At 68.1% G+C, this 224,432-nt stretch carries 231 protein-coding genes, 1 tRNA gene and 1 pseudogene (1 of these 233 running past the window's edge); 130 read left to right on the top strand and 103 right to left on the bottom strand.

Annotation, left to right across the window (positions count from 1 at the left end):
• Positions 1–350, top strand: the end of a protein-coding gene (locus V9K99_RS09590) for a S1C family serine protease (RefSeq protein ID WP_337002378.1). The gene continues 790 nt to the left of window position 1, outside the view; 350 of the gene's 1,140 nt are visible here — the last part of the coding sequence; its start codon lies beyond the left edge, outside the window; its stop codon occupies positions 348–350.
• Here V9K99_RS09590 and glsA read toward each other — a convergent pair.
• The 11 genes from glsA to V9K99_RS09535 form a co-directional block, all read right to left on the bottom strand.
• The gene (glsA, locus tag V9K99_RS09585; protein ID WP_337002379.1) at positions 331–1,335 is read right to left on the bottom strand and encodes a glutaminase A; all 1,005 of its coding nucleotides are present in this window, start codon (positions 1,333–1,335) and stop codon (positions 331–333) included. The genes V9K99_RS09590 and glsA overlap by 20 nt on opposite strands.
• Position 1,336: 1 nt before the next feature.
• A complete protein-coding gene (locus V9K99_RS09580) occupies positions 1,337–3,133 on the bottom strand; it encodes an SLC13 family permease (RefSeq protein WP_337002381.1) in 1,797 nt (598 codons plus the stop codon).
• Positions 3,126–4,799, bottom strand: a complete 1,674-nt coding sequence (locus V9K99_RS09575) for an AbgT family transporter (protein ID WP_337002383.1) — start codon at positions 4,797–4,799, stop codon at positions 3,126–3,128. Before V9K99_RS09575 ends, V9K99_RS09580 begins: the two co-directional genes overlap by 8 nt.
• Positions 4,796–6,316 (bottom strand): leucyl aminopeptidase family protein, encoded by a 1,521-nt coding sequence (locus V9K99_RS09570; protein WP_337002385.1) that lies wholly within the window; start codon positions 6,314–6,316, stop codon positions 4,796–4,798. Before V9K99_RS09570 ends, V9K99_RS09575 begins: the two co-directional genes overlap by 4 nt.
• A gap of 13 nt (positions 6,317–6,329) precedes the next feature.
• Entirely contained in the window at positions 6,330–6,812 is a 483-nt protein-coding gene (locus tag V9K99_RS09565; RefSeq protein ID WP_337002387.1) for a DUF1269 domain-containing protein, read from the bottom strand.
• 142 nt (positions 6,813–6,954) lie between these two features.
• On the bottom strand, positions 6,955–9,615 hold the full coding sequence (locus V9K99_RS09560; RefSeq protein WP_337002389.1) for a LuxR C-terminal-related transcriptional regulator: 2,661 nt from the start codon (positions 9,613–9,615) through the stop codon (positions 6,955–6,957).
• A gap of 112 nt (positions 9,616–9,727) precedes the next feature.
• Positions 9,728–10,606: a cytochrome bc1 complex diheme cytochrome c subunit gene (gene qcrC, locus V9K99_RS09555; protein ID WP_337002391.1), complete on the bottom strand. Its 879-nt coding sequence runs from the start codon at positions 10,604–10,606 to the stop codon at positions 9,728–9,730.
• 85 nt (positions 10,607–10,691) lie between these two features.
• Positions 10,692–11,204 carry a hypothetical protein gene (locus tag V9K99_RS09550; protein ID WP_337002393.1) on the bottom strand — a complete coding sequence of 171 codons (513 nt, stop codon included), beginning with the start codon at positions 11,202–11,204 and terminating at the stop codon, positions 10,692–10,694.
• 131 nt (positions 11,205–11,335) lie between these two features.
• Positions 11,336–11,785: a hypothetical protein gene (locus tag V9K99_RS09545; protein WP_337002395.1), complete on the bottom strand. Its 450-nt coding sequence runs from the start codon at positions 11,783–11,785 to the stop codon at positions 11,336–11,338.
• Positions 11,786–11,919: 134 nt separating this feature from the next.
• A complete protein-coding gene (locus V9K99_RS09540) occupies positions 11,920–12,348 on the bottom strand; it encodes an ester cyclase (protein WP_337002397.1) in 429 nt (142 codons plus the stop codon).
• Between the two features lie 282 nt (positions 12,349–12,630).
• Positions 12,631–13,176: a carboxymuconolactone decarboxylase family protein gene (locus V9K99_RS09535; RefSeq protein WP_337002399.1), complete on the bottom strand. Its 546-nt coding sequence runs from the start codon at positions 13,174–13,176 to the stop codon at positions 12,631–12,633.
• Between the two features lie 70 nt (positions 13,177–13,246).
• Here V9K99_RS09535 and V9K99_RS09530 point away from each other — a divergent pair, with 70 nt between their 5' ends.
• Positions 13,247–13,576 carry a winged helix-turn-helix transcriptional regulator gene (locus tag V9K99_RS09530; RefSeq protein ID WP_337002401.1) on the top strand — a complete coding sequence of 110 codons (330 nt, stop codon included), beginning with the start codon at positions 13,247–13,249 and terminating at the stop codon, positions 13,574–13,576.
• A 186-nt stretch (positions 13,577–13,762) separates the two neighbouring features.
• Here V9K99_RS09530 and V9K99_RS09525 read toward each other — a convergent pair whose 3' ends face one another.
• The 3 genes from V9K99_RS09525 to V9K99_RS09515 form a co-directional block, all read right to left on the bottom strand.
• Positions 13,763–14,962, bottom strand: coding sequence for an epoxide hydrolase family protein (locus V9K99_RS09525; RefSeq protein ID WP_337002403.1), 1,200 nt, complete (start codon positions 14,960–14,962; stop codon positions 13,763–13,765).
• Positions 14,963–14,969: 7 nt separating this feature from the next.
• Positions 14,970–15,398, bottom strand: coding sequence for a MarR family transcriptional regulator (locus V9K99_RS09520; protein ID WP_337002406.1), 429 nt, complete (start codon positions 15,396–15,398; stop codon positions 14,970–14,972).
• A gap of 306 nt (positions 15,399–15,704) precedes the next feature.
• Positions 15,705–16,643: a hypothetical protein gene (locus tag V9K99_RS09515; RefSeq protein ID WP_337002408.1), complete on the bottom strand. Its 939-nt coding sequence runs from the start codon at positions 16,641–16,643 to the stop codon at positions 15,705–15,707.
• A gap of 1,016 nt (positions 16,644–17,659) precedes the next feature.
• On the opposite strand from V9K99_RS09515, the gene V9K99_RS09510 reads away from it, so the two are divergent.
• On the top strand, positions 17,660–18,028 hold the full coding sequence (locus tag V9K99_RS09510; protein ID WP_337002410.1) for a hypothetical protein: 369 nt from the start codon (positions 17,660–17,662) through the stop codon (positions 18,026–18,028).
• Between the two features lie 22 nt (positions 18,029–18,050).
• Here the strand turns inward: V9K99_RS09510 and V9K99_RS42725 are convergent.
• The 4 genes and pseudogenes from V9K99_RS42725 to V9K99_RS09495 all read right to left on the bottom strand — a co-directional run.
• Positions 18,051–18,380, bottom strand: a pseudogene (locus V9K99_RS42725) (FHA domain-containing protein); the annotation flags it as partial.
• A 66-nt stretch (positions 18,381–18,446) separates the two neighbouring features.
• Positions 18,447–19,598: a hypothetical protein gene (locus V9K99_RS09505; protein WP_337002412.1), complete on the bottom strand. Its 1,152-nt coding sequence runs from the start codon at positions 19,596–19,598 to the stop codon at positions 18,447–18,449.
• 205 nt (positions 19,599–19,803) lie between these two features.
• The gene (locus tag V9K99_RS09500) at positions 19,804–20,523 is read right to left on the bottom strand and encodes an SRPBCC family protein (protein ID WP_337002414.1); all 720 of its coding nucleotides are present in this window, start codon (positions 20,521–20,523) and stop codon (positions 19,804–19,806) included.
• Positions 20,520–21,092 carry an ArsR/SmtB family transcription factor gene (locus V9K99_RS09495; protein WP_337002416.1) on the bottom strand — a complete coding sequence of 191 codons (573 nt, stop codon included), beginning with the start codon at positions 21,090–21,092 and terminating at the stop codon, positions 20,520–20,522. The genes V9K99_RS09500 and V9K99_RS09495 overlap by 4 nt, the downstream gene beginning before the upstream one ends.
• A 172-nt stretch (positions 21,093–21,264) precedes the next feature.
• Here V9K99_RS09495 and V9K99_RS09490 point away from each other — a divergent pair, with 172 nt between their 5' ends.
• The 9 genes from V9K99_RS09490 (at position 21,265) to V9K99_RS09450 (ending at position 30,880) form a co-directional block, all read left to right on the top strand.
• Complete coding sequence (locus tag V9K99_RS09490; RefSeq protein WP_337002418.1) at positions 21,265–22,182, top strand: nucleotidyltransferase domain-containing protein; 918 nt, start codon at positions 21,265–21,267, stop codon at positions 22,180–22,182.
• Entirely contained in the window at positions 22,172–22,939 is a 768-nt protein-coding gene (locus V9K99_RS09485) for a nucleotidyltransferase domain-containing protein (RefSeq protein ID WP_337002420.1), read from the top strand. Before V9K99_RS09490 ends, V9K99_RS09485 begins: the two co-directional genes overlap by 11 nt.
• Positions 22,940–23,071: 132 nt before the next feature.
• Entirely contained in the window at positions 23,072–25,195 is a 2,124-nt protein-coding gene (locus V9K99_RS09480; protein ID WP_337002422.1) for an alpha-galactosidase, read from the top strand.
• Positions 25,196–25,240: 45 nt separating this feature from the next.
• On the top strand, positions 25,241–26,185 hold the full coding sequence (locus V9K99_RS09475; protein WP_337002424.1) for a carbohydrate ABC transporter permease: 945 nt from the start codon (positions 25,241–25,243) through the stop codon (positions 26,183–26,185).
• Positions 26,182–27,063, top strand: a complete 882-nt coding sequence (locus V9K99_RS09470; protein WP_337002426.1) for a carbohydrate ABC transporter permease — start codon at positions 26,182–26,184, stop codon at positions 27,061–27,063. Before V9K99_RS09475 ends, V9K99_RS09470 begins: the two co-directional genes overlap by 4 nt.
• A 10-nt stretch (positions 27,064–27,073) precedes the next feature.
• Positions 27,074–28,429: an extracellular solute-binding protein gene (locus tag V9K99_RS09465; RefSeq protein ID WP_337002428.1), complete on the top strand. Its 1,356-nt coding sequence runs from the start codon at positions 27,074–27,076 to the stop codon at positions 28,427–28,429.
• 186 nt (positions 28,430–28,615) lie between these two features.
• Positions 28,616–29,044, top strand: a complete 429-nt coding sequence (locus V9K99_RS09460; protein ID WP_337002430.1) for a DUF1707 SHOCT-like domain-containing protein — start codon at positions 28,616–28,618, stop codon at positions 29,042–29,044.
• A complete protein-coding gene (locus V9K99_RS09455) occupies positions 29,041–29,451 on the top strand; it encodes a hypothetical protein (protein WP_337002432.1) in 411 nt (136 codons plus the stop codon). The genes V9K99_RS09460 and V9K99_RS09455 overlap by 4 nt, the downstream gene beginning before the upstream one ends.
• Positions 29,444–30,880 carry a multicopper oxidase family protein gene (locus V9K99_RS09450; RefSeq protein WP_337002434.1) on the top strand — a complete coding sequence of 479 codons (1,437 nt, stop codon included), beginning with the start codon at positions 29,444–29,446 and terminating at the stop codon, positions 30,878–30,880. Before V9K99_RS09455 ends, V9K99_RS09450 begins: the two co-directional genes overlap by 8 nt.
• Positions 30,881–31,073: 193 nt before the next feature.
• Here the strand turns inward: V9K99_RS09450 and V9K99_RS09445 are convergent, their stop codons facing one another.
• The 4 genes from V9K99_RS09445 to V9K99_RS09430 form a co-directional block, all read right to left on the bottom strand.
• Positions 31,074–31,709: a TetR/AcrR family transcriptional regulator gene (locus V9K99_RS09445; protein WP_337002436.1), complete on the bottom strand. Its 636-nt coding sequence runs from the start codon at positions 31,707–31,709 to the stop codon at positions 31,074–31,076.
• Positions 31,699–32,430 (bottom strand): ABC transporter permease subunit, encoded by a 732-nt coding sequence (locus V9K99_RS09440; RefSeq protein ID WP_337002438.1) that lies wholly within the window; start codon positions 32,428–32,430, stop codon positions 31,699–31,701. Before V9K99_RS09440 ends, V9K99_RS09445 begins: the two co-directional genes overlap by 11 nt.
• A gap of 11 nt (positions 32,431–32,441) precedes the next feature.
• Positions 32,442–33,140, bottom strand: coding sequence for an ABC transporter ATP-binding protein (locus tag V9K99_RS09435; protein WP_337002440.1), 699 nt, complete (start codon positions 33,138–33,140; stop codon positions 32,442–32,444).
• Positions 33,141–33,329: 189 nt separating this feature from the next.
• Positions 33,330–33,548, bottom strand: a complete 219-nt coding sequence (locus V9K99_RS09430; RefSeq protein ID WP_337002442.1) for a hypothetical protein — start codon at positions 33,546–33,548, stop codon at positions 33,330–33,332.
• A gap of 112 nt (positions 33,549–33,660) precedes the next feature.
• On the opposite strand from V9K99_RS09430, the gene V9K99_RS42720 reads away from it, so the two are divergent.
• Both V9K99_RS42720 and V9K99_RS09425 read left to right on the top strand, forming a co-directional pair.
• Positions 33,661–33,798: a helix-turn-helix domain-containing protein gene (locus tag V9K99_RS42720; protein WP_443137116.1), complete on the top strand. Its 138-nt coding sequence runs from the start codon at positions 33,661–33,663 to the stop codon at positions 33,796–33,798.
• A gap of 117 nt (positions 33,799–33,915) precedes the next feature.
• Complete coding sequence (locus V9K99_RS09425; RefSeq protein WP_337002444.1) at positions 33,916–34,182, top strand: transposase; 267 nt, start codon at positions 33,916–33,918, stop codon at positions 34,180–34,182.
• Between the two features lie 234 nt (positions 34,183–34,416).
• Here the strand turns inward: V9K99_RS09425 and V9K99_RS09420 are convergent, their stop codons facing one another.
• From V9K99_RS09420 to V9K99_RS09400, 5 genes are read right to left on the bottom strand one after another with little or no spacing between them, the layout of a single operon-like run.
• Positions 34,417–35,514, bottom strand: coding sequence for a sulfite oxidase (locus V9K99_RS09420; RefSeq protein WP_337002446.1), 1,098 nt, complete (start codon positions 35,512–35,514; stop codon positions 34,417–34,419).
• 40 nt (positions 35,515–35,554) lie between these two features.
• Positions 35,555–36,163: a response regulator transcription factor gene (locus V9K99_RS09415; protein WP_337002448.1), complete on the bottom strand. Its 609-nt coding sequence runs from the start codon at positions 36,161–36,163 to the stop codon at positions 35,555–35,557.
• Positions 36,160–37,287 (bottom strand): sensor histidine kinase, encoded by a 1,128-nt coding sequence (locus V9K99_RS09410; RefSeq protein WP_337002450.1) that lies wholly within the window; start codon positions 37,285–37,287, stop codon positions 36,160–36,162. The genes V9K99_RS09415 and V9K99_RS09410 overlap by 4 nt, the downstream gene beginning before the upstream one ends.
• 25 nt (positions 37,288–37,312) lie before the next feature.
• Positions 37,313–38,047 carry an ABC transporter permease gene (locus tag V9K99_RS09405; RefSeq protein WP_337002452.1) on the bottom strand — a complete coding sequence of 245 codons (735 nt, stop codon included), beginning with the start codon at positions 38,045–38,047 and terminating at the stop codon, positions 37,313–37,315.
• Positions 38,044–38,958 (bottom strand): ABC transporter ATP-binding protein, encoded by a 915-nt coding sequence (locus V9K99_RS09400; RefSeq protein WP_337002454.1) that lies wholly within the window; start codon positions 38,956–38,958, stop codon positions 38,044–38,046. Before V9K99_RS09400 ends, V9K99_RS09405 begins: the two co-directional genes overlap by 4 nt.
• Positions 38,959–39,135: 177 nt before the next feature.
• Here V9K99_RS09400 and V9K99_RS09395 point away from each other — a divergent pair, with 177 nt between their 5' ends.
• On the top strand, positions 39,136–39,897 hold the full coding sequence (locus tag V9K99_RS09395) for an endonuclease/exonuclease/phosphatase family protein (RefSeq protein ID WP_337002456.1): 762 nt from the start codon (positions 39,136–39,138) through the stop codon (positions 39,895–39,897).
• Positions 39,898–39,964: 67 nt separating this feature from the next.
• A complete protein-coding gene (locus tag V9K99_RS09390; RefSeq protein WP_337002459.1) occupies positions 39,965–40,513 on the top strand; it encodes a hypothetical protein in 549 nt (182 codons plus the stop codon).
• 462 nt (positions 40,514–40,975) lie between these two features.
• Here the strand turns inward: V9K99_RS09390 and V9K99_RS09385 are convergent, their stop codons facing one another.
• On the bottom strand, positions 40,976–41,596 hold the full coding sequence (locus V9K99_RS09385) for a TetR/AcrR family transcriptional regulator (RefSeq protein ID WP_337002461.1): 621 nt from the start codon (positions 41,594–41,596) through the stop codon (positions 40,976–40,978).
• A gap of 186 nt (positions 41,597–41,782) precedes the next feature.
• Between V9K99_RS09385 and V9K99_RS09380 the strand changes: the two genes are divergently transcribed.
• The 4 genes from V9K99_RS09380 to V9K99_RS09365 all read left to right on the top strand — a co-directional run bounded on the left by V9K99_RS09380 (position 41,783) and on the right by V9K99_RS09365 (position 46,071).
• Positions 41,783–43,246, top strand: a complete 1,464-nt coding sequence (locus tag V9K99_RS09380; protein WP_337002463.1) for a flavin-containing monooxygenase — start codon at positions 41,783–41,785, stop codon at positions 43,244–43,246.
• Between the two features lie 58 nt (positions 43,247–43,304).
• On the top strand, positions 43,305–44,906 hold the full coding sequence (locus V9K99_RS09375) for a hypothetical protein (RefSeq protein ID WP_337002465.1): 1,602 nt from the start codon (positions 43,305–43,307) through the stop codon (positions 44,904–44,906).
• Positions 44,903–45,097: a hypothetical protein gene (locus V9K99_RS09370; protein ID WP_337002467.1), complete on the top strand. Its 195-nt coding sequence runs from the start codon at positions 44,903–44,905 to the stop codon at positions 45,095–45,097. Before V9K99_RS09375 ends, V9K99_RS09370 begins: the two co-directional genes overlap by 4 nt.
• 365 nt (positions 45,098–45,462) lie before the next feature.
• Positions 45,463–46,071 carry a hypothetical protein gene (locus V9K99_RS09365; protein WP_337002469.1) on the top strand — a complete coding sequence of 203 codons (609 nt, stop codon included), beginning with the start codon at positions 45,463–45,465 and terminating at the stop codon, positions 46,069–46,071.
• Between the two features lie 503 nt (positions 46,072–46,574).
• Here the strand turns inward: V9K99_RS09365 and V9K99_RS09360 are convergent.
• The 4 genes from V9K99_RS09360 to V9K99_RS09345 form a co-directional block, all read right to left on the bottom strand.
• A complete protein-coding gene (locus tag V9K99_RS09360; RefSeq protein WP_337002471.1) occupies positions 46,575–46,793 on the bottom strand; it encodes a hypothetical protein in 219 nt (72 codons plus the stop codon).
• Positions 46,794–47,467: 674 nt separating this feature from the next.
• Complete coding sequence (locus V9K99_RS09355; protein WP_337002473.1) at positions 47,468–48,655, bottom strand: MFS transporter; 1,188 nt, start codon at positions 48,653–48,655, stop codon at positions 47,468–47,470.
• 71 nt (positions 48,656–48,726) lie between these two features.
• Positions 48,727–49,407, bottom strand: coding sequence for a response regulator transcription factor (locus tag V9K99_RS09350; protein WP_337002475.1), 681 nt, complete (start codon positions 49,405–49,407; stop codon positions 48,727–48,729).
• Positions 49,400–51,781 carry a sensor histidine kinase gene (locus V9K99_RS09345; RefSeq protein WP_337002477.1) on the bottom strand — a complete coding sequence of 794 codons (2,382 nt, stop codon included), beginning with the start codon at positions 51,779–51,781 and terminating at the stop codon, positions 49,400–49,402. Before V9K99_RS09345 ends, V9K99_RS09350 begins: the two co-directional genes overlap by 8 nt.
• A gap of 10 nt (positions 51,782–51,791) precedes the next feature.
• Between V9K99_RS09345 and V9K99_RS09340 the strand changes: the two genes are divergently transcribed.
• Genes V9K99_RS09340 through V9K99_RS09330 form a run of 3 tightly spaced genes read left to right on the top strand, consistent with a single transcriptional unit; the run spans position 51,792 to position 53,174 of the window.
• On the top strand, positions 51,792–52,400 hold the full coding sequence (locus V9K99_RS09340; RefSeq protein WP_337002479.1) for a hypothetical protein: 609 nt from the start codon (positions 51,792–51,794) through the stop codon (positions 52,398–52,400).
• Positions 52,401–52,430: 30 nt separating this feature from the next.
• Positions 52,431–52,823 carry a nuclear transport factor 2 family protein gene (locus tag V9K99_RS09335; RefSeq protein ID WP_337002481.1) on the top strand — a complete coding sequence of 131 codons (393 nt, stop codon included), beginning with the start codon at positions 52,431–52,433 and terminating at the stop codon, positions 52,821–52,823.
• A gap of 42 nt (positions 52,824–52,865) precedes the next feature.
• On the top strand, positions 52,866–53,174 hold the full coding sequence (locus V9K99_RS09330; RefSeq protein ID WP_337002483.1) for a hypothetical protein: 309 nt from the start codon (positions 52,866–52,868) through the stop codon (positions 53,172–53,174).
• Positions 53,175–53,191: 17 nt separating this feature from the next.
• Here the strand turns inward: V9K99_RS09330 and V9K99_RS09325 are convergent, their stop codons facing one another.
• Positions 53,192–53,683, bottom strand: a complete 492-nt coding sequence (locus V9K99_RS09325) for a dihydrodipicolinate synthase family protein (protein ID WP_337002485.1) — start codon at positions 53,681–53,683, stop codon at positions 53,192–53,194.
• A 207-nt stretch (positions 53,684–53,890) separates the two neighbouring features.
• Complete coding sequence (locus tag V9K99_RS09320; protein WP_337336381.1) at positions 53,891–54,520, bottom strand: CBS domain-containing protein; 630 nt, start codon at positions 54,518–54,520, stop codon at positions 53,891–53,893.
• Positions 54,521–54,639: 119 nt separating this feature from the next.
• Here V9K99_RS09320 and V9K99_RS09315 point away from each other — a divergent pair, with 119 nt between their 5' ends.
• Complete coding sequence (locus V9K99_RS09315; protein WP_337002489.1) at positions 54,640–54,876, top strand: hypothetical protein; 237 nt, start codon at positions 54,640–54,642, stop codon at positions 54,874–54,876.
• Here V9K99_RS09315 and V9K99_RS09310 read toward each other — a convergent pair.
• Positions 54,865–55,614 carry a MerR family transcriptional regulator gene (locus tag V9K99_RS09310; protein ID WP_337002491.1) on the bottom strand — a complete coding sequence of 250 codons (750 nt, stop codon included), beginning with the start codon at positions 55,612–55,614 and terminating at the stop codon, positions 54,865–54,867. The two genes, V9K99_RS09315 and V9K99_RS09310, sit on opposite strands and share 12 nt — an antisense overlap.
• A gap of 83 nt (positions 55,615–55,697) precedes the next feature.
• Here V9K99_RS09310 and V9K99_RS09305 point away from each other — a divergent pair, with 83 nt between their 5' ends.
• Positions 55,698–57,521: a hypothetical protein gene (locus V9K99_RS09305; protein WP_337002493.1), complete on the top strand. Its 1,824-nt coding sequence runs from the start codon at positions 55,698–55,700 to the stop codon at positions 57,519–57,521.
• Complete coding sequence (locus V9K99_RS09300) at positions 57,518–58,477, top strand: alpha/beta fold hydrolase (RefSeq protein WP_337002495.1); 960 nt, start codon at positions 57,518–57,520, stop codon at positions 58,475–58,477. Before V9K99_RS09305 ends, V9K99_RS09300 begins: the two co-directional genes overlap by 4 nt.
• 2 nt (positions 58,478–58,479) lie before the next feature.
• Here V9K99_RS09300 and V9K99_RS09295 read toward each other — a convergent pair whose 3' ends face one another.
• Entirely contained in the window at positions 58,480–58,893 is a 414-nt protein-coding gene (locus V9K99_RS09295; RefSeq protein ID WP_337002497.1) for a CHRD domain-containing protein, read from the bottom strand.
• Between the two features lie 121 nt (positions 58,894–59,014).
• Between V9K99_RS09295 and V9K99_RS09290 the strand changes: the two genes are divergently transcribed.
• Positions 59,015–60,163, top strand: coding sequence for a CaiB/BaiF CoA transferase family protein (locus V9K99_RS09290; protein ID WP_337002499.1), 1,149 nt, complete (start codon positions 59,015–59,017; stop codon positions 60,161–60,163).
• 226 nt (positions 60,164–60,389) lie between these two features.
• On the opposite strand, the gene V9K99_RS09285 is transcribed toward V9K99_RS09290, so the two are convergent.
• Positions 60,390–60,581 carry a LacI family DNA-binding transcriptional regulator gene (locus tag V9K99_RS09285; RefSeq protein WP_337002501.1) on the bottom strand — a complete coding sequence of 64 codons (192 nt, stop codon included), beginning with the start codon at positions 60,579–60,581 and terminating at the stop codon, positions 60,390–60,392.
• A gap of 120 nt (positions 60,582–60,701) precedes the next feature.
• On the opposite strand from V9K99_RS09285, the gene V9K99_RS09280 reads away from it, so the two are divergent.
• From V9K99_RS09280 to V9K99_RS09270, 3 genes are read left to right on the top strand one after another with little or no spacing between them, the layout of a single operon-like run.
• Entirely contained in the window at positions 60,702–62,132 is a 1,431-nt protein-coding gene (locus tag V9K99_RS09280; protein WP_337002503.1) for an NAD-dependent malic enzyme, read from the top strand.
• Positions 62,132–62,536, top strand: a complete 405-nt coding sequence (locus V9K99_RS09275; RefSeq protein WP_337002505.1) for a VanZ family protein — start codon at positions 62,132–62,134, stop codon at positions 62,534–62,536. The genes V9K99_RS09280 and V9K99_RS09275 overlap by 1 nt, the downstream gene beginning before the upstream one ends.
• Positions 62,533–63,090: a YqgE/AlgH family protein gene (locus tag V9K99_RS09270; protein WP_132211073.1), complete on the top strand. Its 558-nt coding sequence runs from the start codon at positions 62,533–62,535 to the stop codon at positions 63,088–63,090. Before V9K99_RS09275 ends, V9K99_RS09270 begins: the two co-directional genes overlap by 4 nt.
• Positions 63,091–63,129: 39 nt before the next feature.
• On the opposite strand, the gene V9K99_RS09265 is transcribed toward V9K99_RS09270, so the two are convergent.
• A complete protein-coding gene (locus V9K99_RS09265; RefSeq protein ID WP_337002511.1) occupies positions 63,130–63,396 on the bottom strand; it encodes a DUF3039 domain-containing protein in 267 nt (88 codons plus the stop codon).
• A 148-nt stretch (positions 63,397–63,544) separates the two neighbouring features.
• Here V9K99_RS09265 and V9K99_RS09260 point away from each other — a divergent pair, with 148 nt between their 5' ends.
• Both V9K99_RS09260 and V9K99_RS09255 read left to right on the top strand, forming a co-directional pair.
• Complete coding sequence (locus tag V9K99_RS09260; protein WP_443137115.1) at positions 63,545–65,335, top strand: DEAD/DEAH box helicase; 1,791 nt, start codon at positions 63,545–63,547, stop codon at positions 65,333–65,335.
• A 245-nt stretch (positions 65,336–65,580) separates the two neighbouring features.
• Positions 65,581–68,943, top strand: coding sequence for a CARDB domain-containing protein (locus V9K99_RS09255; protein WP_337002515.1), 3,363 nt, complete (start codon positions 65,581–65,583; stop codon positions 68,941–68,943).
• Between the two features lie 118 nt (positions 68,944–69,061).
• Here V9K99_RS09255 and V9K99_RS09250 read toward each other — a convergent pair whose 3' ends face one another.
• Positions 69,062–69,868, bottom strand: a complete 807-nt coding sequence (locus V9K99_RS09250) for a glycoside hydrolase family 16 protein (protein WP_337002517.1) — start codon at positions 69,866–69,868, stop codon at positions 69,062–69,064.
• Positions 69,869–70,016: 148 nt separating this feature from the next.
• Positions 70,017–70,859 carry a helix-turn-helix transcriptional regulator gene (locus tag V9K99_RS09245; protein WP_337002519.1) on the bottom strand — a complete coding sequence of 281 codons (843 nt, stop codon included), beginning with the start codon at positions 70,857–70,859 and terminating at the stop codon, positions 70,017–70,019.
• 101 nt (positions 70,860–70,960) lie between these two features.
• Here V9K99_RS09245 and V9K99_RS09240 point away from each other — a divergent pair, with 101 nt between their 5' ends.
• Positions 70,961–71,689 carry an SDR family NAD(P)-dependent oxidoreductase gene (locus V9K99_RS09240; protein ID WP_337002521.1) on the top strand — a complete coding sequence of 243 codons (729 nt, stop codon included), beginning with the start codon at positions 70,961–70,963 and terminating at the stop codon, positions 71,687–71,689.
• Positions 71,690–71,759: 70 nt separating this feature from the next.
• Here V9K99_RS09240 and V9K99_RS09235 read toward each other — a convergent pair whose 3' ends face one another.
• Together V9K99_RS09235 and V9K99_RS09230 are read right to left on the bottom strand one after the other, a co-directional pair.
• Complete coding sequence (locus V9K99_RS09235) at positions 71,760–72,308, bottom strand: NUDIX hydrolase family protein (RefSeq protein ID WP_337002523.1); 549 nt, start codon at positions 72,306–72,308, stop codon at positions 71,760–71,762.
• A 130-nt stretch (positions 72,309–72,438) separates the two neighbouring features.
• On the bottom strand, positions 72,439–73,083 hold the full coding sequence (locus tag V9K99_RS09230; protein ID WP_337002525.1) for an AraC family transcriptional regulator: 645 nt from the start codon (positions 73,081–73,083) through the stop codon (positions 72,439–72,441).
• 122 nt (positions 73,084–73,205) lie between these two features.
• Here V9K99_RS09230 and V9K99_RS09225 point away from each other — a divergent pair, with 122 nt between their 5' ends.
• On the top strand, positions 73,206–73,967 hold the full coding sequence (locus tag V9K99_RS09225) for a phytanoyl-CoA dioxygenase family protein (RefSeq protein ID WP_337002527.1): 762 nt from the start codon (positions 73,206–73,208) through the stop codon (positions 73,965–73,967).
• A gap of 31 nt (positions 73,968–73,998) precedes the next feature.
• The gene (locus V9K99_RS09220; RefSeq protein ID WP_337002530.1) at positions 73,999–75,231 is read left to right on the top strand and encodes an MFS transporter; all 1,233 of its coding nucleotides are present in this window, start codon (positions 73,999–74,001) and stop codon (positions 75,229–75,231) included.
• Here the strand turns inward: V9K99_RS09220 and V9K99_RS09215 are convergent.
• Positions 75,228–76,034, bottom strand: coding sequence for a hypothetical protein (locus V9K99_RS09215; protein ID WP_337002532.1), 807 nt, complete (start codon positions 76,032–76,034; stop codon positions 75,228–75,230). The two genes, V9K99_RS09220 and V9K99_RS09215, sit on opposite strands and share 4 nt — an antisense overlap.
• 55 nt (positions 76,035–76,089) lie before the next feature.
• On the opposite strand from V9K99_RS09215, the gene V9K99_RS09210 reads away from it, so the two are divergent.
• Complete coding sequence (locus V9K99_RS09210) at positions 76,090–76,734, top strand: IclR family transcriptional regulator (RefSeq protein WP_132150562.1); 645 nt, start codon at positions 76,090–76,092, stop codon at positions 76,732–76,734.
• Positions 76,735–76,818: 84 nt separating this feature from the next.
• Here V9K99_RS09210 and V9K99_RS09205 read toward each other — a convergent pair whose 3' ends face one another.
• Complete coding sequence (locus V9K99_RS09205; RefSeq protein ID WP_337002538.1) at positions 76,819–77,301, bottom strand: Lrp/AsnC family transcriptional regulator; 483 nt, start codon at positions 77,299–77,301, stop codon at positions 76,819–76,821.
• A gap of 149 nt (positions 77,302–77,450) precedes the next feature.
• Between V9K99_RS09205 and hppD the strand changes: the two genes are divergently transcribed.
• The 7 genes from hppD (at position 77,451) to V9K99_RS09170 (ending at position 84,103) form a co-directional block, all read left to right on the top strand.
• Positions 77,451–78,653: a 4-hydroxyphenylpyruvate dioxygenase gene (gene hppD, locus V9K99_RS09200; protein WP_337002540.1), complete on the top strand. Its 1,203-nt coding sequence runs from the start codon at positions 77,451–77,453 to the stop codon at positions 78,651–78,653.
• Between the two features lie 271 nt (positions 78,654–78,924).
• Complete coding sequence (locus V9K99_RS09195) at positions 78,925–79,398, top strand: hypothetical protein (RefSeq protein WP_337002542.1); 474 nt, start codon at positions 78,925–78,927, stop codon at positions 79,396–79,398.
• Positions 79,399–79,465: 67 nt separating this feature from the next.
• Positions 79,466–80,845, top strand: a complete 1,380-nt coding sequence (locus V9K99_RS09190; RefSeq protein WP_337002544.1) for an FAD-binding oxidoreductase — start codon at positions 79,466–79,468, stop codon at positions 80,843–80,845.
• A gap of 214 nt (positions 80,846–81,059) precedes the next feature.
• The gene (locus V9K99_RS09185) at positions 81,060–81,611 is read left to right on the top strand and encodes a hypothetical protein (RefSeq protein WP_337002546.1); all 552 of its coding nucleotides are present in this window, start codon (positions 81,060–81,062) and stop codon (positions 81,609–81,611) included.
• Positions 81,612–81,617: 6 nt separating this feature from the next.
• Positions 81,618–82,316: a two-component system response regulator CseB gene (cseB, locus tag V9K99_RS09180; RefSeq protein WP_132211058.1), complete on the top strand. Its 699-nt coding sequence runs from the start codon at positions 81,618–81,620 to the stop codon at positions 82,314–82,316.
• A 45-nt stretch (positions 82,317–82,361) separates the two neighbouring features.
• A complete protein-coding gene (locus V9K99_RS09175; RefSeq protein WP_337002549.1) occupies positions 82,362–83,606 on the top strand; it encodes a HAMP domain-containing sensor histidine kinase in 1,245 nt (414 codons plus the stop codon).
• Positions 83,607–83,689: 83 nt separating this feature from the next.
• Entirely contained in the window at positions 83,690–84,103 is a 414-nt protein-coding gene (locus V9K99_RS09170) for a hypothetical protein (RefSeq protein ID WP_337002551.1), read from the top strand.
• Positions 84,104–84,157: 54 nt separating this feature from the next.
• On the opposite strand, the gene V9K99_RS09165 is transcribed toward V9K99_RS09170, so the two are convergent.
• The 3 genes from V9K99_RS09165 to V9K99_RS09155 all read right to left on the bottom strand — a co-directional run bounded on the left by V9K99_RS09165 (position 84,158) and on the right by V9K99_RS09155 (position 90,264).
• The gene (locus tag V9K99_RS09165) at positions 84,158–87,901 is read right to left on the bottom strand and encodes an endo-alpha-N-acetylgalactosaminidase family protein (RefSeq protein WP_337002553.1); all 3,744 of its coding nucleotides are present in this window, start codon (positions 87,899–87,901) and stop codon (positions 84,158–84,160) included.
• Positions 87,902–88,222: 321 nt separating this feature from the next.
• Positions 88,223–89,413: a fumarylacetoacetase gene (gene fahA, locus V9K99_RS09160; protein ID WP_337002555.1), complete on the bottom strand. Its 1,191-nt coding sequence runs from the start codon at positions 89,411–89,413 to the stop codon at positions 88,223–88,225.
• Positions 89,410–90,264 (bottom strand): hypothetical protein, encoded by an 855-nt coding sequence (locus V9K99_RS09155; RefSeq protein ID WP_337002557.1) that lies wholly within the window; start codon positions 90,262–90,264, stop codon positions 89,410–89,412. Before V9K99_RS09155 ends, fahA begins: the two co-directional genes overlap by 4 nt.
• A gap of 73 nt (positions 90,265–90,337) precedes the next feature.
• Here V9K99_RS09155 and V9K99_RS09150 point away from each other — a divergent pair, with 73 nt between their 5' ends.
• Together V9K99_RS09150 and V9K99_RS09145 are read left to right on the top strand one after the other, a co-directional pair.
• Positions 90,338–91,531 carry a homogentisate 1,2-dioxygenase gene (locus V9K99_RS09150; protein ID WP_337002559.1) on the top strand — a complete coding sequence of 398 codons (1,194 nt, stop codon included), beginning with the start codon at positions 90,338–90,340 and terminating at the stop codon, positions 91,529–91,531.
• 79 nt (positions 91,532–91,610) lie between these two features.
• Positions 91,611–92,225: a hypothetical protein gene (locus tag V9K99_RS09145; protein ID WP_337002561.1), complete on the top strand. Its 615-nt coding sequence runs from the start codon at positions 91,611–91,613 to the stop codon at positions 92,223–92,225.
• An 8-nt stretch (positions 92,226–92,233) separates the two neighbouring features.
• Here the strand turns inward: V9K99_RS09145 and V9K99_RS09140 are convergent, their stop codons facing one another.
• Complete coding sequence (locus tag V9K99_RS09140; RefSeq protein ID WP_337002563.1) at positions 92,234–93,025, bottom strand: polysaccharide deacetylase family protein; 792 nt, start codon at positions 93,023–93,025, stop codon at positions 92,234–92,236.
• A gap of 120 nt (positions 93,026–93,145) precedes the next feature.
• On the opposite strand from V9K99_RS09140, the gene V9K99_RS09135 reads away from it, so the two are divergent.
• A complete protein-coding gene (locus tag V9K99_RS09135) occupies positions 93,146–94,882 on the top strand; it encodes a bifunctional metallophosphatase/5'-nucleotidase (protein WP_337002565.1) in 1,737 nt (578 codons plus the stop codon).
• Positions 94,883–95,302: 420 nt separating this feature from the next.
• Here V9K99_RS09135 and V9K99_RS09130 read toward each other — a convergent pair whose 3' ends face one another.
• The gene (locus V9K99_RS09130) at positions 95,303–95,881 is read right to left on the bottom strand and encodes a nicotinamidase (protein ID WP_337002567.1); all 579 of its coding nucleotides are present in this window, start codon (positions 95,879–95,881) and stop codon (positions 95,303–95,305) included.
• Between the two features lie 165 nt (positions 95,882–96,046).
• Between V9K99_RS09130 and V9K99_RS09125 the strand changes: the two genes are divergently transcribed.
• On the top strand, positions 96,047–97,564 hold the full coding sequence (locus V9K99_RS09125; protein ID WP_337002569.1) for a WD40 repeat domain-containing protein: 1,518 nt from the start codon (positions 96,047–96,049) through the stop codon (positions 97,562–97,564).
• Here V9K99_RS09125 and V9K99_RS09120 read toward each other — a convergent pair.
• Entirely contained in the window at positions 97,561–98,340 is a 780-nt protein-coding gene (locus V9K99_RS09120; protein WP_337002571.1) for an SDR family NAD(P)-dependent oxidoreductase, read from the bottom strand. The two genes, V9K99_RS09125 and V9K99_RS09120, sit on opposite strands and share 4 nt — an antisense overlap.
• 65 nt (positions 98,341–98,405) lie before the next feature.
• Here V9K99_RS09120 and V9K99_RS09115 point away from each other — a divergent pair, with 65 nt between their 5' ends.
• The 3 genes from V9K99_RS09115 to V9K99_RS09105 all read left to right on the top strand — a co-directional run bounded on the left by V9K99_RS09115 (position 98,406) and on the right by V9K99_RS09105 (position 100,451).
• Positions 98,406–98,549 (top strand): alpha/beta hydrolase, encoded by a 144-nt coding sequence (locus tag V9K99_RS09115; protein WP_337002573.1) that lies wholly within the window; start codon positions 98,406–98,408, stop codon positions 98,547–98,549.
• Positions 98,550–98,724: 175 nt separating this feature from the next.
• Positions 98,725–99,960, top strand: coding sequence for an MFS transporter (locus V9K99_RS09110; RefSeq protein ID WP_337002575.1), 1,236 nt, complete (start codon positions 98,725–98,727; stop codon positions 99,958–99,960).
• Positions 99,957–100,451, top strand: coding sequence for an AAA family ATPase (locus tag V9K99_RS09105; protein ID WP_337002577.1), 495 nt, complete (start codon positions 99,957–99,959; stop codon positions 100,449–100,451). The genes V9K99_RS09110 and V9K99_RS09105 overlap by 4 nt, the downstream gene beginning before the upstream one ends.
• A 91-nt stretch (positions 100,452–100,542) precedes the next feature.
• On the opposite strand, the gene V9K99_RS09100 is transcribed toward V9K99_RS09105, so the two are convergent.
• Genes V9K99_RS09100 through V9K99_RS09090 form a run of 3 tightly spaced genes read right to left on the bottom strand, consistent with a single transcriptional unit; the run spans position 100,543 to position 104,380 of the window.
• Positions 100,543–101,913 carry a carboxyl transferase domain-containing protein gene (locus tag V9K99_RS09100; RefSeq protein WP_337002579.1) on the bottom strand — a complete coding sequence of 457 codons (1,371 nt, stop codon included), beginning with the start codon at positions 101,911–101,913 and terminating at the stop codon, positions 100,543–100,545.
• Positions 101,910–103,055, bottom strand: coding sequence for a CaiB/BaiF CoA transferase family protein (locus tag V9K99_RS09095; RefSeq protein WP_337002581.1), 1,146 nt, complete (start codon positions 103,053–103,055; stop codon positions 101,910–101,912). Before V9K99_RS09095 ends, V9K99_RS09100 begins: the two co-directional genes overlap by 4 nt.
• Before the next feature lie 5 nt (positions 103,056–103,060).
• A complete protein-coding gene (locus V9K99_RS09090) occupies positions 103,061–104,380 on the bottom strand; it encodes an SLC13 family permease (protein ID WP_337002583.1) in 1,320 nt (439 codons plus the stop codon).
• Between the two features lie 109 nt (positions 104,381–104,489).
• Between V9K99_RS09090 and V9K99_RS09085 the strand changes: the two genes are divergently transcribed.
• Together V9K99_RS09085 and V9K99_RS09080 are read left to right on the top strand one after the other, a co-directional pair.
• The gene (locus tag V9K99_RS09085; RefSeq protein WP_337002586.1) at positions 104,490–105,191 is read left to right on the top strand and encodes a FadR/GntR family transcriptional regulator; all 702 of its coding nucleotides are present in this window, start codon (positions 104,490–104,492) and stop codon (positions 105,189–105,191) included.
• A 14-nt stretch (positions 105,192–105,205) separates the two neighbouring features.
• Positions 105,206–105,952 carry a sulfite exporter TauE/SafE family protein gene (locus V9K99_RS09080; RefSeq protein ID WP_337002588.1) on the top strand — a complete coding sequence of 249 codons (747 nt, stop codon included), beginning with the start codon at positions 105,206–105,208 and terminating at the stop codon, positions 105,950–105,952.
• A 30-nt stretch (positions 105,953–105,982) separates the two neighbouring features.
• Here the strand turns inward: V9K99_RS09080 and V9K99_RS09075 are convergent, their stop codons facing one another.
• Positions 105,983–106,210 carry a substrate-binding domain-containing protein gene (locus V9K99_RS09075; protein ID WP_337003252.1) on the bottom strand — a complete coding sequence of 76 codons (228 nt, stop codon included), beginning with the start codon at positions 106,208–106,210 and terminating at the stop codon, positions 105,983–105,985.
• 41 nt (positions 106,211–106,251) lie between these two features.
• Here V9K99_RS09075 and V9K99_RS09070 point away from each other — a divergent pair, with 41 nt between their 5' ends.
• The 3 genes from V9K99_RS09070 to V9K99_RS09060 all read left to right on the top strand — a co-directional run bounded on the left by V9K99_RS09070 (position 106,252) and on the right by V9K99_RS09060 (position 110,086).
• Positions 106,252–106,968 carry a glycosyl hydrolase 53 family protein gene (locus V9K99_RS09070; RefSeq protein ID WP_337002590.1) on the top strand — a complete coding sequence of 239 codons (717 nt, stop codon included), beginning with the start codon at positions 106,252–106,254 and terminating at the stop codon, positions 106,966–106,968.
• Positions 106,969–107,042: 74 nt separating this feature from the next.
• Complete coding sequence (locus V9K99_RS09065; RefSeq protein WP_337002592.1) at positions 107,043–108,278, top strand: D-arabinono-1,4-lactone oxidase; 1,236 nt, start codon at positions 107,043–107,045, stop codon at positions 108,276–108,278.
• Between the two features lie 365 nt (positions 108,279–108,643).
• Positions 108,644–110,086 carry a PepSY-associated TM helix domain-containing protein gene (locus V9K99_RS09060; protein ID WP_337002594.1) on the top strand — a complete coding sequence of 481 codons (1,443 nt, stop codon included), beginning with the start codon at positions 108,644–108,646 and terminating at the stop codon, positions 110,084–110,086.
• Here the strand turns inward: V9K99_RS09060 and V9K99_RS09055 are convergent.
• Together V9K99_RS09055 and V9K99_RS09050 are read right to left on the bottom strand one after the other, a co-directional pair.
• Positions 110,075–110,578 (bottom strand): MarR family winged helix-turn-helix transcriptional regulator, encoded by a 504-nt coding sequence (locus V9K99_RS09055; RefSeq protein ID WP_337002596.1) that lies wholly within the window; start codon positions 110,576–110,578, stop codon positions 110,075–110,077. The genes V9K99_RS09060 and V9K99_RS09055 overlap by 12 nt on opposite strands.
• Positions 110,575–111,864: a nicotinate phosphoribosyltransferase gene (locus V9K99_RS09050; RefSeq protein WP_442914720.1), complete on the bottom strand. Its 1,290-nt coding sequence runs from the start codon at positions 111,862–111,864 to the stop codon at positions 110,575–110,577. Before V9K99_RS09050 ends, V9K99_RS09055 begins: the two co-directional genes overlap by 4 nt.
• A gap of 94 nt (positions 111,865–111,958) precedes the next feature.
• Here V9K99_RS09050 and clpS point away from each other — a divergent pair, with 94 nt between their 5' ends.
• From clpS to V9K99_RS09000, 10 genes are all read left to right on the top strand, one after another.
• Complete coding sequence (gene clpS, locus V9K99_RS09045) at positions 111,959–112,246, top strand: ATP-dependent Clp protease adapter ClpS (RefSeq protein ID WP_132211019.1); 288 nt, start codon at positions 111,959–111,961, stop codon at positions 112,244–112,246.
• Positions 112,243–112,794 (top strand): DUF2017 domain-containing protein, encoded by a 552-nt coding sequence (locus tag V9K99_RS09040; protein ID WP_337002601.1) that lies wholly within the window; start codon positions 112,243–112,245, stop codon positions 112,792–112,794. Before clpS ends, V9K99_RS09040 begins: the two co-directional genes overlap by 4 nt.
• 78 nt (positions 112,795–112,872) lie before the next feature.
• Positions 112,873–115,956, top strand: coding sequence for an isoleucine--tRNA ligase (ileS, locus tag V9K99_RS09035; protein WP_337002603.1), 3,084 nt, complete (start codon positions 112,873–112,875; stop codon positions 115,954–115,956).
• Positions 115,957–115,965: 9 nt separating this feature from the next.
• Positions 115,966–116,943 carry an aldo/keto reductase gene (locus V9K99_RS09030; RefSeq protein WP_337002605.1) on the top strand — a complete coding sequence of 326 codons (978 nt, stop codon included), beginning with the start codon at positions 115,966–115,968 and terminating at the stop codon, positions 116,941–116,943.
• Positions 116,944–117,014: 71 nt separating this feature from the next.
• Positions 117,015–117,470: a M67 family metallopeptidase gene (locus tag V9K99_RS09025; RefSeq protein WP_337002607.1), complete on the top strand. Its 456-nt coding sequence runs from the start codon at positions 117,015–117,017 to the stop codon at positions 117,468–117,470.
• Positions 117,471–117,749: a MoaD/ThiS family protein gene (locus V9K99_RS09020; protein ID WP_337002609.1), complete on the top strand. Its 279-nt coding sequence runs from the start codon at positions 117,471–117,473 to the stop codon at positions 117,747–117,749.
• Positions 117,750–117,765: 16 nt separating this feature from the next.
• Positions 117,766–118,713 (top strand): PLP-dependent cysteine synthase family protein, encoded by a 948-nt coding sequence (locus tag V9K99_RS09015; RefSeq protein ID WP_337002611.1) that lies wholly within the window; start codon positions 117,766–117,768, stop codon positions 118,711–118,713.
• A 109-nt stretch (positions 118,714–118,822) separates the two neighbouring features.
• On the top strand, positions 118,823–119,506 hold the full coding sequence (locus V9K99_RS09010; RefSeq protein WP_337002613.1) for a hypothetical protein: 684 nt from the start codon (positions 118,823–118,825) through the stop codon (positions 119,504–119,506).
• 37 nt (positions 119,507–119,543) lie between these two features.
• Entirely contained in the window at positions 119,544–121,532 is a 1,989-nt protein-coding gene (locus tag V9K99_RS09005) for a sensor histidine kinase (protein WP_337002615.1), read from the top strand.
• Positions 121,529–122,188, top strand: coding sequence for a response regulator transcription factor (locus tag V9K99_RS09000; RefSeq protein ID WP_337002617.1), 660 nt, complete (start codon positions 121,529–121,531; stop codon positions 122,186–122,188). The genes V9K99_RS09005 and V9K99_RS09000 overlap by 4 nt, the downstream gene beginning before the upstream one ends.
• 152 nt (positions 122,189–122,340) lie before the next feature.
• Here the strand turns inward: V9K99_RS09000 and V9K99_RS08995 are convergent, their stop codons facing one another.
• Positions 122,341–122,700 (bottom strand): hypothetical protein, encoded by a 360-nt coding sequence (locus V9K99_RS08995; RefSeq protein WP_337002619.1) that lies wholly within the window; start codon positions 122,698–122,700, stop codon positions 122,341–122,343.
• Between the two features lie 201 nt (positions 122,701–122,901).
• Here V9K99_RS08995 and murI point away from each other — a divergent pair, with 201 nt between their 5' ends.
• From murI to V9K99_RS08970, 5 genes are all read left to right on the top strand, one after another.
• The gene (gene murI / locus V9K99_RS08990; protein WP_337002621.1) at positions 122,902–123,705 is read left to right on the top strand and encodes a glutamate racemase; all 804 of its coding nucleotides are present in this window, start codon (positions 122,902–122,904) and stop codon (positions 123,703–123,705) included.
• A gap of 197 nt (positions 123,706–123,902) precedes the next feature.
• Positions 123,903–124,649, top strand: a complete 747-nt coding sequence (locus tag V9K99_RS08985; RefSeq protein ID WP_337002623.1) for an MBL fold metallo-hydrolase — start codon at positions 123,903–123,905, stop codon at positions 124,647–124,649.
• Positions 124,630–125,463 (top strand): alpha/beta fold hydrolase, encoded by an 834-nt coding sequence (locus V9K99_RS08980; protein ID WP_337002625.1) that lies wholly within the window; start codon positions 124,630–124,632, stop codon positions 125,461–125,463. Before V9K99_RS08985 ends, V9K99_RS08980 begins: the two co-directional genes overlap by 20 nt.
• Before the next feature lie 65 nt (positions 125,464–125,528).
• Entirely contained in the window at positions 125,529–127,055 is a 1,527-nt protein-coding gene (locus V9K99_RS08975; RefSeq protein WP_337002627.1) for a DHA2 family efflux MFS transporter permease subunit, read from the top strand.
• Entirely contained in the window at positions 127,052–127,651 is a 600-nt protein-coding gene (locus V9K99_RS08970; RefSeq protein WP_337002629.1) for an acyl-CoA-like ligand-binding transcription factor, read from the top strand. The genes V9K99_RS08975 and V9K99_RS08970 overlap by 4 nt, the downstream gene beginning before the upstream one ends.
• On the opposite strand, the gene V9K99_RS08965 is transcribed toward V9K99_RS08970, so the two are convergent.
• Positions 127,622–128,479: an SAM hydroxide adenosyltransferase gene (locus tag V9K99_RS08965; RefSeq protein WP_337002631.1), complete on the bottom strand. Its 858-nt coding sequence runs from the start codon at positions 128,477–128,479 to the stop codon at positions 127,622–127,624. The genes V9K99_RS08970 and V9K99_RS08965 overlap by 30 nt on opposite strands.
• A 154-nt stretch (positions 128,480–128,633) precedes the next feature.
• On the bottom strand, positions 128,634–129,806 hold the full coding sequence (locus V9K99_RS08960) for a Gfo/Idh/MocA family protein (protein ID WP_337002633.1): 1,173 nt from the start codon (positions 129,804–129,806) through the stop codon (positions 128,634–128,636).
• A 147-nt stretch (positions 129,807–129,953) separates the two neighbouring features.
• On the opposite strand from V9K99_RS08960, the gene V9K99_RS08955 reads away from it, so the two are divergent.
• Genes V9K99_RS08955 through V9K99_RS08940 form a run of 4 tightly spaced genes read left to right on the top strand, consistent with a single transcriptional unit; the run spans position 129,954 to position 132,702 of the window.
• Entirely contained in the window at positions 129,954–130,781 is an 828-nt protein-coding gene (locus V9K99_RS08955) for an SGNH/GDSL hydrolase family protein (protein ID WP_337002635.1), read from the top strand.
• A 10-nt stretch (positions 130,782–130,791) separates the two neighbouring features.
• On the top strand, positions 130,792–131,508 hold the full coding sequence (rph, locus tag V9K99_RS08950; RefSeq protein ID WP_337002637.1) for a ribonuclease PH: 717 nt from the start codon (positions 130,792–130,794) through the stop codon (positions 131,506–131,508).
• On the top strand, positions 131,505–132,110 hold the full coding sequence (gene rdgB, locus V9K99_RS08945; RefSeq protein ID WP_337002639.1) for an RdgB/HAM1 family non-canonical purine NTP pyrophosphatase: 606 nt from the start codon (positions 131,505–131,507) through the stop codon (positions 132,108–132,110). Before rph ends, rdgB begins: the two co-directional genes overlap by 4 nt.
• Before the next feature lie 4 nt (positions 132,111–132,114).
• Positions 132,115–132,702 carry a hypothetical protein gene (locus V9K99_RS08940; RefSeq protein ID WP_337002641.1) on the top strand — a complete coding sequence of 196 codons (588 nt, stop codon included), beginning with the start codon at positions 132,115–132,117 and terminating at the stop codon, positions 132,700–132,702.
• On the opposite strand, the gene V9K99_RS08935 is transcribed toward V9K99_RS08940, so the two are convergent.
• A complete protein-coding gene (locus V9K99_RS08935; RefSeq protein WP_337002643.1) occupies positions 132,654–133,430 on the bottom strand; it encodes an AfsR/SARP family transcriptional regulator in 777 nt (258 codons plus the stop codon). The two genes, V9K99_RS08940 and V9K99_RS08935, sit on opposite strands and share 49 nt — an antisense overlap.
• 234 nt (positions 133,431–133,664) lie before the next feature.
• On the opposite strand from V9K99_RS08935, the gene V9K99_RS08930 reads away from it, so the two are divergent.
• Genes V9K99_RS08930 through V9K99_RS08920 form a run of 3 tightly spaced genes read left to right on the top strand, consistent with a single transcriptional unit; the run spans position 133,665 to position 136,022 of the window.
• Positions 133,665–135,410 (top strand): S8 family serine peptidase, encoded by a 1,746-nt coding sequence (locus V9K99_RS08930; protein ID WP_337002645.1) that lies wholly within the window; start codon positions 133,665–133,667, stop codon positions 135,408–135,410.
• Between the two features lie 25 nt (positions 135,411–135,435).
• Positions 135,436–135,783: a hypothetical protein gene (locus V9K99_RS08925; RefSeq protein ID WP_337002647.1), complete on the top strand. Its 348-nt coding sequence runs from the start codon at positions 135,436–135,438 to the stop codon at positions 135,781–135,783.
• Entirely contained in the window at positions 135,780–136,022 is a 243-nt protein-coding gene (locus V9K99_RS08920) for a hypothetical protein (RefSeq protein WP_337002649.1), read from the top strand. The genes V9K99_RS08925 and V9K99_RS08920 overlap by 4 nt, the downstream gene beginning before the upstream one ends.
• A gap of 41 nt (positions 136,023–136,063) precedes the next feature.
• Here V9K99_RS08920 and V9K99_RS08915 read toward each other — a convergent pair.
• The 3 genes from V9K99_RS08915 to bcp all read right to left on the bottom strand — a co-directional run bounded on the left by V9K99_RS08915 (position 136,064) and on the right by bcp (position 138,714).
• A tRNA-Leu gene (locus tag V9K99_RS08915) sits at positions 136,064–136,144 on the bottom strand.
• Positions 136,145–136,241: 97 nt separating this feature from the next.
• Positions 136,242–137,876: a substrate-binding domain-containing protein gene (locus V9K99_RS08910; protein WP_337002651.1), complete on the bottom strand. Its 1,635-nt coding sequence runs from the start codon at positions 137,874–137,876 to the stop codon at positions 136,242–136,244.
• 370 nt (positions 137,877–138,246) lie between these two features.
• The gene (gene bcp / locus V9K99_RS08905) at positions 138,247–138,714 is read right to left on the bottom strand and encodes a thioredoxin-dependent thiol peroxidase (RefSeq protein ID WP_337002653.1); all 468 of its coding nucleotides are present in this window, start codon (positions 138,712–138,714) and stop codon (positions 138,247–138,249) included.
• A 183-nt stretch (positions 138,715–138,897) separates the two neighbouring features.
• On the opposite strand from bcp, the gene V9K99_RS08900 reads away from it, so the two are divergent.
• The 6 genes from V9K99_RS08900 (at position 138,898) to V9K99_RS08875 (ending at position 144,018) form a co-directional block, all read left to right on the top strand.
• Positions 138,898–140,496: a circularly permuted type 2 ATP-grasp protein gene (locus V9K99_RS08900; protein WP_337002655.1), complete on the top strand. Its 1,599-nt coding sequence runs from the start codon at positions 138,898–138,900 to the stop codon at positions 140,494–140,496.
• 16 nt (positions 140,497–140,512) lie between these two features.
• On the top strand, positions 140,513–141,457 hold the full coding sequence (locus V9K99_RS08895) for an alpha-E domain-containing protein (RefSeq protein ID WP_337002657.1): 945 nt from the start codon (positions 140,513–140,515) through the stop codon (positions 141,455–141,457).
• Entirely contained in the window at positions 141,454–142,296 is an 843-nt protein-coding gene (locus V9K99_RS08890; RefSeq protein ID WP_337002659.1) for a transglutaminase family protein, read from the top strand. Before V9K99_RS08895 ends, V9K99_RS08890 begins: the two co-directional genes overlap by 4 nt.
• A 4-nt stretch (positions 142,297–142,300) precedes the next feature.
• Entirely contained in the window at positions 142,301–143,344 is a 1,044-nt protein-coding gene (locus tag V9K99_RS08885; RefSeq protein ID WP_337002661.1) for a glucose 1-dehydrogenase, read from the top strand.
• 75 nt (positions 143,345–143,419) lie between these two features.
• Positions 143,420–143,683 carry a DUF3618 domain-containing protein gene (locus V9K99_RS08880; RefSeq protein ID WP_337002663.1) on the top strand — a complete coding sequence of 88 codons (264 nt, stop codon included), beginning with the start codon at positions 143,420–143,422 and terminating at the stop codon, positions 143,681–143,683.
• Entirely contained in the window at positions 143,680–144,018 is a 339-nt protein-coding gene (locus tag V9K99_RS08875; RefSeq protein ID WP_442914716.1) for a GroES family chaperonin, read from the top strand. The genes V9K99_RS08880 and V9K99_RS08875 overlap by 4 nt, the downstream gene beginning before the upstream one ends.
• Position 144,019: 1 nt before the next feature.
• Here V9K99_RS08875 and V9K99_RS08870 read toward each other — a convergent pair whose 3' ends face one another.
• From V9K99_RS08870 to V9K99_RS08860, 3 genes are all read right to left on the bottom strand, one after another.
• Positions 144,020–145,144, bottom strand: coding sequence for an amidohydrolase family protein (locus V9K99_RS08870; protein ID WP_337002665.1), 1,125 nt, complete (start codon positions 145,142–145,144; stop codon positions 144,020–144,022).
• Positions 145,145–145,171: 27 nt separating this feature from the next.
• Positions 145,172–146,239: an FAD-dependent oxidoreductase gene (locus V9K99_RS08865; protein ID WP_337002666.1), complete on the bottom strand. Its 1,068-nt coding sequence runs from the start codon at positions 146,237–146,239 to the stop codon at positions 145,172–145,174.
• 89 nt (positions 146,240–146,328) lie between these two features.
• On the bottom strand, positions 146,329–146,706 hold the full coding sequence (locus V9K99_RS08860; RefSeq protein WP_337002668.1) for a DoxX family protein: 378 nt from the start codon (positions 146,704–146,706) through the stop codon (positions 146,329–146,331).
• Positions 146,707–146,793: 87 nt separating this feature from the next.
• On the opposite strand from V9K99_RS08860, the gene V9K99_RS08855 reads away from it, so the two are divergent.
• The 9 genes from V9K99_RS08855 to V9K99_RS08815 all read left to right on the top strand — a co-directional run bounded on the left by V9K99_RS08855 (position 146,794) and on the right by V9K99_RS08815 (position 155,881).
• Positions 146,794–147,264, top strand: coding sequence for a MarR family winged helix-turn-helix transcriptional regulator (locus V9K99_RS08855; RefSeq protein ID WP_337002670.1), 471 nt, complete (start codon positions 146,794–146,796; stop codon positions 147,262–147,264).
• Between the two features lie 40 nt (positions 147,265–147,304).
• Positions 147,305–147,901 carry a TetR/AcrR family transcriptional regulator gene (locus V9K99_RS08850; protein ID WP_337002672.1) on the top strand — a complete coding sequence of 199 codons (597 nt, stop codon included), beginning with the start codon at positions 147,305–147,307 and terminating at the stop codon, positions 147,899–147,901.
• Positions 147,902–147,931: 30 nt separating this feature from the next.
• Complete coding sequence (locus V9K99_RS08845; protein ID WP_337002674.1) at positions 147,932–148,813, top strand: alpha/beta fold hydrolase; 882 nt, start codon at positions 147,932–147,934, stop codon at positions 148,811–148,813.
• Between the two features lie 20 nt (positions 148,814–148,833).
• On the top strand, positions 148,834–149,934 hold the full coding sequence (gene dapC, locus V9K99_RS08840) for a succinyldiaminopimelate transaminase (protein WP_337003256.1): 1,101 nt from the start codon (positions 148,834–148,836) through the stop codon (positions 149,932–149,934).
• A gap of 110 nt (positions 149,935–150,044) precedes the next feature.
• On the top strand, positions 150,045–151,412 hold the full coding sequence (locus tag V9K99_RS08835; protein ID WP_337002676.1) for a M15 family metallopeptidase: 1,368 nt from the start codon (positions 150,045–150,047) through the stop codon (positions 151,410–151,412).
• Positions 151,413–151,552: 140 nt separating this feature from the next.
• On the top strand, positions 151,553–152,179 hold the full coding sequence (locus tag V9K99_RS08830; protein WP_337002678.1) for a hypothetical protein: 627 nt from the start codon (positions 151,553–151,555) through the stop codon (positions 152,177–152,179).
• A 55-nt stretch (positions 152,180–152,234) separates the two neighbouring features.
• Entirely contained in the window at positions 152,235–153,389 is a 1,155-nt protein-coding gene (locus tag V9K99_RS08825; RefSeq protein ID WP_337002680.1) for an amino acid deaminase/aldolase, read from the top strand.
• A complete protein-coding gene (locus V9K99_RS08820) occupies positions 153,386–154,684 on the top strand; it encodes a D-arabinono-1,4-lactone oxidase (RefSeq protein ID WP_337002682.1) in 1,299 nt (432 codons plus the stop codon). The genes V9K99_RS08825 and V9K99_RS08820 overlap by 4 nt, the downstream gene beginning before the upstream one ends.
• 477 nt (positions 154,685–155,161) lie before the next feature.
• Positions 155,162–155,881, top strand: coding sequence for a PIG-L deacetylase family protein (locus tag V9K99_RS08815; RefSeq protein ID WP_337002684.1), 720 nt, complete (start codon positions 155,162–155,164; stop codon positions 155,879–155,881).
• Positions 155,882–156,130: 249 nt separating this feature from the next.
• On the opposite strand, the gene V9K99_RS08810 is transcribed toward V9K99_RS08815, so the two are convergent.
• The 4 genes from V9K99_RS08810 to gndA all read right to left on the bottom strand — a co-directional run bounded on the left by V9K99_RS08810 (position 156,131) and on the right by gndA (position 159,891).
• A complete protein-coding gene (locus V9K99_RS08810; protein WP_337002686.1) occupies positions 156,131–156,541 on the bottom strand; it encodes a hypothetical protein in 411 nt (136 codons plus the stop codon).
• Between the two features lie 54 nt (positions 156,542–156,595).
• A complete protein-coding gene (locus tag V9K99_RS08805; RefSeq protein ID WP_337002688.1) occupies positions 156,596–157,132 on the bottom strand; it encodes a DUF6817 domain-containing protein in 537 nt (178 codons plus the stop codon).
• Between the two features lie 670 nt (positions 157,133–157,802).
• Complete coding sequence (locus V9K99_RS08800; protein ID WP_337002690.1) at positions 157,803–158,261, bottom strand: DUF6319 family protein; 459 nt, start codon at positions 158,259–158,261, stop codon at positions 157,803–157,805.
• 190 nt (positions 158,262–158,451) lie between these two features.
• Entirely contained in the window at positions 158,452–159,891 is a 1,440-nt protein-coding gene (gndA, locus tag V9K99_RS08795) for an NADP-dependent phosphogluconate dehydrogenase (protein WP_337002692.1), read from the bottom strand.
• A 222-nt stretch (positions 159,892–160,113) separates the two neighbouring features.
• On the opposite strand from gndA, the gene V9K99_RS08790 reads away from it, so the two are divergent.
• Genes V9K99_RS08790 through V9K99_RS08775 form a run of 4 tightly spaced genes read left to right on the top strand, consistent with a single transcriptional unit; the run spans position 160,114 to position 161,969 of the window.
• Positions 160,114–160,383 (top strand): hypothetical protein, encoded by a 270-nt coding sequence (locus tag V9K99_RS08790; protein ID WP_337002694.1) that lies wholly within the window; start codon positions 160,114–160,116, stop codon positions 160,381–160,383.
• On the top strand, positions 160,361–160,948 hold the full coding sequence (locus V9K99_RS08785; protein WP_337336380.1) for a hypothetical protein: 588 nt from the start codon (positions 160,361–160,363) through the stop codon (positions 160,946–160,948). Before V9K99_RS08790 ends, V9K99_RS08785 begins: the two co-directional genes overlap by 23 nt.
• Entirely contained in the window at positions 160,881–161,423 is a 543-nt protein-coding gene (locus V9K99_RS08780) for a hypothetical protein (protein ID WP_337336379.1), read from the top strand. Before V9K99_RS08785 ends, V9K99_RS08780 begins: the two co-directional genes overlap by 68 nt.
• A 9-nt stretch (positions 161,424–161,432) precedes the next feature.
• Entirely contained in the window at positions 161,433–161,969 is a 537-nt protein-coding gene (locus V9K99_RS08775) for an isochorismatase family protein (protein WP_337002698.1), read from the top strand.
• Between the two features lie 47 nt (positions 161,970–162,016).
• On the opposite strand, the gene V9K99_RS08770 is transcribed toward V9K99_RS08775, so the two are convergent.
• On the bottom strand, positions 162,017–162,370 hold the full coding sequence (locus tag V9K99_RS08770) for a hypothetical protein (protein WP_337002700.1): 354 nt from the start codon (positions 162,368–162,370) through the stop codon (positions 162,017–162,019).
• A 107-nt stretch (positions 162,371–162,477) separates the two neighbouring features.
• Between V9K99_RS08770 and V9K99_RS08765 the strand changes: the two genes are divergently transcribed.
• Positions 162,478–163,785 (top strand): cytochrome P450, encoded by a 1,308-nt coding sequence (locus V9K99_RS08765; protein ID WP_337002702.1) that lies wholly within the window; start codon positions 162,478–162,480, stop codon positions 163,783–163,785.
• A gap of 10 nt (positions 163,786–163,795) precedes the next feature.
• Here the strand turns inward: V9K99_RS08765 and V9K99_RS08760 are convergent, their stop codons facing one another.
• Both V9K99_RS08760 and tyrS read right to left on the bottom strand, forming a co-directional pair.
• Entirely contained in the window at positions 163,796–164,620 is an 825-nt protein-coding gene (locus V9K99_RS08760; protein ID WP_337002704.1) for an NAD(P)H-binding protein, read from the bottom strand.
• 74 nt (positions 164,621–164,694) lie between these two features.
• The gene (gene tyrS, locus V9K99_RS08755) at positions 164,695–165,897 is read right to left on the bottom strand and encodes a tyrosine--tRNA ligase (protein ID WP_337002706.1); all 1,203 of its coding nucleotides are present in this window, start codon (positions 165,895–165,897) and stop codon (positions 164,695–164,697) included.
• A 221-nt stretch (positions 165,898–166,118) separates the two neighbouring features.
• Between tyrS and idi the strand changes: the two genes are divergently transcribed.
• Positions 166,119–166,679 carry an isopentenyl-diphosphate Delta-isomerase gene (gene idi, locus V9K99_RS08750; protein ID WP_337002708.1) on the top strand — a complete coding sequence of 187 codons (561 nt, stop codon included), beginning with the start codon at positions 166,119–166,121 and terminating at the stop codon, positions 166,677–166,679.
• On the opposite strand, the gene V9K99_RS08745 is transcribed toward idi, so the two are convergent.
• From V9K99_RS08745 to V9K99_RS08735, 3 genes are all read right to left on the bottom strand, one after another.
• Positions 166,674–167,663, bottom strand: a complete 990-nt coding sequence (locus V9K99_RS08745) for a 2-dehydropantoate 2-reductase (RefSeq protein ID WP_337002710.1) — start codon at positions 167,661–167,663, stop codon at positions 166,674–166,676. The two genes, idi and V9K99_RS08745, sit on opposite strands and share 6 nt — an antisense overlap.
• A 112-nt stretch (positions 167,664–167,775) precedes the next feature.
• Positions 167,776–169,185 carry a HAMP domain-containing sensor histidine kinase gene (locus V9K99_RS08740; protein WP_337002712.1) on the bottom strand — a complete coding sequence of 470 codons (1,410 nt, stop codon included), beginning with the start codon at positions 169,183–169,185 and terminating at the stop codon, positions 167,776–167,778.
• 3 nt (positions 169,186–169,188) lie between these two features.
• Positions 169,189–169,872 (bottom strand): response regulator transcription factor, encoded by a 684-nt coding sequence (locus V9K99_RS08735; RefSeq protein WP_337002714.1) that lies wholly within the window; start codon positions 169,870–169,872, stop codon positions 169,189–169,191.
• 166 nt (positions 169,873–170,038) lie between these two features.
• Between V9K99_RS08735 and V9K99_RS08730 the strand changes: the two genes are divergently transcribed.
• From V9K99_RS08730 to V9K99_RS08705, 6 genes are all read left to right on the top strand, one after another.
• A complete protein-coding gene (locus V9K99_RS08730) occupies positions 170,039–171,832 on the top strand; it encodes an ABC transporter substrate-binding protein (RefSeq protein WP_337002716.1) in 1,794 nt (597 codons plus the stop codon).
• A 4-nt stretch (positions 171,833–171,836) separates the two neighbouring features.
• Positions 171,837–172,817: an ABC transporter ATP-binding protein gene (locus tag V9K99_RS08725; protein ID WP_337002718.1), complete on the top strand. Its 981-nt coding sequence runs from the start codon at positions 171,837–171,839 to the stop codon at positions 172,815–172,817.
• 76 nt (positions 172,818–172,893) lie between these two features.
• Positions 172,894–173,907 carry an ABC transporter ATP-binding protein gene (locus V9K99_RS08720; RefSeq protein ID WP_337002720.1) on the top strand — a complete coding sequence of 338 codons (1,014 nt, stop codon included), beginning with the start codon at positions 172,894–172,896 and terminating at the stop codon, positions 173,905–173,907.
• Positions 173,908–174,025: 118 nt separating this feature from the next.
• Positions 174,026–174,952, top strand: coding sequence for an ABC transporter permease (locus V9K99_RS08715; RefSeq protein ID WP_337002722.1), 927 nt, complete (start codon positions 174,026–174,028; stop codon positions 174,950–174,952).
• A gap of 2 nt (positions 174,953–174,954) precedes the next feature.
• Positions 174,955–175,914 carry an ABC transporter permease gene (locus tag V9K99_RS08710; protein ID WP_337002724.1) on the top strand — a complete coding sequence of 320 codons (960 nt, stop codon included), beginning with the start codon at positions 174,955–174,957 and terminating at the stop codon, positions 175,912–175,914.
• Between the two features lie 191 nt (positions 175,915–176,105).
• A complete protein-coding gene (locus tag V9K99_RS08705) occupies positions 176,106–177,704 on the top strand; it encodes an ABC-F family ATP-binding cassette domain-containing protein (RefSeq protein WP_337322889.1) in 1,599 nt (532 codons plus the stop codon).
• Between the two features lie 140 nt (positions 177,705–177,844).
• Here V9K99_RS08705 and V9K99_RS08700 read toward each other — a convergent pair whose 3' ends face one another.
• Complete coding sequence (locus tag V9K99_RS08700) at positions 177,845–178,132, bottom strand: DUF1905 domain-containing protein (RefSeq protein WP_337322890.1); 288 nt, start codon at positions 178,130–178,132, stop codon at positions 177,845–177,847.
• 83 nt (positions 178,133–178,215) lie between these two features.
• On the opposite strand from V9K99_RS08700, the gene V9K99_RS08695 reads away from it, so the two are divergent.
• A complete protein-coding gene (locus tag V9K99_RS08695; RefSeq protein WP_337323391.1) occupies positions 178,216–178,725 on the top strand; it encodes a GNAT family N-acetyltransferase in 510 nt (169 codons plus the stop codon).
• Here V9K99_RS08695 and V9K99_RS08690 read toward each other — a convergent pair.
• Both V9K99_RS08690 and V9K99_RS08685 read right to left on the bottom strand, forming a co-directional pair.
• Entirely contained in the window at positions 178,679–179,665 is a 987-nt protein-coding gene (locus V9K99_RS08690) for a cation diffusion facilitator family transporter (RefSeq protein ID WP_337322891.1), read from the bottom strand. The two genes, V9K99_RS08695 and V9K99_RS08690, sit on opposite strands and share 47 nt — an antisense overlap.
• Positions 179,662–180,099 (bottom strand): ArsR/SmtB family transcription factor, encoded by a 438-nt coding sequence (locus V9K99_RS08685; protein WP_337322892.1) that lies wholly within the window; start codon positions 180,097–180,099, stop codon positions 179,662–179,664. The genes V9K99_RS08690 and V9K99_RS08685 overlap by 4 nt, the downstream gene beginning before the upstream one ends.
• Before the next feature lie 127 nt (positions 180,100–180,226).
• Between V9K99_RS08685 and V9K99_RS08680 the strand changes: the two genes are divergently transcribed.
• Positions 180,227–180,766 carry a DinB family protein gene (locus tag V9K99_RS08680; RefSeq protein ID WP_337322893.1) on the top strand — a complete coding sequence of 180 codons (540 nt, stop codon included), beginning with the start codon at positions 180,227–180,229 and terminating at the stop codon, positions 180,764–180,766.
• Here the strand turns inward: V9K99_RS08680 and V9K99_RS08675 are convergent.
• From V9K99_RS08675 to V9K99_RS08650, 6 genes are all read right to left on the bottom strand, one after another.
• Positions 180,721–182,937: a glycoside hydrolase family 31 protein gene (locus V9K99_RS08675; protein WP_337322894.1), complete on the bottom strand. Its 2,217-nt coding sequence runs from the start codon at positions 182,935–182,937 to the stop codon at positions 180,721–180,723. The two genes, V9K99_RS08680 and V9K99_RS08675, sit on opposite strands and share 46 nt — an antisense overlap.
• Entirely contained in the window at positions 182,938–184,014 is a 1,077-nt protein-coding gene (locus tag V9K99_RS08670) for a glycoside hydrolase family 15 protein (RefSeq protein ID WP_337322895.1), read from the bottom strand.
• A gap of 20 nt (positions 184,015–184,034) precedes the next feature.
• Entirely contained in the window at positions 184,035–185,285 is a 1,251-nt protein-coding gene (locus V9K99_RS08665) for an ABC transporter substrate-binding protein (protein WP_337322896.1), read from the bottom strand.
• A 13-nt stretch (positions 185,286–185,298) separates the two neighbouring features.
• Entirely contained in the window at positions 185,299–186,111 is an 813-nt protein-coding gene (locus tag V9K99_RS08660) for a carbohydrate ABC transporter permease (RefSeq protein ID WP_337322897.1), read from the bottom strand.
• Positions 186,104–187,042 (bottom strand): carbohydrate ABC transporter permease, encoded by a 939-nt coding sequence (locus tag V9K99_RS08655; protein ID WP_337322898.1) that lies wholly within the window; start codon positions 187,040–187,042, stop codon positions 186,104–186,106. Before V9K99_RS08655 ends, V9K99_RS08660 begins: the two co-directional genes overlap by 8 nt.
• 76 nt (positions 187,043–187,118) lie before the next feature.
• A complete protein-coding gene (locus V9K99_RS08650) occupies positions 187,119–188,312 on the bottom strand; it encodes an ROK family transcriptional regulator (protein WP_337322899.1) in 1,194 nt (397 codons plus the stop codon).
• A 325-nt stretch (positions 188,313–188,637) separates the two neighbouring features.
• Here V9K99_RS08650 and V9K99_RS08645 point away from each other — a divergent pair, with 325 nt between their 5' ends.
• Entirely contained in the window at positions 188,638–188,928 is a 291-nt protein-coding gene (locus V9K99_RS08645) for a hypothetical protein (protein WP_337322900.1), read from the top strand.
• A 41-nt stretch (positions 188,929–188,969) separates the two neighbouring features.
• On the top strand, positions 188,970–190,124 hold the full coding sequence (locus V9K99_RS08640; RefSeq protein WP_337322901.1) for an epoxide hydrolase family protein: 1,155 nt from the start codon (positions 188,970–188,972) through the stop codon (positions 190,122–190,124).
• Between the two features lie 51 nt (positions 190,125–190,175).
• Here the strand turns inward: V9K99_RS08640 and V9K99_RS08635 are convergent, their stop codons facing one another.
• Positions 190,176–190,733: a hemerythrin domain-containing protein gene (locus tag V9K99_RS08635; protein WP_337322902.1), complete on the bottom strand. Its 558-nt coding sequence runs from the start codon at positions 190,731–190,733 to the stop codon at positions 190,176–190,178.
• A gap of 74 nt (positions 190,734–190,807) precedes the next feature.
• Here V9K99_RS08635 and V9K99_RS08630 point away from each other — a divergent pair, with 74 nt between their 5' ends.
• Positions 190,808–191,434, top strand: a complete 627-nt coding sequence (locus V9K99_RS08630) for a DUF2461 domain-containing protein (protein ID WP_337322903.1) — start codon at positions 190,808–190,810, stop codon at positions 191,432–191,434.
• A gap of 2 nt (positions 191,435–191,436) precedes the next feature.
• Here the strand turns inward: V9K99_RS08630 and V9K99_RS08625 are convergent, their stop codons facing one another.
• Complete coding sequence (locus tag V9K99_RS08625; RefSeq protein WP_337322904.1) at positions 191,437–192,309, bottom strand: helix-turn-helix domain-containing protein; 873 nt, start codon at positions 192,307–192,309, stop codon at positions 191,437–191,439.
• A 452-nt stretch (positions 192,310–192,761) separates the two neighbouring features.
• Between V9K99_RS08625 and V9K99_RS08620 the strand changes: the two genes are divergently transcribed.
• Together V9K99_RS08620 and V9K99_RS08615 are read left to right on the top strand one after the other, a co-directional pair.
• The gene (locus V9K99_RS08620) at positions 192,762–192,953 is read left to right on the top strand and encodes a hypothetical protein (protein ID WP_337322905.1); all 192 of its coding nucleotides are present in this window, start codon (positions 192,762–192,764) and stop codon (positions 192,951–192,953) included.
• Positions 192,950–193,168: a hypothetical protein gene (locus V9K99_RS08615; RefSeq protein WP_337322906.1), complete on the top strand. Its 219-nt coding sequence runs from the start codon at positions 192,950–192,952 to the stop codon at positions 193,166–193,168. Before V9K99_RS08620 ends, V9K99_RS08615 begins: the two co-directional genes overlap by 4 nt.
• 205 nt (positions 193,169–193,373) lie before the next feature.
• Here the strand turns inward: V9K99_RS08615 and V9K99_RS08610 are convergent, their stop codons facing one another.
• A complete protein-coding gene (locus V9K99_RS08610; RefSeq protein ID WP_337322907.1) occupies positions 193,374–193,607 on the bottom strand; it encodes a DUF397 domain-containing protein in 234 nt (77 codons plus the stop codon).
• A gap of 523 nt (positions 193,608–194,130) precedes the next feature.
• Here V9K99_RS08610 and V9K99_RS08605 point away from each other — a divergent pair.
• Positions 194,131–194,958 (top strand): SAM-dependent methyltransferase, encoded by an 828-nt coding sequence (locus V9K99_RS08605; protein WP_337322908.1) that lies wholly within the window; start codon positions 194,131–194,133, stop codon positions 194,956–194,958.
• 55 nt (positions 194,959–195,013) lie between these two features.
• Here the strand turns inward: V9K99_RS08605 and V9K99_RS08600 are convergent, their stop codons facing one another.
• Both V9K99_RS08600 and V9K99_RS08595 read right to left on the bottom strand, forming a co-directional pair.
• Complete coding sequence (locus V9K99_RS08600) at positions 195,014–196,501, bottom strand: FAD-dependent oxidoreductase (protein WP_337322909.1); 1,488 nt, start codon at positions 196,499–196,501, stop codon at positions 195,014–195,016.
• Between the two features lie 28 nt (positions 196,502–196,529).
• Positions 196,530–196,964 (bottom strand): SRPBCC family protein, encoded by a 435-nt coding sequence (locus V9K99_RS08595; protein WP_337322910.1) that lies wholly within the window; start codon positions 196,962–196,964, stop codon positions 196,530–196,532.
• A 133-nt stretch (positions 196,965–197,097) separates the two neighbouring features.
• Between V9K99_RS08595 and V9K99_RS08590 the strand changes: the two genes are divergently transcribed.
• The 5 genes from V9K99_RS08590 (at position 197,098) to V9K99_RS08570 (ending at position 200,435) form a co-directional block, all read left to right on the top strand.
• Complete coding sequence (locus V9K99_RS08590; RefSeq protein WP_337322911.1) at positions 197,098–197,574, top strand: Hsp20/alpha crystallin family protein; 477 nt, start codon at positions 197,098–197,100, stop codon at positions 197,572–197,574.
• Positions 197,575–197,586: 12 nt separating this feature from the next.
• Entirely contained in the window at positions 197,587–198,231 is a 645-nt protein-coding gene (locus V9K99_RS08585; protein WP_337322912.1) for a hypothetical protein, read from the top strand.
• A 15-nt stretch (positions 198,232–198,246) separates the two neighbouring features.
• The gene (locus tag V9K99_RS08580; protein ID WP_337322913.1) at positions 198,247–198,630 is read left to right on the top strand and encodes a hypothetical protein; all 384 of its coding nucleotides are present in this window, start codon (positions 198,247–198,249) and stop codon (positions 198,628–198,630) included.
• A 186-nt stretch (positions 198,631–198,816) separates the two neighbouring features.
• Positions 198,817–199,551: a sigma-70 family RNA polymerase sigma factor gene (locus V9K99_RS08575; RefSeq protein ID WP_337322914.1), complete on the top strand. Its 735-nt coding sequence runs from the start codon at positions 198,817–198,819 to the stop codon at positions 199,549–199,551.
• Between the two features lie 113 nt (positions 199,552–199,664).
• The gene (locus V9K99_RS08570; protein WP_337336378.1) at positions 199,665–200,435 is read left to right on the top strand and encodes a hypothetical protein; all 771 of its coding nucleotides are present in this window, start codon (positions 199,665–199,667) and stop codon (positions 200,433–200,435) included.
• Here the strand turns inward: V9K99_RS08570 and V9K99_RS08565 are convergent.
• Positions 200,432–201,886: an alpha/beta hydrolase gene (locus V9K99_RS08565; protein ID WP_337322916.1), complete on the bottom strand. Its 1,455-nt coding sequence runs from the start codon at positions 201,884–201,886 to the stop codon at positions 200,432–200,434. The two genes, V9K99_RS08570 and V9K99_RS08565, sit on opposite strands and share 4 nt — an antisense overlap.
• A gap of 100 nt (positions 201,887–201,986) precedes the next feature.
• On the opposite strand from V9K99_RS08565, the gene V9K99_RS08560 reads away from it, so the two are divergent.
• Positions 201,987–203,096 carry an NAD(P)/FAD-dependent oxidoreductase gene (locus tag V9K99_RS08560; RefSeq protein WP_337322917.1) on the top strand — a complete coding sequence of 370 codons (1,110 nt, stop codon included), beginning with the start codon at positions 201,987–201,989 and terminating at the stop codon, positions 203,094–203,096.
• 12 nt (positions 203,097–203,108) lie between these two features.
• Entirely contained in the window at positions 203,109–204,170 is a 1,062-nt protein-coding gene (locus V9K99_RS08555) for an NAD(P)-dependent oxidoreductase (protein WP_337322918.1), read from the top strand.
• On the opposite strand, the gene V9K99_RS08550 is transcribed toward V9K99_RS08555, so the two are convergent.
• Positions 204,163–205,089, bottom strand: coding sequence for a GbsR/MarR family transcriptional regulator (locus V9K99_RS08550; protein WP_337322919.1), 927 nt, complete (start codon positions 205,087–205,089; stop codon positions 204,163–204,165). The two genes, V9K99_RS08555 and V9K99_RS08550, sit on opposite strands and share 8 nt — an antisense overlap.
• A gap of 185 nt (positions 205,090–205,274) precedes the next feature.
• Between V9K99_RS08550 and V9K99_RS08545 the strand changes: the two genes are divergently transcribed.
• The 6 genes from V9K99_RS08545 (at position 205,275) to V9K99_RS08520 (ending at position 209,620) form a co-directional block, all read left to right on the top strand.
• Positions 205,275–206,147, top strand: coding sequence for an ABC transporter ATP-binding protein (locus V9K99_RS08545; protein WP_337322920.1), 873 nt, complete (start codon positions 205,275–205,277; stop codon positions 206,145–206,147).
• Positions 206,144–206,986: an ABC transporter permease gene (locus tag V9K99_RS08540; protein ID WP_337322921.1), complete on the top strand. Its 843-nt coding sequence runs from the start codon at positions 206,144–206,146 to the stop codon at positions 206,984–206,986. Before V9K99_RS08545 ends, V9K99_RS08540 begins: the two co-directional genes overlap by 4 nt.
• 76 nt (positions 206,987–207,062) lie before the next feature.
• Positions 207,063–207,242, top strand: a complete 180-nt coding sequence (locus V9K99_RS08535) for a hypothetical protein (protein ID WP_337322922.1) — start codon at positions 207,063–207,065, stop codon at positions 207,240–207,242.
• A 12-nt stretch (positions 207,243–207,254) separates the two neighbouring features.
• Positions 207,255–208,271: a zinc-dependent alcohol dehydrogenase family protein gene (locus tag V9K99_RS08530; protein WP_337322923.1), complete on the top strand. Its 1,017-nt coding sequence runs from the start codon at positions 207,255–207,257 to the stop codon at positions 208,269–208,271.
• 216 nt (positions 208,272–208,487) lie between these two features.
• Positions 208,488–208,751 carry a hypothetical protein gene (locus V9K99_RS08525; RefSeq protein ID WP_337322924.1) on the top strand — a complete coding sequence of 88 codons (264 nt, stop codon included), beginning with the start codon at positions 208,488–208,490 and terminating at the stop codon, positions 208,749–208,751.
• 50 nt (positions 208,752–208,801) lie between these two features.
• A complete protein-coding gene (locus V9K99_RS08520; RefSeq protein ID WP_337322925.1) occupies positions 208,802–209,620 on the top strand; it encodes a MerR family transcriptional regulator in 819 nt (272 codons plus the stop codon).
• Here V9K99_RS08520 and V9K99_RS08515 read toward each other — a convergent pair.
• The 5 genes from V9K99_RS08515 to V9K99_RS08495 are packed head-to-tail and all read right to left on the bottom strand — an operon-like array spanning position 209,604 to position 215,119.
• Positions 209,604–211,127, bottom strand: coding sequence for an alpha-N-arabinofuranosidase (locus tag V9K99_RS08515; RefSeq protein ID WP_337322926.1), 1,524 nt, complete (start codon positions 211,125–211,127; stop codon positions 209,604–209,606). The genes V9K99_RS08520 and V9K99_RS08515 overlap by 17 nt on opposite strands.
• Before the next feature lie 26 nt (positions 211,128–211,153).
• On the bottom strand, positions 211,154–212,107 hold the full coding sequence (locus tag V9K99_RS08510) for a hypothetical protein (RefSeq protein WP_337322927.1): 954 nt from the start codon (positions 212,105–212,107) through the stop codon (positions 211,154–211,156).
• Positions 212,107–212,925 (bottom strand): carbohydrate ABC transporter permease, encoded by an 819-nt coding sequence (locus V9K99_RS08505; protein ID WP_337322928.1) that lies wholly within the window; start codon positions 212,923–212,925, stop codon positions 212,107–212,109. Before V9K99_RS08505 ends, V9K99_RS08510 begins: the two co-directional genes overlap by 1 nt.
• Complete coding sequence (locus V9K99_RS08500) at positions 212,922–213,881, bottom strand: carbohydrate ABC transporter permease (protein ID WP_337322929.1); 960 nt, start codon at positions 213,879–213,881, stop codon at positions 212,922–212,924. Before V9K99_RS08500 ends, V9K99_RS08505 begins: the two co-directional genes overlap by 4 nt.
• The gene (locus V9K99_RS08495; RefSeq protein WP_337322930.1) at positions 213,878–215,119 is read right to left on the bottom strand and encodes an ABC transporter substrate-binding protein; all 1,242 of its coding nucleotides are present in this window, start codon (positions 215,117–215,119) and stop codon (positions 213,878–213,880) included. The genes V9K99_RS08500 and V9K99_RS08495 overlap by 4 nt, the downstream gene beginning before the upstream one ends.
• 32 nt (positions 215,120–215,151) lie before the next feature.
• On the opposite strand from V9K99_RS08495, the gene V9K99_RS08490 reads away from it, so the two are divergent.
• Positions 215,152–216,177 carry a LacI family DNA-binding transcriptional regulator gene (locus tag V9K99_RS08490; RefSeq protein ID WP_337322931.1) on the top strand — a complete coding sequence of 342 codons (1,026 nt, stop codon included), beginning with the start codon at positions 215,152–215,154 and terminating at the stop codon, positions 216,175–216,177.
• Positions 216,178–216,374: 197 nt separating this feature from the next.
• Here the strand turns inward: V9K99_RS08490 and V9K99_RS08485 are convergent, their stop codons facing one another.
• The 4 genes from V9K99_RS08485 to V9K99_RS08470 form a co-directional block, all read right to left on the bottom strand.
• A complete protein-coding gene (locus V9K99_RS08485) occupies positions 216,375–216,932 on the bottom strand; it encodes a BON domain-containing protein (protein ID WP_337322932.1) in 558 nt (185 codons plus the stop codon).
• Between the two features lie 62 nt (positions 216,933–216,994).
• The gene (locus V9K99_RS08480; protein ID WP_337322933.1) at positions 216,995–217,972 is read right to left on the bottom strand and encodes an aldo/keto reductase; all 978 of its coding nucleotides are present in this window, start codon (positions 217,970–217,972) and stop codon (positions 216,995–216,997) included.
• 71 nt (positions 217,973–218,043) lie between these two features.
• Complete coding sequence (locus V9K99_RS08475; protein WP_337322934.1) at positions 218,044–218,694, bottom strand: hypothetical protein; 651 nt, start codon at positions 218,692–218,694, stop codon at positions 218,044–218,046.
• A 67-nt stretch (positions 218,695–218,761) separates the two neighbouring features.
• Positions 218,762–219,154: a VOC family protein gene (locus V9K99_RS08470; RefSeq protein WP_337322935.1), complete on the bottom strand. Its 393-nt coding sequence runs from the start codon at positions 219,152–219,154 to the stop codon at positions 218,762–218,764.
• 107 nt (positions 219,155–219,261) lie between these two features.
• On the opposite strand from V9K99_RS08470, the gene V9K99_RS08465 reads away from it, so the two are divergent.
• The 4 genes from V9K99_RS08465 to V9K99_RS08450 are packed head-to-tail and all read left to right on the top strand — an operon-like array spanning position 219,262 to position 223,090.
• Entirely contained in the window at positions 219,262–219,546 is a 285-nt protein-coding gene (locus V9K99_RS08465; protein WP_337322936.1) for a discoidin domain-containing protein, read from the top strand.
• Between the two features lie 15 nt (positions 219,547–219,561).
• Positions 219,562–220,848, top strand: coding sequence for a fibronectin type III domain-containing protein (locus V9K99_RS08460; protein WP_337336384.1), 1,287 nt, complete (start codon positions 219,562–219,564; stop codon positions 220,846–220,848).
• A gap of 14 nt (positions 220,849–220,862) precedes the next feature.
• Entirely contained in the window at positions 220,863–222,116 is a 1,254-nt protein-coding gene (locus V9K99_RS08455) for an MFS transporter (protein ID WP_337322937.1), read from the top strand.
• Positions 222,113–223,090, top strand: coding sequence for a TolB family protein (locus V9K99_RS08450; protein WP_337322938.1), 978 nt, complete (start codon positions 222,113–222,115; stop codon positions 223,088–223,090). Before V9K99_RS08455 ends, V9K99_RS08450 begins: the two co-directional genes overlap by 4 nt.
• Positions 223,091–223,350: 260 nt before the next feature.
• Here the strand turns inward: V9K99_RS08450 and V9K99_RS08445 are convergent, their stop codons facing one another.
• On the bottom strand, positions 223,351–223,860 hold the full coding sequence (locus V9K99_RS08445; RefSeq protein WP_337322939.1) for an SRPBCC domain-containing protein: 510 nt from the start codon (positions 223,858–223,860) through the stop codon (positions 223,351–223,353).
• On the bottom strand, positions 223,857–224,429 hold the full coding sequence (locus tag V9K99_RS08440; RefSeq protein ID WP_337322940.1) for a TetR/AcrR family transcriptional regulator: 573 nt from the start codon (positions 224,427–224,429) through the stop codon (positions 223,857–223,859). Before V9K99_RS08440 ends, V9K99_RS08445 begins: the two co-directional genes overlap by 4 nt.
• Positions 224,430–224,432: the final 3 nt, after the last annotated feature.

The raw sequence follows: 224,432 nt of genomic DNA, 5'->3' as shown, positions 1-224,432 counted from the left end.
TCGCGATCCCGGTGGACCTGGCGAAGCCGATCGCCGACCAACTCGTCGCCACCGGGAAGCCTGGGCACCCCACGACCGGGCTGCAGGTCCAGGAGATACCGCCCGCGGTCGCCAAGGCAGCGGGTACGCCGACCGGACTTTTCGTCCTCGCGGTCGACGCCGGCGGCCCTGCTGCGAAGGCCGGGATGAAGGCAGGCGACATCATCACGAAGATCGGCGACGAAGCGGCGGTCAGCAGTGAGCAGATCGTGGTCGCGACCCTGACCCGCGCGGTCGGAGACACCCTCGAGCTGACCTACCTGCGGGCGGGTACGTCGGCCACCACCACCCTCACACTGGCCGCTCCGTAGCTCCGGCCGGCGGGACCGGCTGCGAGGCGAGCAGGTCGAAGCCGAGCTGGCGGGCGAGGAACCGCGCAGCCAGTTGGCCTTTGACACTGTTGCCGGCCCGGTCGAGCCGCGGCCCGAAGGTTCCCAGCGCGCCCTTACCGGGCGAGACCGTCACGATCCCGCCACCGATCCCGCTCTTGCCCGGAACCCCGACGTCGAGCAGCCAGTCACCGGAGGTTTCGTACAGGCCGGCGATCGTCATCACCGCGAGTGTCACCCGGGCAACGTCCGGGTCGACCACCCGCTGCTGCGTCACCGGGCAGACGCCGCCGTCCGCCAGCGTGGCCCCCATCACCGCCAGATCCGCCGCTGCGACGCTGAGGCAGCTCTGCCTGGTGTAGAGCTCGGTCGCCTCCTCAGGATCACCGGACAGACCGCCGACACTGCGCAGCAGGGCGGCGAGGGCACGGTTGCGATGGTTCGTCGCCAGCGCCGACGCGAGAACGTCCGGGTCCAGGAAGAGCTCACGGCCGGCGAAGCGGGACAGACCATCGACGATGAAACGCCAGCGGACTTCCAGTGAACCGCCCGGCGTCAGACTGGTCGTGGCGATGGCCCCAGGATTCACCATCGGATTGGTCCGCCCGGCCGAGGATTGTTCCACCGCCTGCACCGAGTTGAACGGCAACCCGGTCGCGTTCACGCCCACCAGGGTGCGGACGGCATCGACCCCGACCGCCTGACACGCCAGCGCGAACACGAATGGCTTGGCGACGCTCATGATGGTGAACGGCGTCCGGGAGTCGCCCGCCTCGAACATCCGGCCGTCGGTCGCCGAGACACAGACACCGAAGGAGTCCGGATCGACCCGGGCCAGTGCGGGATACACGTCCGTGACCGCCCCGTCGCCGCTGTCGCGATAGTTCTCGTACGCCGCTTGCACCAGCCCGGCGACGGTGGGTACCTCGGGCAGGCCTCCGGTAGAGACGTACCGGTCGGTCGGCATGTCAGAACGGCCAGACCAGTGGGACGATCACCAGCGCCGTGAGCAGCCACCACGCCATCACCACGAGACCGAGCTTCCAGTAGTCGCCGAAGCGGTATCCGGCCGGGCTCATGATCATCATGTTCGCGGGCGTGGAGATGGGAGTCAGCAGCGATGCCGCCCCGGCGACGGCGATCAGCATCAGGACCGGACGCACGGAAGTCCCGGTCCCCTGGGCGGCCGCCACCGCGATCGGCGCGACGATCAGCACCGTCGCCGTGTTGCTGACCATCTGCCCCAGGGCGGCGGTCAGGACGAAGAGGGCCAGCAGCAACAAGTACGGCCGGCCCGGTCCGACCGCGTCGATGATCAGGTCGGCGATGCGGTCCGCGCCGCCGCTGGACCGGATCGCGGCCGACAACGGAATCAGGGACCCGATCAGTACGACGATCTCCCAGGAGATGGCGCGATAGGCCTGGCGCGGTCCGACGACCCTCGTCAGCACCATCGCTGTCGCGGCGAGCAGCCCCGCCATCGCGGGCGGGACAGCGCCGGTGGCGAGCAGGACGACCATCGCAGCGAGGACGGCGACAGCGATCGACGCCTTCGGACCCCAGGGCACGGCTTGGCGCCGTACCAGTTCCGGAGAGTCCACGAGCAGGACGTCCCGGTCCCGGGTGAGCTCGTCGAGAGCCGGCCACGGGCCGTGCACCAGGATCGCATCTCCTTCGTGCAATTCGGTGTGCCTGCTGCCGCGGTCCTTGCCCATCCGCTGTACGGCGATGATGACCAGGTCACGCCCGCGGTGCATTCCCGGGAAGACGGTCTCGCCGACGAGTGACGACCGCGGCGGGATGACGACCTCGACCACACCGGTTTCCCGGGTCATCAGGTTGTCGACCGGCGCCGGCTCCATGCTGACCGCAAGCAACGAGTCGGCGGTCAGACTCCGCACCTGTTCCGACGGCCCGGTCACCACCAGCACGTCATCGACATCGATGGCCGCGTCCTCGCGGATCCGTCCCCGTCCGTCCTGGACGCCGACGATCGCCACCCCCGGGTACGGCGAGAGGTCGAGGTCGTGGATCCCGAGTCCGAGCAGTGGCGACGGTTCCGGCACGCGCAGCCGGTAGAAGCCGTTCGGCAGTGCGTAGTGGATGTCGAGCGTCTGAGCGTGCAAGGAAAGATCGGCGGTCGGATGCGCCGGCCGGGCGGCGGGCAGCAGTCTGGGACCGAGCAGCACCGAGAGGGCGATGGTGCCGATGACGAGCGGGACACCGACCACGGCGAAGGAGAAGAACGGGAAGGCGCCCGCACCGGCATCACTGGCCGCGTCCGAGACGATGATGTTGACGGGCGTGCCGGTCAGCATCAGCAGGGATCCGGCGCTCCCAGCGAACGTCAGCGGCATCAGCATCCGCGACGGCGGTTGGCCGACGCGGACCGCGAGCATGACCACGAGCGGAAGGAGTGCCGCGACTGCTCCGTTGAGCGTGATCAGGGCCGACAACACCGCACACAGACTGGTGACAGCGATCAACAGCCGGGCCCGGGTGGTTCCGGCGTACCTGACGATCGTCTGACCCGCCCACGCGGTCACCCCGGTGGAGTCGACGCCCTCGCTGACCACGAACAGCGTGGCGATGAAGATCACGACCGGATCGCCGAAGCCCGCGAGTACGGCGGTGAACTCCAGCACGCCACTCGCCCACAGGGCCAGGGCGACCAGTACGGCGACGACGTCGACGGGCAGCCGGTTCCAGACGAACAAGACGACGGCGAGCCCGAGAATGATCAGGCTCAGCGTGCCGTCATCCATGGCTCAGATGCACTGGTGCGGACGGACCCCACGGGATCCCGATCAGGTACCACGCGATGTAGAACAGCATCCACGTGACCAGCACGATGAAGGTGTACGGCAGCATCATCGACACCACGGTGCCCATCCCGGCGGTCTTGCGGTACTTCTGGCAGACCAGCACGATGAACGGCAGGTAGACCATCAGCGGGGTGATCACGTTGACCGGTCCGTCGCCGACCCGGTACGCCGCGATGACGGTCTGCGGCGCGATGTCGAGCCGGTAGAACAGCGGGATGAAGATCGGTGCCAGGATGGCCCACTTCGGGATCACCCCGGGCATGATCAGGTCGATGATCACGACCAGCAGGATGAACCCGATCAGCAACGGCAGCGCGCCGATGTCGGCCCGCTCGAGCAGGTCCGCCAGCCCGGTCGCGGCCAGCGTCGACATGTTCGTGTAGTTGAAGTAGGCAATGAACTGGGCGATCAGCAGCATCAGGAAGATCAGCCCGCCGAGTCCGTTGAACGTCTTCACGATGGCGTTGATGACGTTCGTGCTGCCGGTCAGCGACTTCGCGCCCCGGCCGTACCCGAGGCCGGCCGCGAGGAACAGCATCGAGATGATGAAGAGCAGACTGCTCATGAACGGCGACGACCCGAAGATCTCGCCGGTCTCGGGGTTGCGCAGCGGCGCTCCCGGGATGAAGGTCAGCGCCGAGACGATCGCGACGGCGACCAGCAGGTAGTAGACGGACCACCGCAGTCCGCGCGACTCCAGCGCCATCTCCTCGTCGCTGGGCTGATGATCGACCGGAGCGTCGGACGGGGCCTCGGCCGGGTCGTACTTGCCGAGCCTGGGTTCGAGAATGCGCTCGGTGATCACCGTCATGACGAGTGCGCAGAACAGTGTCGCCGCGATGCTGAAGTAGAAGTTGTGGGTGACGTTGAGGTTGACGTCGGGGGCGACCAGCGCCACCGTCTCGTTCGTGACCTCGGTGATGATGCCGTCGGCCGGGGTGATCAGGATGTTCACGAAGAAGGCCGCGCTGACTCCGGCGTACGCCGCCGCGATACCGGCCAGCGGATGCCGGCCGAGCGAGGCGAACGCGGCCGCCCCCAACGGGATCAGGACCAGATAACCGGCGTCGGACGCGACACTGGAGATGCCGCCGAGCAGGACGATGATGAAGGTGATCGCGGCCTTGGGCGCCACCTTCACCATCTTGCGGATCAGCGCCGCGATCAGTCCGGCTTCCTCGGCGACGCCGACCCCGATCATCGCGACCAGGATGACGGCGACGACACCGAAGTCGTTGAAGTTCTGCACCGCCGTGGTGAACATGAACCGGATGCCGTCGCCGTCCAGCAGGCTCTCCGCGGTGATCGTCTCTTCGTGCACCTCGTAGTCCGGTATGGCGGGCGCCGGGGGTGCGTCGTTGCCGGCGACACTCGTTCCTTGCGGGTACTCCGGAGCGACCTCGACCGTCGCCGGCTCGGCGACCTCGGTGGTCACACTCGCACCGGTCCAGGACAGGATCTGGGAGACCACGATGACGATGACGATGAGCCCCAGGAAGATCAGGGCCGGGTGCGGGACCTTGTTGCCGACCCGCTCGATACCGTCGAGAACCCGTTGCATTCCGCCTTTCTTGACCGGCTTCTCGGGGGCCGCGGCGGTGCTCATGACCGAGAACTGCCGTCGCTGGGACGGGCGAACTCGAGCGCGAACTCGATCAGCAACTTGGTGCCGAAGCCGGTCGCGCCCTTGTTCCGCCACGTCCTGGCCGCCGGAAGCTGAGCCGTGCCGGCGATGTCGACGTGAGCCCAGGGATGGCCGTCGACGAACTCCTCGAGGAACAGCGCGGCGGTGATGGATCCGGCGTTCACGCCGCCCATGTTGGTGAGATCGGCGATCGACGAGTCGAGCTGCGATCGGTACGACCTGTGCAGTGGCAGCTCCCAGACCGGCTCGTCGACGACGTCACCCGCACGCCTCAACTGCTCCACCACGGCCGGGTCGTTCCCCATCACGCCGGCGATCTCGACACCGAAGGTTCGCAGGCAGGCACCGGTCAGCGTCGCGATGTCGACGATCGCGTCGACCGGCTCCTCCGCTGCCATCGCCAGTCCGTCGGCCATCACCAGACGCCCTTCGGCATCCGTGTTCAGCACCTCGACCGTCGTACCGTTGCGCATCCTCAACACGTCACCGAGCTTCATCGCCGACCCCGACGGCATGTTGTCGGTGCACATCAGATAGCCGGTGACAGCCGTCGTACATCCCAAGGCCTGCAACGCCGTCATCGAGGCGAGTACGGCGGCGGCGCCAGTCATGTCGTTCTTCATCTGGGCGTGCGACTCGTCGCTCGGCTTGAGGCTGATCCCGCCGGAGTCGTACATGACGCCCTTGCCGATCAGGGCGATCCGGCCGGTGGGTTCATCGGGCTGGTACCGGAGCCGGATCATCCGCGGCGGCTCCACACTTCCCCGGTTGACTCCTAGCAGACCCCCGCAGCCCAGCTCGATCAGCTGGTCCTTGTCGAAAACCTCGACCTCGAGGCCCGCCGGTGGACCGACCTCGAGGGCGACCTCGGCCATCCGGGCCGCCGACAATGTGGTGGCGGGGCAGTTGGCCAGGTCCCGGCCCAGGCAGTAGGCCGCGGCGATGGTACGACCGCGTTCGACTCCGATCCCGGCCTCTTCGGCGTCCTCGTCGGCCGCCACCACCAGCAGCGACTCGAGCGGTGCGCGGTCAGCGTCCCGGCCGACGAAGTACCGCCAGCGGGCCAGTAGCACGCCTTCGGTCACCGCCTGGGCGAAATCGGCAGGGGAGATCCCCACGTCCCGGGAGGGGATCTCGATCGCGAGGCGCTTGTGCCACGGGACGGCACGGGCGAACTCCGCCGCCAGATCGCGCGCGAGCGTTGCGTCGACCTGATCGGCTGCACCGGTCCCCACAGCCACGCGGACCGGGCCGTCCGAGCGGGCTTGAACGAGCGTTTGGCCACGCTCTCCGGTGAATCCCGCGGACGCCAGGCCGGCTGTGTCGGTCCCGAGTTCCGCCCGCGGCTCGGCCCCGAGCGCAACCGGTACGGCGAGCGCGTCCGCCTCCGCCTCCGCCTGCTTCAACGAAGCGACGCCGACCGGCACCCGGCGCCGGGTCGAGGGAATCGGATCGAAGTCGTCGGGGGTCGTGTTCACGAGCGCTCCTCTGTCAGGCCTGGAGGGCCTGAACGAGTTCCTCTTCGCGTTCCTTGGTCAGGTTGGTCTGGATGACCGTCGGACCGTAGGGCCTGAGTGCGTCGATCACCCGGTCGACGGTTGCCGACCTCGCGAGCAGGAACACTGCCGCCTTGCCTTCGTGCAACTGCTGGCCGATCTCCTTGATCAGCTGGTCGCTGATGCCGACATCGGTCAGCTTGCCCGCGACCGCCCCGCTCGCCGCGCCGACCGCCATACCGGCGATCGGGTTCAGGAAGATCAAGCCGATCAGCGTGCCCCACAGCGCGCCACTGGCCGCCGCCGGTCCGGTCAGGCTCATGGTCTGATGGATGCGTACCTTGCCCTTGTCGTCCTTGTAGGCATAGGCGGCGTCCTCGCGCTGCAACAACTGCTGCTTGGCCAGCTCCTCAGTCAGCTGGATGACACGCTCCGCGTCCTCACGACTGTCCAGACCGAGCACCACCAGATGGGTCATGTCGAGTTCCTCCATTGGGGGTCGTGCGGCACCGTTCCGCGCTGAACTCCCCATCCCATCAATCGGCCGAGCCGCCGTCCTCCTCCGATTAGGGTGACCTGCGAACGGCGGGGGGATGAACCGGGGTTGCCGGTCCACGACCTCAGATCAGGCCGACTGTGCGGGCGACCCGGAGAGCGGCGGACCGCTTCTCCACCCCGAGCTTGCGATAGAGCGACATCAGGTGTGTCTTGACGGTGTTCTCAGTGATGTACAGCGCCTCGGCGATCTCGGTGTAGGAGCTGCCGAGCGCGAGCTGCCCGAGCACGTCCGCCTCACGGGCCGTCAACCGGATCCGCGCACCGTTGACGACGGCATCGAGGCGATGCGGTGGCGAGACGTGCGCATCCGACCTGGTCCGCGCCAGCAGCGTCATTCCGCCGGACGCACTTGATGCGTCCGGGTAACCCGACAGCTTGTCGAGCGCGAAGGCGGCGAACGGATGCGGGTTCGGACTCGCGAGGTGCCTGCGTAGTTGGTCGAGGAACGCCGGTTCGCCACCGGCCGGGATGAGAGCGTGCAGGATTCGCTGCGGCGCCACCCGGTTCAGGGTGTCGACCAGCGACGCATCGGCAGCCGGTAGATCGCCCATCCGCGCCAGCAGGATGGTGCGGACCGAAGCCGCCGTGGACGCGATCGGAGGGTACAGGTCCGGCCGGTTGAGCAACTGATCGATCATCGCCACGGTGGCCGGCAGGTCGCCCCGACGCATCGAGAGCATGGCCCGGGCCAGCTCGGCCTCGGTCGTGTTACCGGTCCGGTCGAGCTCCCGGAGCTGCGCATCGGCGCCGGCCTGGTCCCCGACCAGAATTGCCAGCCGGAACCGCAACAGGGCCAGGTCCCGCGACAGGAACGACGGCAGGCGGCCGGCCGCCGCGGGATCGCTGGTGAGTTCCGTCAACGCCTCGTCGAGCCGGCCGGCCTCGATCAGGAGCACGGATCGCAAGATCGCCCGCAATGCCGCGACCACCGTGTCCGAGTCGGCCACGTCGGTCGCGACCACCAGCTCGTGCCAATGCCACGCATTGTCCAGATCCAGCTGGCTCACCGCCGCGAATCCCATCACGACGTGCGCCCGAACGGCGTACTCCAGCGGCAGCCCTTGTTCTCCGACCACGTCGAGAGCGGCCTGCGCGGACTGGGCCGCGCTCTGCACCTGGCCACGGACATGATGTACGACGGCACGGTGGGCGAGACCACCCGCGACCAGCCGGGTATGACCGGCCATCCTTGCCGTGACGAGCGCCTCGTCCAGATGGCTGACGGCAGCATCGAGTTCGTCGGCCCAGGTCTCCGCTGCCGCAAGCTCGATGAGCAACCAGGCCCGCCGCTCGGGGGCGAGTACGGCGCGTCGCCGGCCGTCGCCATCCGTCGGATCCAGCGTCAGCAGGGCTCTCGCCCGTCCGATCGCCGCCTGGACGTCGTACCAGCCGTAGCGGGATTCCCACAGCCGCAGCAGTACGGCGTCCGCCCGCAACGCGTCGTCGTCCGGTGTCACCGGCTGCCGATGCATCGGCCCGGCGAGCTCGTCGGCCGACGCCGCATCCATGACTGCTCCGGCGATGTCCCCGGAGACGCGCCGCAGCAGTCCTCGGACGCCGATCAAGTGGGGATGGGCCGCGAGATCGCCGTCCGGGAGGGCCTCGAAACCCGCCGTGACGAGACCGAGATCGCCGGCGGCGAGGATCTCCGGCCCGCGCGCGAGCAGGATCCGGGCGACCAGGGCTGGGTCGTCGGCGCCCAGTGCGCTCCGCAGTGCGGTTCCGCCGTCGCCGTGGTTCTCGTAGTACAGCGCCGACCGACGGTGCGCCGCGGCGACGGTCCGCGCGTCCTCGGAACTCCCGGCGGCCCGGCGCCGGAGCAGCTCGACAAGCAGTGGGTGGTACCGATACAGCGTGCCGTCGGGGCCGTCGGCGTAGGCCGTCACCAGCAGCCCGTTGGCGGCGAGATCCGCAAGCATCGCACCGGCATCGCTGTCGCCGCTGAGGATCACAGCCAGCGGCCCGCTCACGGTGGTGGCCGCGAAGGTGCTGAGCAGCATCGCCTGTACCCGCTCGTCGAGGGTGCTCAAGCTCTCACCGAGCAACACGTCGAGCACCGGCCGCTGGTTGACGACGGGCCACGCGGCGACCCCGGAGGCAGCGAGGGTCCGGGCCGCGAGCACCAGCGCTGCCGCCCAGCCAGCCGTGCGTTCCTGGAACAGCAGGATGTCTTCCGGAGTGGCTTTGTCGGCATGTGCCTGCACGAGCGCGGCGGCCTCGGCGTCGTTGAAGCGCAGATCGCCAGACCGCAAGGTCAGCGCCATGCCTCTCAACCCGAGCTCGGACACCGGCAGCGGGAGGTCGTATCGGCTGGCCAGCACGAGTCGCACCGCGTGCGGCGCCTTCTTCAGAACCTGGGACAAGTCGGCGACAGTGGCTGCCGGCAGCAGATGCGCGTCGTCGACGACGATCGGATCCGGCGGACTCGTCTGGTCGGTGCCGACCGCCTCGTGGAGAGTTTGCCCCAGCGAGCCGGGCGACTCCCCGGGCACCCAGGTCACGGACTCACCCGCCTGTCGGCGGCGCGCGACCCAGTCCGCCAGCAGGACGGTCTTGCCCGTGCCGGCCGGCGCGATCAGTAGCGTCAGCGGAGCCCGCACACCGAGGTCGAGAGCAGAGTGCAACCGCTCACGAGTGACCAGCGTCAGCGGAGGTCGCGGGACACTCCCTCCGGCCGGGCGCTGGAACTTCTCGCGCGCTTGGTCTGGCGTCGGGGTGGTCACCCTCGTCGCCCCTCCCTGGCCGAGGTGCCCTGCTCTGCGCTTCGCCGTTCCTGCGTCCCAAATTATCGAGACTAACCGGTTCGTGCCGATCGCGGCAGAGGTGACGTGGCAATCAATCCTTTGCTTGCCCGCGCTGGGGTTCTGCTTGCCCGTGCCGTGGTGCGGCCCGGGGAACCTTGGCGCCGATCCACACCGCGACGGCAACCAGCAAACCGATCCCGACCAGCCATCCCCACAGACCTTCGGACACTGGCCCGAGCCGGCCCAGTCCGAAGCCGCCCGGGTCGTTCGATTGCTGCAGGCTGACGAGGTAGGCGATGATTGCGCGTTTGTCCTCTGGAACAAGCACCTGATCGGAGAAGACGGGCATCTGCTGAGGGCCGGTCAGCATCGCCTGATAAATGTTCCGCGGCGTCGTCTCCATCAGCGATGGTGCGTACCGGCCGTGCGGAAGCGCACCACCGCGACCGGCGAAGTTGTGGCATGCCGTGCAGTTGGTCCGGAACAGTTCGCCACCCCGGACGATCTCCTCCTGGGTCGCGTTGCTGACGTCGTACGCCTCCTCCGCCGGCACTGCGGGTCCCGGCCCGAGGGAGGCGACGTACGCCGCCAACGCCGCGATCTCCTGGTCCGAGTACGCCGGAGGCTTCTGCGGCACCTGGGCACCGGTCTGCACGGCCGGCATCCGGCCCGTGCTGACCTGGAAGTCGACTGCGGCCGCGCCGACGCCGATGAGCGAAGGACCAGCCATCCGCCCTTCGCCGTTCGTGCTCCCTTCGGCGTGCAGACCATGGCAGCTCGAGCAGCCGACCGCGAACAGCCGCCGGCCTTCCTCGATCTGCTGAGACTGCGGCCCATCCGCACCCGCTGCGCCGTTGGGAACCAGTACGGCGTACGCCAGTCCGGCCGCCACCAACGCCGTACCGACCACCATGGCCTTGGCCAGTCCGCCCCTCCGGAACAGCCGTGGGGCACGGTCGACTCTGCGCATCTCCCCACCTCCAGGCTGCCGCAGGACCAGCAGACACGACCCCACGACCACCCGGATCACCCGAATCGGGTGAGCCCTGACATGGTCAGCGGGCGTCGCGCTTGGCTTGGCGACGGGCGCCGGCGGCCCGCGACGACGCGTCCTTCTTCAGCCCACCGGTGGTTTTGGTCGCGCGCGCCCGCGGGCTGTCCGCCGGCGCGGGACCATCGACGCGGGCCGCGGCCGGGGCTGCCACCACGGCGCCGCCGCCGCCGGTCGATCGCGCCGCTGCGATCCGTTCGCTGCGAAGCTCCATCGACGCGCGCTTGGCTGCCGTCGCGACCTCTCGGCTCACCCGCGCCAGCACCGACTCGAACAGCTCCGCCTTGTCCCGGTCCCGTTGATTCTTGGGGTAGGACTTACCTCGCCCACCCACCTGCGCGACCGCCGCGCTGGCGCCTCGCCGGTAGTTCTTCACGTACTTCGTCCGAGCCCGCCGGATCCGCTGGTGCAACTCCAGCAGTTCGTCCTCGTCGAGGCTCTTCAACACATCCCGTTCGGTCTCAGCCACGAGCAGGCGCTCAGCATCCGTCAACGAGTTCAGCAGCCCTTGGTTCATCACAGTCTCCCACCAGCCACCAGCAGCCTACGTCCACCCCACGCCCCGGTCGAGAGCCAATGCGGTCGCCATTCAGACGACCCCGGGCAACAGGGCATTAGATGCCGTCGGCAACGGATTCCGCGCCGTCGTCACGGCAGATCGGCCTGGCGGCCGACGGTGTCGTGCGACTCCTGCAACCAACGTCTCAGCTCGTCGTCGAGGTCGGCTGTTTGTTGTACGCGGATGAAGTGGCCGCGCCACCGTGGTCCGTAGTCGGCCGTCTTCACGATCCGCGGGCTGTCGATCCAGCGGTGGAGCGCGAATGCCGCCAGGAAACCGGTCTTGCGCGGGTACAGCCCGGCGAACCGGACGCGGGCGACTGCCACGAGGCGTGACTTCTGTGCAATGACCTGGACGTCGCCGAGGCCTGCGAGGATGTCGACGTACACCTTGGCCACCTCGACGACGCCCGGGCGGGCGCCAGCGAACAGTTCTTCCAGGGTGTGTTGGCCGCAGGAGTGCCACAGGTTGCGGCTGACAAGCCGGGCGCCGCACCGTGGGCAGATCCAGACGGGCGGCCGGTCACCACCGTCTGCCACGTGACACCTCCGACCCCCCAGCGCGTCGACTCCCGCAGCGCTGGGATGAGGCCGCGACCCGACGGCTCTCGGCGCTGGGTCGCGGCGTCATCCTGACTGGTTGTCGGGACCGGGTGGCGTGCAGGTCCGGCCTACTACCCGGGCATCAGGCCGAGTTGCATCATCATGCCGGCGACGTCCGGGTGGGCATGGAACTCGGTGATCCTGCCGTCCTTTGCTCTGGCGAAGTACGTTCCGTGGCCGGTCACTGCGCGGCCGGTCGCGGGCAGTTCCTGGCCGCCCATCGACAGCGGACCGGTGTTGGTGCCGGTGAACTCGACTTCGGCCGCGACCGAGTCGTCCCCGATGACGCGGTTGGTCTCGGTGACTCGCATGTCGGGGAACGCGGTGAACCAGGCCTGCATGTAGGTCTGGACGTCGTCCTTGGACCGCAACGGTTCGGGCGTGCTGTCGTCGGTGTAGGTGAAGTCATCGGCGAACAGTGCTGCGAATCCATCGGTGTCATGGGAGTCCCATGCCGCCATGCCCTTGTCGTCGAGGGCGAGGATCTCATCACGCGTCATCAGCCTCTCCTCTCTGTGAGGAACGAGGGTCCACGGGCTCGCCTCGGCGAAGGTCGCTCTGTCCCCCTTTCCCTCGCCTCTCGCGACCCCTGAAGTGCACCCGCGAAAGCAACCCCTGACCTCACCCTGCGCCGACCGTAGGGGTGAGTCAACACAAGCGCTCGACCCAGCGCGATCCTCTGCCTGGACCACGGGCCGGCGTGCCCGCTGTAGCTGGGCGTCACGTCGATCACCGGGCCGCCGTCGAGATCGGAGGCCCAGTGGGTCTGGACAGGAGTGGTGTCAGTTGGGGTAGTGCGCGGCCCAGGGTTCGTTGTCGAGTTGTACGGCGTTCGCGACGCAGCTGATGGTTTGGTACCAGCCGGTGAGGACGACGAGTTCCAGTAGTTGGCGGTCGTTGTAGTGGTCGGCGAGGGAATGCCACGCCGAGTCCGAGAGACGGGCTGTGTTGTGGAGTTCGTCGACTGCTTCGAGTAGGGCTTGGTGTCGCGGAGACCAGTCCGCGGTGCCGGAGACGGTAGCTTGGAGTTGGGCTGGGGTCAGGCCGACGTGGTCGGCGAAGGCGGCCGCGTGAACGGTCCATTCGTAGCGGCAATCGCAGAGGGCGCAGATCCGGGCGATGACGATCTCGCGATCGAGGGCAGGAAGTTCGCCGTGACCCAGCAGGCCGGCGCCGAGGACGCGCATACGGGAAGCCAGCGCGGGGTGGCGCTCGAGCAGCCGGAACAGGGCCAGGGGTTCCTGGGTCACGCCGGGTGGCATCCACTTGCGGAGCGCTTCGTCGACGTCGGCGGCGTACGGCGGGGCGAGCGGTTCGATGCGGGGCATGGTCACCTCGTGAGTGCTTCGGATTTCGAACCACTATGATGCTTCGAAAAGAGAAGCGCAAGGAGCAGCGATGCCTGATCACCCTCGTCCAGGTGTACCGGTCCGTGGATCGACCACCGGGCGGCCGCTCATGGCCGCGCTCGATCTGCTCGGGCAGCGATGGACGCTGCGGGTGATCTGGGAACTGCGCGCCGACGCGCTCGGTTTCCGCGAACTCCAGCGACGCTGCGAACGCATGTCCTCCAGTGTCCTCAGCACCCGCCTCGCCACCCTGATGGAGGCAGACCTCGTCCACCTCGAGGACGACGGCTACTACCTGACTCCACTCGGCAAAGACCTCATCACCGCGCTCCGCCCACTACAAACCTGGGCCGAAGACTGGAACAAAGCCCTCAGCTGAAAGAACATCCGGCGCACGCACGTACGGCGTCGTGGTCGACGCGCAGGGGCGGATCGTGGTGCTCGACAGGGTGCAGCGCTTGTCTGTCCACGCCCTCAGCGCAGGGTGTGAATGCGGCGAAGCCGCGGCCGGCTACCGGGTTCAGGCATGGCGCGGAGGTGGCGAGCGACCGACCGGTTTGCGGGTTCAGCGGAGGGAGTGGAAGGTGCGGCGGAGGTCGTCTGTCCATTGGGTGGGGAGTTCCCAGGGGATGAAGTGGCCGCCGGTGGGGTGGGCGGTGAGGTTGGTGTGGTTGTACCAGGGGGCGCGGTCGCTGGCGAGGAAGTTCTGGATGCGTTCGTCGGGTGTGGTGACGCCGGGCGGGTTCTCGTAGCCGACGAAGGTGATGCCAGTTGGGGCCTCGATGACCGGCTGGCGGTCGTGCGACGGGGTCCACGGGTAGCGGTTGTTGTTGGCGTACGTGCGGATCGAGGTGTCGATCGCGTCGCCGGCCCAGTAGATCGTGGCGTGTGTGAGCAGGTCGTCTCTGCTGAATGGATCGCCGTCCGACCACTTCATCCATCGCTCGAGCATCCAGGCGAGCATGCCGGCCGGTGAGTCGGCCAGGCCGAAGCCGAGGGTGCTCGGGTCGAGGACGTGGGTCGCCAGGTGGGAGGCGAACCGTCGGTCCAGCTCGACAATCCGATTGTGGACAATCGACGGCAGGCCCGCCGGAATCGGATGACCGCCAGAGAAATCCCAGGCCCGATCGCCGTTGAAGAACGTGAGCTTCAGCCCCGAACCGATGTGGATCCCGTAGAGCTCGTCGGCGTACTTGTGCCCGAGTTGTCCGGTGACGAGCGCGCCGACATCACAGCCGCCGGCCGCGTACCGCTCGTACCCGAGAACTCCGGTCATCAGCTCGTGCCAGACATCGGCGATCTTCCAGAAGTTCATGTCCGGCTGATCCGTCAGCGGCGTAGAGAACCCGAACCCGGGCAGCGACGGCACGATCACGTCGAACGCATCGGCCGGATCACCGCCGTACGACCCGGGGTCGGCAAGCGGATCGATCACCTTCGACCAGTGCCAAAACGTCCACGGCCAGCCGTGACTCAGGATCAGCGGGATCGGGTCCGGCCCGACACCCGCCTTACGCATGAAGTGCACCGGTACGCCGCCGACGTCGACGCGGTACTGCTCGTACTCGTTCATCGCCCGCTCGGCCTTGCGCCAGTCAAACCCGTCGGCCCAGTACTCGACGAGTTCTTGCAGGTCGGTACGACGTACGCCGTAGAAGCCGTCGTCGTTGCCGACGTCAAGGGGCCACTTGGTCGAGGTCAGCCGGCGACGCAGGTCGTCGAGCACCTCGTCCGGCACATGGATCGGGGTCTGTTCCAAGTTCATGGTTGCCTCAGGCATCTTCAGCGGCGATCTCGGTCAGGCGGGTCAGGACGTGCATCGTGGCAGCGAGTACGGCGCGCTCGTCGTCGGTCAACTGGTCGACCAGGCGGGTCAGGTTCGCGACCCGGTTGGCGTGCCGGGACCGGACGATCTGGCGACCCTCGCGCGTGAGTGACAGCAACATCGCGCGGCCGTCGGTGGGATCCGGCCGCCGTTTGATCAAACCGTCCTGCACCAGTTTCGCGACCAGGCTGGTCAACGCCGGCTGCTTGAGCTGCTCGGTCTTGAGCAGATCCGTCAACCGCAGCGGCCCGCTCCGCCCCAGCGTGTGCAACACCGACAACGTCGAAAAACTGTACTTCCGCACCCCCGGCAACCGAATGAAGACCCCATTGAAGTCCTCAATCACCGTCACCAACCGATCCACATCTAACGCCACGCATAAACTATATCAATTTTCGATGTAACCCAGCAGTCGCGGGTGCATGGCACAGGCCCCTCTGAGTCCGCCCGCCGGCGGTCGAGGCGGCCCGGCGCGCGTGCAGCACCACCCCACAACCCGTGGGGACCTGCGCCGGATCCCGGGTGGCTCCGGTGGTGGCCCGCACCGCTGTCGGACTCGTCGCCGCACCCGCCGTTGAGGTGTGCGAGAGCATGCCCCCGCGAGCGTCGAGCGCTGTCGGCAACTGGTGTCGAGTTGCGCGGATGTTCGTGTGTGGGCTGAAGATGACCGGCAGTGCTGGGGTCAGTTGCTGAGGGCTAGGCCGGGGACGGTGATGGCGGCGTCGCCGGATTTGAGGGTGAGGGTGGCGTCGGTGAGGCCTTCGGGGAGGTGGCCCTTGAAGGTGATGGTGCCGTGTTCGACGCTGCCGGCGGCGATGGAGTCGTTCCACTGGCTGCGGAACCCGTCGGACTTCAAGGAGTTCCCGTCGGCGCCGGTGAAGGCGGCGTTGCCCTCGAGTGGGAGGGACAGCGACTGGTCGCCGCCGTTGCTGACCGCGACCTCGACCCGGGTGAAGTGACTGGTGTACGTGACGTTCTCGACGGTGATGGTGAGCCCGGCGGTGGTCTTGGCGACGGGTTTGATCAAACGGTCCTCGCCCGACTCCTTACCGGTGATGTAGCCGGCGAAGTATTCGACCCCCGCGGTGAGCGCGAACCCGCCGACACCGACGCCGAGCAGTACGGCGACGATCGCAACGATGACCGGTACGTCGAGCCGACCGCCGTCCGGCCGGTCCTCGGAGGAGACCGCGTCAAGCAGGGCGACCACCATCGCGGCGATCAGCGCGATCGCGGGCGGCACCAACCACCGCAGCGTGCCACCGGCCCCGTCTGCGAAGAACGTCGCGACGAGGTTGATCACCAGGCCAAGGCCCAGTACGGCGCCTGCGACCAGAAGTACTCGAATCAGTCGGACGTGGCCGGCCGGGGCGTCCTCGGTTGCTGCCGGCTTCCGGCGTACTGGCTCCGGCTCACGGGCGGGCGGATTCTGGGGTTCCTGCTGTTCGAAGGCTGAGTCCGGCCAGCCTGACGATTCGGACCAGTTGGCCTGTCCGCCTTCCGGCTGCGACAGGGCGGGCCGCTTCGTCGACGACCATGGCGACCGGGCGGGCTCGGGGTTGTCCGCCGACGGATAGGCCGCCCAGGCCGCCCCGCCCGAACCGGCGTCCGCGGGATCCACCCAGCCGACCTGGGCTCCGCCGATCCACTCGTCACTCCCGGCGTCCGGGTGCGCGGAGTCGGGAAGATCTGTGGCCCACGGGGCCTGCGGGCCGCCGATGATCTGGTCGTGGAAGTCAGGGTCTGACTGCGGCCAGCTCGGCGAGTTGCCGTCGTGGGGCGCGTCTTGTCCTGCGCGACCGGTGCGCGCGTCCGCCGCGCCCTGCTCGGTGCTCGCTCGGCTTGCCGCGGGCTGCTCAACACCCCGGACTGGCCAGGGTGGTGCGCTGTCGGCCGGCGTACCTGGGGTCGGCTCACTCCAGAACGGTCGATTGTCGACCGGCCCGGCGTCGAATCCCGAGGCGCTGTCACGGAACGGACTGTTGCCTGGGGCATCTGCCGACGAGCTAGGAGCTGCTGCGCCAGCGCCACCAACCGCCCCAGCCTGGGCTGCGGCACCGGAGTCACCGACCGACCCACTGTGGGCAGCTGCTGCTGCACCGGCCGCGGCGCCCGACCCGGCCTCTGCCCGTGTGCCGGTACTGCCACCCGGTCCGGTCCGTGGGTGGGTGCCGGGAGTGCCGCTCGGTCCACCCTGAGCACCCGGTCCGGCTAGAGAGGGCGTGCCGCCTGGTCCTGCTTGAGCGGGCGTGGTGCCTGGGCTGGTGTGAGTGGCTGCGCCGCCCGGACCGCCTTGAGCCGGCGTGGTGCCTGGGCCGGTGTGAGCGGGCGTGGTGCCTGGGCCGGTGTGAGCGGGTGCGCCGCCTAATCCTGCTTGAGCGGGCGTCGTGCCGGGAGCAGTGTGAGCGGGTACGGCGCCCGGACCGCCTTGTGCGGGCGTACCGCCTGGGCCGGCCTGGGCGGGTGTGGTGCCTGGAGCGGCCTGAGGTGGCGGGCTCGGCGTGTGCGCGGGCGTCGGCGTGGATGCCGGGCCGCTGGCCGCACGACCGGCTGCGGACGCGGGGGCACCGGCGTCCGCGGGGCTAGGCGTAGAACCGGCTGGCTGGCGCGGCGTGGATGCTGGGGGAGGTGTGGAGGATGGGCCGCCGGCAGCTAGCCCCGCAGCCCCTGGACCGGGCTCCGGGCGTGATGAGGGAGCAGGCGTGGGCGATGCGCTGCCGGCTGAGCCTGCCCCGGCTGAGCCTGCCGCGGCTGCTGCGCCGGTCGCGAGCCCGGCTGCGGATGCTGCGCCGGTCGCGAGCCCGGCTGCGGATGCTGCGCCGGTCGCGAGCCCGGCTGCGGATGCTGCGCCGGCAGAACCCGCTGCGGATGCTGCGCCGGCGGAACCTGCCGCGGATGCCGCGCCGGCAGGACCCGTTGCGGGTGCTGCGCCGTCCGGCTGGCCCGACAGGGGAGTCTGAGGGCGGCTCTGGTCCGGACCAGAGCCGGTTGGTTTGTGGAAGGTGAGGACTGAGCGGCCGATCTGGATGCGGTCGTTGTCGGTGAGTTGCGTGGGGGCGGCTAGGCGGCGGCCGTTGAGGGCGGTGCCGTTGCGGGACTCGTCGACGAGGGTCCACGTCGTACCGGACCGGTTCAGGCGGGCGTGGATGCGGGAGATCTGGTCGTCCGAGGGCAGCCTGATGTCGGCGTTCGAGCCGCGGCCGATGGTGATCGTGTCGCCGTCGGCCGGCAGCGTCCAGCGCTGCGAACCGAGCGACACCGCGAATTCGGTTTCCACTAACACCCCACCCGGCAGCCAACCCGTCTGCGCGATTCTGCCTGCCCGACCCGCCCTGGGTCCAGACCGCCCCGCCCCCATGAGCCTCGTCACACTCGATCCCGCCGTACGGCGGCCACTCGACAGGCGGCCGCCGTAGGGGATCTGTCAGTTGAGGGTCATGCGGGGTTCGCCGTTCACCAGGCCTGTGCCGGAGATCGTGCACGTGCCGCCGCGGTTCAGCGTGTACGCCTGGCGGACGCAGGAGCGCGTGGCCAGTTGCGCCCAGTAGTTGGGATGGAGGGATTCCTGGATGTAGTAGTTGGAGCCGACCGTCGTCACTGTGCGGATCTGGTTGACCCACTCGGTCTTGTCCACCGCGGTCGACTGGGTCCAGGAACTAAGACCGACCTCTTCGTACAGCCCGACCGTCTTCTCGCACAGCCGCCTGCCGTTGAAGGCCGACTGCATCTCGAGCAGCCGCGTGTTGGTCAGCCCGGACTGGCCGATCGCCGCGCGGATGGTGCTGTTGATGGTGGCGAGTGCGGTGCTGTTGGCCCAGTCGGCGTCCGCGTTCCAGAAACCGCAGCCACCGACGCTCTGCCGCGAGTACCCGCTCTGGGCGTACCGGATCCCGCTGCCGGCCGGAAGCGGCGACGGATAGGTCTGCACGAGCAACGTCCAGCCGCTGTCGGAGTAGCCGGCGTTCTGCATGGCGGAACGGATGTTCTGGAAGGCGGTCGCGATCCGGCCTCGTACGGCGGTCACGTTGGCGGACGTGAAGTTCGCGACCACCGAGGAGTCGTCCTTGCAGTAGTCCGGGTTCCACGACGGTGACAGCAGGAAGTCCGTCACGCACTGCGTCACGATCGAGGCGAAGTTGAAGTCGTTGCCGCCGATCGACACGACCACCTGTTTCACGTTGTGACTCGCGGCGAACTGCTGCAGCATCTTCGCCTGGCCGAGGTGCCCGGCCCCGTCGTCGTAGAAGTCGAGCCCCGGCTTGAAGTCGTCACCGTTGCTCGTGATGGTGCGGGCGCCTGAGCAGGCCAGGTTCAGCCCGCCGGCGCCGCCGCCGATGTAGGCCTCGGCCGAGCGGCTGCGGTGGCACTTCGGGATCAGCTCGGCGGTACCGCTCGCGTTGTCGTGATACGCGTGCGCGCCGAGCGCGTCGGCCGGGGCTTCGGAGTTGTTCGAACTGCCGGCCCAGCGACCGGCCTCACCCGAGATGTAGGAGTCGCCGACGGTGACGACGTACGGCGTACCGGACCCGGGGCCATCGGCGTGCGCCGGGGTTGCGACCAGGCCGAGCCCAGCCATGGAGAGCACGAGAACTGCGGACACGCGACGCGAAGAAGTACAGGGCGGAATCTTCACCGGACGGCCTCTCTCGCCTGAGGTCGGTGACCGCCCGGACCCCCGTGCCGGTCACCGTGGCGCGAATGTACTCCCGGGTAACCAGGAAAGACAGACCGAGAGTACTGGCACGTTTGCGCAGTGTCACCGCGGTGTCAGGACGCGAACCTCAGCCGCCGAGGTCCAGGGGGACCGGGTAGCGGGCCTCCCACCAGGGCTTCCAGCGCTGGTCGACGGGCTCGCGATCGCCGTACAGGGTGAGGACCGCCATCGAGGCGCCTTCCGGCTTCTTCTCCGACGGTGGGACATGGCTGAGGACCAGCAGGCCGTTGCCCCAGCCGTCGACGGTCAGGCCGACCTGGTGCTCGGAGGTGAACCACACCTGGCCCTTGGCCTGCTCACCGATCAGATCCAGCTCGTACGGCGTTCCGGCCGGCGGCACGTCGATCCCCAGTTCCGCGATCGGCGAGCGAGCGCCGTTGCCCGAGTAGAAGAGGGTCCGCCGGGCCTCGCCGGGGTGGTACTCCAGCGCGAACCGCAGCTGCTGCAGGAAGGTGATCCAGCCCTCGGTGACATCGTCGTAGTACGCGTCCCATTCGGGGTTGGCGCCGTACGCCCCTCTGGTCAGGGTGATCCGCGATCCGCCCTCGACCGGCTCGACCACGAACTCGTCGCCGTTCCCGAGCGTGAGGACCCGGCCCTCCTCGTCGGCCGTGACGCTGGTGAAGTAGATCAGGTCGATCTCCTCCTCGAGGCCGGCGCCGCCCTCGGTGCCCTCGTACTCCCAGCCGTGCCAGTGCCGGATCTTGTCCTTGTTCCGCATCGCGTCCCACACCGCCTCGACCGGCGCGGCCACAGTCACCACGATCCGCGGTCTGTCCTCACTCATGCCTTGTCTCCCTCGGTACGACGCGGAGCCGGGTGGCCGCCCGCGATCAGTCGGTAGGGGCGACCGTCGTCGGTGTCGAACTCCGCCACCGTCCGTCGGATCGCCTCGGTCAGCGCGTCGGTGAAGCGGTGTAGGTCGCCCGGCTCGGCGAATCGCACCTCCGCCTCGAGCGTGAACGTGAGCAGCCGCTTGCCTGCGGCATCGGCCTTGGTCTTCATCCGGGCCACGTCCCGAACGGTGCCAGCGGCAACGTCCACCAGATGCTCGGCGGCGTACTGGTCCTGGATCGTGCTGAACGCATGCCCCATCACCGCCGGGTCGACCACCAGGGTCGCCGACGCGCGCAGGATCCGCTCGGTGAACCCACGTCGCTGCCGCTCCTCGACGAGCTCGATCAGGCCGGCCTTCTCCAGCTCGCGCAGGTGGTAGTTCACCCGCTGCCGGGGTAGCTCCAGCGCGGCCGCCAGCTGGGTCGCCGACGAGGGCTCCCGGAGCAGGTCGAGCAGCTGCCGCCGGATCGGCGACAACGCCATCCGGACCTTCTCCGGCTCCTCCACGTATCCCAGCACGCCCTCAGATTCCACTTGACAGAATAATTTGTCAATAGCGCGTTGCGGACCGCCAGCCCATTCCGATCGAGGGGTCGGAGGCGTCGGCACGCTCAGCGGGTGCCCGGACGGTGCGATTGTGATGGGCTGGGCGTCCGCGCCGATGGATCACGGCTGGTGAAAGCATGGCGACATGTCTGTCCGAGGGCCGCAGTTGCCGGTGGGGACCCAGGTGGTGATCCGCGTTGCCGCGCCCGACGATCAGGGCGGTACGGCGCAACGCGGAGCAACCGGCCGGGTCGCCGGCGTCACCCCGGACGGCCGCTACACGGTGCGACTAGTCGACGGCCGGGAGACAGTGGCACGTCGCGACCAGCTCAGTCTGCGTACGGCGTACCAGGACGAAGCGATCGAATTGGCCCAGCCCGACGGCGACCGGTTGGTGCTCGAGCACACGATTTATGCCGCGGTCGTCGGCTCGAGGGCGTTCGGCCTGGACACCGATGCCTCGGACACCGACACGCGTGGTGTCTACGTCGCTCCGACCGAGTCCTTCTGGTCGCTGGCCAAGCCGCCGGCGCACGTGGACGGTCCGGAGCCGGAGTGGTTCTCGTGGGAGGTCGAGCGGTTCTGCGAACTCGCGCTGAAGGCCAACCCGAATCTCCTCGAGGTGCTCCATTCACCGCTCGTAATAGCGCAGACCGCGCTCGGTGAGGAACTGGTCGACCTGCGCGAAGCCTTCCTCTCCCAGTTGGCCTACCAGACGTACTCCGGCTATGTCCTCAGCCAGTTCAAGAAACTGGAGGCGGACTTCCGCCGCGACGGCGCGCCGAAGTGGAAGCACGTCATGCACCTGATCCGGCTGTTGCTCGCGGCCCGCACTCTGTTGCTGGAGGCAAAGCTCATCGTTGACGTCGGCCCCCATCGTGACCGGCTGCTCGCGGTGAAGCGAGGCGAGCTGTCATGGGATGAGGTCGAGCAGTGGCGCCTCGGTCTGCACGAGGAGCTCGACAACGCCTCGCGCAGAACGGTTCTCCCGGCAACGCCGGATGTCGCACGGGTGGACGCCTGGCTCAGATCGGTCCGGAGGAGGAGCATCGGTGGCGCGTGACATGCGGCAGCTCGACTACGCCGAGCTGCGCGACATCATGGGTGAGCAGCCCTACCGTTTGCTCTTCGCAACAGTCTCCGGTGCGCACCTGTACGGCTTCCCGTCGCGCGACTCCGATGTCGACCTGCGCGGTGTGCATGTCCTTCCCGCGGCCGAGGTGGTCGGTCTGCGAACCGGGCCGGAGACGCTCGACCGGACCTGGTTCGAGAACGAGGCCGAGGTCGATCTCGTCACCCACGACCTGGCCAAGTTCGCCCGGCTGATGCTCCGCCGGAACGGGTACGTGCTGGAGCAGGTGCTCTCGCCACTCGTCGTCGTCAGTACGCCGGAACACGAAGAGCTCGTCGCGCTGGCCGCGGACTGCGTGACGAAGTGGCACGCCCATCACTACCGCGGCTTCGCGAACACGCAGTGGAACTTCTTCCTGAAGAACCAGGAGCTGAAGCCGCTGTTGTACACGTTCCGGGTCCTGCTCACCGGCATCAACCTGATGCGGACCGGCGTCGTACAGGCTGATCTGCGCGAGCTCGTCCAGGAGCTGCCCGAGGCTCCGGCGTACCTGCCGGACCTGATGGCGGCCAAGGCCGAGGCCGAGCATGGAGCGCTGGACGGGCCGTCGGGGGAGCGGATCGCCGAGGATGTTGCCCGGCTGCGTGCCGCTCTCGACGAGGCGGAAGCGGTCACCGACCTTCCCGGTGAGACGACCGCCGAGCCGGCACTGAACGACCTGCTGATTCGGGTGCGCCTGTCCCGCTGAGTCGTGGATAGCGCTTGCACAACGCGCGCGCAGGCATAAGCTACTTACTTAACTTCGTGAAGCATTGACATCCAGGCTGACGGGGTAAATAGTTCCGTCCTGAAATCAATCAGAAAGCAGAGTGAATCAACAGTGTCGAACATCGAGGTGCTGCAGCTGCGGGCTGCCGGGGTCAGTCTGGTGCTGGACTGCTCCGGTCCGGCCCTTCCGTCCGTCCTGCACTGGGGTGCGGACCTGGGCGAGCTGACCGGGGAAGCTCTGCTGGAACTGAGGCGTGGTGCCGGTGCGGTCCAGTACGGCAACGGTCTCGACGACAACCTTCCGGTCGCGATCGTGCCGGAGTACGCGGCCGGCTGGTTCGGCCTGCCCGGCCTGAGCGGCCACCGCGACGGTCAGAACTTCTCCGCGAGCTTCCGGCTGACCAGCGTCGCGCAGACCGGCAACACCGTGCAGGTCGACGCCGAGGACCCCGAGGCCGCGCTGACGATCCGCCTCACCATCGAGCTGACCGACTCCGGTCTGGTCCGGGCCAAGGCCGACCTGACCAACGTCGGTGAGACGCCGTACACGGTGGACGGGCTGGTGCTCGCGCTGCCGGTCCCGACCGAGGCGACCGAACTGCTCGACATGACCGGCCGGCACATCGGCGAGCGCCACCCGCAGCGGCACACGTTCACTCAGGGTGCGCATGTCCGCGACAACCGCCGCGGCCGCACCGGCGCCGACGCGACCCTGCTGCTGATCGCCGGCACGCCCGGCTTCGACTTCGGCACCGGCGAGATCTGGGCGGTGCACACCGCTTGGAGCGGCAACCACCGTTCCTACGCCGAGCGCGGCATGAGCGGGTACGGCGTGATCGGCGGCGGCGAGCTCCTCCTGCCCGGTGAGGGCCGGCTGGAGGCGCAAGGCACCTACAGCTCGCCGTGGATCTACGGCTCGTACGGCGTCGGCCTCGACCGGCTGTCGGACCGCTTCCACGAGTTCCTCCGGGCCCGGGACAACCACCCGCGGACCGAGCGTCCCGTCGTACTGAACACCTGGGAAGCGGTCTACTTCAACCTCGATCTGGACAAGCTCATGGCGCTCGCGGACGCGGCCGCCGAGGTCGGCGCCGAGCGGTTCGTGCTGGACGACGGCTGGTTCCGCGGCCGGCGGGACGACCGCGCCGGGCTGGGCGACTGGTACGTCGACGAGGAGATCTGGCCGAAGGGTCTGCATCCGCTGGTCGACCACGTCAAGAGCCTCGGCCTGCAGTTCGGGCTCTGGGTCGAGCCGGAGATGGTGAACCCGGACTCCGACCTGGCCCGTGAGCACCCCGACTGGATCCTTGCCACCGGCAACCGGATGCCCCCGACGGCGCGGCACCAGCAGGGCCTCAACCTCGGTGTCCCGGCGGCGTACGACTACATCCTCGAGCGGCTCGACGCGCTCCTGAACGAATATGACATCGCGTACCTGAAGTGGGACCACAACCGCGACTTCGTTGATGGCGGCAACCAGTTGACCGGGACCGCGGGCATCCATGCCCAGACGCTCGGGGTGTATCGGCTGATCGACGAGCTCAAGCGGCGGCACCCGGGGCTGGAGATCGAGTCGTGCTCGTCCGGCGGCGCCCGGGTCGACCTCGGCATCCTCGAACGCACCGACCGGGTCTGGGGCAGCGACAGCAACGACGCGCTCGAGCGCCAGAAGATCCAGCGCTACACCCAATTGCTGCTGCCGCCGGAGCTGATCGGCTGCCACGTCGGCCCGCCGCGGGCGCACACCACCGGCCGCACCCAGGCACTGTCGTTCCGCGCGATCACCGCGCTGTTCGGCCACTTCGGCATCGAGTGGGACATCGCGTCCGCGACCGCCGAGGAGCGCAAGGAACTGGCCGGCTGGGTTGCCCTGCACAAGAAACTCCGGCCGCTGCTGCACACCGGGCGCGTGGTCCGCGCCGACCGCGGCCCGGACGACTTCCTGCTCCACGGCGTAGTCGCGCAGGACGGCTCGCGTGCCGTCTACGCCGCCGTACAACTGACCCAATCGATCACCTCGGCCGTCGGCCGGGTCCGGCTGCCCGGCCTCGACCCGAACCGGACCTACCGGGTGAGCAAGACGGCGACACCCGGACCGGAGTCGCGAGCGGTCCCTTGGTGGACCGACGGTGGTCAGGTCGAACTGAACGGGGCAGCACTGGCCTCGGTCGGGGTACAGATCCCCGCCCAGTGGCCCGAGAACGCGATCTTGCTGGAAGTGATAGCGATCGACTAGCCGTCCAGGTGCTAGCCGGATCGCCGACAGAGAAGGAGATCCCCCGTGACTGTGACAACCAACGCACCACCTGACGAGAGACGAAGTCACGGGGAGGTGGCGGCGCCGCGGATCAAGCGGCGAAGCCTCGGGGACCTGAAGGTCGCGATGATCTTCCTGGCCCCGGCTACGCTCGGCTTCGTCGTGTTCTACATCTGGCCGACGCTGCGCGGTGCCTACCTGAGCTTCACCGAGTACAGCCTGCTGTCCGCGCCGGACTTCAACGGTCTGGCCAACTACGAACGGATGGTGCAGGACAGCTTCTTCTGGAACGCGCTGGTGGTCACGGTCGAGTACGTCGTACTCAACATCGGCATCCAGACGATCCTGGCGGTCGGCATCGCGATGCTGATGTACCGGCTGACCCAGTCGATCACGGTCCGGGCGGTGGTCCTGCTGCCGTACCTGGTCGCGAACGTGGTGGTCGCGCTGGTCTGGTACTGGATGCTCGACTTCCAGGTCGGCATCGTGAACCAGGGCCTGACCTGGCTCGGGATCGACCCGGTCGCCTTCTTCGGCGAGTCCCAGTGGGCGATCCCGACCATCGCCGGCATCAACATCTGGCGGCACATGGGCTACACCGCGCTCCTGGTGTTCGCGGGCCTGCAGATGATTCCGAAGTACGTCTACGAGGCCGCCGAGGTGGACGGGGCGTCGGAGTGGAAGACGTTCTGGCGGATCACGCTGCCGTTGCTGCGCCCCGTTCTGGTGATGGTCCTGGTGGTCACCATGATCGGCTCGTTCCAGATCTTCGACACGGTCGCGGTGACCACGCAGGGCGGTCCGATCAACGCGACCCGGGTCATCTACTACTACATCTACGAGCGGGCGTTCACCCGGTTCGACTTCGGGTACGCCTCGGCGATGGCGATGGTGCTGTTCGCGATCCTCGCGGTGATCTCGCTGGTGCAGTTGCGGCTGCTGCGGGCGAAGGAGAGTGATCTGGCATGAGGAAGGATCTGAACGTCGGCCGCATCGTCGCGTGGGCCAGTCTGATCGTGCTGATGCTGGTCACACTCTTCCCGTTCTACTGGATGTTGCGTACGGCGCTGTCGGACAACACCCAGCTTCCCGGCCACCCGAACTCGCTGCTCCCGGTGGAGACCACGCTGGGCGCGTTCAAGCGGGTCCTCGGACTGTCGACGATCGAGGAGGCGCAGGCCCAAGGTGGTTCCGGTGCGGCCGTCAACTTCTGGCTGTACCTGCGCAACTCGTTGATCGTGTCAACGGTCACGACGATCTGCCAGGTGTTCTTCAGCGCGATGGCGGCGTACGCGTTCGCCCGGCTGCGCTGGCCCGGCCGGGACAAGGTGTTCGCGGTGTTCCTGGCCGCGCTGATGGTGCCGCCGATCTTCACCACGCTGCCGAACTTCGCGCTGATCAAGAACCTCGGCCTGCTGAACAGCTTCGCCGGCATCATCCTGCCGGGTGCGTTCATGACGCCGTTCGCGATCTTCTTCCTGCGCCAGTTCTTCCTCGGGATCAACCGGGAACTGGAGGAGGCGGCGATGATCGACGGCGCCGGGCACCGGAAGATCTTCTTCGGGCTGATCATCCCGATGAGTGGGGCGCCGATCGCCACGCTGGCGATCCTGACCTACATCAACTCCTGGAACGACTACTTCTGGCCGTTGCTGGTCGGCCAGCAGGAGAACGTCCGGGTGCTGACGGTCGCCCTCGGCGTGTTCCGGTCGCAGACCCCGCAGGGCGGGCCGGACTGGGCCGGGTTGATGGCCGCGGCCCTGATCGCGGCGCTGCCGATGATCATCTTGTTCTGCGCGTTCGCGAAGAAGATCACCAACTCCATCGGTTTCTCCGGGATCAAGTGAGGTGCCCCCGATGAATATGACGAGACGCACCCTGCTGAAGGCGGGACTGGCCGGACTGGCGGCGTCGGCGGTTGCCGGATGCAACAACGGCGCGGCCGCGCGGGACGAAGGCGAAGTCATCTACTGGCTGTGGGACTCCGCTCAGCTGCCGATGTACACCGAATGCGCGAAGGTGTTCCACGAGCAGAATCCGCAGTACTCCGTGAAGATCGAGCAGTACGGCTGGAACGACTACTGGTCCAAGCTGGTGACCGGGTTCATCTCCGACACCGCACCGGACGTGTTCACCGGACATTCGTCGAAGTACCCGCTGTTCGCGGACAAGGGCCAGGTGCTGGCGATCGACGATTACGTTGCCAAGGACAATGTTGATCTGAGCATCTATCAGAAGGGCCTGGCGGATCGCTGGATCGGGGCCGACGGCAAGCGGTACGGACTGCCGAAGGACTGGGACACCGAGGTTTACTTCTACAACAGCGCCTTCACCGAGGCGGCCGGGATCAGCACCGAGCAGCTCAACGCGATGACCTGGAACCCCCAGGACGGCGGCACGTTCGAACAGATCGTCCGCCGGCTGACCGTGGACTCGAAGGGCCGACGCGGCGACCAGCCGGGGTTCGACAAGGACAACGTGAAGGTCTACGGGCTCGGGTACGCCGATGCCGGTGGTGGCGACGGGCAAACCAGCTGGAGCTGGTACGCAGCGATCAACGGCTGGAAGTACTCCGAGGGCGAGCCGTGGGGAACGAAGTTCTTCTACGGCGACCCGAAGTTCACCGAGACGATCGGCTGGTGGCGCGGTCTCATCACCAAGGGGTACATGCCGTCGTACGCGCAGGCGAAGTCCGGCGTGGACGTGACCACCTCCTTCGGTGCGGGGAAGTACGGGATGACCCCGAACGGATCCTGGATGCTCGGCACGTACGCCGGGCTGAAGCAGGTGAAGACCAAGTTGGCCCGGTTGCCGATCGGGCCGATCGGGAAGCGGATGTCGATGATGAACGGGCTCGCGGACACCATCTGGGCGGGGACGACCCGCCGGGACGCGTCCTGGGCGTGGGTGAAGTTCCTCGGCTCGCAGACCGCGCAGGACATCGTGGCGAAGGCCGGCGTGGTGTTCCCGGCGGTGGCGGCGAGCATGCCGGCGGCGAAGGCGGCGTTCGCGAAGAGTGGGTGGGACGTCACGCCGTTCCTGGAACCGGTCGAGGCGGGTGACGTCTTCCCGTACCCGGCCAACCCGAACGCGGCCGACGTGACCGCGGTGATGACACCGGCGATGGACGCGGTGATGTCCTTCGAGGCCGAACCGAGTTCGCTGTCCAAGGCCAACGACGAGGTGAACAAGATTCTCTCGGCGAACGCCTGAGGCCGCCCTCCTGAATGGGGGAAGCCCCGGGGTCTGGCTACGCCCGGGGGAGTACGTCGTACTGCGTCCGAGGGCGCAGTGTGCTCCCCCGGGGGTAGGTGAGGTGTCGCCGCCGAGGCGACGCGGTGAGGGGTGTCCGGACGACACGATCGGTGCAGTCGAAAACTGCGAGCACCGAGGAGTGTCATGAACGACGAGAAGCCGGGCGGACCCATCCGCATCGGCGACAAGGAACGCGAGGACGCGGTTAGGCGTCTGGGCGAGCACTACGAAGCCGGCCGGCTCAGCGCGGAGGAGCACACCGAGCGCGTCGGTCAGGCACTGGAAGCGAAGACCGAGGCCGACCTGAAGGCGTTGTTCTCGGACTTGCCGGGAGAGTACTCCAGTGCACCTTCTGGAGCTGGTCCGCAGTTCGGTCCCGGTCGGCCGCCGTGGGCGGTGCGGGGGGCGTTGGGGAAGGTCCCGTTCCCGGTGCTGATCGCGTTGGCCGCGATCGCGCTGATCGTGTCGTTCGCCTGCGTCGTGGGTGGCGGGCACCCGCCGTTCCTGCCGCTGTTGCTGATCGTGGCCGCCGTGGTCATCATGCGTAAGCGCGAACAGGAGCGTCGGGCATGAGGACGGTCTATCGGGTCCTCACGATGGCCATCGCGATCGCCGTCGTACTGCAGGTCGCATCGATCGCGCTGGCCGGGTTCACGGTGTCGAAGGATGCTACTGACGGGACGACGATCGGGGCGGACTACAGCAACTTCGGGCAGAGCTACCACAGCATCGCCGGCACGGCGATCGGGCTGCTCGCGCTGCTCCTGCTGATCGTGTCCTTCCTGACCGACGTTCCGCGCGGGCGGTCGCTGGCGGGCATCATCGTCGGCCTGGTCGCCGTACAGTTTCTCCTCGCGGTGGTGTCGTTCGGCACCCCGGCGCTGGGTGTCCTGCACGGCATCAACGGTCTGGCGATCGCCGGCGTCGCGGGAGCTGCGGCGCGGCGCTCGACCGAGGCGCAGCAGACGGCCGATGTCTAGTGGGAGACGGCGGCTGATCGCACTGGGGGTGACCCTGGCGGTGCTGGTGCCGCTGGGGTACCTCTGGGCGACCAGCCTGGTACCCAACGACTACTCGGCCGCGGAGATGGGGTACGCCGACTTCGGCGGCGGACCGGCGTCAGGCGAGCACGCGCATCACGCCGGGATGAGCGTCGCCGATCTGACAGGGCCGAAGACCGGTACGCCGGATGTCGACGTCACGTTGACCGCGCGGAAGACGAAGTACCAGCTCGCCAGCGGTGAAACCGTGGACGGCTACACCCTTAACGGGACGTCGCCGGGTCCGCTCATCCGCGCGAAGGTGGGCGACCTGGTCCAGGTGACGCTGGTGAACGACAACGTCCCCGACGGAGCCACGCTGCACTGGCACGGCATCGACGTACCGAACGCCGAGGACGGTGTGGCCGGCGTGACGCAGGACGCCGTACCGATCGGTGGGAAACACGTCTACCGCTTCAAGGCCGACCAGGCGGGGACGTACTGGTACCACTCGCATCAGGTGTCCAGCGAGGAGGTGAAGGGCGGCCTGTTCGGCACGATCGTGATCGCACCCGGGCAGCCTGGTGAGGTGATCGCCGCGATTCACACGTACGACGGGAAGCGGACGATCAACGGACGGACGGGGACGCAGCAGTTGGCGATGGCCGCTGGTACGACGGCTCGGGTGCGAGTGATCAACACCGACAACGCGATCCTGCGGGTCGGGCTGATCGGTACGCCGTACAAGGTGGTCGCGGTGGACGGGCGGGAGGTGAACGGGCCGACGCCGGTGACCGCGGCGTTCCCGTTGGCGGCCGGGGCACGGGTGGATCTCGAGGCCGTGGTGCCTGCCGGCGGCATGCGGCTGGTGGCCGGTACGGCGGCTGTGTCGCTGGGGATCGGTGCGAACCCGCCTTCTGGAGAGCTGCCAGGGGAGACGGTTGACCTGCTGTCGTATGGCACGCCGGCTGATCTCGGTTTTGACCCGGCGAAGGCGGATCGGAGCTTCGAGTACCGGATCGGCCGGCGGCCCGGGTTCCTCGACGGTGTGCCGGGGTTGTGGTGGACGATCAACGGGCACAAGTTCCCCGACGTACCGATGTACATGGTTGCCGAGGGCGACGTCGTACGGATGAAGATCTCCAACACCAGCGGTCAGGCGCATCCGATGCACCTGCACGGGCATCACGCGGTCGTGTTGTCGCGCAACGGGGTCGCGGCGACCGGTTCGCCCTGGTGGGTCGACACGCTCGAGGTCGGCAACGACGAGACGTACGAGATCGCCTTCGTGGCCGACAATCCCGGGGTCTGGATGGACCACTGTCACAACCTGCCGCATGCGTCGGAAGGGTTGATGACCCACCTCATGTACTTCGGTGTCACTACGCCGTACCGGATCGGCGGCCCCTCCCACAACGAGCCGGAGTGACTCTGCGGAACCAGGCGGGAACCGGATCGACGTCATCGTTGATCGCGACGACGCTGAGAACGTGCTCGCCGCCGGCGCGGACTGGCAGATGCACTGGTACTGGGTATGTGCTGATCGTCGTGATCGCCGCTGTCTGCGCCGGGTTCAGCCTCATGCTCCTCGTTGGATGACGTCGACGACAAGAGCTACCGGGTCAGGGTTGCAGGCCGGTGAGGAGGGTGTGGACTATGCCGGGGATTTGCTCGGCGAGGATGTCTCGGGGGGTGCCGGACACGTGCGTGGTGAAGCCGAGCATGATCGCCGGGCCCATGATCAGGGTGATCGCGGACTCGACGTCGAACGCGCCCAGGCGGCCGAGTTCCTGCTCGGCGCGGAGGTAGTCCTCGATGGGCTGGCGCAGACGGTGCGGGCCGAACGGCTGCTGATGGATCTCCGTGACGAACTGGCGCAGCAGGGCCGGCTCGGACATCAGACCCGCGGTGGTCGGCAGGCTCTCCGTGACCAGGTCCACCGCGGCCTGCGCATACGTGATCAGGTTCTCCTCGACAGAGCCCGTGCCCGGCGCCGGCAGATCCATCTCGAAGCGCGTCAACGACCCGGCGTACCGGCGTACGAGGGCGGCGACGAGCAATTCATGCTTGGCCGAGAAGTAGTTGTAGAGCACTCCGTCGGAGACGCCGGCGGCGCGGGCGATGTCGCGGGTGGTGATGCTGGAGACCTGTCGCTCGCCGAGCAGCTTCTCGGCGGTGTCGATCAGGTGCTCCCGCAACGCGGTGGCCGGGTCGTCGGCGACCCGGCTCCGCACGGCTCTGGCACGTCTAGGAGACATCGCGGCTAACCGTAGTCGACACGGCCAGCAGCGCGAACAACAGTGCGTACGCAGTGAGCACCAGACCCCCTCCCCACTGTGGCAGCAGGTCGATGCCCGGTGCCGGCACGGCTTCCAGCGCCAGCCCGCTGTTGAACGGCAGCCAGCGGTCGAAGCCGCCGACGAGCTGGCCGACGATGCCTTCCACCAGGGCAATCCAGGCCAGCGCCACGGCGACCGCGCCGACGAGATTGCGGATCAGTGCGCCCAGGCCCACACCGATGGCGGCGAAGCACGCGTTCCAGATCACGCAGCCGGCCAAGGTGCCCCAGACGGCTCCGTCCGACAGGTCGAGCGAGCTGCCCTTGCCGGAGAGCCAGAGGGCGGTCGCCGCGAAGGCCACCAGCGAGCTGACGAGACCGAAGACGGCGCCTGAGGCTGCGTACGTGACGAGCTTTGCCGTGATCACCTGTCCACGCCTCGGCGTCCCGAGGTAGGTGTCGGTGATCGTCTTGTGCCGATACTCGCCCGCGACCCCGATGATGCCGAGCACCAGGGAGAACATCGAGACCAGGCCGGCGTGTCCGACCGCGCGCAAGGGCGTCGTCGGGTCGTCGAGATCCGCGCCGCTGATGAAGAGTCCGCTCACGCCTGCCAGCACCACCAGTTGCGCTGCGGCCAGCAGGAGCAGGGGGCTGCGGACTGTTCGCAGCTTCAGGAACTCGTTCTTGATGCCGATCATCATTCGCTCCTTCACCGTGCGCCGGTCAGGTTGAGGAAGGCCGTCTCGAGCGAGTCGTCGCCGAGGCTTGCGAGAGGGCCGGCGAACCTGAGTTGGCCCTCGTGCACGATCACGACCTGGTCGACGGTCTGCGCCACCTCACTGAGCACATGGCTGGAGACGAGGATCGCCCGTCCCGCCTTCGCCTCCTTCCTCAGCAGATCGCGTAGCCAGGCGATGCCGGCCGGATCGAGCCCGTTGGCCGGCTCGTCGAGGATGAGTACGGCCGGATCGCCCAGGAGCGCCGAGGCCAGCCCCAGTCGTTGCCGCATGCCCAGCGAATAGCCGCTCACCCGGCGATCCGCCGCATCGGTCAGACCGACCAGTTCGAGCACCTCGTCCACTCTTCCGGCCGGCGCATCGGCCGTCTGCGCCAGGACACGGAGGTGATCCCTGCCGCGGCGCCCCGGATGGAAGCTCGTCGCTTCCAGTTGCGCTCCGACCACCCGGCGTGGCCGGCTGAGCTCGCCGTACCGGCGGCCGTCGATCAGCGCCTCCCCGGCCGTCGGGCGGACCAGGCCGAGCGCCATCCGCAAAGTCGTTGTCTTGCCCGCGCCGTTGGGACCGAGAAAGCCGCTGACCTGCCCGGAGGGTACGTCGAAGGTCAGGTCATGGACGGCTCGGATCGAGCCGAAGTGTTTCGTCAGTCCGCGGACCGACACCTCTGTCATGGTTGCCCCTTCTCTCTATGAACACACGTTCATGAACGCACGCTCATGAGCATATGCTCATAATGGGGAGATGCCAAGAGAACTGACGCGGCAGGTGACGGTGCCGGGATCCGGCGGTGATTGGAGGTCCAGCCTGGGTTCAACGGCGCTGGAGGAGCACATGACGCGCCGCAACGCGGCGGACCCGCTTCAGGCCGTAGCGGTTGCCTTGGGCAACGGTTGTTGGCTGAGGCGGTGGGCTCGGGTCCGGTGCAGGGCGGCGATGCGTTCGCAGGCGGCGTCGATGGCGGCGCGCTGGGAGGTGTAGGAGCCGCACCAGTACGGATCGTCCGGCTGGGGGTCCCGTTCGTCGTCGACGTCGGCGTACCACTCGTCCGCTGTACGGAACACCCGTGCGTGCAGATGCACCTCAATGCCCAGCTCGTTCACCTGAGTTGTCGCGGCGCCCAGTCATTCAGGTGGGGAGGAACCGCGACTGCCTCCCTTCGGGGATCGGGGACTGTCGGTCCCGGCTGATTGGATGGATTCCATGTCCCGGTTCCGGCTGTACCCGACTCCCACGCAGCGGGCTGCGTTGCTGGAGCAGTGCCGGCATGCCCGGTACGTTTGGAACCTGGCGCTTGAGCAGTGGTCGATGTGGACCCGCGACACGGGATGACCCGTCGTCCCAAGCCCAAGCCCGATCCCGGACGACCAGGGGGGGTACCGGCCGAACCGGCGCCGCGCCAAGGCCGGACTCAACCGCGGCATCCTGGCCAACGGCTGGGGGCTGCTCGTGCAGCGCCTGGAACACAAGGCCGCGGGTCGCGTCGAGAGAATCAATCCTGCGTACACGTCGCAGACCTGCAGCGTCTGTGGGCACTGCGCACCGGAGAACCGCGAGAGCCAAGCGCTGTTCCGGTGCGCGGCCTGCGGGCACCGGGCGAACGCCGACGTGAACGCGGCCATCAACATCGCGGCCGGACGGGCCGTCAGCGCACGCCGAGAGACGCCCACACGGGCCTCGCCGAAGCGTGAACCTCAACACGCTACCTCCGCGTAGTAGTTGGAATCCCTCTCCCCACAGGACAGGGAGGACGTCAACGCACCACTCCTGGAGTTCTTCTTCCCGCGTACATCTTCAGGATGAAACGGCCGACGGGCCGATCCGGCGAACGACACGCCCGGCGATCCGGGCATAACCACAGTCCTGACCACACCCCACTCGGAGCCCCGCTTGAAATACGGGTCGGTAGGTTCGGAAGTTGGGTTGTGGAAGGGATTCAGGGGGTTGAAATCAGGTGACGAGGACGGTGATTCGCTGGGCGGTGTTGTTGGCGAAACCGCCGCGGTTCCACTCCGCCTCGATGGGTTGCTCGCGGCCGCTCGCGTCGTGGGCGCGGACGGTGAGCACGTGCTCGCCGGGGGTGGCGTCCCAGTCGTAGCTGAAGGACCGCCAGGCCAGCTCGTCGTTGCCGACAGCATCGAGTTTGGCGGGGTGCCAGGTGACGCCGGCGTCGACGCTGAGCTCGACCCGCTCGATCGGCGCCCAGCCGGACCAGGCCCGGCCCTGGAGCGTAACGGTGCCCGCGGCAACGAAACGGTGGCGGCTCATGAAGTCCGGGAAGCCGGGTGGGATCAGCAGCGCCCGCGGCTGGATCCGGGTGACGGGCTCGCCGGGATCCTCGGCGTTCTTGCGGATCCGGTAGGCCACCGCGTTCTGGTACCCGTTGAACTCGTGGTCGATCAGCTCGATCGAGCGCAACCACTTCACACTCGCCATCCCGTACCACCCGGGTACGACGAGGCGCAGCGGATAACCGTGTTGCGGCGGCAACGGCTGACCGTTCATCTCCCACGCGACGATCGCACCGGAGTCGATTGCCTCGGTCACCGACAGCCCACGCTGGTAGTCCTGCTCGACCCCGCGCTCGACGCCGTGGTCCGCGCCGGTGAACACGACGTCCACCGCGTCTTCGCGGATCCCCGCCAGCCGCAACAGATCGGACAGCAGCACGCCGGTCCATTCCGCCGTACCGACTGCTTCGTTCAACCACGGCTGGCTGATCGGCCGCGGCTGCAACGCCGCCCGTCCGTTGCCGGCGCACTCCAAAGTGACCCGCACGGTACGACGGCCCATCGCCCGCAACCCGGTCAGCCCGAACGACAACGGTTGCTCGACGCATCCGTCGATCGTGAGCGACCAGTTGGCCGCGTTCGTCGCCGGAATGTCGTAGTGCACCAGGACGTAATGCAGTCCCGGCGGCGTCACGTCGTACCGCAGCCCCTCCAGCGGCATCCCGTGATTCCGCGCCGCCAGCTGCAACTCGTCCCCGGTGATCCCCTCACCGGTATCGGCCAACCGCCCCCGCACGCTGAATTGCTCGATCGACATGTGACCCCTCCCCGGCTCCAACCCTAAGCTGAAGGAACGTTCAGAGCCAGCCGTTGTCGAGGGCGATGCGGGCTGCCTCGGCGCGGGTGCGGGCGCCGGTCTTGCCGATGGCGGCGGAGAGGTGGTTGCGGACTGTGCCTTCGGAGAGGTGGAGCTCCTTGGCGATGTCGGCGACGGTGCCGCCCTCGCGGGCTGCCCGCAGTACGTCGGACTCCCGGGCTGTGAGCGGGCTCGTACCGGCGACCAGCGTCTCGGCGGCGAGCGAGGGATCGACGACCCGGAGGCCCTGGTGCACCCGTCGTACGGCGTCTGCCAGCTGGGCCGCCGGGGTGTCCTTGACGACGAACCCGGCCGCACCCGCTTCCATCGCCCGCCGCAGGTACCCTGGCCGGCCGAAGGTGGTGACCATCAGGATCCGCACCCCGGGTACGGCGCTCCGCAGCGCAGCGGCCGCCTCGATCCCGTCCAGCCCAGGCATCTCGACATCGAGGAGAGCGACGTCGGGCTTGGTCGCCTGAGCCGCCGCGATCACCTCGTCCCCGCGCCCGACCTCGGACACCACCTCCAGGTCAGGTTCGAGATCCAGCAGCGCGGCCAATGCCCCACGAACCAGCGCCTGATCGTCGGCAATCAACAATCGGATTGTCACAGGCCCACCTTGACAGCCAGGCGGAAACCGCCGCCGGGCGCCTGGCCGACCTGCACACTCGCGCCGGCCTGGTTCGCGCGTTCCCGCAAGCCCATCAGCCCATGACCGGACGCACCACCACCGGGCGTCGGGCCCTTCCCGTCATCCAGTACTTCGATTTGCGAAGCGGTCAGCTGGATCGTGCACCGCTTGGCACCCGAATGCCGTACGACGTTCGTCACGCCCTCTCGCACCACCCAGGCGAACAGCTCACGGTTCTCCTCCGGCACCTCGTCCACCGTGGTCGGCAGGTCGGCCTTGATCTCCGCCGCCTTTAATGCGGCCCGCGCCGACACCAGCTCACCGGCGAGACTCAGCTCGCGATACCCCGCGACAGCGGCCCGTACGTCGGCCAGCGCCGCTCGGGCCAGACTCTCCACGTCGGCGACCTCCGCCGACGCCCGCTCCGGATTGCCCTCGATCAGCCGGCCGGCCAGCTCGGCCTTGACCGTGATGACGGTCAGCGAGTGGCCGAGGATATCGTGCAGATCGCGCGCGAACCGGTTCCGCTCCTCCTGGACGGCCAGCTCGGCCATGTCCGCCCGGGTCTTGGCGAGCTCGATACTGCGCTGGATCGCCCGCCGCATCGCGAACACGGCCAGCGCGCCGAGAAAGATCGCGAACCCGTAGCTGTTGTCGGTCGTCCAGTCAGGCACCACCCGCATCGACAGTTCGACGCCGGCGAGGAGCAGCAGGACCACGACGATCGCGGCCCGGAGGTCCAGCGCCATCATCGCGGCCGCGGCGATGTAGACGCAGCAGGTGAGTGCCTTCTGGCCGGCGGACGGGATCAGCGCGAACGTCAGCGCCAGCATCGCGGCCAGGTAGCCGGCCCGCTTCCACATCGCCTGCCCACCGGCCAGCCCGACCCGGCGGACCCAGCCGAAGAAGCCGACGTACGAGAGAGCGAAGAGGAAGAGCATGGCCAGGCCGAAGACCCGGGTGGCGCCGTGCTGGTCGAGGATCGCGTTCAGTGGGCTGGTCAGGTAGAACAGCCAGACCGCCGCGGCCAGCCAACCCCAACGGCCTGGCCGAGCATTGCCACGCTCGGCCAGGCTTTCGATCAGAGTTGGCGTCCTGGGCACGTCACTCACGCTAATGCACGCGACCTCACGCCCGGGCGGTGTCGGCCCGGAACCGGCGCAGCCCGATGATGCCGAGTACGACGGTCCACCCGAGCACCACCATCAGCGCCTGGGTGTCCAGACCGCTCTGCGCCAATGCACTGCGCGAGGTCTGACCGGTCCAGTACGCCGGGGTCAGTTGGGCGATGTGCTTCATCAGCGACGGCATCTGGTCCACCGGCAGCCACAGTCCGCCGAAGGCCGCGATGAGCATTGTCGACAATCCGGTGATCGGCTGCACGCTGTCCGGCTTGGCGACGTACCCGATGACGAGGCCGAGCGCGGCGAACGGCAGGGCACCGAGCCAGGACACCAGCGCGACCGAGGCCCATTGACCGGCGCTCAGGTGCACGTGGCCGAAGGTCATCCCGGACACGAACACGACCAGCAGCGGCGGCAACGCCAGCAACAGTGACAGGATCACCTTCGTGGTCACGTAAGCCTGCGGCTTCAGCGGGGTGAGCCGAAGCGTGCGGTTCCAGCCGCCGTCGCGTTCGGCCGCGATCACGCCGCCGCTGCTCATTGCCGCCGACATCGAGCCGAACATCGCCATACTCACCATCACGTAGGCGACGGCCGAGATCCCGCCCTCGCTGGCGTCCTTCGGCAGCGTCACGCCGAAGATGACGAACAGCACCAGCGGCATCAGGATCGAGAAGATCAGCACCCGCCGGTTCCGCAGGGTGCGACGGATATCAAAGATCAGATAGTCGCGGTTCATGCCAGGGTCTCCCGTTCTGATTCGACATGGCCCGCACCGATTGCCAGGACGGCGTCCTCGAGGTCGGCGGAGGTCACTTCGATGTCGTGGGCGCGAGTGTTGCTCAGCAGGTACCGCAGGGTGTCGTCGGAGTCCGCGCACTGCAGCAGCACCACGTCGCCGCGGGTCTCGACATTGCGTACGCCGGGCAGCGACGCGAGGGTCGCGAGGTCGGCACCGGGCACGGTCGCCCGGATCGTCCGGCCGGACACACTCGCCTTGATCTGCGCGGCGGTGCCGTCGGCAACGACCTTGCCGTTGCGCATCAGCACCACGCGATCGGCATACGCGTCGGCCTCTTCCAGATAGTGGGTGGCGAACAGGACGGTCCGGCCACGCGCGGTCTCGGCGTGCATCGATGCCCAGAAGTCGCGCCGGGACTCGACGTCCATCCCGGTGGTCGGCTCGTCCAGCACGATCAGGTCGGGCTGCGGGATGATCGCCATCGCGAACCGCACCCGCTGCTTCTGCCCGCCCGACAGCCCCTTCATCTTCCGCTCCGCCAGGTCGCCGATGCCGGCCCGGTCGAGCGCCTCGCCGACCGGCATCGGGTCCTTGTGCAGCCCGGCGACCAGGTTCACCAGTTCGCCGACCTTGGCGTCCTCGATGATGCCGCCGCTCTGCAGCATCACCCCGACCTGACCCTGCGCGATCGCGTCGACCGGCGTCCCGCCGTACACCTGGACACTGCCCTGGTCCGGCCGGACCAGCCCGAGCAGCATCTCGATCGTGGTCGACTTGCCGGCCCCGTTCGGACCCAGCAACGCCACCACCTCGCCGGTCCGGATGCTCAGATCCACCCCGGCGACCGCCTGCACCGCCCCATACTTCTTGGTCACGCCCCGCAGGCTGACCGCAGTCTGTGTCGTCATATCGAAAAGGTTCGCCCGGTACGGCGTGGTGGCCCTGGATCGGCCGTCACGACGTACCCATGACATCCGTCAGCCGCTTCTCAGGGTCGGTCCTCAGGGGTGCTCGTCAGGGTTGCTCGTCAGGGGTTGTGGTGGGGGCGTGGTGGGCACGTCGGGGGTATGGGTGTGTTGCGGGTGATGACGTGGAACGTCTGGTGGCGGTTCGGTCCGGCGTGGGTGGCGCGGCACGAGGTGATCGCGCAGACGCTCCGGGTGGTGGATCCGGATGTCGTTGCGTTGCAGGAGGTTTGGGGGACCAGGGCAACGAACCAGGTGGCTGCGCTGGGCGCGGAACTCGGGCTGCACGGTCGGTACGCCGGTCCGTCGTACCCGCCGGCCACGGACGTGACGCGGGATCCACGGGACGCCGGGGTCGAGGTGGGGATCGGGCTGCTGAGTCGGTGGGAGATCACCGGTTGGCGCGTGGTGCGGATGCCCGCTCGGCATCGCGCATTCGATCCGGTGGCTGTGGTTGCGACGGTCGCACATCCGGTCGCGCCGTTGCATGTCGTCGTGGGTTGTCTCGAGTACGACCCGGCGTACAACGACGATCGGCTGGCGCAGGCGGCGTTGCTGGCCGAGCTTGCGACGGATCCGGTGCTGGACGGTCCGTTGCCGGTCGTGGTTGCGGGTGATCTCAACGCGCCGCCGGGTAGCCCGTTGCTCCGGCCGCTGGCCGACGTACTGACCGACGCGTGGGCGGACGGTGATCCTTCGGTAGTGACCGCACCTGCTGAGGCCGGGCCGGAGTTGGTGGGGCAGCGGATTGACCATGTGTACTTCCGGCCGGGGATGTTCAACCGGCCGGTCACGGTTGTCAGCACCTCGACCGCAGGCGAGGCCGTCGACGGCATCATGCCGTCCGACCATCGTGCGGTGGTCTGCTCGCTACGGTTCTGATGGGCCTTGTACTTAGTTCAAGTTCATAGTTATGGTTGCGCTTGAACTAAGTACAGGGGTGAGGATGATGGCGCTTTCGGTGGTTGTGGCGGCTGGGCTGCAGGTGTTGCTCGCGGCCGGGTTCGTGCTGTTGACGTGGGTGGCGCGCCGGGACGGGGAGGCCGCCGAGCGGGCGGCTGAGGCGGAGGTGGTGCGGCAAGGGCATTCGGCCGGGGTGCTCGCGGCGCATCGGGTTCAGTTCAAGGAGAGTGCTCGGGAGGCCTTGTTTCCTTACGGGATCGCGGTGTGTCTGACTGCGGTCGCCGTACTGGTGCTGGCGGGTTACGGGCCGGCGCGGATCGCGTCGTACGTGCTGGCCGGGTTGGCGATCGTGGGTGGCGGGCTGGTGATGACGAGCCAGGTGTTCGCCGAGCAGGTGGTGCAGGCGGCGTTCCGGAAGTCGGCCGATCCCGCCGTACGGGAGATCGACGGGCACGCGGTGGTCGCGGCGGCGCGGACGGAATTTCCTGGATGGACCCGGACCGCGCAGTTCGTCAGGCTGCTGGTGGCAACGCTCGGGTCTGTGGTGGTCATCGTGTTGCTGACACTGCCGTCCGCCGACGCGCACTTCCGCTGACCTTATGCTCGACCGGCTGACCACAGCCGTGCCGCTCCGCCTCGACCGGATCCAGAGCTGGCTGGCCTCCAGGATCACCGGCGTGGAGCGCCGTACACCCTTGTACGGCGGCCAGACCTCACCCACCGTCGAGCGCATCACCCTGCTGACCGGCACACTCGTGCCCTGGGACTTGCTGTGTCCGGTCCCAGGTCCCGCCGTCCGGTCCCAGGTCCCGCTGACCGGTCCCAGGTCCCGCCGTCCGGTCCCAGGTCCCGCTGTCCGGTCCCAGCTCCCGCTGTCGGGTCCCGGATCCTCGTCCCGACTCCTCATCGCGGATCCCCATCCCGGTCCCGGCTCCCGCGGTGTGGCCCCTGCTCCCGCTGTCCGGTCCGCCTCCCGACTCCCGCCGTCCCGGTCCCGGCTTCCGCTGTCTGGCCCGGCTTCCGCTATCTGGTCCAGGGTCGCGCGGCGGGTGGTGGGTTAGGGGTTGCGGAGGGTGTGGAGGCCTTGCCAGAGGAGGTCTTGGAGGGTTCTGGCGACCTTTTCGGGGGTGGGTGGGGCGGGGATGCGGCTGCGCCAGATGGCGAGGCGTTCGGTGGCGCCGGAGATGCTTTGGGCAACGATCTGGATCTCGTCCTCGTCGACGGCGCGGCCGGAGGGGAGGTTCATTCGGACCATGGCGGAGATCAGTTCGATGAAGGCGGCGCGGACCTCGTCGGTCGCCGCGGCGGCTGGGCCGGCGGCCGGGCCCATGCCGAGCATGCCTTCGTCGATGAGAACCGACCACGCCTGCGGGTGATCGTCGAGGAACTCGAACCAGGCGACGAATCCGGCGTACAGCGCGTCCTCGGCATCCGGCGCGGCCATCACCGCATCGGAGACGGTGTCGAGCAACTGGACACGCAGCCGGGCCAGGCAGGCGAGAAACAGGCCGTCCTTGGAGCCGTAGTACTGGTAGATCAGCGGCTTCGACACCCCGACCTCGGCAGCCACGTCATCCATCGACGTCCCCTGATACCCACGCTCGCCGAAGATCCGCTCCGCCGCCTCCAGAATCTCCCGCTCCCGCGCAGCCCGATTCCGCCGCCGCTTAACAGGCACGCCCCCCTCCGCCGCCCCAACGCCCCCCACCGACTCAGCGCCCACCGCCGGTACGGCGCCGTTCGTGGACTTGATGCTCTCCGTGGTTGGGGGTGTGTTCTGCGTGGTGGAGGTCACTTGCGTAGTCTAACTGACTCCGAGTAACTTACTCCGAGTAAGTTCCGCTCGGCAGGCTGGAGGCTACCGATGGCGCAGGAGAGCAGTCACCACCGGATCGTCGTGGTTGGCACCGGGTTCGCCGGGATCGGGATGGCTGTCCGGCTCAAGCAGGCCGGGTACGACGACTTCGTCGTACTGGAGCGGGCAGATGACGTCGGCGGGACCTGGCGGGACAACACGTACCCGGGCTGCCGATGTGATGTGCCGTCGCATCTGTACTCCTTCTCCTTCGCGCCGAACCCGGAGTGGTCGTCGACGTTCTCGCCGCAACCCGAGATCGAGGACTACCTCCGCAATGTCACCGACCGGTTCGGGATCCGTCCGCACATTCGCTTCGGCCATGCGGTGGAGGAGGCGCACTGGGAAGACGGCCAATGGCGGATCCGCACCAGCCAGGGTGAGTTCACCGCCCAGTTGCTGCTGTCCGGGATGGGTCCGCTCGCTGAGCCGTCGTACCCGGAGTTGCAAGGGATCGAGTCGTTCGAGGGGGAGGTCTTCCACTCGGCGCAGTGGGATCACGGTCTCGACTTCAGTGGTCGCAAGGTGGCGGTGATCGGGACCGGTGCGTCGGCGATTCAGTTCGTGCCGGCGATCCAGCCCGAGGTCGAGGAACTGCACTTGTTCCAGCGCACCCCGCCGTGGGTGATGCCGCGGCCGGACCGCAAGATCACCGAGGTCGAGAAGGCGGTCTTCCGTCGCTTTCCCCTGGCCCAGAAGGCGATCCGGGCCGGGATCTACTGGGGTCGCGAGTCGATGGTGCTCGGCTTCGCCAAGCTGCCGGCGATCATGAAGCAGGTGCAGCGAGTTGCCGAGAAGCACCTCGAGCGGCAGATCCGCGACCCGCTGCTGCGGGCCAAGTTGACGCCGGACTTCACCCTCGGCTGCAAACGTGTGCTGATCTCCGACGACTACTATCCGGCGATCGCGCAGCCCAATGTCGATGTGATCACTGATCGGATCGCGGAGGTCACCCCGACCGGGATCGTGACCGAGGATGGCGTGAAGCACGAGGTCGACACGATCGTCTACGGCACCGGATTCCGGGTCACCGATCTGCCGGTGATGGACATGGTCCACGGTCGGGACGGTGTCTCCCTGCGCGAGGCGTGGTCGGACGGGATGGAGGCCCACCTCGGTACGGCGGTCGCCGGCTTCCCCAACTTCTTCATGCTGATCGGCCCGAACACCGGACTCGGGCACAGTTCGATGGTGTTCATGATCGAGTCGCAGATCGCGTACATCCTCGACGCGCTGAAGACGATGGACACCGAAGGACTGCGGGAGGTCGAGGTTCGGCCGGAGGTGCAGCGGGCGTTCGTCGACGGTGTCCGGTCGTCGATGCGGAACACGGTCTGGAGCCGGGGCGGGTGCACCAGTTGGTACCTCGACTCGGAGGGCCGCAACACCACCATCTGGCCGTCGTTCACCTTCCGGTTCCGGAAGTTGACCAGCCGTTTCGACCCCGCGGAGTATCAGACCCTCGCTATGTGACATCGAGCGTGTTACATTCGATCGGTCAGATAGCCGGCTGATCGGAGGCGGTGTCGTGGTGGAACTGCTGATTCCGCTGCACGGAATCGGCGGTCGCGGCGACCTGCCGGTGCCGCTGTGGCTGGCGATCTACTCCGCTGGTGCTGCGGTGGCCGTCTCGTTCTTCGCGCTGGCCGCGTTCTGGTCGCGGCCGCGGTTCGAAGCTACTGCCGGTAAGTCGCTGGAGCTGCTGACTCGGATTGTCGACAATCGGCTGACTCGAGCAGTGCTCAAGCTGGCGGGGCTGGCGGCGCTCGGGCTGATGCTCGGTGCCGCGTGGTTCGGCAGCACCTCACCGGCCCTCAATCCGGCACCGACCTGGCTGTACGTCTGGATCTGGGTCGGCATCATCCCGCTCTCGCTCCTCTGCGGGCCGATCTGGCGACTGGCTAACCCGTTCCGCACGATCGCCGGCCTCCTCCGCAGGACGCCGTACCGGAAACCACCCAAGGACCGCGAGCTTCCCAGGGGTCGGGTATTGCGCGGGCAGGTGAACCTGTCCAGTGGCCGGGAGCTGACCACGGGCCGCGCGTTGCCTGGCGACGCGGAGTTGCGCGGAGACGCGGAGTTGCCGGTGGAAGCGGAGTTGCCCGGGGAGGTGGAGCTGCCCAGGGGGCGGGAGTTGACCACGGGCCGCGCGTTGCCCGGGGATGCGGGGTCGCGCGGCGAAGCGGAGTTGCTAGGGGATGCCGAGCTGACCGAGGGCCGGGAACTGTCGGCGTATCGGAAGCTGCCGGAGGGGATTGCGTACTGGCCGGCGGTTGCTGGGCTGGCGGGGTTTCTTTGGTTGGAGCTTGCTTATCCGGACGGGTCTGCCCCGATCGTCGTCGCGACCTTCGTCACCGGCTACGCCGTGGTGAATGTTGTTGCTGGCATCGTCTATGGGCCGGCCTGGTTCCGGATCGGTGACAGCTTCGAGGTGTACGCCGAAGTGCTCGCGCGACTGAGTCCGTTGGGTCGAGGGCCGGATGGTCGGCTCGTACTGCGGAACCCGCTGGCCGGCCTGGCGACGATGCCGCAGGAGCCAGGCATCGTCGGCCTGCTGTGTTTGTTGCTCGGGTCAACGGCCTTCGACGGGATCTCCCGCTGGTCGGCGTGGATGCAACTGACTGGCGAGCTGAGTAGGACGCAGCACATCGTCGTACACACGCTCGGTCTGGCAGCCGCGGTCGCGATCGTGTCGGTGCTTTTCGTGCTGGCGGCGCAGACGACCGGGGCGGCGCAAGTACGACCTGGCGCTGTCGGGCGGGGCGGGTTGCCGGGCGCGTTCGTGCATTCGCTGGTGCCGATCGCGATCGGGTACGCGGTGGCGCACTACTTCTCGTTCGCGATGTTCCAAGGTCAGGAGGGTGTGCTGCTCGCGACGGATCCGTTCGGGCGCGGGTGGGATCTGCTCGGGACCAACGGGATGCGGATCGACTACGCGTTCCTCAGCACGGCTGTGATCGCGGGGGTCCAGATCGGCGCGATCGTGCTCGGACATGTACTTGGGGTCGTGTCCGCGCACGATCGTGCTGCCGAGTTGTTCCGGCGCCGGCAGTTGCGGCGGGCGCAGTACCCGATGCTGGCCGCGATGGTCGCCTTCACCGCCGGTGGGATCGCGTTGGTGACGGCATCATGATCGCGTTGCACATGGGCGGCATCCCCGAAACCGCGATGGTGCTCGGCCCGATCCTGCTGATCGTCGCCTTCATCCGCATCGCCCGCCGGAACGAGGCCAGTCTCCCGGACGACGAGTACGACGACTGGGACGCCGACCTCGGCGACCTGCCCACAGGTGATGCACAGACCGGGGAACACGCCGAGGTCTGAGCTGCCCCGACGCTGCGCCTCCGGGCGAACTCTCGTCGCCGAGCCACCCCTGTCGTTGGCGCTGTCTTTCCTCTGATTGTCAACAATCCAAGGGGGAATGGGCGATGTAGCGAGTCGGCATCATCAGCGGTGTGGTGGCAATGATCGGCGTCGGCGTCGGCGTCGGCGTCGGCGGCCTGCGGCTGAGCGATGCGTTGTGGGGCGGCGGTGAGAGCGGCGGTGAGGGCGGCGGTGGGCGGCGGCGGGGGAGTGCGGGGCGGGGGTGCGGCGCGGTTACGGGTCGGTCTCGAGGGTGGTGGGGCCAACCAAATGGGGGTGGGTGGCGTCTCTTTGACTGTTGAATCGTTGATACACAGGGGGAATCTATGAAGCGACGCGGAGTACTGTTGGCGGCTGTTGGGGCCGGAGGGATGCTGCTGACGGGGATGCTGCCGAGTATGGCGAGTCCGGCGACGGTCAAGCAGTCGAGTGCGGAGACCGTTGCCGCCAGCACCCAGTCTGGCAAGATCACGTTTGTTCGACGGAACTTCGACTGCCGGGACGGCTGCCACGCGAGCGCCGTACTGCCGAAGACGTGGCGTCACGTTGCCCTGGGCACCGGTAAGGCGCGGTTCCTGGATCCGGCGCGGAATCGGATGGTTCGGTTCGATATGACGAACTTTGGTGACGTGAGTACGACGACTGCGCTCAAGAAGAAGCAGGCGGCGCTGAAGGGTACCCGCGGTCTGAAGGTTGTCGGCACCTCGACCGTGGTGATGAAGTCGACCAGCGGACAGGGCCGGCTGACGGTCAGCACGATTGTCTACACCTACCGCAGCGGCAACACCACGCGGTGGGTCGCGACCCGCTACGTCGGTATGTGGGGGAGCAAGAGCGCCCACGTCGAGATCACCGTGGCCGGCACGACCAAGGACCGCAAGGACCTCGGCGCCGTGATCAATCGCGCAACCCAGTCGATCTACCTGGCCGGCTAACCGCAACGCCGGCTGATTACACGCGGCCGATCGCATCGGGATGACATCACGTGGCCTGACATCAGGTCGGTCGGCAGTTGCCGGCCGGCCTGGTCGCAGGTGTGGTCTGGGGTGGGGAGTCACGCTGTACCGCTGAAGCGGGCCTCGTGCGGTTGAGCGGGATCCGCTGCGACCACGGGTCCGGGTGGGGAGGTACGTCGTACCGGTCGTCGGATTCTTGAGGGGCTTGGCGGTGGAGTCGCGCCGTGCCGCTGCGACCTAGGCCCTGGGCGATGGTGGGGCCTTGCGCGGTGCTGCTGCTACCGACGGGCTTGAGTGGTCCGGGTGGGAGGTGCGTCGTGCCGGGCGTCGGGCTCTTGAGGGCTTGGCGGGGGAGTCGCGCTGTGCCGCTGCAACCACGGGCCCTTGGGCGGCCTGGCGGGGGAGTCACGCCATATCGGTGCAACCGACTGACCTCGGGCGGCAGGGCGGGGAGGCGCGTCGTGCCGGTGGGGGCGGCGGGGTTAGGCGGCTTGGAGGGTGTATTGCTCGCTTACTCGGGTTAGGTGGTGGGTGGTGGCGAACTCGGCTAGTTGGGCGCAGCCGGCGGTGAGGGCGGCATGGAGGGTTGGCCACTGGTCGACGCACCAGTACGGGTCGTCGGGCTGGCGGTCGTTGTCGTCGTCGATGTCGGCGCACCAGCCGCCGGTGAAGGCGCGGTGGACATGCAGTCTGAGGTTCATGATCGTGCGGGTTTCTGCGGGGACTGGGCTGGTGGCCCGATCAGAACGGCAGTGGCCGGCCTGAGGGGGTGCGAAGGTCGATGGCCTTCGTGGTGCGGCGCGTGCGCAGTGGTCTGCGGCGAATCTGGATCTGTCGGCTCATCGTTCCGGTCCTGCCTGTGAGAGGTCTGTGGTTGGTAAGAACAACATCCCAACTTCTTAGTTCGCGCACATGCGGAAAATTACCGATATCGATACCTACGCAGCCCTTAGCCGCCCCTCGGTACCACCTGAGGGTCAGGGGAGGGTCGTAAGGCGATTGGGGCGCCGCGAGGAGTCGAAGGATTCGGTCGCGAGGACCAACTTCAGGCGTCCGGATTACGCGCGAGCGGACGTACATGGTGCGGGCGGCGTATTGGTTGGCGGCGCATTGGTTGCTCACGGTGTACGGCGGAACGCCTGGCGTGATCGTGGCGCCGAGCGGGCCTGTGCCGCGGAGATCGTGAGTGCTAGGTCTGCGTTGTGGCGCCCGAGGTGGTGGTTGGTGAAGGTACGGCGCTGCCGCCGGGGCGGATCGGGAGCAGGGGGAGGCCGGGGGCACGCGGTTGTGGGCAACGGGGAGATGTCGGGTCAGGGGCCGGCCGTGTGCACCTGCTTCGGGCGCAACCTCGAGGGCCTCACCACGGTGGCCGACATCAGCGCCCGAGCTGATCGCTTGCTGCAACTGGAGCGCGCGCTACAAAGCGACGCGAGACAAGCGTGATCGCGAGCGACATCGCGGCTAAGAGCGTGATGGTCGCCGCGGTCGGCAGCACCTGGGCGAGGCCGCCCGCGATGGCGGCGCCGATGCCCTGCCAGGTCATCCGCCCGGCCGATTCGACGCCCTGGACCTGACCGCGGACCGCGTCGGGTGTGAGCTCGAGCAGTTGTTCCTGGAGCGGCAGCGTGGCGGCGTACCCGGCGCTGGCGACGAACACAGCCGCCGCCATCACGAGGATCGGCGGCTGGACAGCGAACACCAGGTACGGCGCCGCGAGAAGTAGCCGCAGAGCGAATGCACTGCGTCGTCGCTGATCGGCCGTGAGCAACGGCCCGACGGTCAGGTCACCGAGCAGCATCCCGGCCGATCCGGCGGCCAGGAGGATTCCGGCCTGCTCCGGGACGTACGAGATGAAGAGCGCGACGCAGCCGACGATCAACCCGTTCGGGACCCACAGGTTCAGCAGCAGCGCTCGCTGGCCGGGCTTCGAGAACAGTACGACGTTCGTCGAGCACGTCTGCCGGATCCCGGGGCGAGGAGTCAGCCGGATCGAACGCTCACGAACGGTCGCGGCCACGACCACCAACCCGACCGCGGTCAGGATCGTGGCGACGACCAGCACGCCCGATGGGTTCAGGTAACGCAGGAGTACGGCGCCGACGGCGTACCCGAGGATCGCCATTCCGCCCGAGGTGATGTTCATCAGCGACCGCGCCAGCGCGTACGACGTCGTCGGGACGACCTCGGCGAGCAGGCCCATCCGCGCGCCCGTTCCGAGCGACTGGAAGAAGCCCACCACGAGCAGTAACGCGAATCTGCACGCCAGCGGCAATCCGGGGACCGCCTGCGCGGCGACGCCGAGGAGCGAGACGCCTTGCAGTACGACGAGGGTCCGGCGCGGATGGCGGCCGTCGGCGACCGACATCAGGGTGAGTGCTCCGAGGACGGTCGCGAACGTGGCGCCGTACATGCTGATGGCGGTCAGGAAGGGCGATCGGGTCTGATCATTGATCAGCGTGGCGAGCGCGAAGCCCGACAGTGTGGTGGCGGCGACCAGCAGCGTGAAGCTGAGGTACAGCCCGGCGAACTCACGATGGCTGAGCAACGAGCGGTAAGAAGGCATGAAAAAAGCCTCCGAACGCACGCGCATCGCAGCAGCGAGGTCCGAAGGCCAACGCCGTCATTCTAGCAGCGTCAGGACAGGCGGCCGGACTCGCGCAGGAACGTCAGCACAGCTTGCACGCGTCGGTGCAGCTGCGACTCCTGGGCCAGACCGAGTTTGGTGAAGAGGGAATGCGCGTACTTCTCGACCGAGGACTCGGACAGCATGAGAGTGGCAGCGATTCCCTTGTTGGTCCTTCCCTGAGCCATCTCTCGCAGCACCTCGAGCTCTCGCGGTGCGAGTCCGGCCAGTGGCGAATTCTCGTCGCGAGTCCTGTCTCGGAGCAGCGACTCGACCACGGTCGGGTCGATCACCGATCCGCCGGCGACGACCGCACGAAGCGCCCTGACCAGTTCGTCGACCTCACCCAACCGGTCTTTGAGTACGTAAGCGAGCCCGGCGGCACCGTGCTTGAGGAGCTCGGCCGCGTACTCGGGGTCGGCGTGCTGGGAGAGCACCACCACGCCGACACCGGGGTGATCCGCACGGATCCGGTGGGCGGCCTCGATACCTTCGACGCGGTGGCTCGGTGGCATCCGGATGTCGGTGATCGCGGCGTCGGGTGAGAGCCGGCGAACCGCATCGAGCAGTTCTGTCGCGGTGCCGACCGCGGCCACCACCTCGACCTCGCCGGAGTCTTCGAGCAGTCGGCGGGCACCTTCGCGAACCAGGTAGTGATCCTCGGCGATGACGACCCGCAGCCGCTCAGACATGTGCCACCTCGCGGATCGTTGCGGGGAGCCGGCAGCGGACCCTCGTACCCGCGCCCGGTCGGCTCTCGAGCTGGAATCGACCACCCAGCGCAGCGGCTCTGTCCTCGAGATTGGCGAGTCCTCGCCTGGGGGTATCGAGCGGCTCGAAGCCGATCCCGTCGTCGCCCACCTCGAGGCTCAGCCAGCCATGATCGTGGTGAACTCTGACCTCGACCGAGGCTGCCATACCGTGCTTGAGCGCATTCGTCAGCGCTTCGCAGGCGAAGAAGTACGCGGCTCCTTCGACATCGTCGTCGAAGCGCAGTTGACGAGTCGCCGGATCGGCAGTGATGGCGATCGCGATCGGTGCTGCCCTGACCCTCGCCTCGAGTGCGGCAAAGAGACCCTTGTCGCTGAGCACTGCCGGGTGGATTCCCTGAGCCAGATTGCGCAGATCATCGAGCGTCGCAGTGACTGTGGTTTGAAGCCCGGCAAGGGTCGGACCAGCCGCGCCTGGATCGCGTTCGAGCTGATTGCGTGCCAGCCTGAGTCCGGCGATCAAGGCGACCAGTTCCTGCTGGACGCCGTCATGGATGTTGCGCTCGATCCGCCGCCGCTCTGTTTCCTGGGCATGGACGATCCGGGACCGCGACGCCGCCAGCTCGTCGGCTTGGATCCGGATCTCGTCGAGCCGGGCGGAGAGTTCGGCTGCGAGCCCGGCGTTGCGAACCGCCAAAGCGGCCTGGCGCGAGAGGGTCTCCAGAAGGGAGCGGTCCTGATCGGAGTACTTCCCCTCGCGCCGGGGGCCGCACTCGATCACGCCCACCGGCGTGTTCGCATCGGCAACGAGCAGACGCGAGCTCAGCGTCGGCTCGCCCGTCCTGGGCTCGATCCCGGCCGTTGCTCTAGGCACCAGTACTGAGCCCTGCGTGACCGAGATCCGCGCCCAGCTCGCGTCGAGTCCACGCTGGACCGTGGCAGCCAGCCGGGGGAGAAGCTCGTCGAGACTGAGGGTGCGCTCCAGATCGGCGCCGAATGCTGCCAGCAGTTCGTAGCGGCTGGTCGGCTCGCCGAAGACCCAGCGGTTGGCCAGCCGTTCGAGCCTGCGCCGCGCCGGCTGGAAGGCCAGCGTCGCGATGACGGTGAGGACGATCGCCACGGTCACCGGCACCTGGCCGCCCACGGCGATCCCCAGTGCGGCGGCGGCGAGGACATAAACGACGACGATCAGCAGCCACAGCGTGCCGTACACGAGCGACTTGCGAATGAGTACGTCGACGTCCAGCAGCCGGTGCCGGAAGATCGCGACGAGGATCGCCGCCGGGACGAGGGCCAGGAAGCCATAGCCGACGATCAGGTAGGCGATATCGACCACTCCACTCCGACGGGCCGAGAGCAGAGCCAGCCCGATGCCGGCCAACAGACCCACGATGCAGACCCACAGCAGCCATCGGACCTGGGACCGCTGCTCGATGCCGAGCCGTCGATAGCGCAACGCGAGCAAAGCGACACCCACGGGCAGGAAGCTCGTCGCCAAGACGCTGAACAGCAGTTCAGGCAGCTTCTCCAAGACCTCGGGTCCGACCGCCGCCGGATTCGAGATCTCCGGAGTGCTGCCGTCGTACGCGACATGGAACCGCGGTGTCAGCAAGGCCGCAAGGACCGGTACGACGACCTGCAGCCCCCAGACCGCCCGGATCAAGCGGCGCTCGTAGGCACGCTGGTAACGGCCGTCGGGAAACAGTGCGAGCAGGGTCAAGGCGACCGAGAAGGCCGCACAGCCCACGCCGATGAGGACCAGGTTCGCGATCCAGAGCCCCTGCCGGTCCGGATCCCGCTCCAGGACCGCACGCAGGAGCAGATCTCCGGACGCGAAAAGCGCCCACAGCGAGCCGGCGGTGAGCAGGAGTCTGGCCACCGGGAGATCGGGCCGCCGCCAGAAGGCATACAGCCCGGTCGCCGCGAACGGCACGAGGAAGCCGCAGGTGAACGCGAGCAGCCGTGCGGAGATGTCCCTGTCGAAGACCAGCGCGGCGACAGGGATGGCCGACAACAACGCGAGTGTGCTGATGACGGCGAGAATCCGGCAAACCGGTGCCGGGATCACCATGTTTCGGATTCTCCCAGCGCCGGGCCGGGCGGTCCAGGAGGCGATCCCCAGTCCGGCGTGCGGAAATCCGGAACGTGGGCTGCGGAATCCGGCACCGAAGACGGGGGCTGGCTTCGATGTGCAGCCGGTACGGCGTTCGTAGCGTCGTCGGTGTCCGAGGCAACATCGCGAACAGACACCACGGAGGCACCCGATGGACTCGACATCAGTGGCCGGAGAACGGCTGCGATCCACGGGCGGCTCGCGTCGTCGACGTACCGCTGCGGCCTGCGGAGCGTTGTTCACGCTCGGCATCGTGATCGGCGACGACACCATCAACCGCGCGGGTGAGCCGCCGACCCCGATGGATCGTGCGGGCGACTCTCTCGTCCAGGTCGAGCAGTATCTGGCGAGTGCCGCCGAGGCCGCCGCCAGTGGGAGCTACTGGGTCGGACGTGGGATCGGCACGCTCGCCCTGGCCGCGCTGCTGGTGTTCAGTGTCCATGTCTCACAGGAGATTCGGCGGCGGGAGGAAGGCTCCGGGATCCTGTCCGGTGTCTGCCTCGGCGCGGGGCTGGTGGCGGTCTCGCTCGGTCTCGTCAGTTGCTGCGCCCAGTTCGCCGCGGTTGCCAGGGCGAGCGAGGGCATCGACACCGAGACAGCCCGCGCGCTCCTCGACCTCTCCGGTCTCACCTTCGTCCTCATGTGGTTGCCGATTGCAACGTTCATGACGGCGATGGCGCTGGCAGGCCGACGTCACGCACTGCTGCCGAGGTGGCTCACGATCACTAGCGGTCTGCTTGCTGCTGCGCTGTTCGCGGGCCTGGCGTCCTTGCCGGTCAGCAGCATCGGCTTCTTCGCCATCGTGCTCGGTTTCGTGTGGTTCATCGCGGTCAGCATCCGGCTGGCCTGGCGCCCGGCCTGAGGCCGCCATCATCGAACTGGAGGATCAGTCATGTCCGAGAACAACGTTCACATCGCCCAAGCATCCTATGCGGCGTTCGCTCGCGGCGACCTGCCTGCCGTCCTGGACAGCTTCCACCCGGATGTCGAATGGCATGCCGCAGAGGGACTGCCCTGGGGCGGCGTTCACAAGGGCCGTGAGGCCGTGGCTCAGGATGTCTTCGGCGCGCTGATGGCGGCATTCGACGACTTCCGGCTCAGCATCGAACGCTTCATCGACGGAGGCGACTTCGTGGTGGTGCTCGGGCGGTACAGCGCGACGGCTCGGCAGACCGGCCGGCCGCTCGACGCGGCGTTCGCCCACGTGTGGGAGCTCGAGGACGACAAACTGAAGCGCTACTACCACTACACGGACACGTGGAAGTTCCGGCAGGCTCTGTACTGAGCTGGGTAGTTTGGCGTGGAAGGCCAGGGGCACCGGGCCGGTATGCGAGCCAAGGGTTTCTCGTTGCTAGGTGCTGTGCTGCTCGGTGTCCTGCTGGCCATGGCGCCGGTTGCCTCGGCGTCCGGTGCGGCGACCACGGTGGCGGTGCAGCCGGTCGCGGATCCGACGCCGTCGCCGACGCTCGGGTCGACCGAGTCGCCGAATCCGAATCCGCCTGGTGCCCAGGACGCCGATCCGGACGATTACACCGGCGCCACCTGGATCGTGATCGGCGCGGCTGTCATAGTCGTACTCGTCGCCGGTGGAAGCTACTTCGTGTTCCGCAACCGCCGAAAGACCCCGACCGTCTGAGCAGGTCAGCCGGCCGATCAGGGTCGGCCGGTTGACCGGGTGAGCAGGCCGGCCAAGGCGGCTCGGCGTACGGCGTCTGGTGGGTCGATCGCCATCCGGCAGCGGCCACCGGGGAGACCCTGCTGGTCCAGTAGATACTTGATGTTCGCGATGCTCCCGTCGACGGTCTTCACCGCGGACTGGACCGCCGGCTGAGCGCTGTGACCGGTCAGGAGTTCGGCGAACAGACCAGGCAGCGCGCCGGCGTTGCCGGAGACGATTCCGGTGCCACCGGCAACCATCACGTCGGGCAGTTCGGCGTCGTTGCCTGACCAGACCTCGAATCCCGCCGGAGTCGCTTCGGCGTACGCGCGGACGACGTGCATCCCGGCACCGCTGACCTTCACACCGACGATGCCGTCGATCGTGGCGAGCCTGGCCAGCAGCGAAGGCGGTACGACGGTGCCGGCGAGACCGGCGAACACGTAGACGTAAACAGCCGCGCCGTCAGCGGCCGCCGCGCAACGCATCGTCCAACGCGGGGAACTCGCCGTTCGTCCCGGCCACGAACACCGCCGGGATCCCGCCCTCGATCACGTGTGAGACCAAGGCCCGGTCACCGCCGAGATGACCTCCTCGTCGCGCTCGAACGGCGTGGTCAGCGCGGCTGCGATCATGGCTGGTCCTCTCCAACGGCGGAGAGCCCACCATACTGCAATCGATTGCGTGCGGCGATCTCAGAAGCCGGTGATGGCGAGATCGTCGAGCTCGTAGGTCAGGTTGTTGTGGACGGCAACTACGCCGGGGATGCGATGGACGGCGTACGTCGCGTGTTCGGCGCGGCTGCGGAACGTGAGGCTGCCGTGGAGGGTGACGACGCCGTGGTCGACGTGCACGGTGACGGTCGTCGGGGGACGGTCGATCAGGGCGCGGACCTCGGCCTCGATGCTATCGTCGGTGCGGTTGTAGACGCTCAGTAGGTCCTGCGGCGTGAGTACGCCGATCAGTCGCATCGCCGGATCGACGACGCACAAGAGCGGCTGCGACGACTCGGCAAGCCGTGCCGCGGCCCGGCTGAGGCGTGTGTCGCCGTACACCGTCACTGGCGGTCCGATCATCAGCTCACCCGCGGTCCGAGCGGTCGACTGACGCCACCGGGCTCGCGCCTTGGCCCCACCCAGGATCGGCCGCGGATCGTTGCCACCGTGGAACTCCAGCTTCGTCAGCAGCGCCTCACCCACCACGATGCCGACCGGCCGCCCGTCGTCATCCACCACTGGCACCGCACCCGCGTCAGCAGCCAGCAACGCACAGACCGCGTCCCTGAACGCAGTCTCCCGCCGCACCGACACCACGGTGCGCCCCATAACCCCCAAAACCCGAAGTTCCCCCATACCGCTCACACATCCTTCGAACACTTCGAGGATAGCGGGATGGGACGATCGCGGGTACGTCATACGACGTACAGGTCTTCGGCCGCCGCCAGGTGGACCTCTCGGCTGACTTCGTCGCGGGGAGTGCGGGACTGGTGCTCGGCCGTGATGGGTGGGTGCTGCGGGGCAGCCGAGCGACGTACTCGTTCACCGTGGACGGGCCTTTAGAGGTGGAACCGGAGGACGTACCCGAGGAGGTATTGGCACAGGTTCCCGAGCTGCGGGCGGTCCAACACGGACGCTACAAGCTGGCCCACGCGGTGACGAAGCCCGGTCGGTTAGCCGGTTGACGGTAGGGCTTTGGGGTCGAGGCCTAGTTCTTCGTAGGCGACGACCTCGATTTCGCGGGCCATGGATTCGCGGAAGGCGGCGACCAGGGCCTGGCCGGCCAGGGGGATGATGTTCTCGAGGGTGCGCTGGATCTCGGGCCAGCCTTCGGCGGGGAGGCCGGCGTCGGCGAACTCGCGCCAGACGGTGCTGCGGAAGAGTTCGACGTAGATCTTGGCGACCGCGTCGGCCTGGGTGAAGAGCTTGGGCAGCATCTCGAAGATCGCCTGCATCGGGACGCCGAGTTTGATCACCTCGAGGCCGGTGCGGAGCAGGTCGGGGTTGGGGATCCGGAGCCTGCCGTCCTCCTGCCGCTCGGCGATCCCGAGCTCCACCAGCCGGGCGATCACCGCTGGGTCGTGCGGTACGCCGGCCCGCTCGGCCAACTGGTGTTCGTCCAGGACCTCCGGCTCGGACGGCGTCCACGGGTTCACCAGGGTCTCGAAGACGCCGAGCGCCATCGCGCCGTCCGGTAGTTCGCTCATCATCCGCTCAACCGCGGCCAGCGTGTAGCCCTTGCCGAGCAGTTCGCGGACCAGCGTGAGCCTGGCCACATGGTCGGCGTCGTAGTACCCGGTCCGGCCGACCAGTCGTGGCGGTGGGATCAGGCCGCGCCCGGCGTACGCCCGCACGTTGCGGACCGTCATGCCCACCTTGGCGGCGAGTTGGTCGACGGTGAGCTCTTCGTCCTGTGCATCCACGCTTGACAGTCTTCCAGACTCCACGTTACATAGAGGATGTAACATCAAGCATGGTGCATAGCCAATGTGAAGGAGCACCCGATATGGCGGTCCCGTTGGCAACCACCGGTACGGCGACGTTCGACCAGATCGCGATCGTCACCGGGCTCGTCTCGCTGATGTACGTCGCACTCGCCGTCTTCCTGTGGCGCGAACGGACCGGCCGCGTCACGCTGGTAGGAAGGCTTGCGGACACCATCGGGAGACTGGACGGAGTCCCCCGATGGGCCGCGCTGACGCCGTACCTGCACGCCGTCTCACTGCTCGCCTGCGCCTTCGGGGTGTGGTGGGACATCGCGGTGCACATCGCCCGCGGCCGTGACACCGGCCCGTTCGGGACGCCGGCGCACTATCCGATCTTTTTCGGCATCCTCGGCGTGATCGTGTCCGGCGTGCTGCCGATCGCCCTCGCCCGCAAGCCGTTGCCGGCCCGCACGATCAAGCTGACGAAAGGCTGGCGGATCCCGTGCAGCGCCGCGCTGGTCACGGTCTGCGGCACGTTCGCGCTGGTCGGTTTCCCGCTCGACGACGTCTGGCACCGTCTCTTCGGCGAGGACGTCACGTTGTGGGGTCCCACCCACTTGCTGATGATCGGCGGCGTCGTCCTGTCGATCTTCGCCCGGCTGCTCGCGCTGGCCGAGGTCGAGCAACTGATGGGCACGAACAAGCGGCGGCTGTTCCAGGAGATCGTTGCCGTCGGCGCATTGCTGATCGCGTGGGACCTGTTCAGCACCGAGTACAACTACGGTGTCCCGCAGTTCCCGCTGATCCTGCACCCGATCCTGATCGCGTTCGGCGCCGCGCTCGCCTTCACCGTCCTGCGGGCCAGGCGAGGCCCGGGGACGACGTTCGGCGCGCTGGCCGTCTACCTGGTCATCCGCGGCGGGATCGCCTGGGCGGTGGACCAGCCGCTCGGCGGGATCCTCGGTCATTTCCCGCTGCTGATCGTCGAGGCGGTCCTGGTCGAGGCGGTCGCGTTTGCCCTGGGCAACAAGAACCGCTTCCGCCTCGGTGCCGTCGCCGGCGCCCTGATCGGAACCGTCGGCGTGGTCGCCGAGAACGCCTGGAGTCACGTCTGGATGCCGATCCCGTGGCCGTCGTCGATGCTCCCGTCGGCTCTCGGGTACGGCGTCGTGACCGGGATCGGAGCCGGGTTGGTCGGGGCATGGCTCGCCACCCGGTACGCCGAGGTCGCCGGTGAGGAACGCGCGACGGGGATCCGCCACGTGCGTCCGGTCGCCGTCCGCCGTACGCATCAACTCGGAGCCGTCGGGTTGGCCGTCGTACTCGGGACTGTGTTCTTCTGTGTGCCACGTTCGGCAGAGCCGGGTGTGTCCGCGACCGTGTCGTTGGAGCGGGTGGCCACGGGGGCCGAGCCGACGGCGTATGTGACGGTCACGCTGGAGCCGGCCGATGCGGCCGAGGGCGCGCGGTGGTTCGAGGCGATGGCCTGGCAGGGCGGCGGGTTCCTGACCCACCGGATGGTGAAGGTTGCTGACGGCACCTACCGGTCGGCGGACGCGTTGCCGATGTACGGCAAGTGGAAGTCGATGATCCGGCTGCACACCGGGCAGCGGGACCTGGTCTCGATGTGGGTGTTCGCCCCGGAGGACGCCGCGATCGAGAAGCCGGCTGTGCAGGTGTCGGACGGGCAGACGGTCGAGTTCATCGACGAACAGCAGGTGTTGCGCCGTGAGGAGCGGACGGACGTGCCACGATGGATGTGGAACGGCGGCTACGCCCTGCTCGGCGTGGTCGGTCTGCTGGAGATCGCCGGGATCGCCTGGCTGGTCGGACGCGGTGCCCGCGGTGGGCGTCTGCGGGCCGCCCACCTGGCGGCCGGTGAGCGGGAACGGGAGATTGCGTGACGATCCAGGCGGAACGGTCGGGCGTGACCACGACTGACGGCGTACGTCTGAACGTGGAGAAGTTCGGTCCGGACGATGCCCCGGTGACCGTGCTGCTCGTGCACGGGTGGACCTGCTCGACGCGGTCGTGGCACAACCAGGTCGAAGGGCTGCCGCGGATCCTCGGGCCGGACGCCGTACGCATCGTCACCTACGACCACCGTGGTCACGGCCGGTCGGGTGCCGGGCCGGTGGGGTCGCAGCGGATCGAGCAGTTGGCGGACGACCTGATCACCGTGCTGGACACGGTGGTCGGCGACGGTCCGGTCGTGTACGCCGGTCATTCGATGGGCGGGATGACGTTGATGGCGCTCGCGGACCAGCGGCCGGAGCTGTTCGGCTCCCGGATCGCGGCGGCGGCCTTGGTCAGTACGACGTCCGGCCAGGCCAGCTCTGGTGCGTTCGGTATCCCCAACCGGTTCGACTCAGCGGCGGCCACCTTCGCCCCGCGGGCGGTGAACCTGGTCGGTGCGCGGATCGAGCGCCGGGCCCAGCGCGCTGGACTCACGACGCGTCGCGTGGTCAGCAGCCGGCGTGCGTTCGAGTTGGCCGCCGCCCGTCTGCAGCGGCCTGCGCTCCGGCAGATGGTGTTCGGCAAGAAGGTGGATCCGGCCGAGGTGGACCTCTTCCTGGCGGATCTGGCCGTCGTGCCGGGTCCGTCGTACGGCGGTTTCTTCGAGGCGATCCTGCGGCACGATCGCGGGCACGCGCTGAAGGTCCTCGACCAGCTCCCGGTCGAGATCATGCACGGTACCCGCGATCGCCTCCTCCCGCCCCGCCATGCGAACCGGATGGCCGCCCAACTCCCCACTGCCCGTCTCTGGATGTACCCGGGCGCCGGCCACATGCTCATGCAGGAACGGCCCCGGGACGTAACGCATCGCCTCGCCTCCCTGGCGAGGAAAGTTCGCGGTTAGCGCTACTTCAGCTGGCCGCGGATTGCACCGGCCGGGAAGGTCGCGTTGTGCACGTTGACGTAGTAGTCGCCCGGGTCCGCGCTGATTCCGGCCGCGAGTTCGGTGGTGATGGTGGCGCAGCCGGAACCTGGGTTAGCGGCCACGGACAATGGGATGACGACCGGCCCGGCGACGCCGCGGGGGCCGATGTGGACGTGGGCGGCGGTCGCGGTCTCGATGTTCTTCCAGCTGAGGGTCCAGCAGAACGTGGTGCCCTCGAGCGTGTAGGTGAAGAACCCGTGACCGTCCGGATCGGCGGCCGATGCCTCCTGCTCACCGTTCAACGGAATGGCCGGTGCCGCGCTGGCAGCCGGCAGGCCGAAGGCGGTGGCCGCGAGAATGGTGGCCGCTGCGACGATGCTGGTACGTACTGACATGGTTCCCCTCCTGGTCGTGAGGACCGTCCTCACTTCGTTACACGTACGACGACCCGGAACGGTTCATCTCCGTGAGAAGCGCGTCACGGCTGGGATCCGGGTTCTCGCCTAGGGTGACGGCGTGCAGAATCTCCTGTCTGATGTTGTCGTCGTCGATCTGACCCGGGCGCTGGCCGGGCCGCATGCCGCCATGATGCTGGGGGACCTTGGCGCGCGGGTGATCAAGGTGGAGACACCTGAGGGCGGGGACGACAGCCGGGGCTGGGGTCCGCCGTTCGTCGAGGGCGAGTCGACGTACTACCTGTCGGCCAACCGGAACAAGGAGTCCGTGACGGCTGACCTGAAGTCCGACGACGGCCACGCCTTCCTGACCAAGTTGGTCGAACGGGCCGACGTACTGCTCGAGAACTTCCGGCCCGGGGTGCTGGATCGGCTCGGGTTCTCCACCGAGCGGTTGCACGAGCTCAATCCGGGGCTGGTGATCCTGTCGATCACCGGATTCGGGCACGACGGGCCGGATGGTGGACGGGCCGGGTACGACCAAATCGCCCAGGGCGAGGGCGGTCTGATGAGCATCACCGGCGCGGTCGAGCCGACGAAGGTCGGCGTACCGATCGCCGATCTGCTGGCTGGGATGTACGGCGCTTATGGTGTGCTGGCCGCCCTGCACGAGCGATCGATCACCGGGAAGGGGCGCGTCGTCCGGACGAGCCTGCTCGCGTCGGTGGTCGGCGTGCACGCGTTCCACGGGACGAAGTGGACCGTCGCGGGCGAGCTGCCCGAGCGGGTCGGCAACCACCATGCACAGATCGCGCCGTACGGGCTGTACCGGACCCAGGACGACATCGTGCAGGTCGCGGTCGGGAGCGAGGGACAGTGGCGGACGTTCGCACCGATCGTCGGCCTGGATCCTTCGGACGAGCGGTTCGCGGTGAACTCGGCCAGAGTCGCCCACCGCGACGAGTTGACTGCCGCAATCGAGGCCGCGTTCGCTGTCGAGAAGGCCGATGTGTGGCTGGAAAGGCTTGCGGACAAGGGGATTCCGGCCGGGAAAGTCCGCGATTTCCAGCAGGTCTACGAGTGGGAGCAGACGCTGTCCCAGGGCTTGCTCATCGACGTCGAGCACCCGACCCTCGGCAAGATCCAGCTGCCCGGTCCGCCGCTGCGCTTCGACGATCAGCCGTACGCCGGTGCCCGCGAGACCAACCTGGCACCGCCGCGACTGGGCGAGCACAACGAGTCGGTCAGAGCCTGGCTGGACTCAGAGTAGACGCCCGTACGACGAGCTCCGGGCGGATCAGCGTCTTGCGGAGACGCTCGGACCCGGCGCCCTCACCGTCTCCGGCAGCTGAACCTCGAACACGATCTGGGGGCCTTGGACAGGTCTAGCCGATCCGTTCGTAGCCTTGGGCAACCAAATGCGCGGTGGCCTGCCGAGCGGCCAGGCGTGCCGCGGGCGATCGCGGTGAAGAACGGGTTCTCCACGTCGGAGATGATCAGCGCGACGACGGCGGCCTCCTGCCGGCGCAGGTTCCGGGCCGGGCCGTCGGGCTGGTAGCCGAGCTCGTCGGCGGCCTTGCGGACCCGGGCGACCAGGTGCGATCGACCGTCGGCTTGCCGTTCAGGGCCCGGGAGACGGTCGCCGTGGACACCCCGGCCCGGGCCGCCACCTCACTGATTGTCGCCACCGATCCTCCCTTCCCTGACGGAAGAGCAACCGTCCGAGTAATGGATTACCCAGGTTCCTGTCCGTGCACTTTAAGAACACAACCTCGGCGCATTACCAGTGGCGTGAGAGGATCACCCGCGTGACTGCCTTGCCGAGTGTTTCGTACTCCATCACCGTTCGCCTCGAGGTGCCCGCGGGTGGCTCGACGGTGAGCAAGCTGACGACCGCGGTCGAGCAGGCCGGCGGTCTGGTCACCGCGCTCGACGTGACCGCGTCCGGCCACGAGCGGCTGCGGATCGACGTCACCTGCGCCGCGGCCGACACCGAGCACGCCGGCCGGCTGGTCGAGGCGATGCGCGCCGTACCGGGGGTCGAGATCGGCCGGGTGTCGGACCGGACCTTCCTGATGCACCTCGGCGGCAAGATCTCGATGGAGGCCAAGCACCCGATCCGCAACCGGGACGACCTGTCGATGATCTATACGCCGGGTGTCGCCCGGGTCTGCCTGGCGATCGCGGCCAACCCCGACGACGCGCGCCGGCTGACCATCAAGCGGAACAGTGTCGCGGTCGTCACCGACGGTTCCGCCGTTCTCGGTCTCGGCAACATCGGCCCGAAGGCCGCGCTGCCGGTGATGGAGGGCAAGGCGGCGCTGTTCAAGCGGTTCGCCGGGATCGACGCCTGGCCGCTGTGCCTGGACACCCAGGACCCGGACGAGATCGTCCAGATCGTCAAGGCGATCGCCCCCGGGTTCGCCGGGATCAACCTGGAGGACATCTCCGCGCCGCGCTGCTTCGAGATCGAGGCCCGGCTGCGTGAGGAGCTGGACATCCCGGTCTTCCACGACGACCAGCACGGTACGGCGGTCGTCGTACTCGGGGCGCTCTACAACGCCCTGCGCGTGGTGAGCAAGGACATCAGCAACGTGCGGGTGGTGCTGTCCGGTGCGGGTGCGGCCGGTACGGCGATCCTGAAGCTGCTGCTCGCGGCCGGGGTGAAGGACACGATCGTGGCCGACGTCGCCGGTGTCATCCACCTGGAGCGCGAGGGCCTGTCGCCGGAGCTGCGCTGGATTGCGGAGAACACCAACGCTGCGAAGTACAGCGGCGACCTGAAGGGTGCGCTGGCCGGTGCGGACGTGTTCATCGGGGTGTCGGCGCCGAACATCCTGACCGGCGCGGACATCGCCACCATGAACGAGGACTCGATCGTGTTCGCGCTGGCCAACCCGGTGCCGGAGGTCGACCCCGCCGAGGCCGGCGAGCACGCGGCCGTGGTGGCCACCGGCCGGAGCGACTTCCCGAACCAGATCAACAACGTGCTGGTCTTCCCGGGTGTCTTCCGCGGTCTGCTGGACGCCCAGTCGTCGGCGGTGTCGATCGAGATGGAGCTGGCCGCCGCGAAGGCGCTGGCCGGTGTCGTCACCGACGACGAGCTGAACGCCTCCTACATCGTGCCGAGCGTCTTCCACCCCGAGGTGCACACGATGGTGGCGCACGCCGTTCGCGACGCCGCGGGTGGCAAGGCCCCGGCGCACGAGCACTACCCGGAAGACCACCCTTCGCTGTAATGACTGTTTCTGTGGCTGGTGCGACCCGGGCGGGCGTGAAGGTCTGGTTGTGGCGGATCGGGTTCGTCGCGGCCTGCCTGCTGCAGTTGTACGGCGTCTATTCGCCGCAGCAGGCTGGACCGGATGTCGGGCTGCCGCTGGCCGACAAGGCCGCGCACCTGTTCCTGTTCGGGTCGGTGGCGTTCCTCGGGCTGAAGACCGGCGTACCGTCGCGGTGGTTGCTCGTGGCACTGGTCAGCAACGCGGTGGTCAGCGAGCTGGTCCAGCATTTCGTGTTGCCGCAGCGCAGTGGCGATCCGCTCGACTCGCTGGCTGATCTGGTCGGTGTTGCCGTCGGAGCGTGGGTCGGCTTCAGAGTGGTCCGTAGTACAAACGCTGCCGGGCACGACATGATGGGTGCATGACGGCCTCGACCCTGACTGGTTCGCTGCTGGTGGCGACACCCCTGCTCGACGAGCCGCCCTTCCGCCGGTCGGTGATCCTGCTCCTCGATCACGACGACGACGGCGCTCTCGGGGTGGTGGTCAACCGCGCGGCCGACCTGGCCGTCGACCGGGTGCTACCGGACTGGTCCACCACCGTGAACGAACCCGGTGTGCTCTTCATGGGCGGTCCCGTCGGCACCGACAGCGCGCTCGCCGTCGCCGAGGTGATCGAGTCGGCCGACCCGCCGGGGTGGCGCGAGTGCTTCGGCCGGATCGGGCTGATCGACCTCGACGTACCGCCGGCGCTGCTGGAGGGCGCGATCCAGCGGATGCGCATCTTCGCCGGGTACGCCGGCTGGTCCAGCGGGCAACTCGAGGGCGAGATCACCGAGGGCGCCTGGTACGTCGTCGAGTCCGAACCCGACGACGTGTTCAGCCTGCACCCGGACGGCCTGTGGCGCCGGGTCCTGCGCCGCCAGAACGACCAGATGGCGTACCTGGCGACGTACCCGGACGACCCCACGCAGAACTGACCGGGCGCGGATTCCGCCCGGTCTTCCGGCGCGTCGGGGCTACTCGTCGCCCTTGTCGTCGCCCGGGTTCAGCGACTCCCAGATCTCCTTGCACTCCGGGCAGACCGGGAACCGCTGCGGATCCCGGCTCGGCACCCACACCTTGCCGCACAGCGCGACCACCGGCGTGCCCATCACCATCGCCTCGGTCAGCTTGTCCTTCGGCACATAGTGCGAGAACCGCTCGTGATCGCCGGGCTCTGCCGGCGCGGGCTGTGTCCGCTCGTCGACAACCGTCTCGGCGCCAGGCGTCAGCTGAGTACTCATGCCCCCGAGTGTAGGCCGACACGCCCGGCAACCCCCGAACTTTCTCCACAGCCGGACCGCACTCCGACACGCCACTCGGGGTTTGTCGGCGAAGTCAGGTAACGTTCCTGCACGGCCGACAGTCGACTAACGGGGGAGTATGCCGTCCGTGGATTCGCACGCGCCCGCTGCACCAGCCGTGCTACCTCCGGCCTACCCGGACCGCGCTGCGTGGGGTACCGCGAGCAAGCTGCGCGCCTGGCAGGCGGAGGCACTCAAGCTCTATCTCGACAAGCAGCCCAGGGACTTCCTCGCGGTGGCGACACCGGGAGCCGGTAAGACCACCTTCGCGCTCACCGTGGCCGCCGAGCTGCTGCACCGGCGGCTGATCGAGCGGATCACCGTGGTGACACCGACCGAGCACCTCAAGGTCCAGTGGGCCGACGCGGCCGACCGGGCCGGGATCGCGATCGACCCGGCGTTCGCCGGCCGGCGCGGCAAGACGAACAAGGACTTCCAGGGCGTCGCGGTCACCTACGCCGGCATCGCGGTGAACCCGCTGGCCTTCCGGGTCCGGACCGAGCGGTTCAAGACGCTGGTGATCCTGGACGAGGTGCACCACGGCGGCGACGCGCTCAGCTGGGGTGATGGCGTGCGGGAAGCATTCGAGCCGGCCACGCGCCGGCTCTGCTTGACCGGTACGCCGTTCCGCAGTGACGACAACCCGATCCCGTTCGTCACCTACGAGCACGGCTCGGACGGCGTCGCCCGGAGCAAGGCGGACTACACCTACGGCTATGGTCACGCTCTGCGCGATCACGTCGTACGCCCGGTGATCTTCATGTCCTACTCCGGTGAGATGCGCTGGCGGACCAAGGCCGGTGACGAGGTGGCGGCGCGGTTGGGTGAGCCGCTGACCAAGGACCTGACCGCTCAGGCCCTGCGGACGGCGCTCGACCCGGCCGGCGAGTGGATGCCGGCCGTGCTGGCGGCCGCGGACAAGCGACTGACCGAGGTACGGCGGCACATGCCGGACGCCGGCGCATTGGTCATCTCGGGTGATCAGAACACGGCTCGGGCGTATGCGAAGACGCTGCGCGAGCTGACCGGTGAGGCGCCGACCGTCGTGCTGTCCGACGAGAAGGCGGCCAGCAAGAAGATCGCGAAGTTCTCCGAGGGCGACTCGCGGTGGATGGTCGCGGTCCGGATGGTTTCGGAAGGTGTCGACGTGCCGCGACTCGCGGTCGGCGTGTATGCGACGCCGACGTCGACGCCGCTGTTCTTCGCGCAGGCGGTCGGGCGGTTCGTGCGGGCCCGGAAGCGGGGTGAGACGGCGTCGGTGTTCGTGCCGTCGGTGACCCGGCTGCTGAGTTTCGCTGCCGAGATGGAGGTCGAGCGCGACCACGTGCTCGGCCGGAAGAACTCGAACGAGGACGGCGACATCTTCGCGCTCGAGGACGATCTGCTCGCGAAGGCGAACCAGGCCGAGGGCGCCAGCGACGAGTTGGAGGCGAAGTTCGAGGCGCTCGGCTCGGACGCGAGCTTCGACCGAGTGGTGTTCGACGGCGGTGACTACGGGACCGGCGGCGACCAGGCGTCTGACGAGGAGCTGGACTTCCTCGGGCTGCCCGGGCTGCTGGAGCCGGACCAGGTCCGCGAGTTGCTCCGCAAGCGTCAGGCGAAGTCGATCGCGGCGCAGAAGAAGTCGCAGCGAGGTTCGTCGGACCGCGAGGATCCGACGCCGACCGAGCTGGCGACGCACGAGCAGGTCGCGCTGCTGCGCCGGGAGCTGAACGGTCTGGTCGCCGCCTGGCACCACCGCACCGGTCAGCCGCATGGCGTCATCCACAACGACCTGCGCCGCAAACTCGGCGGCCCCGCCGCGGCCCATGCGTCCTCGATCCAGCTCAAGGAACGCATCGAGCTCATCCGCGACTGGGCCACCCAGCGCCGCGCCTAACGCGCCAACCGGCAGTAGCCCAACGCCGCGCCTGACCCGTTGTCGGCAACACCCCATCCCGGACGTCCGCGGGGTGGGGTGTTTTCGCGCGTGCGGTGGCGAACTGTTGACGAACAGAACACGGCGGTGCAATCTCTGACCTACCGCTCCGCAAGAAGTTGGCAAGATCATGCAATTTCGATAGAGACCTCTTGTCGGTGTGGCACTCGTCCGTCCCCCCGCCCCGAACGACGGAGGACCACCGCATGCCTCGGAAGAACCAGCCTGCCTGGCGGCTCCTGGTCGGTCTGCTCGCGGCCGCGCTCATCGCGGCCGGCCTGCTGCCCGGACCCGCTACAGGAGCTGTCACCGCCAACCTCGCCAAGACCCTGTCGGCCAGCAGCTCGCTCGGTGCGTATCCGAGCGGCAACGCCGGCGACGGCAACCAGAACTCCTACTGGGAGAGCACCAACAACGCCCTTCCGCAATGGATCCAGGCCGATCTCGGCGCCGTCGCCGACGTCAACCAGGTGACCCTGAAGCTCCCCGCGTCCTGGGGCGCCCGAACCCAGACCCTCACGATCCAGGCCAGCACGAATGGGTCGTCGTACAGCACCGTCGTCGGCAGTACGGCGTACTCCTTCACGCCGGCCGGGAACAACACGGTCACCATCGACTTCGCCACCACGTCGGCCCGCTACGTCCGGCTGACTGTCACCGCGAACACCGGTTGGCCGGCCGCGCAGCTGTCGGAGTTCGACCTGGCCGGGCCTGGTGGCGGGCCGGTCGAACCTCCGACCGGTACCAATCTCGCCAGCGGCAAGCCGATCGAGGCGTCGTCCTCGGTGTTCGGCTTCGTCGCCACGAACGCGAACGACAGCAGCATCAGTACCTATTGGGAGTCCAACGGCTTCCCGGCAACGCTGACCGTGAAGCTCGGTGCGAACGCCGAGCTCAGCGCGGTCGTGGTCAAGCTCAACCCCGACCCGGTGTGGGGACCGCGGACGCAGGCCATCCAGGTCCTCGGCCGGGAGCAATCCGCCACTACGTTCACCTCGCTGGTGGCCCAGACCGACTACCAGTTCAGCCCATCCGGTAACCAGAACTCGATCACCATCCCGGTCACCGGCCGGTACGCCGACGTGCGGCTGCAGTTCTCCAGCAACACCGGCGCCCCCGGCGGCCAGGTCGCCGACTTCCAGGTCCTCGGTACGGCGGCGCCGAACCCGGATCTCGTGGTCACCTCGGTCACCTGGAGCCCGGCCAACCCGACCGAGATCACGCCGATCACCATGTCGGCCACGGTCAAGAACGCCGGCGCTGCGGCCGCTCCGGCCAGCAGCCTGAACTTCCTCCTCGGCGGCTCGGCCGCCGGCACTACCTCTGTCGGAGCACTCGCGGCCGGCGCCTCGGCCACTGTCACCGCCACCGCCGGAACCCGTGCCCAAGGCAACTACACCGTCGCCGCGGTGGCCGATCCGACCAACGCCGTCGTCGAGCAGGACGACAGCAACAACAACTTCCAGTCGCCTGATCAACTGGTCGTCGGCCAGGCAGCCGGCCCGGACCTCCAAGTCACCGCGATCACCTCCAACCCGGCCAATCCAGCGGCCGGAACTCAGGTCTCCTTCACTGTCGCGGTGAGCAACCGCGGTACGGCGGCCTCCGGCTCCACCAGCGTCACCCGGCTCACCGTCGGCAACACCACGCTGAACACCAACACCGCCTCGATCGCGGCCGGCGCGACCGTGAACGTCGCGATGACCGGCACCTGGACGGCGACCAACGGCGGCGCAACCCTGATCGGGATCGCCGACGCGACCAATGCCGTGGCCGAGACCAACGAAACCAACAACACGTTGACCCGGTCGATCGTGGTCGGACGTGGTGCCGCGCTGCCCTACACGTCATACGAGGCGGAAGCCGCCGACTACAACGGCACGCTGCTCACCTCGGATGCGAAGCGGACCTTCGGACACACCAACTTCGCCACCGAGTCGTCCGGCCGGCAGTCGGTCCGGCTGAACTCGACCGGCCAGTTCGTCGAGTTCACCTCGACCGTGCCGACCAACTCGATCGTGGTTCGCAACTCGATCCCCGACTCGGCCAACGGGCAGGGCATCGACGCCACCATCAGCCTGTACGTCGACGGCGTCTACAAGCAGAAGCTGACGTTGTCCTCGCGCCACAGTTGGCTCTACGGCAACAGCGACGGACCGGAGTCGCTCACCAACACCCCCGGCGGTGACGCGCGCCGCCTCTTCGACGAATCGCAGGCCCTGCTCGGTACGTCGTACCCGGTCGGAACCAAGTTCAAGTTGCAGCGCGACTCCGGCGACACCGCCGGGTTCTACATCATCGACATGATCGACCTGGAGCAGGTCGCTCCGCCGATCGCGCAACCCGCCGGCTGTGTGTCGATCACGCAGTACGGCGCCGTGCCGAACGACGGGATCGACGACGCGGATGCGATCCAACGAGCCGTCACCGACGACCAGAACGGTGTCATCAGCTGTGTCTGGATCCCGGCCGGCCAGTGGCGGCAAGAGAAGAAGATCCTCACCGACGACCCGCTGAACCGCGGCCAGTACAACCAGGTCGGGATCAGCAACACCACCATCCGCGGCGCCGGGATGTGGCATTCGCAGCTTTACTCGACGATCGAGCCGCAGAACGCGGGCGGGATCAATCACCCGCACGAAGGCAACTTCGGCTTCGACATCGACAAGAACGTGCAACTGTCGGACATCGCGATCTTCGGCTCCGGCCGGATCCGCGGCGGCGACGGGAACGCCGAGGGTGGCGTGGCGCTGAACGGCCGGTTCGGCACCGGGACCAAGGTCACCAACGTCTGGATCGAGCACTCCAACGTCGGGGTCTGGGTCGGCCGTGACTACGACAACATCCCCGAGCTGTGGGGGCCGGGTGACGGCCTGGAGTTCAGCGGGATGCGGATCCGCGACACCTACGCCGACGGGATCAACTTCGCCAACGGCACCCGCAACTCGGAGGTGTTCAACTCGTCCTTCCGGACCACCGGCGACGACGCGCTGGCGGTCTGGGCGAGCAAGTACGTCAAGGATCAGTCCGTCGACATCGGCCACGACAACGCGTTCACGAACAACACGATCCAGCTGCCGTGGCGGGCCAACGGCGTCGCGATCTACGGCGGCTACGGCAACCGGATCGAGAACAACCTGATCTACGACACGATGAACTACCCCGGCATCATGCTGGCGACCGACCACGACCCGCTGCCGTTCTCGGGGACGACGCTGATCGCCAACAACGGCCTCTACCGCTGTGGCGGGGTGTTCTGGGGTGAGGCGCAGGAGTTCGGTGCGATCACCCTGTTCCCGGCGAATCTGCCGATCACCGGGGTGACGATCCGCGACACCGAGATCCACGACTCGACGTACGACGGGATCCAGTTCAAGACCGGCGGCGGTGAGATGCCGAACGTCGCCCTCACCAATATCCGGATCGACAAGTCGAACAACGGCTCCGGCATCCTCGCGATGGGCGGCGCACGCGGCAATGCGGTGCTCAGCAACGTCACCGTCACGAACTCCCGCGACGGCGACATCGTGAAGGAGCCCGGCTCCACGTTCACCTTCACCGGGCAGTAGCCCCGGCAACGTCACCGGGCCGAAGCGCCGGCCCGGTGATGCGGCCTCCGCACCCCGTCCGTCCCGCGGGTGCGGGGGCCTCCGCCGTCCGCTTTACTGTGCAGGAGCGACCTAGCCGTTACGGCCGGTAGACGCGGACGTGGTCGATCTGCATCGACTCGGTGGTGACCTCGGGCGGGATCTTCGCGTAGACGAACAGGTCGAGGATGAGTGCGTCGCCCGTACCGGAGTAGGCGCCCTGGCGGCAGATCTCCTTGCCGTCGAGGTACCAGATGGTCTCGTCGGGCCCGAGCTGCTGCGCGATCGTGTGCCAGTCCTTCGTCAGGTCGGTGGGGGATTCATAGGTGCAGCTGCCACCACCGGACTGGTGGTTGGTGAGGTACAGGTTGTGGTGGTTGTCGCTGTAGAACTCGTACGTGTCCTGCTCGTTGGAGCCGTTGCCGTTCCACGTCCAGGTCGACGGCCAAAACCCCTTCGCCACCGGAAGCTTCAGGCGGGTCTCGACATAGTCCCCAGGCTGTACGGCGAACGATTGCGCCGGCTCGTGTCCGCAGGCCTGGCCGGTGGTGATCAACGCGCTCGACCACTCGTATCCGGGCTCGGGGTTGTTCTTCCGCGCGGTCATCGTGAGGATCCCGTCGCGCACCGACAGCGCATCCCAGGTGTGCCACTCGAGCTGCTGGTTGCCCTTGTTGCCGAGGCATCGGTCCGCTTCGGCGTTCGAGTGGATGGCCCACTTGGCCCGATCGATCGCCGTACCGTCGAACTCGTCCGCAAACACCAACCGGCCCGGCGCCGCCGCGGGCACCTGGTCCGCCACCTGCACTCCGTCCGTCGTCCGCTGGTCGGCCACAGCCGACGCCGCCGGCGCGACGAGCAGCCCAAGTGCGGCCAACCCGACTACTCCGGTAAGTAATTTACGCATCAAGCAGACCCTTCCGTCAGAATCCAACGCTCAAACGGTCGCTTGAGTACGGCTCGGTTGTCAAGCCCGTCCGCTGGCACCGAGCTGAGCGAGCGCCATGGTCGGGTGGGCAGTCGGCGCCGAGGGCTGCGGTCTCCAGGCGTAGCTGTCAGGTGCCGGACATGGTCTGGGTGCCGATGACGCTCAGCAGGCGCATCGCCTGGTCGGAGGGGGAGCCGGGCTCGGTGGTGTAGAGGATGACGCGTTGGTCGCGGTCTGGGACGACCAGGACCTCGCAGATCACGTTGATCTGACCGACCTCGGGGTGGTAGATCGTCTGGCACATGCTCTGTTGCCGGGACACGTCGTGGAACGACCAGATCGTGGCGAACTCCTCGCTCCCGGCCAGCAGGTCCGCGACGAGGTCCGCGATCGCCGGGTCGTTCGGGTACCGGCCGGTCGCCGCGCGCAGGTCTGCCGCGACCTCGAAGGCGAAGTCGTGGGTCGCCCGCTCGCCGAACCGCTCGGCCTGCTGATCACCGTGCAGGAACCGCAGCCGGAGCAGGTTGCGCTCCTTCACCGGCAACGCGGAGAAGTCCGTGATCAGCGCGGCGGCCAACGGGTTCCAGGCGAGTACGTCGTACTTCGCGTCGAGGACCAGGCCCGGGACGTCGAGCCGCTCCAGCATCCGCAGGATGCCGACCCGGACATCGCTTGGCGGGCCGGGCGGTGGGCCGGGCTGTTCGCCGGCCAGGCGGAACAGGTGGTCGCGCTCGTCATCGTTCAGCCGCAGTGCCCGGGCGAGCCCGGTCAGCACTGGCCGGGACGGGCGTGGGCCACGACCCTGCTCGAGCCGGGTGTAGTAGTCGGTCGACATGGTGGCCAGGCTCGCGACTTCCTCCCGGCGCAGCCCTGGCGTTCGTCGCCGCAGGCCGGCGGGCAGGCCGACATCGGCGGGCTTCAACGCCCCCCGCCTGACCTTCAAGAACTCCGCGAGCTGTCCCCGATCCATGAGCCAAGGATTGCAGCCGCCGCAAACCTCAACCAGGGACGGTCAATCCCAGGTTCAGCTCACTCTCCCTCGCTACGGCGAACGGCCGCAGCCTGGACCGCATGAACACGAACAAGATCGCGCTCGTCACGGGAGCCGGCAAAGGTATCGGCAAGGAGATCGCACGGCAGCTCGGGGAGGCCGGGTTCACCGTGCTGGCCGGCTCCCGGGACCTCGCCCGAGGTGAGGTCGTGGCGAATGAGTTGGTTGCTGAGGGCTACGAAGCGGTAGTCGTTCAACTGGAGGTGACGGATGAGAGTTCAGTGCGGGCGGCGGCCGCCCGGATCGAGGCGGAGTGTGGGCGCCTCGACGTACTGGTCAACAACGCCGCGATCATTCCGGCGGGCGACGACGCGGTGTCGCGGGTGGCCGGCGGCGTACTGCGGGAGGCGTTCGAGACGAATGTGATCGGGCTGGTCGGGGTGACGCAGGCGATGCTGCCGTTGCTCCGGAAGTCCGATCAGGCGCGGATCGTGAACCTGTCGACGTCGCTGGCGTCGTTCACGCAGGTCGGTGATCCGGAGTCGCCGATGTCGACGGTGCTGACCTTGGGGTACAACGCGTCCAAGGCGGCGGTGAACATGGTGACCGTGATGCTGGCCAACGAGTTGCGCGGGACCGGGATCCTGGTGAACGCGGCCGATCCCGGCAACTGTGCCACCGACATGGGCGGCTGGGACGCGCCGCGCACACCACAACAGGGTGCGGCTGTTGCAGTGCGCTTCGCGACGCTCGCCGCCGACGGCCCAACCGGCGAGGTCCACGCCGAGGAAGGCCGGTTGCCGTGGTGAGCGTCATGCAGCCAAGCGCCAGCTGACGACCGATTGGTGGCGCTGGAGTGCCGGGCGGTGAGGCTCGGCGTCAGACCAGGGCGCCGGACCAGGCGAGGGCCTGTTTGAGCAGTTGGCCGCGGCCGCCTTCGAGATCGGCCAGCAGTTCGGGCTCGAGCGCCTCCTTCGGGGTCAGCCAGGTGAGCTCGAGTGCGTCCTGTCGTGGGTTGCATTCGCCGGTCACCGGTACGACGTAGACGAGGGCGACGGCGTGCTGACGCGGGTCGTGCAGCGGAGTGAGACCGGGCAGCGGGAAGTACTCGGCGACGGTGAACGGGACCGGGCTGACCGGCAGCCGCGGGAACGCGGCCGGGCCGAGATCCTTCTCGATGTTGCGCTGGAGCGCGTCGCGGATCGACTCACCGTGGAAGACGCGCCCGGACACCAGGGTCCGGGTGATCTGACCGGCGGTCGCGGCCGACCCGCGCAGCAGCACCCCGACGTGCTCGATCTGCCCAGCGGCGTCGACACGCGTCGGGACGGCCTCGACGTACAGGATCGGCACCCGTGAGCGTGTCTCTTCGAGCGCGAACTCGGACAGCCAACCGGGGTTCGGGTCAGGGGTGCGAAGGGAACTCATGGTGCTTATCTTTGCCCACCGCCCCGAACCCCCGCACCGCCAGCCCCGGACTCCGCGCGTCGCCTCCCCATCGCGAGCCTCGCACGGCGGACGGATGTCCTGGTCGGTGCCTCGTCCGGTGCCGCCGGTGCTACGGGCGGAAGGTGGAGCGGTAGCGGGACGGGCTGAGGCCGAAGACGGCGTGGAAGCGTCGGCTGGCGTGACTGGGGTCGTGCCAGCCGACCATCGCTCCGATCGTCGCGATCGGTAGGTCGGTCTCGATCAGCAGGCCGGCGGCGCGCTCGGCGCGGATCCGGTTCAGGTAGGCCATCGGCGAGATCCCGGCCGTCCGTCCGAACAGGCGGATCAGGTAGCCGGGGGCGAGGTTCACCGCCGCGGCCAGCCGGTCCAGTGTCCACGGTTCGTCGACGCTTGCCTCCAGCAATCTCATCGCGTGCTGGACGGCAGGGTGCGCCGGGTACGACGCCTTGTCGCCGGGGATCAGCGCTCCGGACAGGAAGGCGAAGATGTCCGCGCCGAGGTACGCATTGCGGACCACCATGCCGTCGCATCCGGTGTACCCGTGCCACTCGCCGGGCCGGAGGACGACGACCGAGTCACGCTCGAGCGGCACCTCGCCCGCGGCCGACAGATGGATGCCCCGGCCGGCCAGGACGACGGCGATCTCGAAGAACGCGTGACTGTGCGGTGCGACGTCGTTGACCAGCTCGATCCGCTCGCCGGCGACCGGCAGGCGCTGGTCCGGAAAGACCTCGCTGCTGAGGACCTCATGCACGTCGATCAGCTCCCGTCAGGTCAAGATCAGTCAAGCATCGGTCAACGAATGCCTGTCTCCAAGGCGTTGTCTGAGTGAGGCTGGAACAACCAACCTGGCAACGGATCCCGAGGAGCCGACCGATGACCACCACCGACCCTACGACAACCGTCACCCTGGATGAAGAGACCATTTCGGCCTACCGCCGTGACGGTGTCGTCCGGATCCGGAACATCATCGCCGCCGACGAGGCGGCCCGGTTCGCCGCAGCGGCCGCGACGGCGAGCGGGCGCGCGAAGGACAACGCGAGCGACTCGCCGATCTTCAACCAGTACGTCAACATCTGGCGGGAGAACGACGTACTCCGCGAGCTCACCCTGGATGCGCGGCTCGCCGCCGCGGCGACCGCGCTGGCCGGAGTGCCGCTGCGGCTGTGGCACGACCAGGTGCTGATCAAGCCGCCTCACAACGGTGCGGCGACCGAGTTCCACCAGGACGCGCCGTACTGGCCGCACGGCGGTTCGCGGCACTCTTTGTCCGTGTGGGTGGCGTTGGTCGACGTACCGGTGGAGCGCGGGTGCATGACCTTCATCCCGGGATCGCACGACCACCAGGATCTGCGCCGGCAGGATCTGTCCGACTCCGACGACCTGTTCCGGGCGTCGCCCGACCTTCGCTGGGAGGAGCGCAAGACGATTCCGCTGAGGGCCGGTGACTGCACCTTCCACAACGCGTACCTGGCCCACTCGGCGACGCCGAACCTGACCGACGACCCGCGGATCGCGCACGTGGCGATCTACATCGACGCCGAAGCGACGTACACCGGCGCGGCCCATGTCGTCACCGACGGCCTCGGCCTGACCGTCGGCGAACCGCTCGAGCACGAACTGTTCCCTCGGGTCTGAGTAAATTCACGTTATGACATAAGTTGCTGTGGTGCGCTTGCTCACTGACATCCGGCCGTTGCGCGAGTCCGCCGACTTTCGCCGGCTGTGGGTCGGATCGACGGTGTCGCAGCTCGGGCAGCAGATGACCGCGGTGACCGTGTCGATCCAGGTGTACGCAGTGACGCACTCCACCTTCGCGGTCGGGCTGGTCGGGCTGTGCTCACTGGTTCCGCTGATCGTGTTCGGGCTGTACGGCGGCGCGATGGCCGATGCGATCGATCGTCGTACCCTCGCGCTCGTCTCATCGGCCGGGCTCTGGCTGCTGTCGATGATCCTGGTGCTGCAGTCCCAGCTCGCGTGGAACCAGGTGTGGGTGCTGTACGCCGTGGTCGCCTGCCAGTCGGCGTGCTTCGCGGTGAACAACCCGGCGCGGTCGGCGATCATCCCGCGGTTGGTCCGGCCGGAGTTGCTGCCGGCCGCGAACACGCTCAGCCAGGCCGCGTTCAACCTGGGCTTCACCGCCGGGCCGCTGCTGGGTGCGGCGGTGATCGCCTGGCACGGATTCGCGGCGGCGTACCTGATCGACGTACTGACCTTCACGGCTGCGCTCTACGCGTTGTTCCGGCTGCCGTCGGTGCCGCCGACCGGCGAGGTCCGCCGGGCCGGGCTGCGGTCGGTGCTGGAAGGGTTCACGTTCCTGCGGGCGGCGCCGGCGCTGTTGGCGACGTTCCTCGCGGATATCCTGGCGATGGTCTTCGCCCAGCCGCGGGCGCTGTTCCCGGCGGTCGCGGGTGCGTTCTTCGGCGGGGGAGTCCGGACGGTCGGTCTGCTTCAAGCGGCGCCGGCGATCGGCGCGCTGGTCGGCGTGGTCTTCTCCGGCTGGGTGAGCCGGGTACGACGCCAGGGCGTGGCGATCGTGGTCGCGATCACGGTCTATGCCGCGGCGGTCGGACTGTTCGGGCTGTCCCGGACGATCTGGCTGGGGGTCGCGCTGCTCGCGTTGTCGGGGGCGGCGGACATGGTCAGCTCGGCGTACCGGAACACGGTCCTGCAATCGGCCGCGCCGGACGCGATGCGCGGTCGGCTCCAGGGCGTCTTCATCGTCGTCGTGGCCGGCGGTCCGCGCCTGGGTGACTTCGTCGCCGGAACGACGGCATCCCTCACCACCCCGACGATCGCGCTCATCGGCGGCGCGACCGTCTGCATCGTCGGACTCTTGGTACTCCTCGCCCGGAACCGGCCGTTCCGGGTCTACGACTCGCGGACCCGCGCGCTCAACTAGCCGCCGGTCACCATCTTCTTGATCACGGTCGGCCAGGAGTCCACGTCCGGATTGATCTGCTGCACCGGCTTGTCGTCGACGGTGACCACCTTCCGGTCGCCGAGCGGCTTCTTCAGCTTGTACGACGTCAGCGAGATGTCCTCCGCGTTCGGGCACGGCTGGGCCAGGTCGATCAGGAGCACGACCTTGTCCTCCTCCTCGGTGATCCGCAGGTCGGACGCGCAGACCATCGCGGTCCCGATCAGCAGGTCGGCCTCGTCGTACTTGGGCGCGTTCTGGATCCAGCGCAGGTACGTCGGCTTCTTCTTGTGCACCACCTGGTACGCCGCGACCGGTTGCGGGTTGTCCTCGGTCGCCGAGCCGGTGCCGTCGCCGAAGAAGGTGCCGTAGATCATGTTGATACACGGGTCCTCGGCCGACTTGCCGTCGGTCGCGCCCCACGCCTTGGCCGCCTGGTAGCAGGCGTTCGACTCCCGGTTGAGGCCGACATTGAAGCCGAACAGGCCGATCGCGCCGACGACGAGGGTGGCGGCGAGCATCCGGCGCGACTTGATCTGCTGCGGGCCGAGGATGCCGGCCGGCCGCTGGGCCTGCTCGTTCTGCGCCTGGGCCTGGTTCGGCGCTTGATGCTGCGCCTCGTGCTGCGCTTGATTCTGGGCCGGTTCCGGGTCTTCGGGGAACTGCCGGAACAGGGCCAGGATCGAGTTGGTCCACTGCGGATTGATCAGCGTGGGGATCGCGTAGAGCAGGATCAGCCCGATCACGACGGCGATGGCGGGGAGGAGCGCCCAGTAATTTCGCACGGCAGCAAGATACGGGGCCATCGGGCCGTGCCCGAAAAACGGATACGCTTCGGAGGTGCCCGCAGAGACGTCCCAGACCCTCGACCGGGGACTCACCGTCCTCGAGTTGCTCGCGGACGCCCCGGACGGACTGTCGATCACTGAGCTGGCCGCCGCCCTCGGGGTCAGCCGCACCGTGGTCTACCGCCTGGTGAACACGCTGGAGTTGCACCGGCTGGTCCGGCGCGACAGTGAGGGCCGGGCTCGCCTCGGTCTCGCCGTACTGCACTACAGCCGCCGCGTTCAGCCCACGCTCCGTGACGCTGCGTTGCCAGTACTGCGCTCTCTCGCGGAGGACACCGGGGCCACCGCGCACCTGACGGTCGCGGATGGTGACGAAGCTCTCGCCATCGCGGTGATCGAGCCGAGCTGGACCGACTTCCACGTCTCCTACCGGATGGGGTCCCGGCACGCGCTCGACCAGGGTGCCGCCGGGAAAGCGATCCTGGCCGGCCGCCGCAAACCCGACCCGGCCGGCCGCCCGTTCGTCGTCACCTCCGGTGAACTCCAGGCCGGTGCCCAGGGTGTCTCCTCCCCGGTCCTCGGCGTCCCCGGCGTCGAAGCCTCCATCGGCGTAGTGGTCCTCGGCAAACTAGACCGCGACTTCGTCGGCCCCCGAGTAGCCCGAGCCGCAGTAGAAGTAGCCAAACGCCTCGCCTGAGTGCGGACCTGCACCACTCACCAAGTCCGCCGTGAGCCCGTCGGTCACGCTCGACCGGCGAACGCTGACCCCTCCGAGAGCGGGTTAGTGAGTGGTGGAGGTCCGGGTCGCCGCCTCGACCAGGGGTAGCACTCGGTGCTGGATCTGTTCGGCCAGGGCGATGACCGTGGAGGCTCTTTGGATGCCTTGGACGATGACTACCTGGTCGATCACGCGCTGGAGATCGGCGTTCGAGCGGGCCACGATCCGGCACCAGAGGTCCTCGGCGCCGGTGATCGTGTGCACTTCCAGCACCTCCGGGATCACGGCGAGCGCCTCGGCGACCGCCGTATGACCTGAGCCCTGCTCGATCTGCAGGGTCGCGAACGCCGTCACCGGGTAGCCGATCGCGGTCGTGTCGATGTCCGGCCCCCACCCGCGCACCACGCCGTCGCGCTGCAACCGGTCCAGCCGCGCCTGCACCGTCCCCCGCGCGACCCCCAGCCGCCGCGACGCCTCCAGCACCCCGACTCGCGGCTCGGCCGCGAACAACCCCAGGATCCGGGCGTCCAGCGCATCCACCGACATACAAGCCTCCAGGGGTGGTCAGCCTGACCAAATAGTCCAGCAACAGTCGCACAATACTGCACAACCTGACCACTGAAACAAGGAACTGTTGCGCAACCTGCCTCCCTCCACCAGGCTCAGCTGCACGAACCCGATCCGGGAGGACCACGATGACCAGCACCGACCTCACCCCCGCAGAGCTCGACGCCGATCTCGACCTCGACCAGTTGAAGCAGCTCGTCGGCCTGGTGCCGTACGACGAGAGCACCGACCCGTTCCCCGTCCACTCGATGGACGCCGTGGTGTTCGTGGTCGGCAACGCCACCCAGACCGCGAAGTACTACCAGCTCGCCTTCGGGATGGACCTGGTCGCGTACTCCGGCCCCGAGACGGGCAACAAGGACAACAAGGCGTTCGTGCTCAAGGCCGGCTCGGCCCGCTTCGTCATCACCGGCGGGGTCAGCCCGAAGAGCCCGCTGCTCGACCACCACCGCCGGCACGGCGACGGCGTGTCCGACCTCGCGCTCGAGGTCCCGAACGTGGACAAGTGCATCGACCACGCCCGCAAGCAGGGCGCCGTCGTACTCGAGGAGCCGAACGACGTCACCGACGAGCACGGCACCATCCGGCGGGCCGCGATCGCGGCGTACGGCGACACCCGGCACACGCTGATCGACCGGAGCCGGTACGACGGCCCGTACCTGCCCGGGTTCGTTGCCGCGACCACCCAGGTGACCCGGCCGGAAGGACACCCGAAGCGGCTGTTCCAGGCGGTCGACCACGTCGTCGGCAACGTCGAGCTCGGCAAGATGGACGAGTGGGTCGGGTTCTACAACAAGGTGATGGGCTTCGTGAACATGGCGGAGTTCATCGGCGACGACATCGCCACCGACTACTCGGCGCTGATGAGCAAGGTGGTGGCCAACGGCAATCACCGGGTCAAGTTCCCGCTGAACGAGCCGGCCATCGCGAAGAAGAAGTCGCAGATCGACGAGTTCCTGGAGTTCTACGACGGCGCCGGCGCCCAGCACATCGCGCTGGCCACGAACGACATCCTGCGCACCGTCGACATCATGCGGGCCAACGGCGTGGAGTTCCTGAACACGCCGGACTCGTACTACGACGACCCGGAACTGCGGGCCCGGATCGGTCAGGTGCGGGTGCCGATCGAGGAGCTGAAGTCGCGCGGGATCCTGGTCGACCGGGACGAGGACGGCTACCTGCTGCAGATCTTCACCAAGCCGATCGGCGACCGGCCGACGGTGTTCTACGAACTGATCGAGCGGCACGGCTCACTCGGCTTCGGCAAGGGCAACTTCAAGGCCCTCTTCGAAGCCATCGAGCGCGAACAAGAGCGCCGCGGCAACCTCTGACCCTCGAATCGCCCACGAGGTTGCCCCCACAGTTCGGGGGTTGCCCCCTCAGAATCCGAGCGGGCAACCCCCGAGCTCAGACGTCATCCCCTGAGCTCGGGGGTTGCCTCGGGCATCGGTTAAGCGGTTACCCAGCAGATGACGCTTGCTGGGGGCAACTGGATACGGCGTGTCGCCGTCCGATTACCGGAATGACTGTCGGGGCAGGGGCTGTTCGCGTAGTGTGCCCGGTGAATGTGCGTCGGGGCGTACGTTCAGGAAGGGTTTCGTCATGAAGACACTGGGCATTCTGCTCAGCACCGCGGGCCTGGCCGGGGTGGGCGCGTTCGCCCTCGCCGCGACGCCGGCCCAGGCGGCCGAAGCCGCCACCTGCTCGGGCGCGAAGTCCATCGCGTCGGCGCCGATGCTGCGCGACCACAAACCACCCAGCTGGGGCACCGTTCGCCTGGTCCGGGACAACTGTTACCAGTACTGGGCCGAGGTCACGATGGCCTCGCCGATGCCGGCCAACGCGAAGGCCAACGCCTATCTGGTGCAGTACGGCGGTGCCAACGCCGGCCGGGTGCTCAGCTGTGACAGCAGCGGCGGCAACGGCTCGGTGGTCAAGGGCCAGCGGACCTGCCGGACACCGAAGGTGAAGGCAACCGCGGGCAGTATCACCTTCGCCGCGATCGGCCGCGAGTTCCACAACTACGGCGGTGGCTACGAGGAGATCTCGGAGAACTCCACCTCGCGCACCCGCTGACCTGCTGTCCTGAACCGGACACCCGGCCGCTGCGCACAACTGCTCGGTAATCACTAGGCTCGGCCGTATGAGTGACGTTGTCGAGCAACTGCGGCAAGCGTTGCCACCCGAAGCGTTGGTGACGGATCCGGATCGGATGGAGAGCTTCCGGTACGACCGGGCGATGTTCTGCCCGGCCGGGATGCCGCTCGCTGTCGTACTGGCCCGGGAGACCGCGCAGGTGCAGGCCGCGGTGCGGATCGCGGCCGAGGCCGGTGTGCCCGTCGTACCGCAGGGGGCCCGGTCCGGGCTGTCCGGCGCCGCGAACGCGCTGGACGGGTGCATCGTGATCTCGCTGGAGAAGATGGACCGGATCCTGGCGATCGAGCCGGTCGACCGGTACGTCGTCACCCAGCCCGGCGTGTTCAACGCCGTACTGTCCCGCGCGGTCGAGGAGCAGGGGCTGTTCTATCCGCCGGACCCGTCCAGCTGGGAGTTCTGCTCGATCGGCGGCAACCTGTCGACGAACTCGGGCGGCCTGTGTTGCGTGAAGTACGGCGTGACGACGGACTACGTACTCGGGCTGGAGGTCGTCCTCGCCGACGGCCGGGTGCTGCGGACCGGGCGGAAGACCGTCAAGGGCGTCGCCGGGTACGACCTGACCAAGCTGATCGTCGGCAGTGAGGGCACCCTCGGCATCATCACCGAGGCGACGCTGGCGCTGCGCCCCCTGGCGGCCCGGCCGCGGACGATGGCGGCGCTGTTCGACTCCGGTGTGGCGGCCGGCCAGGCGATCACCGAGATCATTCGCAGCGGCGTCTCGCTGAGCCTGCTGGAGATCATGGACCGGACCACGATCATGGCGGTGAACCAGTACAAGCGGATGGACCTGCCCACCGAGGCGGCCGCGATGCTGCTGGCCCAGTCGGACGCGGGTGGTGAGGCGGGCGCGGCCGATGTCGCGACGGTGGCCAAGCTGTGCCGCGACCATGGCGCGATCGAATGCATCGAGGCGGACGACCCGGCCGAGGGCGAGCTGTTGCTGGAGGCCCGGCGGGCGGCGCTGATCGCGCTCGACCAGTTGGGTACGACGATGATCGACGACGTCTGCGTGCCACGGTCCCGGCTGGCCGAGTTCATCGGGATGACCGAGGCGTGCGCGACCGAGCTCGACATCACCGTCGGCGTCCTCGGGCACGCCGGCGACGGCAACATGCATCCGACCGTGGTCTTCGACGCATCGGACCCGGACCAGGCCGACCGGGCGCAGAAGGCGTTCGACCGGATCATGGAGATCGGCCTCGAGCTCGGCGGCACGATCACCGGCGAGCACGGCGTCGGCGTACTGAAGCGGACCTGGCTGGCCGAGGAGATCGGTCCGGTCGCGATCGACGTCCACCGCGCGATCAAGGCGGCGCTGGACCCGCTGAACATCCTCAACCCGGGCAAGGTGGTGGCGGATCAGTAATCGTTGTGACCCAACCGCAACGGAACTGCCGAGGCCATTCGACGTCCATGGCCGTCGAATGTGACGTCCGGCCAGCACTATGGAAGGTAGTTGTCTGAATCTCCCGGGGGAATCGATGAGGCAGGGTAGGAGGCGCCCCATGCGCATGCGGCGATCCGCCTCCCCTGCGGCCGTGCGCCGTACCCTGGCGCCCGCGTTCGTCACGCTGGTCGCCGTGATCGGCCTGTCCGCCTGTGCGAACGGCAGCGGCCTGCGGGTCGAGGGCGCCGACGCGCCGCCGACCAGTGCCACGCCGTCGGCCGGGCCATCGGTGATGGGCACCACCGAAGGGAATCGGACGCCGGAGGTGGCCGTCGATCTGCAGCAGGTCCGCCGGAAACTGCTCGCCGACAAGAACCTCCCGACCTACTCGCGAGGCGTGCTCGCGAATTGCACGGTGATTTCGCGTTGCCTGAGCAGGGGTAAGACCGTTGATGTTATGCACAGCGGTACACCCCAGCAGATCGTCCTGATCCACACCCTGGACAATTTCGTCTTCGGCTTCTTCCTGATCGCCGTCGAGCCCTCGGGCCCGCGGCCGATCTGGAGCCTGAAGGTCGATCTGCCGACGGTCAACGCCAGCCCGCAAGGGGACCTGGTGGTCGAGTCGAAGATCTTCACGATCGAGGACAAGACCTGTTGCCCGTCGGGAAGTCGGGTCGAGGTCTACCGTTGGAACGGCCGGCAGATGACCAAGGTGAGCTCGGCAGATCAAAAGGGAGACTGAAGTTCGGTGGTACCGGAAGAACCGGCAGCGCGCATCCTCATGGTCGAGGACGACGCGGTGATCCGTGAGGCAACCCAGTTGACCCTCGAGCGGCACGGCTACGACGTGACCACGGCCGAAGACGGCCTGGAGGCGATCGAGCGATTCGAGAAGATCCATCCGGATGTGGTGATGCTCGACATCATGCTGCCCGGACTGGACGGGATCTCGGTGTGCCGCCGGATCCGGGAGACCAGCACGGTCCCGATCGTGATGGTGTCCGCCCGTGGCGACGCGCTCGACGTCGTACTCGGGCTGGAAGCGGGCGCCGACGACTACGTGACCAAACCCTTCGACACCCAGGTCCTGGTGGCCCGGCTGCGCGCCGTGATGCGGCGCGCGGTGGCCGACCCGGAGCGACCGGCCCCAGCGGCCGGATCGGGCGTGGAGTCGTTCGGCGACCTCGAGCTTGATCGGGAGGCGCTGGAGGTACGACGCAGTGGGACGACGGTCCAGCTCACGCCGACCGAGCTCAAGCTGCTGATCGAGTTCGCCAACAACCCTGGCGTCGTCCTCAGCCGGTCCACCCTGCTGCAGCGGGTCTGGGACTACGAGTGGGGCGGCGACGGTCGGCTCGTCGACGTCCACCTGCAGCGGTTGCGGACCAAGATCGGCGCGGACCGGATCGAAACGGTCCGCGGGTTCGGATACAAGCTTCGGGCATAGTGTCCTCCGGAGAAGTGGCAACGACTGCTGACGGAAGGCACTGACGTGGGGCTGCGCGGGAAGCTCGGTCTGATCTTCCTGCTGGTCTCCTCGCTCGCGATCCTGGTGCTCTGCGTCGCGGTCTACACCCAGGCGCAGTCGGCCCGGCTGGACCGGACGCGGAGTTTCGCCGACGAACGGATCCAGCTGGCCGCGGCTGCCTACGACCGGGACGCCGTACCGGTGTTCGGGTCCAAGCTGGACGACCCGGACCTGCCGCCGCAGTTGCGGGACGCCGTGCTGCAGGGCAAGCGGGCGACGTTCAAGACGGGGTCGCCGGACGCGAAGATGTGGGCCGCGGTCGGGGTCAAGGACGGCAAGATCCTGTCGATCGTGCAGGACTACGACACCAGTGACGACTCGATGAACGCGCTCCGGCAGGCGCTCATCCTGGGCGGGATCGGCACGGTCGGCCTGGTCGCGCTGGTCAGCGTGATCCTGGCCGGCAGTCTGTCCAAGCGGATCGTCGCGGTCGCCGGTACGGCGCGCCGGATCGCGGCCGGCGATCTGGACGCCTCGGCGTCCGAGGCGGTTGGCAAGGGCAAGGACGAGGTGCAGTCGCTCGCGAACGCCCTGGACACGATGGCCAGTTCACTGCGCGGTCAGCTGGAGGCCGAGCGCCGGTTCACCGCGGACGTCGCGCACGACCTGCGAACTCCGGTGACCGGGCTGACCACCGCCGCCGAGCTGCTGCCACCCGGCCGCCCGAGCGAACTGGTCCGGGACCGGGCCAAGGTGCTGCGGCGGCTGGTCGAGGACCTGCTCGAGATCGCCCGGTTCGACTCAGGTGTGGAGCAGGCCGACCTCGAGTTGGTCGGTCTCGGCGCGTTTGTCGGCTCGGCGGTCGGCCGGTTGCGGATGCAGCAGTCGCTCGACCCGGACAGCGTCATGGTCCACCAGCTCGGGCCGGACGTGACGGTGTCCACCGACTCGCGCCGGATCGAGCGGATCCTGGCCAACCTGATCGTGAACGGGTTGCGCCACGGCAAGCCGCCGATCGAGGTGACGGTGTCCGGCCGGACCGTCGAGGTGGTTGACCACGGCAACGGTTACCCGGAGGAGTTGATTGCCGAGGGCCCGCGCCGGTTCCGGTCCGGGATGGCCGAGCGGGGTGTCGGCCACGGTCTCGGCCTGACCATCGCGGCCGGTCACGCGAAAGTGCTCGGCGCCGACCTGACCTTCGGGGAAGCACCTGGCGGCGGCGCCCTTGCCCGTCTGGTCCTCCCGTCCGAACCTGAGACGGAGTCGTAACACAACTATTCGTCACATGGTCGCGTCTCCCTTCACGTCGGGGTTCACCGAGAGCCCAGTAAAACGAGGGGAAACCACAGATCATGCGTTCTCAGTTCGTACGTCGTTCTGCCGCTGTCGTCGCCGGTGTCGCACTGGCCGCTGGGGGTCTAGGCATCGCCGGTGCCCTGCAGGCCAACGCGGCCGGGACCAAGGCCACCGTCGCGAGTGCGCCGGTCGCGGCGAAGTCGATCACGATCAAGTCGGACAAGGCCACCGCGAAGGCGTGGACCAAGGTCGCCTTCACCGGCAAGACCACCGGGATCGCGAAGAACACCGTCGTCCAGGTGCAGCGGTTCGAGAACGGCAAGTGGGTCAACTTCCCGGCCACCACCAAGGTGACGAGCAAGGCGACGTACTCGGTCTGGGTGAAGAGCGGCCGGGTCGGCGTGAACAAGTTCCGCGTCGTCTCCGCGAAGACCGCCAGCGCCGCGGTGAACGTCAGCATCACCAAGTAGGACAAGCGAACGGCGCCACTTCCCAAGGGGGCGGGAAGTGGCGCCGTTTGCTGTCTAGCGAGTGCCGTAGACGTTCAGCTCAGCGGCCGATCCGAAGACCGCTCCGTTCAGCGAACTGGTGCCGACGAACTTCACGTAGCGGCCCGGCTTGGCGGTGAAGTTCACCCGCTGGACGGCTGTCGAGTTCGGGAACTGACCGGTCGCCGCCGGCGTACCCCACGCCTCGCCGTCGGCGCTGACGTAGATCTCGTAGCCCTTGAACATCCCGTTCGTCCCACTCTGCCGCGGCAGGTAGCTGAAGCCGTCCACGTGGTACGTCGATCCGAGATCGAGCGTCACGTGATGCGGGAACCCGGCCGGCGGCGACACCTGCGACCAGGCGGAATGCCAGAGCGTGCTGGGGTTTCCGTCCAGCGCTGAGGTCGCCGCACCGCCGGTGGCGACGTCCTCGCTACTCACGTCGGCCACGGTGATCCGGGACTGCGGCACGATCCCCGGCGGAAGTACGGTGGCCTCTGCGGTGATCGTTGCCTGACCACCCGTTGCCGTCAGCACGTACTTGCCCTCCGGTGTACCGGCCGGCGGAGTCACGTCCCAGCTCGTTGTCACGCTGGCGCCTGGGGCAACCGTTGCGTGAGTGGCCGGGGTAGCTGCCGTGACGGTCCATCCCTCCGGAGCAGCGAGCGCGAGGGTGATGTTGTTGACGGCAACGACGTCGTTGTTGGTGAACGTGGTGACGATGGTGTTCGCCTCGCCCGAGACCAGACCGTTCACGCCGGTGGCAGCGATCAACGTACAGTCGGCCGCGTCGGACGTCGTACCGAGGTCGGTGACGGCGAAGTCGTCCATGATGAAGTCGGCCTGGTCGCCACCGCCGGACAGCTTGCGCAGGCCGACCCAGTAGTCGCCACCGCAACCGGCCACGAACTCTTGGCTGAACGTCGCCTTGGTGCGCTGCTCACCGATCGGGGTTGACTTGACCTCCACCGGTGCCGGTCGGTCGACGCCCTGGACCCACGCGTATTGCCCGGCGCGACCACTCGAGTAGTCGAAGCTGACCTTGTACTTGTGGCCCGGCTGGAAGTTCACCGTCCACGGCGCGGTGCGATAGACGAGCCCCTCGTTCTCCTCGTGCGACTTCAGCGACCAGTCGCCGTCGAGGACGTCGTCGACCAGCTTGCCGTTCCAGCCGGCCTGCGTGTACGGCGCGTGCTTCCGAGCGAGGCTGGTCCGCGGGTCGGTGACACCACCGGAATCGCCCTTCATGAACGGGCCCCAGCCCTGGTCCACGTTCTCGAAGTCCTCGACCAGACCGGCTGCCGGCCGCTTCGTCTCGACCACGCGGACGTCGTCGATCCGGACCTTGGCGTTGCCCGTGGCCGCACCGATGACGAGGTCCGCACTGTTGCCCTTGGCATCGAAGACGACTCGGACGCGTTGGTAGTACGCCTGGTGTTTGTCGTCTGAGGCAACCAGGTTCTGTGCGGTCGACCGGGTGACGGCGTTACTCACCCCGTCGACGGACACCGTGGTCTTGCGGGCCTTGCCGGGCTCGACCTCGACCCACGCGGAGGCGCTGTAGGTGCGACCCGGAGTCAGGCCGGTGATGCGCTGCCGAAGTGCGGACTGCTGTGTGCCCAGCGAGGCGACGTGCTGGCCGTTCTCCAGAGTGTCGATCTTGGCGGAGCCACTGACGTTCCAAGCGTTGAGGTTGCCGGCGTTGAAGCCCGGGTCTTTCAGGTGGGTGCCCTCGCCCCAGGAGGCAGGCTGCTGCGTCGGAGCGGCAAGCGGGTAGAGCACGTACGGCTGCCCGGCGACCGCGTCGAGCGTCACGGCGCCTCGCAGTACCGGAGCCGTCGCGACCTTCACGCGGCCGGTGTCGGTCAGCTTGTAGACCGCGTACTTGTCTGCCCCGGACGGTACCTGCCAGGTGGTGACGCCGCCGGCAGGGTTGTAGTGGTAGAGCTTCTTGTTGTTGTCCCACGGCAGCAGGTACTTGTCGCCGTCCAGCACCTTCGCGTTGCCGACGTACACGGTCCGCTTGCCGTTCTCGACGGTGCCGCGGACGCCGCCGGTGAAGGTGATGTCGGAGTTGTTCCAGTCGATGATCTTCTGCTGCTGGAGGAACTTGGCCGGCAGGTTCTTCTGCCAGATGTTGGCGTAGAAGGCGTTCCAGTCGGTCTCGCCGGTCCAGCCCTCGAACTCGACCAGGCTGGTCTGGCCGAGGACCGGGTCGTTGTTCCAGACGTCCTTCTCGTGGTTGCGGGTGAAGCGGATGATCTTGCTGTTGAGGCCCTTGTTGGTCGCGCCGCCGTAGTCAAGGTCGTTGGCCCAGTGCGACCACAGCGAAGTGCGCTCGTGCCGGTCGGCCCACTCGGTCGCGATCTGCCAGCCCTGGCCGGCGAGCTGCCGGGTCAGGCCGTCGGCGAGCCAGCCGGACTGGTAGTACACGTCGATGTACAGCTCCTGCAGGTTCTGGTCGGTCTCGTCGCGGAGCTGCTGGAACCGCTTAACGATGTTGCCGGAGGCAAGGTCAGGGCGCTGCTTGATGTAGTAGCTCTGGTTCAGCCAGTTCCAGCCCTTGGCGTTCTTGTCGACCAGGTTCTCGTTGAAGGCGTTCGCCTCCGGGTAGGACTCGGTCGCGTTCACGTGCACACCGAATGCGGCGTTCCAGCTCTTGCCCTTCTGCAGCAGGGTGTTGAGGTCCGCGAGGCCGCCGGCGCGGGTGTTGTAGTTGCCGCCGTAGTCCGGGTGGGCCGAGTCGTGGCCCTCGCTGCCGTACCCCTTGAGGATCGCCATCTGGCCGAGGCCGTCGGTGGCGAGCGAGATCCGCTTCACGTCGTCGAGGGTGCGCAGGAACGGGTGGGTCGCCTGGCTGGCGAAGTTGAACGGGATGTGCGTGACGACGCGGTCCTTGACCTGGTCGCCACCCTTCGGCTCGGTCATGATCGAGCGGAACGCGATCGCGCCGTCCTGCCAGTCGAGGGTCTTGTCGCTGTTCGCGTCCGGGGTGACCACGACCTTCGCCCACGGGAGTGGTTCCGTGTACGGCGACGTGTCGGCCCGGTAGGTCCATTGGCCACTCCAGACACCGACGCGGGTGCTGCCGTCGGCGGCCTTGCGGGCGCGGTGCCAGAACCGGGCGCCGTCGTCGACGGACTGGCCGGACGGCTTGTCGTACACCGAGTTCGACTCGATCCCGGCGGCGAGCCCGCTGGTGTTCACGAACGCGTACGCCGCACCGGTCGGGGACGGCTCCGCCGCGGTCGCATCAGTGATCAGCGTGATCTTGTCGGCGGTCCTCGTCGAGTCCGGGTCCAGCGTGGTGAACGCGGTCGTCGCCCCGGCGTCGGTGCTGGCGACCGATACCAGATCGTGGTCGGGGATGTCGATCGTGTGCACCCGCGTGGTCTCGGTGTCGCGGACCGCGTCGACCTTGAACGTCGTCACCCACCCGGCGAGCCCGATACTCGCATCCAGCTCCACGCCGGGCAGCGCGTCGAAGGCCAGCTTGTACGACGCCGTGCTGCCACTCACCGTGGGCGGTGCGGCCAGGCGGGCCGTCCGCGCGACACCGTCGATCGTGACGGTCGAGATCGCCTCCGGCTGCCCGCCGAGGGCGTGTCCGGACGCGTTGTCGACGTACTTGATCACCCGCGGAAAGTCCCCGCCGACGGTGACCGTCAACTCGTTCGATCGGAGCGTCAGGTCGGCGGCGGCGTGCGCGCCCACCGGCACGCTCAGCACTCCGACGACCAACGCCCCGGCCAGCACACCACACCCCACTGAACGTTTCATGCGCAGAAAGTTCGCACGTAACCGCTAATGAGTCAAGAGAAACGAACACTTATGAACAAGATTGAGCTCCGGCTCTGGTGTGAGCCTCGCCCGGGCTCGATGGAAGGGGCGGCGTGCGGGTCCTCCTCACCTCCTATCCCCTCCGCCCATTTCAGGGGTCAACCCCGCAGTTTGTGGGTTGCGGAACCAAAATTCGGCTACGCAACCCGCAAGGTCCGGGGTTGACCCCTGAAATGGGGCTGGGGTCGCGGAGGCGACGGGTGTCCCGTCAACTGGGCGGGCAGGCGGAAGTCGCCCGGTGCGGGGCTGGTGGGCGGGGGTTCAGGCGATGGCGGGGAGGATCTTGCCGGTGACCTCGCCGAGGCCCAGTCGACCGGCCCGGGCGGTGATGGTGACCTCGTCGCCGTCCTCGAGGAAGGTGTGCTCCTTGCCGTCCAAGACGAGCGGTTCGCGGCCGCCCCAGGTGAGCTCGATGAAGGAGCCGCGCTGGTCCTTGCCGGGGCCGCTGATGGTGCCAGAGGCGTAGAGGTCTCCGGTGCGGACCGAGGCGCCATTGACGGTCATGTGCGCGAGCATCTGGGCGGGTGACCAGTAGGTGTCCTTGTACTCCGGGCTGCTCACCAGTTGGCCGTTCAGCCGGACCTCGAAGGTGATGTCGTAGTTCTGCAGGTTCTGGCCCGCCAGATACGGGAGAACCGGCGGGTCCTGAACCGGCAGGGGTACGGCGGCCGCCGACAGGGCATCCAGGGACACCAACCAGGGGGAGATCGAGGTGGCGAACGATTTGCCGAGGAACGGGCCGAGCGGGACGTACTCCCAGGCCTGCAGGTCCCGGGCGGACCAGTCGTTCACCAGCACCACGCCGTACACGTGCTCCTCGAAGGCGTCGACCGGGATCGGGGTGCCGAGCGTGGACGGCGTACCGACGACGTAGCCGAGCTCGACCTCGATGTCGAGGCGCTGGGACGGGCCGTACGTCGGTGCGGTCGCGTCGGGAGCCTTCCGCTGACCCGACGGGCGGACGATGTCGGTGCCGCTGGCAACGATCGTGCCGGCTCGGCCGTGGTAGCCGACCGGGAGGTGTTTCCAGTTCGGCAGCAGGGGTTCGGAGTCGGGACGGAACAGGCGGCCGAGGTTGGTCGCGTGGTGTTCGGAGGCGTAGAAGTCGACGTAGTCGCCGACCTCGAACGGGAGTTGCATGGTGACCGCGGTCCGCGGGATCAGGTGCGGTTCGACCGCGTCCCGGTCGTTCGGATTGCGGACCAGGTCGAGCAGCCACTCCCGGGTCGCGCGCCAGGTCCGCCGGCCGCGAGCGAGGAAGTCGTTCAGCGACGGCTGGGCGAACGACTGGGATCCGTCCATCATCTGCGCGGACGCGACCGGGGCGAGATCGATGACGTGGTCGCCGATCGCGGCACCCACCCGCGGCTCCTCGTCGCCGAGCCGGAACACGCCGAGCGGCAGATTGTCCGGTCCGAACGGCGAGTCCGCGGGCACGTCGATCCAGGTCACAGAGTCTCCATCAGCTTGAGTGCGTTCAGGTCATGGCGGGGTTCGTCGATGCTGCACGAACCGAACGAGGTGAACCACCGGCGGGTCCCGGCAGCCTGATCCTCGGAAAGCTCGCCCGCGCGGGTCGCGAGGTCGTCGCCGTTGCGGGAGGCCAGTACGGCGGCCACCTCGTCCAGCGAAGCGCCGTCGAGGGACGCGCGGGTGGCGAGCAGCACGTTGAGGAACCCGTGGTGCTCGAACCCGGTGTCCGCCGCCGTGTGCCGGACGGCGTTGTGCAGACCGGCCGTGCACTTGAAGGCGACCTCACGGTCCAGGCACGCGGTGATGAACGCCGCGACCTGGTCCTCCGACGGGAACAACGACGCATCGAGCCCGCCGGTCCGCAGTTTGGCGGCGTACCCGGCATCGGCGACGACGTCGAGTGCGCGCTCCCACGCGCCCTCCAGACCGACCTCGACGAACGCGTTCTCCTCGTCCAGGCAGTCGTCACAGGCGCGAACCACCCGGAGTGCGTTCCGGGACAGGTCGTCCTCGTTCCGCAGCCGCACTTCGACCGCTTTCACCTCGACGTCGGCGGACCGGTCGCCGTACCGGACCGCGGGCTCGATCCCGCCGGCGCCGCCGGTGATGACGACCGCGACCTCGAGTGGGCCGGGGCCGGTGCGGGCCGCCTCGGCGGCGACCTTCATCAGGTCCTCGTCGGTGCAGACGAACGGGCCGACCAGGTCGGCGTACGCGGACTCGCGATGCGCCCGGTGCGCGGCGACCGCCTCGGCCAGGGGCAGGTCCCCAGGCGGGAACATCGCGGCGTCGTCGACCAGGTGCCGGAACAGGGCAGGGACGGTTGACATGGGTCCGAGCCTAACGGATGCTTTCGGTAAGCGGACGCATGCGTTCGACTATCGTACACCAGGAGCATGAGAGATGGCGTTCTACCGGCAGGTCGGCGAGATTCCGCCGAAGCGGCACACCCAGTTCCGGAAACCGGACGGCGGGCTGTACTACGAGGAGCTGATGGGGGAGGAGGGGTTCTCATCGGACTCGTCGCTGCTGTACCACGCCGGCGTACCGTCCGCGATCGTCGATTCGCAGATCTGGGAGCTGCCCGACCTCGCCACCGTCGCGAACCATCCGCTCACTCCGCGGCACCTGAAGCTGCACGACCTCTTCGCCGATACGTCGAAGAGCAACCCGGTCGAGGACCGGCGGCTGGTGCTGGGCAACGGCGACGTCCGGATCTCGTACGTCGTCGCCGAGCAACCGTCGCCGTACTATCGCAACGCCATCGGTGACGAGTGTGTGTACGTCGAGAAGGGCACGGCCACCGTCGAGACCGTGTTCGGCACGTTGCACGCGGTCGAGGGCGACTACGTGATCATCCCGCGGGCGACCACGCATCGCTGGCTGCCGGGGGAGAACGGCGTGCACGCGTACTGCATCGAGGCGAACTCGCACATCGCCCCGCCGAAGCGGTACCTGTCCCGGTACGGGCAGTTCTTGGAGCACTCGCCGTACTGCGAGCGGGACCTGCACGCGGCGACCGAGCCGTTGGTTGTGGAGGGCAATGACGTCGAGGTGCTGGTGAAGCACCGCGGCAACGGGCCGGGCGGGATCGTCGGGTCGCGGATGGTGTACGCGACGCATCCGTTCGACGTGGTCGGGTGGGACGGGTGCCTGTACCCGTACACGTTCAACGTGAGCGACTACGAGCCGATCACCGGCCGGATCCACCAGCCGCCACCCGTGCACCAGGTGTTCGAGGGCAACAACTTCGTCGTGTGTAACTTCGTGCCGCGGAAGGTCGACTACCACCCGTTGTCGGTCCCGGTGCCGTACTACCACTCGAACGTCGACTCCGACGAGGTGATGTTCTACTGCGGCGGCGACTACGAGGCGCGCAAGGGCTCCGGGATCGGGCTCGGCTCGATCTCACTGCACCCCGGCGGCTACGCGCACGGTCCGCAACCGTCCGCGATCGAGGCCTCGCTCGGCGCCGAGCGTTTCGAGGAGCTCGCGGTGATGGTCGACACGTTCCGCCCACTGGAACTCGGCGAGGGCGGCATGGCCGTCGACGACGGCGTGTACGCCTGGACCTGGGCCGGCCGCCGCAACTCCTGACACTCCGCTACGTCCGAAGAAGTGTGGCCTATAGACCTCATTTCTTCGGACGTTGTGGGGCGTGTGCGATTCTTGGGCGGTGAGTGAGGACGGGGTATTCGTCGTGGGCGTCGATCGCGAAGCGGTCCTGCGCCGGCGGGAGGTCGTCCGGAAGGTCCAGCGGCGCGGAGCGTGGGTGACGCTGGTCATCGGTGCGATCGGCATCGTTGCCGCGCTCTACGCGCTGATCGCGTTCCGTGGTGCGGGCCTGTGGCCGTTCGCGTTGCTGCTGATCGCCGCGATGGTCCCGCTGGTCGTCAGCACGGTGCTCGCCCTCCGGCTCCAGGCCGAACGGCAACGCTGGTACGACGCCAGCGAACTGCAACCGGTCGCCATGCGGATGTCCCCGAAAGCACTCGAGCTGGCCTGCGAGGGCGCGACGTACCCGGTCGTGCTGCCGTGGCCGACGGTCCGGGGCTTTCGTCAGGAGAAGCTCTTCGGCCAATACGCCCTGGAGCTCCAACTGGCCCCAGGCGTCGGCGCGACAACCGCCGGCGTACGAGGCCTAGACCAGCCCGCCGTCCGCACCGTCGTCAAACCAAACCCCCTACTCCGCCCAACCGGCCTCTTCCTCGTCAAGGCCCTCGACCAACCCGTCCACGTCATAGACCAAGCCCTGAAACACTTCTCAGGCGGCCGAGCCGGCGTGAAGTAGCCCGCCTGCTAGCAGGGCAGGGCTGCGTAGGTGTAGCCCTGGCGGGTTAGTTTGGTGAGGGCGGTGTCGAGGGCAGCGACGGTTTCGGAGCGGTTGCCGCCGCCGTCGTGCAGCAGGATGATCGCGCCGGGGCGGGCGCCCTGGAGGATGGCTCGCTCGATTTTCGCCGTACCTGGTTTGGACCAGTCCAGGGTGTCGACGTCCCACAGGACCTGGCGCTGGTGGTTTGACGCCGCGACCGCCTCGACGTGCGCGTTCGTGTCCCGGAACGGCGGCCGGAAGCACTTCGACTTCACTCCGGTGAGGATCTCCTGCCGCATCTTGGCAGGTGGCAGCTTGGTCAGCATCGGGTGGTCCCAGGTGTGGTTGCCGATCCGGTGACCGGCGGCCCGGGTGAGCGCGACCAGGTCGGGATGCGCTGCCGCCTCCCGGCCGAGCACGAAGAACGTCGCCTTCGCCTTGTGCTTGGCCAGCAGTTGCAGGACCTTCGGCGTCCACTCGATCTGGGGACCGTCGTCGAACGTCAGGTAGAGGACCTTACCGTGCGCGGCCAGGTTCCAGTCGTCCGGCGTGGCCGTGGTCGACGTACGGTGCTGTTTCTGTGGTTGTTGCGGCATTCGAGGCCTGGCCGGGGCCGGTTGACGGGCGACCTGGATGGCCAACGGCGCATGGGCCGACGTCTTGACGGCAGGGGCCGCGCTGGTGACCGAATGGTCGGCCGGTTCGGCGGCCTGGGCGAGAACGGCACCGCACAGGAGGGCGGCGACCAACGGCAGAAGCTTGCCGGGCGGCTTGGTCATGACGGGCATCTTCTCGTGCCGCGCGGTTCAACCGGGGCATCGGGTCGGGGTGTGTCGCCCGTATCGTTTGCGGTCCAGGCCGGCGATCCCGGCCCCAGTCGACCCGGTGAGGCGGACGAATTGAGCGATGAGCGCACGGTCCGGCTGACCGTGATGGGGACCACCGACCTGCACGGCAACGTCTTCAACTGGGACTACTTCAAGAACGCCGAGTACGACGACGCCGCGCACAACGACATCGGCCTGGCGAAGGTCTCCACCCTGGTCACCGCGGTACGGGACCGGATCGCGGCCGACCCCCGCGCGCCACGCCCGCTGCTGCTGGACGCCGGCGACACCATCCAGGGTACGCCGCTGTCGTACTACTTCGCCCGGATCGAGCCCATCACCGGCGGCCACCTGCACCCGCTGGCCGCCGCGATGAACGAGATCGGGTACGACGCCGCGGCCCTGGGCAACCACGAGTTCAACTACGGCCTCGACATCCTGCGGAAGTTCCAGCGGCAGCTCGACTTCCCGCTGCTCGGTGCGAACGCCCAGGACTGGACGACGGGTCTGCCGGTCTTCCCGCCGTACGTGCTGAAGCGCGTGCACGTACCGGGCGAGAAGCCGATCACGGTCGGCATCCTCGGCCTGACCAACCCCGGCATCGCGATCTGGGACAAGGCGGTGGTCGAGAACAAGATCAAGTTCGGCGGTGTCGTCGAGCTGGCGAAGATCTGGGTACCGCGGGTCCGCCAGGCCGGTGCCGACGTGGTGATCGTCTCCGTGCACTCCGGGATGGACCTGTCCTCGTCGTACGGCGACGCCCTGCCGGTCCCCGAGAACGCGTCGGCCCTGATGGTCGAGACCGTCCCCGGGATCGACGCGGTCCTCGTCGGTCACGCCCACCAGGAGATCCCCGAGCGGCTGGTGACGAACAAGGAGACCGGCGAGCAGGCCGTCCTGACCGAGCCGCTCAAGTGGGGGATGCGGCTCTCGCTGATCGACCTCGACCTGCGCAAGGAGCGCGGCCGGTGGAAGGTGGTCGGCCGGCACGCCCAGGTGCTGAACGCGAACACCGTCGAGGCCGACCCCAAGGTGGTCGCCGTACTGCAGCAGGACCACGACACGGTGATCGAGTACGTCAACTCCAAGATCGGCACCTGCACCGAGGCGATGTCGGCCGCGACAGCTCCGTGGGAGGACACCGACGCGCTGGACTTCGTCAACTTCATCCAGGCCGACGCGGTCGCGAAGGCTCTGGCCGGTACGCCGCAGGCCTCGCTGCCCGTGCTGGCGATCGCGGCACCGTTCAAGCGGGCAGCCGCGATCCCGGCGGGTGACGTCTCGATCCGCGACGTCGCCGGGCTCTACGTGTTCGACAACACGCTGCTCGGGGTGACGATGACGGGTGCGCAGCTCCGCGAGTACCTGGAGTTCTCCGCGCAGTACTTCAAGCAGATCAGCGGCACCGGCCCGTTCACGTCCGGCCAGGTCACCAACGCTCCGACCCCGACCGCGCCGAACGGGATGCCGGACTACAACTACGACATCCTCGGCGGGCTGACCAAGCCGCTGACGTACACGATCGACATCGCCAAACCGGTCGGCTCGCGGATCACCGGCCTCGCGTACGACGGCGTCGCGGTGGCGGCGGATCAGCAGTTCGTGGTGGCCGTGAACAACTATCGCCAGTCCGGCGGCGGCAACTTCCCGCACATCAAGACCGCCCCGGTCGTCTACAACCGCCAGGTCGAGATCCGGCAGCTGATGATCGACTACGTGATCGCCACCGGCACGGTCAACCCGACCGCCTTCCACACCGGCGACTGGTCGCTCGTCTCCAGCGGCGCCCCCATCGTGATCAACCCCTGAGGTCTCGGGAGGAGCCCGGGCAACGAGTGAAAGGAGCGTGTCGTCGGCGAACGCTTGCCGACGACGCACTCCGTTCACTCGACACACTGGCTTCACTCGCGGGCCTCGTCCGTCGACACGGTGGCTTCACTCGCCGGTGTTCCGGCGGGTCGGGAGCAGTCCGTGTTTCGCGGTGTCAGGACCATATGTGGGCCGCACCGCGTGGTGGGGTGTCACGGCCGGCGAGAATCGAGTGTGGCTGGTGTGTCGCCGATAGGCGCTTGCCGTAGGCAGACTCCCTTCACTAGACACGCTCGCTTCAGTCAACATCGTCGCGTCGGTGCTGCTGGCACTCGTGATCAGGCTGGGTGCTGACCAAGGGACGCCTTGCTGTTCCTCGCTTGGTGGGCGCTGGGATCCCACTCGGACCGGGGGCGCCGGTCAGGTGAGGTTGACGCCCGCGGTGCGGAGTTCGGACAGGGCCTGCTCGGTGGTGCCGGGGGCGACACCCGCGGTTAGCCGGGTCAGGACCGTCGTACCGAAGCCGGCCTGCCGGGCGTCGAGGGCGGTCGCGCGGACGCAGTAGTCGGTGGCGAGACCGCACACATCGACGTCGGTGACGCCCTTCTCCCGCAACCAGTCGGCGAGCGCGCGGCCGTCCCCGTGGGACTTGCCCTCGAACCCCGAGTAGGCGGCCGCGTACTCGCCCTTGTCGAAGATCGCGTCGAACGGCTGGGGGTCCATGTTCGGGTGGAAGCTGACGCCGTCGGTGCCGGCGACACAGTGCCGGGGCCAGGAGTGGACGTAGTCGGGGTCGATGGAGAAGTGGTCGCCCGGGTCGATGTGGTGGTCCCGGGTGGCCACGACGTACTCGTACTGTTTGTCGCCCGGATCGGCCTCGGACCACTTGTGCAGGAGTTCACCGATCCGGAACGCCACGTCGGCTCCGCCGCTGACGGGCAGGCTTCCGCCCTCGCAGAAGTCGTTCTGCACGTCCACCACAATCAGTGCCCGGACCATTGCGACGCTCCTTCTCCAGGTGTCCCTGTGCCCCACGGTACAAGCGTGGCCCTTCCGCCACGCCGAGCGCACGCCGAGCGCACGCCGCCGGTCCGCTTTCGACTCCGCCTGCGCTGACAGTTATCGTGTGATCGCACAAGGTCACGGGGCTCAGGGGGATTGTTGATGAAGAAGGCAGTTCTGGCAGTGGTCACGGCGGCGGCCGTGGTCGCAGCGGCTCTGGTCCCGTCCGGCCGGCCGGTGGAGGCGGCGACACCGGGATTCGCCTCGGCCGTGTCCGCGGTCAAGCAGGTGTCGTGGCAGACCAACGACAGCGTGAACGCGCTCGCGGTCGCCGGCAACACCGTGTTCGCCGGCGGTCTGTTCACCCGGATCCGGCCGCCCGGCAACCGCGCTGGTCAGGGTGACGCGGCCCGGACCTACCTCGCGGCGTTCAACCGCACCACCGGCGCCCCGACGCGGTTCGCGCCGAAGCTCAACGGCGCCGTCTGGAGCATCGCCACCAGCCCGGACGGCAAGTGGGTCGTGATCGGCGGGGACTTCACCACAGTCAACGGCCTGTCCCGCAAGCGGATCGCCCTGTTCAGTGTTGCCACCGGCAACCTTGTCGCCGGCTGGGATCCGGCGGTCAACTACCGGGTCGCGGCGCTGGCGATCTCCGGCAACAGCGTGTACGTCGGTGGCTCGTTCGGCCTGGTGGACCGGGTGGTCCGCAACCGCCTGGCCGCGGTCACGCTGAACACCGGCGTCCTGCTGCCCTGGGACCCGGATGCCGACGACGACGTCCACGCGATCGACCTGTCGGACGACGGCAAGCGGGTCTTCGTCGGCGGCGGCTTCGAGACCCTGCAGGGCGAGCCGCACCACGCGCTGGGGATGGTGAACACCACGACCGGAGCTGCCTACTCGATGCCGGCTGCGGCTGCCATCCCGGAGAAGACGCTCGAGTGCGACAGCCGGGTCAAGGACATCGACACGCTCGGCAACAAGGTGTTCGTCGGCAACGCCGGCGCCGGTCTCGGCTGCTACGACGGCGTGCTCGCCGCCGATGCGACCACCGGCAAACTGCTGTGGCAGAGCAAGTGCCTGGGCGCGACCGAGGCGGTCAAGGCGATGGGCAACTGGGTCTACAAGGGTTCGCACGCGCACGACTGCAGCAAGGACGGCGGATTCCCCGAGAAGACCGGCATGCACCACCTGCTGGTGTACAGCGCCCTCAATGGCAAGCTGGGTCCTTGGTACCCGAACACCGACGCAGGTGGCGAGACCCTGGTCGGGCCGCTGGCATTCGCGTCCGGCGGCAACGATCTCTGGGCCGGTGGTGACTTCACTCGCGTGAACGGCGTACCCCAGCAGGGCTTGACCCGGTTCACCAACGCGGCCGGTGGTGCGCAGCCAGCCGCGCCGGCGGCACCGAAGGTGTCCAGCACGCGGGTCCACCGGGCGACGGTCACCTTCCCCACGGTGGTCGACGCGGACAACATCCGGTTGACCTACACGCTGTACCGAGGCAAGACGAAGGTCGGCTCCTGGACCCGCTACTCCTATTCCTGGAAGAAGCCGACCGTGACGACGTTCGGCGACACCGGCCTGAGGAGCGGGCAGGCCGTCGGCTACCACGTCGTGGTGTCCGACGGCCGCAACGTCCGCAAGAGCGCGACCGCGACGGTCAGGATCCGTTAGCCGGGGATCAGGTGGCCGCCGGTGACACGGAGGATCTCACCGTGGATCGCGGTCGTCCGCGGTGAGGTCAGGAACAGGATCGCGGCGGCGACGTCGGTCGTGTCCGGCAGTTTGCGGGCACTGAACGTCGCCGTGATCTGATCGAGGGCGGGCGTCGGGATCACCCGGTGCTCGCCGTTCTCGAGCGTGATCCCAGGCATCACGATGTTGACCAGTACGCCGTCGTTCCCCAGATCATGCTGGACACTCGCGACCAGGCCGTGCAGGCCGGCCTTCGCGGCGGAGTACGGCCAGGACCCGGCCATCCCGCGCTCGGCCAGGTCGGTCGAGATCAGCACCAACCTGCCGTGCTCCGACCGACGCAATGCCGGCGCCACCTGCTGCACCAGGTAGTAGTTGCCCTCGAGGTTGCCCCGCATCACCGGGACCCACCAGTCCGGCTTCCCGTCCTCGATCTTCACCGGCCGCTCGTGGAACCCGGCGCTGCCCCAGTTGACCGCGTTCCCCACCACCACATCCAGCCCACCCCACCGGCCGACGGCGGCGTCCACGGCAGCCGCGATCGTCTCCGGCTCGTTCAGGTCCATCGGTACGACGTACGCCGTACCGCCGGCCGCCTCGATCTCCTCGGCCACCCCCTCGGCCACGTCCTTGCGCGAGTTGTACGTGATCGCGACCCGCGCCCCCTCCCGCCCGTAGCCGATCGCCGCTTCCCGCCCGATCCCCGACGACCCACCGGTCACCAGCACCGCCGCATCCCGCAACCCCAGATCCATGACATACCCTTCATGTAGTTAGTCGGCTAATCACAAAACTTAGCCGTCTAACTATCTCCACGCAAGTGATCGCCCAGGTCCCGGGCAGCGGCTCGATCTATCACGACGGACCGGGCCACACCCTCTACATGGCCAACGATTGCGCTCGCACCAAGATCGACAGCTACTTGTCCGATCGCGTGGTCCCGGCCCTCGGCACCCGCTGCTGAAATGCCTTTGCTGGTGTCGGGTAGCGATGACTAGGGTGCTGGGGAGTCGAGAACTTCGAGGAGTTGGGCATGGTCGGTCACTCGGGCACGCGCTGACCTGACTGTCATCGCGTGCTGCTTCCGGTAGGCGGCACGGTTTCCCCTGCCCGTTTCGGGCTCACTCGAAGGACTCCTCGTGTCGCTGTCGTCGCGCGCGCCCAGCCTGTGGGCGGATCGTGAATTCCTCAAGCTCTGGATCGGCCAGAGCGCCTCGTTGTTGGCCGCCCAAGCCAGCCAGGTGACCCTGCCGCTCGTCGCGGTCCTCTCACTCGGTGCCAGCGCTGCACAGCTCGGCGGGCTCCGGGCTGCGCAGCAGGTGCCGATCTTGTTGTTCTCATTGTTCGTCGGCGTACTGGTCGATCGTTGGCGAGCCCGCAGCATGATGGTGTACGCCGACTTCGGCCGAGCCGTCCTGCTCGGGCTCGTCCCGATCGCGTGGACGCTCGGGCTCCCGTTCCTGTACGTCGTCGCCTTTGTCGGCGGCGTGTTCAGTGTGTGCTTCGACGTCGCGTGCCAGGCGTCGTTCCCGCGCCTGGTCCGGCGTGATCAGCTTGCGCAGGGCAACAGTATTCTGGAGAGCAGCAAGTCGGCCGCACAGATCTCCGCACCGGCCCTCGGCGGCGGACTGGTGTCGTTGCTGACAGCACCTTTCGCCGTACTCGCGAGTGCCTTCTTCTTCGTCGTCTCGTTCCTGTCGATCTGGCGGATCCGTGGTCTCGACACGACTCCGGCCGGTTCGTCCGGCGGCGTACTGCGGCAGATCAGGGAAGGCCTGAAGGTGGTGATCGGCGATGGTTCACTCCGGGCGATCGCGATCGCGACGTGTGTCTACCAGTTCTCCTTCACCGCCTTGATGACCGTCTACCTCCTGTTTCTCTCCCGCTCGCTGGAGTTGCCGGGTGCGGTCATGGGTGTCGTCCTGGCCGCGTTCGGCCCGGGTGCGTTGGTGGGCTCGCTGCTGTCCGGCTGGATGCCCCGCTGGTTCGGGTACGGCCGCGTCGTGGTGTTCGCCGCCCTGATCTCCGACGTCGTGATGCTCTGCACGTCGGCGCTCCACGGCTCCGACGCCGGCACGATCGCGGCCCTCATCGCGATCAACTTCCTGTACGGCGTCTTCAGTCAGACCGTCGATGTCGCCGTCGTGGCCATCCGCCAAGCCATCACGCCAGAACCCCTCCAGGGCCGCGTAGTAGCCACCATCAACTTCCTCGGCATGGGGCTGACCCCAGTCGGCGCCCTACTAGGCGGCACAGCAGCCGGCCTGCTCGGAACGCGCACCGCCCTCATCATCGCGACCGCCGGCATCTTCCTGTCTCCACTCACTTTGAGCCTGTCCCCGCTGGCACGGCTGGGACGTAGCCTGGCGCGATGAGGCGGATCCTGGTGACGGGTGTGTCGGGCGTCGGCAAGTCGACGGTGGTAGTGCGGCTGGGGGAGCTCGGGTATCGGGCGGTGGATCTTGATTCGCCGGACTGGTCCGAGTGGGTGGACAGTGCGGATGGAGGGCCGTCGCCGCTCGAGCCGGGGAAGGACTGGGTCTGGCGGGAGGACCGGGTCCGCGAGTTGCTGGCCGAGGACGGCGATGGCCCGCTGTTCGTCAGCGGGTGCGCGTCGAACATGGGCATCTTCCGGGACACCTTCGACGGCGTCGTACTGCTGAGCGTGACGGCTGACGTGATGGCCGAACGGCTCGCCCACCGCACGACCAATGCCTACGGCAAACACCCCGAGGAGCTCGCCCGCAGCCTGGAATTCAAGGAAACAGTCGAACCGCTCCTCCGAGCCACTGCCGACCTCGAACTCGACGGCGCGGCACCACTCGAGCAGGTTGTCGAGGAAGTCATCCGCTTCGCAGGTCGCTGAGCTCGGCGTCAGCCTTTCGCTGCTGCGAGTCTCTCCCGGAGATCAGGCGAATGTGCGGGCAGGAACTCGTCGGCGAGCGCGAGCGCCCATCTCACCGACTGAGGCGGGCCGCGCATTCGGCGGCGACTGCCTGGCAGAGAGACTCGGCGGTGTCGGAATCAGGTTCGGGGATCACCTGGTGGACCGTCCCCGCGGCTTGGAGATCCGCGGCGGTGATGCGTTGGGCGGCGGCCAACTGTGGGGCGTGCGCGGTGTCGCGGTGCATGATCGCGCTGGCTCCTTCCGGAGGCAGCGGAGCGAGCCAGGCGTGTTCGACGGCGAGGACGGTGGTTGCCGGGAGCAACGCGAGCGCGCCGCCGCCGGTGCCTTGGCCGAGCAGGACCGACAACGTCGGGACCGGGAGAGTAGCCATCGTGGCGATGCACTGCGCGATCTCACCCGCCAGGCCGCCTTCCTCGGCATCGGCTGAGAGCTCGGCACCGGGTGTGTCGATGACCGTCACGAGCGGCAGACCGAGGGCGGCGGCCAGGTTCATCCCGCGGCGCGCCTGCCGCAACGCCGCCGGTCCCATCGGCTTCACCTGGGAGCGATCCTGACCGACCAGCACACACGGCTGCCCGTCCAACCGGGTCAGTGCGACGAGGACACTCGCATCCGGCTCGGTCAGCCGGACAGTGCCGCAGCAGCCGTACCGCAGCAACTCCCGTACGCCGGCCCGGTCGGCCTGACGGGTTCGCAGTACCGAGTCCCAAGCGTCGACCCGACCGATCGAGCCGGTACGGCGGGGAAGCGCCGGAGCAACCGGTGGATCGACCAGTACGCCGAGCGCGCGGTCGAGGAGGAACGGGAGATCAGCCGTCTCGACGACACCGTCGATGACGCCATGCGCCGCGAGGTTCTCAGCCGTCTGGACACCCGCCGGGAACGGCTCACCCTGCAACGCCTCGTAGACCTTGGGCCCGAGGAAACCGATCAGGGCGCCCGGTTCGGCGACGGTGACGTGACCGAGCGAGCCCCAGGACGCGAACACCCCGCCGGTCGTCGGGTGCCGGAGGTGGACGAGATAGGGGAGCCCGGCCGCCTTGTGGTCCATCAAGGCCTTGGAGATGGTGATCATCTCGAGGAACGCCGGAGCACCTTCCTGCATCCGGGTCCCGCCCGACGCCGTGGAGGCGACGATCGGCAGTCGTTCGGCGGTTGCCCGTCGAACGGCGGCCGTGATCCGCTCAGCGGCGACCCGGCCGATCGAACCGGCCAGGAAGGCGAACTCACTCACGAGCACCGCGACCGGCCGACCTTGCACCAGCCCGCGCCCGGTGAGCACGGCCTCGTCGGCGCCGGATCGCTCGGCGGCCTTCAGTAACTGCTCTCGATAGCTGGGATCCAGATCAGCCGGTTGGTCCCAGGAGACGAAGGAACCGGGATCGAGGACCGTGTCGATCAGTGCCTGGGCAGTGCTCATGTTTCCAACCAGCTGCGGATAGCGGCGCCGTGTTCGTCGAGCGTCGGCGGCGGGCGATGGTCGCGCGGCGTCGTCTCCTCGTCGCTCGTGAAGAAGCGCAGCGGCGGACCGGGCAGCCGGAGCGACCCGAGGGTCGAGTGCTCGACGTCGACCAGAAGTCCTTGGCTGGCGGTCTGATCCCATTCATAGACCTCGTCGAGGGTGCGTACCCGTCCCGCCGGTACGCCGGCCGCCGCGAGCTTCGCCAGCAACTCCGCACCGGTCAGCTCCGCGAACGCACTCTCCACCACCGCGATCAGCCGATCCCGATGCGCCACCCGATCCGCGTTGGTCGCCAAGCCCTCCTCGGCAATCCCGAACGCCGAGCAGAACCGTTGCCACAGGCCCTCACTCCCGACCGCGATCTGCACCGCACCGTCCGCGCAATGGAACAGCCCGTACGGCGCGATCGACGGATGGTGGTTGCCCTGAGCCACGCCGACCTCACCCGCGACCGTGTACCGCGTGCCCTGGAACGCATGCACGCCGACGATTGCCGCCAGCAACGACGTACGCACGACACCGCCGTGACCTGTCGACGACCGCTCGTGAAGTGCGGCCAGTACGCCGTACGCGCCGTACATCCCGGCCAACAGATCGCCGATCGGGACGCCGACCCGCTGCGGATCGTCCGGTCCGGAGCCGGTGAGCGACATCAGCCCGGCCTCGCCCTGCGCGATCTGGTCGTATCCGGCGCGCCCACCCTCCGGCCCGTCGTGGCCGAACCCGGTGATCGACAGCACGATCAGCCGCGGGTTGCGCAACCGCAGCTCATCGATGCCGAGGCCGAGCCGCTCCAGGACGCCGGTGCGGAAGTTCTCGACGAGTACGTCGGCCCGATCGATCAGCCGAAGGAGTACGTCGTGATCCGAGGCGTCCTTGAGGTCGAGCGCGATCGACTCCTTGTTCCGGTTGGCCGACAGGAAGTACGTCGACTCGCCCTCGACGAACGGCGGTCCCCAGCCACGGGTGTCGTCGCCGCGGCCGGGTGCTTCGACCTTGATCACCCGCGCGCCGAGGTCGCCGAGCATCATCGTCGCCTGCGGCCCGGCCAGCGCCCGGGACAGATCCACGACCAGTACGTCGCTCAGCGGTCCGCGCATCCCCGTCACCAGCCCGGGGCCACCAGCGCGGCCCAGACGAGAAGCGGGCCGGCGGCAACGACGACCATGCTGTAAGTGAGGATCTGCCGGTAGTAAACGGGTTCCGCGATCGTGTCCGGTCGGTTCGCGAGCATCAGCGCGCCGTTGGTGGAGAACGGGCTGACGTCCACGATGGTCGAGGCGACGGCCAGTGCGGCGACGAACAGGCCGGCGCTGATCCCGCCGTTCGCGATGAGCGGTACGGCGATCGGGATGATCACCGGCAGCAGTGCGGTCGACGACGCGAAGGCCGACACCACACCGCCGACGTAGCAGAGCACCAGCGCGCCGATCACGGCCGCCCCCAGCCCCGCGGCCCAGTTGCCGACGAACTCGGGCGACCCGGCTTCGGTGAGGATCGCGGCGTACGTGCTGACGCCGGCGACGAGCAGAACAGTCGGCCAGGCAACCTGCTTGATCGCGTCCCGGTGCTGCTGCGGGGACAGGGTCGCCAGCAGGACGGCGGCGGTAATCGAGACGAAGCCGATGTTCTTGTCGAAGGCCAGCGCGATCACGGCCACCCCGACGAACGCGACCAGGGTGAGCACCTGGTCCCGTCGTACGCCGGTCGCCTGGGTGCTCGTCGATGTCGACGTACCAGTGCCGCGTGCGGTCACTGACGCGCCGCCCCTGTGCAGGTCGTCCGACAGCGTGTCCGGGTCGTTCGGGTCGACCCGCTGCGCCATCAGCTTGCGGCCGCCGAGCAGGATGAACAGGATCGCCGCCATCACCAGGTTGACGGCCAGGCTGGCCAGGAACACGGTCATCTCGGACGACGGCAGGTTGTTCTGCTCCATCACCGAGTTGGTGATCGTGCCGTAGATGCTGATCGGCGAGAACCCGCCGCCCTGGGCGCCGTGGACGACGAACATGCCCATCATCAGCGGGTTGATCTTGTACCGGCCGGCGAACCCGAGCGCGATCGGGCCGATGATCGCGCAGGCCGCCGGGCTGGCGGCGCCGATCGCGGTCAGCAGCGCGGTGACGGCGAACATCACCCACGGGATCAGCGCGACCCGGCCGCCGACGGCTCGGACCGCGCTGGCGACTATCAGGTCGACGGTGCCGTTGTTCTTGGCGATCGCGAACAGATAGGTGACGCCGATCAGGGTGAGGACGAGATCACCACTGACGCCGGCCAGGATCTCCTTCTCACTCAGGTGCAGCGAGTACATGCCGACCAGCCACGCCGCGACGTACGCGAGCGCCCCCATGTTGATCGGCAGCACCGTACCCATGACGAACAACGCGACGAGCGCGAGGATCGCAACCCACTCTGGTCCCATGACGGTCCTTCTTCCGGGCGGTGAATCGGGGAGTGATACCTACTTCACAGTATTTGGCTCAGTGGCCTAGCCAATAGCCCAATGAGCCAGTTGTCAATAGGATGGTCGTATGGATGCCCCGCGCTTCCCCCGTCCGGTCCTGCGGTCACGCCTCTACGAGCAGGTCGCCGACCAGATCTCCACCTGGATCAAGGAGAACGGTCTGCTGCCGGGTGATCGGCTGCCGCCTGAGCGGGAGCTGGCCCAGCGGCTCGGGGTGAGCCGGGCGACGCTGAGTCAGGCGCTGGTGGCGCTCGAGGTGATCGGGGTAGTGGTGGTTCGGCACGGCGATGGGACGGTGCTGACCGAGCGGGCCCGGACCGGTCCGGTGATCGAGGCGATCCGGGCACATGCCGACCGGTTGCCGGAGATCATCGAGGCCCGCGACGCGCTCGAGTCGAAGCTGGCCGCGTTGGCAGCGGTACGTCGTACCGACGCCGACCTGGCCTCGATCCGGGCGGCGCTCGAGGAGATGGAGCGCGACATCGAGGCCGGTGGCCGCGGGGTGGAGGCGGACGAGCACTTCCACGGTGCGATCACCACGGCCGCGCGGTCGGAGTTGCTCACGCAGATGATGGCCGCGATCGATGACCTGATCCGGGAGACCCGGTTGGAGTCGTTGTCGCAGCCGGGCCGGCCGCGCGAGTCGCTGGCCGGGCACCAGAAGGTGGCCGACGCGATCGCGGCCGGGGATCCGGACGCCGCCGCGCAGGCGATGCACGAGCACGTCATGCTCGTCTCGGACGTCGCGCTCCTTCGCGAGCAGTCGTGACGGGTGCAGAGCATGTGGCTGTCATCGCTGCGGGGCTCGGCGCCGGTGTCCTGACGTCGACGGTCGGGGTGGCGTCGCTGCTCAGCTTCCCGGTGCTGATCGCGCTCGGGATCCCGCCGGTGGTCGCGAACGCGTCGAACACGCTCGGCCTGTTGCCGGCCGCGATGAGCGGCTCGTTCGGGTATCGCCGCGAGCTTCGCGAGGTACGTCGGTCTCACACGATCGCAGTGATCGTGACCTGTGCGATCGGGGCGATCGGCGGTGCCGCGCTGCTCCTGGCGCTGCCGCCGGGTGTGTTCGCGGCGGTCGCGCCCTGGCTGATCCTCTTCACCTGCCTGATCGTCGGCGTCCAGCCGTGGATCACGAAGTGGCTGCGGTCGCGGCACGACGTCCCGCACGCCGAGCGTACGACGATGTCGCCGGCAACGACCTTCTTCGCGGCGCTGACCGGCGTGTACGGCGGCTACTTCGGTGCTGGCGCGGGCGTGATGATGATGGCGGTGCTCGGCCTCGGCCTGGATCTCGACCTGCGGATCGTGAACGCGCTCAAGACGCTTGCGCTGCTGGCCGCGAACCTGGTCGCCGGCCTGATCTTCATCTTCGTTGCCGACCTCAACCTGACCGTCGCCGGCCTGCTCGCGGCCGGTTCCGTCGTCGGCGGCTACGTCGGCGCCCACATCGGCCGCCGCCTGCCGGCCACGCTGTTGCGCGTCCTGATCGTGATCGCCGGCGTCGTAGCCGCCGTACTGATGCTGCGTTAGGGAGCCGGGGTGGCCGTCACCCTAACTGGGTCAGGTCGATTCTCGGCGGACCAACGTGGTGGGGAGGGTCACGGCGGCCGGTTGTTCGCCGCCGATGACGTCGCCGAGGAGGCGGACCATTTCGGAGCTGATGCGCTCGAAGGGTTGCCGCATCGTGGTCAGGGGCGGGGTCATGTTGGCCGCCAGGTAGGAGTCGTCGAACCCACCGACCGCGACATCGTCCGGAACCCGCCGGCCCTGCGCGGCCAGGACGGTCAGCGCGCCGGCCGTACGCCCACACCCACGACGTACTGCAGGCCTTGAAGAAAGCCGGCGCGACCGCGGACTACTTGCAGGTCGGCAATGAGATCAACCCCGGCATGCTTTGGCCGTGGGGACAGACCTGGGACGTCGACCCGTCGGATGACGTCGTGGGTGCGCAGTGGGACAACTTGGCCGCGTTCCTGACCGCCGGGTCGCGTGCGGTGAAGGCGGTCGCTCCGTCGACGCAGGTGCTGCTGCATCTGACCAACATCAACAACGGCATCGGCAGCCTGACCTGGTGGTTCGACGAGGTGGTCGCGCGGAACGTGCCGTTCGATCTGATCGGGCTGTCCTACTACGGTTACTGGCACGGCGGCCTGGCCGATCTGCAGGAGGCGATCACGACACTGTCGAGTCGCTACGACGGCGATGTGCTCAACGTCGAGACGGCGTACCCGTTCGCCCTGGCCGACGACACGCCTGCCTTCGAGAACATCATCAACCTGTCGACCGAGCTGGTCCCTGGCTATCCTGCGACGCCGGCCGGCCAGTCGGCGGCGTATCGGGCCGTGCAGGACGCGGTCGCCTCGGCTGAAGGTGGTCGGGGCATCGGGACGGTCTACTGGGAGCTGGCCTGGACCTCGGTCGCCGGTGCCGGGTGGGACCCCGCGGATCCGGCCTCCGGGAACGCGTGGGAGAACCAGGCGCTGTTCGATTTCACCGGCAAACTGCTCCCCGCCGCCCGAAACCTTTCGCTGCTCTCCAAGGAATAAGACCGGCCGATCCCGGCTCCGACTGATGTGCGAGAGTCGGGGCCGGGACGGCGGTTGACTTGAAGGGGCGAACGATGACGCAGCTGACCAACTGGGCCGGGAACATCAGCTTCGGGAGGCCGCTCCAACGGCCCGCATCGGTGCCCGAGCTGCAGGAGCTCGTGGCCGGCAGCGAGAAGGTCCGCGTTCTCGGCACGGGGCACTCCTTCAACCGGATCGCCGACAGCACCGGCACTCTGGTCACCGTTGCCGACCTGCCGAAGGTGATCGAGGTCGGCGACAACGGGGTGACGGTCTCGGCCGGTCTCCGGTACGGCGAGATCACCGCCGTACTGCAGTCGCAGGGACTCGCGCTGCACAACCTCGGCTCGCTGCCGCACATCTCCGTGGCCGGCGCCTGCTCGACCGGTACGCACGGCTCCGGCGACACCAACGGCCCGCTCGCGGACGCGGTCAACGCGATCACGTTTGTCAACGCGGCCGGCGACCTCGTCACGCTGACGCGCGACGACCCGGACTTCGCCGGCTCGGTCATCTCCCTCGGCGCGCTCGGGGTGACTGTCAGCCTCACGCTCGACGTGCAACCGTCGTACGAGCTCAGCCAGGTCGTGTACGACGGTCTGCCGGTGGACCGGCTCGGGAGCGACTTCGCCGAGGTGATGGGCAGCGCGTACAGCGTCAGCGCGTTCACCGACTGGGTCGACCCGGACGTGATGGTGTGGCGCAAACAGCTCGCCGGTGCTCCGATCGACGCCGACTGGCTCGGTGCACATGTCGCCGACGGGCCGCGGCACCCGATCAAGGGGATGCCGGCCGACTACGCGACCCAGCAGGGCGGCGTACCAGGTCCGTGGAACGAGCGGCTGCCGCACTTCCGGCTCGAGTTCACCCCGAGCAACGGCGACGAACTGCAGTCCGAGTACTTCGTCCCGCGGGAGAAGGCCGCCGAGGCGTTCGAGCTGTTACGCGCCCTCGGCAACCGTTTGGCTCCGCTGATCCAGGTCTCCGAGGTCCGCACGATCGCCGCCGACGACCTCTGGCTCAGCCCCAGCCAAGGCCGCGACACGGTAGCCCTCCACTTCACCTGGATCCAGGACGAACCCGCCGTACTCCCAGCCCTCTCAGCCATCGAGGATGCCCTCAACCCCCTAGGCGCCCGCCCCCACTGGGGCAAAGTCTTCACCGCCGACGCCACCCACCTCCGCACCGCCTACCCAATGGTCCCCACCTTCACCGACCTGGCCGCAAAACACGACCCAACCGGCAAATTCCGCAACCCCTACCTGGACACCTACCTGCCGAGGGCCTGAATACCTCGAGCCATGGACGGGCCTGCCTCCCTCGGGGAGATAGCTCGGCAGACCGGCTTCAGTCGCCGCATGAACGGCGCTGTGAGTCGAGTGTGAGGAGATGGTCGGCGGTAGGCGATTGCCGGCGACACAGTGGTCACAGTCGATCGCACCGTCCTCGCACTCGGGCGCCCGGACCCACCAGTGGATCACTGGCAGGCGCCCGACCACCAGGCCAGGTGGTCTTCTCTCATCACGAGATGAATGACGAGAGCAAAGAGAAACGTGACGGCAACGGGAGTGGTTGTCGGAGGCAATAGACGCACGCCACAGTGACTGAGTGTTTCGGATCGTTGACGCTCCGTCCCGGTGAAAGGTTTGCCGCCATGGCCACAGTTGATGAGTCTGCTGAGAGTGCGGTCGACGCGCGGCCGCGCCGTGGTGGGATTCGGCCGCTGCTGGTGCGGTTGCACTTCTATGCGGGGATCCTGGTCGGCCCGTTCCTCCTCCTGACGGCGCTGACCGGGTTCCTCTACGCCCTCGCCCCGCAGATCGAGAATGCGCTGTACCGCGACACGTTGTTCGTCGAGAGCTCGGGTACGACGGTGCCGATCGGCCAGCAGGTGGCGGCGGCCCGGGAGAGCCAGCCGGAGGGCACGCTGCTCGCGGTCCGTCCGGCGGCTGGGCCGGGTGACACGACGCGGGTGCTGTTCGACGTACCGGGGCTCGGTGAATCGGATCGCCTTGCTGTGTTCGTGAATCCGGGCACTGCGCAGGTCACCGGTGAACTCGTTGCCTATGGCTCCAGTGGAGCCTTGCCGTTCCGGGCCTGGTTGTCGCATCTCCACGCGAGCCTGCATCTGGGTGAGATCGGCCGGCTCTACAGCGAGATGGCTGCCTCGTGGTTGTGGGTGGTCGCCCTTGCGGGACTGCTGTTGTGGTTCACCGGGCGTCGTACCGGCTCTCGTTGGCGGGTCGAGCGGGCCGGCAGCGCACGTCGCCGTACCTTGTCGTGGCACGGAGTTCTCGGGACGTGGGTCATCCTCGGGATGCTGTTCCTGTCGGCGACCGGCCTCACCTGGTCGCGGCTCGCGGGCGAGAACGTGGGCGAGTTGAAAGCGTCGCTGAACTGGAAGACGCCGACGGTCAGTACGGCGCTCGCCGACGCGGACCACGCTGGTCACGAAGGACATACCTTCCCCGGCGGTGAGGTCGACCCGGCCGTGGACGAGTGGGACCAGACACTGCAGTCCGCCCGCTCGGCCCAGCTGGACGGGCCGCTGGAGATCGCGGCCCCGAAGAAGGCCGGTACGTCGTTCGTCGTCCAGGAGATCGGGAAGCAATGGCCGACCCAGGCCGACTCGGTCGCGGTCGACCCGATGTCGGGCAAGGTGGTCGACGTCGTCCGGTTCGCCGACTATCCGATCGGGGCGAAGCTGTCCCGGTGGGGGATCGACGCGCACATGGGCATGCTGTTCGGCCTGGTCAACCAGATCCTGCTGCTGATCGTCGCCGGGACCGTCGTGGCGATGGTGATCTGGGGCTACCGGATGTGGTGGCTGCGCCGGCCGACTCGAGGTCACGTACTGCGGTTCGGTCGTCCGGCCCGGCGTGGTGCGTGGCGGGAGATCCCGGTGCTCGCGGTGGTTGCGCTGCTCGCCCTCGCCGTGGGGATCGGGTTGTTCCTGCCGCTGTTCGGCATCAGCCTGGCCGCGTTCGTGGTGATCGACTTGCTGATCGGCCTGTACCGCTGGTGGAAGTCCGGCACCACCGCGCCGGAGGAGCCTGCGGCGAGGGCTAACGAAGAAGCCGACGAGCTACTCGTGTGAGATCGGCTCGAGGGTCGTGGTGATGGTCCAGAGCAGGTTGCGGAGGACTCGGCGCTCCTCGGGGCTGAGCTTGGCCAGCGCTCGGCGGCCGGCCTCGGCGTAGACCTGCTTAACCGTGTGGGCGAGTTCCACACCGCGGTCGGTGAGCTCGATGCTGACCTGCCTGGCGTCCGTCGAGCTCTTCACTCGGCGGACCAGACCGGCGGCCTCCATCCGTTGGGTGGTCTTCGTCGCGGTCGGGACCTCGACATCCAGGACCTTTGCGAGTTTCGCGACCGGGAGCGAGCCGAGGTGTAGGAGCTTGGCCAACACCAGCTCCTGCCCGGTGTGCAGACCAGTGCCGACCAGTTCGGCGCTGACTGCCTTCCGGGCCGCCCGGTCCGCGAACCGCATCGCGATCAGCACGTCCGCTTCACTGGCCGGCGCGTCGGCCTGCCATTCTGATTCCTTCCACGCCCCACCGCCCCGGTCGGACTTCTGCTCCGTGCTCACGCGTGACTCCGGGACAGGAACGGGTTCCGCGCGTCGAAGTCGCCGATGTACTCGGTCGGGATCGCGGCCTCGCCGCGGCTCAGCTGGCTGGCGTAGCGGGGGAGCTCGTCGCGGACCTTGAGGTGGTGCGCCTGCGACTCCTCCGGAGTGGTGCGGCCGACGATCTTGCCGCCCTCGACCAGCGGCTTCAGCAGCTCGCGGTCGTCGCCGTCATCGGTAGGCGGCTCGCCGACGCCGATCAGCTCGACCTCGGCGACCCCCTTCGCCGAGCGCCGGCGCAGCGCCCACTTGCGGCCGCCGATGGAGATCTTGTCCGGACTCTTCTTCGCCACCGGGACCAGGTTGCCGTCCGCGTCCTCGCGGGCGACGAGTTTGTAGACGAAGCCGCTGGTCGGGTATCCGCTCCCGGTGACCAGTGAGGTGCCCACGCCGTACCCGTCGACCGGCGCCGGTGCGAGCGCGGCGATCTGGAACTCGTCCAGGTCGCTGGTCACGATGATCCGGGTCTTGGTCGCGCCGAGCGAGTCCAGCTGCTCGCGGACCTGGCCGGCCAGTGACGGCAGGTCGCCGGAGTCGAGCCGGACCGCGCCCAGCTCCGGCCCGGTGATGGCGATCGCGGTCCGGACCGCCTCGGCCACGTCGTAGGTATCCACCAGCAGCGTGGTTCCCTTGCCGAGGGCATCGACCTGGGAGGTGAACGCGTCCCGCTCCCGGTCGTGCAACAGGGTGAACGAGTGCGCCGCCGTACCGGTGCTGGGAATGCCGAACCGGCGGGCCGCCTCCAGGTTCGAGGTGGCGGTGAAGCCGCCGATGTACGCCGCCAGCGCGGCCGCGACCGCGGATTCCTCGTGGGTCCGGCGCGAGCCCATCTCGATACACGGCCGGCCGCCGGCCCACCAGGTCATCCGGGAGGCGGCCGAAGCGACCGCGGAGTCGTGGTTCAGAATGGACAAGAAAACGGTTTCCAGCAGCACCGCTTCGGCGAAACTCGACTCCACCACCAGCACCGGGGAGCCGGGGAAGTAGATCTCGCCGTCGGCATAACCGGAGACGTCGCCGGTGAACCGGTAGTCGGCCAGCCAGTCCCGGGTAGCCTGGTCCACGACACCCCGGTCGGCGAGGAACGCGATCGCCTGCTCGTCGAAGCGGAACCGGTCGAGCGCGTCGAGCAGCCGGTTCACGCCGGCGACCACGCCGTACCGGCGACCGTCGGGCAGCCGGCGGGCGAACAGCTCGAAGACCGAACGGCGGTGCGCCGTGCCGTCGGCCAGGCTGGCCTGCAGCATGGTCAGCTCGTAGTGGTCCGTGAGGAGCGCGGTCGAGTGCGTCACAGGGGCAGCCTATTGCGAACGACGAACCGATGATGGAGAGAATGGTCAGGTGAGCACCGCACCAAGCGAACTCGAGAGCCCCGAGGTCGACGAGGCGATCGAGCTGAGCCCACCGTGGGTGACGATCGTCTGGAACGATCCGGTCAACCTGATGGACTACGTCACCTTCGTCTTCCAGACCTATTTCGGCTACTCCAAGCAGAAGGCCGAGAAGCTGATGATGCAGGTCCACACCGACGGGAAGTCGGCGGTCTCGAACGGGAACCGCGAGGCGATGGAACGCGACGTCGAGGCGATGCACTCCTACGGCCTGTGGGCCACCTGCGAGAAGTCGTGACGCGGTTCCGCAAGCGCCGCAAGACCGTGGTCGTCAGTTTCGCCGAGCACGAGGCCGACATCCTGGCGAACCTGCTCCGCAACCTGGTCGAGCTCCTGTACGACGGGCTGCCGCCGCGCGCCACCGAGTCCAGCGACCCGCTCGCGGCGCTGCTGGACAGTGACGGGCCGACCTCGCCACCTGAGGACGTGGTCTTGCAGCGGCTGCTGCCGGACGCGTACAAGGAGGACGACATGGCCTCCGCGGAGTTCCGCCGGTTCACCGAGCGCGGCCTGCGCGACGGCAAGATCGGCGACGCCAAGCGAGTGCTGTCCGCGCTGGAGGAGTCCGGCGCCGACGAGATCGCCCTCGAACCGGACGAGCAGCTCTCCTGGCTCCGCGCCATCAACGACCTCCGCCTGGCCATCGGCACCCGCCTGGACATCAAGGAAGAAGACGACTACGCCACCTGGGAGAAACTCCCCGACGACGACCCCCGCCGCCTCACCTACGACCTCTACGACTGGCTGGGCTACCTCCAGTCCGCTCTCCTCCACAACATGCGGTGAGATCTTCCGCGCTTCGCGCGGGTGGTGGGGTAGTGGCTCGGGTATCTGCAATCCGCACTGCTGCATAACATGCGGTGAGTGAGCTACCCGAAGACTCGTGATGCGCAGTTGAGCGCCAGTCCGGACTTTCCCGCTATCGAGCGGGAGGTGCTCGAGTATTGGGAGAAGGACCGGACGTTTCTGGCGTCTGTCGAGCAGCGGGCGGCTGGGGAGGATGGGGCTAACGAGTTCGTCTTCTATGACGGGCCGCCGTTTGCTAACGGGTTGCCGCATTACGGGCATCTGCTGACTGGGTACGTGAAGGACGTCGTGCCGCGGTATCAGACGATGCGTGGGCATCGGGTGGAGCGGCGGTTCGGGTGGGACACGCACGGGCTGCCGGCCGAGCTGGAGGCGCAGCGGGTGCTCGGGCTGAAGACGAAGGCCGACATCCTCGAGCTCGGGATCGAGAAGTTCAACGAGGCCTGTCGCGCGTCCGTGCTCAAGTACACCGACGAGTGGCGTGGCTACGTCACCCGGCAGGCGCGCTGGGTCGACTTCGAGAACGACTACAAGACGCTCAACCGTGACTACATGGAGTCGGTGATCTGGGCGTTCAAGACGCTCCACGACAAGGGCCTGGTGTACGAGGGCCTGCGCGTCCTGCCTTACTGCTGGAACGACGAGACCCCGCTGTCCAATCACGAGCTGCGGATGGACGACGACGTCTACCAGCCGCGCCAGGACCCCTCGATCACGATTGCGGTCGAGCTGGAGTCCGGCGAACGCCTGCTCGCCTGGACGACCACGCCGTGGACTCTGCCGAGCAACCTGGCGATGGCGGTCGGTCCGGATGTCGACTATGCGATTGTCGACGATCCTGCCGGGCCGACCATCCTCGCCGAGGCGCGGCTGCAGGCCTACGGGTACACCGAGGTGATTCGCCGGCTCAAAGGCTCCGAGCTGATCGGGCGTCGCTACACCCCGCTCTTCCCGTTCTTCGCCGACGCTTCGACGTGGGGGACCGGCGAGGCGTTCCAGGTGATCGCGGCCGAGCACGTCACCACCGAGGAGGGCACGGGCGTCGTCCACATGGCTCCCGCGTACGGCGAGGAGGACCAGATCGCCTGTGAAGCGGTCGGGATCCCCACTCTGCTGACCGTCGACGACGGAGCACGGTTCACCAGCGTCGTACCGCCGTACCAAGGAATGCATGTCTTCGAGGCGAACCGGCAGATCATCCGCGACCTGCGGTCCGCTGGTTCTCTGGTGCGCGAGGACAGCTACGTGCACAGCTATCCGCACTGCTGGCGGTGCCGGCAGCCGCTGATCTACAAGGCGGTGTCGAGCTGGTTCGTCGAGGTGACCCGGATCCGGGACCGGATGGTCGAGCTGAACGAGCAGATCACCTGGGTCCCCGAGCACGTCAAGCACGGCCAGTTCGGGAAGTGGCTGTCGAACGCGCGGGACTGGTCGATCAGCCGGAACCGGTTCTGGGGCAGCCCGATCCCGGTCTGGCGCTCGGACGATCCGGCGTACCCGCGAATCGACGTGTACGGGTCGATCGAGGAGCTCGAGCGCGACTTCGGGGTGGCGGTCCCCGATCTGCATCGCCCGTACGTCGACCAGCTCACCCGGCCGAATCCCGACGACCCGACCGGGAAGTCCACGATGCGCCGGGTGCCCGACGTACTGGATGTCTGGTTCGACTCGGGGTCGATGAGTTTCGCGCAGGTGCACTACCCGTTCGAGAACACGTCGTGGTTCGAGCACCATTTCCCCGGCGACTTCATCGTCGAGTACATCGGGCAGACCCGCGGCTGGTTCTACACGATGCACATCCTGGCGACGGCCTTGTTCGACCGGCCGGCGTTCTCGTCCTGCCTGAGCCACGGCATCGTGCTCGGCAGCGACGGGCAGAAGATGAGCAAGTCGCTGCGCAACTACCCGGACGTGTCCGAGGTGTTCGACCGCGACGGCGCGGACGCGATGCGCTGGTTCCTGATGTCGAGCCCGATCCTGCGCGGCGGCAACCTGGTCGTCACCGAGGAGGGCATCCGCGACGGCGTCCGGCAGGTGCTGATCCCGCTGTGGAACGCGTGGTATTTCTTCGCGCTCTACACGAACGCGGCCGGGCGGGATGCGCAGTGGGCCACCGACTCAGCCGACGAGCTGGACCGGTATCTGCTCGCGCGGCTGCGAATCTTCGTCGGGGACGTCCGGGAGAAGCTCGATCGGTACGACATCGCCTCGGCGTGTGACGCGGTCGCCGGGTACGTCGAGATCCTGACGAACTGGTACATCCGACGCTCGCGGGACCGTTTCTGGGCGGGCTCACCAGAGGCGATCGACACGCTCTACACGACGCTCGAGGTGCTCTGCCGGACCGTCGCGCCATTGCTCCCGCTGGTCAGCGAGGAGGTGTGGCGCGGGCTGACCGGTGAGCGGTCGGTGCATTTGTCCGATTGGCCTATTGTCGACAATCTGCCGGACGACCCGGACCTGGTCGCGCGGATGGAGCGGGCGCGTGAGGTGTGCTCGGTGGTTTCCTCGATCCGCAAGGCGGCCGGCCTCCGGGCCCGGCAGCCGTTGCGGTCGTTGACCGTGGCAACGGCTTCGGCGGCCGAGCTGGCGTCGCTGGTACCGATCATCGCCGCCGAGGTGAACGTCCGCGAGGTGGTGCTGACGTCGGCGGACGCGGTCGACGCGCCGGTCTCGTGTCGGCTGACGGTCAACGCGCGGGCGGCGGGCCCGCGGCTCGGGCGAGACGTGCAGTCGGTCATCAAGGCCTCGAAGAGCGGTGACTGGTCGGTGTCGCCCGACGGTGTCGTTGTTGCCGGTGGCATCGAGTTGGTCGAGGGTGAGTACGAGCTGGAGACGACTCTCGAGGCGGTCGGTACGGCGAGTGGGCTGCTGAGCGGTGGTGGTTTCGTCGTCCTCGACACCGAGGTGACGCCGGAGCTGGCCGCGGAGGGGGTCGCGCGGGACGTGATCCGGGCAGTGCAGCAGGCGCGGCGGGATGCCGGGCTGAATGTCACCGATCGGATCAGGTTGTCGTTGACGGCTGACGCCGGAATGCTTGCCGCGGTCGAGGCACATCGCGAGCTGATCATGGCGGAGACGCTGGCCCTCGGACTCGAGACCGAGGAGGGTCCTGAGTTGCTGGTCCGGGTGACTGCCTAGGGTGGGGCCATGGAGACGCGGAGGCTTGGTCGTACCGGTCGGGATGTGGGCGTGGTCGGGCTCGGTGCCTGGCAGCTGGGAGCCGACTGGGGCTCAGTTGACGAGAGGGACGCGCTCGCTGTGCTGAGGTCGGCGATCGAGGGTGGCGTCACCTTCATCGACACCGCGGACGTGTACGGCGACGGGCGCAGCGAGCGGCTGGTCGGGCAGGTGGTCAAGGAGTACGACGGCCTGACCGTGGCGACCAAGATGGGCCGCCGGGTCGAGCAGGTGCCGGAGAACTACAACCTCGAGGCGTTCCGGGCCTGGAACGACCGGTCCCGCGCGAACCTCGGCGTCGACACGATCGACCTCGTCCAGCTGCACTGCCCGCCGACCCCGGTGTACTCGACCGACGCGGTGTTCGACGCGCTCGACGAGCTGGTGTCCGAAGGCCGCATCGCGTCGTACGGCGTGAGTGTCGAGACGTGCGCCGAGGCGCTCACCGCGATCGCGCGGCCGAACGTCGCGTCGGTGCAGATCATCCTGAACGCGTTCCGGCTGAAGCCGCTCGACCAGGTGCTGCCGGCGGCTCGCGAGGCGGGCGTCGGCATCATCGCCCGGGTGCCGCTGGCCAGCGGTCTGCTCTCCGGCAAATACGACGAGAACACGGTGTTCGCCCCCGACGACCATCGGACCTACAACCGCCACGGCGAGTCCTTCGACGTCGGCGAGACCTTCTCCGGCGTCGACTTCGGCACCGGCCTCGAAGCCGTCCGCCGGCTGATGCCCTGGCTCCCGGCCGGCGCCACCATGGCCCAGTTCGCCCTCCGCTGGATCCTCGACCAGCCCGGCGTCACCGTCGTCATCCCCGGCGCCCGCAACCCGGCCCAAGTAGCCGGCAACCTGGCCGCCGCCCAACTCACCCCACTCACGGCCGACCAACTCGCCGCCGTCCAGGAGACCTACGACACCCTGATCCGCCCCCAGATCCACGACCGCTGGTAGCGCTCTGTCCGCATAATGGACCGACTCCCGGGTTGGCAGGACCGGTCCGGCGGCCCCCGTACCGTGGTCTCGTGCTGATCATCGAGAGTGCGACGTACGACGCGATCGTCGCGCACGCCCGCCGGGACCACCCGGACGAGGCGTGCGGGGTGGTGGCCGGGCCGGCGGGTTCCGACCGGGCCGTGCGGTTCGTTCCGATGCTCAATGCGGCGATGTCGCCGACCTTCTACGAGTTCGACTCGGGGGATCTGCTCCGGTTGTACAAGGAGATGGACGAGCGCGACGAGGAACCGGTGGTGATCTACCACTCGCACACCGCGACCGAGGCGTACCCGTCGCGCACCGACATCAACCTGGCCCAGGAGCCCGGCGCCCACTACGTACTGGTGTCGACCCGGGACGGTGCGGATTCCCCGGCGTACGACGGCCCGGTCGAGTTCCGGTCGTACCGGATCATCGACGGCGAGGTCGTGGAAGAAGACGTGCGCGTGGTTGGTTCCTATGAAGAGACAGAAGGAGACAAATAGATGGCGATCGAACTGCGCGTACCGACGATCCTGCGCACCTACACCGGTGGTGAGAAGGCCGTGAACGGCGCCGGCGACACGCTGGCCGAGTTCATCGACAACGTGAACGGGACCCACCCGGGCCTGAAGGAGCGCATCGTCGAGGGCGAGCCGGAGGAACTGCGCCGGTTCGTCAACGTGTACGTGAACGACGAGGACGTCCGGTTCACCGGCGGCCTGCAGACCGGGGTCAAGGACGGCGACGTGGTCGTCGTACTGCCTGCCGTCGCCGGCGGCTGAGCCAAAGGACCTGACGATGCGCTTCGACAGCCTGCTCGACTCGGTCGGGGGCACGCCGCTGGTCGGCCTGCCCCGGCTGTCGCCGTCGGCCGACGTACGGCTGTGGGCGAAGCTCGAGGACCGCAACCCGACCGGTTCGATCAAGGACCGGGCCGCGCTGCGGATGCTGCTCGACGCCGAGAAGGACGGGCGGCTCCGGCCGGGGAACACGATCCTGGAGCCGACCTCGGGCAACACCGGTATCTCGCTGGCCATGGCGGCCAAGCTCCGCGGCTACCGGATGGTCTGTGTGATGCCGGAGAACACCTCCGAGGAGCGCCGGCAGATCCTGCGGATGTGGGGTGTCGAGATCATCTCCTCCCCGGCCGCGGGCGGTTCGAACGAAGCGGTCCGGGTGGCCAAGCAGGTCGCGGAGGAGCACCCGGACTGGGTGATGCTCTACCAGTACGGCAACCCGTCGAACGCAGCCGCGCATTACGACGGCACGGCCCGCGAGATCCTCACCGACCTCCCGTCGGTCACCCACTTCGTGGCCGGCCTCGGGACCACCGGCACGCTGATGGGCGCGGGCCGGTTCTTCCGCGAACACAAGCCCGAGGTACGGATCGTCGCGGCCGAGCCCCGGTACGGCGAACTCGTCTACGGACTGCGCAACCTCGACGAGGGTTTCGTCCCCGAGTTGTACGACGAGACACTGATCGACGCGCGGTTCTCGGTCGGCCCGCGGGACGCCGTCCGGCGGGTGCGCGAACTGCTCGACAACGAGGGGATCTTCGCCGGCATCTCCACCGGCGCGATCCTGCACGCAGCCCTGGGCCAGGCGGCCAAGTGCGTCCGGGACGGCGAGTCGGCGGATATCGCGTTCGTGGTCGCCGACGGCGGCTGGAAGTACCTGTCCACCGGGGCCTACGAAGGCACCATCGACGAGGCCGAAGACCGCCTCGAAGGCCAACTCTGGGCCTGATCCCCAGGCCCCCGCACATTCCCAATCCCTCGGGACGCTTCGTCCCTGGCAGCCGGGACGCCGGGACGCCCAAGGTCGAGACATACCGTTTCGACCTTGGGAGGGGACCATGTCCACCACGAGCACCAGTTCACCGGCGCTGACCACAACCGAGGGCCGGCAGCTCCGCCGGGCCGGCTGGTTGCTGATCGGCTCGTTCATCGGCTTCGTCGTGTTCGTCGCCACGATGATTGCCACCAACAACGGGTACGACGCCGCCTTGAGCGCGGCCGCCGAGCAGCGCGGCATCTCGCTGAACGACCTGCCGGCGGAGGCGGTCGCGCCGATCAACCACGAGTACAACATGATCTGGCAGGGCGTCCTGCTGCTCGTCCTGAACATGCTGACGCTCGGTCTGTATATCGCCGGCGTCCGCCTGGCGACGCACGGATCCCTCGGCCGCGCGGCCGTCCTCGCCGCCGCCGTGATGCCGCTGTGCTGGCTGGTCGTCTTCGTCCTGGACTACGCCCTCGGCACCGACGACCCAGACGGCTGGTTCGGCATCTACGACGCCGCGTACAACCGGGCGATCGCGCTCAGCACAGTCGCCGGCTCGCTCGCCCTGATCGGAGTCGTGGTGCTGCTGCGCCGGGCCGGCGTGGCTCGTCGTACCGGCGTGGTGGTCGCGGCACTCGCCATACTGACGATGGTGACGGCTGTCGCGTTCGGTGCTCCGCCGGTCGTGCCGTTGCTGTTGGCAGCGATTGTCGGCATCGTGATGGTCAGGACCGCACGTTCCGTCACGGCAGGCTGACCGGCTGCCGAGGCGGACCGCGAGGGGGGAGTTCGCGTTGGCGCAGATCCGGTGGGCCCGGGCCGTCGCCGTGGGCGTCACGTTGGTGGCGCTCACGACGGCGGTCCTCGGCACGCCCGGGGTTCATCGCCGGATCCTCGAGCCCTGTGACCGCGGTATCTGCCTTCCGTTCGAGCGGCCCACGGCTCCGTCCTTGGAAGTGCTGGCCGCCCTCCGCGTGTCCGTGAGCGCCTATGCCGCCGTCATCACGGTCGTCAGCTGGGCCCTCCTGTTGCTGGCGTTGGGCGTCAGCCTGGTGCTGGTTTGGCGTCGCCCATCCCTGCTGGCAGTGGTGACCGCCATACAGCTCGGTGGTTTGTTCGTAGGTCCCTTCGCCGACGCTTTGGCGGAGCAGGGCGACGCTGCCGTCGTACTGCGGACCATCTTGATCGCGTCGATCCAGCTGACATTGCCGCTACTGATCGGACTGTTCCCGGACGGCCGCTGGCACCCGCGGTGGTTCCGCTGGGCCTGGCCGGTCGTCGGGTTGATCGGTGCGGGTCTGGTCGTCGGCAACCAGCTCGACTACGTCCAGCCGGACTCCGCGCCGCAAGGGCTCTACGACCTGTTGTCGGTGATTCTGCTGGCCGGCATCCAGATCCATCGCTACGTGCGGGTGTCCGACTGGACGGCCCGGCAGCAGGCGAAGTGGTTCGTGCTCGGCTTCGTTCTGCTGGCCGGCAACGTCGTGGTTGCCAACGTGCTCTCGATCGTGGACCTGGTCGAGCATTGGCAGCTCGGACTGGTCGCCACGGCATACCTCGCGTTCGTCGCGATGATCCTCGGCATCTGCTTCGCCCTGCTGCGCTATCGCCTGTACGACGTGAGCCTCGTGCTACGCCGTACGGTCCTCTACGCCGGTGCGGTCATCCTGCTGCTCGCGGCGTACGTCGGTCTCGTCGCACTCGCGAGTCTGTCGATGGCCCGGGCATCCGCGTCGGTGGTGGGCGCTGCGGTGGTCGCGGCGCTGGCGCTGGCCGGCGGCTTGCTCTTGGCCCGGGCTGGTGGCTGGTTCCGCGACCGCCTGTTGGGGCCCGGCGGTCGCCCGGGCGGAATCGCGGCCCTGCTCGCACACGGCATTGCCGGCAGCGACGGTCGCCCGGCCAACCTCGCCGAGACGATCGCGGCCGCCCTCGTCCTGCCGTACGTCAAGGTCCTCGACGCCGACGGCGAGACCCTGTGGGTGCACGGTGATCCGCCGGCCGAGGCACACCGCGAGAGTGTCGTCGACGGTTCCGGTACGACGCTCGGCGCGTTGCTGGTCGCATCGACGGAGGGGCCTCGGCTGTCGCGCCGGGATCGGCGGGCCTTGCGGGAGGTGCTGCCGTTCGTTGTACTCGTGCTGCGGGCGCAGCGTGAGGCAGGCGAGTTGCGGACGGCCCGGGCGGTTGCCACGACCGCGCGCGAGGACGAGCGGAGGCGGCTGCGGCACGACCTCCACGACGGAGTCGGGCCGTTGCTCGCCGGTCAACTGCTGACCGTGGACACGCTGCGGCTCGCGGCCGAGCGCGGGGTGCGGCCGGAGGATCTGCTCGCCCATCTGGAGGGACAGGCTCGGGCGGCGATCACCGAGGTTCGGCGGATCAGCCGGGACCTTCAGCCGGCTGCGCTGGATGCCGGGCTCGGATCTGCGCTGGACTCGGAGGTGGAGCGGTTCCGGACCGCCGGGCTGGACGTGCGGCTGCGACACCAGTTGCCTGTGGAGCCGATGCCTGCCGCGGTGGAGGTCGCCGTACTGCGGATTGTCTCGGAGTCGCTGGCCAACGTCGTACGGCATGCCGGGGCGACGTCCGCGACTGTTGACGTGACGGTGACGGAGGACGGGATCGAGGTCACGGTCGTGGACGATGGCCACGGGTTCGACGACGGGACCGCGGAGGGAGTGGGGTTGGTGTCGATGCGGGAGCGGGCCGAGGCGCTGGGCGGCGGGCTCGAGATCGAGTCCGGCCCGGCCGGGACCCGGGTGTGCGGGAGGATCCCGCTGTGAACGCCGAACCGGTCGACGTGGTGCTGGTCGAGGACCATCCGATGTTCCGGCTCGGGTTGCGGACCCGGATCGAGCTGGAGCCGGATCTGACCGTCGTCGGCGAGGCCGGGTCAGGGCCGGAAGCGGTCGAGTTGGTGGAACGGCTCGCGCCGGACGTGGTCGTCGTCGATCTGAACCTGCCCGGGATGAGCGGGATCGAGGTGATCCGCCGACTCGGACTTAGCGCCCCGCGGGTTGCGCCGCTGGTGCTGACGATGGTGGACGACGAGTCGGTGTTCGGGGCGGTTCGGGCCGGGGCCCGCGGCTACCTGCTGAAGGACGCCGAGCCGGAGCGCATCGTGGCGGCGATCCGGGCGGTCGCGGCCGGCGAGGTGGTGTTCTCCGGAGCGGTCGCGGCGCGGTTGATCGCGCTGACGGATCAGCCGCCGGGGCCGCGGGCACCGGTCTTCCCGGAGCTGACCGAGCGTGAGCACGAGATCCTGTCGCTGGTCGCGAACGGACTCGGCAATGCCGCGATCGGGCAGCGGCTCGGGTTGCGCCCGAAGACGGTTCGCAACTACGTGTCGAACGTGCTGACCAAGATCCAGGCCGCCGACCGGGCCGACGCCGTACTTCGGGCTCGCTCCGCGGGTCTGGGAGACCCTGCGCAGCACTGAACCCGGCGGCGAGGGTGCCGTCGTCGTACCGGGCCCGGCGGGGGCGAGCCGTCGGGGTGAGGAGTCACCGGGGAGGGGCTGGCGGAGGCCCGACCCGGCGCGGGTGCCTGATCGTTGCCTTAGGCACCTGATGGTGATTACGTCATTGCCGCCTACGGTTGCTTGAAGAGGATCTTGCGCCCGAGTCGTGGGTGGACCCCGCGACCCTTGCAGCTGTTGCACGGGCGCTGCGCGTAGCTGAAGAGGGTGCCGTGATGCCGCCCGGCGCCTTTGCAACGGTTGCACTTGGCGTTCGGGTGCAGGGACAGCGAGACGACGTACAGAGCGAACGCCGCCATGGCCAGCACCAGCATCATCCCGGTCGGCCCGAGGGACGCCGCGATGTCTGCCATCGTGCTGTTCGTGTCCGCAGCCTGACCGGCGGCCTGACCTGCGGCCGTTGCGTTCTCCGGTTGCGGATTCGGTGCGGCGGTGGTGCTGAGCATCACCGCGATGTGGTGCGCCAGGTTCATGGCGTCACGAGGGGCGGTCGAACAAACATCGCTCCAGAGTGGCGCGCATCACGCGAAAAGGCAATTCCGGAGAGTAAAGATGTGGATAACTCCGGCGTGTCGTTTGCCCTGCTTAGGTAAGCCTCCCTTCAGCCCTGCCCGTTGCCGGACCTGTCCACAGGCGGCTGCGCCGAACCGACGGCCGGCGGATAAGCTTCAGCCGTGGCAGACGCACCGGTGGGGATCTTCGATTCGGGCTTCGGGGGACTCACGGTCGCCCGAGCAGTGCTCGACCAGTTGCCGCACGAGCCGATCCTCTACCTGGGCGACACCGCGCGGCAGCCGTACGGTCCCAAGCCGATCGCCGAGGTCCGCGAGTACGCGCTGGAATGCCTCGACCACCTGGTCGAAGCAGGCGTGAAGATGCTCGTGATCGCCTGCAACTCGGCCAGTGCCGCGATGCTCCGGGACGCTCGCGAGCGGTACGACGTACCGGTCGTGGAAGTGATCCTGCCGGCCGCCCGCCGCGCCGTCGCCGCCACCCGGAACCAGCGCGTCGGCGTCATCTGCACCCGGGCGACCGCCGCCTCGCTGGCGTACGAGGACGGTTTCGCCGCCGCGCCGCAGGTCGAGCTGTTCACCCAGGCGTGCCCGAAGTTCGTCGACTTCGTCGAGTCCGGCGTGACCTCCGGACCCGAGCTCCTCGAGGCCGCCCACGAGTACCTCGATCCGCTGGTCGAGGCCGGCGTCGACACGCTCATCCTCGGCTGCACCCACTACCCGTTGCTGACCGGCGTGATCTCCTACGTGATGGGTGACAACGTCACCCTGGTCAGCAGCGCCGAGGAGTGCGCCAAGGATGTGTACGGCGTCCTGACCAAGACCGGCCTGCTCCGACCGGACCACCTGCCCGAGCCGCGGCACCGCTTCGTCACCACCGGCAGCCCGGACGAGTTCGCCGCCATCGGCTCCCGCTTCCTCGGCCCGGTCCTGTCCGGCGTCGACCAGTTCGCCTGGATCCGCTGACCGTCCGCCGCACGCGGTCGACGAACCGTCCACGGACCTGCTCGTCGCGGGTGTGACAGGGCTCGCACTGGATGTTGTCCAGGGCACCAGATCTGCCTCGGACGTGCGCGAAATCACTGCCAGGCAACTGGATCAGCTCTTCGCCGACGCCACCGGCCTCCCTGCGAACGCGGCAACCCGCCGGTAATGTTCAAGCTATGAAGCTCACCGTGCTCGGCTGCTCCGGGTCCGTTCCCGGGCCGGACTCGGCCGCCTCGAGCTATCTGGTCACCGCCGAGGGGTTCAACCTGATCCTCGATCTCGGCAGTGGTGCGCTCGGCTCGCTCCAGCGGCATCTCGCCGTACCGGAGATCGGTGCGATCGGCCTGTCCCACTTGCATCCTGACCACTGTATGGACCTGTGCGGCCTGTACGTCTCGGCCAAGTACGCACCCGGGGCACCGATCCCGCGCATCCCCGTTTACGGCCCACCTGGTACGGCGTACCGGATGGCGCTGGCGTACGACCTGCCGCTCGATCCGGGGATGGAGGAGGAGCTGGAATTCCACACCTGGCACGACGTTCAGCAGATCGGGCCTTTCACCGTCCGGACCGCGCCGATGGTGCATCCGGTGCCGGCGTACGCGATTCGTGTTGAGCACGGCAACAAATCGCTCGTGTACACCGGTGACACCGGTCCGAACGACGCCCTGGTCGAGCTCGCCCGCGGCGCCGACATGCTGCTGTCCGAAGCGGCCTTGCCGGACAACGATCCACACAACCCGACCGATCTCCACCTCACCCCGGCCGACGCCGGCGAACAGGCCAAGAGGGCCGGCGTGAAACGCCTCGTCATCACCCACGTCCCACCGTGGTACGACCGCGAAACCCAAGCCGAGAACGCCCGCAAGACGTACCCCGGTCAGGTCGATCTCGCCACCCCGCATGCCGTTTTCGACATCTGACGGCATTCGGTTGTGGACCGCAACCACCGGAACGGCGACGTCCGCCGTACCGGTCGTTATCCTGCATGGCGGTCCGGGTCTGTGGGACGACTACGCCGTGCTCGCGGAGATGCTCGACGACCTGACCGTCGTACACCGCTTCGACCAGCGAGGCTGCGGGCGTTCGGATCCGTCGGAACTGCAGACGATGCGGCGGTTGGCGCAGGACATCGACGAGTTGCGCACGTACTGGGGTCACGAGCAGATCCTGGTCATCGGGCACTCGTTCGGCGCGACGCTCGCGCTGGTGTACGCGGCGTCGTACCCGGACCACGTCGCGGGCGTCGTCTACCTCGACGGCGTCGGCATCGGTGACTGGCGTACGGCGTACGACGAGGAACATCGCCGGCGGACTACTCCGGCGCAACGTGATCGCCTGGAAGCGTTGTCCGCCGCGGATCGCACGGCGGACGAGGAGATCGAGTTCCGGGTCCTGTCTTGGTTCACCGACCATGCCGACCGGTCGATGGCGATGATCTGGGCGCTGGAGAGTGCTTCGGTCGACCTGCCGATCAACTTCGCGGCGAACAGTGCTCTCGGCGCCGACATCAGGTCGTGGCCCGACGACTACGTTCCCGGCCTCGCCGCCTCCCTGCCCATGCACGTGACGTACATCCACGGCGACGGCGATCCGCGGCCGGCTTCCGCCGTACAGGACCTGGCTGCCCACACGCCGCACCACACGTTCCACCTGCTGCCGAACGCCGGTCACTCACCGTGGCGGGAACAGCCCGAGGCTGTGCGGGATGTACTCCGGGGCGTGGTTGCTGGATAGGACTAGACAATCATCAATTCTGAGATCTACTCTCAAATTAGAGTTGATCTCAGAAAGGTGTTGTCATGGATGCTGCACTGGACCCGCGGCGGTGGTGGGCGCTGGGGGCGATGGCGGTCAGCCTGATCGTGGTCGGGCTGGATCTGACGGTGCTGAACGTCGCGTTGCCGACGCTCGCCACCGATCTCGGGGCGTCGACGAGTCAGCTGCAGTGGTTCGCGAACGCGTACACGCTGGTGCTCGCGGCGCTGCTGCTGCCGGCTGGTCTGCTCGGTGACCGCTTCGGGCAGAAGCGGCTGCTGATCGGGGCGTTGCTGATGTTCGGTGCCGCGTCGGCCGCGTGTGCGATCTCGACGTCGCCGGGGCAACTGATCGCGGCGCGGGCGGCGCTCGGCGTCGGGGCGGCGTTCCTGATCCCGCTGTCGATGTCGCTGCTCAACGTGCTGTTCGCACCGGAGGAGCGGGCGCGGGCGATGACCATCTGGGTGATGGCGAACTCGCTCGGCATCCCGCTCGGGCCGGTGCTCGGCGGCTGGCTGCTCGACAACTACCGCTGGGGGTCGGTCTTCCTGATCAACCTGCCGCTCGTCGCGGTCGGTCTGGTCGCGGTGGCCGTGCTCATCCCGGCGACGCGCGGGCACCGTACCGGGCGGATCGACGTACTGGGGATTCTGCTGTCCGGGGCTGGTCTGGTTGCGCTCACCTATGGGTTCGTCGCGGCGGGGGGGCGTGGCTGGGGCTCGGCGGTCGCGCTCGGGTGCATCGCCGGTGGGGTTGTGCTGTTGGCGGCGTTCGGGGCGTGGCAGGCGCGGGTGGCGGATCCGTTGGTCGAGTTGGCGTTGTTCAGGTCGCCGCGGTTCGCGTGGGGGACGGTGCTCGCGACGCTGGCGTCGTTCGCGTTGATGGGATTGCTGTTCGTGCTGCCGCAACTGTTCCAGGCGGTGCAAGGTGCGGACGCCTTGTCGACCGGCCTGCGGTTGCTGCCGATCATTGGCGGTCTGCTGGTCGGGGCCAAGATCGCCGAACGGCTCGTCGTCGCGGTCGGGACGCGGGTGGCGGTGTCGGTCGGCTTCGTGCTGATGCTGGCTGGGTTGGTGTTGGGCGCGGTGAGCAGCGTTGACGACGGCTACGGGTACACGGCGGTCTGGGTGAGTCTGGTCGGGCTCAGCATCGGGTTCACCTTGCCTCCGGTGATGGATCTGGCGATCGGTGCGCTGACGGTGGAACGCAGCGGCTCGGGTTCGGCGCTGATCCAGGCGCTGCGTCAGGTCGGCGGGACGATCGGTGTCGCGATCCTGGGTACTGTGCTCAACTCGGCGTATCGCGACCGGCTCGACGTCTCCGGCCTGCCCGCTGAAGCGGCACACGCTGCTCGCGACAGTGCCTCCGGTGCCGTGGCCGTCGCGGCGCAGGCGAAGCTGCCGGCCTTGGCCGAGTCGGCCCGGAACGCCTTCGTCCACGGCATGAACGCGACCCTCTGGACCTGTTGCGCAGTGGCCGCCCTGGGGCTCGTACTCGCACTGGCCTTCCTCCCACGCCACCGGGTGTCAGTCGACCGTGACCCCGTCGAGGTTGCCACAATCGGGTCATGAAGACGGAGAAGCCGACCGGCCTGCGCGAACGCAAGAAGGCGAAGACCCGGGCGGCGATCCAGGAGCACGCATTGCGGTTGTTCCGGGAGCAGGGGTACGGCGAGACGACGGTGCAGGAGATCGCGGCCGCGGCCGAGGTGTCGCCGGCCACGTTCTTCCGGTACTTCCCGACCAAGGAGGACACCGTCGTCTTCGACCGGCTCGACCCGGTGATGATCGACCTGTTCCGGTCCCAGCCGCCCGACCTGAACCCGACCGCGGCCCTGCGCGCGACCCTCCGGGACAGCCTGGCCATGCTCTCCGACGAAGAGTGGCAACTCGAATCCGAACGCCAGCAACTCGTCCTCCGTGCCCCCGAACTCCGCGCCCGCATGCTCGACCAGCTGTACGCCGGCATCGACCTGCTCGCCGAGCTGGCCGCCGAACGCGTCCACCGCCCACCCACCGACTTCGCCATCCGAGCCTGGGCCGGCGCCGTCATCGGCGTAGTCATGGCCACCTACCAAATCACCGACAACCTCCCCCTCCGCGAAAGCCTCCACCTGATAGACCAAGCCTTCACCCACCTAGAAGCCGGCCTCCCCCTCGACAAGTAGCCGCCCGGTGCGGACAGGTGTGGCGCCTGGGTGGAGGTTGAAGGCTTGGGCTGCGGAGGCGCCTCGGATTACTAGTTCGACGTAGCCGGTGCCGGAGGAGCCTGGGATCAGGCCGGGGGTGTTTCGGGGGACGGCGGTGAGGTGGGGGTAGCAGCGGACGTTGGTGACGGTGGGGGTGCCGTCGGGGGTGGGGTGGGTGATGGGGATGGTGGCGCCGAGGGTGAAGCCGATGTCTGCGGGTTCGCAGTTGAGTTTGCAGTTGCCGAAGTTGTCGATGACGCTGACGGTCGGCGGTTCGTCGGGGGTGAGGGGTACGACGGTCGGCGTCGACGGGACCGGGCGGTCGTCGGCGATCCACTTGGCGAGGAGTGGGAGATACCAGAGGCTGCGGAACTGGGTGTCCGCGATCCTGTCCACCTCGGCCGGCTCGAGGTTCGTCCAGGAAGCCGAGGCCAGGACCTCGCGGATGTCGGTGACGAACACCTTCTGGATGTCGAGTTCTCGTCGTACCAGAGAAAGCGCGCGGGGATTGAAGGTGCTGGCCACGAGGTGCTGGCCGAACCAGAAGTAGCAGAACGGTACGCCGTTGGGCCAGGCACCGTCCCGGGGCGCGATGTTGAGCAAAGTGATGGTCGGATGGCCCTCCTCGCCCAGGGACTCCGTGGATCTCAGACAGTCCAGCAGAGTGAGGGCGGCGAAGGCCTCCGGATCAGGGCCGTCGGCGGCGACGAGGGTCGGCGACTGGCCGAACAGGGCGCCGATGCGGGTGCTGAGCCGGGCCCGGGCGTTCCCGTCGGAACAGTCGGTGATGTAGGTGATGGGGTACATGGTGCTCCAAAAGACGCTGGGACAAAGAAAGAGAGGCCCCCGACACCGGGGGCCTCTCTCGCTGCAAGCGTCAGTGTGCGCGCGCCGCTAGAGTCCTCCGCATCGAGGGCTCAGCATTCGCATAGCGGCGTACCAGGTCACGACAGGGATGGTACTAGCGACTCTGACCGTTGTCGAAGTAGCTGATCAGGTCCGCGTCCAGGGCCGGGATGTCGATCGGGGTTCCGTTCGAGCGGAGAGACGTGGTGGCGGCGTACCCGGCGGCCACCGCGGCGCGGGCCGCGATCGGCGACGTCAGCGTCGGACCGCCCTCGCGGACGAACCGGATGTACTCGTCGACCAGCCGCGGATCCGCGCCGGCATGACCACCCTCGGCGTCGGGGATGTCGACCACCAGATCAGCGTCCTCGCGGTACCCGGAACGCCTGGTGTTCCACACCTTCACCACACCCCCGGGGCCGTCGCCGAAGTTCTCCAGCCGCCCCGCGGTGCCGATGACCGTGTAGTTGCGCCAGTAGTCCGGCGTGTAGTGGCACTGCTGGTAGGTGAGGTAGACCCCGTTGTCCAGCAGGAGATTCGCCATCGAGAGGTCCTCGACGTCCATCACCGGCGCCATGCCCTTCTGCTCCAGCGGCGGCCAGTTGTCCTCGGACACGAAGTCGGCGAACCGCTGCCCGGACCGGTCGAGCCGGTCGTCGATCCCGCCGTACACGGTCAGACCGCCGAAGGCGTTCGCCCGGGTCGTGTACCCGCCGGCCAGCCAGTGCATCACGTCGATGTCGTGGGCACCCTTCTGCAACAGCAGGCTGGTGGTACGACGCCGGTCCGCATGCCAGTCCTTGAAGTAGAAGTCGCCGCCGTGGCCGACGAAGTGCCGGCACCAGATCGCCTTCACCTCACCGATCGCGCCGGACTGGATGAGTTCGCGCATCTTCAGTACGACGGGCATGTGCCGCATGTTGTGGCCGACGTACAGCCGGGCGCCGCTGTCGTACGCCGCCTGCAGCACCCGGTCGCACCCCGACGTGGTGATCGCGAGCGGCTTCTCCACGAACACCGAGACGCCGGCCCGGAGGAAGTCGATCGCCGGGTCCTCGTGCAGGTCGTCCGGCGTGGTCAGGAAGACGCCGTCGAGCTTCTGGTCGAGCAGTTCGGTGTGGTCGGCATGCACCGTCGCGTCCGGGTACTGCTGCTGCGCCGCGTCCCGCTGGGCGGCGGCCGGGTCGGCGAGGGCGACGACCTCGGAACCTTCGCCTGGCCGGTGGGCGTACTGCGCGATGCGGCTTCGGGCACCGAGTCCCACCACACCGAACCGAAGATCAGTCATATCGAAGCAACTCCTGCACATAGTTGTTTGTAGCACCCTAACTCCGCGCACTTCCGTCCTTCAATCACCCGTCCTCCAGCTGGAATTGCCCAACACGTCATCCGGGCAACACCAGCGGCTCGACCGGTGACGTCACCATGACGGAATGTGAGCCTCCACTACGTGGCACTGGGCGACTCGACCACCGTCGGTGTCGGGGACCCGATGAACGGCAGCAGTACGACCGACCTCTCCGGTGCCGGCGCGCGCCCGGGCGAAGGGTGGCGAGGCTGGGCCTCGCTGCTCGCCGACTCCCTGGCCAGTTCCCACCGTGTGACGTTCTCCAACTTCGCGACCAGCGGTGCCACCGCGCCGGTCGTCGCGACCGAGCAACTACCCGAGACCGGCAACGGTCCAATCGACCTCGCCTCACTCATCGTCGGGGTCAACGACACCCTGCGCTCCACCTTCGACCCCGGCCGGATCCGCGATTGTCTGCAACTCTGCGCCGAAGAGCTGACCGCCCGTGGCGCGCTGTTGCTCACAGTCCGCTTCCACGACCACGGCCAGGTGTTCGGCTTGCCCTCGTGGCTGCGCCGGCCGCTGTGGCAGCGGATCGAGCAGGTCAATCTCGCGTACGACGACCTGCACGCGAGGTACGGCGGGATCCGGCTGGACATGGCCGATTACCCGGAGGTGTACCGCCGGGACTTCTGGAGCATCGACCGGCTGCACCCAGGTGAACGTGGTCACCGGCGGCTGGCCCGCGGGTTCGCCGACGAGCTGGCTCGTCGCGGGCTGCAGATCGACGTACCGCCTGAGCTGGACTGTGCGTCCAAGCCGCCGAGCAGGTGGGCGGACACGGTCTGGCTGGTCCGGGAAGGCGTCCCGTGGCTCGGGCGGCGGGCCGGTGACCTGACGCCGTGGGCAGCCCGGATGGCGGTCAGTCAGCTCAAGCCGGCGACCAATGCGGAGGTCCAGCGCGTGGAGGCATAGGGTCTGAGGCATGGCTCGTATCGATGGACGTACTCCGGATCAGCTGCGGCCCGTGACCCTGACCCGGAAGTGGCTCGACCATGCCGAAGGCTCGGTGCTGGTCGAGTTCGGCCGGACCCGGGTGCTGTGCGCCGCGAGTGTGACCGAGGGCGTGCCGCGGTGGCGGAAGGGCTCCGGCCTCGGCTGGGTCAGCGCGGAGTACGCGATGCTGCCGCGGTCGACGAACACCCGCTCGGACCGCGAGTCGGTGAAGGGCCGGATCGGCGGCCGGACGCACGAGATCTCCCGGCTGATCGGGCGCTCGCTGCGGGCCGTGATCGACTACAAGGCGCTCGGCGAGAACACCATCCTGCTGGACTGCGACGTCCTGCAGGCCGACGGCGGCACGCGGACCGCCGCGATCACCGGCGCGTACGTCGCCCTCGCCGACGCGGTGTCCTACCTGCGCGACCGCAAACTGCTGAAGAGCGAGCCGCTGACCGGCTCGGTGTCGGCCGTCTCGGTCGGCATCATCGACGGCGCCCCGATGCTCGACCTCTGCTACGAGGAGGACGTCCGGGCCGAGACCGACATGAACCTGGTGATGACCGGCGACGGCAGGTTCATCGAGGTGCAGGGCACGGCCGAGGGCGCGCCGTTCGACCGCGCCGAGCTGGACAGCCTGCTCGACCTCGGTGCGGCGGGCTGCATGGAGCTGACCAAGCTGCAGCAGGAGGCCTTGGCGTGACCCGTGTTCTTCTCGCATCGAACAACCAGAAGAAGCTCGAGGAACTGCGCCGGATCCTGACTCCGATCGTGCCCGGGATCGAGGTGCTCGGCCTCGGCGACGTAGCGCCGTACCAGGAACCGGCCGAGACCGAGCCGACGTTCGAGGGCAACGCGCTGCTGAAGGCGCACGCGGCGATGGCGGCGACCGGGCTGCCGTCGATCGCGGACGACAGCGGGATCTGTGTGGACGCGCTGAACGGGATGCCTGGCGTGCTGTCGGCGCGCTGGTCCGGCCCGGCGAAGGACAACCACGCGAACAACCTGCTGCTGCTCGGGCAACTGGAGGACGTACCGGACGAGCGGCGCGGCGCGTCGTTCATCGCGGCCGTCGCGTTCGTCCGCCCGGGCGAGCCCGACGAGTTGGTGCTCGGCGAGATGCGCGGCTCCGTCATCCGCGAACTGCGCGGCACCGGCGGATTCGGGTACGACGTCCTGTTCCAGGCCGACGGCTACGACCGGACGACGGCGGAACTGTCGATCGAGGAGAAGGACGCGATCAGCCATCGGGGCAAGGCGTTGCGCGCCCTCGCACCGATCGTCGCGAAAGCACTGGGAGGGTAGAGCCATGTTGTTCGCCGGATCGGATCGCGACGGGGTCGCCGACGGCAAGATCACCGCGGCGTACCGGCGGTGGGCCGAGGCGCGGGTGGTCGAGGGGCGGATCTACCGCACCAACGCCGGCCGGATCGAGATCGACAGTGTCCGCGAGGTCAACCCGGACCTGATCGCCGACAACGACGCCGACGTCGCCGCCGCGGATCGCCGCAACGCGAAGGACGTCCGTCGCCGTCTCCGCGGTAACGAGGACTGGCCGACGTACTTGATCAAGTTCCACCTGGTCGAGGGCCCGGATCCGCGCGAGCAACTCGCCGCCCAGTCGACGCTGTCTCCGGAGGAACTCGAGGACCTGAAGGGACGGCTGGCGAAGTTCGACGAGTTGAGCAACCAGGGTGCCTGGACTGCCGACACCCTCCGGCTGATCCAGTCGAAGCCGGCCACCCGAGCCGCTGACCTGGCCGCTGAACTCGGTCGCGAGACGGCTCCGTTCAAACTGGACGTCCGCAAACTCAAGAACCTCGGTCTCACCTACAGCCTCGAAGTCGGCTACGAGCTCAGCCCACGCGGTACGGCGTACCTCTCGACCCTGGACTGAATCCGCTCGACGGGCCGCGGCCGGATCAGCCTGGTCAGCGCGGCGCTAGGTTCGGCGCCGACCTCGCGGCGCAGCAGGCTCTGGTAGCTGCGGTACGCGCGGTCGGCCTCGACCCTGTTCTCCTCGGCCAGGTGGCATTCGATCAGGACCCGCTGTGCGCTTTCCCGCAAGGGGTCGGCGCAGACGACCGCGAGTGCTACTTCGATCGCCTCGCCGTACCTGCCCTCGATGAGCAGCTGACGGCTCTGTGCCTCGAATGCGTGGAGGAGGCGCTGCCGCATGCGTTCGCGTTCGATCAGCGCCCAGTCGTCGGACAGATCGGGGAGAAGTTCCAGCGCGTTCACGTCCTGCGGCATCGACAGCAGATCGTCAGGGACCTCCCGGTGACTGATCAGGCGGGTGGCCCATTCGTTCACGACCGCGACATCGACGACGACCTCCGGACCGGTGACGAGGGTCTGGCGGCAGGCTTCGACGAACGTCCACCCGACACCGTTGAGCCGCCACAGCGCCGACCGCAGATTCGCTGACGCTCGCCCGTCGTCGCAGTCGGGCCAGAGTGTGCCGGCCACATGCCGCCTGCTGACCGAGCCGTTGTGCAGCGCGACGAACGCGAGCAGCCGCTTGCTGGCCTCTGGTACGTCGACCTGGTGAATGCCGACCGAGACGTACGGACCACCGAAGAGATGCAGAACAGGTGGCGTCCCGTGCAAGGCACGACCCACCATCGAGCTCACGAAATCCGGCAACATCCCCCGACGCCCCCTCCCCCTCTTTGATAGCACGGCACCCGTGCCGCGGTCATCGCCGAAAGCCCTTTATCAGAAGCCTTTTCCGGGACAGACAAGCAAGCGTTGGAATCCCTGCCGCCGGTGACGCGGCGGTGACGATCGGCTGGCAAACTCACTCGACGACCGAGCACGCGAACTGGGGGCATCGAGGGGAAGCAGGGGGAGTTCGTCATGGCCGCACCACGAAAGCGGACAACATCACGGGCGAAGGCCGGCAGCAGGGGAGGCGGCGGCAGCAGCAGCGGAGGCCCGCCGGACGGGCTGTCCGTCTACGAACCGTCGGAGCGAGAGCTCATCGTCATCACCGAGTCGTCGTCCCGGCTGGAGGCCATGGGCACCACAGTGACGTCGCTGGCCGGAGCCGATACGACCGAGTTGGCCGCCGTACTGGACGACGAGCACATCGCACTCGAGCCCTTGTTCGGGCCGAGCGAGGAAGCCATCCGTGCCCGGGCCGGTTTCGCCGCCCCGGGAGCCGACACCGTCATCGCCGGGCTCGCGGACTTCTACCGCGTGCGGGCCGACGAGGACCGCCTCGACGCACTCGCCGATCGACTGGCAGCCGCGCCGCTGGTGGCAGCCGCGTACGTGAAGCCGCCCGCGGTACCGGCGGCGATCGCCGCACCGGTGCGTCCGGCCGCGGTCCAGACGCCCGCCGCGACAGCCGACTTCACCGGCGGCCAGGGGTACCTCGGGCCCGCTCCGGCCGGTGTCGACGCCCAATGGGCGGCCGGCCAGCCCGGCGGACGCGGCGGCGGAGTGGGTGTCGTGGACGTCGAAGGCGCTTGGCTCTTCACCCACGAGGACCTGATCCACAACGCCGGCGGCGTCCTCACCGGGACAGCGACCGCGGACCTCGGCTGGCGCAACCACGGTACGGCGGTCATCGGCGAGATCGGTGCCGATGACAACGGTCTCGGCGTGGTCGGGATCGCACCGGACGCCGTCGTCCGGGGCGCCTCGATCTTCGGCGGCGTCGGATCCGCGGCAGCCATCAGCCAAGCGGCCGACGCGCTCAACTCCGGGGACATCATCCTGCTCGAGTTGCACCGGCCCGGCCCTCGGTTCGACTTCGAGGGACGCGACGACCAGCGTGGTTACATCGCGATCGAATGGTGGCCGGACGATCTGGCCGCGGTCCGCTATGCCATCGGCAAGGGCATCATCGTGGTCGGTGCCGCAGGCAACGGTGCCGAGAACCTGGACGACCCGATCTACGACACCAGGCCGGCCGGCTTCCCGGCCAGCTGGCAGAACCCGTTCAACCCGGCCAATCCCGGGTCCGGCGCGGTCGTGGTCGGCGCCGGAGCCCCGCCGTCGGGGACGTTCGGCGCGGACCGGTCGCGGCTCGGGTTCTCCAACTACGGCCGCCGGCTCGACGCCCAGGGCTGGGGTCGCGAGGTGACGACCACCGGGTACGGCAACCTGCAGAACGGCGCCGACGAGACGCGCTGGTACACCAACAGCTTCAGCGGTACGTCGTCCGCGTCGCCGATCGTGGTCGGCGCCCTCGCCTGTATCCAGGGCATGCAGATCGCCGCGGGGCGTCCGGTCCTGACGCCAGCGCAGGCCGTGACGGTCCTGCGTGCCACCGGTTCACCGCAGCAGGACGGACCGAACGGGCCGGCCACTCAGCGGATCGGCAACCGGCCGGACCTGCGCGAGGCGATGGCCCATCTCGTGCCCGCGGTGATCCAGTCCGGTATCGCCAGTCAGTACTGGGACGAACTGCAGTCCTACCCGCCCGGCGACACCCGCAGCCTCTGGTTGTTCGTCAACTCCGGCTGGCGGCACCTCGACAACCCCAACGACATCGTCCGGGACATGGTCCAGCGGGCTTTCCTCGGCGCGGGTTCGGACGTGCGCGTCTGGCATCAGGACGACGTCATCGTCGGCCTGGTCGTCTCCGGTTCGTAGTACCTCGACTTTTCAGGAGATCTCAATGAGCACCACCAGCCCATTCGCTTCCACCAGCAACGGCGCCCCGGCAGCCGCCGGCACCACCGCCAGCACCAACCCGACGTCGGCGGGCCAGGTCGCCCGCGCCCAGGCTCCCAACGCGTTGCCGACCGTCACGTCCGGCGTCGCCACGCAGTACTGGACCGAACTGGTCCCGATCCCGTCCGGCCCGATGAAGCTCTGGTTCTTCGTGGACGGCAACTGGCGGGCCCTCGCGAACCCGACCGCGATCCAGTGCGACATGGTCCAGCGAGCCTTCCTCGGCTCCGGCAGCACCACGCAAGTCTGGTACGACGGCGGCAACGTGGTCGGCCTGGTGGTGTCAGGTTGACCGTGCTCGTCAAGCTGTCGGGCGACGCCGATGACGCCGTCGCCTCGGCAGCAGCGCTCGGGATCCGGCTGCGCCCCGCCCACCCAGGCAGCCGCGATCCCGAGCTGTCCACCTGGTTCATCGCCGAATCCTCCGGCACCGACGACGAAACCGTCGTCAGCACCCTCCGCACCTTCCCCGCAACCGAAGCCGCCTACACCAAACCCCCCGACGAACTACCGGGCGGTGGCGGCATCTAAAGCGCGCCGGGACGGCGGGACTCTCGGGTCGTCGCGGGTTGTGCCTGAGGCGGGATTTGAACCCGCACGCCCGGGGGCACCGGCACCTAAAGCCGGCGTGTCTGCCGTTCCACCACTCAGGCCTGGGAGTCGCCTCCCCGGGGACATCTTAGGGGAGGCGACTTAGGCCGTGGCTGATGCTCCCCCGCCTACTGCGCGGGAGCATCAGACACGGCTTGGTCAGCGGCTTTGGAGGGCGTCGATGAAGACCTGGCGTAAGTCGCCGGGGTTGCGGGCGACGTAGCTCTGGCCTCCGGTGGCCTTGGCGAGGGCGCGGAGTTCGTCGGCGTTCGCCTCCGGGCCCATGCCGAGGGCGATGATCCGGACCGGGCGGGCCGGGTCGGTCAGACCCTCGAGGGTTTTGACGGTCTGCTCCAGGGTGGGGCTGCCGGGGTCGTCGTTCTTGCCGTCAGTGAACAGCAGGATCGAGTTGACCGCGCTGGAGTCGTACTGCTGGCGCACCGCGCGGACGGCCGCGATGGCCGTGTCGTACAGGCCGGTGCTGCCGTTCGGGATCGGGCGCTGGATCTTCAGGTTGTCCAGGATCTTCTTGCGCTGCCGGTCCGACAGCGGCGCGATCGGGACGAGTTGCTTGTAGTCGGCGTCGTCCGGACCGATCTTGGTCGAGAACGTCCACAGGCCGAGTGACGCGCTGTTCGGGAACAGCGCGAGACCGCCGCCGGCCGCCTCGATGGTCAGCTGCATCCGGGTCTTGTTGCCGACCACCTCCGCCATCGAGCCGGAGATGTCGATCACGGCCAGCGAGTGGGTGGACAGCGACAGCCGGGTCCAGGTGAGCAGCGTCTTGTCGATCGTCTCGCCGTTCGGCTTGGCGAGCTGGGTGATGTCGCCGACGCCGCGACCGCCGCTCAGCGGGCTGAACAGCGCGTCCCGGAAGCCGGCCGCGTCGCGGGCCTGGCTGGAGCTGTCGGTGAGGAGCTCGGCCGCGAGCGCCTTGGCGGCGTCGGTGGCCTGCTCGGCATCGGACTTCGCGGTGACCACGATCGGGTAGTCCAGCGAGAGGGTGCCGGTGGCCGGAACCCGCGCCTTCAGCTGGGCGTCCGGGTGGTCCTCCTGGTACTTCACGAAGCTCTGCTCGGAGGCCGGTACGACGACCGTGCTGCCGTCCTGATCGGCCCGGCCGAACAACGCGTTCGGGTCGCTGTACGGCTTGGCCATCGAGCCGAGCCGCTGCGCGAGCGGCACGATCACTTCGGCGACCTGGCTGTCGGATGCGGACGTCTTCTGCCGCTCCGACTGGATCGCAAGCAGCGCCAGCGCACCCGGCGACGTACCCAGCGGGTCCAGCAGGGCGGGTTGGGCGCCGGCGAAGGAGCGCAGCCAGGACGAGGTGTCGGCGAAGTTGGTGTTCCGTCCGACCAGCACCAACGGTGAGGTGGCGATCGACGGTACGGCGACGGTCGGCACGTTCTGGCCGTCGTCGGCCTGGGCCACCCAGAGCGAGGAGTCCGGGATCCACAGGTCGGGACGGTTGTCGCTGTTGGCCGCCAGGTCCTGGGCGACCTTCGCCGACGGAGCCGCGCTGATGGTGAACTGCAGACACGGAGTTCCGTCGTCACCGCCCTTGGTGGCCAGCGACTTGGCCGCCGCCTCCAGCGAGGACTGCAACTCGGGCGTGGTGCTGAGCGAGACCTGGGTTGGGTCGTCGCACGACTGGCTGCCGCCGCCGAGGAAGCCGTCGGCTCCCGATTCGGATCCGAAGGACCGGACCACGAACACGGCGCCCAGCGAGATCACCAGTAGCCCGACCGCGGTGATGTACACCGATCGACGGTTGTTGTTACTTCGCGTCACCGCAGAGGAGTGTTTTCCCATCGCGGCAGGTCCCTCCCTCCCAGAGGCTGACTGCGCGCGCAGATTACCCGCTTTCGGCTGGTCAGGGCCAAGGTCGCAGTGTTCCTGGACACAGCTGTGGGTGGACCGCAACGGAACGCCGACGCTCCTGGGAGTACCGCTCTTTCACAGGAACGCTGAAAAACTCACTGACGGTAGTCTTATCGCTGCGATCTGGTGAAATTCGGGTGTGATCCAAATCACACGCCGCAGACCGCTCAAACGACCGTTCCATGGACCATGCCCGTGAAACGGTCGAAGGTTTCCCTCCGAGAACGGCGCTGACAAGGTTGTCTTTCACCGCCGCCGGCGGTTGCGGACAAAGACAGCTTCAGAGACCGAGGTCGCGGCGGAGTTTGGCGACGTGGCCGGTGGCCTTGACGTTGTACTGCGCGACGGCGATCTTGCCGTCCGGGTCGACGACGAAGGTGGAGCGGATCACCCCGGTGACCTTCTTGCCGTACATCGTCTTCTCGCCGAACGCGCCGTACGCCGTCAGCACCTCTTTGTCGGGGTCGCTGAGCAACGGGAACGTCACCGCGTCCCGCTCCCGGAACTTGGCCAGCTTGGCCGGCTTGTCCGGTGAGATGCCGAGTACGGCGTACCCGGCGGCCTGGAGGGAGTCGAGCGAGTCGCGGAAGTCGCACGCCTGCTTGGTACAGCCCGGGGTCATCGCGGCCGGGTAGAAGTAGACGATCACGTTCTTCCCGCGCAGATCCTTCAGCGCGACCTCGTTGCCGTCGGCATCTTGGAGGGTGAAATCGGGTGCGGTGTCGCCGACACTCAGACGTTCGCTCATCAGGCCCCTCCGACGGTTCGATTGACTGTCCGCAATGTTACGTGCGGGAAAACTGACGGGCCTTCCGGGTGCGAGGTCGGCCCCGGTGGGTGAAGATGCGCAGATGAGCGAGCGCAGCGAGGTCATCATTCAACACAGCGCCCTTCGAGCCTCATCCGCGCCCGGAGCGAAGCGAGGACGCGGATGAGCAACGCATCCTCCCGCCCCGCGGGCACACAGTTGTTCGACGGGTACCTCGACCCGCGGCGGCCGCACGCCGATGCGTACGACGAGATGTTCGACCCGGTCGACGGCGTACGAACGGCGTACAAGCGGCTGCACGACTCGCTGAAGCCGTTGCAGCCGGGTGACCTCACCACGAGGTCTGAGGCGTTGGACCGAGCTCTGGTCGACCAGGGCATCACGTTCAGCCTGTCCGGCGAGGAGCGGCCGTTCCCGCTGGACCTGGTGCCGCGGGTGATCACGGCCTCGGAGTGGTCCCGGCTGGAGCGTGGCATCGTGCAGCGGGTCCGGGCGCTGGAGGCGTTCCTGGCCGACATCTACGGACCACAGCAGATCGTGGCGGACGGCGTACTGCCCCGACGGCTCATCACCTCGTGCGAGCACTTCCACCGGCAGGCGGCCGGCATTGCCCCGCCGAACGGGGTCCGGATCCACGTGGCCGGGATCGACGTGGTCAGGGACGAGCAGGGCGACTTCCGGGTGCTGGAGGACAACCTGAGGAGCCCGTCCGGGGTGTCGTACGTGATGGAGAACCGCCGGACGATGGCACGGGTGTTCCCGGACCTGTTCGCCAAGCACCGGGTCCGTGCGGTCGGCGACTACGCGGTCCACCTGCTGAGAGCCCTCAGAGCCGCGGCTCCACCGAGTGTGACCGATCCGAACGTCGTCGTACTGACGCCTGGCGTCTACAACTCGGCGTACTTCGAGCACTCGCTGCTGGCGCGGCAGATGGGTGTGGAGCTGGTCGAGGGGCGTGACCTGTTCGCCCGCAACAACGTGATCTACCTGCGGACCACCGAGGGCGAGCAGCGGGTGGACGTGATCTACCGGCGGATCGACGACGAGTTCCTGGACCCGGTGCAGTTCGTGCCGGACTCCGTTCTCGGTGTCGCGGGCATGGTGAACGCGGCACGGGCCGGCAACGTGGTGATCGCCAACGCGATCGGCAACGGTGTCGGCGACGACAAGCTGATCTACACGTACCTCCCCGAGATCCTGAAGTACTACCTGGGTGAGACGCCGCTGCTGCCGAATGTGGACACCTTCCGCTGCTGGCTGCCCGCTGAGCAGACAGAGGTGCTGGACCGGTTGGACGAGCTCGTCACGAAGCCTGTCGAGGGCTCTGGTGGCTACGGCATCGTCTTCGGGCCTGATGCCTCGCCGAAGGAGCTGCAGGCCCAGCGCCGCCGGATCAAGGCCAATCCACGCGGCTGGATCGCGCAGCCCGTCGTACAGCTGTCCACTGTGCCTACCAAGGTCGGTGAGCGGTTGCAGCCGCGGCATGTGGACCTGCGGCCCTTCGCGGTGAACGACGGCGAGGACGTGTTCGTGCTGCCGGGTGGACTGACCCGAGTGGCGATCCCCGAGGGCAGTCTGGTCGTGAACTCGTCGCAGGGCGGCGGATCCAAGGACACCTGGGTGCTGGCGCCCAGGGCCTCCGGTGAGGACGCCGAGCTCCGTGGACGCGGGCTGGGCTCGACAGGCGTCAAGGCTGACGAGGCTTCGACGCCGGAGCGCGGTCCTGAACTGAACGTCGCCCAACAGCAGCAGCAACAGTGATGGGGAGGTGCTGACGATGCTCGCACGCAACGCCGAGTCGCTGTACTGGATCGGCCGGTACGTCGAACGTGCGGATGACACCGCGCGGATCCTCGACGTGTCGGTCCACCAACTGCTCGAGGACGCGACAGTCGATGCCGACGGTGAGAGCCGCACGCTGCTGTCGGTCCTGGGCATCACGCCACCCGATGGCACCCACCTGGACGTGTGGGGGCTGACCGAGCTGGTCGCGATGTCGCCAGAGTCGGGTTCGATCGTGTCCTCGATCGAGAGTGCCCGGGAGAACACCCGGGTGGCGCGTGAGGTGGTGTCCAGCGAGCTGTGGCAGTGCATCAACGCCATGTGGAACGCCGTACCCGAGCGGCAGCGTGCCGCCCGTCGTGTGGGTCCGCACGAGTTCTTCACCTTCGTGGAGGACCGGGCGGCGATGTTCGCGGGGTTGGCGGACTCCACCATGAGCCGGGACGACGGCTGGCGGTTCCTGGTGCTGGGGCGGTCGGTGGAGCGGGTGGACATGATCGTCCGGCTACTGATGTCCCGAGTGGGTGACAAGCCGACGTCACCAGGGTGGGTGACGGTGCTGCGCTCCGCGGGTGCTCATGACACGTATCTGCGGACGTATCGCGGTGCACTGGATGCCTCGCGCGTAGTGCAGTTCCTGCTGCTGGACCGGCTATTCCCGCGGTCTGTGTTCCACGCACTGACGAAGGCCGAGTCCTGCCTGGAAGAGCTCGACCACGGGCCGTCTGCCCGGATCGGCGCGGGTGCGGAGGCCTCACGGCTGTTGGGGAAGGCCCGGAGCGAGCTGGAGTTCCTGCGACCGGCTGAGCTGCTGGACGACCTCACTGGCCGGCTGCAGGCGTTGCAGACGACAGTGCGCGAGGTGGGTGAGGCCGTGTCGCGGCAGTACTTCCACACCGTGCCCTGGATCGAGTGGAACAACGCGGAGGTGAACCTGTGAACTGGCGTCTCCGGGTGGTCCACACGACCGGCTACCGCTATGCGACCGCAGTCACGCAGTCCTACAACGAAGCACGGCTCACACCGCGCAGTGACGACCGGCAGAACCTCATGGTCGCCCGGCTCGAGACAGTGCCGGCCACCAGGGCCTACAAGTACACCGACTACTGGGGTACTGAGGTCAACTCCTTCGACCTGCACACGCCACACACCGAGCTGAAGGTCGTGGCGGCGTCTGTGGTCGAGACGACCGAGCAGCCGCCGCCATCAGTCGACGCGACCTGGTCCCTGGTGCGGTCGGCTGAGTCCGTAGACAGGTACGCCGAGTACCTCGAGTGGACCACCTACGTGCCGAAGCATCGTGAGTTGGCCACGGTGGCCCGGTCGCTGCGCAAGGGCCGGACACCGCAGGAGACCGTCCTGGCGGTGTCCAAGTGGGTGCACGACACGCTGAAGTACCAGCGCGGCACCACTGGGGTGCACTCGTCCGCCATCGACGCGTGGCAGGCGGGGGAGGGCGTGTGCCAGGACTACGCGCACCTCACGCTCGCGATGCTGCGTGCGGTCGGCGTACCGGCGAAGTATGTCTCCGGCTACCTCCACACCAAGCCCGACGCCGCAGTGGGCGAGAAAGTCGTGGGCGAGAGCCACGCCTGGGTGGAGGCCTGGACCGGCGAATGGTGGGGCTTCGACCCGACGAACGACATCCCGATCGGTCACCGGCACGTCTGGGTGGCCACCGGCCGGGACTATGCGGATGTGTCTCCGCTCAAAGGCATCTATTCAGGCGGCGCGGCGACTGCGATCGAGGTGACCGTCGACATGACCCGGTTAGCCTGAGCGCATGCGGGCGATGACAGTCACGACGGGGAAAGCTGACTCAGCCGCGGTACGAGAGGTCGGTGAGCCGCCGGCCGAGGACGGTTCGATCCTGGTCGAGGGACTGCTGACCGGGATCTGTGGCACGGACGTCGAGCTGGTCGCCGGAACGTTCGGCAAAGGCAGGCCGGGCTCGGATGACCTCGTGATCGGCCATGAGTCGCTCGGACGGGTTCTGGAGGCTCCCGACGGCTGTGGCTTCAGTCCGGGCGACCTGGTCGCCGGTGTGGTCCGCAGACCCGACCCTGAGCCCTGTCCGGCCTGTGCACGCGGTGAGTGGGACTTCTGCCGCAACGGCCGCTACACCGAGCGCGGCATCAAGGAGATGGACGGGTACGGCGCCGAGCGGTGGCGAGTCGACCCGTACTTCGCCGCACCGGTCCCGCAACAGCTCGGCCACCTCGGCGTACTCGTGGAGCCCGCCAGCATCCTCGCCAAGGCGTGGGAACAGGTGGACCGCGTCGCCTCGCGGTCGTGGTTCGGACCGGAGCACGTGCTCGTCACCGGAGCCGGTCCGATCGGCCTGCTCGCCGCTCTGATCGCGACACAGCGTGGGTATGGCGTACACGTCCTGGACCGGGCCAAGGACGGGCCGAAGCCCGAGTTGGTGCGAGCACTCGGTGGGACGTACCTCACTGACCTGGCGGACCTGACTGTCACGCCGGATGTGGTGATCGAGGCGACCGGCGCCGGACAGGTGGTGTTCGACTGCGCCAAGCTGCTCAGGCCCGCCGGAGTCATGTGCCTGACCGGCATCTCGCCCGGGCCGGCGACGATCGACGTACAGCTGGATGCCCTCAACCGCCAGCTGGTCACCCGGAACGCCGCTCTGGTGGGCTCGGTGAACGCGGCCAAGCGGCACTATGCGGACGCGGTCGTCATCCTCGAGACCGCCGACAAGGCCTGGCTGGAGCGGCTGATCACGCGGTCCGTACCACTGTCCGACTGGCCGTCCGCACTGGTCCGGCAACCGGATGACATCAAGGTGGTCGTCGACTTGCAGGCATGACCTGCGAGGATGGAGTCAGCAGGGCAGGCCCGGCCATCCCGGGGCAGCCCCGAGGAGCGAAGGGAGCGTCGACAGGTGTCGGACACGAAGGCTCGGACCGCCGAGCAGATCGAGGCGGACATCGCCGCCACCCGCGTGCGCCTGGCCTCGACCGTGGACGAGCTGGTCGACCGGGCACACCCGAAGAACGTGGCCAAGCGGCAGGTCGAGCAGGCCAAGGCGCAGGTCTTCGACGAGCGCGGCCAGTTGCGGACCCAGAAGATCGTCGCGGTCGGCGGTGCCGCGGTCGGCGTTCTCGCCGTGCTGCTGCTGATCCGTCGGCTGGTGGGTCGCCGGTGACTCCTCGCAAGCGGCTCTCCGATGACAAACTGCCGATCCGGATGCTGCACGACCGGGTGCTGGTCTCGGTGGAGGCAGAGGGGGAGCGGAAGTCCTCGGCCGGCATCCTGATCCCGGCCACCGCGCAGATGGGCCGCCGGCTCGCCTGGGCGAAGGTCGTCGCGATCGGCGCCAACGTGCGCACGGTCGAGGTGGACGACCGCGTCCTGTTCGACCCGGAGGACCGGGCCGAGGTCGAGGTCCGCGGTGACGACTACATCCTGCTCCGCGAGCGCGACCTGCACGCCGTGGCGGCCGGCCGCCTCGAAGACGGCCAGACCGGCCTCTACCTGTAGGTCACCCGATCCCGTACAGCCGCTGAGCGTTCTCACGACCCCACAGCGTCGCCACGCGGACAGCGTCGTCGGCAGACCAGTCACCCTGCTCCACGAACCCACCGAGCACAGACGTGACCGCACGCCGCCAGATCGTGGCGCCGAGGTAGTGCAGCTCCGCAGGCCCCCACGCGTCGGAGGAGTAGAGCACCTTCGCGAACGGCGCGAGCTCCAACCCCTCCGCGAGTACGGCGGCTGCCCGCGCCCCGACGTACATGGTGGTGAGGCCGAGGTCGAAGCTGACGTGTGGGAACACATGTGCGAGATACCCGGCCTCGCGGTGGAAGGGATAGCAGTGCAGCAACACGACCTGCGCGCCGAGCGGCTCGACCAGACGCAGCCACTCAGTCAGCAGCAGCGGGTTTGCCTTGTGCAACTGCAGGTCCGTGTCACCGAACCCGACGTGTAGCTGTAGCGGCAGACCACGTCGCGCACCCGTCCACAGCAGCCACCGCAACAACACGGGGTCAGAGACTCGCACAGCCCCTGACGCGTACCAACGATCCAGAGCGGCCAGTACGTCGGCATCACTCGGCTCAGCCGGGTCGAAGTCGAACCCGTGCCGATAAGCCACGATGCTCTTCAGCCCCGCCGCCCCGGCAGTCCGCTCAGCAAGCCGCCGTACCAGCGCATCGGGTACGGCGGCCACGGTGGACTCCTGTGAGGCGACGTACTCCAGCTCGGACTCCAGCCGCACCACCTCGTGCGTGCGGGAGCCACTCAGCTTCGCCAGCTCGTCTATATCGGTCACGGCATCACCCAGATAGCCGGTGTCCACCAGGAAGTCGCTCACCCCAGCAGCACTGAGGAACAGCCGGTTCACCGCCTCCTCACCCAGCCGGGAACGCGCAGCCAAGTAGTCGTCGGCCGACGCATGCGGAGCCAGTCCTAGCAGTGGAGCGCAGTACCGGCGGATCGCGAAGCCCAGCTGGGAGTCGAACGTCGACATCCCGGGTGGGACAGGCGGGTCCGACTCGGTGATCAGCTGCTCGAAGGCAGCGCGGTCGAGCGGTCCTTCGACGACGCCATGGACGTGGTGATCCACCAGAGCCAGGCCGTCGACACACGCATCGAGCTCACTAGCCATCGCACACCCTCCGGGGTCCTCAGCAGCCTAATCTCCCACGTGACTGCTCAGCCGGAAGCGCGACGGCACCGACGCCTCGCCGGTGACCAGGGCCCGGATGTACTCACCGATCAGCGGCACGAACTTGAACCCCTGCCCGCAGAACCCGGCTGCGACCGTGATCGGCCCGACCCGGTCGATCACGAAGTTGTCCGTCGGCGTGTTGTCGTACAGGCAACTGATCGCGGTCGACCGGGTCGGGTCCAGGCCGGGGAACCACTTCTCGACGTACCGCAGCAGTTGGGCATCCAACTCCGGTTCCACCGCGAAGTCCCGCGTATCCGGGTCGACGGCCGGCCCGGTGGCGTGCAGCCCGACCTTCACGCCGGACCCGGCCTCGAACAGGCCGTAGCTCGCCTTGCGCCCGTGCACGAAGCTCGGCCAGTCCAGGTCATCCGACACCGGCTCGAAGAACCGCGGCTGCTCCTGCGTCACCTTGAACGGCGGCAACGCCACTAACCCGCCCAGCAGCTTCGGCGCCCACGGCCCGGCCGTCACCACGACCTGCCGCGCCTGCACAGCCCCACCAGGCACGTCGAGCTCGACCAGGTCGCCCTGGATCTTCAGTGCTTTCACCGGCGAGTGTTCCCGGAACTCGGCGTTCGCCACTCTCTGCAGTGCGCTGACAGTGCGATCGGCATACAGACGTCCCGAACCGGGCTGATACAGCACCTGTGTCTCGAACCGGAAGCCCGGCCAGCGTTCCGCTGCCTCCTCGGACGCGAGCACCTCTCCATCCTTCGCGTGCAGGGCCCGGAACGTCTCGATGTCCGCAGCATCGACCCCGTGGTCGATCCCGCCGGTCGCCTCGAGCAGCGTCTCGCCGGACTCGTCTTCAAGCCGCCTCCACAGGGGTCGAGCCTGCTCGGTCAGCCGAGCCACTTCGGCATCGATCGCGGACGGCCGAAAGAGTCGCGTCCCGCCGTGCGACCCACCCCGGACATGGCCGAGCTCGAACTGCTCGAGTACGACGACCTCACGCCCGGCGGCCGCCAACGCCCGCGCAGCCGCCGACCCCATCGCCCCCGCGCCGACCACTGCCACGTCGTACGTCATCTCTCACCCTTCACCCGGCCGTTCATCGTCGTACCGAGCGTGCATCAAGTCTTCGACCACCGCATGACCGGTGCCCGGGCGAGTCGCGGTCAGAAGCTGTTGGGGCCGAAGCGGAAGATCGCGACGACGAGGGCGAGGATCAGCAGGACGGCGTTGATGACGATCGCCTGCGGTTCCTTGCGGCGGGCGTGGGTGATGGCGGCGCCGAGCATCAGGACGGCGAGGCCGGTGGCGGCGAGCGGGACGAGGACCGGGGCGATGTCGAGGGCGCCGGGCAGGATCAGGCCGAGCGCGCCGAGCAACTCGGCGGTGCCGATCAGCTTGATCGTGCCGGCGGAGAAGTCCTCGACCCACTTCAGGTTCGGGTTGGCCAGCAGTTTGCGCCGCTCCTGGGTCACCTTCATCGTGCCGGCGGCCAGAAACATCGCGGCCAGCAGTCCGGCGACGATCCACAGAAAGACGTTCATTGTCCACTCTCAGTCATTGGTTGACGTTTCAACCCAAAGCTAGACCCAGATGACTTGAAGCGTCAACTAATGCCGTAAAATGTGATCATGGAAGACGGGGTGCGGTGGCTGGACCAGGATGAACTCGCGACCTGGATGGCGCTGGCTGCCCTCATGTTCAAGCTGCCGGGCGTGCTCGACTACCAACTCCAGCGCGACTCCGGCCTGACCCACTTCGAGTACCTGGTGCTCGCCGGGCTGTCCGAGTCGCCCGGCCGCTCGCGCCGGATGAGCGACCTGGCCGGCTTCGCGAACGGCTCCCTGTCGCGGCTGTCCCATGTGGTCAAACGCCTCGAGCAGCGCGGCTTCGTCGAGCGCCGCCCCGCCGACGATGACGGTCGCATCACCGTCGCCACCATCACCGACGCGGGCTACGAGGTCCTGGTGGCCGCCGCCCCCGGCCACGTGGCCACGGTCCGCGAGTACGTCATCGACACCCTCACTCCCGATCAGTTGTCCCAGCTCAAGGTGATCGCCGAGCAGGTCCTCGCCAAGATCGATCCGAGTAAGCCCTGCTGACCGCTTGCCGAGAGGTGAACGGTCGTGCTTTTATCTAGGGGTGGGTAAAGGAGAGCAGACTCGGGCTGCTGTGCTGGACGAGGCCGCGCGGGTGGTGAGTACGTCCGGGTTGAGCGGGCTCACCATCGGGCTGCTGGCTGACCGGATGCAGCTGTCGAAGAGCGGGCTGTTCTCGCACTTCCGATCCAAGGAGCAGCTTCAGGTCGCGGTGGTCGAGCGGGCGGCGGAGCTGTTCGCCGAGCGGGTCGTCCGGCCGGCTCTCCAGGCTCCGCGCGGCGAACCGCGGCTGCGCGAGCTCTTCGACCGCAAGCTCCGCTGGGACAACGGCGATCTCGCCCTCCCCGGTGGATGCTTCTTCGCCAGCGTGTCCGCCGAGCTCGACGACGCGCCTCCGAGCCCGGTCCGCGACCGCGTGGTGAGTGCCGAGCGCGACTACGCCGACCTGCTGGCCAACGTGTTCCGGACCGGCATCAGCGAAGGTCATTTCCGCGCCGACGCCGACCCCGAGCAGTACGCCTTCGACATCCGCGGCGTCCTGCTGTCGTACCACCACGCCAGCCGCCTGCTGGCCGACCCCAAGGCCGAGGATCGAGCGCGCACCGCCTTCGAGGCGCTCGTCCGGGCGGCCCGCACCTGACCCCTGCTGAACGATCTGGAGAAGACCCTCATGGCGGCCAAGAAAAGCACGAACGTTCGGTCCTTGAATCTCACCTTCGGCCTGCTCGAACGCGTCGCACCGACGGTCGGCACAGGCATCCTGAACCGCCTCTGGTTCCGCGTCCCCGCCGTACCGGCTGCGACTCGCCGTCCCCGGGGCGAGCTTCCCGCGCCGACCCCGTTCGAGGTCGGGACCATCCGCGGGCAGTCGTACGGCGAGGGGCCGGCGATCTACCTCGTCCACGGTTGGGGCGGCTGGGGGTTGCAGCTCGCGGCCCACATCCAGCCGCTCGTCGACGCCGGCTTCCGGGTGATCGCGTACGACGCACCGAGCCACGGCGACTCGGCTCCGGGGCGCGAGGGCAAAGGCTCGTCCACACTCCTCGAGCTCGCCGACGCGCTGAAGGCAGTGGTCGCCGCGCAGGGACCGGCGTACGGCGTGGTGGCCCACTCGCTCGGTGCACCGGCGACCGCCCTCGCGATGCGCGACGGGCTTGATGTGGAGCGGGTCGTCTTCATCGCGACGGCGACGGACTTCACCGAGACCCTCGACCAGATGGAGGCGTTCCTCGGCTTCGGGCCGCGTATCCGGGCCGGATTCCTGCGCCGGTTCGAGGCCCGCTTCGGCCCGATGGACTCGTTCCGGATGGAGTCGGTGGTTCCCGCGGTCGCCGCCCGTCGTCCGCTGCCTCCGCTGCTGCTGATCCACGATCGCTCCGACCGCGAGACGTCGTACCAAGGCAGCGTCGATGTCGTCGGCACCTGGCCGGGCGCCCGGCTGGAAACCAGCGAAGGCCTGGGGCACCGCCGCGTCCTGCGCGACCCCGACCTGGTGAAGAAGGCCGTCGTGTTTCTCGCGGAGCGGGCGCCCGCCGACCGTCGCCCGGGCTGACAGGAGAGAATGCGGGGGTGATCTTCGAGACCTCCAGTCGGTTGCCGGATTTTCCGTGGGACAAGCTCGCGCCGTACAAGCAGCAGGCGGCCGCGCATCCTGACGGGATCGTGGACCTGTCCATCGGCAGCCCGGTGGACCCGGTGCCGGATCTGATCAAGAAGGCGCTCGCGGATGGCGCCGAGGCGCCGGCGTACCCGACCACCATCGGTACGTCGGCCGTGCGGCAGGCGGCCGTGGACTGGATGGCACGGCGTCTCGACGTACCCGGTGTGGATCCGCAGACCGGCGTACTGCCCGTGATCGGCACCAAGGAGCTGATCATGCTGCTGCCGACGCTGCTCGGGATCGGCGCCGGCGACACCGTACTCATCCCGGATCTCGCCTACCCGACGTACGAGGCCGGCGCCGCGTTGGCTCGCGCTACGAGTGTTCCGGTCGCGGATCCGACGACGTACGACGGGCCCGTGCGGGTCGCGTACCTGAACTCCCCGCGGAACCCGTCCGGTGAGATCACTTCGCCGGAGGACCTGCGCCACGCGGTCGAGTGGGCGCGGGCGAACGACGTACTGCTGGTGAGCGACGAGTGCTACACCGAGTTCGGCTGGGACTCGCGGCCCGTGTCGGTGCTGCATCCGGACGTGTCGGGTGGGAGCTTCGACAACCTGCTCGCGGTGCACTCGCTGTCGAAGCGGTCCAACCTCGCCGGGTACCGCGGTGGCTTCGTGGCCGGTGACGAGACGGTCATCGCTGAACTGCTTGCTGTCCGCAAGCACGCCGGTCTGATGGTGCCGGCTCCGATCCAGGCGGCGATGGCGGCCGGGTTCTCCGACGACGCACACGTGGACGTCCAGCGCGAGCGGTACCTGAGGCGCCGGGCGGTACTGCGTGATGCCCTGACGGACGCCGGTTGGGCCATCACCTTGTCCAACGGCGGCCTGTACCTGTGGGCCGAGCACCCCTCGTATGACTCCTACGGGTCGGTCGGAGCGCTCGCGGAGCGAGGCATCCTGGTCGCGCCGGGCGCCTTCTACGGTACGGCGGGAGAGCGGCATATCCGGGTTGCGCTGACCGGCACCGACGAGCGCATCGATGCGGCGGTGAAAAGACTGCAGGAATAACAGAACTTCCGCGTCCTGTGTGACGTCTTCCTCTTTGACTGCATATTAGGTGGGTAAGTAGCGGTCGTGGGGGGACCTTGCCGGTCCCGGTGAGGGAGAGGGGCGATCGGATGATGTGGCGAGCCTTCGGGGTGGGGATGACGGCGATGCTGCTGGCGGCGGGGTTACACGCGCCCGGTGCCGCGGCGACCGACGATCCGACTCCGCCAACTCCTTCGACCTCGAACGAGCTGGCCGAGACGCCATCGGCCACCCCGCCGTCGACGGCCGCCGAGGAGCCGACCCCGACGCCGACTCCAACCCCGACGCCAACGCCAACGCCGACGGGAACGGTGACGGCGGCTGCCGACTGGTCGATCACGCTGGACAAGCCGGCCGCGTCGTGGGAGGACCGGCCGACGGTGTTCACCGGCAAGATCAGCCAGCCGATCACCGGGTCCTACATCACGCTCTGGCAGCGGGTCCCGGGTGCCTGGGTGCAGCGTGCCTCGACCCGCACCACGACCGGCGGCGTCTACAAGTTCACCTACATCTCCGCCGTGCCGACCACCTCGGCCTTCCGGACCATGATCGGCGTCCAGGCGGAGACCGCGCTGGCGATCTCGGAGTACCAGCTCTCGAACATCCAGGACCGCAAGATCGTGCTCAACACGCCGGCGCCCTGGTACGCGACCTTGACCGGCGCCTCGGTCAGCGGCCGGATGACGCCGGCCGAGCCAGGCAAGGAACTCGCGCTGCAGGACTACCTCGGCAGCGGCAAGTGGCGACTGCTCGCGATCGGCACAATGGATGCTGCAGGCAACTTCCGGCTGCGGGTCCCGGACGACGTGCCGGCGACCCGGACCGTCCGCGTGGTGACGCGCTGGGTCACCCAGGCGCAGATGGAGTACTCCGGTCTCGCCACCATCGTGGTCAAGGCCGCCCTGAACCCCAAGGTGTACGCCGTCACGGCCGCCATGGTGCCGTACACGTACCGGTCCGGCTGCCCGGTCAGGCCCTCGTCGTTGCGGCTGATTCAGCTGAACTACTGGGGTTTCGACGGCAAGGTCCACCGCGGCGAGCTGATCGTGCGGGATGCCGCCGTACAGAAGATGATCACGGTCTGGACGTCGACGTTCGCGTCCAAGTTCCCGATCCGGCAGATGCGGCGGGTGGACCGGTTCGGCGGCAGTGACATCAAGTCGATGGAGGCGGACAACACGTCGGTCTTCAACTGCCGTCGGGTCACGGGCAACCCGTATGCCCTGTCGCCGCACTCGTACGGCTGGGCGATCGACATCAACACCGTCGAGAACCCGTACCTGGCGGCCAACGGTGTCTGGTACCCGTCCAACGGCCTTACCTACCGCAACCGCTCTGTGTCCCGGCCGGGCATGCTCTACGCGAGCAGTACTGCCACCAAGGCTCTGGTCGCCCAGGGCTACTTCTGGGGCGCCTACTGGAGCAAGCCCGACTACCAGCACTTCCAGCCGAGATGAGAGGCGTCGGCACTGCTGTAGTGCTTTCGGTGCTGCTGGTGGGGTGCAGCTCCAACGAGAGTCCTCAAGCAGCTACCACCACCCCTATCCCCGCCACCGTGGGCGGGACGGTGCCGGTGCCTACCAACACCCTGAGCACGGTGAAGCCGACAGACGCTGCGGTGCCGCCCGAGCTGCCTGAGGAAGCCACGGCTCCGCCTCCCGCGACTGCCGGACCGCTCAGTGCCCGCAACCTGCCGGCACCCGACAAGCTGGGGGCTGGCTGGAAGACGTACGTCGATCCGGGTGGTGCCGAGGAGGGCTTCCTGGGCAACAAGACCTGGACCCGTCGCCGTGAGCCGCATCAGGCCGCGTTTGAAGCTCTGCCGGTCGGCTGCGTCGGACAACTCCCATCCGGTTCCTTGCCGGTCCCGCAGTACGCGTTGCAAGGCGCCTACCGCACTGCAGACGGCAAGCCCGGCACGGCGCTGCTCCTGCGTTTCACAGACGCTTCCAAGGCGTCGGCGTACCGCACCGGCTATCAGGCGCGCATGGCAGCCTGTGGCGACGGCGGTGACCTCAGCGTGAAGCAGCTGTGGTCGGAGGACGCCGCAGCAGCCGGAGTACGACGCTATGCGGGCGACGAGGCCGAGCAGTACGTCGATGTGTCCGTCGTACACGGGTCAACGGTCGCCCTGCTCGCCGCGGCGTCCGCCCAGCCCGACACCCAGGCCGACTGGGCGCACAGCGTCGTACAGGCGCTGGAAGCCGTGATCGACTCACCGTAGGAACCGCAACAGAAGTTGTATTACCTTTCAGTATTTGTTGTCCTACACTCCCGTTATGGGTGACTTCGACCGGTATGCCCGCCTGACCGCGGACCTCGACGCGCCGTACGCGGTGGTCGACCTGGCCGCATTCCGGCGGAACGCGGACGACCTGGTCCGTCGCGCCGCGGGCACGCCGATCCGGATCGCGTCCAAGTCCGTCCGCTGCCGCGCCCTGATCGCGGCCGCACTCGAGCGGCCCGGGTTCCACGGCGTGATGAGCTACGCCCTGCCCGAGGCGCTCTGGCTGGCCCGCAACGGCGTCGACGACATCCTGCTCGGCTATCCGACCACCCATCGGACCGCCCTGCGCACGCTGGCCGAGGACCCCGAGGCCGCGGCCCGGATCACCTTGATGATCGACTCGCCGGAGCACCTGGCCTTCATCAAATCCGTCACCGCAGGTGGTGCGCGGATCCAGGTCTGTCTCGACGTGGACGCGTCGTTGCGGGTGTTCGGGCAGCATCTCGGCGTACGTCGTTCGCCGCTCCGGACCCCTTCGGACGTTGCCGAGCTCGCTCGCATCGTCGTTGCTGACGACGCCTTTGAGTTGGTCGGCGTGATGTTCTACGAGGCCCAGATCGCCGGCCTCCCGGATACGTCGCCGGCCGTCCGCTGGGTCAAGCGCCGCTCGGCCGCCGAGCTCGCCGACCGCCGTGGCGCCGTCGTCGATGCGCTCAAGCAGTTCGCGCCGCTGCGACTCGTCAACAGCGGTGGTACCGGCAGTCTCGAGATCAGCAGCGCCGACCCCGTCGTCACCGAGGTCACCGCCGGCTCCGGCCTCTACGGCCCGACCCTTTTCGACAAGTACGACGTCTTCCAGCCGGCGCCCGCGGTCGCCTACGCGCTGGACGTCGTACGGCGTCCTGCTCCGCGCATCGCCACCCTCTTCGGCGGCGGCTACGTGGCATCCGGGCCGGCGAAGAAGTCGAGGTTGCCGTTGCCGGCGTGGCCGGCCGGATTGAAGCTGCTGGGCACAGAAGGTGCCGGAGAAGTGCAGACTCCGGTCCTTGGGAGTTCCGCCGACGGGCTGCATCTTGGAGACAGAGTTTGGATGCGCTATGCGAAGGCGGGCGAGATGCTGGAGCGATTCGATGTCGTGTACGCGATCGACGGTGACGAGCTGACCGAGCTCGCGACGTATCGAGGTGAGGGGAAGAACTTCGGATGAGCACCTGGCGGAACTGGTCGGGCACCGAGTCGGCGACCGGCGTGGAGCTGCTCCGCCCGACCTCGACCGACGAGCTCGCGGCCGCGGTGAAGTCCGCCGCCGAGCAGGGCAAGAAGCTGAAGGCGGTTGGCGCGGGCCACTCCTTCACCGGCTGCTCGGTGCCTGAACAGGTGATGATCCGGCTGGACGGCCTGTCCTCGATCACCAACGCCGACAAGGATTCCGGCCGCGTCACGGTCGGCGCCGGCACCAGCCTGCGCAAGCTCAACGCCGGACTGGCCGCCTTCGACCTGGCGATGCCGAACCTCGGCGACATCGACAAACAGACCATCGCCGGCGCGATCTCCACCGGCACGCACGGCACCGGCGGGCGTCTCGGCGGTCTCGCCACCCAGGTGGTCGCGCTCGACCTGGTCACCGCCGACGGCTCGGTGCTGCACTGCTCCGCCGAGGAGAACGCGGACGTCTTCAACGCGGCCCGCATCTCGGTCGGCGCGCTCGGCGTGATCACTTCGCTCACCCTGCAATGCGTGCCGGCGTTCCTGCTGCGTGCACAGGAGATGCCGCTTCCGCTGCCCGAGGTCCTGTCCGGGTTCGACGAGCTTGCCGACGGCAACGACCACTTCGAGTTCTATTGGTTCCCGCACACCGAAATCGCGCTGACCAAGCGGAACAACCGGGTCGCGCCCGGCGTCGGACCGTCCCCGGTCGGCCGGATCCGCGGCTGGGTCGACGACGAACTGCTGTCCAACAAGGTGTTCGAGCTGACCAACCGGCTCGCGGTCCGCCAACCCGGCCTGGTCCCGCGGATCAATCGGATCGCCTCCCGCGCGTTGTCGGCCCGCGAGTACGTCGACGCGTCGTACAAGGTCTTCTGCTCCGAACGCAACGTGGTGTTCCGCGAGTCCGAGTACGCCGTACCCCGCGAACACGTGGTCGACGTGCTCCGCCGCCTCCGCGCCTGGATCGACGCCTCGGGGTCCCGCATCCCGTTCCCGATCGAGGTCCGGGTCGCCGCCGCGGACGACATCTGGCTCTCCACGGCTTACGGCCGCGACACCGCCTATATCGCCATCCACCAGTACCACCGCCTACCCCACGACCCCTACTTCCGCGCCTTCGAACAGATCGTCGCCGACTACAACGGCCGCCCCCACTGGGGCAAACTCCACACCCTCACAGCCACCGACCTACAAGCCCGCTACCCGCAGTACGACAACTTCCAAGCCATCCGAACCCGCCTGGACCCAACCCAAACCTTCACCAACCCCTACACCCGCCAAGTCTTCGCGTAGCTACCCCGCAACCCCACCGCGCAGGTGCCCGCACCGGGTCAACGCCGACCGCCACCGACCGCCGACTGACGGCGCACTGCGCCGACCGACGGCGCCAGCGCTGACCGCATCGTGCAGCTGAGGAGCGGGACCTGCGCCGGTTCCGCCTGCAGCCTCAGATCACCGTGCATCGTGCCAGCGCCGACCGGCCGTGCACCGAGCCTCTACCACCCACCGCCCACCATCACCCATCGCCACCACGGACCGCCGCGCACTGCGCCGCCGCGCTCCCGCCCACTGCGCCGCCTCGCTGCCGCGGACCGCCGTGCTCGCTAGATCCCTGCGCCCGTTGGCATCTAGCTCTGGTGTGAAGTGGTCTGGCCTTGCCTCACCGCCTCCTCCGCAGCCTGGACGTCGTCTGAAACCTCAGCTCTCGAACACTTTCCTCTTCGGGAAATGTCGTTCACGGAATCGTGGCCGGCGGGCTAGCCTGCGGGGATGAGTGCGGAGAAGCTGGAAGCGGTGGCGGAGGATTGGCAGAAGGCGCTGGCTGTGGTCGCGCATCCGGACGATCTGGAGTTCGGGGCGGCGGCTGCCATTGCGCGGTGGACCAGGCAGGGCAAGGAAGTCGTGTACTGCTTGCTGACCTCGGGCGAGGCAGGCATCGACGGAGTCGCGCCGGAGGAGTCCGGTCCGCTGCGTGAGGCCGAACAGATCGAGTCCGCCCGGATCGTCGGCGTATCAGTGGTCGAGTTCCTCGGCCAGCCCGACGGCACGATCGAGTACGGCGTCGCACTCCGCCGGCTCATCACCTCGGTGATCCGCCGGCACCAACCGGAGATCGTGATCACCAACAACTTCCGCGACACCTGGGACGGCGACGTACTGCTCAACCAGGCCGACCACATCAACACCGGCCGCGCCACCCTCGACGCGGTCCGCGACGCGGCCAACCGCTGGATCTTCCCCGACGCCGGCGAACGCTGGAACGGCGTACGCCAGGTCTGGGCCTCCGGCTCACCCACCGGCCGCCACGCCGCCGACACCACCGAGACGTTCGACCTCGGCGTCGAGTCCCTCCGCGCCCACAAGGCCTACATCGACGGCCTCAACTGGCCCAACTTCGACCCCGCCGAATTCCTCGAAGGCATCTCCCGAACCACCGGCACCCGCCTAGGCACCAAACACGCCACCCCCTTCGAAGTCTTCACCCCCTAACCACCACCGAGTACCGCGCCCCCAGCACCGCCGACCCGCACCAACCACGGCCCCCCGCCACCTGCGCCGGTCTCACCGAGTTCGTGGATCTCTGCTCCGAAACCGCGCTGAGCCCAGCCGATTTCCACGACTGAGCACCCACTCACCACGACCCCGCACCATGCCGCGCCTGTACCGCGCACCTGAGCTGTGGCGCGTTCCGTGCATGCGCGGTTGGGTGCTGCGTTGCGGCGAAGGTCGCGGGGCTGGTTAGTCCTTGGGGAGGTCTACGGCTGCTTTGAGGTGGGGTGGGTTGGGGGCGGGACGGCGGGGTTCGCGGTCGCCGGAGGGGTCGCCTGGTGGGGGTTGGGGGGAGTGCCAGGAACGGACCAGGGTTCTGCCCTTGCGGGAGAGGCGGTGGAGGTCGATCTGCTGGACCTGGCTCGCCGGAATACCGAGTTGCGCAAGGCTGCGGTTCGCCATGGTGCAGGCGTCGTCGTGCTTGCGTGGGGAGAGCTTGTGCTGCAGTACGACGGCGATCGTGCCGTCGGGGAGATCCTCGACCCGCTGGAAGTGCATGGCCTTGTCGAGGGCATGGGACTTCAGCGCGAGCTCGATGTAGTCGGTGTCGGACAGGCGTCGATCGGTCTTCGCGCGAGCAACCACTTCGTACCGGGCCATGTACCGATCATGCGTCGCCGCGCCCCGGTTTTCCAGGAAACCGGGGCCGAGGTCCTACAACTGGAGGGCTCGGTTGGCTTCCGAGAGGACCGCGGGGGACGCCAGTGATTGCCAGCGGGGAATCTGGTCTTGAAGGAACGGCCGGAGCTTGGGGGCCAGGGCGGGCGCGTGGTCGAGGACGTCGAGTTCGTTGACGATGGTGAGGTCGACGAAGTCGCGGAGGTCCGCGCCGGACAGTTCTTCGGACGTACCGGTGAAGCGGTCGGTGACCGTGTGGTGCTCGGCGAGGTCGCGCCAGGTGGTTTCGCGTTCGCAGGAGCCGTACCGGTAGACGATCAGCTCGGCCTCGGGGCCGATCACGGCTTCCAGGACCGGGCGTTCCTGCTGCCAGTCGAACAGGTGGGTGGGGAACCCATCGGTTCCGTACGCCGCGTGCGCGAGGCCGGCCAGCACCAGGGTGTCGGAGGCGCCGAGAGTGGTCAGGCGCTTGGCGACGCGATGGAGGTGGACGTACAAACTGCCGCCAGCGTGCTCGATCTCATCGGCACCACGCACCAGCAGTAGCGATCCCATGTCCTGAAAAGCGCTCATCTGACCCCTTCATCCGGAGTGGCCAGGGCCCAGCAGGAATGGCCCAGGGAATCACGGTAAGGCCTCGCTCCACGCCTCGCCCAGAGATCCGGCGCGGCGGGTTCGTCACATTTCTTCGCGGGTCGTTCGTGTGGTGTTCACGCGCCAGGAACGCACACGTCCCGCCGGCTGTACGGTGTTCACGCGCCGGGAGTGCACACGTCCCGCCGGCCGTGGCGGTGTTCACGCGCTGGGAGTGCACACGTCCCGCTGGCCGTGCGGCGCGAACACGTCCCACGTGTGTCCCGCTGGCCGTGCCGTGCGGGTTGGGCGCCGTGCCACGGCCCGTGTCCATGCGGGTAGCTGCCGTTTGGTGCTTTCCACCCTCGTGCGGGAGGTGCGCACGAAATCCGTCGCAGCGAACGGGTGGAAAGCACCAAACGGCAGCAGCCCTGGAACAGCCGGGCAACCGAGGCGTAGGCAACGCCATGGCGCTCGGCCAACTGCGACCCGGGCGACCCGCCGAGATACGGCTCCCACGCCGATCCCGCCGAAGCCCAGCCCGGCGATCCCGTCGAGGCGCAGCCCGGCGATCCCGTCGAGGCGCAGCCCGGCGATCCCGCCGAGGTCCGGCTCACTGATCCCGCGCGGGTGCCGAGGTGCGGGATCCGTTGGGGATTGCCCGAGCGTGTTAGTCGGCGAGGTCTGCCAGGGCCTTGCGGGCGGCTTCGAGTTCCGCCTCGAGGGCGGCGACCTTGGCGGCCTGTTGCTCGCGGGCGGCCTCGATGACCTCGTCGATCGGGGTGGAGAGGTCTTCGTGGAGTTCCTTGGCGGCCCGGGAGACGGCGGCGGCCGCGACGGCGAGGTTGCGGGCCAGGTAGGTGCTGCCCTGCTTGAGCTCGGCGTGCCACTCGCCGTCCGCGGTGCCGGTGACGGTCAGCGTCAGCTCGAGGGTCTTGGTCTTCTTGCCGGCCGCCTTCTTCGCCGGGGTCTTCTTCGGCTTCTCGGCCTCGGCGGCGGGCGCGTCCGGTGCGGCATCGGGTGCCGCGCTCGGAGCAGCGTCGGTCAGGGCGGCGTCGGTCGGGGTGAGGGTGTCGGGAGTGTCGGCGACGTCCGACGGCGCTTCTACTGCCAGAGTGTCTACAGTCATCGTTGCGGCGATCTCCTTCTGAACATCGCCCGCCGTGAGCGGGCTGGCGCTGAGAGTCTATTAGAACATATGTTCGACCTCAATGTGAATCCGCACGGCAAGAATCACCGCCACCCGGGCCCAAGGCAACCAAAGCCAGGCCCGGTGGAACCGGGCCCGGCTGGCGTCAGTTCAGCTCAGCCCTGAAGGGTCAGGACTGAGTCTCGGACCGGTCCCCGGACCATTCGAGGTGGAAGGTGCCTTCACGGTCCGTACGGCGATAGGTGTGGGCGCCGAAGAGGTCGCGGAGGCCCTGGATCAGGGCCGCCGGGAGACGCTCGGCGCGCAGGCCGTCGTAGTACGAGAGTGCGGCCGAGAACCCAGGTGCCGGTACGCCGACCGCGGCCGCGGTCGCGACCACCCGCCGCCACGCCTCCTGGCCGTTCGCGATGGCTTCCTTGAAGTAGTCGTCGACGAGCAGCGACGGCAGATCCGCGTTCCGGTCGTACGCCTCCTTGATGCGGTCGAGGAAGCGCGCCCGGATGATGCATCCACCGCGCCAGATCGTCGCCATCGCGCCGAGGTCGATGTTCCAGTCGTACTGCTCACTTGCCGCCCGGATCGCGTCGAACCCCTGCGCGTAGGCGACCAGCTTCGACGCATACAGCGCGTGCCGCACGTCGTCGATGAACGCGTCCCGATCCACGTCGACCTTCGGCGTGGCCGGCCCCGGGAGTACACCGGCTGCAGCAGTCCGCCGTACGACGTCACCGGACAGCGACCGTGCGAACACTGCCTCGGCCATGCCGCTCACCGGGGTACCGAGGTCGAGGGCGGACTGGACGGTCCACCGGCCTGTGCCCTTCTGCTCGGCTTGGTCCAGTACGACGTCCACGAACGGACCGCCCGTGGTCGGGTCGACCTGGCTGAGCACCTCTGCGGTGATCTCGATCAGGAACGACTCGAGGTCGCCGGTGTTCCACTCCCGGAACACATCGGCCAGCTCGGCCGGGGACAGGTCGAGCGTGTGCCGGAGCAGGTCGTACGCCTCGGCGATCAGCTGCATGTCGGCGTACTCGATGCCGTTGTGCAGCATCTTGACGAAGTGACCGGCGCCGTCCGGGCCGACGTGGACGCAGCAGGGCTCGCCGTTCACGTGGGCGGAGATCTTGGTCAGCATCGGCTCGAGTGCGGCGTAGGACTCCGGTGAGCCGCCGGGCATGATGCTCGGGCCGTTCAGTGCGCCCTCCTCGCCGCCGGACACGCCGCTGCCGACGAAGTGCAGGCCCTTCTCGCGCAGTGCGTTCTCGCGCCGCCGGGTGTCGGTGAACAGTGCGTTGCCGGCGTCGACGACGATGTCGCCCTCGTCCAGCAGCGGCACCAGGTCGTCGATGACCGCGTCGGTCGGCGCGCCGGCCTGGACCATGATGATGATCTTCCGCGGCCGTTCCAGCGACTCGACCAGCGCGGGCAGGTCGGCGGCGGGGACGAACTCACCCTCGTGGCCGAACTCCTTGATCAGGGCGTCCGTCCGGCCCTGCGACCGGTTGTGGACGGCGACACGGAACCCGTTGCGCGCCAGGTTCCGGGCCAGGTTGCGGCCCATCACCGCGAGGCCGGTGACGGCGATCTGGGCTGGAGCAGAACTCATCGAATCTCCCGCTGGTCAGTGTGGTGTCGGACCCCAGTCTGTCGCGCGTGGCAAGGCTGCGGCCCAGCGGGGCCAATCGGCGGACGCGTCGTGCGTACGCCCGCGCGAATCAACAGATCGTGCGCACGAAGTAAACGGTTCCGAGCTCTTCTCAAGCACAGTGCAACGATGGTAGCTATCCGAGAAATCGACTTCCCGCGTCGCGAAGTCGGAAGGCCGCCCATGTTCCGTCGCGTCGCCGCGCTGGTCGTCAGTGCCCTGCTCGTCCTCCCCGTTGCGAACGCCGCATCAGCCTCCGGTACGACGTCGGTCGCAAAAACCAGCGCCAACGGTCCAGTCGGGTGGGACGTGTATCGCCAGCTCGACCGGCTGCCCGAGCTGCAGACCGGCGTACGGACCAAGCAGTTCTCCAGCTTCGGCCGGGACGGTACGGCACGGGTACGTCGACAGCGGGGCGCAGCAGTACGACGTGACGTCGGTGTACGAAGGTGAACACGACGACACCGTGCTGACGGATCAGGTCCGGTCGACGCAGCAACCGATCAAGTTCAGCGTGAAGGTTGACCCAGGCAACCGTGGTGTGACGTTGCGCAGGACAAGCGATCAGAACGCAGCCGGTCAGTCCGCCAAGGTGATTGTCAACGGCAAGGACGCCGGCACCGGGTTGCAGCCACCCGGCAACGATCGCCAGCGCTGGCTGGACGACAACTACCAGTTGCCCCCGGCACTCACCTTCGGCCGCACCAAGCTGGAGATCGAACTCCGGCCGACCGGACCGAGCTGGACGGCATCGGTGTACGTCGTCCAGTCACTCGTCCTCCCGTACGACGACAAGCGGGCGCCCGTGCCGCCGGTCACAGCAACCGCCACCGGGCGGACGAACAACGCGATCGATGTGCGCTGGACCGGCCGACGAGAGCGGGATCGCGCGGTACGACGTCGACGGCTCGAAGGCGGGCGGCCCGGAGAAGTTGGTCGGCACCAGCCCGTTGCCGGGGTTCCTGCACCGGGACCTCGGGCTGCACGAGACCTGGTCGTACCGGATCGCCGCGGTTGATCTTGCCGGCAACGTCGGCGCCAAGTCAGCCGTCGCGCAGGCGACCACCGCCAACACGCTGCGGGTCGAAGGGGAGGCGATGCTGCCGCCGATCTCGTCGACGGTGCCCGTGGATCCGCAGGGCAACTGCTGTGGGGTGGACTGGTCGAACGGCACCCAGGCCTGGATCCACGGGACCAAGGCCGGCGACAAGGTCGTCCTCCGCTTCGCCGTGCCGACGAATGGGTCCTACAGCCTGTCCACGGTCCTGACGAAGGCCGCTGATTACGGGATTGTCGACATTCAGATCGACGACAACACCAAGGTGAGCTTCGACGGATTTGTGGCGTCCGGCGTCACGACGCAGCAAGTCGACCTCGGCACCGCGCAACTTACTGCCGGTAACCATCAGTTGAGTCTCACGCTCACCGGCAAGAATCCGGCCGCGATCGGGTACCTGGTGGGCCTCGATCTTCTGGACCTGGTGCTCAACTAGTGTCGATGTATGACCGATCTCAGGCTGGATCCCCGCAGTACCGCGCTGGTCCTGATCGATCTGATGCCGCGGATCGTGGCGCTGGAGACGGCGCCGCTGACCGGGTCAGAGGTGCTCGAGCGGTGCATCGCGTTGGCGAAGGCGACGCGGTCCGTCGGCGGGTTGGTCGTGAACGTGCGAGTGGAACGGCCCGGCGTCGAGATCCAGCCCGAGGGCAGCGGGTTCGCGCCCGGGGTCCATCCGGAGCCGGGCGATCTGGAGATCGTCAAGCGGACGATCGGCGCGTTCGGGCGGACCGAGCTGGATCGCGAGTTGCAGACGCGCGGCATCGAGACGGTCGCGCTGGCGGGGATCGCGACCAACTTCGGCGTCGAGTCGACCGGGCGGGCCGCGGACGATCTCGGGTACGACGTCGTCTACATCACCGACGCGATGACCGGGCTCGACGGTGGTGCGCACGAGTTCGCCGTCTCCGCTGTCTTCCCCAGGCTGGGCACAGTCTGCTCCGGCACCGAGTACGTAGCCGCCCTCAGCCCAGCCACCTGAACCCCCAGCCACCTGAGCCCCAGCTGACTGAGCCCACGGAGCCTGGGCTAAGGCCTTCCGCCGGAATCCAGGTGGTGGAGGCGGCACCAGATCGCCTCGGAGACCTCGGGCAACAGATCGTTGGCGTGCTGATTGAGCTGCCAGTGCGTGTTCGACGCCCGATCGACCGCCGCTGAGCACTCCGACAACCATCGCTCCGCGCTCTCCTCGGCGGCTCGCGGCAGAGCGCCGTACATCGCAGCCAGTCCGAGCACGACCGAGTCGCCGAGCACGCGGTCGGTCAGATCCTGGCCGGTCATGGCGTGGTACTGCGCGATGAAGGGCGCGAGCACCGCCAACGCCCGCGTGCGCGGATGACGGGACAGCCAGAACCGCCGTACCCGGTCCAGCAACTGCTTCACCTCCCGAGCGACCCCTCACTGCGACGCTATCCGCTCCCGGTACCACCTCGATAGCCGGTCGACCCTCAGTCGAGTTTGTCACCAGCCCTGTCGGGCACCGGGCCAACATGCTTCCCACTGCGACGTTCCCGGACGCCGCCCGGGCGGTCCGCGACGTGCTGCTACCGGTGGTCGCGCAGGGCGCGATCCTGCGCCGACCTGCGGCCTCTAGAGCCGCCGAGCTGTTCCACGCCGACGACCGCGCGCTCCAGCGGGTGCGAGCGTTGCGTCGGCGGTACGGCGAGGGGCCGCTTCTACTCCGGCTCCCGGGCCGGACCATCGCGCTGGTCCTGGATCCGGACCACGTCCATCGCATCCTCCGCGAAACGCCCGAACCGTTCTCCGCGGCGAGCAGCGACAAGGTCGCAGCACTGGAGCACTTCCAGCCGCACGCCGTCCTCGCCACCGACCCGCCGCTGCGAGCAGCCCGGCGCGAGCTGAACGAGGAAGCCCTCGACTTCCACCACCCTGTCCACCGCTACGCCGACTCGATGGTCGCCGCCGTCACCCAGGAGCTCCATCCGAGCGGCACGCTGGGCTGGACCGAGTTCCGGACGATCTGGTCGCGGATCGTCCGGCGCATCGTGCTCGGCGACAAGGCCCGCGACGACACCGAGCTCACCCGGCTTCTCGACGTACTGCGCTCGAACGCCAACTGGGCCGCTCTGCACCCACGCAACCGGAACGCGCAGGAGCGTCTGGATCGAAAGCTTGGGAAGTACGTCGAGAACGCCGCACCCGGAAGCCTCGTCGAAGCGCTCATGCTGAGCACCATCAAGCGGGACAGCCGCACCGTCGAACCCGGGGGAGGACTCGATCCGGCGGGTCAGGTGCCGCATTGGCTGTTCGCGTTCGACGCCGCCGGGATCGCGCTCTGGCGTCTCCTCGCCGTACTCGCGACGAGGCCGGACGCTGCCAAGACCATCGCCGAGGAGGGGTCGGCGCTGCGTGCGTACGCCGGTGCCGCCGTGCAGGAGTCGGTCCGGTTGTGGCCGACGACTCTCGTCGTACTGCGGGAAGCCCTGGTCGAGACGCGGTGGGCAGCCGGCACCGCGCCGGCCGGGACCGAGTTCGCGATCGTGAGCTCGGTGTTCCACCGCGACGACGAGGCGCTCGACTTCGCGAACGACTTCGTCCCGGAGATCTGGCTGGACGGCCGCTCGGACCGGTCGTGGCCGCTGATCCCGTTCAGTGAGGGCCCGGCGGTCTGTCCCGGTAGGAATGTCGTATTGCTGACAATCAGCGCGGCCGCCAATCACGTCGTCTCGCACTACGACCTCGACCTGGATCCACACACCCGCACCAGGCTCACCAGCGGCCCACTGCCGACCACGTTCAACCACACCGCACCCAGAATGGGCTTCTGGAGGAAATGACCCAGGTCGACTAGGCAAACAGGGCGGCGTTCTCTCGGGTCCAGTCCTGCAGGCTGCGGGGTGGGTGGCCGGTGACGTGGGCGACGGTGTCGTTGACCGAGGTTTCGTCGATGATGCCGTCGGCGAAGAAGCTCTCGATCGCGGCGGCGTACTGCGGGGGCATCGTCGCCTGCAACTCGTCATGCGTCTCGGCGCGTGTCATCGGGTACGCCGTCAACGCGCGGCCGATCGCTGAGCCGAGAATCTCCACCTGCTGCGGTGGAGTGAGCGCGACCGGCCCGGTGAGGCGGTGGATCGCGCCGGCGTGATCCCCGGTGAACGCCTGAACCGCGACGTCGGCGATGTCGAGCGGATGGATCGTCGAGATCGCCACGTCCGGAAACTGCACCCGGATCACATCGCCCGCACGCAGCTGATCCAGCCAGCGCAGCGTGTTGGACATGAAGGAGTTCGGCCGCAGGAACGTCCACTCCAGCCCCGACGCCTTCACCGCCTCCTCGGCGGCCTGGTGATACGCCGCGATCGCGTTCGACGTGTCCGCGCTGTCCAGCGAACTGCTCGACAACAACACGACCTTGCGAACCCCGGCCCGTACGGCGTTGTCCAGCAGCTCCTCGACGCCGTCGTACCCACTCAGCAGGAAGATCCCCGACACCCCCGGCAACGCATCGACAAACGACTCCGGCCGATTCAGATCGCCGTACACAGGCTCGATCCCACCCGGCAGCTCAACCGGCTTCCGCACGAGCGCCCGCCCCGGCAGGCCCGCAGTCGCCAACGCCCGCACAACCGCCCCACCCGCATTCCCACTCGCCCCAGTCACCAAAATCGTCATCGAACCACACCTCTCGAATAAGCCCGCTCGACCCGCCCAGTCTGACCACCCGCCGGGGTCCCGTCTCCCGGTTTTCAGGCCTGCCGGATGCGGTGCCAGGTGCGGCGGCCTGATTTGAGGAGTACGTCGGGTGTCAACGGGACAGTCTGGTCGGGGTCGTTGGCTCGGGTGCCGTTGATCGTGACTGCGCCTTGGCGGATGAGGCGGCGGAGGGTGGATTTGCTGTCGGTGGGGCGGGCGGCCTGAAGGAGGTCGAGCACGGTTGCGGCCGATGCTGGGACCAGGATTTCTGGGATGTCGGTTGGTTGCTGGCCGGCGGTGAAGGTTTGGGTGAACGCGTCGAGTTCGGTGCGGGCGGTGCCGGCGCCGTGGTAGCGGGTGACGACGGCGGCGGCCAGGCGGAGTTTGGCGTCGCGCGCGGGTGGGCCGCCGACGGCCGCGGCCGATGCGAGGGCGGCGACCGTGTCGAGGGGGAGTTCGGTGTAGACGCGGGCGTAGCTCTCCACCAGCGAGTCGGGGATGCTCATCAGCTTGCCGAACTTGTCCCGCGGGGTGTCCGTCAGCGCGACGTAGTTCTTCAGCGACTTCGACTGTTTCGCCCGGCCGTCGAGGCCAGGCGTGATCGTCGTCGTCAGTACCACCTGCGGAGGCGCGCCGAGGCGTTGCTGGAAGTGCCGGCCGAGTTGCTCGTTGAACAGCTGGTCCGACCCGACGATGGTGAGGTCGCTCTGCATCGCGAAGCTGTCGTACCCCTGCAGCACCGGGTACACCAGTTCGTGCACCACGATCTCCCGCCCGGCCGCGACCCGCTCGCGGAACATGTCCCGGGCCATCAACTGGGCCTGCGTGACCTGGCCGAACAGACCCAACAGTTCGGCCACCCGCATCCCGTCGTACCACTCGGAGTTCCGCCGTACCTCGAAGACCTCGGGGTCGGTGCGCAGCACGATCGACACCTGCTCGAGGAACGACTGCGCATTCGCCTCGATCTGCGCAGGGGTGAGGACCGGACGAGTTTCGGTTCGCCCGGTCGGGTCGCCGACGCGGGTGGTGAGGTCGCCGAGCAGGAACACGACCCGATGGCCGAGATCCTGCAGTTGCCGCATCATCCACAGGTTGACCGCGTGCCCGAGATGGAGATCGGGCGCGGTGCAGTCGACGCCGTACTTGATCCGCAGCGGTCGCCCGGACGCGAGCCGTTCGAGCAGTTCGCTCTCGCCGATGACGTCGTCGGTGGTACGACGTAAGCGGTCGACCACCGTACTTGGTTCGATCATGGGTTCCTCTCAGGACAGGGAGGCACCCAGCAGAGGCCTCCGGCAACGGAAAGAGGCAGGAACCGGACGGTTCCTGCCTCGGAGGCTCTGGGTGGAGCGAGTTGTGGGCGCTACCGAATGCCGGCCCCTCCCAGAGCCGGTCGATACGCCACGAATCGCTTGATCACGGGGACAGGCTAACAGGCCGAGGCCGATGCCGACATCGGGTTAGGCTCGACGGTGTGACGGACGAGCGGGTAGTGCTGCTGGACGAGGCCGGCCGGGCGATCGGGACGGAGGCCAAGGAGACGGTCCACCATGCGGCGACCCCGCTCCACCTGGCGTTCTCCAGTTATGTGGTCGACGACACCGGTCGCGTGCTGATCACCCAACGGGCGTTCAGCAAACCGACCTGGCCGGGCGCCTGGACGAACAGTTGCTGTGGGCATCCACTTCCCGGCGAGCCGGTGACGGACGCGGTACGACGCCGCCTCGTCGACGAACTCGGGATCGTCACCGACCAGATCGACCTGGTCCTGCCGGAGTTCCGCTACCGCGCCGAGATGCCGACCGGGATGGTGGAGAACGAGTTGTGTCCCGTCTACCGGGTCAACTGGACCGGCGTACCCACGCCCAATCCCGACGAAGTGGCGTCGTACCGCTGGGAATCCTGGCCGCTCGACGTCCCGGAGCTGTCCCCGTGGTGCGTCCTCCAACTCGACGAACTTGCCCGCCTCGGCACGACCCCGCTCGCCTGGCCGATCGCCGACCCGGCCGATCTCCCGCCGGCCGCGCGTCTATGACAGTTCGCGGAGGAGGTCCGGGCCGGACCACGCGCGGCGGTTGACTTCGGCCTCGCGGATCAACGAGACGAGCTTGGAGTTCACCGGTGCGGCGCGGTCGAGGGATTCGGCCAGGCGGACGACTTCGCCGTTGAGGTAGTCGATCTCGGTGGTCCGGCCGGCCTCGAGGTCTTCCCACATCGAGGTGCGAGCCAAGGGATCGATGGCGAGCATCTTGGCGGCGAGCCGGCGGAAGAGGAAGTCGGGCAGGCGGAGGATCGCCGGGAAGCGGTGCATCGGGACCGGCAGCAGCTTGGCCGGTGTGATGCCACTGGCGTCGAGGAGTTCGAGCGTCTCTGCCTGAGCCGCGGCCAGGCACCGGCGATACGAGCGCTGCGACAGCTCGTCCCGCAGCGGCAGATCCGACAGCGCGTTGATCGGATTGTTCAAGTTCAGCAGGAGTTTCGCCCACTGCACCGGCAGGATGTCGTCGTGCTGTGTCAGCGGTAGTCCGGCCCGAGCGAATGCTTCGACGTACGACGCCAACGCCGGATGACGCTGGATGTCGAGCGCACCTTCCGTGCCCTGGTGGAACACACCGCCACCACGGTTCAGCACGTTGAACGGAACCATCCCGGTCACCACGACCTGGTCCGTCAATCGCTCCCGCAGGAGTTCCCCGTTGCGTACGCCGTTCTGGAAGCTGACGACTGTTGCACCAGGCTTCAGTACCTCGGCCAGCTCACCGGCCGCACTCTCCGTCGCGGCCGACTTCACCGTCACCAGCACCAGATCAGCCTCCGCGGCCGCCTCCGGTGAGGTCTCGTACCGCACGTCGGCCACCCGAAGATCCGCTCCGAGGTAGTCCGTCAGTCGCAGCCCGTGCGCGGCCAACTCGTCGGCCATCCGCTGACGCCCGACGAACGTCACCGGGGTCCCGGTCGCCGCCAACCGCCCGCCGACATAACACCCGATCCCACCTGCGCCAAACACCACGATCTCCACCGGCACACGGTACCGAAGAACAGGAGGTGTTCCATCCCGCTCGCACCTGCCGCGCTCAGCGGATCCGCGGAACTGGGTGCCTATCGGAACTCGTCCTGTCCTTCGGTACCCATCAAGTGGTCTTGGCGGGGAGTTCCACGATGAAGCGGGCGCCGCCGCCGGGGCGGTCGGTGACCTGGATGGTGCCGTGGTGCCATTCGACGTGGCGGGCGACGATGGCCAGGCCGAGGCCGACGCCGCGACTCCGGTTGCTGGTTTCGCCGCGGCCGAAGCGTTCGAAGATCCGGTCGCGGTCCTCCACGGGGATACCGGGTCCCGCGTCGTCAACGGTGATGATGACGCCCAGCCCGCCGGCTTCGACGCCGACGCCCTTGCAGCCGCCGGCGTGGTCCTCGGCGTTCTCGACCAGGTTGGCGATGACCCGCTCCAGCCGGCGTTTGTCCGCCTGCAAGGACAGGCCTTCGGCCTCCGGCGCGACCGTGGTCAGGTCACGTCCGGCAGTCGCGTTCGCGGCGGCCCGGACGAGGTCGGCGATCCGGACGATCTCCCGGCTGCCCTGGTCACCGCCGTCGTCTCGGGAGATCTCCAGCAGGTCGATCACCAGCCGGCGGAAGCGGTCGAGGTCGTCACCGAGCAACTCGACCGGCTCACGCACCGGACCAGGCAACTCGGCGCGATGGTTCTGGATCAGCTGCATCGAGTTCAGCATCGTCATCAACGGCGTACGCAACTCGTGGCTGACATCCCCGGCGAACCGGGCGTCCGCGGCCACCCGCCGTTCCAGGTTCGCCGCGGTCTGGTTGAACGACCGCGCCAGCCCACCCAGGTCCCGGTCGTTCTCCACTTGCAATCGCGCATCCAACTGGCCACGTGCCACCGCGTCCGCGACCCGGGTCAGCGCCGCCAGGGGCCGCAGCGCAAGCGTGCTCGCGAGCCGCCCGACGGCCAGACCGATCAACGCGGCAACGATCGCCGCCGCGACCAGAGTGACCTTCAGCGTCCGCAGCGTGTGGTCCAGGCTCGCCAGCGGATGCCACTCGAAGAACGCCACTCCGGGACGGCTCATCGGTACGCCGACCGCCAGCACCTGCTGACCACCGACGGTGATGCGGCGATGCGCCGTACTGCCGTTGCGAACCGCGTCGATCAGGTCGGCGGGCAGGTCGGACGGCTTCCCGGTCAGCGAGTACCACTTGTCGTCGTACAAGACCATCGAGGCAGCGGAGTCCGTGGAGGGCAGGCTGTTCAGCAGCTCGATGATACTGACGTCCGGATTGGGGGTCGGGCTGCCGCACTCGGCCCGTTCGCGAGCCGGTCGGCAGGGTTTCGGGGCGCCGAACAGCCCGTAGTGGAAGGCCGCCGCATTGTCGGCCGTCTCCACCAGCGCGGAGGACTGACGCTGCTGGGTGAGGTAGTCCGAGACCACGCTCCAGGTGACGAGTGCCAGCACCGAGGACAGTCCGAGTGCGAGGAGGCCGTAGGCCATCATGACCCGCCCGCGCAGGCTGAACCGTCCCCGCACTGGTCAGCTCACCAGGCGGTAGCCCAGGCCGCGGGCCGTGACCAGGTGCTTCGGGCTGGCCGGGTCGTGCTCGATCTTCAGCCGCAGCCGGCGGATGTGGACGTCGACGATCCGGCTGTCACCGAAGTACCCGTAGCCCCAGACCTTGGACAGCAACTGCTCCCGGCTCAGCACCTTGCCCTCGGCACCGGCCAGCTCGGCCAGCAGCTTGAACTCGGTCCGCGTCAGCGGCAGCACCGTGTCGCCGCGCGACACCTCGGCCCCGGCCACGTCGATCCGGAGATCCCCGACCACCAGCAGGTCCAGCTGCCGTGCGTTGGCCGGCTCGACCCGCCGCAGCAATGCCCGGATCCGGGCGGACAGCTCCTTGGCCACCAGCGGCTTGGTGACGTAGTCGTCCGCGCCCGCCTCCAGCCCGGCGACCACGTCATGACTGTCGGTCCGCGCGGTCACCATGATGACCGGCACGTCGCTGGTACGGCGGATCTCGCGGCAGACCGTGAAGCCGTCGCGGTCCGGCAGCATCAGGTCCAGGAGCACCACGTCCGGCGGCTCCCGGCGCAGCGCGGCCAGCGCGTCGTACCCGTTCGCCGCCTCGGCGACCTCGTACCCCTCGTCCTCCAGGGCGAGCCGCAGTACCCGCCGGATGCGCGGTTCGTCATCGACCAACAGCAGGCTGTGTGCCACCGGTCCAGTGTGGCCTACGGAAGGCCGAAACAACGGTGACTTCTGTCATGACTTCGTCATCTTCGCGCGGGCGCCGGGTGACAAGGCCTTGACGGTTCTGTGACCCGGGTTCCACGCGGGGCCAGGCGTCCTAACTTCGGCGCTATCAAGTCCTGGAGGAGGACCAATGGCCAGAAGACGGCTGGCGGCAGTATCCCTTGCCGCCGTGGCGACGCTGATGCTCGCCGCATGTAACAGTGGTGGCGGATCAACGTCCGGATCCGGCGGTACCGCGGCCGCACCGGTCACCGGCGGCACCCTGAACATGCTCGGGGCCGGTGATGTCGACTACATGGATCCCAACATCACGTACTACTCGGTCGGCTATCTGAACGTGCGGATGTGGGCCCGCCAGCTGTTCACCTACCCGGCCGAACCGGGTGGTGAGAACACCAAGCCGGTCGCCGACCTCGCCACCGAGATCCCGACCCAGGACAACGGCGGGATCAGTGCCGACGGCAAGACGTACACGATCAAGATCCGGCCCGGCGCCCAGTGGAACACCACTCCGGCCCGGCAGGTCACCGCGGCCGACATGGTCCTGGGCGTGAAGCGGACCGCGAACCCGGTCCAGCCGTTCGGCGGCATCCCCGACTTCGCCAACCTGATCGTGGGCTACAAGGCGTTCGCCGACGGTTTCGCCAAGGTGGACAAGACCCCGGCCGCGATCAAGGCGTACATCGACAAGACGCCGCTGCCCGGTATGGTCGCCAAGGACCAGACCACGGTCGTGTTCCACCTCACCCAGCCGGCCACGTACTTCGTCGACATGCTGACGCTGCCGGCCTTCTCACCGGCCCCGGTCGAGGTGCTCAAGTACCTGCCGGCCAGCACCGAGCTGGGCAACAACTTCCCGTCCGACGGTCCGTACAAGGTCGACAAGTGGGTGCCGACCAAGTCGATCGCGTACTCGCGCAACCCGGCCTGGAACGCCTCCACCGACCCGGTTCGCAAGGCGTACGTCGACAAGATCACGGTGAACGAGACAGTCAGTCAGGACTCGATCCAGCAGCAACTGCAGACCGGGACCCCGACCGCCGATCTCGAATGGGACGTCGCCCCGCCACCATCGCAGCTCCCGGCGCTGATCGCGAAGAAGGACCCGAACCTGAACCTCGGCCCGACCGCGTCCAGCAACCCGTACGTCGTGTACAACACCGCCTCGCCGAACAACAACAAGGCGCTCGCGAATCCCAAGGTGCGCCAGGCGATCAGCTACGCGATCAACCGGGACCACGTCCTGCAGGTGCTCGGTGGCCCGACGCTGAACCCGCCGCTGACCCACGTGCTGCCGGACAACATCCTCGGCTCGAAGCAGATCGATCCGTACCCGAACGACGTGGACAAGGCCAAACAACTGCTGGCCGAGGCCGGGTACCCGCACCTGACGCTGAAATTCCTGTACCGGAACGCGTCCGAGGGCAGCAGCAAGGCCTTCCAGACGATCCAGCAGGACCTGTCCAAGGCGGGTATCACGGTGGTCGGCGTACCGTCGCCGAACGCGGACTTCTACGTGAAGTACCTGCAGGTGCCGAGTGTCGCCAAGCGCGGCGTCTGGGACCTGTCACTGGCCGGCTGGGGTGCGGACTGGTACGGCAACGCGGCGTTGTCGTTCTTCAAGCCGCTGTTCTCCGGTGAGCCGTCGTTCCCGCCGATCGGGAGCAACTTCGGGCTCTACACCAGCCCGCAGACGAACGCGCTGATCGACCAGGCCGAGAAGGCGACCAGCCAGGACCAGGCCGAGGATCTGTGGGCCAGGGCCGACGCCCAGGTGATGGCCGACGCGCCGTTCTTCCCACTCACCAACCCGAAGCAGGCCAACTACCACGCACCGCAGGTGAACAACGCGGTCTACGTTCCGAACCTGCAGATGTTCGATCCCACGAACGTTTGGCTGAGCAAGGACAAGCAGGGCGGCTGACCTCATGGCCCTGCTTGAGGTAAGGGACCTCCGGGTCTCCTTCGACACCCCGGACGGCGCCGTCCGTGCCGTCCGGGGCCTGTCGTTCGACGTCGAGGCCGGACAGACCCTGGCGGTGGTGGGCGAGTCCGGCTCGGGCAAGAGCGTCTCGACCCAGACCATCACCGGTCTGACCCGCGGCGCCCAGGTCTCCGGTACGGCGTTCTTCGACGGAACGGACCTGATCGGTGCCGATCAGGCGACCCTGCGACGGTTGCGCGGGGCCCAGATCGGGATGATCTTCCAGGACCCGCTGTCCAGCCTGCATCCGCACTACCGGATCGGCTGGCAGATAGTGGAGATGATCCGTGCGCATGACCGGGTCATCAGCAAGTCGGCGGCCCGGCAACGGGCCGCCGACCTGCTCACCCTGGTCGGCATCCCGCGGGCGGCCGAGCGGATCGACGACTACCCACACCAGTTCTCCGGCGGAATGCGGCAACGCGTGATGATCGCGATGGCGATGGCCCTCGACCCGGCGCTGCTGATCGCGGACGAGCCGACCACCGCACTGGACGTGACCGTGCAGGCCCAGGTGCTGAACGTGATGCGCCGCCTGCAGGAGCAGTTCGGTACGGCGATCATCCTGATCACCCACGATCTCGGGGTGGTGGCCGAGATGGCCGACGAGGTGGTGGTGATGTACGCCGGCTCGGTGATGGAACGGGCACCGCGTCGCGACATCTTCTACCGCAACCATCACCCTTATACACAAGGGCTGCTGGCCTCCCTGCCGGCTCGCAGCGGTGATCGGCTGACCCCGATCCCGGGCAGCCCGCCGAGCCTGATCAGCCTGCCGGCCGGGTGCCCGTTCGCGTCCCGCTGCCCGCACGTGTTCGACAAGTGCCGCACCGAGGCTCCGCCGCTGACCGACGTCGGCGGCGACCCGCGACACCAGTCGGCCTGCTGGCTTCCCCACGACGTAAGCGAGGCGATTGCGTCATGAACGAGCGAAGCGAGTTCATCATCAAGCACAGCACGGTCGGAGCCTCATCCGCGCCCGGAGCGAAGCGAGGACGTGGATGAGTAACGTACTGCTGCGTGTTGAGAATGTCCGGAAGGAGTTCCCCACGCATTCACGGGAGGTGGTCCGGGCAGTCGACGGCGTCTCCCTCGAGGTCCGCAAGGGCGAGACACTCGGGCTGGTCGGCGAGACCGGCTGCGGCAAGTCGACGCTGGCCCGCTGCATGGCCCATCTGTACGACGTGACGTCTGGCTCGGTGTGGTTCGACGGTACCGAGATCAGCACGTTGTCCCGCAAGGCCATGCGGCCGATCCGCCGCGAGGTCCAGGTGATCTTCCAGGACCCGTACGGCTCGCTGAACCCGCGCCGCCGGGTCGGCTCGATCATCGGTGACCCGTTCAGCATTCACGGCATCGCGTCGGGTGCGGAGCGGAAGAAGAAGGTCCAGGAACTGATGGAGCTGGTCGGGCTGAACCCCGAGCACTACAACAGGTTCCCGGCCGAGTTCTCCGGCGGGCAGCGGCAGCGGATCGGGGTCGCCCGGGCGCTGGCGCTGCGGCCGAAGCTGGTGATCTGCGACGAACCGGTGTCGGCGCTGGACGTGTCGATCCAGGCGCAGATCATCAACCTGCTGGCGGATCTGCAACGCGAGTTCGATCTGACCTACGTGTTCATCTCGCACGACCTGTCCGTGGTCCGGCACGTGAGTGACCGGATCGCGGTGATGTACCTGGGCAAGATCGCCGAGCTCGCACCGACGAACGAACTGTTCGGCCAGACCCGGCATCCCTACACCCGGGCCCTGCTGTCGGCGCTGCCGGTGGCGGATCCGGACACGGCCGACAGTCGCGAGCAGATCATCCTGGGCGGCGACATCCCGGCCGCGACGAACCCGCCGGCCGGGTGCCGGTTCCACACCCGCTGCCCGAAGGCCCGCTCCGACTGCGCCGCGGCTGAGCCGCCGTTGGTCGCCGTACTGGACGACGCCGGTGAACACCGGACCGCCTGCATCCATCCCCTGACGATCGGCGAAGATCTCTCGACCGCCGTACCCGACCTGAAGGCCTCATGACTGTGCTTTTGGCCGGGCCTTCGGCGCCGGCAGGGTCATGGGGCTGTGACTCCCGGCCTTCCCTCGTCACTCCAGTCGCTTCGCTCCCTCCGCTCCTCAGTCCAGGCCGGGAGGCCCCATGACCACCGCGATCGATCTGGTTGACACGACTATCGAGGCGCCGGCGATCGAGGGGCGTAGTCCGTTCGTGCTGGCGTTGCGGCGGTTGCGGCGGGACAAGGTGGCGATGATCTCGCTGGCGGTGATCGTGCTGATCGTACTGATGGCGATCTTCGCGCCGGTGTTCGCGCACCTCACCGGGCATCCGCCGAACGAGCAGTACCGCGATATCGGGCTGACGCCGGACGGATTGCCGCGCGGGCCGAACGGGACGTTCTGGCTGGGCACCGACGACCTGGGCCGTGACATCCTGGTGCGAATCGCGTACGGCGCTCGCGTATCCCTGCTGGTCGGCATCATCGCGACCGCGATCACGGTGGTGATCGGCGTCGTACTCGGGCTGGCGGCGGGGTTCCTCGGTGGACTCGTCGACACTGTGCTGGCGCGGCTGATCGACGTCGTCCTGTCCGTACCGTTCCTGCTGGTGGCGATCGCGCTGGTGTCGGTCACCGGGCCGAGCCTGACCGTTACGGTGCTGGTGATCGGGTTCTTCAGTTGGGCGTCGGTGGCCCGGATCGTGCGTGGTCAGGTGCTGTCGCTGCGGGAGCGCGAGTTCGTCGAGGCGGCCCGGTCGCTGGGCGCGGGGGACACCCGGATCATGTTCGTCGACGTACTGCCGAACGTGCTGGCGCCGGTGATCGTCTACACCACGCTGCTGATCCCGGTGGTGATCGTGACCCAGGCGACGCTGTCGTTCCTCGGGCTCGGGCTGCCGCCGCCGACCGCGGACTGGGGCGGGATGATCAGCGCGTCGCAGAACTACTACACGACCGCGTGGTGGTTCATCCTCTTCCCCGGTCTGGCGCTGCTGATCACGACGCTGGCGTTCAACCTGTTCGGCGACGGGGTGCGGGACGCCTTCGACCCGCGCGCGGATCGGAGCTAGTGATGGTCGTTTTCCTGATTCGCCGGATCGGCCACGGGATCCTGGTCCTCTGGCTCATCACGGTGGCCGTGTTCGGGCTGTTCTTCGTTGCTCCCAGCAACGTTGCGCAGACACTGGCCGGGCGGCAGGCGACGCCGGAGACGATCGCGCTGATCAAGCACCGGCTCGGCCTGGACCTGCCGGTCTGGAAGCAGTACCTGCACTTCGTCGAGAACGCGCTGCAGGGCAATCTCGGGTACGACTACTACCACCAGGTGCCGGTGACAACGATCATCGGGCAGGCGTTGCCGATCACGGTGTCGCTCGCGCTCGGTGCCGCCGTACTGTGGTTGCTGCTCGGGGTGTTCAACGGGGTGATCTCGGCCGTGCACCCGCGGTCGCTGGCCGATCGCGGGTTGACCCTGTTCTCGTTGTTCTTCTACTCGTTCCCGTCGTTCCTGCTCGGGTTGTTGCTGCTGTACTTCCTGTACTTCCGGCTCACGCTGGAAGGGTTCCACTGGTTCCCGGCCGGTGGGTACTCGGCGCTGAGTGCGGGGATCGGGCCGTGGTTCCAGCACCTGTTCCTGCCGTGGATCGCGCTGGCTTTGTTGCTGGCGGCCACTTACACGCGATTGACCCGCGGCTCGATGCTCGACGTCCTGGGTGAGGACTACATCCGTACGGCGCGATCGAAGGGCATCCGGGAGAGCCGGGTGATCGTCCGTCACGGTCTGCGCAGTGCGATGACGCCGGTGGTCACCCAGTTCGGCATCGACCTGGGCCAGCTCATCGGCGGAGTCGTGGTCACGGAAACGGTCTTCAGCCTCCCCGGCCTGGGCCAGACCGCGGTCACCGCGATCAACCAGCAGGACCTCCCGGTCATCATCGGCATCGTCCTGTTCGCCTCGGCCGCCGTGGTCGTGGCCAACATCCTGGTCGACATCGCTTACGCCACCCTCGACCCCCGCGTCCGCCTCCACTAGTCCAGTCCCGGGGGGAGGGGGATCCCGGAGCGGCACCTCCGGGGGTGGTGCCGCTCCGGGCCCCGCGGTAAATCGGTTGGCGGCTCTCGAGGGCCGATTTAGTCTGGGGGCATGGCTACTTGCCTCTGTGTCTAGCTGCGGACTCGCTTCCACACCAGAAGTGCGTCCACTAGCTATCACGGAGAGTAACCATGATCACCGTTCGCGGTGTAGATATTCGCGTCGGCGCCCACCTGCTGCTGTCCGACCTCTCGTTCCACCTCAGCCCCGGCGACCGCGTCGGGCTCATCGGCCGCAACGGCGCCGGCAAGACCACCTTGATGAAGACCCTGGCCGGCGAAGACCGTCCGGCGTCCGGCTCCATCACCGTGGCCGGCTCTGTCGGCTACCTGCCCCAGGACCCGCGCGCCGCCGACCCGAAGCTCACGGTCACGGCCCGGATCCTGTCGGCCCGCGGGCTGGACGTCGCCGTCCGCAACCTTCGCAAGGCCGAGGCCGCGATGAGCACAGCGGTCGGCGAGGCCCAGGAGCGCGCGATGGCGGCGTACGCGCGGGCCGAGGCCGAGTTCCAGGCCGGCGGCGGGTACGCGGCCGAGGCGGAGGCGGCCCGGCTGGCGGCCGGCGTCGGCCTGCCCAACCGCGCGCTCGAGCAGCCTGTCGGCGAACTGTCCGGCGGTCAGCGGCGCCGGGTCGAGCTGGCCCGGATCCTGTTCGCGCAGCACGACACGTTGCTGCTCGACGAGCCGACCAACCACCTGGACGCCGACTCGGTCGTCTGGCTGCGTCAGTTCCTGCTCGGCTACCAGGGCGGGCTGATGATCATCAGCCACGACCGTGAGTTGCTCGCGGCAACGGTCAACCGGGTGTTCCACCTGGATCCGCAGCGGACCACGATCGACATCCACAACACCGGTTGGGCGAGGTACCTCGACCAGTTGGAGCTCGACGAGCGTCGCCGTACCCGGGAACGCAACACGGCGGAGCGCAAGGCGGCGGTCCTGCATGCCCAGGCGGCGAAGATGCGGGCCGGCGCCACCACGGCCGTTGCCGCGCGCAACATGGCGCGGCGGGCGGACAAGCTGCTCACCGATCTCGAGCCGGTACGACGTGCCGCCCGAGTGGCCCGGATCCGGCTGCCCGAACCGGCACCGTCCGGGAAGACACCGCTCAGCGCCACCGGTCTGAAGAAGGCGTACGGCGGCCTGCAGGTACTGGACGGGGTCGACCTGGCCGTGGATCGGCGGAGTCGTGTCGTCATCCTCGGGCTGAACGGTGCCGGCAAGACCACGCTGCTCCGGCTGCTCTCCGGTCGCGAGGAGGCGGACGCGGGTCAGGTCGTGCACGGTCACGGATTGCGGCTCGGGTACTTCGCCCAGGAGCACGACACGCTGGATCTGGCCGGCACCGTCCGGCAGAACCTGGCGTCGGTCGCGCCCGGCCTGACCGACGGCGAGGTCCGGAACGTGCTCGGCTCGTTCCTGTTCAGCGGCGACGACGCGGAGAAACCGGCCCACGTCCTGTCCGGCGGCGAGAAGACCCGCCTGGCCCTCGCCGGACTGGTCCACTCCGGTGCCAACGTGCTGCTCCTGGACGAGCCGACCAACAACCTGGACCCGGCCTCCCGCGACGAGGTCCTCGGCGCGGTCGGCAGCTACCCGGGTGCCATCGTCATGGTCACGCACGACGAAGGCGCCATCGAGGCCCTCCGCCCCGACCGGGTGCTGATCCTCCCGGACGCCACCGAGGACCTCTGGACCGACGACTACCTGGAGCTGGTCTCCCTCGCCTGACCGTCCCCTCTGGTGGGCTGACCCACCCCTGTGTGGGTCAGCCACCCGGAATCCGGTATGCGAACCCACCGCCTGGTTGGCTCACCCACCAGAGGGCGGCTGCCGGACTGCGGGCCCGACGCAAGCGAAGGCCCTTGCGGTCAGCCGAGGCGCTCCTCGAGGTGGACGGTGATCTCCTCGCCCGGCTCCTTGCCGATCAGGTCGCGGAGCTCGCCCTTGACCGGCAGCTTGTGGGTGCCGTCGCCGAGGGCCATGAACGAGCTCTCGAACGGGTGGCCGTCCATGGTGCCGCGGACCTTGACCAGGCCACGGGTGCCGAAGTACTCGGCCGACCCGGGCATCTTCAGGTAGGTCCAGCCGCCTTTGGCGTCGCTCTTCAGCAGCGGCGCGGTGAACGTCTTGTCCAGTTTTCCGGTCTTGTTGCTCATCGTGAGCTCCTCTCTACACCCCTAGGTAGAGACTGACGGCCGCGCTTCGACATCCCCCGCCAAACTATTCTGGGACGGTGCAGATGACTATCCGCCGCGCGGGGCGGGACGACGTACCGGCGGTGCTGGGCCTGCTCGACGGGGCCACCGAGTGGCTGGTCGCGCGCGGGCGGACCGACCAGTGGGGCACCGAGCCGCATTCGACGAATCCGCGGCGGATCGCGCAGATCACCGGGTTCGCCGACGACGGCGGCTTGTGGGTGGCCGAGACGGACGACAGGGTGGTCGGTGCACTGGCCGTGGGCGCGGCGTTGCCGTACGTGCCGGCGGCGGACGAGCCGGAGTTGTACGTGCGCCTGCTGGTGACGGATCGGGCGTCGGCCGGTCAGGGCATCGGTGCGACGTTACTCGATCACGCGCGGGAGCTGGCGCGTGCTGACGGTGTTGGGCTGCTGCGGGTGGACTGCTTCGCGGGTGGCGACGGTGCGCTGGTCCGGTACTACGAGAAGCAGGGGTTCACCCGGGAGCGCGAGTTCGCCGTACCGGTCAATGATTCGGAATGGCCGGGTCAGATCCTCTTCCAGCGGCTGTGACCGAGCGGTGAACGGTGCCGTGGGCATCGCTGCAGTGGGCGTCGACCTCGTCGCCGGTGGCGTGGTCGACCTGCAGTGTTGAGTGGGTCAGCTGGTGACGCTCGGCCAGTAGGGCCTCGATCTCGACCCGGATCTGGTGGCAGTCAAGCCCTTCCGCGACCAAGACGTGGGCGGAGGCGGCCGGTTCGCCGGAGGTGATCTCCCAGACATGCAGGTCGTGGACCTCGACCACGCCTTCGACCGCGCACAACTCGACGCCGAGGGCCTGCGGGTCGAGGTGTGCGGGAGCGGCCTCGAGGAAGATCCGGCCGGAGTCGCGGACCAGTGAGACACCGGCCTTCAGCATCAGCGCGGCGACGACCAGGGCTGCGATCGCGTCAGCCCGGGCGAAGCCGGTGACCAGTACGACGAGGCCGGCGATCGCGGTCGCAATGAACGCGAACAAGTCGTTCAGGATGTGCTGGTACGCGCCCTCGACGTTTAGGCTCGAGCGGTTCGCCTTGCTGATCATCCAGGTGGCGAGCAGGTTCACCACGATGCCGACCACACCGGTGATCAGCACCAGCGCGCCCTTCACCTCGGGCGGGTCGATCATCCGGTTGATCGCCTCGTAGACGAAGTACGCCGCGAGCAGCAGCAACGTGATGCCGTTGGCCTGCGCGGACAGGATCTCGACCCGCTTGAGTCCGTACGTGAACCCACCCGCCGGTGGGCGCGCGGCCAGCCGGATCGCGATCAGGGCGAGCACGATGGCGATCGCGTCGGTGAGCATGTGGGCCGCGTCGGTGATCAGCGCCAGCGAGCCGGCCGCGATACCGACGACCACCTCGGCCGCCATGAACCCGACAATCAGCGCGAGCGCACCGCTGAGCAGCCTCCGATCCGCCTCGGCGCTCACCCCATGGCCATGGCCGTGACCGTGGCCTGCTTCGGCCGTCATGCGTCGGACCGCTCGGGGTGGATGGCGTCGGTGTGCTCGGTGTGGGCGACGGCCAGATCGACGAGCATCCGGACGTGGGCGTCGTCCAGACGGTAGTAGGCCATCCGGCCGTCTCGTCGTACGGCGACCACGCGGTGCGCGCGCAGGAGGCGGAGGGCATGGGAAGTCGCGGACTCGCTCATCCCGGTGACGGCCGCGAGATCGCAGACGCAGAGCTCCCCGTCGAGCAGGGCGACCAGCAGCTTCAGCCGGCGCGGATCGCCGAGCAGGCTGAACACGTCAGCCGTGTCGACGACATCCTCCTCGGCAGGCATCCTGGCATTGACACTCGCCACCCGCTCCGGATCCACCAGCCGCACATTGCAGGCATCTGTGCTGCTCCCTCCCCACCCCACCGCCCCGGTCGGCGCCTGCACATCTGCAGAACTCTTCATACGTCTAGGCTAGGCCATCCCGTCGCGCCCCGCCAACCTGGCTTTGTGCACGGGTCTTCCGTCGGACGCGGCGATCCGTGGAAATCTCGTGCACTAAGTACGGTCCGTCGTGGGCAGACTGGGGGAGGTGACGGGGTTTCCTGAGGTGGCGGTTGCCGAGCGGTCGATGCTGGAGCAGTTTCTCGACTTCCACCGGGCGGGGGTGGTGCGAACGCTCGACGGGGTGACGGACGAGGAGGCGGCCGACCGGGTGCTCCCGGCGACCGACCTGACCGTCGGCGGGATCGTGAAGCACCTGGCCGCGATGGAGGACCTTTGGTTCAGCCACAAGTTGCTCGACGCGCCGAGTGCGGAGCCGTGGCTGTCGGCACCATTCGGCCAGGATCCCGACTGGGAGTTCCATTCGGCGGCGGACAACTCGGTGACCGAACTCCGGGACCTCTATCTCAGCGCGTGCGACGCCAGTCGCGGAATCGTCGCCCGGCTCGAGTCACTCGACGTACAGGCGGCGCGGGCTTCGTTCGGGGACAAGCTGGTGAGCCTGCGGTGGATCTACCTGCACATGATCGAGGAGACCGCGCAGCATCGCGGTCACCTCGATCTGTTGCTGGACGCGATCCGTCAGAAGAAGTCGCGGACCGTCGGCCAGGCGGCGGTGCGGCAGTAGACCGGGACGATCTCGAGGGGGACGCCCCGCGTCACCAGGCCGCTCGGCACGGAGGCGCCCGTCCAGACGTCGATCCAGTCGCCGTCCGGGAGGTACGTCGTCCACGTCGAAGCGCCCGGAGTCAGGACGGGGTTGACCAGGAGTTCGTCGCCCAGGAGGTACTGGTACGGGTGGTTCCAGATCTCCGGGTCGTCGGCGTGGTCGAAGAACAGCGGTCGCATCAGCGGGCGGTCCGTGGTGACCGCTCGGGCGGCCTGTTCGCTGAGGTAGGGGACGAGCTTCTCGCGGAGTACGGCGTACTGGCGGAAGACCGGGATGACTCGGTCGTCTCCGGTGGTCTCTGCGACGTGCCACGGGGCGCGATCGCGGAGCGGGAGCTGGTGGTGGTTGAACTCCGAGTGGTACTGCATGATCGGCATGAAAGCCGACGCGGCGGTGGCCCGCAGGTACAGCTCGGCGTCGGGCACCGGGCCGGAGAAGCCGGCCAGATCCCAACCCCAGTAGACGATTCCGCACGAGGCCGCGGTCAGGCCGGCCGTGACGGACGAGCGGAACGCGTCCCAGGTGGAGTCCTCGTCGCCGGCCCAGAAGATGCCGTGCGCCTGCGAGCCGGTGAAGCCCGCCCGTGAGAACGTCACCGGCGCCTTCCCGGCCGAACGGAGGAGATCGCCGAACGCCCGCGCGTAGTGCACCGGGAACAGGTTGTTGCCCTCGTCCCCGCGACGTCCGTCGGCGTACCGGAGATCGTGACCCCAGGCGTGCTCGCCGCCGTCGGTCTTGAACCCGTCGACGTCGAAGTCCTCGACCAGGTAGCGGCGTTTCTCGGTCCACCAGTCGCGGCTCCGCTGCACGGACAGATCCGGCATGAGTGCCTGCGGGAACCACCATCCGCGGTTGTGGTACGCCGTACCGTCCGCCTCCAGTACGGCGTACCCGTCCCGAACCATCGCCTCGGCGTCGGCCGCGACCTGCCCGGTGTCGAACTCCGACTTCTGCAACGGGATCTGCCAGAGGATCACCTTGATCCCGCGCCGGTGCAGCTCGTCGATCATGGCCTTCGGCGACGGCCAAGCACCGCCGGCCGGGTAGGTGAAGTCGCTCGCCTTGTGCGCGCTGCCGTCGGGCGTCACGTCGTACTGCGCGTCCCGCCAGATGGTGATGCCTTCCTCGTCACTCCACGCCTCGATCACGACGGCGCCGACCGGGATATCGAGGTCGCGATGCGTGTCCATCCGTGCCATCACAAGTTCTTGCGTGTTCCACTCGTTGCCGGAGGCCCACAACCGGAACACCCACGACGGCAGCTCCTCGGCCCGCCCGACCTCGTCCAGGAAGGCGGTCAGCACGTCCGTGGGCGATCCCTCGTAGATGCCCAGGTCAACGGTCGGGTCGTCGCCGAGGGCAACTTCCACGGTCAGGGCGGTGTCGTCGGACGAGAACCAGGTACGACGCGACGTCCGCACGTGGAATCCCCATCCGTTGCCGTCGGCATTCACCACATGCGCGAACGGCATCGGCAGATACGTCCGCCCGTGTACGCCCTGCGACTTGTACTGCTCGAACACCACCGCGTCGAGGTCCCGCCCCCGCTGATCCAGTACGTCGTACCGCTCCCCGAACCCCACCAGTCGATCCCCAGCCCGCAGCGGGAGAGTGAGCCGGCACCGGTGAACCCCGTCAGCCGATACAAGCCACTCAACACCCCGCACCCGGTCCCCGCCGCCGCGAACTTCACCACCCTCACTCACCCAGCTAGCCGGCGCCACCTCAAACCACACGGTGACTTCCACCTCGCCCGCCGGTCCGCCCTCTTCGGCCGCGCCGCCGATCCCGGCGGCGCCGGATGCCTTGTAGGCGCGGAAGCGGTAGGTCACTGGCTCTGTGACCGGAGGCGTCTCCACAGACCAGCCGCCATCGGCTCCCAGCGACTTCGCCTGGGCCTCGCTCAGGTGTCCCTCGCCGCCTGCGAGTGCAGCCGCGTCAGCGGCCGTGTCCTGCGCCGGCGACATCTCCAGCGACGTCGTACCCCACTCGCAGACGACCCGGGCGACGTCGGGGGAGGCGACCACACCCAGGCGGACCGGGGTGCCGGCCAGCGGGAGGACGGGGACGCGTTGGTCGGGGGAGGAGGCGTAGGGGTGTTCGATGCCGTGGGGGCGATGGGTGATCATTCAGGCCGCCTTGCCGGTGATGCCGAGCTCGTCGGCGAGGATCAGGTACATACCGTGCGACCAGAGCAGCGGGCTGGCCACGGTTCCCCAGCGCGCGATCCACTCGTCGCGCGATCCGGGATGCAGCAGGTGATGCGGCACCTGTTCCGGCAGATCACCGGCGTCGTCCGCCTGCGCCGCGATCCAGCGCAGGTGCCGCCAAGCGCCTTCGGTGTCGCCGGCAACAGCAAGGTTCCAGCCGAGCAAGGCCGACAACAGAATCCACTGCCCACCGCCGTAGAACACATCAGCCGTGAACCGATGGACCCCACCATCGACATCCAGGTCCCGCTGCACCGCCTTCAGCGTGGCCGTGGCGACCTCACCCGACACCAGCCCGAACGGTACGACGCACGCCGGCAACGATCCGTCCACCGCCGGTGATCCCAGCCACTTGGTCAGATGACCGTCCTGGATGCCCTGCGCATCGACCAGCGCACGGATGCTCGCGGCAACAGTCTCCACGGGTGCCGACGTATACGGGCTGATGGCAACCAACCCGCCGTGGATCGCCCCGAGGGTGGAGACATGCCGGTGCTCGACATGCTCCTCCCACCAGTCGTAACACGGCCGGTCCCAGAACGCGACCAGGTAGTCCACGGCAACGTCGATCCCACCCCTCCACCGCTCGAGATCGAGCCCGTGCCGCGCCGCATGTGTCACCACCGACCACAACCACATCCCATAACCGTCGGTCTGGAAATCCCACCAGGGATCCGACCCGTCCGCCCCGTCGAACGTGAACCTGGTCGGCAACATCGCCGAGTCGTCCGGCACCTCACCCCGCGCAACGGCCGCACACAACTCATCCACCTGCCCGCGCCGCCCCCGCAACACCCGATCCACCCAGTCATGAAACCGACCCGCCGACCGGACATCCCCGTACCGCGAAACCCCCTCCGCAGTAAACGCCCCATCCCGCAACCACGCATACCCCTTGTACGCCGAAAACGTAGGCGCCGCCGGATAGGCCCCACCGGCATCCTGATGCCCGGTGATGACTGCGTGGCTGTGTTCAGCCAGCGCACGCAGTCGCATCACATCCACTCCCGACGCAATCACTTCTTCAGGAGGCCGTTCACCTTGGTTTGGGCGTCGGCTAGTGCCTTCTCGACCGTTTTGCGGCCGGCGGCGGCGGAGGTTAGTTCCTGGGTGACCAGGTCCTGCATCTCCTGCTGGCGTTCGACGACCGGCGGGAGCACGGTCTCGTCCAGGGCGGTGAAGACGGCCTCACGGTTGGCGGGCTTCGGCTGCTGCAGATACGGCGCGAGCTTCGCCTCGTCCGCGACCGGCGGCAGCTCCCACGACGTGGCCAGCCGGGTCTTGGTGGTGTCGTCCGACGACGCCAGGAAGGTGATCCACTTCTGCGCGGCCTCGGTGTTCTTCGACGCGGCGTTGACCACCAGCCCGTTCACGAACATCGCCGACGCCTTCCGCGTGTTCCCCGGCTCGACCACGACATCCCAGTCGAACTTGGCGTCCGCCAGCGCCGAGAACATCCAGATCCCGGTGTGCCACATCGCCAGCTTGCCGGACTTGAACAGCTTCGAGTCGAAGTCCGGCGTACCGGCACCGTCCGCCTCGGTCGGCATCGTCTTGCCCACCTTGCCGATCAGGAACTGCGCCGCCTCGATGCCCTGCGGCGAGTTGAACGTCGCCTCGGTCCGGTCCGCATTCAGGAACTCGCCGCCGTTCTGCGCGAGCACCTTGTAGAACTCGTTGTACGACACCGGCTGGTAGTCGCCCCACACCTTGGCGCCCTTGTTGGTCAGCTTGGCCGCCGCGGCCTGCTCGTCCTTCCAGGTCCACGACGCGGTCGGCTCGGCCACCCCGGCCTGCTTGAACAGCGTCTTGTTGTAGAACAGCACGACGTTCGAGAACGATTCGGGGACGCCGTACTGCTTCCCGTCCGAGGTGAACGCGTCGTACAGGGACTTCTTGTAGACCGACGAGTCGACGTTCTGCAGCTCCGCGAGTGAGCCGTTCTTGGCGTACGTCACGAAGTTCTCGTAGTTGAGCTCGAACGTGTCGGCCGCCGTACCGCCGGCGACCGCGGTCTGCAGCTTGGTGAAGTAGTTGGCGTACGGGACCGTCTCGACCTGGACGGTGATGTCCGGGTTGGCGGTCTGGAACGCGTTGACGATCGCGGTCAGGTCCTTCTCGTGGCCGTCGTTGGCGGAGAAGTTCATGTACCTCACGACCGCCTTGCCGTCCGGCGCCGCGGCCTCCTTGGTCGCCGACCCCTGCCCGCAGGCAGTCAGCGCGAGCAAGCCGGCCAGACCGGCAGCCGCAAACTTCAGTGAACGCATGGTGGTTCCCCTCCTACTTGATACCGGTGTGTGCGACACCGGCGATGATGTGGCGCTGCGCGAGCAGGTAGACGATCGCGATGGGCACGATCGAGACGACGGAACCCGCCATCACGACGTCCCACTGGGTGGTGAACTGGCCTTGGAGCGTGGCCAGCCCGAGCGGCAGGGTCATGAACTCCGGCGACCGGATCACGACCAGCGGCCAGAGGAAGCTGTTCCAGCTGCCCATGAACGCGAACACCGCGACGGTCGCGAGCGCGGGCCGGATCAGCGGCAGCACGATGGTGGTGAAGATGCGCAGGTGCCCGGCCCCGTCGATGGTGGCCGCCTCGTCCAGCTCGGCCGGTACGGCGGTGACGGCCTGCCGGAGCAGGAACACCCCGAACGCGGACGCGATCGTCGGCGCGAGCAGAGCGAAGTACGTGTCCTGCAGGTTGAGCGTCTTCATCTCGATGAACAGCGGTACGACGAGCACCTGCAGCGGCACCATCAGCGTCGCCAGGTAACAGCCGAAGATCACGTTCTTCAACGGGAACTGCAACCGGGCGAACCCGTACGCCGCCATCGACCCGGTGATCAGCTGCAACACCGTCGAGGCGATCGCGATCAGCAGCGAGTTGACCAGGATCCGCCAGATCGGCATCGCGTCCAGCAGGGTGCGATAGGCGTCGAGCGTCGGATTGTCGACAATCAACGTCGGCCCGTCGGCCAGTGATCCTTCCGGCGTGATCGAGGTGATCACGGTCCACAGGAACGGGAACAGCATGATCGCCGCACCCACCAGGACGGCGGCGTACCAGAAGATCCGGCGCGGCTCACGCATAGTGCACCCACTTCCGCTGGCCGCGGATCTGGATCACGGTGATCACCAGGATCAGCGCGAACAGGATCCAGGACAGGGCGGACGCCTCACCGGCGCGTCCGTACCGGAAGGTGAGGTCGTAGATCTGCCCGACCACTACCTGGCTCGACCCGGACGGCCCGCCGGCGGTCATCACGTACACCTGGTCGAAGACCTGGAAGCCGTTGATCAGTGATATCACCACCACGAAGAGGGTCGACGGCGACAGCAGCGGCAGCGTGATCCGCCAGAACCGCTGCCACGCGTTCGAACCGTCCACGGTCGCCGCCTCGTAGACGTCGGTCGGGATCGACTGCAGCCCGGCCAGCAGGATCACCATCACGAACCCGAGGTCCTTCCACGCCGACGACAGGATCACCGCGGGCAGCGCCCAGTGCGGATCTGTCCACCACCCCGGCTCCGGCAAGCCGATTGCCCCGAGCAACTGGTTGACCAGGCCATTGGTCGGATTCAGCAACCACTTCCAGACCAGCGCGACCACCACCCAGCTGGTCACGACCGGCAGGAAGTACGTCGCCCGCAGAAAGGCCCGGCCCTTCAACTTCTGGTTGAGTGCGAGCGCCAGTCCGAGTCCGCCGACGTACACCAGCGGGAGATAGCCGGCGACGTAGATAAGCGTGTGCAGGAAGACCCGCCGCGTCATCGGATCGGTCAGCAGGTTCGCGTAGTTGTCGAGCCCGACCCACTCCATCGGCGAGATCAGGTTCCACTTGTGCAGGCTGACCCACAGGCTGGACACCATCGGCACCAGCGTGAAGACGAACAGCGGGATCGCACTGGGCAGCAAGAAGAACAGCACCCACCCGAGCTTCTTCCAGCCCAGTCCCCGCCGCCCGGAGCTCTGCCGGGTCGCGTTCCGCGACTCCGGTCGGCTCAACGTCGCCAGACTCATCGACGTCCTCGCTTCGCTCCGGGCGCCGATGAGGCACAAGGTACGCAGTGTTCGATGATGAACTCGCTGCGCTCGTTCATGATGCCCCCAGGCGGGCGCGGACCAGGCGGCTCTGCTCGCCTCCGTTGCCCGTCGAGTCGAACGGCGACGCCAGCACGAGCGATGCCGCGCCGCGGGCCCACTGGTCCTCCGTCCACGGCTCGACCACCAGTGGCACGTCTTTGCGGGCCGGTAGCAACGATCGCCGGAACGACGGCTCGAACCCGGGCTCCCAGAACTCCCATCCGTCCACTCCTTCGCCGAGCAGTACGACGACCTCCGGGTCGACGGTGTGGATGACCCCGGCCAACGCCCGCCCGAGCAGCTCACCCGCCTCCGCATAGACCGCACGCGCCGCCTCGTTGCCCTTGGTTGCCGCGCGCAACAAAGCGTCGATCGACCTGATCCCGCAGCGGTCCTGCGCCGTACGCGTCAACCCTTCGGCGCCGATGTACGCCTCCAAGCACCCGGTCGACCCGCACGTGCACGGTGGTTCCTCGCCATCACGCGACGCCCACACGGGGATGTGGCCGATCTCGCCCGCGCCGCCGTTGGCGCCGCGGTAGATCCCGCCGTCGACGACGATCCCGCAGCCGATACCACGCCCGATCGTCACCACCAGGTACGCCGAATGGTCGCGGCCGATCCCGTACAGTCGCTCGGCCGCGGCCAACGTGTTCACGTCGTTGTCGACCAGTACCGGCGTACCGATGGCCTGACGCAGGACCGGACCGACCGGCGCGGCCCGCCAGGACAGCGTGGGTGCGTCGACGATCCCGGACGCCTGCGAATCAACAGATCCCGGTACGCCGACGCCGACGCCGAGCAACCGGTCATCGAGGTCGGCGACCTCGGCCGCGAGAATCCGGCCGAGCTCGGGGATCGCGTCGCTGCTGCCGGGGTCGTACGGGTGTGAGTGCGTGGACCGGACCGTCCCGTCGAGCTCGACGGTGACAACGGCGACGTGATCGGCGGTGACCTTGGCACCGATCGCGACACCCGCCTGGCTGACCAAACCGAGCAGGCGGGCCGGGCGGCCGCCGTTCGACGGCACCGACTCGAGCTCCTCGACCACGCCACGCGCGATCAGGTCCTTCGTCACCTGGGTGACGGTCGCCGGGCTGAGGCCGAGACCGCGCGCGATGTCGGTCCGGGACGTCGGTCCGCGGGTCCCCAGCAGCGCGACGATCCCGGACGGCACCAGGTCGCCCCGTGGGCCCTGACCAGTCACGAACACCTCCGGCGAGAGACTTACTTCGGCACTAAATTTAGTGCAAAAGTAAGCACCTGCCGAGCAGCCCTGTCAAGACGTCGAAACCACCGACCACAAGCCGTGGCGATTCGGCTACGAAGGAGGTACGTGATCGGCGCCACGTCGCGCTTTGAGACGATCGTCACGCCAGTCATGTCCTGAGTAAGGACTGTGTGAAGAATCGATGCTGACCGCCAGATCGGGTGTGGCTGATCCGGCGCCGGACCGTAAGTTCGATCAGGGTGGTCAGTCGAGGGTCAGGAGTGGACGAAGTGCAACGGGGCTCACGGGGCGTGCCGTCGGCATGCCCACGATCAGCGGCGCCTGGATCGTCGTGACGACGCTGAACAAGATTCTCGCCATCGCCGGAGTGGCCATCGTGCTCGGCGGGGTGCTCCTCGGCTTCCGGTCGGTCTCGGCCGGCGGCACGGACTGCGGTTCCGCCTTCCAGCCGGCCGCGGGCCTGACCCCGATGGCGTGCGACAACGCTCTGAACGGGGCCGGCACGCTGGTGACCATCGTGATCAGTGCGGGCGTGCTCTGCCTGATCGCCGCGGCGGCCGTGAAGGTCGTCCGCGACAAGGTCAGCGCCTGAATTCAGGTGCGGTACGGCGGCTGCCACGGCAGGCTGCCGGAGTGAGTATCGAACCGTTCCGGCTGGACGTGCCGGACAGCGACCTGGCGGACCTGCGCACCCGGCTGGAGCTGACCCGCTGGCCGGACGAGTTGCCCGGCGTCGGCTGGGCGTACGGCGTACCGAAGGACTATCTCCAGGACCTGGTCGCGTACTGGCGGCACGACTACGACTGGCGCAAGGCCGAGGCACGGCTGAACGAGTGGCCGCAGTACACGACCACGATCGACGGCGCGAACGTGCACTTCGCCCACCTCCGGTCGCCCGAGCCGGACGCGATTCCGCTGATCCTCACCCACGGCTGGCCCGGGTCGATCGTCGAGTTCGCCGACGTCGCCGGACCGTTGTCCGACCCGCGCGCGTACGGCGGCGATCCGGCCGACGCGTTCGACCTGGTGATCCCGACCATCCCGGGCTTCACGCTGTCCGGGCCGACCCGCGAGCCCGGCTGGGAGTTCATGCGCGTCGGCCGGGCCTGGTCTGAGCTGATGACCCGGCTGGGCTACGACCGGTACGGCGTCCAAGGCGGCGACTGGGGTGCCGCGATCTCCCGTGAGGCCGGGCGAATCGACCCGCGGGTGATCGGCGTACACCTCAATCTCATCCCCGGCGCAGGTGCGATCTCCGAGCCGACCCCGGAAGAGCTGGAGCCGCTCGACCCGGCCGAGCGTGAACGCACCTGGGCCTCCTGGCGCCGGCAACAGCTGTTCTCCAAGGAGAAGCAGGGGTACGCCGATCTGCAGTCGACCCGCCCACAGACGCTGGCCTACGCACTCACCGACTCACCGGTCGGCCAGCTGGCCTGGATCGCCGAGAAGTTCGAGGAGTGGGCGGATCCGGCGAGCACCGTCGACCGCGACCTGCTCCTCACCAACGTGATGCTCTACTGGCTCACAGGTACGGCAGGATCCTCTGGACGCATCTACTACGAGCGCACGCACGCGCCGTACTGGGGCCGGCCGGCGGAGCCGTCGACGACCCCGACCGCGATGCTGGATCTTGCCCATGACAACTTCATCCCGCTGCGCCACCGGGTGGCCGGCACGGACAACATCGTCCGCTGGACCAGCCACCCGCACGGCGGCCACTTCGCTGCGCTCGAACAACCCAAGGTCCTGACCGAGGACGTCCGCGCGTTCTTCCGAACGGTGCGTTGAGACCCGCGGTGCGCCGGCATGCGCCAGGTTGTTGCCGGCGCACCTGATCGGTCAGCTCTCGGCTTCCTTCTCGAGCTTCTTCTTCAATTGGTCCTTGCTCAGCCCCGACGTACCGGAGACATCCGCGTTCTTCGCCTGCTGGGCCAGGTCGTCCCGGGTCATGTCACCGGGCTGCTCGCCGAGGTGTTGCTTGCGGCTGGCAACGAACGCCTCGCCGAGCTGCGCCCGCCGTTCGTCCGACAGACCGGCACGCATCCCCGGCAGCACCTTCGTCTCTTCCTCCTCGACGTGGTGCGACACCGCATCGACCAGGTTCTGCAGGGCTTTGTCGAAGGCGGGCGACTCCGGGTCGGTCTTCGCGAGCTTCGCCAGCAACTGGTCGGCCTCGATGTGCTCCTGCTGACTGTGCGAGACCTCCTCCTTCTCACCGGCCTCGGCGGCCGCGACCGGGTAGACCTCGGCCTCTTCGGCGCGGCTGTGCGCGGTCAGTAGCGTGGTGAGCACGGGGAGCAGATTCGGACGCTTGTCCGGATTCTCCTTCAGCTCGTCGAACAGTCGCTCGACCTCTCGGTGGTCCTGCATGATCAGATCGACAACGTCCGCGGGCATCGCATGTCCTCTCGAATGGGTCCTACTGGTGCCCGCCCCCGGTACCCCGCGATTAACCGAACTATCGTGAGGGCATGAGTTTTTCCGGGTTCCCGGCGGCTGCGCTGGACTTCTACGACGACCTCGAGATGGACAACTCCAAGACCTTCTGGACGGCCAACAAGCACGTCTACGAGGAGTCGGTCCGCGCCCCGATGGCGGCACTGCTGGCGGAGCTCGAGGAGGAGTTCGGTGCGGCGAAGATGTTCCGGCCGTATCGCGACGTCCGGTTCGCCAAGGACAAGACGCCGTACAAGACGCATCAGGGTGCGTTCATCGATGTCGCTCCCGCGACCGGGTGGTACGTCCAGGTCTCCGCGCCGGGCGTCCGGGTGGCGGCGGGTTTCTACGAGGCGAGTTCGGAACGGCTCGGCCGGGTGCGGACGGCGATCGACGACGACCGCCGCGGCAAACAACTCGAGCGGCTGCTGGCCGACCTCACCGCGGCTGGTTGGACGGTTGGTGGTGATCGGCTGAAGACGAGCCCGCGCGGCTACGACCCCGAGCATCCCCGGATCGAACTGCTCCGGCACAAGTCCCTGACGGTCGGCAAGTCCTACGGCTTCGAGCCGGTGATCCACACCCCGGAGCTCGTCGAGCACGTCCGCGCCGACTGGCGGGCGACCAAGCCGCTGATCACCTGGCTGACCGACAACAGTTGACGTCAGTCGTCGTACGAGCGCAGGATCCGGGCGAGGATGTCGCGCGTCTTGTTCGGCGGCGGGGCCGCGACGCACAGAGCTTCCATGGTGGCCGTGTACCGGTCGAGGTCCTCGAGCTTGTCCAGGTAGAGCGCACTGGTCAGGTGCTCGATGTAGACGATGTCGGGCAGGTCCTGCTCGGGGAAACGCAGGATGCTGTACGCACCACCGGTCGCGGCGTGACCGCCGCCGTCGAACTCCATCACCTGGAGCGTCAGGTTCGGCAGGTGGGTCGCCTCGAGCAGATGCTCCAGCTGCAGGCGCATCGCCTTCACCCCGCCGATCGGCCGGCGCAGCACCGACTCGTCGACGACGGCCCACAGGCGCACCGGGTCGGGCCGGGTGAGGATCCCCTGCCGGTTGACCCGCAGGGCGACCCGGCGCTCGACCTCGTCGGCCGGGATCAGGCCGCGGCCGAGCTGTACGACGGCGCGCACGTACTCCGGTGTCTGCAGCAGACCCGGGATGAACTGCGGCTCATAGGTACGGATCAGCTGGGCGGCGGACTCGAGGTCCAGATAGGAGTGGAACCAGCTCGGCAGTACGTCGCCGAAGCGGTGCCACCAGCCGGGGTTGTTCGCGTCGCGGGCGAGCGCCAGCAGCCGTTCGCGCTCCTCGCCGTCGTCCAGGCCGTACAGCGTGAGGAGGTCGCTGACGTCGCGCTCCTTGAAGCCGACGCGACCGAGCTCCATCCGGCTGACCTTGGATTCCGACGAACGGATCTCCCAGCCCGCGTCGGAGCGGGTGATCCCCGCCGCCTCCCGCATCCTCCGCAGGTGCGCTCCGAGGATGATCCGGAGCGCAGTCGGCCCGCTCTGCGCGCCCGACTCTGACACACCCACCTCCCACAGCCCCCAGCAGCTCAGATCAGCGGCGACACCTCGCCCGCAGGGAGACATCATCGCACGGACTACCGGCAATCTGCCGAAGTTCTTACATAAGCGATCTGCAGGCGAATCGCCAGTCACGGAGCGTAGTACTGAACCGGTCAGCCAATCCACATTTGTCATGACAAAGACGCCTCCCCGAGAGTCGTCGAACACCGTTCGACAGACCTCGAGGAGGACGTTCCCAGGCGGAAAACCAGGTTTTCGGGTCACGAAGTGGAAAACGTGCGGATGCACGTGCATCGGGCGCTTGCATTCGTAGCGTGCCGACGCCATGATTGATTCATGCACAGAAGGTGAGCTGAATCTCGCGAAACGTGACATCGCGTGATCCGGCAGGCCGGTCCTACAGACCGCCGGCGGCGCAAGCGCCGGCATGACTGGTTGGGGAACCCGAGTCGATGAATGACGACGACAGTGAGGCACCCGAGCGCACCGCCGACGTGAGCGGCCGCGCGCCCGACGAGCTGACCGAGCGGGAGATCCAGGAACTGGTTGCGCGTTGCCCTGAGCAACAGCGCTGGGCCTTCGAGGGCTGGTTGCGCGGTGTCCGTCACCTCGACGGTGACCCGATCGTGAGCCTGGCCCCATGACCACCGAGCGAGCAGTAGGAGGCCGAAAGATGGTGCGGATCTGGCTGGGAGACCACCTGATCGCCGAGTACGTCGCCGAGCCCGACCGTGCCTCGCGGTACCAGCGGGTGATGACGCCGAAGTTCACCGGTTTGCGAATCACCGTTGACAATGCGGCCGGCGGTGCTGCGTCCGAGCTGCCGAGCGAGCAGCTCTGGCCGCTCACCGTTCAGTAGTCCGCACCTGCCCCAAATAGCAGCAAGGCCGACCCTCGCCGGAGGGTCGGCCTTCGTCGTTCTCTGACAGCCGGGTACGGCGCTCGACAGCCGCAACCTGAGTAGGCGGTGCAGCTAGAGCCGCAGCGCCCTACAGGAGAACTGCGGACAGAAAGAGGCCCCTTCGCCACTCGCCTGGCGAAGGGGCCTCTCGCTTACCGGTCTTTCAGGCGAGGTCGTCGAACTCGCCGTCGTGAACGCCGCCGAGGAACGCTTCGATCTCGGCTTTGGTGAACACCAGCGCCGGGCCGTCGGTGTGACGCGAGTTCCGCATCGCCACGCCGCCGCCCGGAAGCTTCGCCACCTCTACGCAGTTGCCGTTCGGCCCACTCCGCTGACTCTTCCGCCAGATCAGCTCGCTCATCGCGTCGCCGGGCATGCCGTTGTAGACAGCAGTCATCAGCTGCACCTTCCGTACGTCTTTGGCATATGCACGTGCATTTGGCCTTGCATTTGCATCGTACACGTTTGGGGGCGATGTGTCCGCTCCGTTACGCGGCGTGGCCGAACACGCTGTGATCACCGCGAGTCGTCGCCCGTCGTGACCGTTTTCCGGCGGTACGGCGGTCAAAGCCGTCCACCGGCCCGCGATCGGATCAGCCGGCTGTCCCGGGGGGCTCGTCGCGGCAGCACATCGCCGTACTCGAGCACGCAGTACTCAAGGAGACGCACTACTACTGACGTCCGTGGTGATTGGGGGGTTGTGTGACGGGGAAGGTTGTCGGTGGAGTTCCTGCAAGCGACTGATTTGTCAGAACCTGCGGGTGATCCGAAAAGGCTTCTCTGCTTGACGAATCAGGCACTTGGGCATGGACTGAGGCCGACTTTCGGACCAACACACCCGCAGCGCCGAACCAGTGCTCCAACAGGTCCACAACTGCCCTACGATGACTCCAAGATTCCCCGACACGAAGGCTGCGCCGATGGCGACTTCCGACGCTCCGGATCCCAACCCGGAGTTCGACACTTCCCAACCGACCATCGCTCGCGTCTACGACGCCCTGCTTGGTGGCAAGGACAACTTCGCCGCCGACCGGGAAGGCGCGGCGCTCTACCTGAAGTACGTCCCGGACGCCGGTCGCTGCGCGATCGAGAACCGGGAAGCGCTCGTCAAGGGCGTGCAGTACCTGGCCCGCACGGCCGGGATCGACCAGTTCCTCGACATCGGCAGCGGTCTGCCGACGCAGAAGAACACCCACGAGGCGGCGCAGGAGATCAACCCGAACGCCAAGGTCGCCTACGTCGACAACGACCCGATCGTGCTGGCGCACGGCCGGGCGCTGCTGGCCACCAACAACAGCACCATTGTGGTGACCGCGGACCTGCGTCAGCCGCAGGAGATCCTCGACAACGAGGACATCAAGCAGCACCTGGACTTCAGCCGTCCGATCGCGCTGATGGTCGTCGGCCTGCACATGCACTTCCACGACGACGAGAAGCCGGACGAGTGGGTCCGGACGCTGATGAACGCGCTCGTCCCGGGCAGCTACCTGTTCATCACCGACTTCGTCGACACCGGTGAGCCGCTGCAGAAGGGGATGGAGCGGGCCGGCCTGGAGAGCCTCGGCAACGGGTGGATCCGGACCCCGGAGCGGATCGAGCAGCACTTCCTGGGCATGCCGATCATCCCGCCGGGTGTGGACTTCCTGGCCCGCTGGTTCCCGGAGGACCCTGATGGCGACGTCCCGGCCGCCGAGGACCTGCAGCCGTACCAGCGAATCCTGATGGCGGGTATCGCCAAGAAGGTCTGATCGCGAGCGACCACGAAGGCGCGCGTCCCATCCCGGGACGCGCGCCTTTCGCATGTCACTTGCGTGGCGGGAGCGGCTTGGTGGTCGGCCCGTCGAGAACCGCTCCGGTGTAGCTGAAGCGGGAGCCGTGGCAGTTGCAGTCCCAGGTGGTGTCGGCCGGGTTCCATCGCAGCGGGCAGCCGAGGTGGGTGCAGACCGGGTGGACGGTGTGCAGTTCGCCGTCGTGATCGCGATAGGCGCCGACGGTACTGCCGTCGTCGAGCGTCAGCAGGCCGCCCTGGCCGACCTCGAGGTGGTCGAGTCCGCCCTTCAGTCGTTCCAGGTGTCCGGACGCGAACTCCTTGCCGACGTGGAGGTTGTCCTTGACCAGTTTCGCCACCGCTTGTACGTCACCGATGCGACCGGCGTCGTACAGGTTGGCCGAGGGGTTGTCGCGGTCGAGGATCAGGTCCCGGAGGATGCCGGCGGCAACCGTTCCGTTGCTCAGTCCCCACTTGTGCATGCCGGTGGCAACCAGCATCGGTGTGCCCGGTGCCTTGCCGACGAAGGGGAGCAGGTCGGGGGTGCTGTAGTCGTGGGCCGACCAGCGGTACTCCGGTACGGCGTCGAAACCCCACACCGCACCGACCCAGTCGACCAGGTTCTGGTAGGTCGCCTCGGGGTCGTCCTCGTCGTCGCTGCCGACCACGATCAGCCCGGTCGGGCCGCCGCCGGGCCACGGGCGGGTGGATCGCACCGGTGAGTCGACGGAGATCGCCATACCGGGCGGTGCGTCGACCGGCAGCCGTACGGCGATCCCCTGCGACCGGCTCGGCCGGGTGCGGGCGAAGTACCCGCCGGTGAGCCCGATCGGCAGCAGGGTCGCGACGACCCCGTGGTTGGCGCGGACCAGCGGGCCTAGGGCGGTGACCGCCTGGATGTCGTGGTCGGTGTTGAGTTCGGTCACCCGGCTGTTCTCGAAGATCCGGCCGCCGGCCTGGGTGAACGCCGTGGCGAGACCGGCCAGGTAGCGGGCCGGATGCAGCTGGAGCTGATCGTCGAAGCGAACGGCCTCGGCGATCTTCACGGGCAGGCCGAGTTCCTCCGGGTCGACGAAATGGGCCGGGAGTCCGAGCGCGGCCGCGACATCGGCCTCGCGGCGCAGCGGTGAGTCGGGTATGGCCGAGTAGACGAAGGCCGGCGTACGGGTGATTTCGCAGTCGATGCCGAGGCGGTCCACCAGCTTGGCGACTTCCTCGACGGCGGCCTGGTTGGCGGTCGCGTATTGGCCGGCCTTGCCGGGGCCGTGGCGGTCGAGGAGGTCGGCGTAGATCGCGCCGTGTTGCGAGGTGACCTTGCCGGTGGTGTTACCGCTGGTTCGGCCCCCGACACGACCGGCTTCCAGCAGTACGACGTCCGCGCCTTCCTGCTGGAGGTACAGCGCGGTGGTCAGTCCGATCACGCCACCACCGACCACTACTACGTCGGCGTGCTTGTCAGCGCGGATCCCGTCGTACTCGGGGATCGTCGCGGTCGCCAGCCATACGGATCCTTGCGTCGTCATGCGAATCCGGTACCCGCGCCGGCCGATCTCAGTGGTGTCTCTCGGCCAGGAAGGCCAGCCGGCGGAGGGTCTCGTGGTTGCGGGCTCGTAGGAGCGGGTCGATCAGGCTGGGCGGGACGGCGGCCGCGGGTCCCTTGACGGCCTGCTCGCGCATCACCAGGTGGCAGTCGCCGGCGCGGTCGGTGGCGACGAACTCGACCTGGCCCTCGCCGGTCGGCCAGGCGCGGACGCGGAGCTGTAGGAAACGCAGCGGCTCGTACTGCTGAACGGTCGTGGAGTCGTCGATCACGAACGGCCAGATCCCGACCGAGTGGTGGAGGCTGTGTCCGGGCTGCGGGAACCCCTCCTCGACGTCACGGACCCGGCACGCTCCGACGACCCAGGCGGCGTACGTCCACCCGTCCGTCAGGATCGCGAACACGTCGGGTACGGGCGCCCGGATCAACCACTCGTTCTCTGTCATGCCGCCGCCGGTACCCAGGCGGATGTGGTGTCAACGGATTGGTGACACAGATCTTGTCAACGGATCGATGACATGCTAGACAATGAAGTGCGTATTGACAGCCGAACTGTCGATGCACCAGGAGGTGGAAACGATGTTGATGCGCACTGACCCGTTCCGGGAGTTCGACCGGCTGGCTCAGCAGTTGACCGGCGCGGTGTCGCCGGGGACGTGGTCCCGGCCGAGCCCGATGCCGATGGACGCCTACCGGTCGGGCGACGAATACGTGATCGTGTTCGACTTGCCCGGCGTCAGCGCGGACGCGATCGACCTCGACGTCGAGCGGAACGTGCTGACCGTGAAGGCCGAGCGCCGTCCGGCCGCACTGGACGAGGGCGTCGAAATGCAGGTCGCCGAGCGGCCGCTCGGGGTGTTCTCGCGGCAGCTGTTCCTCGGCGACACCCTCGATGCCGACCGGATCAGCGCGTCCTACGAGAACGGCGTCCTGACCCTGAAGATCCCGGTCGCGGCGCAGGCCAAGCCACGCAAGATCGCGATCAGCGGCGGCGAGGCCGGTAGCCAGACGGTGGCCGGCGACACAGTCGAAGACACCAAACAGATCGACGCCTGAACAGGAGCTCCGATGCCGCAGCCCGACGCAACTGACCGCACTCCGGCGGCGGCTCTGGAGTTCCTGGTGGAGGTGCTGGGGAAGCTGCCCTCCGCCCCGAACGTCCCCGGGGTGGAGGACGCTTCCGCCGCGGACGAGGTGCTGGAAGCGCTGGTGCTGCTACGTGAATTGCGGACCCGGTTGAGCGACTGGGAGCCGCGGTTGATCGAGGCGGCCCGGTCCGCGGGCATCAGCTGGATCCAGCTCGCACCCGCTCTCGGCGTCACCAGTCGGCAAGCAGCCGAACGCCGCTATCTTCGGCTCAACCCGCATGCGTCCCAACCGGAGCTGAACGGAGAGCAGCGGGTGCGGGCCGCCCGGGACCAGCGGGCCGGCGACCGTGCCGTCGCGGTCTGGGCCCGCGACAACGCGGCCGACCTCCGGCGGCTGGCCGGTCAGGTCGCGGCGCTCGACGGGCTGGAGGGACAGGCCCAGGCGAGTGTCGACGCCGTACACGATGCCCTCGGCAACAACGACTCGGCGGCACTGCTCGGACCGCTCGCGGCCGCCGGGGAGCAACTCAGCAAGGACCACCCGGCGCTGGCCGACCGCATCTCCGAGATCGGCGCCCGCACCGACGAGGCCCGCCAATCAGGACAGGACCGCCGCAACCGCTGACGGGGAGGTTGACTGATGAAACTGCTGTTCGAACTTCGCCCGGTCGAACACCTGGAAGCCAGCGTGGACTACTACCGGGATCTCGGCCTGGAGCCGATCGCCTGGCCCAGCGACGACAGTGCTCTGCTCGGGGCACGCGGCCGCCAACCGACCATCGCCCTGGTCAGAGACCCCGCCGAGGGCGCGCTCGGGCCCGGCGGCGTGTACGACGTCGGTGACATCGACTCGTTCTTCGCGGACCACCGTGACCTCGACTGGCTGCTCAGCCCGGCGGACAGCCCGCTGGGCCGGTACGCCGTCTTCGCCGACCGGACCGGGACCGCGATCCGGCTCCTCGACCCGGCGCCGGGGGAGCGGGCCGCCGCGGGAGACGCCGAACGCAGGCTGGCCCGCGCCTGAGGCGCATGACATCTGCCTGGTTGGGTACAGGGTCCAGGCAGGAATGACCGTGGTCCAGATACGTGCCACGCCGTGACGACGAGTCGCGAGGTCATACCCATGGTTACCGGCATTGCCGATCAAGTTCCTGTCCACTGTTCGACCGCGGCCGATCGGGCCGCGCGAGAAGCGGCCACCCGCGCACTGATGGAGCGCAGGGCCGCCAGCACCGACGAAACCGAGCGGCAGCAGTTGCTCGAAGAGGTGGTCGAGCTCAACATCGAAATGGCCCGCGGCATCGCGCGCCGGTTTCGCGGCCGCGGCGCCGAGGCCGACGACCTCGAGCAGGTCGCGTATCTGGGCCTGGTGAAGGCCGCCCACCACTACCGACTCGACACCGGTACGCCGTTCATCGGGTTCGCGATCCCGACCATCCGCGGTGAGGTGAAACGCTACTTCCGCGACTGCGCCTGGACCGTCCGGATCCCGCGCCGGCTGCAGGAGATGCAGGGCACCATCGCCACCAAGCTGCCGTTGCTCGAGCAGCAGCTCAACCGGGAGCCGACCCCGGTCGAGATCGCCGACTACCTGGACGCCGACGTTGCCGAGGTCGAGCAGGCGCTGGCCGCCAGGGGCTGTTTCAACGTGCTGTCCCTCGACCGGCCGGCCGACATGGACGCCGACCTGACCCTGGCCGATGTCGTCGCCGACGTCGAGGACACCAGCATCGACCAGTTGGAGACGGTGGAGATGCTGCAACCGGTGCTGGAGGAGCTCGGCCCGCGCGAGCGCCGCATTCTGGAGTTGCGGTTCGTCGAGGGCTGGACCCAGTCCGAGATCGGCCGGGACATCGGCGTCAGCCAGATGCAGGTCTCCCGCGTCCTGCGGAAGATCCTGGACGACCTCCGCGACAAACTCGCCCCGCTCCCGGTCGCCGCGTAACGCCGCCCACCCGGCTCTCGTTGCCCCGGTCAACCGCCGACTCGCGGACACTGGTTGTCACGCTCGGTGTGGGCTACCTGCACAATTGGGGGAGAGCGAGGGGATGGAGTCGGGTGGTTTTGGCGTTCCGGATGATCAGGACGGTGCCCGCGGATGCGGTGGCCATCGTGCGGTCGTACCCGCCGATGGTGGTGTGTTTCGCGGCCGCGTTGACCGGGACAGCCCTCGTTTTCGATGTGTTCTACCTGGTGGCGAGCCCCGGGCTCACGCTGGCGCTGGTGTACACCGTGCCGGTGCTGGCCGGTCTGATCGCCGGTCTGGTCGCGGTGGCCGACGACGTCGGGCTGGAGCGGGCGGTGCTGCTGCGCACGGTCGGGGTGGCGGTCGCCTTCGGCCTCACCAACGCCATGGTGGTCGCGATGATCGCCGCGATGCGCCGTACCGATCCGTCGAACTGGTCGGCCGGCGGACAGGCCGTGCTGTTCGCCGGCTGCACGGTGGTGGCGGTCGCGATGGCGATCGTTGCCTGCAGCAAGCTGATCGACGCGCTGGGCATCGAGCTCCGGACCAAGCTCCCGCGGCGACCGGTCCGTGCACCGATCGCCGCGGTGGCAGTGGCGGCGCCCGCGCCGCGGGTGAGCAAGGAGTCGGCCGCTCGGGCCAAGCCCGCGCCGGTCCAGCCGCCACCGCCACCACCTTCGCCGGACGATGAGGAGACCATCCACATCTTCGTTCCGCCACCGCCGAAGATCGTGGATCTCGACGAGGCTCGTCCGGTCGTTTCGTGGAGCGAGTCCACCGGCCACGCCGACCGCCTGGTTCCGCGTCCACGCCGTTCGACGTCCCGTCGGGCCAACAAACCCGGCAAGCGCCCGGGGACCTAGCAGGTCTGGTCGGTCGCCGGGAGCCGGCCGCTGAGGAGATACGAGACGACTCGGTCGTCGACGCAGTCGTTGCCGTACTCACCGAAGATGCCGTGCTTGCGGGCGTTCTTGAGGGTCAGCAAGCGGGTCTTGGTCAATCCCTTCTGCAGTTGCGCGGCGTTCGCGTAGATGGCGCGCGGGTCACCGTCGGCGGCGACGATCAGAGCCGGCTCCTGGTTCGCGATCGTGGTCGGCGGCTCCTGTGGCTGCACCGGCCAGAAGGCGCAGGGGGAGATCATCCGGGTGAGCGCAGCGAAGTGCGGTTCCTCGCGCCGGTGCTTCTGGATGTCGCGCCAGTAGACCTGCGGATCGCGAGGCACGGCCCGGTCGCCACACGCGATCGCGGTCATACCGCTCACGAGCTGCGACAGCGCCGGCGTCAGCAATGCGTCGAGGAACCCGCCGAGGTCGGCACCCGGTTCAACCGGTCCGTTGGTGGCCTTCAGCAACGTCTGCACGAAGCTGGTGTAGAGAGCCCGAGCCGGATCACGGTCGTCGGCCAGCGGTCCGAACAGCACCATCGGCATGGAGCTGTCGTCGAGTGTGTGCTTGCCGATCCGCAGTCCCTTGCCGGCCGCCACTTGATAGATCCGATCGACCTTCGCCAGCACTTGGTTGGTCGTCGTACCCAACTGGTACGTCGAGTGTCGCGCGGCCGCCCAGGTCGCCCAGTCCCGCAGCGCGGCCTCGTTGGCCGGGCCCACGTCGCGCAGGAGCTGTGGGCCGTAGGTCGCCGGATCCATCGGCCCGTCCAGGACGACGCGATTCGTGCGGCCGGGGAACAGCTGCAGGTAGACCGCGCCGAGGTAGGTGCCGTAGGAGTAGCCGAGGTACGAGATCTTGTTCTCGCCGAGCGCGATCCGGACCTGGTCGATGTCCCGGGCGGTGTTCCGGGTGTTGACGTACTGCAGTACTGACCCCTCCTCAGCACCACACCTCGCCGCTATGTCAGCCTGCAGCCGCGTTGCTCGTTGGTACGACGACCGATCGCTGCCGCCGGACCACGGCCAGCCCGCGACCGGCAGCTTGCAGTCCACCGGCGTACTGCGGCCGACGAACCGTGGATCCAGTCCGATCAGGTCGTACCGCGTCCCGGCCTCCTTCATCGTGTCCCGCAGCCGTAACGGCATGCTCAGCCCGGGCCCACCCGGTCCGCCGTCGTTGAGCACCATTGCGCCGATCCGGTCACCCTTCGCCTTCAGCCGCGACATCGCGATGGTGATCTTGGGCCCGTCCGGGCGGCTGTAGTCCAGCGGCACCTCCAGCTCACCGCACTCCGCCTCGGCTTGATCCAGCTTGGCTCCCTCGGCGTCTGCCTCGTTGAGCTGACAGTGGTGCCATCGAATGGCGGGTGGTTCTTCCGTGGCAGCTGTCGTACCCGACAGCAGCGCCAGCACCAGTAGCAGTTTCATCGATCCTCCTCGAAGTCACTGCTGACGCTATGGATCCGTGCGCCTGGCCACCCTGCTCCAGGAGCCCGTCTTGAGGTCGCGTGCGCGCTACCTTGAGGATGTGTGGGATCTCGTGGTCGTCGGGGCCGGACCGGCCGGGGCTTCCGCGGCGCTCGGGGCGTTGGCGGTCGATCCCACCCTGTCGGTACTGCTGCTGGATCGGCACGACTTCCCGCGGGACAAGGCGTGTGGGGACGGGATCGCGCCCCATGTGTTCGATCTGCTGGCCGAGGTCGGCGTCACCGGGATTGTCGACGATTGGACACCAGTACGACGGTTCGCGCTGACCCGCGGTGAGGTTGGGGTCGACCGGGACATGGCCCGGCCGAACTGGGTGGTGCCGCGGACCGTCTTCGACCAGCGCCTCGCGGACGCGGCCCGGACGGCCGGTGCCGAACTCGTCCGCCGACGCGTCCGCGGGATCGAGATCGCGAAACAATCCGTCATCGTGGACGGCGACCTGGAGGCCCGGTTCGTCGTCGGTGCGGACGGCGCGCATTCCGTCGTACGGCGGGATCTCGGGGTGAAGCCGGGTCCGGTGGCACTCGCGATCCGTGGGTACGCGCCGACCCCGCCGGGCCGGGCCGCGAGTCAGGTCATCGCATACGGTCCGGGGAAGCAACCGTCGTACGCGTGGTCCTTCGATCGCGGCGACGGCTGGTCGAACGTCGGGTACGGCGAACAGCTCACGACCAGCCGGCCGACCAGAGCGGATCTGCTGAGACACCTGGAGACGTTGCTGCCAGGAGCGACCGATGGCGGGAAGTCGTGGTGGGGTCACCACTTGCCGTTGTCGAGCTGGTCCTGGCGTCCGCAGCCGGGGCCGGTGATGCTGGCCGGTGACGCGGCCGGGCTGATCAACCCGATGACCGGTGAGGGCATCTACTACGCCGTCGCGACCGGTCTGCTCGCCGGTCGTGCGGTCGCCGATGCACTGCGCAATGACAGTACGGATGCCGGTACGTCGTACCGCCGTCAAACGAACCATCTGCTCGGCAAGCACCTCCGGCACACCGCACTCACTGCACAGCTCACCCGCTCCGGCCGCATCCTCGACGCAGGTATCCGCGCCGCCGCGGCCGACCAATCGATCTTCGACGACCTGGTCGAACTCGGCCTGGCGGACGGCCTGATCACCGGCCGCCTTCTGAGGTCGCTCGTCGGTCTGTGACATCGTGGACGGGTGGAGCTTCCGAAGACGGCGTGGCAAGGGGTCGAGCTCGAGCAGCGGCTTGCGTGGGCGCGGCGCTGGATGCAGCGGACTGCTGCTGCGGCTGAGCGGTTGCCGGATCTTTCCGCTGTGCGACTGGCCGTCACCGCGCACATCGATCTGAAGTCGGCGCTGTTCCTTCAGGCCTACCGGGAGGCCGGGGCCGCGGTGATTCTGCATCCGGCCGACCCGGCGACGACGCGGGACGACGTACGGCGACTGGTCGAGAGCTGGGGGATCGAGGTCACCACGCCGGCCGCGTGTGTCGAGTGGGAGCCGACGCACACCGTAGAGATGGGTGGCGACGTGGTCGTCGAGGCGGCGGCACGCGAGTACGGCGGGATCGTCGCGGGGATCGAGATGACGCGGACCGGGATCAACCGGGTCGCCGGGCTGGCGTTGACCCATCCGGTGTTCGACCTGGACGGCGTACCGGTGAAGAACCAGCTGCACAACCGGTTCACGGTCGGCACGAGTACGTGGCACACGGTCCTCGCCCGCACCCAGCTCTCGTTGCATGGTCTCGACGTACTGGTCGTCGGGTACGGCGAAGTCGGCGGCGGCCTGGCCCGGACGGCGCGCAGCCTCGGGGCGATCGTGCAAGTCGCTGAACTCGATCCGGGTCGGGCACTGATCGCGTCGTACGACGGGTTCGAGGTGGTGGAGCGGATCGGGGACCGGGCCGACATCATCGTCACCGCGACCGGGCGGACCGGGACCGTCTCCGCGGAAGTCATCCGGAACCTGAAGGACGGATGCCTGTTGGTCAACGCCGGGCACTCCGCCGACGAGATCGACCTCGATGCTCTGGGCAACGGTCAGGAACTGGTGCCGGCAGTCACGAGTCATCAGGTCGGCGCACGCGAGGTGCTGCTGTTCGCCGGTGGGCATGTGGCCAATCTGGCTGCGGGTGACGGCGACAGTCTGAACGCCTTCGACGTCACCGCCGCGCTGATCGTCGACTCGGCCGGCTGGTTGGTGGCCCACGGCAACGATTATCCGGCCGGCCTGCATCCGTACCCGGGGCCTACCTGAGCGAGGCCAGCTGATCCGGGGTGAGCCGGGCCGGTTTCGGGATCGCGGTGTAGGTCTCCGAGGTCGGCTGGTCGAGGACGACCGGGTCGGTGTACTCGGTGTACTTCGCCGCATTGGCCAGGGCGTCCGTCATGCGCGCGGGCGGCCAGCCGAGGGCGGTGGCGAGTTCGTCTGCGGTGAGTGGACGGGTCGCGTGCAGGAGCGCGGCGAGGACGGTGAAGGCGTCGTCGATGAGCTCGAAGGACGGGCCTCCGGCCATGTCCTCGCCCAGGCGGTGGAAGAAGTCGGCCATCTTGGTCAGCCGAACGCCTGCCGGGGTGTCCGGGCCGAGCAGGTCGGCGCCTTCGGTCGCGGTCTCGGCCCAGTTCAGGTTGGTGCGGGCGCTCACCTTCCACGCCTGCGTCCAGACGTCCTCGGCGATGATGAAGTGCTGCAGCCGGCGGCGCGGGTCGGGTTCGCGGTGGATCATCCCGACCTGCTCGAGATAGCCGACCGCCTTGGAGATCGACGCTGGGCTGACGCGGAGCGAGCGGACCAGATCGGCCGCGGTCAGGCTGCGTGTGTCGGCCGTGTACAGCTGGGCGAGGACGCGGGCGGCCATCCGCGGTAGGCCGCCGTCGACCATCATCGCGGCGAACCGCTCGGCGAAATCGTGCACAAGGTCGGGAGAGCGCCCGTACGCATCGGCCACCGGCTCGCGGTCGGAAGTGGCCGGCTTGCTCCGGCGGCTGCGCGAGGTGGTCGCGTAGTGCGCGTGGTCGGCCCGGTAGCCGTGCGCGCCGCCGTTGCGGGCGACCTCGCGGCTGATGGTCGACGTCGGCCGGTCCAGCTGCCGGGCGATCTCGGCGTACCCGAGACCGGCCGCCAGCCCGGCCGCGATCTCCCGCCGGTTCTCGTGCGTCAGCCTGCCTCCCGGCATCGATCCCTCCTCGGTGCGTTCATCGTCAGCTCATTGCAACGATGGGTTGCATTCACCGTCATCGCAGTGCACAGATTGCCACGTTTCCGCCGGAAAGTCAGGGCTCTGAGGGGACTTGCTGATTGCCGGTTGACTGAACGCAACGTAGCTTTCAGGCATTCGTGAACTAGAAGGGAGAGCTGCTCATGGTGCTGGCGGTCGACGGCCTGCGGATGCGCTACGGCAGTACGGAGGTCCTGCACGACGTCTCGTTCCGGGCCCGCCACGGCGAGGTCGTCGCCCTGCTCGGCCCGAACGGCGCGGGCAAGAGCACCACCATCGAGATCCTCGAGGGGTTCCGGCTGCGCTCGGCCGGGAAGGTCCAGGTGCTCGGGGTCGACCCGGCCCACGGCGACGAGTGCTGGCGGTCGCGGCTCGGCATCGTGCTGCAGTCGTGGCGCGACCACGGCAACTGGCGCGTGCGTGAACTCTTGCACCACCTCGGCACGTACTACGCGCCGTACTCGACCAGCACCATCGACCGGCCCTGGGACACCGGTGAACTGCTCGAGGCGGCCGGCCTCACCGAGCACGCGAACACGAAGATCAGGACCCTGTCCGGCGGCCAGCGACGCCGCCTGGACGTCGCGATCGGGATCGTCGGCCGGCCCGAGCTGCTGTTCCTGGACGAGCCGACCACCGGCTTCGATCCGCAGGCCAGATACGAGTTCCACGAGCTGGTCCGACGCCTCGCCGCCGAATACGAGACCACGATCCTGCTCACCACCCACGACCTCGACGAGGCCAGCAAACTGGCGGATCGCATCCTGATCCTCACCGCCGGCCGGATCGTCGCGGCCGGAACGCCGGCCGAGCTCACCACACTGATCGCCGGCCAGGACGAGGTCCGCTGGAGCATCGACGGCGAGCAGTTCCGCAAGTCCACGGCCGACTCGACCGAGTTCGTCCGCGGCCTCTTCGCGCAGTACGGCGAGGCCGTTCGCGAACTCGAAGTACGCCGTGCCTCCCTTGAAGACACGTATCTCGCGCTGGTGCGCGGAGAGGAGTCGGCGGCATGAGAGCCGCAGCCATCCGGGCCGGCTGGACGCGCGGCCTGATCGAGTTGCGCCAGTCCTTCACCAACGGCCCGGAACTGTTCAGTCACTTCCTCTGGCCGGTGCTGATGCTGGCCGCGCTGTTCTTCCTGCGGAACCGGGACTTCGGCTCGACCGGGTTCCTGCTCGGCGCGCTCGCGTTGCCGAGCATCCTCGGCATGAACGCGGCGATGGGCATGGTCAGCATGAGCCAGCAACTCACTGCGGATCGCGAGGACGGCACGTTACTGCGGGCCAAGGCGACCCCGGACGGGATGCTCGGCTTCCTCGTCGGCAAGGTCGTCTCGGTGGCCGGCGGGCTGCTCGCCGACCTGGCCATCCTGCTGATCCCGGGCCTGCTGATCGTGGATGGGCTGGCGCTCGGCTCGGCCGTCGGCTGGCTGACGCTGGTCTGGGTGCTGCTGCTCGGGATGGTCGCGACCCTGCCGATCGGCGCGATCCTGGGCTCGATCTTCACCTCCGCCCGGTCGCAGGGACTGATCCAGTTGCCAGTGCTCGGCATGATCGCGATCTCCGGCATCTTCTACCCGATCACCGCGCTGCCGAATTGGCTGGAGTGGATCGGCCAGCTCAGCCCGATCTACTGGATGGGCCTCGGCATGCGCTCGGCGTTGCTACCCGACAGCGCGGTCGTGGTCGAGATCGGCGGCTCCTGGCGGCACCTGGAGACGGCCGCCGTACTCGGAGTCTGGGCCGTGATCGGCCTGGCGATCGCACCCGTCGTACTGCGCCGGATGGCCCGGCGGGAGTCCGGCTCCAAGGTCGCCGCGCGGCGGGAGCGGGCACTGCAGCGGGTCGCCTGAAAGCGTTTTGAAAGGGCTCCTGAGCCAGGCCGGTCCTACCGTCGAAGGAACGGAGTCGAACAAGGGGGACGGGGACATGAACGGGGACACAGACTCGGGCCAAGCGCCCGACCTCGACGAGATCACGCTGTTGCACCTGCCACCACCGGATGCCGCGGACCGCATTCTCGACGAACGCCTCCCGGACGTCGACACCCAGGACGAGCCGGAGCCCGACGAGGACGAACCATGGTGGCGACAGGGGACCGGTGGCTGAGATCGTCGAGGCATGGGCGACCTGATGGACGTGTGGGCGGTGGACCGGCCGGGACCGATCGATGGCGGGCCGTTGCAGCGCGTACGTCGTACGGTGCCGGAACCCGGGGCGGGAGAGGTACTGGTCAAGGTGGAGGCGTGTGGGATCTGCCGGACCGATCTGCATCTGTGTGAGGGCGATCTGGAGCCCCGGCGTCCGGGCGTGGTGCCGGGGCATCAGGTGGTGGGCTCGGTCGTGGGACGCGGCACCGGGGCCGAGCGGTTCGCGGCTGGGGATCGGGTCGGGATCGCCTGGCTGCGGGGGACCTGCGGGGTGTGCGAGTTCTGTCGGGCGGGATCCGAGAACCTCTGTCCGCGATCGTCGTACACGGGCTGGGACGCGGACGGCGGATTCGCCGAGTACGCCGTAGTGCCGCAGGACTACGCGTATTCGTTGCCGGCCGATCGGCCGGCCGAGGAGTTGGCGCCGTTCCTCTGTGCGGGGATCATCGGCTACCGCTCGCTGCTGCGGGCCAGCCTGCCGCCGGGCGGACGGCTGGGGATCTACGGCTTCGGCTCGAGCGCCCACCTCACGGCACAACTGGCGGCCGCGCAAGGAGCCGAGTTGTTCGTGATGACCCGCGGTGAGCGGAACCGGGAGCTGGCCCGCTCTCTTGGTGCCGCGTACGTCGGCGAGACGGCAGACCGCCCGCCCGTCCCGCTCGACTCGGCCATCGTGTTCGCTCCGGCCGGCGACGTGGTGCCGTTGGCCCTGGAAGCGGTCAAGCCGGGTGGGACGGTGTCGGTGGCCGGGATCTACTTGAGCGACGTACCGGCCCTCAACTACGAACGGCACCTGTTCCATGAGCGCGATCTGCGCAGCGTCACCTCCAACACCCGTCGCGACGGTGAGGAGCTGTTCCGGCTGATCGAGCGGTTGCCGGTCACCGCACATACGACCGTCGTCCCGTTCGCCGAGGTCGACCGCGCCCTCTCCGACGTGGCGCACGGGCGTGCCGCCGGCTCCTTGGTCGCGAAGCTGAACGTTTGAACACTTCCGCGCTGTGGATCGTTAGAAAAGGGTGAAGATTCAATCCGGGGTCGGGTCCGGACTTCAGCGGTGAGGGCTAGCTGCGTTAGATTTGATCAAATGTTACCGGGCAACCAGGGAGCGTGAACGCCATATGCGAGGTCTGACCAGGCAGGTGTGGTCGGTCCTTGCCGCTGCCGTTCCGCCGGCTCGGCGAGTTGCGCTGCGAGACGGGCAGTGCTGAGCAAGGTTCTCGGCGCGGTGGGTGTGGTCCTGCTGATCGCCGGGGTGGTGTTCGCCATCCGCCCGGTCACCGTCGACGGCCGGAACTGCGGCTCGGTCTTCCAGCCCGACAAGGGCATCACGCCGATGCAGTGCGACCCACGCCTCGACAGCCGTGGCGATGTGGTGGTCGGCCTCGGCACCGGCGGCGTCGCCCTGATGCTGGCCGGCTTCGCCGTCGCCGCCGTCCGCGACCGCCGGACCAGCGTCTCCTCCTGAACCACCGGCATGCTTGACCTTCACACAGTGTCAAGCCACAAGGTGGTCGCATGTTCACCATCGGAGACTTCGCGGCGTTCGGGCAGGTGTCTGCCCGGATGCTCCGGCACTACGACGCGATCGGGCTGCTCCGGCCGGCGGTCGTCGACGAGGCGACCGGGTACCGCTACTACTCGGCGGACCAGTTCAGCCGGCTGAACCGGATCATCGCGCTCAAGGATCTCGGGTTCACCCTGCAACAGGTGCACGAGATGGTCGACGCCAAGCTGTCCGCGGAGGAACTGCGCGGCATGCTGCGGCTGCGGCAGGCGCAACTCGAGGACGAGCTGGCGCGGAGTGCGTCCCGGCTGGTCAGTGTCGAGGCGAGGCTCCGGCTGATCGAGAAGGAAGGTCACATGCCCATCGAAGACGTCGTCCTGAAACGCATCGCCCCGGCCAAGGTCGCCGAACTCAGCGCGCTCTCCAAGAGCTACGACGGTGAGGACATCGGCCCGGTCATCCAGCCACTGTTCGGCCAGTTGTTCGACCGCCTCGGTGCCGCCGGCGTGATGCCGTCCGGCTCACCGATCGCGTACTACGAGGATGCGGCGGACGACCAGATCCTCGTCCACGCCGCCGTACCCGTCGACGCCGGCAGGATCGCCGACGTCGACTTGCACGAACTACCCGAACTCCCGCAGGCCGCCACCATCGTGCACCAAGGCGACATGATGGAGGCCGATCGCAGCATGCAGACGCTGGCCCGCTGGATCGAGGACAACGGCTACCGCAGCCAGGGGTACGCCCGGGAGGTCACCTTGCAGTTCGACCCGGAGAACCCCGCCAACTGGGTGCACGAGTTCCAGATCTCGGTCACACGTCGAGACTGACGGTCGCGAAGGAGTGCGGCGGAAGCGTGACCCGCAGACCGCGCGGGTCCGCTTCCAGCCCGGTCAACGCGACTGGGGCCACGGCGGTGTCGGTGGTCGTGTTGTAGGACTGCGGTTTCGATGCCGTCAGCAACCGTCCGGACGGGTTGCGGATCTCCGCACCGCGCAGATCCAGTACGACGTCCGCCGACGAGCTCGGGTCCAGGTTGCTGACCGAGATCAGCGCCTTGCCGTCCTTCACACTGGCCGACGCGGACAACAGCTCCATCGTCTTGCCGTCCAGCTCGTACGGCTCCGGCTGCTCGACCAGGTGCACCGGGACGGCCGTCGCCTCGTGGTGGCCCTTGTTCATCTCGAACACGTGGTACGTCGGGGTGAGCACCAGGCCACCGTCGTCATCGGTCAGCACCATCGCCTGCAGCACGTTGACGGTCTGCGCGATGTTCGCCATCACCAGCCGGTCCGCGTGCCGGTGGAACACGTCGAAGTGCAGGCTCGCGACCAGCGCGTCGCGCATCGCGTTCTGCTGGAACAGGAACCCGGGGTTCGTGCCCGGCTCGACGTCCCACCAGGTGCCCCACTCGTCGAGGACCAGGCCGACCTTGCGCTCCGGGTCGTACGCGTCCATCACCGCGGAGTGCCCGCGGATCACCCGCTCGATGTCCTGCGCCTTGATCATGGTCCGGTAGTAGTCGTCCAGGTCGAACTCGGTCGCCCGGCCCTTGTTCGCCCAGCTCCCGGCGATCGTGTAGTAGTGGAACGAGATCGCCTGGAAGATGTTCTTCGGGTCCCGGCCGCAGCCGAGGCAGCTGATCGCCTTCATCAGCGCCTCGGTCCAGTTCAGGTCGTCGTCCGACGCACCCGCCGCGATCCGGTAGAGCTTGTTGTCGCCGTGGTCCCGGCAGAAGGTGGCGTACCGGCGGGCCAGATCGGCGTACGCCTCGGCCCGCATGTTGCCGCCGCAGCCCCAGGTCTCGTTGCCGACACCCCAGAACGGCACCTTCCACGGCTCGTCCCGGCCGTTCGCCTTGCGCAGCCGGACCATCGGGCTGTCGCCGTCGCGGGTCAGGTACTCGACCCACTCGCTCATCTCCTGGACGGTCCCGCTGCCGACGTTGCCGTTCACGTACGGGTCGGCGCCGAGCAGCTCGCACAGGGCCATGAACTCGTGGGTGCCGAAGTGGTTGTTCTCCTCGACGTTGCCCCAGTGCGTGTTGATCATCGACGGCCGGTCCGCCTTCGGGCCGATACCGTCCTTCCAGTGGTACTCGTCCGCGAAACAGCCACCCGGCCAGCGCAGGTTGGGGATGTTCAGCGCCTTCAGCGCCTCGACCACATCGAGCCGGATCCCGCCCTCGTTCGGCAGGTCGGAGTCCTCCCCGACGTAGAAACCGCCGTAGATACACCGCCCGAGGTGCTCGGCGAAATGCCCGTACAGGTGCCGGCTGATGGTCGGACCAGAGACGTCCAGATCGATCACGACCCGCGACGACGATGCCTTGGACAACTAAGTCTCCTTGTTTTCTTGATGTTTCAGACGGTACGACGCAGGTCGAGAGCGACCGGTGCGTCGCGGTCACAGCTGAGCCGGTCACCCTCGGCGCGGAGCACCGCGACGTGAATGTCGGTCAGCCGCTGCGGATCTACCACGTTGTCGACACTGTGTTCGTTGAGAGTGGCGAAGGTCCGATGGGTGAAGTAGAAGATCCAGCCCACCTCGAGCCCGTTCTCGTCCCGGCCCACCACCACATCCGCGTGATGACCGAAGCCCCGGTCCAATGACCGCGATCCCGGTTCGTCGAGGATCCGGCCGGCCGGTTCCCAGGTGGTCAGGTCGGATGACCGGTACACGGCCTGCCCGCGCCACTCGTCGGTGATCATCCAGTAGAACTCGCCGAGCCGGAACACGTTCGGCCCTTCGTGCGGAGCCCCACCGATCACCTCGACCGGAGCCGACCACTCGGTGAGATCCGGCGAATCCACCGACCAGGTGGTCGACCCGTGGGCCTCGTCCTTGTACCAGAGTCGCCATCCACCACCGGGCAACTCGAGGGCACACGCGTCGATGACCCGGTCCGAGGACAGTGGCAGCACACCGTCGTACCGCCAGTCGATCAGGTCGGTCGACGTGTGGTGCAGGATCGTTCGCGGATGCCCTTCCCAGCGGTCCGGTATGCCGGGGATGTAGCTGGTGAACATGTGATAGCGATCCCCGGCGAGGATCACCTCCGGCGCCCACAGCGTGTTGCGGCCCGGATGGGGATCGAGGCCGGCCGCGACTCCGTCGTACCTCCAGCTCAGGCCGCCGTCGACGGACCTGGCCACGCCGATGTCGGTGCCGTGCACCCAACGGGTGCCGCCGTCGGGTTCGCGGGCGCGGCGCTGGGTGTAGAACATCCACCACGATCCGTCCGGCCCGGCGATCAGGCTCGGATCGGTCGGGGCCAGGTGGATCGGGTCGGTGTAGAGCGGTGACGGTGCACGCATCAGGACTTCACGCTTCCCGCCAGCAGGCCGTCGACGATGTGGCGCTGGGTGAGGATGAAGAAGACGACCATCGGGATCAGTACCACCACGCTCATCGTCATGAAGCCCGGCCAGTCGGTGCTGAACTCGCCGACCGAGCGGTACACCTGCATCACCAGCGTCTGCTTCTCCGGTGAGCTGAGGAAGACGTTCGGGGTGATGAAGTCGTTCCAGATCCACATCGTCTGGAACACCCCGACGGTGGCCAGGATCGGCCGGATCAGCGGCAGCACGATCCGCCAGTAGATCTGGAACGGTCCGGCACCGTCGATCCGGGCCGCCTCGATGATCTCGAACGGCAGCCGGCTGATGTATCCCTGGATCAGGAAGTAGACGAAGATCGAGCCGCCGGTGTAGATCACCACCAGCCCGCGCAGCGTGTCGACCAGTTCGACCCCGACCAGCATCCGGTAGAGCGGGATCAGCGTCGACTGTCCCGGCACGATGAACCCGAGCAGCAGCAGCGCGCCGAAGAACCGGTTGAACCGGCTGGCCCGCATCGCCATCGCGTACGCCGCGGTGGAGCCGACGAACAGCATCACCAGGATCGAGGCCACCGTGACCAGCAACGTGTTCACGAAGCTCCGCCCCAGCGGCACCGTCTCGAAGACCCGCTGATAGTTGTCCAGGAACAGCCGCGTCGGCAGCCCCAGCGGCGACCGGGCCATCTCTTCCTGCGTCTTCACCGTGTTGACGACGATGTAATACAGCGGTACGCCGACCAGACCGGCCAGCGCGATCATCACCACACTGGTGACCGGTGAACGTCGTTGTTTCACAGCACCCTCCGTTCGATCCGGCGGGAGACCCACAGTTGGGCGACGGCGACGATGCCGACCGCGAAGGTGAACAGCACGGCCAGTGCCGAGGCCAGCCCGTACCGCCCCTGCGCGACACCGCTGGTGATGATCGACTGCGTGATCGTGTACGTCGAATAGCCCGGACCGCCCTTGGTCAGGGTGTACGGCAGGTCGAAGACCTTGAGCCCGCCGGTCATCAGCAGGAAGTTGCTGATGACAACGGCCGGGGTGAGCAACGGCAGCGTGATGTGGAAGAACTGCTGTCGCGGCGACGCCCCGTCGATGGTCGCGACCTCGTAGTAGTCGGCCGGGATCGACTGCAGGTACGCCAGGTACAGCATCGCGTGCCAGCCGGTGCCGCCCCAGACCGCGACCACGATCACCGACAGCCGCGCCAGCGTCTCGTCCGACAACCAGGGGTACGGCCCGGCGTTGAACAGACTCTCCAGCACCGAGTTGAGCACACCCGATCCGAGCGGGGACAGGATGTAGGCCCAGACCAGGCCGAGGATCGCGATACTCGGGATGGCCGGGAAGAAGAACACCGAGCGGACGAAGTTCCGCCCGAAGAACTTCCTGTTCAGTACGACGGCCAGCGGGATCGCGAAGACCGTGATCAGCAGCGCCGAACCGATGGTGAACGCCAGCGTGAAGCCGAGACCGGCCAGCATCGACGGGTCGGTCAGCACCTTGCCGTAGTTCGACAGCCCGACGAACTTCACGTCGGCCGAGTAGCCGGTGAAGTCGGTGAAACTCCAGTAGAACGTCTGCGTCAGCGGCACCACCAGGAGCACCACGAAGACCAGTGCGACCGGCACCAGGAACAGCTGGTTCGCGGAGGTCTCACGGGCCCGCGCCCAGTTGAACCGCGGCCGGCCGGCCCCGGCCGAAACCTCCTGGGAGGTCTCGGCCGGAGCCATCAGTCCAGCGGTCACGACGTACTCGCGAGTTTGGTGTCGAGGGCGTTCGCGACCTGTTCAGGGGTGGCCTTGCCCTGCACCAGCAACTGCAGTTGCGCGGTCGCCTCGACATTGAGGATGTCCTCGGCCCGCTTCCAGGCGATCTGCGGCAGGTACACGTTGCCGGCCCGGACGTCCTTCACGATCGGTGCCAGCGCCGGGTCGAGGGTCGGCTCGAAGTCCGTGGTGACGGTGATCGCGCCGGTCGCCTTCTGGTACAGGCCCATCGCCTCGGGCGTGTCCAGGAAGGTCAGGAACTTCTCCGCCAGCTCCGGGTTCTTCGCCTTCGAGTTGATCGCGTAGCCCGGGCTGGCCGCGCCGGCCAGGTACGGCTTGCCGCCGCTGATACCGGGGATCGGCGCCATCTCGATGTTCAGCTTGGGGGCCGCCTTGCGGACGCCGGGCACGTCCCACGGGCCGGCGATCATCATCGCGGCTTTACCGGTCGCGAACTCGGTGCGCACCTGGTCACCAGTCAGGCCGACGACGTTGCGGGTGACGAGACCCTCGGACCACAGCCGCGACCACTGCGTCAGCGGCTCGACCCAGTAGTCCTTGAACTTCGCCGACCCGTCGAAGATCTTCTTGTCCATGGTGTCGCCGGTGGACGCGTTCTCGGCGCCGAGGAACGCCGACAGCGGCGTGGACATGGCCTGTACCGACTCCAGGTACGGCGTCACGCCGGCATCCTTGAGCTTCTTGCACAGGGCAAGGAACTCGTCCCAGGTCTGCGGGATCGTGGTCGCCCCGGCCTTGGCCAGCAGGTCCTTGTTGTAGAGGATCCCGGCGCCCCAGGAGGCGACCGACATTCCGTACACGGCGCCGTCCGGACCGGAGTACGTGGTCTGGTTGAACTTCGGCACGTTCTTCAGGAACGGCTTGTCCTTCAGGTCGACGACATGCTTGCCGTTGATCAGGTTGGTCTTGTTCTCCGCCGCGATGGCGAACACGTCGGCCGCCGTACCCGCGAGAATCCGCGACTGCAGGGTGGAGATGTACTCCGCCACCGGCGGGGCGTTGGAGAACTCGACCTTGACGCCGGGATTGTCCTGTTCGAACTTGGCGATCAGCGGTTTCATCGTCTCTTCTCCGTCCCAGGAGAAGAACGTCAGCTTCTTGCTGTCGCCGCCGGTCCCCGGCGTACCACCACAAGCGGCCAGCGGAAGGGCGATTGCGAGGGCCGCGAGCGCGGCCATTGTCCGGCGTTTTCTCATCGCAACTCCAGAAGGTGTTTAAGGTATGGACCATGAAGAAGGCATCCACCGTGGTGACGATGGCCGATGTGGCGCGGTCCGCGGGGGTGTCCACGATGACCGTTTCGAACGTGATCAACGGGCGGCCGCGCGTCGGCGCGGCGACCCGGGAGCGGGTGCTGGCCGCGATCAGCGACCTCGGGTACCAGGTCAACCTGGCCGCCCGGCACCTGCGCGCGGGCCGGACCGGCGTGGTCGGGCTCGCGGTTCCGGAGCTCGAGCGCCCGTACTTCGGCCAGTTGGCCGGCCGGCTCGCGGACCGGTTCGAGGCGCACGGGCTGCGGATCGTGATGGAGCGCACCGGAGGCGGCCGCGAGGGTGAGCTGGACGCGGTCGCGTTCTCCCGGCTGCGGATGTACGACGGCCTGATCCTCAGCGTGGTGGACATCGACCCGGCCGAGCTGACCCAGATCCGTACCGACGCGCCGGTGGTGATGATCGGTGAGCGGGCCCTGCCGTCGCGGTTCGACCACGTGATGATGGACAACGTCGACGGTGCCCGCCAGGCGACCGCGCACATGCTCGCCACCGGCGCCCGGCGCATCGCCATGCTCGGCGGCAACCCCGACTGGGTGGCCAACATGCCGGCCCTGCGGGCCGAGGGCTACGCGGTGGCCCACACCGAGGCCGGCGTACCGATGGATCCCGAACTGATCGTCCGGTGCAATTTCACCTTGCAGGAGGGGTACGACGCGATCCGGTCGCTGGTCGATCGCGGGATCGCCTTCGACGCCGTGTTCGCCCTGACCGATGTGGTTGCCATGGGCGCCCTTCGGTCCCTGGCCGATGCCGGGCTGCGGGTGCCGGACGACGTCCAGGTGGTCGGCTTCGACGACATCGACGAGGCGCCGTACCTGATCCCGTCGCTGTCCACGGTGAACCCCGGGCACGAGGAGATGGCCGACCTGATCACGTCGCTGCTCGTCGCCCAGATCAGCGGCGGCCCGACCGGCGACCCGAAGGAACTGATCGTGCCCGCCGAACTGGTCCAGCGCGGTACGACCAAACCGGCCGGCTGACCGCACAACAGACCTCATCAGGACTCCCGGGGGTGGGGTGTTCCTCAGAGGTATATCGATAAACCTAATCAGACGGCAAGAGATCGCGTCCGGCGAATTTCTGACCGCCGGGATCAGCTCGGGGTGGGATCCAGGCGTGGCTCAGCCCGGCGCCGCCGCGGTTGGCGAGAGCGCCGGGCTGGTTCTAGGGGGTGGTGTCAGTTGGTCATGTGGGGGCGCTTGGTGCGTCCCTTTCCCTGCAGTGTGGGTACGTCGCCCGGCTCGTCATGGACCGTCCATTGGGCGTCCACGTCCTTCACGCCGGGGATTCGTTTCACCGCGTGCCGAGCCTGCTTCTCCTCGTCCGCGAGCACGTCGCCGACCAGCGTCACGGTTCCGTTGTCGACCCGGACCTGCACAGCGTGCGCGTGGCTCACCATCCGCCCGAGCTCGGCCCGGACCCGGTCGTGCAGGACGGAGTCGTCGGTCCACCGGCCGGTGACTCGGTAGCGGGCGGCCATCGCCATCCCGCGGCCGCGGTTCGTCATGTCCTTGGACAGGCCGTTGAGATTGCTCATCCCGTGCGCGGCGTGTGCGGACTTGTCCCGCAGCTTGGCTCGTCTGGCGCGGCCGCGCTCCGGGTCCATCAGGTACTCGGTCACCATCCCGGCACAGATGCCGGCAACGGTCAGCCCGGCGGTCTTGAGGAACGGATGCCCGTGATCCTGCACCGCGATACCGCGGCGCCGGGTACTGCGGTCGACGATCAGTCGCATCTTCTCTCACCCTCTCGGTGGTTGCTCACCGTTCGGGTACCCAATCGCACGCAGGGGATTCATCACCGCCCGAGCAGCGTCGCGATCTCCGCCATCTGGTCGTCCCGCAACGGGCCGAACTCCATCGCCCGCGCGTTCTCCTCGGCTTGCGCGACGGTCCGGAAACCCGGGATCGGAATCGTCCGCGGGCTGCGAGCCCACAACCAGGCGAGCGCACCCTGCGCCAACGTCCGGCCGTCGCTCTCCAGCAGGTCGCGGATCGCCGACACCTTCTCGGCCCATTCCGGAGTGGGTACGCCGCCCTTGTCGAAGTACCGGAGCCAGGCCGGGGGAAGGGTGCGGATGTCTGCACCGGTGGCCGGCTGGTTCGAGTTGCGGCGACCGAGAAGGCCCATACCCAAAGGCGTTCTGTTCACGCTCGCGAGATCCGCGCTCTCGCAGAGTGCGAACATCTCCGGCGCGTCGTGCAGGACGCTGGCCTCGTGCTGCACCGCCGCGCAGTGCTCGCCCTCGGCGAAGAACGCCGCACTGCTGACGGTGTCCGTGCTCCAGGCGTAGCTGCGGATCAGTCCTTCCCGGACGAGATCCTCGCAGGCCTCGCGCAACGGCAGCGCGACCTCGTTGGTCGTGTCGCAGTGCAGCTGATAGAGGTCGATGTAGTCGGTCCCGAGCCGGTCGAGCGACGCCCGCACCGCCTTGTGCACGTACTCGGCCGACTTGTCCTGGTGGTGCATGACCGCAGTCGACTCGTCGAACGTGTTACCCCACTTGGTCGCGATGACCACCTGGTCCCGCATCCCCTCGAGCGCCTTGCCCAACACCCGTTCGCTGTGCCCGGCGCCGTACACATCGGCCGTGTCGAAGAACGTCACCCCGAGTTCGACGGCCCGGCGGATCGCCCGGACCGACTCGTCGTCGTCGACCTCACCCCACCCCAGTGGATCCCCGGCCGGATTCGTGAACGGCCCGCCGATCGCCCAGCACCCGAACCCGACCGGGCTGACTTCAGTACCAACTCGTCCCAACGCACGTTTCTGCATACTCCGAGCCAACCAGCGTCAGAGTCATCCGTCCAATGCATCTTTTCCACACAGTTGATGCGTGGGTGACATCAACTCGAGAGGCGTGCGCGGAGGTCCGGGTAGGAGTACGACGGGAACAGTGTCGACAGCCGCTCGAAGGCGGCCGTCAGGTTGTCCACGTGCCAACCGAATCGAGGGGCGCGCAGGTTGACCCCGGTGAACAAGTACTGCCAGCCGAAGGCACCCTTCGTTGCCAGGGCGGCCTCGAGGTACTCGTCGTACTCGAGGTCGAGTCGTCCGAGGAAGGATCGTGAGTTGTCGTAGAACCAGAGCTCTGGCGCGCTGCCGGGACTCGTGATCCGCAGTCCGGTCGCCGTACCCATGCCGGCGTACGGCTGCTCGTCGATGATCACCAGGCTCGCCAAGACTCGCCGCTCCGAAGGAGTCAGGGTCTGATCCCACAGTGGCGGCCGGAATCGCGACAACACGAGGGCGAGGTTCTTGAGGCAGATCTCGCCGGCTGCTTCCCCGCCACCCGGCGTTTGCCAGGCCGCGTGGACGCGTTCTACTCCGAGGTCGTACGGCAGGAGCTCGCCGAGGACGGCAGCGGAGAAGTGTTTCGCCAGGACCTCGCGCGCATCCGGGAACTTCACGCCCGCGTCGGCCGGCCCGATCTCCACGAGGAGTTCGTCGCGTCCGCTCAGTTCCTGGAGTACGGCGGCACAGCGGGCGGCGAACATGGTCCTCCAATGATGCGGCAGGCGATCATGCCAGACCCTAGGTGCGCCGGAGGGTCACGGTGCCATGTCACTCGACGCCGGTGACCTTTCCGTGAGAGTCGGTGGTGTAGAGGCCCTTGGACAGATCCAGAATCACGAGGGTGTTGCCGAACGGATCCTCGACGACGGCGCATCGTCCGACGGGGACATCGAAGGGTGCCGAGACCAGTCGGCCGCCCTTGCTCGCGATCTGTTCGGCGGCTTCGTCGGCTGAGCTCACCAGCCAGGTTGGGGCGTAGTCGAGGGCTGTGCTGAGGACGATCTCGGTGTCGCTGTCCGGCAGGCGGAGGCCGGCCTGGTTGATCTCGTCGTTCCGCCACAGCAACTCGTGGCCGAGTTGGTCCCGGTAGAAGTCCAGGCCGGTGTCGAGGTCGGGCACCCGGATCGTCACGGCGTCGACCTTGCGCAGTAGTCCCATCATGACCGCAAACCTGCCGTGAGTGACGTCCAGGTGTCGAGGGGGTGGACGGTTCCGCAACTGATAGGTAACCTTCCTAACAATTACTCCGCCCGCCCCCGGAGGTTCTGATGAAGTTTCGCTGGATGAGTGTTGTGCTGCCCGTCGTCCTGGTCGGCGCCGTCAGTGGATCGGCCGCGGATGCGCAGCCGGCCGCGGATGTGCTGCTGTCACAGCGACAACCGGTTGTTGTCTCGAGCATCGAAGCGGAGACGTTGACCGGTGACCGTGCGGTCGACGGGAGTACGTCGACCCGCTGGGCCAGTGCCGAAGGCGTCGATCCACAGTGGATCAAGGTCGATCTCGGTCAGCCGGCGACCGTACGGCGGGTGAAGCTCAGCTGGGAGGCCGCCTAAACGAAGGCCTACCGGATCGAGATCTCCGACGACGGCACTACCTTCCGCAGGGTCAAGGAAGTTGCTGACGGCAATGGCAGTACCGACGACCTGACCGGCCTTGAGGCGCACGGGCGCTATGTCCGTCTCGTCGGCACCAAACGCGGCACGTCGTACGGCTACTCGCTCTGGGAACTCCAGGTCTACGGCACGAAGGACTCCACCGGCGACACCCAGCCGCCGAGCACACCCACCGGACTCAAGGCGACCGGCGTCACCGCGACCTCGGCCGCCCTCAGTTGGACCGCTTCGACCGACAACGTCGGAGTCAGCGGGTACGACGTACTCCGCAACGACACGGTGGTCGCGTCCACGTCGACCGCTTTCTACAACGACACCGGTCTGACAGCCAACACGTCGTACAAGTATGCGATCCGTGCTCGCGATCTTGCCGGCAACCAGTCGGCGCCGAGTACACCGCTCACGATCACGACAAGCCCCGGCGGCACCGGCCAGTTCGTCCTCGCGGCCGCCGGTGACATCGCGGCCCAGTGCACGCCCGACGACTCGACCTGCGTGCACCCCAAGACCGCGCGTTTGGTCGAGGCGATGAAGCCGGCCGCGGTGCTGACCATGGGCGACAACCAGTACGACGACGCGCACCTGTCGGACTTCCGGAACTACTACGACAAGTCCTGGGGCCGGTTCAAGAGCATCACCAAGCCGGTCCCGGGCAACCACGAGACGTACGACGACGTACCGTTCGAGGGTTACCGCAAGTACTTCGGCTCGATCGCGACACCGCAGGGCAAGAACTACTACAGCTGGGACCTCGGCAACTGGCACTTCATCGCGCTCGACTCGAACGACTTCACCACCCATGACAGCCTGGCCGAGCCGCCGCAACTCACCTGGCTCAAACAGGATCTCGCCAAGACCACCAAGGGGTGCGTCGCGGCCTACTACCACCACCCACGCTTCAGCTCCGGCGATCACGGCGACAACCCGGACAGCACTCAGCTGTGGCAGACCCTCGTCGACGCCAAGGTCGACCTGGTGCTCAACGGGCACGACCACCACTACGAGCGCTTCCTGCCGCAGAACGCCGACGGCGATCCCGACCCGAACGGCCCGGTCCAGATCATCGGCGGCACCGGCGGCATGACCCTGTACGACGTCCACGCCGCGCATCCGGCGACGGCCAAGCTGCTGCAGGAGTACGGCGCACTGAAGCTGTCGATGACCGACACGACGTTCAGCAGTCAGCTGATCGGTCTGGACAACACGGTCCTGGACAGCAGCCCGACGTACACCTGTCACTGAAGGGCTGACGGGACATGTATCTCGCCGACACCCGGGCCGCTGGATCAGCGCGGTCGCGCGCCCCGCTGGCCCGGGTGCCCGGGGTGGTTGTTGCCTTGGGCATGGTCAGCCTGGTCACCGACATCTCTGCTGAGATGGTGACCGCGGTCCTGCCGCTCTACCTCGTCTTCGGACTCGGACTCAACCCGTTGCAGTTCGGCCTGCTCGACGGTCTCTATGCCGGTTCGACCGCCGTACTGCGTCTCGTCGGCGGGCACCTGGCCGATCGCTGGCGACGGCTGAAGGCGGTCGCCGGGATCGGGTACGCGCTGTCGGCAGTGTCGAAGCTCGGACTGCTCGCGGCCGGATCGTCGGTGCCGGCGATCGGTGCGGTGCTCGCGGTCGACCGGGCCGGGAAGGGGATTCGGACGGCGCCGCGGGATGCGCTGATCTCGTTGAGCAGTTCGCCCGAGACGATGGGCCGGTCGTTCGGGGTGCACCGGGCGCTCGATACGTGCGGCGCGCTCCTGGGTCCGCTGGTCGCGGCCGCGGTGTTGTGGGCGAGTCTCGGCGACTTCAGCGCGGTCTTCGTGAGCAGCTTCTGCTTGGCGGCATGCGGCGTACTGCTGCTCGTCATGCTGGTCCGCGACCACCCCCATCGGGCGCCGGCCGTCGTGCCAGATGCGGTCGCGCCTGCCGGGGCCACGGGGGTCCCGGTGCGGGCGATGTTCGGTTTGCTGCGGATCGCGGGCTTTCGGCGGTGCTGCGGGTGGGCCGCGGCGCTCGGGCTGTTCACGATCACCGACTCGTTCGTCTACTTGGCTGTGCAGCGTCGGTGGGACGTCGACAGTTCGCTGTTCCCGCTGTTGCCCTTGGGGACGGCCGGAACGTTCCTCCTGCTCGCCGTACCCCTCGGCCGGTTGGGGGACCGGATCGGCCGCTGGAAGGTCTTCATCGCCGGTCACCTCGCGCTGGTCCTCACCCTCCTCCTGGTGTGCGGACCGATCGGCAACTGGTGGCTGGCTCTCGCCCTCCACGGCGCGTTCTACGCCGCGACCGACGGCGTACTCCCAGCCGCAGTGGGGCCGCTATTGCCCGAGCATCTCCGGGCCAGCGGTCTCGCGGTCCTGCAGACCGGGCAGGCGTTGGCCCGGATGACATCGGCCGTCACCGTCGGCCTGCTATGGACCCTGTGGGACATCCGCCTCGCCTTGCTCGCGACGACGGTCGCCCTGCTGACCGTCACGATTGCGGCAGCTGTGATCAAACCTCTGGAGGTACGGCGATGAGGCGGCTGCTCGTCACAGTGATCGGCGTCCTCGCGCTGATCGGCGGTGCCACGACGTATGTGGTCTCGGCCCGTGACGGCGGTGCGACCGAGAACGCGATGTCAGTGATCGTTGATCAAACCCTGGCGCTGGATGGGTCGACGTTGTTCTTCCGGAACCTGGCCGACGGGCCGGAGTCGGGGAAGCTGGCCGCCGTACCGGTTCGTGAGCCGGGCGCGACGCGGCGGGTGGGGGAGTTGCGATGCGATCGGTTCGCCGCTGCCCGTCGTACGGCGATCTGCTTGCGGCTGAAAGCCGGGTCGTTGCCTCCACTCACCGAAATGCTCGTGCTCGACGCTCAGCTGAACGTGCGGCACCGGGAGACGTTGCCGGGGACGCCGAGCCGGGCGCGGGTGTCGCCGGACGGGCGGATCGTGAACTGGACGCTGTTCGTCAGCGGGGACTCGTACGCGGCGACCGGGTTCTCGACCCGGACCGGGCTTTACGAGGTGGACACCGGGCGGTTGGTGAAGAGCATCGAGGAACTACCGGTGTTCGTGGCCGGCCGGCGGTACTTCGCCTCGGACATCAACTACTGGGGGATCACATTCGGTGCCGACGGCAACCGGTTCTACGTGACGCTGGGGAGCAAGGGGAAGACGTACCTGATCGAGGCGGACTACCGCAGCTACCGCGGTACGGCGATCGCCGAGAACGTCGAGTGCCCGTCACTGTCACCGGACGGCAAGCGGATCGCCTACAAACAAAAGGTCTCCGACGGCACCTGGCGCCTGGCCGTCCTCGACCTCACCACCCACCGCATCACCCACCCACCCGAACCCCGCAACCTCGACGACCAACCCCTCTGGCAGAACAACACCACCCTCCTCTACCCCCTCCGCACCCCCTCCGGAACCACCGACATCTGGTCCGTAGGCCTAACGAGCAAGCCCACCATGGTGGTCCCCAACGCCAACACCCCGTCCTTCGGGTGAGGCCGGACGGCAGGCCGCCTGGAGTTGTGGCGATTCCCGGACCTGTGTCACTCACCAACCTCGCTGATTTCCAGTCTGTGTTCGAGCGTGAGCTCCGTGGGATGTGTGCGGTTGGTGAGTGGTGGAGGTTCGCCAGCGGACGGGATCCGCGACGTCAAGCCGCCCCGAAGGCTTCGCGTCCCTTGGTGCGAACCGCCAGCATGGCGCCGTCAACCACATGAACCCGAGCGAGAGCGTCGATCATCACGATCCCCTCGTCGTCAACGGGTGGTGGCGCGGGTGGCGAGGGCTTGGTTCATGGCGGTGAACTGGGGCTCGATCGTCTTTGTCAGCATGGACTTGGTGAACGGGATCGCCGCGCCGCGGAAGGTCTCCTCGTGGATCAGGCGGGTGCGGCCGCCCGGGAGTTCCTCGAGGCGGAACGCGTGCTCGCCGTCGAAGATGCCGCCGAACGCGATCCTGCCGATCCAGCGGAGCTCCTTGTTCGGTACGACGGCGAGGAGTTCGGGGGTGAACGTGGTCTCCTTGCCCTGGGTGTCGCGCAGGACGTTGGTGATCGTCGTACCGGCTGTCAGCTCGCCGGTCGAAGAGATGATGAACGGGTTCCACTCCGGGTACGCCTCGCGGTCGGCGAGCACCTTCCAGACCTGCTCCGGGGTCGCGTCCACCTCGATCTCGGTGTGCAGGACGAACGGTTGGACGATCGTGTAGACCGTGTAGCCGGCGACCAGGCCGACGATGGCGCCGATGGCAAGCAAAACCTTCTTCATGACTGCTCCAGAGCGGGTCCGAGGGTGCTGAGTACCAGTTCCCTCACGTAGGCGGAAGTGATCGGCTCTCCAGTGATGAGAAGCCGGTAGTACAGCGGGCCGACGAGTTGGTCGACCAACACGGCGGGGGAGGCGTGCCCGGGGATGATCCCGTCCTCCTGGGCTTGCGCGACGACCGCGGTGACGGCGGCGTGCCGCTCGCCCCAGAGCGTGCGGACGCTCTCGCCGACCCGCGGTTCGCGAGCGGCGGCTGCGGCCAGGTCGGCGATCAGGGTCGTCGGTACGGCGGTCAGTGTCGAAGCGACCGCGGAAACGAGGTCGGTGAGGTCGTGCCGTGGATCGCCGCTCGGCTCGAACGGCACGGAAGCGCGCAGGCCGGCGATCATCGCGATCACCAGCTCGGCCTTGCTCGGCCACCGCCGGTAGATCGTGGTCTTCGCGACCCCGGCCCGATCCGCGACCCGGTCGACCGACATCCCGTCGTACCCCCGCAGCCGCATCTCACCCATGGCGGCCTCGAGCACCCGTCCCTCCACCCCCGCATCCCGCGGCCGCCCACGCCCCACCATCGT

Origin of the sequence: Kribbella sp. CCNWLW201 (genome assembly GCF_037203805.1) — a bacterium.
Classification (GTDB): Bacteria; Actinomycetota; Actinomycetes; order Propionibacteriales; family Kribbellaceae; genus Kribbella.
The sequence above is the reverse complement of the archived record's forward strand: the minus strand, read 5'-3'. Positions and strand labels throughout refer to the sequence as shown.

Excerpts from the sequence above, each read along its gene's own strand:
- glsA (WP_337002379.1), bottom strand. The coding sequence starts at position 1,335 with ATGCCGACCGACCGGTACGTCTCTACCGGAGGCCTGCCCGAGGTACCC.
- V9K99_RS09580 (WP_337002381.1), bottom strand. The coding sequence starts at position 3,133 with ATGGATGACGGCACGCTGAGCCTGATCATTCTCGGGCTCGCCGTCGTC.
- V9K99_RS09575 (WP_337002383.1), bottom strand. The coding sequence starts at position 4,799 with ATGAGCACCGCCGCGGCCCCCGAGAAGCCGGTCAAGAAAGGCGGAATG.
- V9K99_RS09565 (WP_337002387.1), bottom strand. The coding sequence starts at position 6,812 with ATGACCCATCTGGTGGTGCTCGGTCTGGACAGTCGTGAGGACGCGGAG.
- qcrC (WP_337002391.1), bottom strand. The coding sequence starts at position 10,606 with ATGCGCAGAGTCGACCGTGCCCCACGGCTGTTCCGGAGGGGCGGACTG.
- V9K99_RS09550 (WP_337002393.1), bottom strand. The coding sequence starts at position 11,204 with ATGAACCAAGGGCTGCTGAACTCGTTGACGGATGCTGAGCGCCTGCTC.
- V9K99_RS09540 (WP_337002397.1), bottom strand. The coding sequence starts at position 12,348 with ATGACGCGTGATGAGATCCTCGCCCTCGACGACAAGGGCATGGCGGCA.
- V9K99_RS09535 (WP_337002399.1), bottom strand. The coding sequence starts at position 13,176 with ATGCCCCGCATCGAACCGCTCGCCCCGCCGTACGCCGCCGACGTCGAC.
- V9K99_RS09530 (WP_337002401.1), top strand. The coding sequence starts at position 13,247 with ATGCCTGATCACCCTCGTCCAGGTGTACCGGTCCGTGGATCGACCACC.
- V9K99_RS09525 (WP_337002403.1), bottom strand. The coding sequence starts at position 14,962 with ATGAACTTGGAACAGACCCCGATCCATGTGCCGGACGAGGTGCTCGAC.
- V9K99_RS09510 (WP_337002410.1), top strand. The coding sequence starts at position 17,660 with ATGGGCCGCCGGCAGCTAGCCCCGCAGCCCCTGGACCGGGCTCCGGGC.
- V9K99_RS09505 (WP_337002412.1), bottom strand. The coding sequence starts at position 19,598 with ATGGCTGGGCTCGGCCTGGTCGCAACCCCGGCGCACGCCGATGGCCCC.
- V9K99_RS09500 (WP_337002414.1), bottom strand. The coding sequence starts at position 20,523 with ATGAGTGAGGACAGACCGCGGATCGTGGTGACTGTGGCCGCGCCGGTC.
- V9K99_RS09490 (WP_337002418.1), top strand. The coding sequence starts at position 21,265 with ATGTCTGTCCGAGGGCCGCAGTTGCCGGTGGGGACCCAGGTGGTGATC.
- V9K99_RS09470 (WP_337002426.1), top strand. The coding sequence starts at position 26,182 with ATGAGGAAGGATCTGAACGTCGGCCGCATCGTCGCGTGGGCCAGTCTG.
- V9K99_RS09465 (WP_337002428.1), top strand. The coding sequence starts at position 27,074 with ATGAATATGACGAGACGCACCCTGCTGAAGGCGGGACTGGCCGGACTG.
- V9K99_RS09460 (WP_337002430.1), top strand. The coding sequence starts at position 28,616 with ATGAACGACGAGAAGCCGGGCGGACCCATCCGCATCGGCGACAAGGAA.
- V9K99_RS09455 (WP_337002432.1), top strand. The coding sequence starts at position 29,041 with ATGAGGACGGTCTATCGGGTCCTCACGATGGCCATCGCGATCGCCGTC.
- V9K99_RS09450 (WP_337002434.1), top strand. The coding sequence starts at position 29,444 with ATGTCTAGTGGGAGACGGCGGCTGATCGCACTGGGGGTGACCCTGGCG.
- V9K99_RS09445 (WP_337002436.1), bottom strand. The coding sequence starts at position 31,709 with ATGTCTCCTAGACGTGCCAGAGCCGTGCGGAGCCGGGTCGCCGACGAC.
- V9K99_RS09440 (WP_337002438.1), bottom strand. The coding sequence starts at position 32,430 with ATGATCGGCATCAAGAACGAGTTCCTGAAGCTGCGAACAGTCCGCAGC.
- V9K99_RS09435 (WP_337002440.1), bottom strand. The coding sequence starts at position 33,140 with ATGACAGAGGTGTCGGTCCGCGGACTGACGAAACACTTCGGCTCGATC.
- V9K99_RS42720 (WP_443137116.1), top strand. The coding sequence starts at position 33,661 with ATGGATTCCATGTCCCGGTTCCGGCTGTACCCGACTCCCACGCAGCGG.
- V9K99_RS09420 (WP_337002446.1), bottom strand. The coding sequence starts at position 35,514 with ATGTCGATCGAGCAATTCAGCGTGCGGGGGCGGTTGGCCGATACCGGT.
- V9K99_RS09405 (WP_337002452.1), bottom strand. The coding sequence starts at position 38,047 with ATGAACCGCGACTATCTGATCTTTGATATCCGTCGCACCCTGCGGAAC.
- V9K99_RS09400 (WP_337002454.1), bottom strand. The coding sequence starts at position 38,958 with ATGACGACACAGACTGCGGTCAGCCTGCGGGGCGTGACCAAGAAGTAT.
- V9K99_RS09395 (WP_337002456.1), top strand. The coding sequence starts at position 39,136 with ATGACGTGGAACGTCTGGTGGCGGTTCGGTCCGGCGTGGGTGGCGCGG.
- V9K99_RS09390 (WP_337002459.1), top strand. The coding sequence starts at position 39,965 with ATGGCGCTTTCGGTGGTTGTGGCGGCTGGGCTGCAGGTGTTGCTCGCG.
- V9K99_RS09380 (WP_337002463.1), top strand. The coding sequence starts at position 41,783 with ATGGCGCAGGAGAGCAGTCACCACCGGATCGTCGTGGTTGGCACCGGG.
- V9K99_RS09370 (WP_337002467.1), top strand. The coding sequence starts at position 44,903 with ATGATCGCGTTGCACATGGGCGGCATCCCCGAAACCGCGATGGTGCTC.
- V9K99_RS09365 (WP_337002469.1), top strand. The coding sequence starts at position 45,463 with ATGAAGCGACGCGGAGTACTGTTGGCGGCTGTTGGGGCCGGAGGGATG.
- V9K99_RS09360 (WP_337002471.1), bottom strand. The coding sequence starts at position 46,793 with ATGAACCTCAGACTGCATGTCCACCGCGCCTTCACCGGCGGCTGGTGC.
- V9K99_RS09355 (WP_337002473.1), bottom strand. The coding sequence starts at position 48,655 with ATGCCTTCTTACCGCTCGTTGCTCAGCCATCGTGAGTTCGCCGGGCTG.
- V9K99_RS09350 (WP_337002475.1), bottom strand. The coding sequence starts at position 49,407 with ATGTCTGAGCGGCTGCGGGTCGTCATCGCCGAGGATCACTACCTGGTT.
- V9K99_RS09335 (WP_337002481.1), top strand. The coding sequence starts at position 52,431 with ATGTCCGAGAACAACGTTCACATCGCCCAAGCATCCTATGCGGCGTTC.
- V9K99_RS09330 (WP_337002483.1), top strand. The coding sequence starts at position 52,866 with ATGCGAGCCAAGGGTTTCTCGTTGCTAGGTGCTGTGCTGCTCGGTGTC.
- V9K99_RS09325 (WP_337002485.1), bottom strand. The coding sequence starts at position 53,683 with ATGCGTTGCGCGGCGGCCGCTGACGGCGCGGCTGTTTACGTCTACGTG.
- V9K99_RS09320 (WP_337336381.1), bottom strand. The coding sequence starts at position 54,520 with ATGGGGCGCACCGTGGTGTCGGTGCGGCGGGAGACTGCGTTCAGGGAC.
- V9K99_RS09305 (WP_337002493.1), top strand. The coding sequence starts at position 55,698 with ATGGCGGTCCCGTTGGCAACCACCGGTACGGCGACGTTCGACCAGATC.
- V9K99_RS09295 (WP_337002497.1), bottom strand. The coding sequence starts at position 58,893 with ATGTCAGTACGTACCAGCATCGTCGCAGCGGCCACCATTCTCGCGGCC.
- V9K99_RS09275 (WP_337002505.1), top strand. The coding sequence starts at position 62,132 with ATGACTGTTTCTGTGGCTGGTGCGACCCGGGCGGGCGTGAAGGTCTGG.
- V9K99_RS09270 (WP_132211073.1), top strand. The coding sequence starts at position 62,533 with ATGACGGCCTCGACCCTGACTGGTTCGCTGCTGGTGGCGACACCCCTG.
- V9K99_RS09265 (WP_337002511.1), bottom strand. The coding sequence starts at position 63,396 with ATGAGTACTCAGCTGACGCCTGGCGCCGAGACGGTTGTCGACGAGCGG.
- V9K99_RS09255 (WP_337002515.1), top strand. The coding sequence starts at position 65,581 with ATGCCTCGGAAGAACCAGCCTGCCTGGCGGCTCCTGGTCGGTCTGCTC.
- V9K99_RS09250 (WP_337002517.1), bottom strand. The coding sequence starts at position 69,868 with ATGCGTAAATTACTTACCGGAGTAGTCGGGTTGGCCGCACTTGGGCTG.
- V9K99_RS09245 (WP_337002519.1), bottom strand. The coding sequence starts at position 70,859 with ATGGATCGGGGACAGCTCGCGGAGTTCTTGAAGGTCAGGCGGGGGGCG.
- V9K99_RS09240 (WP_337002521.1), top strand. The coding sequence starts at position 70,961 with ATGAACACGAACAAGATCGCGCTCGTCACGGGAGCCGGCAAAGGTATC.
- V9K99_RS09235 (WP_337002523.1), bottom strand. The coding sequence starts at position 72,308 with ATGAGTTCCCTTCGCACCCCTGACCCGAACCCCGGTTGGCTGTCCGAG.
- V9K99_RS09225 (WP_337002527.1), top strand. The coding sequence starts at position 73,206 with ATGACCACCACCGACCCTACGACAACCGTCACCCTGGATGAAGAGACC.
- V9K99_RS09205 (WP_337002538.1), bottom strand. The coding sequence starts at position 77,301 with ATGTCGGTGGATGCGCTGGACGCCCGGATCCTGGGGTTGTTCGCGGCC.
- hppD (WP_337002540.1), top strand. The coding sequence starts at position 77,451 with ATGACCAGCACCGACCTCACCCCCGCAGAGCTCGACGCCGATCTCGAC.
- V9K99_RS09195 (WP_337002542.1), top strand. The coding sequence starts at position 78,925 with ATGAAGACACTGGGCATTCTGCTCAGCACCGCGGGCCTGGCCGGGGTG.
- V9K99_RS09190 (WP_337002544.1), top strand. The coding sequence starts at position 79,466 with ATGAGTGACGTTGTCGAGCAACTGCGGCAAGCGTTGCCACCCGAAGCG.
- V9K99_RS09170 (WP_337002551.1), top strand. The coding sequence starts at position 83,690 with ATGCGTTCTCAGTTCGTACGTCGTTCTGCCGCTGTCGTCGCCGGTGTC.
- V9K99_RS09165 (WP_337002553.1), bottom strand. The coding sequence starts at position 87,901 with ATGAAACGTTCAGTGGGGTGTGGTGTGCTGGCCGGGGCGTTGGTCGTC.
- V9K99_RS09155 (WP_337002557.1), bottom strand. The coding sequence starts at position 90,264 with ATGTCAACCGTCCCTGCCCTGTTCCGGCACCTGGTCGACGACGCCGCG.
- V9K99_RS09150 (WP_337002559.1), top strand. The coding sequence starts at position 90,338 with ATGGCGTTCTACCGGCAGGTCGGCGAGATTCCGCCGAAGCGGCACACC.
- V9K99_RS09140 (WP_337002563.1), bottom strand. The coding sequence starts at position 93,025 with ATGACCAAGCCGCCCGGCAAGCTTCTGCCGTTGGTCGCCGCCCTCCTG.
- V9K99_RS09130 (WP_337002567.1), bottom strand. The coding sequence starts at position 95,881 with ATGGTCCGGGCACTGATTGTGGTGGACGTGCAGAACGACTTCTGCGAG.
- V9K99_RS09125 (WP_337002569.1), top strand. The coding sequence starts at position 96,047 with ATGAAGAAGGCAGTTCTGGCAGTGGTCACGGCGGCGGCCGTGGTCGCA.
- V9K99_RS09120 (WP_337002571.1), bottom strand. The coding sequence starts at position 98,340 with ATGGATCTGGGGTTGCGGGATGCGGCGGTGCTGGTGACCGGTGGGTCG.
- V9K99_RS09105 (WP_337002577.1), top strand. The coding sequence starts at position 99,957 with ATGAGGCGGATCCTGGTGACGGGTGTGTCGGGCGTCGGCAAGTCGACG.
- V9K99_RS09100 (WP_337002579.1), bottom strand. The coding sequence starts at position 101,913 with ATGAGCACTGCCCAGGCACTGATCGACACGGTCCTCGATCCCGGTTCC.
- V9K99_RS09095 (WP_337002581.1), bottom strand. The coding sequence starts at position 103,055 with ATGCGCGGACCGCTGAGCGACGTACTGGTCGTGGATCTGTCCCGGGCG.
- V9K99_RS09090 (WP_337002583.1), bottom strand. The coding sequence starts at position 104,380 with ATGGGACCAGAGTGGGTTGCGATCCTCGCGCTCGTCGCGTTGTTCGTC.
- V9K99_RS09085 (WP_337002586.1), top strand. The coding sequence starts at position 104,490 with ATGGATGCCCCGCGCTTCCCCCGTCCGGTCCTGCGGTCACGCCTCTAC.
- V9K99_RS09065 (WP_337002592.1), top strand. The coding sequence starts at position 107,043 with ATGACGCAGCTGACCAACTGGGCCGGGAACATCAGCTTCGGGAGGCCG.
- V9K99_RS09060 (WP_337002594.1), top strand. The coding sequence starts at position 108,644 with ATGGCCACAGTTGATGAGTCTGCTGAGAGTGCGGTCGACGCGCGGCCG.
- V9K99_RS09050 (WP_442914720.1), bottom strand. The coding sequence starts at position 111,864 with ATGCTGCAGGCCAGCCTGGCCGACGGCACGGCGCACCGCCGTTCGGTC.
- V9K99_RS09030 (WP_337002605.1), top strand. The coding sequence starts at position 115,966 with ATGGAGACGCGGAGGCTTGGTCGTACCGGTCGGGATGTGGGCGTGGTC.
- V9K99_RS09020 (WP_337002609.1), top strand. The coding sequence starts at position 117,471 with ATGGCGATCGAACTGCGCGTACCGACGATCCTGCGCACCTACACCGGT.
- V9K99_RS09015 (WP_337002611.1), top strand. The coding sequence starts at position 117,766 with ATGCGCTTCGACAGCCTGCTCGACTCGGTCGGGGGCACGCCGCTGGTC.
- V9K99_RS09010 (WP_337002613.1), top strand. The coding sequence starts at position 118,823 with ATGTCCACCACGAGCACCAGTTCACCGGCGCTGACCACAACCGAGGGC.
- V9K99_RS08995 (WP_337002619.1), bottom strand. The coding sequence starts at position 122,700 with ATGAACCTGGCGCACCACATCGCGGTGATGCTCAGCACCACCGCCGCA.
- V9K99_RS08985 (WP_337002623.1), top strand. The coding sequence starts at position 123,903 with ATGAAGCTCACCGTGCTCGGCTGCTCCGGGTCCGTTCCCGGGCCGGAC.
- V9K99_RS08980 (WP_337002625.1), top strand. The coding sequence starts at position 124,630 with ATGCCGTTTTCGACATCTGACGGCATTCGGTTGTGGACCGCAACCACC.
- V9K99_RS08975 (WP_337002627.1), top strand. The coding sequence starts at position 125,529 with ATGGATGCTGCACTGGACCCGCGGCGGTGGTGGGCGCTGGGGGCGATG.
- V9K99_RS08970 (WP_337002629.1), top strand. The coding sequence starts at position 127,052 with ATGAAGACGGAGAAGCCGACCGGCCTGCGCGAACGCAAGAAGGCGAAG.
- V9K99_RS08965 (WP_337002631.1), bottom strand. The coding sequence starts at position 128,479 with ATGTACCCCATCACCTACATCACCGACTGTTCCGACGGGAACGCCCGG.
- V9K99_RS08960 (WP_337002633.1), bottom strand. The coding sequence starts at position 129,806 with ATGACTGATCTTCGGTTCGGTGTGGTGGGACTCGGTGCCCGAAGCCGC.
- rph (WP_337002637.1), top strand. The coding sequence starts at position 130,792 with ATGGCTCGTATCGATGGACGTACTCCGGATCAGCTGCGGCCCGTGACC.
- V9K99_RS08940 (WP_337002641.1), top strand. The coding sequence starts at position 132,115 with ATGTTGTTCGCCGGATCGGATCGCGACGGGGTCGCCGACGGCAAGATC.
- V9K99_RS08935 (WP_337002643.1), bottom strand. The coding sequence starts at position 133,430 with ATGGTGGGTCGTGCCTTGCACGGGACGCCACCTGTTCTGCATCTCTTC.
- V9K99_RS08930 (WP_337002645.1), top strand. The coding sequence starts at position 133,665 with ATGGCCGCACCACGAAAGCGGACAACATCACGGGCGAAGGCCGGCAGC.
- V9K99_RS08925 (WP_337002647.1), top strand. The coding sequence starts at position 135,436 with ATGAGCACCACCAGCCCATTCGCTTCCACCAGCAACGGCGCCCCGGCA.
- bcp (WP_337002653.1), bottom strand. The coding sequence starts at position 138,714 with ATGAGCGAACGTCTGAGTGTCGGCGACACCGCACCCGATTTCACCCTC.
- V9K99_RS08900 (WP_337002655.1), top strand. The coding sequence starts at position 138,898 with ATGAGCAACGCATCCTCCCGCCCCGCGGGCACACAGTTGTTCGACGGG.
- V9K99_RS08895 (WP_337002657.1), top strand. The coding sequence starts at position 140,513 with ATGCTCGCACGCAACGCCGAGTCGCTGTACTGGATCGGCCGGTACGTC.
- V9K99_RS08885 (WP_337002661.1), top strand. The coding sequence starts at position 142,301 with ATGCGGGCGATGACAGTCACGACGGGGAAAGCTGACTCAGCCGCGGTA.
- V9K99_RS08870 (WP_337002665.1), bottom strand. The coding sequence starts at position 145,144 with ATGGCTAGTGAGCTCGATGCGTGTGTCGACGGCCTGGCTCTGGTGGAT.
- V9K99_RS08865 (WP_337002666.1), bottom strand. The coding sequence starts at position 146,239 with ATGACGTACGACGTGGCAGTGGTCGGCGCGGGGGCGATGGGGTCGGCG.
- V9K99_RS08860 (WP_337002668.1), bottom strand. The coding sequence starts at position 146,706 with ATGAACGTCTTTCTGTGGATCGTCGCCGGACTGCTGGCCGCGATGTTT.
- V9K99_RS08855 (WP_337002670.1), top strand. The coding sequence starts at position 146,794 with ATGGAAGACGGGGTGCGGTGGCTGGACCAGGATGAACTCGCGACCTGG.
- V9K99_RS08845 (WP_337002674.1), top strand. The coding sequence starts at position 147,932 with ATGGCGGCCAAGAAAAGCACGAACGTTCGGTCCTTGAATCTCACCTTC.
- V9K99_RS08835 (WP_337002676.1), top strand. The coding sequence starts at position 150,045 with ATGATGTGGCGAGCCTTCGGGGTGGGGATGACGGCGATGCTGCTGGCG.
- V9K99_RS08825 (WP_337002680.1), top strand. The coding sequence starts at position 152,235 with ATGGGTGACTTCGACCGGTATGCCCGCCTGACCGCGGACCTCGACGCG.
- V9K99_RS08820 (WP_337002682.1), top strand. The coding sequence starts at position 153,386 with ATGAGCACCTGGCGGAACTGGTCGGGCACCGAGTCGGCGACCGGCGTG.
- V9K99_RS08815 (WP_337002684.1), top strand. The coding sequence starts at position 155,162 with ATGAGTGCGGAGAAGCTGGAAGCGGTGGCGGAGGATTGGCAGAAGGCG.
- V9K99_RS08810 (WP_337002686.1), bottom strand. The coding sequence starts at position 156,541 with ATGGCCCGGTACGAAGTGGTTGCTCGCGCGAAGACCGATCGACGCCTG.
- V9K99_RS08805 (WP_337002688.1), bottom strand. The coding sequence starts at position 157,132 with ATGAGCGCTTTTCAGGACATGGGATCGCTACTGCTGGTGCGTGGTGCC.
- V9K99_RS08800 (WP_337002690.1), bottom strand. The coding sequence starts at position 158,261 with ATGACTGTAGACACTCTGGCAGTAGAAGCGCCGTCGGACGTCGCCGAC.
- gndA (WP_337002692.1), bottom strand. The coding sequence starts at position 159,891 with ATGAGTTCTGCTCCAGCCCAGATCGCCGTCACCGGCCTCGCGGTGATG.
- V9K99_RS08790 (WP_337002694.1), top strand. The coding sequence starts at position 160,114 with ATGTTCCGTCGCGTCGCCGCGCTGGTCGTCAGTGCCCTGCTCGTCCTC.
- V9K99_RS08775 (WP_337002698.1), top strand. The coding sequence starts at position 161,433 with ATGACCGATCTCAGGCTGGATCCCCGCAGTACCGCGCTGGTCCTGATC.
- V9K99_RS08765 (WP_337002702.1), top strand. The coding sequence starts at position 162,478 with ATGCTTCCCACTGCGACGTTCCCGGACGCCGCCCGGGCGGTCCGCGAC.
- V9K99_RS08760 (WP_337002704.1), bottom strand. The coding sequence starts at position 164,620 with ATGACGATTTTGGTGACTGGGGCGAGTGGGAATGCGGGTGGGGCGGTT.
- tyrS (WP_337002706.1), bottom strand. The coding sequence starts at position 165,897 with ATGATCGAACCAAGTACGGTGGTCGACCGCTTACGTCGTACCACCGAC.
- V9K99_RS08730 (WP_337002716.1), top strand. The coding sequence starts at position 170,039 with ATGGCCAGAAGACGGCTGGCGGCAGTATCCCTTGCCGCCGTGGCGACG.
- V9K99_RS08725 (WP_337002718.1), top strand. The coding sequence starts at position 171,837 with ATGGCCCTGCTTGAGGTAAGGGACCTCCGGGTCTCCTTCGACACCCCG.
- V9K99_RS08720 (WP_337002720.1), top strand. The coding sequence starts at position 172,894 with ATGAGTAACGTACTGCTGCGTGTTGAGAATGTCCGGAAGGAGTTCCCC.
- V9K99_RS08715 (WP_337002722.1), top strand. The coding sequence starts at position 174,026 with ATGACCACCGCGATCGATCTGGTTGACACGACTATCGAGGCGCCGGCG.
- V9K99_RS08710 (WP_337002724.1), top strand. The coding sequence starts at position 174,955 with ATGGTCGTTTTCCTGATTCGCCGGATCGGCCACGGGATCCTGGTCCTC.
- V9K99_RS08705 (WP_337322889.1), top strand. The coding sequence starts at position 176,106 with ATGATCACCGTTCGCGGTGTAGATATTCGCGTCGGCGCCCACCTGCTG.
- V9K99_RS08700 (WP_337322890.1), bottom strand. The coding sequence starts at position 178,132 with ATGAGCAACAAGACCGGAAAACTGGACAAGACGTTCACCGCGCCGCTG.
- V9K99_RS08695 (WP_337323391.1), top strand. The coding sequence starts at position 178,216 with ATGACTATCCGCCGCGCGGGGCGGGACGACGTACCGGCGGTGCTGGGC.
- V9K99_RS08690 (WP_337322891.1), bottom strand. The coding sequence starts at position 179,665 with ATGACGGCCGAAGCAGGCCACGGTCACGGCCATGGCCATGGGGTGAGC.
- V9K99_RS08685 (WP_337322892.1), bottom strand. The coding sequence starts at position 180,099 with ATGAAGAGTTCTGCAGATGTGCAGGCGCCGACCGGGGCGGTGGGGTGG.
- V9K99_RS08675 (WP_337322894.1), bottom strand. The coding sequence starts at position 182,937 with ATGATCACCCATCGCCCCCACGGCATCGAACACCCCTACGCCTCCTCC.
- V9K99_RS08670 (WP_337322895.1), bottom strand. The coding sequence starts at position 184,014 with ATGCGACTGCGTGCGCTGGCTGAACACAGCCACGCAGTCATCACCGGG.
- V9K99_RS08665 (WP_337322896.1), bottom strand. The coding sequence starts at position 185,285 with ATGCGTTCACTGAAGTTTGCGGCTGCCGGTCTGGCCGGCTTGCTCGCG.
- V9K99_RS08660 (WP_337322897.1), bottom strand. The coding sequence starts at position 186,111 with ATGCGTGAGCCGCGCCGGATCTTCTGGTACGCCGCCGTCCTGGTGGGT.
- V9K99_RS08655 (WP_337322898.1), bottom strand. The coding sequence starts at position 187,042 with ATGAGTCTGGCGACGTTGAGCCGACCGGAGTCGCGGAACGCGACCCGG.
- V9K99_RS08645 (WP_337322900.1), top strand. The coding sequence starts at position 188,638 with ATGCCCACGATCAGCGGCGCCTGGATCGTCGTGACGACGCTGAACAAG.
- V9K99_RS08635 (WP_337322902.1), bottom strand. The coding sequence starts at position 190,733 with ATGCCCGCGGACGTTGTCGATCTGATCATGCAGGACCACCGAGAGGTC.
- V9K99_RS08630 (WP_337322903.1), top strand. The coding sequence starts at position 190,808 with ATGAGTTTTTCCGGGTTCCCGGCGGCTGCGCTGGACTTCTACGACGAC.
- V9K99_RS08620 (WP_337322905.1), top strand. The coding sequence starts at position 192,762 with ATGAATGACGACGACAGTGAGGCACCCGAGCGCACCGCCGACGTGAGC.
- V9K99_RS08615 (WP_337322906.1), top strand. The coding sequence starts at position 192,950 with ATGACCACCGAGCGAGCAGTAGGAGGCCGAAAGATGGTGCGGATCTGG.
- V9K99_RS08610 (WP_337322907.1), bottom strand. The coding sequence starts at position 193,607 with ATGACTGCTGTCTACAACGGCATGCCCGGCGACGCGATGAGCGAGCTG.
- V9K99_RS08605 (WP_337322908.1), top strand. The coding sequence starts at position 194,131 with ATGGCGACTTCCGACGCTCCGGATCCCAACCCGGAGTTCGACACTTCC.
- V9K99_RS08600 (WP_337322909.1), bottom strand. The coding sequence starts at position 196,501 with ATGACGACGCAAGGATCCGTATGGCTGGCGACCGCGACGATCCCCGAG.
- V9K99_RS08595 (WP_337322910.1), bottom strand. The coding sequence starts at position 196,964 with ATGACAGAGAACGAGTGGTTGATCCGGGCGCCCGTACCCGACGTGTTC.
- V9K99_RS08590 (WP_337322911.1), top strand. The coding sequence starts at position 197,098 with ATGTTGATGCGCACTGACCCGTTCCGGGAGTTCGACCGGCTGGCTCAG.
- V9K99_RS08585 (WP_337322912.1), top strand. The coding sequence starts at position 197,587 with ATGCCGCAGCCCGACGCAACTGACCGCACTCCGGCGGCGGCTCTGGAG.
- V9K99_RS08580 (WP_337322913.1), top strand. The coding sequence starts at position 198,247 with ATGAAACTGCTGTTCGAACTTCGCCCGGTCGAACACCTGGAAGCCAGC.
- V9K99_RS08575 (WP_337322914.1), top strand. The coding sequence starts at position 198,817 with ATGGAGCGCAGGGCCGCCAGCACCGACGAAACCGAGCGGCAGCAGTTG.
- V9K99_RS08565 (WP_337322916.1), bottom strand. The coding sequence starts at position 201,886 with ATGAAACTGCTACTGGTGCTGGCGCTGCTGTCGGGTACGACAGCTGCC.
- V9K99_RS08550 (WP_337322919.1), bottom strand. The coding sequence starts at position 205,089 with ATGCCGGGAGGCAGGCTGACGCACGAGAACCGGCGGGAGATCGCGGCC.
- V9K99_RS08545 (WP_337322920.1), top strand. The coding sequence starts at position 205,275 with ATGGTGCTGGCGGTCGACGGCCTGCGGATGCGCTACGGCAGTACGGAG.
- V9K99_RS08540 (WP_337322921.1), top strand. The coding sequence starts at position 206,144 with ATGAGAGCCGCAGCCATCCGGGCCGGCTGGACGCGCGGCCTGATCGAG.
- V9K99_RS08535 (WP_337322922.1), top strand. The coding sequence starts at position 207,063 with ATGAACGGGGACACAGACTCGGGCCAAGCGCCCGACCTCGACGAGATC.
- V9K99_RS08530 (WP_337322923.1), top strand. The coding sequence starts at position 207,255 with ATGGGCGACCTGATGGACGTGTGGGCGGTGGACCGGCCGGGACCGATC.
- V9K99_RS08520 (WP_337322925.1), top strand. The coding sequence starts at position 208,802 with ATGTTCACCATCGGAGACTTCGCGGCGTTCGGGCAGGTGTCTGCCCGG.
- V9K99_RS08510 (WP_337322927.1), bottom strand. The coding sequence starts at position 212,107 with ATGCGTGCACCGTCACCGCTCTACACCGACCCGATCCACCTGGCCCCG.
- V9K99_RS08495 (WP_337322930.1), bottom strand. The coding sequence starts at position 215,119 with ATGAGAAAACGCCGGACAATGGCCGCGCTCGCGGCCCTCGCAATCGCC.
- V9K99_RS08490 (WP_337322931.1), top strand. The coding sequence starts at position 215,152 with ATGAAGAAGGCATCCACCGTGGTGACGATGGCCGATGTGGCGCGGTCC.
- V9K99_RS08485 (WP_337322932.1), bottom strand. The coding sequence starts at position 216,932 with ATGCGACTGATCGTCGACCGCAGTACCCGGCGCCGCGGTATCGCGGTG.
- V9K99_RS08480 (WP_337322933.1), bottom strand. The coding sequence starts at position 217,972 with ATGCAGAAACGTGCGTTGGGACGAGTTGGTACTGAAGTCAGCCCGGTC.
- V9K99_RS08475 (WP_337322934.1), bottom strand. The coding sequence starts at position 218,694 with ATGTTCGCCGCCCGCTGTGCCGCCGTACTCCAGGAACTGAGCGGACGC.
- V9K99_RS08470 (WP_337322935.1), bottom strand. The coding sequence starts at position 219,154 with ATGATGGGACTACTGCGCAAGGTCGACGCCGTGACGATCCGGGTGCCC.
- V9K99_RS08465 (WP_337322936.1), top strand. The coding sequence starts at position 219,262 with ATGAAGTTTCGCTGGATGAGTGTTGTGCTGCCCGTCGTCCTGGTCGGC.
- V9K99_RS08455 (WP_337322937.1), top strand. The coding sequence starts at position 220,863 with ATGTATCTCGCCGACACCCGGGCCGCTGGATCAGCGCGGTCGCGCGCC.
- V9K99_RS08450 (WP_337322938.1), top strand. The coding sequence starts at position 222,113 with ATGAGGCGGCTGCTCGTCACAGTGATCGGCGTCCTCGCGCTGATCGGC.
- V9K99_RS08445 (WP_337322939.1), bottom strand. The coding sequence starts at position 223,860 with ATGAAGAAGGTTTTGCTTGCCATCGGCGCCATCGTCGGCCTGGTCGCC.
- V9K99_RS08440 (WP_337322940.1), bottom strand. The coding sequence starts at position 224,429 with ATGGTGGGGCGTGGGCGGCCGCGGGATGCGGGGGTGGAGGGACGGGTG.